The following is a 223,110-nucleotide window of genomic DNA, read 5'->3' on the forward strand; positions in this document are numbered from 1 at the left end:
CGACCACGGGCACGCGCGACCACTGGCGCAGCTCCTGGAGCACCTCGCGGCCATCCATGTCCGGCAGGCCGAGGTCCAGCACGACGATGTCGGCGCCCCGGCTGGCCAGCAGGCCCAGGCCCTGCTGGCCGTTCTCGGCCAGCAGCGTCGCATAGCCCTGCGAGCGCAGGCTGATGTCGATGAACTTGCGGATCTGCGGCTCGTCGTCGATCACCAGCACGCGGTGCCCGGATTTCGCCGCGGGCGCATCGCCTGCATCTGTCATGTGCATCCTTCCTTGGTGGCCCGAAGACTACTCCACCGGCAGCACGATGCGGAGGGTGGTGCCGACGCCGCCCGGCCCCGGCAGCGCCTCCACGCGGCCCATGTGCGCGCCCACGATGCCCTGCACGATGGTCAGGCCCAGCCCGGTGCCCTGCTTGCCGCGGTCGCCGCGCTCCACGCTGTAGAACATGTCGAAGATGCGTCGGCGCTCGTCCGGCGGGATGCCGGGCCCTTGGTCGGAGACCTCGATGCAGAGCAGGCCCGGGTCTTCGCGCTGAGCGCGAACCTGCACGGCCACGCCCGGCGGCGAGAACTTGGCGGCGTTCTCCATCACGTTGAACAGCGCCTGCTCGATCAGCGCCGGGTGCACATGGACCGGCCCGATCCCGGCCGCCATCTCGGTCACCACCCGCGTGGCAGGCAGGTAGCGCTGCAGCCGGCGCGCGGCCGAGCCGACCAGCTCGTCGACGCCGATCCAGTCGCGCGTGAGCGTGAGCCCCTGGTGGCCCAGGCGCGTCATGTCCAGCAGGTTCTGGATGTAGCGGTCCAGGCGCTCGCCCTCGACGCGGATGGTGTCCAGCAGGCTGCTGCGGTCCGCGGCATCCATGTCCTTGCCGTAGTGCGCCAGGCTGTCGGCCGCGCCGATCATGACCGCCAGCGGCGAACGCAGGTCGTGCGACACCGAGGACAGCAGCGCCGAGCGCAAGCGCTCGGTCTCGCTGCTCACGCGGGCGGCCTCCAACTCCGCCACCAGGCGGGTGCGCAGCGCGGCCTGGCCGATGTCCTCGGTCATGCTCTCGGCCAGGCGCCGCTGCTCGAACGACAGGCGGGCCATGCTGGCCGGAAAGCGCAGGCCGACCACGCCCTGCGTGGCGGGGTCGCCCGGAATTGGCAGAAACCACCAGTCCGATTGGGACAGCGTGTCGGTGTAGCGCCCGCTGGGCTGTCCATGGCGCGCAGTCCAATCGGCGGCGGCCTTGTCGCGCTCGGCCTGCTGTGCGTCCGACACCGCGGGTCCCGCCTCCGTCTGGACGCGAACCCAGGCCTCGGCGCCCAGCGCGCCCCGCAGCACCGATGTGCTGGCCGCGATCACTTCGCCCAGGTCCGCCGCCTTGGCCAGCTGGCGTGCCAGGTTCTGCATGGCCGTGGCATGCGTGTTGGCGGCCCGCAGCGCAACGACCTGCATGCGCAGCCGCGAGGCCAGCCGCCCAGCAATCAAGGCCGCCGCAAAGAACAGCATCACCGTGGCCACGCCACGCGGGGCGCTGATCAACAGCGTGAAGCGCGGCTCGATGAAGAGGAAGTCGTAGGCCAGGAAACACAGCAGGGCCGTGATGAAGGCCGCCACCATGCGCGTGCGGGAAGCCACCAGCATCACCGCCACCAGGAACACCGGCGAGATGTCCTGCAGGCCCACGAAGCGCTCGGCCACCGCAGCGGTGGCCACGGCCCCCAGCGTGGCCCCCACGATCAGGGCCGGCTCGCCGCGTGCCAGCCGTTCGCCAGCCAGATCGTGGAAGCGCCTGCTGCCCTGGCGCGCCAGGGGCGTGCTGACGATGGTCAGCTCGTAACGCGCGCCGCGCTGCAGCAGCTGCTGCGTCAGCGTGCGGTTGAAGATGCGCGCGATCGGGCGCTCGCGCGTGCGGCCGATCACGATGGACCGCGCGCCGCGCGCGGCGGCGGCATCCAGCAGGGCCTGGGTGACGTCGGTGTTGTGCAGCACCTCGGTCTCGCCGCCCAGGCTGCGCGCCAGCGCGAAGGCCTTGTCGAGTTCCCTCAGCCGCTGCTGACCCGCTTGCGCGGTGGTGTTGCGCGGCGCGCCCTGGCGGTCCAGGTCGTCGCTGTGCAGCGCGGCCTCGGCGGAGTGGCCCGTGTCGACCGTCACCACCGACCAGGGTGCGCCGCGCCGCTCGGCGAGCCGGGCACCGGCACGCACCAGGTATTCGGACTGCCCCAGCCCGTCGATCGCGATCAGCACGTGGCGCTGCAGCGCGATGCCCGCCAGGCCGCGCGCCGCGCGCGTCTCGCGCAGGTCGGCGTCCACGTGGACGGCCACGGTCTGCATGGCCAGCTCGCGCAGCGCCGTGAGGTTGGAGGACGAGAAGAAGGCCTGCAGCGCCTGGGCCGCCTGCTCGGGCAGGTAGACCTTGCCCTGGTTCAGGCGTTCGATGAGTTCGCGGGCCGGCAGGTCGACCAGGCGGATGTCGCGCAGGCGCTCGAACACCGCGTCCGGCACGGTCTCGCTGACGCGGATGCCCGTGATCTGGTGCACCACGTCGTTCAGGCTCTCCAGGTGCTGGATGTTGACCGTGGTGTAGACGTCGATGCCGGCGTCCAGCAGTTCCTCCACGTCCTGCCAGCGGCGTTCGTGGCGGCTGCCCGGCGCATTGCGGTGGGCCAGTTCGTCCACCAGCGCGATGGCGGGCTTGCGCGCCAGCAGGCCGTCCAGGTCCATCTCCTCGAGCTCGCGGCCCTGGTAGTGCACGCGCCTGCGCGCCAGGTTGGGCAGACCCTCGACCAGGGCCAGCGTCTCGGCGCGGCCGTGGGTCTCGACGATGCCGATCACCACGTCGATGCCCTGTCGGTGCAGTTCGCGGGCGCGCGACAGCATGGCGTAGGTCTTGCCCACGCCCGGCGCCGCCCCCAGGAACACCGTGAGCCGCCCGGCCGCCTGGCGGCGCAGCTCGCCCATCAGGGCGTTGGCGTGTTCGGTCTGCTCAGGTTCCATGGGCATGCGTGGCGTTGGGGTGCCGGCGCAGGATCGCGCCGGTCACGGTCCGCGAATCGTACGGCTGTGCAGCCCCACCCGCCGGCATCGTTCACCGCCCCTGCGCCGCGTCGAGCGCGAGGTTGAGTGCCAACACGTTGACGCGTGGCGCGCCGAGCAGACCCAGCTGGCGCCCTTCGGTGTGCTCGGCCACAAGCTGCTCCACCACGTCGCGGCCCAGGCCGCGCTCGCGCGCCACACGTGCGACCTGGACCGCCGCGCCCTCGGGACTGATGTGCGGGTCGATGCCGCCGCCCGACTGCGTGAACAGATCGCCCGGCACCGCCGCCGGCGCCACCCCTTCACGCTGCGCGATGGCGGCTCGCGCCCCTTCGATGCGCTCGCGCATGGCGGCGTTGGTGCGCGCCTGGTTGCTGCCGGCCAACGCCATCAGGTCGTAGCTGGCCGCGGAAGGCCGCGGCTGGAAGTAGCCCTCGCCTGCGAACGGCTGGGCGACCAGCGTGGAGCCGACAACGTGGCCGCCGCGCTCGACCAGGCTGCCGTTGGCCGTGGTCGGGAACAGCGCCTGGCCGATGCCGACGCCGGCCAGGACGTACAGGAAGCCGAAGCCGGCCAGCGTCAACACCGCCAGGCCGATGGCGCCGCGCCAGGCACCCTGGTCCGCCACCACCGGTGCAGGTGTGGCCGTGGAGGCCTCGCGGGCTTGCGCCGCGAGCGTGGATGTCATGGTCATGACGGGCTCCTCAAAGGGTGAACAGTGCGGTCAGCACGAGGTCGATCAGCTTGATGCCCACGAAGGGCAGCAGCACGCCGCCCAGGCCGTAGACCAGCATGTTGTTGCGCAGCAGCGCGGTGGCGCTGGCCGGCTTGAAACGCACGCCGCGCAGCGCCAGCGGAATCAGCGCCGGGATGATGATGGCGTTGAAGACCAGCGCCGACAGCACGGCGCTGTTCGGGCTGTGCAGCTGCATCACGTTGAGCACGGCCATCTGCGGGATGGCGGCCGCGAACAGCGCCGGCAGGATGGCGAAGTACTTGGACACGTCGTTGGCCAGCGAGAAGGTGGTCAGCGCGCCGCGCGTGATGAGCTGCTGCTTGCCGATCTCCACCACGGCCAGCAGCTTGGCGGGGTCCGAATCCAGGTCGACCATGTTGCCGGCCTCCTTGGCGGCCTGCGTGCCCGAATTCATGGCCAGGCCGACGTCGGCCTGGGCCAGGGCCGGGGCGTCGTTGGTGCCGTCGCCGACCATGGCCACCAGGCGGCCGCCGGCCTGCTCGGCGCGGATGCGGGCCAGCTTGTCCTCGGGCCGGGCCTCGGCGATGTAGTCGTCCACGCCGGCGTCGGCCGCGATGGTGGCAGCCGTGAGCTTGTTGTCGCCGGTGATCATCACGGTCTTCACGCCCATCTCGCGCAGCTTGGCGAAGCGCTCCTTGATGCCGTGCTTGATCACGTCGGACAACTCGATCACCCCCAGCACATGGCGGCCGTCGCTGACCACCAGCGGCGTGGCGCCCTTGCGCGCCACGTCGTCCACGCGCGCCTGCAGCTCGGCGGGCACGCGGCCACCCAGCGCCTTGACGTGGCTGCCGATCGCGTCGAGCGCGCCCTTGCGGATCCGGCGCTCGCCCAGGTCCACGCCCGACATGCGCGTCTGTGCCGTGAACGGCACAAAGTGGGCACCTTGCGGGTCGACCCGTTGCTCGCCCTTCTCGCGCGCCAGCTTGACGATGGACTTGCCCTCGGGCGTCGGGTCGGCCAGCGAGGCCAGCAGCGCGACCTGGCGCAACTGCGAAGCATCGACACCGGCCAGCGCATGGAAGGCCGTGGCCTGGCGGTCGCCGTAGGTGATGGTGCCGGTCTTGTCCAGCAGCAGCACGTCCACGTCGCCGGCCACCTCGACGGCTTTGCCGGACTTGGCCAGCACATTGGCCTTGAGCGCGCGGTTCATGCCGGCGATGCCGATGGCCGGCAGCAGGCCGCCGATGGTGGTGGGGATCAAGCAGACCAGCAGCGCCACGAGCAACACCACGTTGACCTGCACGTCGACGAAACCGCCGATGAAGGGCAGCGTGACGACCACGGCCAGGAAGGTGATGGTCATCACCATGAGCAGGATGCCGAGCGCGACCTCGTTGGGCGTCTTTTGCCGGTTGGACCCCTCGACCAGCGCAATCATGCGGTCCAGGAAGCTGTGGCCGGGCTCGGCCGTGACGCGCACGACGATGCGGTCGGACAGCACCTGGGTGCCGCCGATCACGCCGGAGCGGTCGGTGCCGGCCTCGCGCAGCACGGGCGCGGATTCACCCGTGACGGCTGCTTCGTTGATGGTGGCGAGGCCCTCGACGATCTCGCCGTCGGCCGGGATCAACTGGCCTTCCTCCACGACGACCAGATCGCCCGGACGCAGGTCGGCGGCCGGCACGGACGACTCCTTGCCGTCGGCGAGGCGGCGCGCGACCAGGTCCTTGCGGGCCCGGCGCAGCGAGGCTGCCTGGCCGCGCCCGCGCGCCTCGGCCACAGCTTCGGCGAAGTTCGCGAACAGCACGGTCACGAACAGGACCAGCGTGACGGCCCAGCCGAAGCCGGTACTGGTCCAGCCGGCCAGCGTGGCCACGGCGGTCAGCACGGTGCCCAGCCAAACCACCGCCATCACGGGGTTCTTGACCACGTGCTGGGGGCCAGTTTGACGAAGGCGTCGATGACGGCCGGCTTCAGGGCCAGGCCCTGTTCGGCCACTGGGGGAATGTTTGCGTTGCGCATGGAGGACTCCTTAGCGCGCCAGCAGCTGGCTCAGCGACAGGTGGTCGGCCACGGGGCCCAGCACCAGCACCGGCATGAACTGCAGCAGCGTGAGGATGATGACGATGCCGATCAGCGTCAGCACAAAGGTCGGGGTTTCGATCTGCAGCGAGCCAGCGCCCTCGGGGGCACGCCGCTTGGCGGCCAGCATGGCGGCGATCGCGAGCGGAATCACCAAGGCCGGGTAGCGACCCAGTGCGAGCACGATGGCGCAGGTGACGTTCCACCAGGACGTGGCGTCGCCCAGGCCCTCGAAGCCCGAGCCGTTGTTGGCGAACGCCGAGACGTACTCGTAGAACACCTGGCTGATGCCGTGGAACCCAGGGTTCGAGTTGCCGGCCAGACCGGGCCAGGCCAGCGTGAGCGCCGTGAAGCCCAGGATCACGACCGGCTGCAGCAGCACCAGCACGGCCAGCAGGCGTACCTCCGGCCCTTCGATCTTGCGGCCGAACAGCTCCGGCGTGCGTCCGGTCATGAGGCCGGCGAGGAACACCGCCAGCAGCAGGTAGACGATGAACTGCTGCAGGCCGCAGCCCACGCCGCCCCAGATCGCGTTGATCAGCATGTTGACCATGGACACCATGCCCGTCAGCGGCGCGGTGGAGTCCAGCATGGTGTTGACCGAGCCGTTGTTGACCTGGGTGGTCAGCGCAGCCCACAGCGCCGAGGCGTCCACGCCCAGGCGCACTTCCTTGCCTTCCATCAGCGCGGCGTCCAGTGCGGTGGCCGAATGGCCCTCGGACCACAGCGACAGGCCTGCGGACACCACCGACATGGCCAGCATGGTTGCGAAGACCATGGCGCCGAAACGGCGCCGCCCGGTGAAGGGGCCGACCATGAAGACGATGCTGACCGGGATCAGCGCGATGGCCACCGCCTCGAGGAAGTTGGACAGCGGCGTCGGGTTTTCCAGCGGCACGCTGCTGTTGGGGCCGTACCAGCCACCGCCGTTGCTGCCCAGCTGCTTGATCGCGACCATGGGTGCGACCGGGCCGAGTGGGATCTTTTGTTCCTTGAACTCGGCGCTGGCCGCCACCGGCGTGGCCACGGGGCCAGCCGCCAAGGTGGCCGGCACGCCCTGCCAGGTCAGCAGCGCCGACAACACCAGGCACAGCGGCAGCACGAAGCGCAGCGCGGCGCGCACGACGTCGGCCCAGTAGTTGCCGACGTCGATGGTGGTGGCCTGGCCGTCGGCCTGCGCCTGCGGCTTGCGGCCGCCGAACAGTCCGCGCAAGGTGGCCGCGACCATGGCCAGGCCCATCACGGGCGTGACCACCTGCAGGCCGACGATGCCGGTCATCTGCGCCAGGTAGGACAACTGGGCCTGGCCAGAGTAATGCTGCTGGTTGGTGTTCGTGAGGAACGACACCATGGTGTGCAGCGCCAGGTCCCAGGACATGTTGGGCACGCCATCGGGGTTGAGCGGCAACCAGGCCTGGGTCATGAAGATGGTCCAGATCACCACGGCCAGCAACAGGTTGGACAGCAGAAAGGCCTTGGCGTAGCCGCGCCAGCCCATGCCGGCCTGCGGGCGGGTGCCCAGCAGGCGGTAGATCGGCCGCTCCAGCCAGCCGAACAGGATGTCGCTGCGCAGGGGGTCGCCCCGCATGACGGCGGCCAGGTAGTGGCCCAGCGGCCAGGCCAGTGCGACGACGACGAACAGGACCAGCAGGGGTTCAGCCATGACGCGCTCCCTGTACGGCGCCGCGGTGCGGGGTGCCTGCCCCCACGGCCGGGCCGCCTGGCCCCTTCCTCACGAACGTCCGGACTGCCCTCCACCCACTGCGGGCACAGCCGCTGCCCCGTGCGGGCAGGAATTGCTTGAAACACATGCTTGTTGGCGATCAACCGGCAAAAACGCCGGCCGCCAGTATTCGACGGGGCCCCGTCAAATCTCCATGCGCAAAACCGCTGCGCGCATCAAATCTTCGTCAATTTCACCAAGCGATGGCCTGCACGCGTGCCCGCCCTTGGCCTACATCCTCCCGCGGGGTGCGTCACCACACTGGAAGCCCATTCCACAGGAGCACACCCATGCATTCCCCCAAAATCACCCTGGCACTGCTCTCGGCACTCTTCACCGTGGGGGCCGTTCAGGCGCAAGGCATGACCTCGGACCAACATGCGGCCGCCAAAAAGCAGATCGAAGCCAACCACAAATCCGACAAGGCCCAGTGCGACACCCTGAACGCCAACGCCAAAGACGTCTGCGAGGCCGAAGCCGAAGCGCGCGAACGCACCGCCAAGGCCGAGCTGGAGCAGCAGTACAAGCCCAGCGCCAAGCACCGACGCGAACTGGACGAAGCCCGTGCCAAGGGCACTTACGAAGTGGCCAAGGAAAAGTGCGATGACCACAGCGGCGCCACCAAGCGCGCGTGCGAAAAGCAGGCTGAAGCCGACCACGAACGGGCCAAGGCCGACATCAAGGCCACCTCGTATTGACCCGAGCGGACCCCGATTGCCTGGCGCGTGAACTTGGGGGCACCGCGCACGGTCAGTACCTGTGTCATCCCCCCACTTGAAGGACCTTGGCCACCATGAACCCTCGACTGTTGTATGCCCTGGGCATTGCCGCAGGCGCCGCCTGGCTGCAAACCCGCGTGACCGTGCCGCGCGGCATCGCGCCCATTCAGCACTTCAACCTCGATCGCTACCTGGGGCGCTGGTACGAAATCGCGCGCATCGACCACGCCTTCGAGGCCGGCCTGATTCAAACCGAAGCGAACTACGCGCGCATGCCGGGCGGCGTGCGCGTGGTGAACCGCGGTTATGACCCCGTACGCGGCCGCTGGAAACAATCGGTGGGCAAGGCCAAGTTCCTCGGACCCAGCGATGTGGCGGCCCTGAAGGTGTCGTTCTTCGGCCCGTTCTACGGCGGCTACAACGTCGTTCATCTCAGCGACGACGGGATGCAGTCGCTGGTCATCGGTCACAGCCGCCGCTACTTCTGGCTGCTCTCGCGCACACCCACGCTGCCGGACGACACCGTGGAGGCCTTGCTGGCCCAAGCGCGCGCGCTGGGCGTCGACACCGACGCGGTCATTCGCGTCGAGCAGACCGCGTGACACCGCCGCTGCGGCGGCCTGTGCGCATCCAGCAGCCAGCGACATGACAAAGGGGTATCACCCCAATCCTGTTTTTCATTCAACGGGAAATTTGTGATACCCCATGTATGCTTCAAATGATCTGCGCCTGCGTGAGCGTCACCACGTCAGCTTGTTGGACGACTCCCAGGCCTTGACCTGCTTTTCCGCCTCGTCCTGCGCAATGCCGATGCGCTCTTGAATGCGGCCCACCAGCTGCTCGCGTCGCCCGTCGATGACGTCCAGGTCGTCGTCCGTGAGCTTGCCCCACTGCGCCTTGACTTGCCCCCTGAACTGCTTCCAATTGCCTTTGATGGTGTTTTCGTTCATCTTGACCTCGCTCTCTCGTTCGTTCAATCGGACCGATTACAGATACCAGGGGGTCTGGTAATAATCGTAGACCTTGCGGCCATATTCATCCGTGTATTCAGGCACGCTGTTCTTTGAATAATGCGGCGCATTTTCCAGCTGCTCCTTGGTCAGGGGCACCACATAACCGCCGATGTTGGTGTCGTATTTGAGAACATCCCACGGCAGCGGATATTGCTCTGTGCCCATGCCCAAAAATCCGCCAAACTCCAGCACGGCATACCGCACCTGGCCAGAGATTTTCTCGATCATCACGGTTTCAATCGACCCCAGCTTCTCGCCGTTGGCGTTGTAGACCTTGGTGCCCTGCACCTTGTCGGCCGCAATGACCGACATGCCCGTGTTTTCGGTGTTGATGCTTTCCATGATTTCTCCTTCAAAAGTGGTGAGCCATCGGGCGATGACAAGGAGCAATTGGCCTCGGATGCATTCATCACCAGTCGGAAAAATGCCCAACCCAAGCGAGAATATCCTTACACCCGCCTCTGTCGTCCCCACGCCAATGCAAGGCCTCGTCCGACATGGATTTTCCATTCGCCGCTTTCTAATCGAGTGGTCGTCTCAAGAGGAAAGGAGCTTTCTGCCATGCTTAAATGGGCAATCATCTTTGCAGTCATCTCGCTGGTGGCCGGTTTATTCGGTTTCGGGGGCATCGCCTCCGGTGCAGCCTCCATCGCGAAGACCCTGTTCTTCATCTTCGTGGCCATCGCCGTCATCTTCCTGGTGCTGTCGCTGCTGGGCATCGGTGCCGTCGCCGCGTGAAAGGACGTTCCATGAACACAGTGCGCAAGATTCCGGCCGCCTGGGCCCTGGCCACGGCGCTGGCCGTGGGTGTGACCGGCCTGGCCGGCTGCTCGGTGGCACGCCACCAGCAAACCGCCGGTGAATTCGTCGACGACGCCGCGATCACCACCAAGATCAAGGCTGCCTTTGCAGAAGACAAAACCGTGGCAGCCACGTCCATCAGCGTGGAAACGCTGAACGGCGAGGTGCAGCTGTCGGGCTTCGCCAAGTCCGAGGCCGAGCGCTCGCGGGCCGCCGACATCGCCCGCGCCACCAAGGGCGTGAAACGCGTCAAGAACGCCGTCGAAGTCAGGCGTTGACCCAGCCGACGACGGGCCTGGTCCCCGGCGTCGGCGCCCCCCAGCGTGGTCAAGTACACCTGCGCGCCCACTTCCATGTACCGCCGGGCTGCAACGTAACGTGCCGATGGCGGTGACGGTGGCCTCAACCAGGCCGCGCGCCCACCGGCTCTGCCGTGTACACCGTGCGGATGCGGGTGCGCCACCAGAACGCTGTCGCCACGGCACCCCAGCACCGCCCACCATCCACTTGCGCCGGCGCCCGGTGCCGCTCCCAACCTGCGTCATGACGCGCCCCCCTGCCGTGCAAGCGTCCCTCATCCCACCACCCGCCTGACCGACACAAAGGCGCGCCCAGGCAGCGTTGCCTCAGGGCCACGGTCCCCGCTGCGTAAGATGCGGCATGACCACTGGTTTCGACACGCTTCCCCTCTCTCCTGCAACCCTGGACAACCTGCGCCGGCTCGGCTACGAGGCCATGACCGCGATCCAGGCCGCCAGCCTGCCCGCGTCGCTGCAAGGCCGCGACGTGATCGCCCAGGCCAAGACCGGCAGCGGCAAAACCGCCGCGTTTGCCCTGGCGGCGCTGGCCAAGCTCGACGTGCGGCGGTTTGCCGTGCAGGCCCTGGTGCTGTGCCCCACGCGCGAACTCGCCGATCAGGTCACCACCGAAATGCGGCGCCTGGCGCGCGCCGAAGACAACGTCAAGGTGGTCACGCTGGCCGGCGGCGTGCCGCTGCGCGGGCAGACCACCAGCCTCGAGCGCGGCGCCCATGTCGTGGTGGGCACGCCCGGGCGCGTGATCGACCACCTCACGCGCGGCAACCTGAACCTCGCCGGCCTGACCACGCTGGTGCTCGACGAGGCGGACCGCATGCTGGACATGGGCTTCGTCGACGACATCACCCAGGTCGCGCGCCAATGCCCGCCCCAGCGTCAGACGCTGCTGTTTTCGGCCACCTACCCCGAGGGCATTGCCCAACTCGCGGCGCAATTCCTGCGCGACCCCGTCACGGTCAAGGTGCAGGCCCAGCACAGCGGCGAGCACATCGATCAGCGCTGGTACGAGGTGAGCGACGACCAGCGCCTGCCGGCCGTGGGCCGCCTGCTCGCCCACTTCAGACCAGCGAGCACGATTGCCTTTTGCAACACCAAGGCCCGCTGTCGCGCCCTGGTGGAGCTGCTGCAAGCCCAGGGCTACAGCGCCCTGGCGCTGCACGGCGACCTGGAGCAGCGCGACCGCGACCAGGTGCTGGTGCGCTTCGCGAACGGCAGCTGCTCGGTGCTGGTGGCCACCGACGTGGCCGCGCGCGGGCTGGACGTGGCAGGCCTGGCCGCCGTCGTGAACGTGGACATCTCGCCCGACCCCGAGGCGCACGTGCACCGCATCGGCCGCACGGGCCGCGCCGGCCAGACGGGGCTGGCGCTCAGCCTCGCGACGCTGGACGAGATGGGCGCCGTGGGCCACATCGAGCAGCTGCAGGGCCGGCCCTCGGTCTGGCACCCGGTCGACGAGCTCACCCCCGCGCCGGGCGGCCGCCTGTTGCCGGCCATGGCCACGCTGCACATCCAAGCCGGTCGCAAGGACAAGATCCGGCCCGGCGACGTGCTGGGCGCCCTGACCGCCGACCTGGGCTACAGCCGCGAGCAGGTGGGCAAGATCGACATCAACGAATTCGCCACCTACGTGGCCGTGGCCCGCGACATCGCGCACGAGGTCGCCACGCGCCTGAACGCCGGCCGCATCAAGGGCCGCACCGTCAAGGCCAGGCTGCTGCAGGACCGCTGAACGCCCAGGCTTGCTGGGGGCGGGCCGGACGAGGCCCTGCCCGGCATGCGCCCACGTTCCATCGGCTCGTCAACGCAAGCAGCGGCAGACCCGAGTATCCCATCACCTCCGTTTCAAATGAAACGAAGATCCCGCCATACTCCAGTCCTCATGCGGAGACTCGGCGCCAGCCTGGCCTGGACGCTCACCCGACCTGGGAGGGCTCAGGCTGCAAGCGTTTCGCCGCGTGCGGTGGCGTTCGAGGTCGACGAGGGGATTTCATCGGCATGGAGCCAGGCCTCACAGGCCAGCCCAGCGACTGCCCGGCCCGCGCTGCCACCCGTGCGTCGCCTCACGACCCGGCGCCCGTGCATCGAACCTGACGCGAGTTGCGCGCGCAACGGCCGTCCGCCTCATCGCCGCCGGCAACGCGCACGCTCGGTTCGCGCGGGCGCCCTCACAGCAGCCGCGGCGCCACACCCGCTTCGAGCACGTCGCGCACGGGCTTGGGCAGGCCCAGGGCGGCCGCCTGTTCGGGCGTCCACCACTGGCCGCCGTCGGGCTGCTGCTGCGCCCACCGGTCTGCCGCCGCCGGCTTGGCGAAGCGCAGCCACACCGGCCTCAGGTACAGGTCTTTGTGCGTGAGCACGTGCTTGAACACCTCGCCCGGCTCCACCACTGCGCCCGCTGCCTGCACCGGCTTGTCTTCGGCCACCAGCGGCCAGGCATGCAGACCGGCCCACACGCCGCGGCTGGGTCGGCGCTCCAGCCACACGCGGCCATCGGGGGCCTGCGCCACAAGCATTTGCCAGGCCTCGGCCGTGCGCTTGAGCTTGCGCGTGAGCCGCGGCAGCTCGGCCTGCGTTCCCTGCAGGCGGGCCTGGCAATGGGTCTGGAAGGGGCAGGCCTCGCACCGCGGCTTGCGCGGGGTACAGACCGTGGCGCCCAGGTCCATGATGGCCTGGGTGTAGGCCGGCATGTCGGCCGCGGCCGGGGGCAAGGCGGCCTGGGCCAGGGTTTGCAAGCGCTTGGCCGCGCGCGACGCCGCCAGGTCTTCGTCAAAGCCCAGCACGCGGGCCAACACGCGCTTCACGTTGCCATCGAAGATCGCCACGCGTTCGCCGAAACAAAAGGAGGCGATCGCCGCCGCCGTGGAGGGGCCGATGCCGGGCAAGGTGCACAGCGCCTGGGCCGTGCGCGGGAAGACCCCGCCATGCTGTGCCACCACGGCCTGGGCGCAGGCGTGCAGGTTGCGGGCCCGCGCGTAGTAGCCCAGGCCGCTCCAGAGGGCGAACACCTCGTCCTGGCTGGCCGCCGCCAGGCGCTGCACGTCGGGAAAGCGCGCCAGAAAGCGGTCGTAATAGCCCAACACGGTCTTGACCTGGGTCTGCTGCAGCATGAGCTCGGACAGCCAGACCCGGTACGGGTCGCGCGTGGCCTGCCAGGGCAGGTCGTGGCGGCCATGGCGGGCCTGCCAGGCGATCAGCTCGGCCGCCAGGGGAGCCTGCTGCAGCCGGGACAGGCCGGCCTGCAGCGCATCGGGTGAAGGGGGCACGGCCTCGGGCCAGGCATCGGGCGGGGTGGGGTTCATCGACAATCAGTATCCATGGGTTGCCGTTCATCGAGAAACGGCCAGCCATGAATACTGCCATAAACGGGAGTTGGGGCGTCCTCCTCCGCAGCAAGCTTGCCCGTGCACGCGTGGCAGGCCGCGCCCGCACTGTGGCGGATCGACCCTCACCCCCAGAGCCGCCATGACGCCGAGCACCGAGGGCTGAGTGGTGAGCTCGTCCAGTGGCGAGCAGATCGTGGCCCACCTGCATGCGCGTGGCGAAAGCATCCTGAGGGCACCCGACTGTCACCTGGGCCACTGCATCCAGCAGCCAACCGGCCGCCGACATGCTGCTGTGGAACGGCGCCTGCGTGGTGCACGACGAGTTCAAGGCGCTCAAGCGAGCCACCCGAAGCGGCTGTGCTGGTGCCCTCCGAGGCCCGGCCGCGTGGCGGCGCTGGCCGGCATCACGCAGTGGTCCAGCACTTGCACATCGAGCAAGGTTCGTACACAACCCGCTGCTGAAAGACCGCAGCCCCGGCTGACGGGCGGCCACGCCCATGCTGCCAACGGCGTCCGGACGCCCGCTGCGTCAGCCGTTGACGGCCTGCGCGCCAGCGCGCACGCCGCGCTGGAAGGGCATGATGAGCACGTCGAGCTTCTCCTGCAGGCGGTCCAGCAGCTGGTCCTGCTCGCCCAGGTCCTCGATGCGCTCGCTCAGGCCGCTGGCGGCCTGCTGGATGCGCGCAATCGCCTCGACCCGCTGGCGGTGGTGGCGGCGGCGCTCGCGCAGCTGGGCATCGAGCTGGGCCGAGGCCGACTTGTTCCAGAGCTCCATTTCGGCCAACGCGGTTTCGCAGATGGAGCGCACGCGGGCATGCAGGGCGCGCACCAGGCGGTCGGTGAATTCGGGGCTGACCAGCCGCAGCAGGTTGCTGGTCCCCAGGTACTGCAGGTGCGTGCGCTCGACCACGTCCAGGTCCCGCACGAACCGCGTCATGTCGGGCGTGGGCGCCACCTGCAGCGAAAAGCCGTAGTCGGCGTTGAGCTGGCGGAAGGTGGTCGTGAGCATGGTCTGGATCTCGTCCTCGAGCGCCTGCACCTTGAGCAGCACGTTGCGCAGGCGGTCGAAGGTGCCGGCGTAGGCCGCCTTCAGGCCGAACTTGATGCCGGGCTGGCGCAGCTTGGCGTTGAGCTCGGCCATCTCGCGCTTGAGCGCCGAATTGCCCAGCAGCTCGAACACGTCCTTGAGCAGGCGCAGGTGCACCGAGCGCACCGCGTTCAGGCGCGCGCCGCTCTGGTCGAACTCGGCCTGCTCGCGCTCGACCCGCAGGCGCAGCTGTTGCACCACGGTGCCGTTCTTGCCGCGCAGGCCCTTGAGCTCGAGCAGCTGTTCGGCCAGCTCGCGGCGCCGGAAGGCCAGGATGCGCTCGGTCTCTTGCCGCAACTGCGCGATGCCGGTCTGCACGGCCGCCATCAGCACCTGCTGGCGCTCGCCGATCAGGCGCTGTCCCAGCAGGTCTTCCAGCACGGGCAGGCGGCTGTCCTGCAACAAGCGCTCGTCCCCGTTCACCTTGGCCAGCAGCGCTTTCTGGGCCGACACGGCGATCACCTGCGCGGGCTGCAGCTGCAGCAGCTCGGCGGTCTTGGCGCACTGGCTGTCCAGCTGGGCCTGGGTCTGCTCGGGCGTGGACAGGCCATCCCACAGGGTGTCGATCTTGTTGAGCACGGCATAGCGCGTGGCGACGCCGGGCGCCCCGGTGCCGGCGAGGTGCTCGCGCCAGATGGCCAGGTCGGACCGGGTGACGCCCGCGTCGGCGGCCAGGATGAAGACCACGGCCTGTGCCTGAGGGATCAGGCTCACCGTCAGCTCGGGCTCGGCGCCGATGGCGTTCAGCCCCGGCGTGTCCAGGATGACCAGGCCGGCCTTGAGCAAGGGGTGATCCAGGTTGATCAGCGCGTGGCGCCACTTGGGCACCTCGACGCGGCCATCGGCACCCACGGGCAGGTTGTCCTCCGGGACGTCATCGCTCCAGAAGCCCAGTGCGCGCGCCTGGTCCAGGTCCACGCGGATGGTGTCCGCCACGCGCGCCATGGTCTGCGCCAGCTGCTCGGGGTCGCCCACATCGAGGTCGAGGTGCTGCCAGCGTTCGGGCGCCAGGCGCCACTCGCTCAGGGGCTGGGGCTGCAGCCGCGTCTCGATGGGCAGCAGCCGCAGGCACGGCGCCAGGCGCGCCTCGAAGCCCAGCTCGGTCGGGCACATGGTGGTGCGTCCCGCCGTGGCCGGCATGATGCGGCGGCCATAGCCGGCAAAGAAGATGGCGTTGATGAGCTCGGACTTGCCGCGCGAGAACTCGGCCACGAAGGCCACCATGACTTTGTCGGCCTGGGCCTTGAGCTCGAGGTCGCGCAGGCGCTCGTCGAACGCGGGGTCGAGGAGGTCGTGGTCCTGCATCCAGCGGCGCAGCTCGCGCAGCTGCCCACCCAGGCGCTCGCGCCACTGCCCAAACTGGCCAAACTGTTGATTGAAGGACGAGGACACGCGCGACTCCTGAAGGGATCGAACGATATTACACCGTGAAACACTTGCCACGTCGACAGCAAGTGTCTGTCAGCATTGAACAATCCCGGCGGGCTGTTTGGCCGGGTGTTTGCGTGAACGACATCACGGTGCCGCACCGCCAGCCGCCGCCCTGCTTCGCCTCCAGGCCGACGACGAACGGGGCCGCGAGTGGGCATCGCGACGGAACCGAGCCGGCCTGCCGTGGTGGCCGCTGCAGCCTTTGCGGCGGTGCCGGTCCGGCCGCTGTGCGTCGTCCCGGTGCGATGCAGGGCTGACCTGCCGCTCAGCACGGCAAGCGGTGCGGTCACCAACGATCAACCCCCTCATCTCCATGGGTATCCATCTGTCGCCGATGTTTTTTCATCGGCAATCACCCATACCCCTACTTCTGGCACCGCAGACAGTAAAAACTCGAGCGCTGTCCCTGACGGATCATGCGCACGGCCTGGCCGCAGACGCGGCAGGGCTCGCCGGCGCGTCCGTAGACGTGGGCCTCGTGCTGGTAGTGGCCATTGACGCCCTCCGGGCTCTGGAAGTCGCGCAGGCTGGAGCCGCCCTCGCGCACCGCACGCGCCAGCACCTCGACGATGGCCGCGTGCAGGCGCACCACCTCGCGCGGTTTGAGGGTGTTGGCCGCCCGTGTAGGCCGGATGCGGGCCAGGAACAGCGCCTCCGACGCGTAGATGTTGCCCACCCCCACGACGATGTCCCCCGCCAACAGCACCTGCTTGATGGGCGCGCGCCGCGCGGCCACGCCCTGCTGCAGGTGGGCCACGGTGAAGGCCTCGGAGAACGGCTCCACGCCCAGGCGGCCCAGCAGTTTGCGGGCCTCGGCCGCCTCCTCGCCGGCGGCCCAGACCACGGCGCCAAAGCGGCGCGGGTCGTGCAGGCGCAGCAGGCCCACGTCGGTGAACACGTCGACGTGATCGTGCTTGCCCGGCGGCAGGGCCGCATCGACCAGGGCCAGCCGGCCCGACATGCCCAGGTGCACCAGCAGCACGCCCTCGTCCAGCCTCAGCAGCAGATACTTGCCGCGCCGTGCCACCTCGGTGATGGTGCGGCCGACCAGGTGCTCGGGGGCCACCCCCAGCGGCCAGCGCAAGGCCGCCCCCAGGCGCACCCGCTGCACCTGCGCGCCCGCGAGCTTTTGCAGGCTTTGTCGGGTGACTTCGACTTCGGGCAGTTCCGGCATTGAGATCAGGCGGGGTGGGTGAATGGACTCATAAACTATCATGAAGCGATGAAGCCCTTCTCCCGCCATTCGATCGCTTTGGCCACGGTTCTCGCGCTGACCGCCGCCCTGTCCGCCCACGCAGCGCCCGGGCGGACCGACAACGATCTGGCCAAGGCGCGCGCCCAGGCCGTCGCCGCGCAGGAACGCATGGGCTTGCTGGACGCCAAGCTGTTCTACGAGGTGCTGGTGGGCGAAATGAGCGCGCAGCGCGGCGACCTGCCCAACGCCTACGCCCTGCTGCTCGATGCCGCCCAGCGCACCCGCCACCCCGACCTGTTCGGCCGCGCAGCGGGCGTGGCCATGGCGGCGCGCGATGGACAGGCCGCGCTGGTCGCCGTGCAGGCCTGGCGCAAGGTGGAGCCCGATTCGCGCGATGCGGCCCGGCTGGAGCTGCAGGTGCTGGCCGGCATGAACCGGCTGGGCGACATGGTGCCCGCGATCCGCGACACCATCGCCACCTCGCCGCAGGCCGAGAAAACCGCCGTGATCCTGGCCCTGCCCGTGCTGTTCGCGCGCAGCACCGACAAATCCGAAGCGCTGACGGTCATCGACCAGGCCCTGGGGCCGTCGCTGGCCGACCCAGCGACCCGCAGCCCGGCCTGGGTCAGCAAGGGCCGCCTGCGCCTGATGGCCGGTGACGCCCCCGGCGCCATGGCTGCGATCCGCGAAGCACAGCAAGCCGACCCCGCCTTTGACGCCGTGCCCATCCTGGCCCTGGAACTGATCGGCGATCAGCCCGATGCCGAGGCCGTGGTGCGCGACTACCTGGCCCGCACGCCTGCCCCGGCCGCGGTGCCCGTGCGCCTGGCCTATGCCAAGACGCTGATGGACCTCAAGCGCGTGAGCGATGCGCAAACCCAACTGGAACAGGCCGTGCGCGACGACCCCAAGTTCGCCGACGGCTGGCTGCTGCTGGGCGAAACCCAGCTGATGCGCAAGCAGTTCGGGTCCGCCGAGCGGTCGCTGCAGGCCTACTTGCAAAACGCCAACCAGGCTGGCCCCGCCGGGGGAACGCCGCGCGGCATCAACGCCGCCGCGCTGAGCCTGGCCGACCTGGCCCTGCGCGCCAACCGCCCCGACGATGCCCGCAAAGCCCTCACCCTGGTGCAGGACGCCGATGCCACCGTGGGCCAGCAATTGCGCCACGCCAAGCTGCTGGCCGACCTGGGCGACGAACAGGCCGGCGCGGCCCTGCTGTCGCGCCTGCCCGATGGCTCGGCCGAAGAGCGCAAACAAAAGGTGATGGCCACGGCCCAGTTCCTGCGCGAAACCCAGCATGCCGACCGGGCCTACGCCCTGTTGCAGCAGCTGCTCACCCAGCAGCCCGACGACACCGACCTGCTCTACGACACCGCGCTGGCGGCCGAGAAAGCCGGCGACCTGGCCGCCATGGAGCGCCACCTGCGGCAGATCATTGCGCTGGAACCCCAGAACTACAACGCCTACAACGCGCTCGGCTACTCCATGGTCGACCGCAATGTGCAGCTGAGCGAGGCGCGCACGCTGCTGACCAAGGCGCTGGAGCTTTCGCCCGACAGCCCGCACATCCAGGACAGCATGGGCTGGCTGGAATTCCGCCAGGGCAACCTCGATGCAGCCCTCAAGCTGCTCGAACAGGCCTATGCCGAATTCCCCGATGCGGAAGTGGCCGCCCACCTGGGCGAGGTGCTGTGGGCCCGCGGCGACCGGGCGCGCGCCCAGACCGTGTGGCAAGCGGCTCAGGAAGCCGATCCCCAGAACCAGACCTTGCGCGAGACCTTGCAGCGTCTTCGTCCTCAATGAAGTCAGTATCCACAGCTTTCCGTTGATTCAATATCGCCAGATCGGCCATACCCCATCCACAACGCATGCCCTTTGACCGCCCGGCAACGTTGCCCTCCCGCCCTGCAACCATCCGTGTCCCAGCCCGGCCCGCCCGCCTGACGCAACAGCCGCAGCATGCAGCCCCCCGCCCGGGCCATGCCTGGCGCGCGGCCGCACTGGCGGTCTGCGCCGCGCTGCTGACCGCCTGTGCCAGCGCGCCGCCAGCGGCCCCCAGCGCCGGCAGCGCGCTCGCCACCGCGTCGCGCTGGCAGGGCCGCCTGGCCATGACGGTGGACAGCCAGCCCCCCGAGCGCCTGGCGGCCTCGTTCACGCTGGAAGGCAACGCCGAGCAAGGCGCCCTGGCGCTGTTCACCCCCCTGGGCAGCACCGTGGCCCAGGCGCAATGGCGCCCACAGGGCGCCACGCTCACCCAAGGCGGACAGGTGCGGGAATTCGCCTCGCTGGATGAGCTGCTGACGCACTTCGCATCGGCAGCCCTGCCCGTTCAAGCCCTGTTCAGCTGGCTGCAGGGGCAGCCCCACGACGCCCCCGGCTGGCAGGTGGACCTGAGCCAGCATGCCTCGGGCCGAATCACAGCAACACGGCAGTATCCATTACCTTCCGTTGACCTGCGTTTGATCTTGAACTGATACCCATGCACGCACTGTACGACCTGCCGGCGCCGGCCAAGGTCAACCTGTTCCTGCACGTCGTCGGGCGACGTGCCGATGGCTACCACCTGCTGCAATCGGCGTTCGCGCTCATCGACTGGTGCGATCGCCTTCACATCGACCGCCGCCCCCAGGGCCTGAGCCGCGAAGACCTGGGGCCCAAACTGCCCGACGACGACCTGTGCCTGCGCGCTGCGCGCCTGCTGCAGTCGGCCACCGGCTGCACCCAGGGCGCCCACATCCAGATCGACAAGCAGGTGCCGGCCGAAGCGGGGCTGGGCGGAGGTTCTTCCGACGCCGCCACCTGTCTGCTGGCGCTCAATCGCCTGTGGGGGCTGGGGCTCACCGCCCATGCCCTGGCGCAGCTGGCCCAGCAACTCGGGGCCGACGTGCCGTTTTTCATCCACGGCCGCAACGCCTGGGTCGAGGGCATTGGCGAGCACATCCAGCCGATCGACCTGCCGCCGACGCGCCTGCTGGTCGTCAAACCCGCTCAAGGCCTGGCCACGCAGAAAATTTTTTCTGCCGAAACTTTACGGCGCAACACAAAACGTGCTACAGTCACGGACTTCGCTGCTGACCCATTTGGCTTTTTCGAAAAGGGCCGAAACGATTTGCAGCCAGTTGCTCAGGAAATGCTTCCCGAGCTTGGCAAGGTTCTAAATTGGTATACAATTCAAGGACTTAAGCCCAGAATGACTGGCTCCGGCAGCGCGGTTTTTGCCCTGTTGCAGGACGATGTCAGCATCGAATTGCCGCAAGACACAAACTGGCAATTCAGGGTTTGTCAAACGCTCGCTCAACACCCTTTGCTGGGGTGGGCCCAACAGGTCTGAGCAGCACCTGACAATCAACCAGATACTGGGGTTTGCAGCGCCAAGTTGCAGATCCTGTGTAGGGGAGTCGCCAAGCTGGTTAAGGCACCGGATTTTGATTCCGGCATGCGAAGGTTCGAATCCTTCCTCCTCTGCCAAATTTTTCGTGCACTTGCACGTGTCACCCCCACTGATTGCTGCGCTGGACGTTTCCCATGACTTCCAATACTCCCGTTGACTTCATGTTGTTCACGGGCAATGCCAACCCGGCGCTTGCTGAAGAAATCGCACACAACCTGGGCATCTCGCTCGGCGCCGCCGATGTCGGCCGCTTCTCCGATGGCGAAGTCACGGTCGAGATCAAGCAGAACGTTCGCGCCCGCGACGTGTTCGTGATCCAGCCCACCTGCGCCCCCACCAACGAGAACCTCATGGAGCTTCTCATCATGGTGGACGCCCTGCGCCGGGCCTCGGCCGAACGCATCACCGCCGTGATCCCCTACTACGGCTACGCCCGCCAGGATCGCCGTCCGCGCTCCAGCCGCGTGCCGATTTCGGCCAAGGTGGTGGCCAACATGCTGCAGACCTGCGGCGTGGCGCGTGTGCTGACCATGGACCTGCATGCCGACCAGATCCAGGGCTTCTTCAACATCCCCGTCGACAACATCTATGCCTCGCCGGTGCTGCTGAGCGACCTGCGCCAGAAGAACTACGAAGACCTGATCGTGGTGAGCCCCGATGTCGGCGGCGTGGTGCGTGCCCGCGCCCTGGCCAAGCAGCTGCATTGCGACCTCGCCATCATCGACAAGCGTCGCCCCAAGGCCAATGTGTCCGAGGTGATGAACGTCATCGGCGACATCGAGGGCCGCAACTGCGTGGTCATGGACGACATGATCGACACGGCCGGCACGCTGGTGAAGGCCGCCGAGGTGCTCAAGGAGCGCGGCGCCAAGAGCGTGCACGCCTATTGCACCCACCCCATCTTCTCGGGCCCTGCCATCGACCGCATCGCCGGTGGCGCCGCGCTCGACGAAGTCGTGGTCACGAACACCATTCCCCTGTCTTACGCGGCCAAGGCCTGCGGCAAGATCCGCCAACTGTCGGTGGCACCGCTGATCGCCGAGACGATCACGCGCATCATCAAGGGGGAATCGGTCATGAGTTTGTTCCAGGAGCACGACGCGTCCTGATCTGCTGGAACACCAAGCGGCCCGCGCCAGGCCTGCAACGCCGTTGCAGCAGCCGCGCGGGCTTTTCACAAATCGAGGGCTGCTGGTCGCGGTCGCCCTCTTCCGGAGTCCGTCATGAAATTCGTCGCTTTTGAGCGCAGCACGCAAGGTACGGGTGCGAGCCGCCGCCTGCGTAACGCCGGCAAGGTGCCTGGCGTGGTGTATGCCACCGCCGATGCCCCCGCCCAACTGATCGAGCTGGACCACAACGCCCTGTGGTTCGCCCTGAAGAAGGAAGCCTTCCACGCCTCGCTGCTGGACATGGAACTGGGCGGCGTGTCGTCCAAGGTGCTGCTGCGCGACGTGCAGTACCACCCCTACCGCCAGCAAGTGCTGCACATCGACTTCCAGCGCGTGGCCGCTGACCAGAAGATCACCATCAAGGTGCCGCTGCACTTCGAAGGCGAAGCCGAATCGCCGGCCGTGAAGACCGACAAGTGCCTGATCACGCACCAGGCCAACGAAGTCGAAGTCGTCTGCCTGGCCAGCGCCCTGCCCGAGCACATCACGGTTGACCTGAGCAAGCTGACCAAGGGTCAGACCCTGCACTTCAGCGACATCGTGCTGCCCCAAGGCGTGGAACTGCGCGCCGGCCTGGCCGAGAACTCGCTCGTGCTGGCCACACCCCCCAAGGGCGGCAGCGACGAAGCACCCGCTGCCGAAGCCGACAAGGCCTGAGGCCTGCTGCCCCTCGTTGCCGCGGCCAACGCCGCGGCACGTGCCCGAAAGCCCGCGTCAGCGGGCTTTTTGCTGTCCGCATGCCGCGCATGCTGAAGCGCCCCGCACACTCTCCAGTATCATGCCGTTGCCGTCAGATGATGAACGGCAACTGTCTGATACCCCAGGATGCTTTGCCCATGATCAAGCTCTTCGTCGGCCTTGGCAACCCCGGCCCCGAATACGAACTCACGCGCCACAACGCCGGTTTCTGGTGGATCGACAACGTGGCCGAGGCGCTGGGCCTCACGCTGCGCGATGAACGCGCTTACAGCGGCGAGCTGGCCCGGGCCAACGTGAATGGCCACACGGTGTGGCTGCTCAAGCCCCAGACCTTCATGAACCTCTCGGGCAAGTCCATCGGCGCCCTGGCGCGCTTTTACAAGATCGCGCCCGAGGAAATCCTGGTCGTGCACGATGAGCTCGACCTGGATCCGGGCCACGCCAAACTCAAGCTGGGCGGCTCGCACGCCGGGCACAACGGCCTGCGCGACACGCACCAGCACCTGGGCACCGACCAGTACTGGCGTCTGCGCATCGGCATCGGCCACCCGGGACACCGCAGCGAGGTGGTGAGCTGGGTGCTGGGCAAGCCACCACAAGCCCAGCGCGACGCCATCTCGGACTGCATCACGCGCACCATCCGCGCCTTCGAACCCCTGGCCGAAGGCGAACTGGAGAAGGCGACGCGCATCGTCCACAAGAACCCGGCCAAGCCCAAGCCCCCGAAAACCCCCAAGGCCCCCAAACCCGTGGCTGCCGAAGCGGACGATGCCGCGTCCAGCGCAACGCCCACGCCGCCTGCGGCAGACCCGACCGCAGCCTGAGCGCCTCAAAGCCTCGCCATCGGGAGCGACGCTGCCCACGGATGGCGTGCGGCAGAACCTGAAAGGGGTGCAGCACAGCGCGCCGTATCGCCGCGCAGACGACGCGACGCGGGGGAGGTTTGGCGACGTCCACCTGCCTGACCATGGCACGGCCGTAGCCGTTGCGGCATCGCCCGTGCCGCACCTGCAGGCGCTGAACACCTGCGGTGTCGCCGCCATCGGTCTGTCAGCCACCGGGTTGGCGTGGACGTGGCCCGGCCTTCGCTCCGCAGTCCATGACCCATGACGCCGACGCTTGAGTCATGGCGCCGAGTATCGAGCGCTCTTCATTTAAGGGAGAACGTAGTGGCACGGCTACTGGCAGATCACCCCCATCCACCACATCCCATTCAGGGCAAACGCGTGCGCGTCAAGCCTGCGGCAAATACCGCCTCGCCCAATGGCAGGCGCGCTCAGGCCTGCGCCTGCAGGCGCAGGTATTTCTGCATCAGCGTTTCGCGGTCTTCGACGTTCGCGGGGTCGACCGGGATGCACTCGACCGGGCACACCTGCACGCATTGCGGCTCGTCAAAGTGCCCCACGCATTCGGTGCATTTGCGCGGGTCGATTTCGTAGATCAGCTCGCCCGCGTAAATGGCCTGGTTGGGGCATTCGGGCTCGCACACATCGCAATTGATGCACTCGTCGGTGATCATCAAAGCCATTGAACAGTCTTTCCTTGCTCACGCGAACGGGGTCGCGCCAGGGGTCCATTGTCCCCGCAAGACAAGCTGCAGGCGCAAGGCCTGCCCGATGCCCCGCGGGACCAGCGTGGGCATTGCATGCCCCCAGGCGCATCCCGCAGGTTGCGAACTGACCCAAACCGTCGGTGAGATCGGGAGAGCCTGTTCGTGCGTTCGCCAACGCCGTTCACCATCCAGCGGCTGATGGGGGCCGTGGCCGTGAGGGCTGCGCGACTCCCCACGACAGGCAGCGGGCAGGTCTGACCCGTGGCCCGGTCTCGACGCTGGCCGCCGCCGCATCACGCACTCAGGCACGCACGCAGAGGGCCACGGCGCTGCGCAGGTCCTGGGCAAAGGTGGTCAGGGTGACAGACATGTTAAGGGGTATCTATTCATTTCCGATGTTTTTTTAATTGCCAACACCACCATACTCCAAGCGAATGTCAGAGCAGCACATCCTCCTGCGACCGCGTTCGCTTCCCTCGATGGCGCATCGGTGTTGAACGCAATACATTCGCTGCAGCCATGGTTTTTGCCTCAAAACGGACAAAATTGTCCGCACAAGACCACAATCGCGTCCATGACTTCCCCACGACCCGATGTCGCCGCCCGACGTGCGCAGCTGCTCGATGCAGCGGCGCACGTGTTCGCCGAACATGGCATCACCGCTCCGCTGGATCTGGTGGTGGAACATGCCGGCCTGGGCCGCGCCACGCTGTACCGTCATTTCCCCGACCGCACGGCCCTGGTCGCCGGCCTCATGGCCCGCACGGCCGATGCGCTGGAGGCGCGGGCCAGCCAGCTGCGGGGCCGCGGCGATGCCCTGCACCTCATGCTGCGCCAGATTGCCGATGGCATCGTGCACTCGCCGGCGCTGGTCGACTACTGGCGCGGGGCCAACCGTGACGAGCCTGAGCTGGCCACGCAGCGCCAGCGGGTGCTGGCGGCCTTGCAATTGGCGCTGGACGACGCCATGGCGCAAGGCGTGTGCCGCGCCGACCTCACGGCCCAGGACGTGACCCTGGCGGCCGGCATGCTGGGCGCCGCGCTGCGCGGACGCACCCAGGCTGAGCGCGCCCGCCTGGCCGAACGCGCCATTGCCCTGCTCTGGCACGGCCTGCAGGCCCCCGAAGGGACAGCATCATGCTGAACCGCAGCCCGCGCGTGCCGCTGTACGACCGGCCGCAGCCCGAATGGACGGATGCCGAGCGCCCCGTCCTGCCGGGCTCGCCAGCCGCCATCGCCCATGCCACGCCGCTGCGCGTGGCCTTCGGGCTGGTGGCCGTGCTGGTGTCGCTCGCCGGCTCGCTGGGCAACGCGCTGGTCACCGTCAACCTGCCCTACATCCAGGGCAGCCTGGGCCTGACACCCTCGGAGGCCGCCTGGCTGTCGGCGGTGTACGTCAGCGCCAACATGACGGCCAACCTGGTGCTCTACAAATTCCGGCAGCAGTTCGGCATGCGGCTGTACGCCGAAATCGGCCTGGGCCTGTATGCCAGCCTGGCGGTGCTGCACCTGGCCGTCAACAACCCCACCACGCTGGCGCTGCTGCGCCTGGGCAGCGGCTTTGCGGCCGCCACCTGCAGCACGCTGGGCACGCTGTACATGCTGCAGGCCATCCCGCGGGTGTGGGTGGGCAATGCGCTGGTGGTGGCCCTGGGCTTGTCGCAACTGGCCACCCCGCTGGCCTGGATCCTGTCGCCCAGCCTGCTGATCGGCGGTGAATGGCACCGCATGTACATGTTCGAGGCCGGGCTGGCGCTGTGCGCGTTCGCCGCCGTGGTCGTGCTGAAGCTGCCGCGCGGCCTGCACATCAAGGTCTTCGAGCGGCGCGACCTGCTCACCTTTGCGCTGGCCGTGCCGGCCACGGTGCTGCTGTGCAGCGTCATCGCACAAGGCGTGACGCTGTGGTGGACCGACACGCCCTGGCTGGCCTGGGCGCTGGTGACGGCCATTGTCCTGTTCGTGACGGGCCTGTTGCTCGAGCTCTACCGCGACAACCCGCTGATCCACATGCGCTGGCTGCTCATGCCCGAGACCATCCGCTTCGGCATCGCCGCCTTCATGCTGCGCTTCCTGACCTCGGAGCAGACCTACGGCGCCGTCGGCCTGCTGCGTACCCTGGGCATGGGGCCGGACCAGATGCAACCGCTGTTCGTCGTCATCCTGCTGGCCACACTGGGCGGCATCGCCCTGGGCGCACTGACCTTCGGGCCGCGCACCATGGTGCCGCAGGTGCTGACCTCCATCGTGCTGTTCGCGCTGGCGGGCTGGGTGGACCAGGGGCAGACCAACCTGGCCCGGCCCGAAAACTTCTACCTCAGCCAGTCGCTCGTGGCCATCGGCATGGGGCTGTTCATGGGCCCGCTGATGCTGATGGGTTTTCAAAGCGCGCTGAAGCACGGCCCCAACACCGTCATCAGCATGATCGTGCTGGTGACCTGCTCGCAGGCCATGGGCGGGCTCGCGGGCTCAGCCTTTTTCGGCAGCTACATGACGCACCGCGAGCACGTGCACTCGACCGCGCTCACGGCGCAGATCACCCTGGACGAGCCCCTGGTGGCGCAACGCCTGCAGCTGCAGCAAGGCAGCTACGCGCGCCAGAGTGCCGATGCGCAGCTCAGCAGCGCCCAGGGCACCACGCAACTGAGCCAGGCCGTGCGGCGCGAAGCCACGGTGCTGGCCTACAACGACGTGTTTGCCCTGTTGAGCCAGATCGCCCTGGGCTTCTTTGCACTCGCGCTGTGGCGCGTCTGGCTCAAGGCGCGCCAGCTCAAGCGCGAAGCGGCCGCGCAGGCCGGCAGCGGCCCCCCATCCCCGGCTTCATGACGGTATTCCGCCACAGACCAACAACATCAAACGGCACCTCATCCATACACCTCATCATGGTCACCACACCCGGGTCCAACCCGAATTCCGACGAAGGCGACACCGCCGAACACCTCAGGCAACGCCTGGAGCTGGCCAGCGAAGCCACCGACGGCTACGACGACCGCCCGCCCGTGGCCGCCGCATCCGGCACCCCCGCCCCGCCTGCGGCGCCGGCCGCCGCGGCGGCCCCCGCCATGGCGCCCCTGTCCAAAACCATTCAGCCCAGCGCCAAGGCCGTGGCGCTGATGCTCCTGGTCGGCCTGGCCGGCATCGTGCTGGTGCTGCGCGCCTGGAGCCTGTGGCCGTTTGCCAGCGCCCTGCAGACCACCGACAACGCCTATGTGCGCGGCCAGGTCACCCAGCTGGCCCCGCAGGTGAACGGCCACGTGGCCGAGGTGCTGGTGCAGGACTACCAGCCCGTGCTGGCCGGCCAGGCGCTGCTGCGCATCGACGACCGCATCTACCGCCAGCGCGTGGACCAGGCCGACGCCCAGATCGCTGCCGCGCAGGCCGACCTGGCCAATGCCGACCAGACGCAGGCGCAGGCCGAGGCCGCGCTCATGGCCTCGCGCGCCAGCCTGGTCAGCCTGCAGGCCGAACAGCAGCGCTCCACGGCCGAACAAGCCCGCGTGGACGAGCTGTCGGCCAAGGGCTCGGTCTCGCTCAACGAGCGCGACAAGGTGCGTGTGGCCACGCGCTCGGCGCAGGCCAATGTGCTCAAGGGCCAGGCCGACATCCGCGTCGGGGAAGAACGCATCAAGTCGGTCCGCGTGTCGCGCGAAGGCCTCAAGGCCAAGCTGCAGGCCGCGCAGGCCCAGCAGGAGCTGGCACAGATCGACCTGGACAACACCGTGATCCGCGCGCCGCGCGACGGCCAGCTGGGCGAGGTCGGCGTCAAGGCCGGCCAGTACGTGGCCGTGGGCACGCAGCTCATGGCCCTGGTGCCCGATCAGGTCTGGGTGGTGGCCAACTTCAAGGAAACCCAGGTCGCCCACATGCGCGCCGGCCAGCCCGCCACGGTGCGGGTGGACGCGCTGGGCGGCGCCAAGCTGCAGGCGGTGGTGGAGCGCTTTGCACCCGCCACGGGCTCGGAATTCAGCGTGCTGCGCCCCGACAACGCCACCGGCAACTTCACCAAGGTGGTGCAGCGCCTGCCCGTGCGCCTGCGCCTGCTGCCCGATCAGCCGCTGGCCCAACGCCTGGCGCCCGGCCTGTCGGTCGAGGTCACCGTGGACACCCGCGAGCCGGGTGACGCTGCGGTGCCCGGCACGGCGTCGGATGCGCCTTCCGGCATGCCATCCGGCACGCCTTCTGGCGGGCAGTCCCGCACGCCGCCCGCTGCTGCCTCGGCCAGGGCCAACACCGCGATCACCAGCGCCAGCGTTGCGGCCAGCGCCTCGCAGCCCGCGGCCCCGGCCGCCGAGGGAGGCCGCTGATGCCCACCCTGCTCCACCCCGCTGGCCGGCCTTTGCAAGCCGGCCACCACCCGGCCACGCCCGTCCTCGGCAATCGGCCAAGCCGGCGCCTGGCCGCCAGTCGGCACATCCTCACCGCAGTATCGGCCCAATCTCGTCAATTTTTCATCGGCTTTTTAGGCATACCTCTGGCTATGCTGTTGACGGCCTGCGCGCCCACCTTGCCCATCGCGCCCGAAGCCGCCCAGCCCACGGTGCCCACCGGCTGGCGCGCCGACCCGCTGCAACCGGCCGCGGCACCCGAGGCCGTGGACCTGCACACCCGGTGGTGGCAGGCCCTGGGCGACGCCCAGCTCAATGCCCTGGTCGACCGCGCCCTGGCCCACAACAACAACCTGGGCCTGGCCGCCGCCCGCGTGGCCCAGGCCCGCGCCGAACAGCGCCTGGCCGAAGCCGCACAGCGCCCGACGCTGGACGCCAGTCTGGGCGTGAACAGCTCGCACTCGCTGCTCGCCACCGGCCCCGGCTACACCCGCAGCCTGCAGCCCGGCCTGCAGGCCAGCTGGGAGCCCGACCTGTGGGGCCGGCTTGGTGACCTGGCGCGCGCCGGCAGCGCCAGCACCGCCGCCAGCCAGGCCGACGAAGCCGCCGCCCGCGTGGCGCTGGCCGCACAGGTGGTGCAGGCCTATGTGGCGCTGCGGGCGCTCGACGCCCAGCTGGCCGTCGCCCAGGCCACCGAGCGTTCGCGCCTGCAGTCCGAACAGCTCACCGCCGACCAGGCGCGCACCGGTTATGCCTCGCAACTGCCGCTGGCCCAGGCGCAGGCCGAGACCGCCAGCGTGCGCCAGAACATGGCGCAGCTCGACCTCGCCATCCGCCGCCAGGAAGACGCGCTGCGCCTGCTGAGCGGCGACCCGCCCGGCCCCGTGCCACGCGGCCTGCCGCTGAGCGCGCTGCAGCTGCCGCAGCCCGCTGCCATCCAGCCGTCGGCCCTGCTGCGCCGCCGGCCCGACATCGCCGCCGCCGAGGCCCGCCTGGCCGCGGGCGATGCGCGCCTGGCGGCCCAGCGCGCGGCCTTTTTGCCACACGTCCAGCTCAGCGCCAGCCTGGGCTCGCTGGTGGTCAACGCGCTGGACTACAACCCCCTCACCGTCTGGAGCCTGGGCGCCAGCGCGCTCGCGCCGCTGTTCGATGGCGGCCGGCGGCAGGCGCAGATGGACGCCGCGGCCGCCCAGCGCGACCAGCTGGCCTGGACCTACCGCGACACCGTGCTGCGCGCCCTGGACGACGTGCAAGCCAGTCTGAGCGCCCTGCCCCGGCTGGCCCAGCAACAGGCCCAGGCCAAGCTGCGTGAAGAGGCCGTGACGCGCGCGCTGTCGTTCTCCAAGGACCGCTACGAGGCCGGCTATGCCTCGTACCTCGAGACCCTGGACGCGCAGCGCAACCTGTTCACCGTGCAGCTCGCCCGCGTCAGCCTGCGGCAAACCGAGATGGACAACCTCATCGCGCTGTACCGCGCGCTGGGCGGCGGCTGGGTCCAGCCGGACAACGCGCTCGGGCAACCCTGAGCGTGCCGCGCCCGAACGCAATGGCCTGCATGCCATGCACCTGGGCGCTCCCCACTTCTGACCTGCCAGGCCCACCGCAGCCCGAACGTGCAGCCCAACTCGGCCCGCGCTTGTGAAACGGGGGCGCCCGTAGAGCGCTAGGTCGCTGGCGGAGCCTCCGCACCTGCGCACCAGGTGCACCAGCCAGCCGCTGCGTTCAGTCGACCTGCCGGAGTTGGGCGCCAAAACGCCCGCGTGCCCGGCAGCAATCGCGGATCGTGCGCCCTGCACGCCCGCCGTGACAGCCGCCCCGCTGGCGCATCCACCGCCCAAGCAGCCCCTGACGGCTGTGCGCCCGTGCCAGGCACCCTGCATGAGGCCAATTCAACAACCGCGTCATCCCATCACCCAGACAGGGTATGACCTCATACCCATTTTTCATCCATCGGCCACCTGCCCATACCTGCACTGAATGCACAACGATGCGCGATGCCTACGGCTCCAACTGGACAGCGCCGCGTGCACATGCGGTAGCCTCGCCGCTTCACCGCTTGAAGCCTCCTCGCCATGGTCGTCCGGCCCCCTCTGCATTGGCTGCGCATGCTGTTCGTGCTGCGCGGCTCGGTGCTGCCGCGCATCGCGCCGCAGCTCATCGGCACCACGGTGCTGGCGCTCCTCGTCACCTGGCTGCATGGCCACATCGGGGGCTGGAAGGTGTCGCTCAACTTCGTGCCGTTCTCGCTGATCGGCCTCACGCTGGCGATCTTCCTGAGCTTTCGCAACAGCACCTCGTACGCCCGGTATTGGGAGGCGCGCACCCTCTGGGGCGTGCTGCTGAACGACACGCGCAGCCTGACGCGGCTGGCGCTGACGCTGAGTCGCAACCCCGCGGCCGCGCGCGATTTGGCGCTGCGCCTGTGCGCCTTCGTCCACACCCTGCGCCACCAGCTGCGCGGCACCGACGCCCGTGCCGACCTGGCCCACTTTGTGCCGACCGAGTCCGCCGAACGCGTGCTGCGCGCGCGCCACCCGGCCGCGGTGGCCTTGCTGCTGGCCGATGAATGGCTGGGCGAGCGCCTGCGGGCCGGCGAGGTCGACGCCCCCGTGGTGCCGGCCTTCGCGCATTCGCTGGCGCAGCTGAGCACGGCGCTGGGCGGCTGCGAGCGCATCGCCGCCAACCCGATCCCGTTCACCTACTCGGTCATCATCCACCGCAGCGTGTACCTGTACTGCCTGCTGCTGCCATTTGGCCTGCTGGACACCATCGGCTCCATGACGCCGCTCATCGTCTGCTTCGTCGCCTACACCTTTTTCGCGCTGGAAGCCCTGGGCGCCGAGATCGAAGACCCGTTCGGCACCGAGCCCAACGACCTGGCCCTCGGCGCGATGTCGCACATGATCGAGTCCACGCTGCTCGAGCTGGTGGGCGAAGCACCCCGCACGGCACGGCCTGAGGTGAGGGACTACGTGTTGCTGTGAAACAAAAGGGGTATGAAGCCATCGCCGTTTTCAATGCAACGGCAATGGACTCATACCCCCTATCGGCTCAGGTCGACGATCACGCCCGGACACCATCGCGGTGACGCGCGCCGACTGTCGGCAGACGTCACACCCACGCCTGGCGCCGAGCAGACGCTCGACGCCCCATGGTCGCTCAGATGCCGCTGCCTTCGTCCACGAAGACGCGGGCCTGGCGCGGGTTCACCACCACCGCGTCCCCTTCGGACAGGCCCAGGGCGCGGTACTCGCTCGAGGTCATCTGCGCCTCGACGATGGCGTTGTCGTCGCTGACGCTCACGTCGCTGCGCGTGATCTCCAGCCGCGCGACCGGGCCCACCACCAGGGCGCGCGTGAGCGTGCCGCGGATGCCACTGGCACCGGCCTCGGCGCGCGTCACGATCAGGTCGTGCGGACGCACGTAGGCCAGGGCGCGCGCGTCGTCGTCGTAGGTGCCGGTGGCCGGCAGGCTCACGCTGTCGGTGGCCGAGCCGATCTGCACCTGGCCCTGGTGCGCGCGGCCGTGGAACAGGTTCACGTCGCCGAGGAAGCCGTAGACGAACGGGCTGGCGGGGTGATCCCACACCTCTTGCGGCGTGCCGGCCTGCTCGATCTGGCCCTTGTTCATGACCACCACGCGGTCGGCCACTTCCAGCGCCTCTTCCTGGTCATGGGTCACGAAGATGGTGGTGACGTGCAGCTCGTCGTGCAGGCGGCGCAGCCAGCGGCGCAGTTCCTTGCGCACCTTGGCATCGAGGGCGCCAAAGGGCTCGTCGAGCAGCAGCACCTTGGGCTCGACCGCGAGGGCACGCGCCAGGGCGATGCGCTGGCGCTGGCCGCCCGACAGCTGCGAGGGGTAGCGGTCGGCCAGCCAGTCCAGCTGCACCAAGCCCAGCAGTTCGTGCACCTTGGCGCGGATCTTGTCCTCGCTGGGGCGCTCCTTGCGGGGCTTCACGCGCAGGCCGAAAGCGACGTTCTCGAACACGGTCATGTGGCGGAACAGCGCGTAATGCTGGAACACGAAGCCGACCTGGCGGTCACGCACGTGCACGTCCGTGGTGTCGCTGCCCGAGAACAGGATGCTGCCCTGGTCGGCCGATTCCAGCCCCGCGATGATGCGCAGCAGCGTGGTCTTGCCGCAGCCCGAGGGGCCCAGCAGGGCGATGAGCTCACCCGAGCCGATGTCGAGCGAGACGTTGTTCAGCGCCTTGAAGTCACCAAATTCTTTGATGACGTTGCGAATTTCGATGCTCATGGGGGGTATCCGTTTGTTTCCGATGATGAAGGTTGACTCATCAGCGGATACTGTTGATTTCTATAGCCTTCCGGGCGCCCCAGGTCGGGCGTGTGTGGCGCGGACCCGGGCTCGCCAAACGGCATGCCGAAGGGCTTGCCGGAGGGCCGCCGAAAGGCTCGCCAGGCGGCTGGCTCATTCGTCATCCTTGCGCGGCGGCTCGGGCGGCAGGTTGGCGGCCGCCTTTTTGTCGCTTTCGCTGCGCCACTCGACGAAGGACTTGAGCACCAGCGTCACCAGGGCCAGCAGCGCCAGCAGCGAGGCCACGGCAAAGGCGGCCACGGACTGGTACTCGTTGTAGAGGATCTCGACGTGCAGCGGCATGGTGTTGGTTTGCCCGCGGATGTGGCCCGACACCACCGACACCGCACCGAATTCGCCCATGGCCCGCGCGTTGCACAGGATGACGCCGTAGATCAGGCCCCACTTGATGTTGGGCAGGGTGACGCGCCAGAAGGTCTGGAAGCCGGTGGCACCGAGCACGATGGCGGCCTGTTCCTCGTCGGTGCCCTGCGCCTGCATCAGCGGGATCAACTCGCGCGCGATGAACGGGAAGGTGACGAAGATGGTGGCCAGCACGATGCCCGGCACGGCGAACACGATCTTGATGTTGTGCGCGTCGAGCCAGGGGCCCAGCCAGCCGTGGGCGCCAAAGACCAGCACGTACATCAGGCCCGCGACCACCGGCGAGATGGAGAACGGCAGGTCGACCAGGGTGATGAGGAACGCCTTGCCGCGGAACTCGTACTTGGCGATGGCCCAGGCGGCGCAGATGCCGAAGACCAGGTTCAGGGGCACGCAGATGATCGCCGTGATCAGCGTCAGCTTGATGGCCGACAGCGCATCGGGCTCCCGCAGGGCCTCGAGGTAGGCATCCAGGCCCTTGCTCAGGGCCTCGGTGAACACGGCCGTCAGGGGCAGCACGAGGAACAGGGCCATGAAGGCCATGGCCACGCCGATCAAGACACGGCGCACCCAGGGGGCTTCTGTGGTGCCGGCGCGTTGGCGCTTGACTTGCAGCGCTTGCGCCGCAGCCTTGCTGGAGAGGGAGGCGGCTTGACTCATGCGGGCGCTCCATAGCGGCGGCGTTGCCAGGCCTGCAGCCAGTTGATGACGAACAGCATGACGAAGCTGATCAGCAGCATGACCACGGCCACGGCGGTGGCGCCGGGCACGTCGTATTGCTCCAGCTTGCTGATGATGATGAGGGGCGTGATTTCGGACACCATGGGCATGTTGCCGGCGATGAAGATGACCGAGCCGTATTCGCCGATGGCACGGGCAAAGGCCAGGGCAAAGCCGGTCAGCAGGGCGGGCATGATGGCCGGGAAGATCACCTTGGTGAAGGTCTGCCAGCGTGTGGCACCCAGGCAGGTGGCGGCTTCCTCAAGCTCTTTCTCCGAGTCCTCCAGCACAGGCTGGACGGTGCGCACCACGAAGGGCAAGCCGATGAAGATCAAGGCGATGACCACACCCGCCGGGGTGAAGGCCAATTTGATGCCCATGGGCTCGAGGTATTGGCCCAGCCAGCCGTTGCCCGCCAGCAGCGCCGTCAGCGAGATGCCGGCCACAGCCGTGGGCAGCGCAAACGGCAGGTCCACCAGGGCATCGACGATGCGCTTGCCCGGGAATTGGTAGCGCACCAGCACCCAGGCCACGAGCAGGCCGAACACGGCGTTCACGCAGGCGGCGATGAAGGAGGCGCCAAAGGTCAGCCGGTACGAGGCCAGCACGCGCGGGCTGCTCACGGCCTCCCAGAACTGGGGCCAGGTCAGCGTGAAGCTGCGCAGGAACAGGGCCGCCAGCGGGATGAGCACGATGATGCTCAGGTAGAACAGGGTGTAGCCCAGCGTGAGGTTGAAGCCGGGCAACACCCGCTTCGGGCCACGCCGACGGCCAGGCGCGCTGCCCGAGGCAGGCGCCGCATTCACAGCAGTCATTGCAGGTGCTTACTTGGCGTAGATCTTGTCGAACTGTCCACCATCATTGAAGTGGACCTTCTGCGCTTCACCCAGCGAGCCGAAGTACTTGCCCACGGTGAACAGCTTCACGGGCTTGAACAGGTCAGCATGCTTGGCCAGCACCTTTTCCGAGCGCGGACGCAGCGCATGCTTGGCGGCGATCTCTTGCGCCTCGTCCGAGTACAGCCAGGCCAGGTAGTCGGTGGCCAGCTTGCGGTCACCCTTCTTGTTCACGGTGCGTTCCACCACGGCCACCGGGTTTTCGGCCAGGATGCTGACCGACGGGTAGACCGCGTCCACCTTGCCCTTGCCGAATTCACGCTCGACCGACAGTACTTCGGATTCGAAGGTGATCAGCACATCGCCCATGTTGCGCTGCAGGAAGATGCTGGTGGCATCGCGGCCACCCTTGCCCAGCACAGGCACGTTCTTGAACAGCTTGGTGACGAAATCGGCGGCTTCGGCATCCGAGCCACCCTTTTCCTTCACCGAACCCCAGGCCGCCAGGTACGCGTAACGGCCATTGCCACCCGTCTTGGGGTTGACGACGATGACCTTGACGTCCGGACGGATCAGGTCGTTCCAGTCCTTGATGTTCTTGGGGTTGCCATTGCGCACCAGGAACAGCATGGTCGAGGTGGTGGGCGAAGCGTCGTTGGGGAACTTCTTCGCCCAGTCCTTGGCCACCACGCCGTTGCTGGCGAGGAACTCGATGTCTGTGGTGGTGTTGAAGGTCACCACGTCCGCGGCCAGGCCATCGTTCACGGCACGCGCCTGGGCGCTGGAGCCGCCATGAGCCTGGTCGACTTTCACGTCCTTGCCGGTGGTCTTCTTGTAATGCGCGACGAAGGCGGCGTTGTAGTCCTTGTAGAACTCGCGGGCCACGTCATACGACGCGTTGAGCAAGGACGACGGCTGCGCATTCGCCAGTCCCGCCAGGCCCAAGACCAGTCCACCCAAAGCCCATTTGATTGCAGATGTATTCATAACTCACTCAATGTAACTGCGATGTATCGACGCACAGCCAAGCCGACCGGACGACCGTCACGAAAGCCTGGAGTGTGCAGCCGTCCTTGATGATCACAAACCACTGTTTTTTTCTTTTCTTATATTGATGGGGAATAAAGATGCCTTCAACACCCCCTCATTGTCCCCAGATTAATTCCTAAGTACTATTTGTGTGGTTTCCGCCACAGCACCAAACGCGTGCTGGGGGCAGTTGACGACTATTTGGCGATCCGCAGAAATCCGCCTGATTTTCAAACTGCAGAGGCCTATACTGTTACGATTGCTTGCCAATTTCTTGAACAGTCGCTGCCCCCATACGGACCGATGAGCCCCCCTACCCCCATGTCTGTATACCGACTCGGCACCTACCAATTGCCCGCCGCCGAGGTCATTTTGGTGCGCACGCTGCTGAGACTGTTCGCCCACGATGCCAGCTTCCAATGGCGCTTCGTCGAAGAAGCGCCCTATGACGCGCTGATCGTGGACGGCGCCAACTCCGATCAAGCGGTCAAAGCCGCCGCCCAGCAAGCGCGCGCTGTGCTGGCTTTGACACGCACCTTGGACGCCGACGGCCCCAACCGCCTCTCGCGGCCACTGCGCGCCGATCGCCTGAAGCTGTGGCTGGAGTCGGTGGAGGACCACCCGGTAGAGGTCAAGGCCTCCGCCCCCAGTCCCCTGGAAGCCGAAGTCGCCGCGCCCAGTCCATCGGAGCCTGAAACCGCGTTCAAGCTGCGCCGCTGGCCGCCGGTGGGCCTGCTGCACCGGGATCCAATCCGCATCCGCATGGCCACCCTGATGTCCAGGCGTTACCTGAAAGTGAGCGAGCTGGCCAGCATCACGGGATTGAGCCCGCAGGAGGTCCAGCCCTTTTTGCACAACCTGCAACTGGTGGGCCTGGTCGAGCTCAAGCGCGAGCGGGAACCCAGTCCCACGCCCCAGGCCCAGCAGATCGCCGCACCTGAAACACCAAGCGCCGGCAAAGGCTTCTTTGGCAAGGGACTGATTGGCAGCATACGCAAACGCCTCGGTCTGTAACCGCCTGAACTTCGCAGTCATGAACGAATACAAGATCCTGTTCACCGGCACCATGGGCGCTGGCAAGACCACCGCCATCGGGGCGGTGAGCGACACCGCGCCCATCGTCACGGATGTCCACAACTCGGACAGCTCCGTCCAGAAAGAGCGCACCACCGTCGGCCTCGATTTCGGTGAATTTTCCTTGGACAACGGAGACCGCGTCCGGCTGTTCGGCACACCGGGCCAGAACCGCTTTGACTTCCTGTGGAAGATCCTGGCCAAGAACGCGCTGGGCCTGATCATCCTGATCGACAACTCGCGCCCCGACCCGCTGGCCGACCTCGGCATGTACCTCGACGGGTTTGCGGACCAACTCGACACCTTGCCCTGCGCCGTCGGCGTGGGCCGCCTGGAAACCCACCCCACCCCGACGCTGGACGACTACATCGATGAGCTGAGCAAGCGCAACCGCATTTTTCCCGTGCTGGATGTGGATGTGCGCCGCAAGGACGACGTGGTGCTGTTGATCGACACCTTGCTCGCCCAGATCGAAGCCAACCTGCACGGAGAACAACCATGACCGCAGACATCCGACTTTCGGGCCTGGCGCGCGCCCTGGCGCAGCGCGAGGCCGAGCAATTCATCCACGACGTGGACGGTGTCACCGCCGTGGTCGTGGCCACCATCGATGGCTTCGACGTGGTCTCGGTGATGCGCAACGAGGTCGAAGCCGCGCGCATCGCCGCCATGGCCAGCTCGATCTCGGCCATCAGCGCCGTGGTGTCGCAAGAAGCCGGTCTGGGCCGAAGCAAAAGCGTGACCATCGACACCGACTCGGGCTTTGCCATGGTCTACAGCGTGGCGCGCGACGATGCCGAGCTGATCATCAACATCATCGCCAACGGCAACGCCATGCTGGGCCAGGTGGCCTACCGGGCGGCCGAATTTGCCCGCAACCTCCGGGACGCATGAACTCGCTGCTGGTCTCCCACCTGACCGAGATGGCGGAACTACCGGGCGTCATGGGGTGTGCGCTGGTCGAGGTGGAAACGGGCATGGTCTGGCACTCGGCCGGCCAGATCCCCGAACTGACCGCCCTGGCCGAAGCCGCCAGCGACTACTGGCGCCTGTACCGCCGCCTGCACACGAATTTCGAGCAGGTGGGCAAGCTGCGGGCCTGCGTGATGATGCACGACGCCGGCCGCATCACCCTGCTGCCCTGCGGCAGCGGCGTGCTGCTGGTCACCGTCAGCCTGCAGGAAGCCCAGGTGGACTGGAAAGCGTGGCAATCCCGCACCCGCCAGCTGGCGTCGGTGGTGGACCGTGCACTGTAAGTTTCATGGCGCTTTTGCGTGACGCCTTCACCCTCACGCAGCCCTTCACAGGAGACCCTTCATGGCAACCATCAAGCAAACTCTCGACGATCTCATGGCCATCGATGGCGCCATGTGTGCAGCCGTCGTTGACTCCACCAGCGGCATGATGCTGGGTGCCATCGGCACTGGCGTGGACCTCGAGGTCGCCGCAGCGGGCAACACCGAAGTCGTGCGCGCCAAGAACAAGACCATGCGCGCGCTGGGCCTCAATGACGTGATCGAAGACATCCTGATCACGCTGGGCAAGCAGTACCACATCATCCGCCCCTCGTCGCGCAAGGACGGCGTGTTCATCTACTTCGTGCTCGACAAGGCCCGCGCCAACCTGGCCATGGCCCGCCGCAAGGTGCTGGACGTGGACAAGGAAATGATGTTCTGAGCACCGCCTGGTCGCTCACACAACCAACCGCATGGCGCTCGTCATGCGGTTTTTTCTTGGCTGAATCGACCAGGCTGAATGCGGTCATGCCACAAGAAACGGGGTATGACCCAAATGCCGATATGTCATCAACGGCATTCAGGGCTTACTTCATGCATTCTCCAGCCTTGGCAGACCTGGCACTTGAGCCACAGTTGCGCGTCACAAGCTGACAGCACTGGCATGCGAGTGTCAGGCTTGCTCGGTGCATAGGGACCGGTGCGCATGCGGTGTGAATTTCAAGACACCACCACACCCCACATGCCAAAGAAAAACCGCCACGCACCTGAGTGTTGGGTGTGGGGCGGTGTCTGGGATGGCCTGTCCGGAGGGACTCGAACCCCCGACCTGCTGCTTAGAAGGCAGCTGCTCTATCCAGTTGAGCTACGGACAGCAGCCGGCATTATCGCCGAGCGCCCGATCCGATCCCGGTTGGGCGACGGTCTCGGCGCAGACCACCGCTGGCCCCTGCCAATCGTCACGCACCCGCTGCCGCACGCACCAGTTGGGCCTGGTGCTCTCGCGGCAACAGGGTCTGCACCTCGAAGCTCGCGGGCACATACTCCGCCCACTGGTTCAACAAGGCATGCAGGTCTTCAGGCGACTCGACATCCATCACCGCCACCAGCCCTCGGCCCAGGCGGGCATAGACATGCCGTGCCGTGCCTTGTTCGATCAGGCCATCGAACCAGTTCCAGAACTGCAGCTGACGCGCACGCACGGTGGAGGGCGCCTCAGGGCGCGGGCTGCTGGTGACGAGGTAAAGCATGGATGGCACCTGATCGGCTGAACAAACCGCCAGCCTAGCGCCGCTGGGGCCGGCACGGGGTCCCCGATTCGACCGGCCACGCCGGTCGCGCGTCACGCGATGAAGTCGCCAGCTGCCTCGGGCTGAAAGGGCACGGCCTGGATCTGCGCGGTGATGGGCGCGCCGCCCGTGCCTTGCCAGCACACGCGATCGCCCACGCGGGCGCCGAGCAGCGCCGCCCCGATGGGCGACAGGATGGACACGCGGGCCGCTTCGGCATCCGCGTCTTCCGGGTACACCACGCTCAAGGTCTGGGCCCGCCCCCCGATGTCGACCGCCACCTGGCTGCCCATGGTGACGACCTCGGGGGCAATGGCTTGCGGCGCCACCACATCGGCGTTGTCCAGCACCTCCAGCAGCGCCCGGGTGGAAGGCGGCGGTGTGGCGCCAAATTGGCGCTTCAACAGGTTGAGCAAGCGCACTTCGTCCAGGTCGGTGATGGTGCGCGCCGTCGGCGCAATGGGGTCGGTCATGACGTTCTCCAGGGCGGACATCGATCCGCCCATGCTTCACAAGGGGTGCCCGCCGGTCGGGCAACACGACGTCTGCAAGGCAGACGGGCACCTGGAGTCGGAGCCGGGCCCGACGATCAGCAGGTGCACAAAGGCGTGGATGGAGATCGTCGGGCGGAAAGGGGTGCGGCCTGGCGTTGCACCAGGTCGTGCTGGATCACATGCTGCAGCGCCACCGCGCCGGAATGACGCGCGCGCAGCGGCACCCGCGCAGCCATGCGCAGGGGGTCGGTGGTCCAGGCGACGCGTTTCATGATGGAGACAGATGATAGCGGCAACGCCGCGCGGCGCCCTTGTGTCACCTCAAAGGGGTGACAGCGCGAACGGCCAAACCGGTGTCGCCCGCATCTGGGCTGGTCGCCATGCTGTTCGGCCAGGCCAAGGCACATCGGGTGGGCCCGGCCAAAACAAAGGCCCGGTGCAAACCGGGCCTCAGGCAAGGTGCGGCAGCCGCCGCGTGGACACCGCTCAGAACGCCGGCACCACGGCGCCCTTGTACTTGTCGAGGATGAACTGCTTGGTGTCGGCCGAACGCAAGGCGGCCATGAGCTTGGCGATGGCCGGCGACTTGGCATTGTCGGCACGCGACACCACCACGTTCACATAGGGCGACTCCTTGCTCTCCAGGGCCAGGGCATCCTTGAGCGGGTTGAGGTTGGCTTGCAACGCGTAGTTGGTGTTGATCAAGGCGATGTCCACGTCGGGCAGCGATCGCGGCAGCTGCGCGGCTTCGAGTTCGCGGAACTTGAGCTTCTTGGGGTTGGACTTGATGTCCAGCGGCGTCGCGCTCAGGCTGGCCTTGTCCTTGAGCTCGATCAGGCCCTGCTTTTGCAGCAGCAGCAGGGCGCGCCCCCCGTTGGTGGCGTCATTGGGAATGGCCACCGTGGCGCCATTCTTCAAGTCCTTGAGCGACTTGAGCTTGCTGGAATAGGCGCCGAAGGGCTCGACGTGCACGCCCCCATTGGGCACCACGGTCAGCGTGGTCTTGCGCTCCTTGTTGAAGCTGTCGAGGTAAGGCTTGTGCTGGAAGAAGTTGGCATCCAGCTGCTTGTCGGACACGGCCAGGTTGGGCTGGACATAGTCGCTGAATTCGACCACTTGCAGGTCCACGCCTTCGGCCTTGAGCTTGGGCTTGACGTGGTTCAACAGCTCGGCGTGCGGCACGGCGGTGGCACCGACCTTCAACACTTCCTGGGCTTGGGCCAGGCCCGCTGTTCCCCACAGCGTCAGCGCAGCCACGGCGGTCAGGGTCAGGCGTCTTGTTGTCTTGAACATGCAGATTCCCCCGATGAACGGGATACAAAAAAGGACAAGGGGCGCAGCTTACCAGCGGCGCCCCTGGGGGACAACGACAGAGTCTTCATGTGCTCATGACCCGGCGTTGGATGTATCCGGGTTGTCAGCCTTCACTCCATCAACATGGAGTATGCATTCATTCCCGTTCAATGAATAACGGAAACCGATACATACTCCCTCATCAATGCTGCAGAATCTTGTTGAGGAAATCCTTGGTTCGCGGTTGACGGTTTTCGGGGTGGTTGAAGAACTCGTCCTTGGTGCAGTCCTCGAGGATGTGACCGCCGACGTCGATGAAGATGACGCGGCTGGCCACCTTGCGTGCAAAGCCCATTTCGTGCGTCACGCACATCATGGTCATGCCTTCCTTGGCCAGGCTCACCATCACGTCCAGCACCTCGCCCACCATTTCGGGGTCGAGGGCCGACGTGGGCTCGTCGAACAACATCACGATCGGGTCCATGGACAGCGCACGGGCAATCGCCACGCGCTGCTGCTGGCCACCCGAAAGTTGCCCCGGGAACTTGTCCTTGTGCGCCATCAGGCCCACGCGGTCCAACATCTTCAGGCCCCGCGTCTTGGCTTCGTCGGCACTGCGGCCCAGCACCTTGATCTGGGCGATCGTCAGGTTCTCGGTCACCGACAGGTGCGGGAACAGCTCGAAGTGCTGGAACACCATGCCAACCTTGGAGCGCAGCTTGGGCAGGTCGGTCTTGGGGTCGTGCAAGGCGATGCCGTTGACGAAGATTTCACCCTTCTGGAACGGCTCCAGCGCGTTCACGGTCTTGATGAGCGTGGACTTGCCCGAGCCCGAAGGGCCGCAGACCACCACCACATCGCCCTTGTCGATGTTGACCGAGCAGTCGGTGAGCACCTGCACGGGGCCGTACCACTTGGACACGTTCTTGATTTGGATCATCGGTTCTGACATGGCAACTTCCCTCAACGGATGATGGCGATCTTCTTGTGCAGGCGCTTGACCAGCGCAGACAAGGCAAAGCAGATCACGAAATAACAGACGGCGGCCAACAGGTACATCTCGACCGGGCGGCCAAAGTTCTTGCCCGCGGTTTCAAAGCCCTTGAGCATGTCGTAGGCCCCGATGGCATACACCAGCGACGTGTCCTGAAACAAGATGATGGTCTGCGTGAGCAGCACCGGCAGCATGTTGCGGAAGGCCTGCGGCAGGATGACCAGGGTCATGTTCTGCTTGTAGCTCATGCCCAGCGCCTGTCCGGCAAAGACCTGGCCCCGCGGAATCGACTGGATGCCGGCCCGCATGATCTCGGAGAAATACGCGGCCTCGAAGGCAATGAAGGTGATGATGGCAGACGCTTCGGAACCGATGGGCCGACCGATGATGAACGGCACGATCAGGAAGAACCACAGGATCACCATGACCAGCGGAATGCTGCGCATGCCGTTGACGTAGATGGCGGCCGGCGTGTCCAGCCACTTCTTGCCCGACAGGCGCATGAGCGCCAGCAAGGTGCCGAAGAAAATGCCCCCCAAGGTCGCCAGCACCGTCAAGGTCACGCTGAAGTACAGGCCCTTGAGGATGTAGTCGTGGACCAGGCCCCAGCTGAAGATCGAAAAATCGAGGTTCATGGTCAGTGCCCTCCCCCAACACCAGCAGCGACGAAGCCTGGCACACGCGTGCGCTTCTCGATGGTGGCCATGATGCGGTTGATGACGAGCGCCGACATCACGTACAGCACGGTCACTGCCAAGTAGACCTGAATCGGCTTCGCCGTTTCTTCGCCCACCTGCATGGCGTACTGCGTCAGCTCAGGGATCGACACCGCGAACGCCACCGCCGAGTTCTTGAAAATGTTCATGGACTCGCTGGTCAGCGGCGGAATGATGATGCGGTACGCCATGGGCAGGATCACATAGCGGTAGTACTGCGGCGTCGTGAACCCCAGGGCCATGCCCGCATAGCGCTGCCCTTTGGGCAAGGCCTGAATGCCTGCGCGCACCTGTTCGGCGATCCGCGCCGACGTGAACAGCCCCAAGGCCAGCACCACCAGGATGAAGGGCGGAAACTGCTTGAAGGCCGGGATCAAGGCCGGCAGCACGTGGTACCAGAGGAAGATCTGCACCAACAGGGGGATGTTGCGGAACAACTCCACCCAGGCATTGCCGAAGCGCACCAGCCCCTTGTTGTCGGGCAGCGTGCGCAGCACCCCGATGATGGACCCCACCAGCAGTGCAATCACCAGGGCACTCAAGGCAACCGAGACGGTCCAGCCCCATGCCGTGAACAACCAATCGAGATAGGACACCTCGCCGTCTTGTCCAAAACAGGACGAAAAGACAACCGATTCATCCAGCGTATCCCGGCAGAACAACTGCCAGTCCCAGTTATCTAGCATGGGCACCTCCTAACGCCCGGCCTGTTGGCCGCAATCAAAAAACGCTCGTCGCGTGCGACGAGCGTCTTGCTTTCGACACTCGCGTGTCGATCACTTCGTGTTGTAGTCCTCCATGGGCTTGTCGTTGGGGTTGGCCCACGCAGCCTTGGTGCTTTCCGAAGCGGGCATGTGCAGGTTCACGTTGGCCGGAGGAATGGGCTGCATGAACCACTTGTCATACAGCTTGGCCAGCGAGCCGTCCTTGATCTGACGCTTGATCGAGTTGTCGATCGCGGTCTTCAGCTTGGGATCGTCCTTGCGGAACATGCAGGCAATGGGTTCGACCGACAGGGTTTCACCCACGATGTGGAAGTCGCCGGCGTTTTTGGCCTTGGCGATGTTGGCGGCCAGGATGGAGCCGTCCATCACGAACGCGTCGGCACGGCCCGACTCCAGCAGCAGGAAGCTGTCGGCGTGGTCCTTGCCCTGCACGTCCTTGAAGTCGATGCCATTGGCGCGCTCGTTCTTGCGCAGCGTCTGCACCGAGGTGGTGCCCGTGGTGGTCACCACGGTCTTGCCATTGAGGTCCTTGATGCCATTGATGCCGGAGCTCTTCTTCGTGGCAATGCGCACTTCTTCCACGTAGGTGGTCACGGCAAAGGCCACGTCCTTGCCGCGAGCGCGGTTGTTGGTCGTCGAGCCGCATTCGAAGTCCACGGTGCCGTTCTGCACCAGGGGCACGCGGTTCTGCGACGTGATGGGCACGTAATTGATCTTCAGGCTGGAAGCGCCGACATCTTTCTTGAGGTCATCGACGATGCGTTCCGCCATCTCGGTGTGAAAGCCCACGTACTTGCCATTGCCCAGCGTGAAGCCCAGGCCGGACGAGTCGCGCACGCCCAGGTTGACGGTGCCACTGGACTTGATCTTCGCCAAGGTGTCCACAGCCTGCGCCGATGCCACGCCGGACACCAGAGCCAACACCGAAAGCGCGATCAGTTGCTTTTTCATAAAGCGTTCCCTTCAAAAAAGTTGCAAGACAGCAAGACAGACGGTTTCTGCCATGCCCTCTTGTAACGGCATTCTAGAAAAACAGACGTTAGGGCTAACCCCGCACCATCCCTGTGCAGGTGTGAAGGAGTGTGCAATTCGCATGCCAGATGGTCCCCCGCTCGTCAGCGCGCCAGCCTCAGACCGGCCAGACCACGCCGTTGTCGTTGAGGATGGCATCCAACGGCATGTCGTGCGACTCCGGCTCGAAGTCGTCCACGAAGCCATTGGCAAAGCCCAGGCCGACCGTCGTGGGCGCAGGCGTCAGCTCCGCCAGCGTGCGGTCGTAGAAACCGCCCCCATACCCCAGGCGATAGCCCCCCGGCCCGTAGCCCACGCAGGGCACGAACAACAGCGTGGGCTCGACCACGTCCGTGTCCTTGGGTTTGGGGATGCCATAGGCGTCCTCTTCCATGGGACAGCCCGGATACCAGACGTGGAAGCGCAGCGTGCGGTGCACGCGGTCGATGACCGGCAGCGCAATGCGGCGGCGCTGCGGTTGGTCCAGCAGCTCCCCGTCTTCCTTCCAGCGGTGCAAGGCGGGCAGCGGGTCAAACTCTCCCTTGATGGCCCAATAGGCCCCAATGATGGTGTCCGGCCGGCTGACCAGCCAGAATCGCATCACGCGTTGCAACAGGTCGGCGCGAACCTCTCGGTCGGGCAGGTTCATCCGCGCTTCGATCAGTTGCTGGCGCAGCTGCTTCTTGTATGCGTGCTTGTCCATAATTCCCACATGGTTGTGCAGAACATTTTGACATCGACTGCCCGCGTGGCATCTGACCGATTCATGACACGCGGCCTGGCCCGGTGCCTGAGCCGCACCACCCTGGCCCTGGCCCTGGTGCTCGGCGCCCATGGCGCCGCGCAGGCCCAGGGCTCGCCCGCCGGCGCTGCAGCCGACTCGGTCATCCTCGACATGCAGCAGGCCTTTCGGCGTGGCGACACCGCGCGGCTGACGGCCTTGCTGCCGCAGGCCCGCGGCCACGTGCTGGAGCCCTGGGCCGCCTACTGGGAGCTCAAGGCCAGGCTGGAGACGACCGCCACCGACGACGAGGTGCGTGCCTTCGAAAAACGCTGGGCAGGCAGCTACCAGGAAGACCGCCTGCGCAACGACTGGCTGCTGGTGCTGGGCAAACGGCGCGATTTCGCCAAATTCGCCGAACACCACCCGGCATTCCGCATGCAGGACGACCGCAACGTGCGCTGCTATGCGCTGGCCATCGACCAAAGCGCACGCGGCGCCAACACGGCGGCCGAATTGCGCAAGACCTGGCTGGCGCGGCAGCAAAGCCCCGACGATGCCTGCGACCTGGCCGCCGGCCTGGCCTTCCAGGCCAAGGTGCTGCAGCCGGCCGACCTCTGGGCCAAAGCCCGCCTGGCCATCGACGCCGGCCAGCCCGGGGCCGCGCGCTCGGCGCTCGAACTGCTCGACCCCACGCTGGGCGCGCAGGTGACGCAGCTGCAGGGCAATGCCGCCCGCTTCCTCGCCAGCTCACCAGCCAGCCCGCATGCGGCCGAATTGCAGGCCCTGGCGCTGATTCGCCTGGCCAGCACCGATGCCGACCAGGCCGCCAGTGCCATGGCCACCTATGGCGCGCCGCTGCCTGCCGCCACGCGTGACTGGGTCTGGGCCGCCATCGCACGCCGCGCGGCCCTCAACCTCAGCGACACCGCCTCGGCCTACGCGCGTCAGGTCACCCAGTCCGGCATCCTGTCCGACGACTGGCAGGAGTGGCTGGTGCGCGTGGCCTTGCGCAGCCAGGACTGGGCCGCCGTGCGCAGCCGCATCGAACAGATGCCCGCCTCCCTGCGTCAGCAAGCCGACTGGACCTATTGGCTGGGCCGCGCCCACCTGGCCGCGGGCAACACCAGCGCCGCCCAGCAGGCCTGGCGCAGCGTGGCCAAGGCCAGCGGCGACTTCTACGAAAAGCTCGCCCACGAGGAGCTGGGACAGCGCATTCCGCCGGCGCCCGCCGTGCCCCCGCCATCGGCCGACGCCCTGCGCCAGGCCGCACAGAACCCCAGCCTGCAGCGCGCCCTCTACGCCATGCAGATCGGCCTGCGCAGCGAAGGCGTGCGCGAGTGGAACTACGCCGCCAACCTGCACACCCCCGGCGGCATGAACGACCGCGAGCGCCACGCCGCCGCGGCCCTGGCGTGCCAGCGCGAAATCTGGGACCGCTGCATCAACACCAGCGACCGCATCCGCAGCTTCAGCGACACCAGCCAGCGGTTTCCCACGCCTTACCGCAACGCCGTGGTCACGCAGTCGCGCGCCATCAAGCTCGACCCGGCCTACGTCTATGGCCTGATCCGCCAGGAAAGCCGCTTCATCATCGCGGCGCGTTCGGGCGTGGGCGCGCAGGGCCTGATGCAGGTCATGCCCGCCACCGCGCGCTGGACCGCGCGCAAGATCGGCCTGAGCGGCTACACCAACGACCAGCTGTACGACATGGACACCAACATCCTGCTGGGCACCCACTACCTCAAGTTGGCGTTGGACGACTTTCAGGACTCCATGCCGCTGGCCGCCGCTGCCTACAACGCCGGCCCGGGCCGGCCGCGCAGCTGGCGCAATGGCCCGACCCTGGAAGGCGCCATCTGGGCCGAGACGATTCCGTTCTCGGAGACCCGTCACTACGTCAAGGCCGTGCTGGCCAACGCCGTTGACTACGGGGCCATGCTCAGCGGCCAGCCGCAGTCGCTCAAGGCCAGGCTGGGCACCGTGGGCCCGCTGGCGACCGGCACGCCGGACCCCAGCCGCGACCTGCCCTGATTTTTAAGTTACCGCAGTATCACCCGATTGCCGTTTTGAATTGAACGGCAACAGCTCCATACTGCCTCACCGATTGCTTCACCCCCATGGATCACGCCTGGAACCGCCTGCTGGCCAAGCTGCCCGCGCCCGTGCAAGAACTGGTCGCCCTGATCGCGCCCGTGCTGCAGATCGCGCTGATCATCCTCGTCGCCGTGCTGCTGCGCCACCTGGTACGCAAACTCATCGCCCAGATGACGCTGCGCTACCACCTGCCGATCGAGTTCACCGTGGGCGCGCGCCGCATCGCTGGCTTCCTGATCTACGGCAGCGCGCTGCTGCTGGTGCTCGAACGCCTGGGCGTGTCGGGGGCCGTGCTCTGGAGCGCCCTGACCGGCTTCACCGCCGTGGCCGCCGTGGCGTTCTTCGCCGCGTGGAGCGTGCTGTCCAACATCTTCTGCTCGCTGCTCGTCTTCACCACGCGGCTGTTCCGCCTGCACGACCACATCGAGCTGCTGGAAAACGGCGAGAAGCCCGGGCTCAAGGGCCGTGTGATCGACATCAACCTGATCTACACCACGCTGGAGGAAACCGGCAACGGCGCTCAGGGCACCGAGCTCAAGGTCCCCAACAGCCTGTTCTTCCAGCGCAGCCTGCGTCGCTGGCATGGCCCGGTCGACGGCCCGGTGACCCCCAAGCCGTTCAACCCGCCCGCCGAGCCGGCGGCCGCCGATGCCGGCGTCGTGCCTGGCACACCAATCCCTGCAGGCACAGCCAATGCAGCAAGTGTGGCCGGCAGCAACCCCGCCGCTGCCGCCTGAACGCGGCCACGCTGAGCTTCAGCGGCGCGCTGGTCGGGCCGGGACCCGGCGTGGTGTGGCCACACAACGGCCCGGGCACATGGGCTTTGCCACCCGCGTCAGCGCACTTGCCCAGCGGGTCGGCCCGGTCAGGCCAGGCCAGAATCACGCCTTCACCGTCTCGAAAGCCCCGTCGTGCTGTTCGTGTTCATCGGCCTGGCCCTGATGGCCTTCACCGTCTGGGATTGGCAGCGCGAAGAAACTGACGCCAGCATCTTCAGCCACTGGCTGTCGTGGCTGCACATCTCGCGCGAGGATTCGCCGCAGTTGTATGGCCTGGCGCTGGTGCTGCAACTCCTGCTGGGGCTGGCCTGCATCGTCATCGGCGTTCGGTCCTGAAGCCAGACGACCTGCGCTCCCGCAGCGCATACAAGGAATTAATGGGGTATGCCTGAATTTCCGATGACATGACATCGGAAATTTCGCCATACCCCATTCATCAACGCTTGGGCGAGCGCCACGGCGTGAGCTTGACCGCCACCGCCGTGGCGGCACCGAACACCAGCATGGAGGCCAGGGCCAGCACGAACAGGTTCTCGGCACTGCCGCGCCCCGTGTGCAGCAGCCACCAGCCGCCCACGGCCACGAACACCAGGCGCGCGGTGTTGGCCAGCACCACCCCCATCAGGTGGCCCGGCCCGGCCCCCAGCGACGAGAAGTACAGCACCAGGCCAAAGCCGAACAAGGCAAAGCCCGGCCCCACGGTGCGCAGGTACTGGTTGGCCACCGCCTGCACAGCCCCGCTTTGCGTGAAGATGCCCGACCACAGGTGCGGCCAGATCAGCACCAGCACGCCGATCACCCCCAGCAGCACGGCCGCCATGGCCGCCCCGGTCCAGGCCACGCGACGCGCCCGCGCCGCCTGCCCGGCCCCCATGGCCATGCCCACCATGGGCACGGCCGCCATGCCGATGCCAAAGGCGATGGGGATCAGCAGGAACTCGAGCCGCTGGCCGATGCCGTAGCCGGCCAGGGCGTCGGGGCCCAAGCGCGCCACCATGCCCGTGAACAGCAGGGCCGACAGCGACGTCTGCAGCGGCGACAGGCAGGCAATGGCCCCCACGCGCAGGATGTCGCGGAACATGGGCCAGGACAGGCGCACGCCGCCGCGCGGCAGGCGCAGCTTGTCCTGCCCCCACAGCAGGTAGGCGACGAAGGCCAGGTCGGCCAGGGCCATGGCGACGATGTTGCCGATCGCCACCCCGGTCATGCCCCAACGGGGAACCGGGCCCAGGCCCAGCGCCAGCACGCCGCCGACCACGATCTGCACCGCCGAAGCCGCCATCAGCACGATGGACGGCAAGCGCATGTTGCCGGTGCCACGCACGACCGACGCCAGCGTGTTGCACAGCCACACCAGGACCGCGCCCGCGAACAGGATCTGGCCGTAATGCGTCGCCGCCGCCAGCACCTCGCCCGTGCCCCCCAGCGCGCGGTAGAAGGTCGCGCCCCCGACCACGAACACCAGCGTGTAGATCAGCCCCAGGCCACCGCCGATTGCCGCCGCGTGCACGGCCAGCACGGCCGCCTTCTCGCGGTCGCCCGAGCCAAACGCGCGGCTGATGGCCGACGACACCCCGCTGCCCATGGCGCCGTTGCTCAGCATGCCCATCAGCATGACGAAGGGGAACACCAGCGCCATGGCCGCCAGCGGCACCGTGCCCAGGCGCCCGACGTAAAAGGTCTCGGCAATCGCCACCAGCACGGCCATGACCAGCGCCACCGTGTTGGGGATGGCCAGGCGCGTCAGCGTGGGGAAGATGGGCGCATCGAGCAACGGGTTGCCCGAAAGCGTGGCCGGCTGGGCGGGTGCGGCCGGCGCCGCGGACGGCTCGGCCACAACGCCGGCCGGGCCGGCAGGGGGTGCCACCTGGGCACCAGAAGGCAGGGCTTGGGTGTTCATGCGGCCACCTCGCCCAGGCGCGGCAGCATGGTCAGGGCCAGCTGCTGGAATTGATCCACCGTGTCGTCGCCGCAACGCGTGCGCACCTCGCGCTGCGCCTCACGCCACAAGGTCTGCGCGTGGCTCAGCGCGGCCTCGCCCGCGGGCGTCAGCTGCACGCATTTGCTGCGCGCGTCGCGCCCCGCCACCAGCTCGATGTGGCCCGCCGCCTGCAGGATGCGCAGGTTGCGCGTCAGCGTGGTGCGGTCGGTGTTGAGCCGGTCCGCCAGCGCCGACACCGAGGCCGGTGCGCCATCCAGCCCCTTGCGCGCCGTCAGCATCAGGCTGAACTGCGTGCCCCGCAGACCGCTGGGCGCCAGCACATCGTCGTAAAGCTGCGTGATCTTGCGCGACAGGCTGCGGATGAGGAAGCAGTTGCAGCGCTCTCGCGGTGCACGCTCGGAGGGTGAAGCGGTGCTCATGGAAGACTCCAGTTGGGCACTTCAGTGTAGATGCACGTAAATACCCTTCGTGTCGCCGAGGCGCGGTCCGCCACCTCGCCACCTCGCCACCTCGCCACCTCGCCACCTCGCCACCTGCCCGCTATCCGCTGTCCGTGGCTGCGCCGTCGGCCTGCACAGCCACCTTTGTGCGGCGCTGGGCCAGTTGCTTCAACCGCGGGTCCAGCGAGGCCGTGCTTGCCCTCCTGAACCGGATGCCAGACCGCCTGCCGCAGCCACCGAGGCCCTGCGTAGCCCCTGCTGCATCCGCAGGGCAACGCGTGGACCGGCGCGCGCTCCGCCTGGATCCACCGTGCTGTGCAGTCGCACCCAGCACCAGAGGTATCGACACACTCTCGATGCAAACACATCGGCCCATGCCCCATACTCCCAATCACCTCTCCAACCCTCGGCCCCTGGCGTCACACACGGGCCGGTCATTCGGGCTACCATGGCCCATTCCCGACCCGCCTTCTGGAGCCACGCCATGCGTTCGCCTGCCCTTGCCTTGTCCCCCGCAGCCCCACGCGCGCGCTGGCTGCTTGCCCTGTGCCTGGCGGTGGCCGCACCACTGGCCCAGGCGGCGCTGGCCGTGGGCCAGCCTGCACCGCCTGTGCGTGCCGAGGCCGCGCTGGCCGGCAAGCCCCAGGCCTTCGAGCTGGCCGCCGCCCTGAAGCGCGGCCCCGTGGTGCTGTATTTCTTCCCCAAGGCCTTCACCCAGGGCTGCACCATCGAGGCCAACGCCTTCGCCGAGGCCTCGCCGCAGTTCACCACCGCGGACGCCACGGTGATCGGCATGTCGCACGACGACATCGCCACGCTGACGCGCTTCTCGTCCGAGGCCTGCCGCGACCGCTTCGCCGTGGCCGCCGACCCGCAGGGCCGGGTCATCCGCGCCTTCGACGCCGAAGCCGCCGCCCGGCCCGGCACCGCCCAGCGCCTGTCCTACGTCATCGGCCAGGACGGGCGCATCGCCTTTGTGCACAGCGGTGCCAACCCGCTCGAGCATGTGAGCGAAACCCTGAAGGCCGTGCAGGCCTTGCAGGCCAAGCGCTGACGCCGCGACCTGCGCTGTCTCCTGCGCTGTCCCGCGCGTGGTGGAGCGCCCCGCCCCGCACGGCAACAATGCGGGCATGACGTACACCCTCGCCCCCACCAGCCCGCTGCACGCCCTGCCCTCGGTGGCCGGCATCTACCTCAATGCCTTTCGCGTGCACGCGGCCCAGCCGGCCGTGATCAGCGAGCAGGGCACCTTGACGTACGCCGAGCTGGCCCGCCGCAGCTTCCAGCTCGCGCGCCAGCTCGAAGCCATGGGTTTGAAGGTCGGCGACGGCGTGTGCCTTCTGTCGGGCAACCGCTTCGAAGCGCTGCTCGTCGTCATCGCCTGCCACCTGCTGGGCTTGCGCAGCACGGCGCTGCACCCGCTGGGCTCGCTGGCCGACCACCTGTTCACGCTGGAAGAAGTGACCGCCAAGGCGGTGATCGTCGACACCCAGCGCTTCGAGGCGCGTGGCCGCGACTACGCCCAGGCGCGCTTCGCGTCGGGCCTGCAGCTGCAGGTGCTGACCATGGATGCCGTGGACTATGGCGCCAACGTGATGGCGCAGAGCGCACAGCAAAGCGATGCCCCGGTGGTGCGCGACATCCCCAGCGACGCGGTCTCCAAGCTCGGCTTCACCGGCGGCACCACGGGCAAGCCCAAGGGCGTGGTCCACACCCAGCGCGTGTCCGTCACCACCATCACGCAGCAGAACCAGGCCTGGGACTGGCCGCGCCCGGCCTCGGCCCTGCGCTTCCTCGCCGTCACGCCCATCTCGCATGCCGCGGGCTCCATCATCAGCTCGGTGTTCAGCCAGGGCGGCGCCGTCTGCCTGCAGGACAAGTTCACGCCGCAAGGCTTTGCGCACACGGTGAAGGCACTGGGCATCACCGCCACCTTCCTGGTGCCGACGCAGATCTACGACCTGCTCGACGCCGACATCGCGCCGGCCGACTTGGCCAGCCTGCAGCTGGTGCTGTATGGCGCGGCGCCCATCAACGTCGCGCGCATCACGCAGGCGGTGCAGACCTTCGGCCCCATCTTCGGCCAGCTCTATGGCCAGGCCGAATCCCCCATGGCCATCAGCTACCTGAGCAAGGATGCGCACGACCTGCGCCAGCCCCACCGCCTGGCGTCGGCCGGCACCGTCATCGCCGGCAACACCGTGGCCCTGCTGAACGAGGCCGGCGAGCCCGTGCCCACAGGGGAGATCGGTGAGATCTGCGTTCGCGGGCCCCTGGTGATGGCCGGGTACTTCCAGCGTCCTGAAGAAACCGACAAGGTGTTCCGCGGTGACTGGCTGCACACGGGCGACCTGGCCCGCTTCGACGCAGACGGCTACCTCTACCTCGTCGACCGCGCCAAGGACATGGTGATTTCCGGCGGCTTCAACGTCTACCCCACCGAGGTGGAGAACTGCCTGGCCACCCACCCGGCCGTGTCCAACTCCGCCGTCATCGGCATTCCGCATGCGCGCTGGGGCGAAGCCGTGGTCGCCGTGGTCGTGCAAAAGCCGGGGCTCAGCCTTGACGCGCAAGCCCTGGAAGCCGAGCTGATCGCACTCGTCCACAAGGACAAAGGCCCGGTGCAAACGCCCAAAAAGGTCGTGTTCGTCGACAGCATCCCCGTCACCAACCTGGGCAAGATGGACAAGAAAGCCATGCGCGTGACATTTGCAGGCCTGTTCGACTGAGGGCCAGTGCGGGCCGATGCGTCGGTCAGGTGCGGCCAGGCCACCCAAAGGGTATCCACCCCTGGCGATTCAGGATGCAACGCAAATCGGTGCATACCGGCACCGATCACTTGTGCAAGCCGAGGCCAGGCACCGGCCTCGGCCACGTTGACGCAGTCAGGCCCACGCGCGTTTGACGTCGCCCGTCCCTCACGGCTGGCACGGTAGGATTTCGGACGCAGGCCGCGCCGCCGCGGTGGTTGAGCGATGCCTCCGCTTGGGCTCGACCGCATCGCCCTCGGGGCCCCCTCGCTCGGCCGCCTCGATCACCCACCCTGAGCCCAGCCCATGATCCGAACCCAACCCGATCTGTTCGCGTTCTTGCACGACTGGCACGCGCCCTGGCTGCCCGCAGCGCGGCCGGCCGCAGCGCCCAACCTGGCCCTGCCCGCACCGCTGGCCGAGCTGCAGGCCGAGTTCGCCCCGCTGATCGCGCTTCGGCCATCCCCCGACAACGGCCACCGCGCGCCCTTCGCCACCCAGGATCGGCTGCTGCGCCCCGCGGACCTGGTCGTGGCGGACGGCCAGCTGACCTTCGCCACCGACCACCAGGGCAACTGGTCGGCCCGCTGCGCCACCACCGGCGATGACCCGTCCGTGTGGTCAGACGCCGCGCAGGCGTGGGACGACGACGCCCCGGGCTTCACGCTGGCCTGCCCGTCGCTCAGCCACTTTCTGACCACGCTGTGCCTGCAGGAAGCCTGCCTGAGCGCGCCACACCTGCTCGTCTGCCACGGCGCCAGCCCGCACGAGGTGCTGACCGTGCCGGCGCAGCCGCTGTGGTTGAACGGGCAGCTCGTCCAGGGCCCCGACAGCCACCATTTCCACCGCGTGCCTGGCTGCGACCCGGCCCGCACCGACCTGCTGGTGATGCACACGCAGGAGATGTGTTGGGTGGCGGCCCACACGACCCAAGCCCTGGCGCTGATCCAGCCGGGCGTCTCGCGGCAAATCATCCGCCCGTGACCACCTGAGCGCGGGCAGCTGGGCGCTCGTCCCCATCCCGTCGGCGGCACAGCAGGGCGCGGGGTGACCGAGCGCGCTGGCTGGGTGCGGCCGCTGGAAGACACGGGTGCTCGACGCCGCAGCGCACGCACAGCCGTGTCGAACCCGGCTCGCTCGCGTCCTTCGCCGGGCGATGCCGACGCCAGCCAACACGGAGTATCAATCCATTGCCGTTGTCGTGCCATCGGCAATGCAAGCATACTCATCGAAGAACTTCCCGCATGCGCAGACCGGATGGCTGGGCCCCGCGTTGGCCCGTTGCCAGGAACGCCGTGCGGCCCAGCCTGACCGCGCGACCTGTTCGCCCAGCCTGTTCACGCCGGGGGCCGGTCGACGGCGAAGACCGCCGCGACGGCAGCCCCCGATCAGCTGCTGAACGCCAACCCCTCGTAGCGGCCGCTGGCGCGCCAGGCGGCGATGTACTTGAAGTAGGCCGCGGGCCCGGCGGGGTAGCCCACGTTCAGGCGCGCGGCGGGGCCGGGGTCGCGGCCTTCGTTGTTGTAGTAGCCCGGCGTGCAGTCGGGGGACGAGGTCATGCGGCCGGGCGCGGTGCGCAGCAGCTCGACCCAGGCCTCTTCGGCCTCGGGCGTGACCTCGACGCGGGCATGCCCCCCCGCCAGCGCGTGCGACACCACGGCGGCGATGCTGCGTGCGCCGTCGGTGAGGTTGTGCGGCACGTTCGAGATCAGGTTGGCACCCTGGGTGGGCTGCACGAAAAAGGCGTTGGGGAAGCCGTGCACGTGCATGCCATGCAGCGTGCGCATGCCGTTTGCCCAGTGCTCGGACAGGGTGCGACCGCCCTCGCCGGTCAGGTCGAACCCGGCCCGACGCTGGAACGCCGTGCCCACCTCGAAACCCGAGGCGTAGATGATGCAGTCCACCGGGTACTCGACGCCGGCCACCACCACGCCGCGGGGCGTGATGCGCTCCACGCCCTGGCCGTCGGTGTCCAGCAGCGTGACACCGGGTTCGTTGAACGACTGCAGGTAGGCGTCATGGAAGCAGGGCCGCTTGCACAGCTGGCGGTACCAGGCTTTGAGCTTGGCGGCGGTGTCGGCGTCGTCCACCAACTCGTCAACGCGGGCGCGGATTTCCTCCATCTTCTGGAAGTCCGCGTCTTCGTAGGCCGCCAGCATGGTGGCCACGGTGCGCTCGCCGGGTGGCAGGCGGCCGATCTGGGCGCGGATGCGGCGGTTCAGGTCGGTCCAGCCGTCCTGCACCAGGTCCACGGTCGGCGAGCCGCCGGCCTGGTTTTCGGTGAAGTTCTCGAGCCAGCGCTGCTGCCAGCCGGGCGTGGCGATGCGGGCAAACCACTCGGGGTCGATGGGCGCGTTGGCCCGCACATCCACCGACGACGGCGTGCGCTGGCACACGAAGAGCTGCTGACAGCTGCGGGCCAGGTGCGGGATGCACTGCACCGAGGTCGCCCCCGTGCCGATGATGGCCACGCGCTTGTCGCGCAGCTTGTCCATGGGCGCGCCCAGCGGGTCGCCGCCGGTGTAGGCGTAGTCCCAGCGGCTGGTGTGAAAAGAGTGGCCCTGGAAGGTGTCGATGCCCGGGATGCCGGGCAGCTTGGGGATGTGCAGCGGCCCCGTGCCCAGGCCGATGAACTGGGCCGTGAAGGCATCGCCGCGCTGTGTGCGGATCTGCCAGCGCGAGCCGGCCTCGTCCCAGGTCAGCGACTCGACCTGGGTGTGGAACAGCGCGTCGTCGTAAAGGTCGTAATGGCGCGCGATGCGCTGGCAATGGGCCAGGATCTCGGGCGCATGCGCGTACTTCTCGGTCGGCATGTGGCCGGTTTCCTCGAGCAGCGGCATGTAGATCATCGAGGCCGTGTCGCACTGGGCGCCGGGGTAGCGGTTCCAGTACCAGGTGCCGCCGACGTCGCCGCCCTTCTCGATCAGGCGCACGCCCTGCACGCCGGCCTCTTTCAGCCGCGCCGCCGTGGCCAGGCCGGCAAACCCCGCGCCGATGAAGGCGAAGGTCACGTGGTCCGTCTTGGGCGCGCGCGGTTGCACCGGCGTGTAGGGGTCTTCCAGGTAGTGGGCGTGTTCGCCCTTGAGCTCCAGGTATTGGTCGTTGCCATCGGCGCGCAGGCGCTTGTCGCGTTCCAACAGGTATTTCTGACGCAGGGCTTCCTTGTCGATGGGGCGTGTCGGGGTGCCAGCTTCGGTCATGGGCGCATGTCTCCTGGGGTGGTTTTCACCATCCAGAATCGGTCATGCGCGGGCGGCTGTCACGCCCAAGCTGTCACATCGGCATACCAGAATTTCCAATAATTTTTGATTTCAAGCAGTATGAGTTCATTCCCGTTGCATCTACAATGGAAACCACCCCATACTGCCAAAATCAAAACAGACCGCCTGATCCTTGATTCTGGGGTGGCGTCACGCCCAGGTGGCGAAACGCCGCCAGCGTGGCGACGCGGCCGCGCGGCGTGCGCTGCAGAAAACCCTGCTGGATCAGGTAGGGCTCGATCACGTCTTCGATGGTGCCGGGCTCTTCGCCGATCGCCGCGGCCACGTTGTCCAGGCCCACGGGGCCGCCGTCGAAACGGTGGATCACAGCCTCGAGCAGCTTGCGGTCCATCAGATCGAACCCTTCAGGGTCCACGTCGAGCATGGCCAGCGCGGCCTGGGCAATCGGCTCGGTGATGACCCCCTCGCCCTTCACGTCGGCGTAGTCGCGCACGCGGCGCAGCAGGCGGTTGGCGATGCGCGGCGTGCCGCGCGAGCGGCGCGCGATCTCGAAGGCGCCGGCCGCGTCGGCCGGCACGTTCAGCAGGCCGGCGCTGCGGCGCACGATGCGCGCCAGTTCCTCGGGCGTGTAGAACTCCAGCCGCGCGACGATGCCGAAGCGGTCGCGCAGCGGGTTGGTCAACATGCCCGCGCGCGTGGTCGCGCCGACCAGCGTGAAGGGCTGCAGGTCAAGCTTGATGCTGCGCGCGGCCGGGCCCTCGCCGATCATGATGTCGATCTGGTAGTCCTCCAGCGCGGGGTACAGGATTTCCTCGACCACGGGCGACAGGCGGTGGATCTCGTCGATGAACAGCACATCGTTCGCTTCGAGGTTGGTCAGCAGCGCCGCCAGGTCCTTGGGCTTCTCGAGCACGGGGCCGCTGGTCTGGCGCAGGTTCACCCCCAGCTCGTGCGCGATGATGTGCGAGAGCGTGGTCTTGCCCAGGCCGGGCGGGCCGAACAGCAGCACGTGGTCCAGCGCCTCACCGCGCTTGCGCGCTGCGCCAATGAAGATCTCGAGCTGCTCGCGCGCTTTGGCCTGGCCCACATAGTCGTCGAGCAGCTTGGGGCGCAAGGCCCGCTCGAGCGCGTCTTCGCCCGCGGACAGGGGCGCGGCCGACACCACGCGCGGCGGCGGGTCGGGCAGGTCGAAATCGTCGGTCTTGATGCTCACGGTGCAGGTTGGCTGGACGCTGGGAAGCTGCGATGGTACGCGTGCCCACTTGCGCACGAAACGAGCCACCAGCGTTTCCGCGCCAGCCCCCCAAGACGCCACGCGGCCGCAGCGGACGACCGCGTTCGAGCGCTTCAAGCGCGGACTGGTCGGTCGGCGCCACGCCGCCTTGCTCCCGGCCCGCCTGTCCAAAAAAAAGCGATGCCCTCAGGCATCGCTCATCTCATGCAGACGCGGCGCACGGCGCCGCCGGCGGTTCAGGGCCGGACCACCACGTCCACGCGGCGCGCAGCCGCATTGCTGATGCCGGTGCCGGTCGGGTCGACGGGCTTTTCCAGCACGGTACGGTCCTGGGCAATGCCCTGGGCCACCAGCGCCGCCTGCACCGCCTGCGCACGCTGCTTGGACAGCTCGGCGTTCTTCGCCGGGTCGCCCGTGGGGTCGTTGAAGCCCGACACCACGGCCTTGGCGTCGGCGTTCGCCTTCAGGTAGGCCACCAGGGCCGACGACCGGGCCGCGAACTCGGTCGCCACGTCGACCTTGCCCGAGTCGAAGAACACCTGCAGCAGCGGCACGCCATGGGCTTCGCCCGCAACCACGGCCGCTCCTTCGGGCATGCTGGCCAGCACCACCGCGCCATCGCTGGCGGGCAGGGCCGCCGCGCTGGCAGCCGCAGCCGGCGCGTCAGCCGGGGTGGTGGCGCCAGATGCGGCGTCGGATGCCGCATCGGGTGCGCCGGCAGCCGCTGGGGCCGACGCCGCATCGGACGCACCAGAGGCCGGCGCGGTCTGTGCCGGCCCGTCGGCCGGTGGCGCGTCGCCCTTCTGGCTGCAGTACGACAGGCCCAGCAGCAGCACGACGGCACCGATCAGCCAGGGCAGCCACTTGGCCAGGCCGCCGCCGCCACCGCCGGCCGCCGAGGCCGCCACCGGCCGGGCCAGCAAGGGCTGGGCATCGCCGATGAAACCGGTCACCGTGGCCGGCAAGCCGCTGGGGATGCTGCCACCCGGCGTGAGCTTGGCCACCAGGCCCGGGATGAGGTAGGCCACCGCGCCCGCCAGGTTGTCCCGCGGGGCGTTGATGTGGTGCGACAACAGGTCCAGCAGACCGCCCGAGCCGCCCAGCACGGCTTCCACCTGCGTGTTGTTCAGCGGCTTGGGGCTGACGGTGTTGCCCAGCCACGACTGCACGATCGGCCCCAGTCCGGCGGCCTTGAAGCGTTCGAGGAAGCCCGTCAGACCACCGGTTTCCTTGTGGGTCATGTAGGCCAGCACGATGCGCAGCAGCTCGCTCGACTTGTCGCCGATGCCAAATCGCGCCGCCAGCTCACGGATCAGGATGTCGAACATGCGGGTTTCACCTTTGGGTTGTGGGTTGAAAGAGACCGACTCAAGCCCGGCACACAGGCCCGGCCGCGGTGCGCCGACATTATGCCCAGCGCCCCTGAAACAGGCATGCCGGCGAAGGTGGCCGCTACACTTGCTGCACCACGCCGTGCACCCCCACCGCGGCTGCGTGCCATGTGGCGGCAGCCCGCGCGGCCACCCCAGCCCGCCATGAGCCTGACCCAGAGCCTGCTGATCACGCTGCTGCTGATCGCCTTGAACGCGTTCTTCTCCGCGGCCGAAATCGCGCTGGCGGCGTCGCGTCGGGTGCGGCTGCGGCAGCTGGCCAGCGCGGGCGATCGGCGCGCCGACGCCGTGGCCCAGGTGCAGGCGCTGCCGGGCGATTACTTCACGGTGGTGCAGATCGCCCAGAACGCCATCTCCATCCTCGGCGGCATCGTCGGCGAAGGCGCCTTCAGCCCCCACCTCACGGCCTGGCTCTCGGGGTTTCTGGAACCGGTCTGGGCCTCGCGCCTGGCCTTTGTGCTCTCGTTCGCGTTGGTCACCTCGCTGTTCCTGGTGCTGGCCGACCTGATGCCGCGCCGCGCCGGCATGGCCGAGCCCGAGCAGGTGGCCATGCGCGTGGTGGGCCCCATGGTGTTGCTGACCAAGCTGCTGCGCCCCGTGGTGTGGTGCTACGCCGCCCTGACCAACGGCCTGCTGGCCCTGGCGCGGGTGCCTTCGGCGCGCGACGACAGCATCACCTCGGACGACATCCTGGCGCTGACCGAAGCGGGCACCCAGGCCGGCGTGCTGGACCTGCCCGAGCAGCGCGTGATCGAGAACCTGTTCGAGCTGGACACGCGCTGGGTCAGCAGCGCCATGACGCCGCGCGACCGCATCGCCTGGTTTTCGCAGAACGAGCCCGAAGAAACGCTCAAGGCCCGCATCGCGGCCGAGCCCTTTTCCACCTACCCGGTCTGCGACGAAACCATCGACCGCGTACTCGGTTATGTCGACGCCAAGGAGCTGTTCCAGCGTGTGCTGACGCGCCAGCCCATCAGCCTGAAGGACCCTTCGCTGCTGCACAAGGCCCTGGTGGTGCCCGACCGGCTGAGCCTGGCCGAGGTGCTGACGCAGTTCCGCCAGGCGCAGGAAGACTTCGCCATCATCGTCAACGAATACAGCCTGGTGGTCGGCGTCATCACGCTGAACGACGTGATGAGCACCGTGATGGGCGAGCTGGTGACCTCGGACGACGAGGAGCTCATCGTGCGCCGCGACGAGACCTCGTGGCTCATCGACGGCACCACGCCCATCACCGATGTGGCGCGCGCCATCGGCGTGCACACCTGGCCGCACGAAGACGAGTACGAAACCCTGGCCGGCTTCCTCATGACCATGCTGCGGCGCGTGCCCAAGCGCACCGACGTGGTCCGCTGGAGCGGCTTCAGCTTCGAGGTGCTGGACGTGGACAACTTCCGCATCGACCAGGTCATGGTCAGCCGCGACCCCGATGCCTGAGGCACTGGCCGATCTGGCCAACACGCTGCTGAACCTCCCGGTCGTGTTCGGCGCGGCCGAGCACGCGGCCTTGATCGTGCTGGCGCTGACCCTGCCCATCGTGCTGGCGCCCGTCCCCTTGCCCAAAGCGCTGGCCATGGGCCTGCTGGGCTTGTTGCTGGGCAGCCTCTGGGACCCCGGCGAGCGCCTGCCGGTGCAGCGCGAGCTGCTGGGCTTGTCCTTCGAGGGCGAGCTGGCGCTGGTGCCCCTGCTCGTGGTCTACGGCTTTTTGCTGCCGCGCATCGCGCGGTATGCGCTGCCGCCCCACGGCCTTCAGCGCGCCGGCGGCTGGCCCACGGCGCGGCCAGGAAAGGTCCAGCCAGGAAGGGCCTGGCCAGAGACGGCCTACAACGCCCTGTTCATGCCGCACACCCTGCCCGCCTTGCTGCTGATGCGCCCGACGCGGTTCCCGGCGCACGTGGTGCTGCCCGTGTTGGCGTGGATGGCGGTGGCGCTGTGCATCCACTGGGGGCTGCTGCCCACCGAGCACCCATGGCCCTGGTGGGGCCTGGCGGTGTTCGCCGCCGGCCTGGTCGCCATGGCGTGTGACCTGCCCTGGCCACCGCTGCTGGCGGGCACGCTGGCGCAGGGCCCGCTGGAAGCGCACCTGCGCCGCGCCCTGTTGCTGGGCCAGGGCGACTGGACGCTGTTCCTGCACCGGCCGACCAGCGCGGGCTTGCTGCTGCTGGCCCTGTTGCTCGTCGTCGTCAGCCTGTGGGTGCGCGCACGCGCTGCGCGTCGGCGGACCCCGATTCAGCCGCTGGGCTGAGCTCAAGCCGGCTCGCCCAGTACGCGGGTGACATCAGTTCGATGGATGCAGGCAGTATCAGGCATTCGCCGTTTCATGCTGAACAGCAACTACCCCATACTGCCCCTTCAAGTCACACCGAGCGCCACACCAGCGGCTGCTCGCCGGCGCTGCTGACCTGACCGGCCGAGCCGATGGGGCTGGTGGCCGCATCGAGCAAGCGGGCCAGCGTGGCGCCGTCGTCCGGCGGCACCTTGGCCACCACGCGCTCGCCCGCGGGGGTGCGCGCAATCACCACGCCGTGGCGCACGGCGCCGCGGTCGTACATCACGGTGAAGGTTTCCAGCGTGGCCGGGCCGTCGTAGCGCTGCACCAGCGCCGGCACCGGGCCTTCGGCGGCATCGGCTGCGGCCTGCTCTTCAGGACCGGCGGCCACGGGCGCCGCCTGCGGCGCCTGGCGCGACAGCACGATGGCGTGGTGCTTGGTCACGTACTCGCCCTGGCCGTACAGCAGGCCGTGGCCGTCGTCTGGCCCCTCGCGCAGGGCGCGCACCACGGCGGCGGCGGCGTGCGACATGTAGTTGTTCAGCGGGGCGCCGAAAAAGCTCAGGCCGCCGGTGGCGGTCAGCGGCGCGTCTTCGGCCAGGCCCAGCACGCGGCGCGCCATCTTGGGCACGACCGGGAAGCAGCTGTAGAGCTCGGTCGCCACCCAGTTGGGCGCGTCGCCGGCCAGCGCCACGGCGCGCTTGAGCACGGCCTCTTGCGCGGGCGATTCGGTGTAGCCGCCGCGCTGCAGAAAGTCGCGCGGCGCGTTGGCCTTGGCGCCGCCCCACAGGTAGACCATGCGCTCGGGCGCGATGCCCAGCTGGCGCGCCATGCCGGCGCTGGTCAGCCAGATGGCCGCGCCCATGTTGACCAGCGGGTTGGCCACCATGCGCTTGGTGTAGGGCCAGGCGATCAGGCGGTTGTCGTCGGTGGGCGTGATGACCTCGTCGGGCGTGAAGGGCTGTGCCTTCCAGGCATGGGGGTTGGCCGCCGCCACGCCCGAAAAGCGCGCCCAGGTGCGCGCCGCTTCGGCGATGGACTCGGCCGGGGTCTGGCCCCAGGCGTGGCCGGTGGCGTTCTCGTACAGCGGGTACACGTTGATGGGCGCGTTCAGGCCCAGCGCCACCGACGCCGGGTGCTGAAAGTTGGCGCCGCGCACCAGCTTGGCGTTGGGGTCTTGCGGGTGCCAGGGCAACTTGGCGCCGGCCTTTTGCGCGGCGGCCACCGCGTACTGCGCCTCGGCGCCGACCACGGCCGCCACCTCGCTTTCGCCGGCAAAAATGCGCATGGCCGCTTCGTGCATGAAGCGCACCGGCGACTCGCCGCCCACCACGCCATACACGCAGCGGGCCGGCGTGGCGCCCAGCGCCTCGCACAGCAGGCGTTCGGGGTCGGCATAGGGCCAGGAGTATTCGCAGACGATGTCGATGGAGTCGACGGCCGCGATCAGATCGGCCCCCGCATCCTGCGCGCCCTGGCGCAGGGCCTGAACCATCAGCGCGATGGGCTCGAGCGCCTGTTCGGGGTCTTTGGTGCGCTGCGTGATTTCGCCCACGCCCACGATGACGGGCAAGCGGTCTGGGTCCAAGGTGCTCATGACAAGGGTTTCATTGGGGAAACCCCGGCTTGTAGCAAAGCGGGCTGGGCGCGTCAGTCGCCCAGGACACGGCGCGTGCGCGTTCAGTGCCACGTCGGCCATCAACCCATGAGGCAGTACCCATCCATCCTCGTTCGCATGAAAACGAGGGTTCACCCATACTGCATCCCGATTTCCCATCCTGCACCTCAGTGCCTTGGGCGACAGCCGGGTCCCCGGGCTTGCCGCCCAATGCACCGTCCATTCACCCCGTGCGGCCTGGGTGGCCGCACCCCTTTCCCATGACCGACACCATCGTCCAAGACACGCAGGGCTGCGTGGGCATCGTCCGCCTGAACCGCCCCGACAAGCGCAACGCCTTCACCCCCGACATGGAGCAGCAGCTGCGCGCGACGCTCGAAGCCCTCGACCAAGACCCGGCCGTGAAGACCCTGCTCATCGTGGGCGCCGGGGGCTGCTTCTCGGCCGGCATCGACCTGGCCGTGCTGTCGGCGCCCGGCATGGCCAACCAGCCTTACGACGTGGCGCGCCAGCACCGCTTCAACTACATCCCGCGCCTGCGCAAGCCCGTGGTGGCCGCGATTGCAGGGCCCTGCTACGGCCTGGCCGCGGCCATCGCGCTGCTGTGCGACATCCGCCACGTGGCCGAGGACGTCAAGATCTGCATGCCCTTCACGCGCATGCGCGGCATCGCCGAGTTTGGCCTGCCGGTGACGATCGCGCGCGTGGCCGGCATGGCCAAGGCCAGCGAGTGGCTGCTGACCGGCAAGGTCTTCGGCAGCGCCGAGGCCGTGCACAGCGGCTTCGCCGCCCAGGCCTGGCCCGCCGAGGATTTCGAGGCCCAGGTGGTGCAGGCCTTGAACGAGCAGCTGCAACACGCGCACGTCGAATCGCTGATCGCGATCAAGGGCCAGATCTGGCGCGCCTTCACGCAGTCGCTGCAGGACTGCAGCGAAGACGCCGGCTGGCTGATGCGCGAGCTGCGCGCCCAGGCACCGCTGGCGGTGCCCGCGGTGCCGGGCAAGGGCTGAGCCGGGCGGGCGGCTGCCGGCTGTGGTCGCTCACGTGCAACGCATCGACGGCATGCATTCCGTGCAGTATCGGCCCACTGTCGTTTCCAACCAGACGGCATCAACCGTATACTGCATGGCTGCATGGCTGCATGGCTGCATGGCTGCATGGCTGCATGGCTGCATGGCTGCATGGCTGCATGGCTGCATGGCTGCATGGCTGCATGGCTGAATCCTGTCTCGCCCATCCCGCCGGCATGCAGCGCCGCGGGCCCGCCCTTCAGCGCGCCACCCAGGCGCCGGGCCAGCCCCTCATCGCCCGTCAGCCCGGTATCGGCCTGAGCCTCGAGTTCATGGCCGCTTGCGCGCCGACGGTGCCCCTTGCTGACCTCGCTCAGCGCCACACCGGCCCTGAGCGTTGCACCCACGGCAACACCGTGTTGCGCCCACTGGCACGCTGCGCGGGCTTGCCGGTGGGGCAGGCGCCCCCACCTGAGCCCCATGCCCGCGTCAGCTGACGGGGCCTTACCCCCACACCCGCCGCCAGCGGCGCTTTCGACATGAGCAGCCACACCCCCCATTCCCTGATCGTGGGCGCCCAGCCCCTGGGCAGCCCCATGCCCGGCATGGACCCCTTCATCTTCGCGATGTACCACCAGGACCAATACCCGCCCGGCAATGGCCGGCTGGGCCCCGACCCTGCCCTGCTGGCAGGGCGCAACCTGGGCATGGATTTCAGCCGCCGCGACGGCTGGAGCATGTACCACGGCGACGAGGTGCCGGGCTTCCCCGCACACCCGCACCGCGGCTTTGAAACCGTGACCATCGTGCGCCAGGGCCTGGTGGACCACGCCGATTCGCTCGGGGCCACGGCGCGCTATGGCCGCGGTGACGTGCAGTGGCTGACCACGGGCAGCGGCGTGCAGCACGGCGAGATGTTCCCGCTGGTGCACGACGACCAGCCCAACACGCTGGACCTGTTCCAGATCTGGCTGAACCTGCCGGCGCGCCACAAAATGGTGCCGGCCGACTTCACCATGTTCTGGGCCAGCGACATCCCGCACGTCACGCACACCGATGCCGAGGGCCGGCGCAGCGACGTGGAGGTGATCGCGGGCGACTTCGTACCGGTGACCGCCGGCGCCTCGGCCGATGCGGCCGGAGCTGGCGTGAAGGCCTTGCAGCCACCCCGCCACTCGTGGGCCAGCGAGCCCGGCGCCGGCGTGGCGATCTGGATCGTGCGCCTGGACCCGGGCGCCAGCCTGACCCTGCCCGCCGCCAGCCGCCGGGTGCGCCGCGCCCTCTACCTGACCACGGGCCAGCGCCTGTCGGTGGGTGAGCACCGTTTCGATCAGCCGGTGATGGTGGAGTTGGACCCCGGACAGCCGGCCCCGCTGCACAACCCGGGCACGACGCTCATCGAGGTGCTGGTGCTGCAAGGCCAGCCCATTGGCGAACCAGTGGCCGCGCAAGGCCCGTTCGTGATGAACAGCCGGGAAGAGCTGCTGCAGGCCATGCGCGATTACCAGCGCACGGCGTTCGGGGGCTGGCCCTGGCCCAGTGCTGCGCACACCCATGGCCAGGCCGCGCGCTTCGCGCAACACCCCGATGGGCGCATCGAGCACCCACCCGCGGACGCGCCCGGAACGCCCTGAAGCCGTGGCGCCCGCCCGTGCCCATGGCGGACGAGGCGCCGTTACGGAGCATCCGCAGCGTGACCGGCAACGCCCGGCAGACCGGACGGCCAGTTGGAGACCAGAAAACCCAGCGTGCCCCGTTCGCACGTCATCGTGGCCACCTCACATGGACTCAGCGACGCGCCAACCTTGCGGCACAACCCTGCGCAGGGCTGCATTCAGGGTCTTGGCTGGGCAGGAACGCGCCCATGACCTGGGCGTGCATAGGGCCGTGGCTGTGGAAAGCATCGGCAAGGCGGTTGCCGGCGTCGCCACGAACACGCCCGTGATGCGATGACGAGCCATGAGCTCGGCAGCCGCGGGCTGCTCATCGACGGTGCGGGCTGCCGATTGGCCTGGGCGCCGGCTCACCAACGGTGTGGGCGGGGGCTGTGCATCGCGTCCTGCACCGTCAGGCCACGCCCACCCAGGCCGTGGCCATGCGCATCAGGCACGCGTGAGCGGAGTCGCCGACCCGCCGCCCCTGATGCGTGGGGCCGATGTCAGGCCGCCTGGCGCTTGCGGCGCAGGCCCAGCGCCGCCAGGCTGGCCCCCAGCAGGCCCAGCGCCCAGCCGCCCAGCGTGGGCACGGGGGCAACGGTGCCCACGGGCTGCGTCGGTCGCGCCACGATGTAGAACGGCCCGCCGATGTAGGTGGCCGGGAATTGCTGCACGGCGCCGCTGCCGTTGTCGTAGCTGAACTGGGTGATCACGCGCAGGTCCATCCCGTTGCCGGGGGGCTCGTACACCAGCAGGCCGGTGGCCGGCAGGGTCAGGGTCGTGCTGGCGCCCGCGGCCGTCACAGGCACCGGGCAGTCGACGTACTGCACCAGGGCCGAAGGCCGCGCCACGCAGCCGTGCGGCAAGGGCGTGACCAGCTCGGTTTCCAGCGGCACGGCGATGTACACCGAAGCCCCCGCGGGACTGGGGTCGGTGCCGCTGTTGGTGACGGTGATGGCGAAGTCATGCGTGTCGTTCACATACCAAGGTTGGGTGGGTGGGGCCAGGTGGGCCGTGAGCACCACGTCGGCCATGGCCTGGCCGGCCCACAACGCCACCACGACCCCAGCCGCCCATGTGCACTTGTTCACTGTCATGACTCGCTCCCAATCTCTTGATTTCATTGAAAAATTTGAGTCTGACATTGCGACAGCCGCAGCACGCCTGACTGGCTGCCGTGGCGCGTAACAAAACACTACCCCGGCGCCTCTGGCGGTCGGTGCCACCGCCGGGCACTGCCCCCTTTGTATTCATTTGGAACGATCTGCAGGTGCAACCCTTTCACACTTGGGCGCCGCCAACGCCGCTTGTCGCGCCACACGGACCGCCCAGGCCAGGCTGTGGGCGGTACGCCACAGCCACGCACCGGTTCGGGGTGGCCAACGCTGTCAAATCTTTTGATCCAGATGAATCAATCCCGATGAGTAGACACCCCTTGTTCTTTCTCCTCCGTTTCCAGGATTGAAATATTTTCTTTTCAAATCAACAACTTGATTTTCTTCATCAACCTGGCACAGATCTGGCAAAGAAAGGAAAACCACAGGAGAACATCATGAACAGCAAGGTACCGGATACCGCCCAAACACTGCGACTGGCCCGCCGCCTGGCCGCCTCGAACGCCCGTCAGGAACGCCTGGCCGACCCCCTGCCGCGCCCGGTCGAGGTGCCGGCCGCTCAAGGCCAGCACCTGGAGCTGCAGGTGCCCGGGGGCGTGCCCGTGAAGATGTGGACGCAGGGCGTGCCCGTGGAAGACGAGGCCCGCGACCAGCTGGCCAACATCTCGCGCCTGCCCATCGTGTTCAAGCACGTGGCGGTGATGCCCGATGTGCACCTGGGCATCGGCGCCACCATCGGCTCGGTCGTGCCGACGATCAAGGCCATCATCCCGGCCGCCGTGGGTGTGGACCTGGGCTGCGGGATGATGGCCTGCAAGACCACGCTGACCGCGAGCGACCTACCCGACAACCTCAGCGCGGTGCGGGCGGCCATCGAGCGCGCCGTGCCCGTGGGCATGACACCCAAGCGCTACGGCCGCGACAAGGGCAGCTGGGAAACCCCGCCCGCCGAGACCGACGCCGCCTGGACCCGCCTGGTGCAGGAGTTCGACGAGATTTGCGCGGCGCACCCGCGCATCCAAAACACGAACAACCACAAGCACCTGGGTACGCTGGGCACCGGCAACCACTTCATCGAGCTGTGCCTCGATGAACAACAGGCCGTGTGGATCATGCTGCACTCGGGCTCGCGTGGCGTGGGCAACGCGATTGGCTCGCACTTCATCGAGCTGGCCAAGAAGGACGCCGAACGCAACCAGGCCAACCTGCCGGACCAGAACCTGGCGTACTTCGAAGAAGGCGCGCAGTACTTTGGCGACTACGTGAAGGCCGTGGGCTGGGCGCAGAAGTTTGCGGCGGCCAACCGCGAAGTGATGATGATCCGCACGATCAACGCGCTGCGAAAGGTCATCGCCAAGCCGTTCGAGACGCACCTGGAAGCCGTGAACTGCCACCACAACTACGTGCAGAAAGAGACGCACTTCGGCCAGGACGTGTTCGTGACGCGAAAAGGCGCCGTGAACGCCGAGGCCGGCAAGCTGGGGATCATCCCCGGCAGCATGGGCGCCAAGAGCTTCATCGTGCGCGGCAAGGGCCACCCCGAGAGCTTCAACAGCTGCAGCCACGGTGCCGGCCGCACCATGAGCCGCACCAAGGCCAAGAAGCTGTTCACGGTGGAGGACCACAAGCGCGCGACCGAAGGCGTGGAATGCCGCAAGGACGCCGAGGTGATCGACGAGATCCCCATGGCCTACAAGGACATCGACGCCGTGATGGCCGCCCAGCGCGAGCTGGTCGACGTGGTGCACGTGCTCAAGCAGGTGGTGTGCGTGAAGGGCTGAAACCCGGCGCGGGTCGCTCACCTGGCCTTGCAACAGGCATTGTCCAAATAGAGTATGCAGCCATTACCTATTAAACATCATCGGCAATGGCAGCATACTGTGACTTTCACTATCAACTGGAGAACGGCGCGCCGCCTCGTCACGAGGCGGCGTGTCGCTCATGCCATCGTCAAAGGCACCCATGGCCCAACCCGCCCTCACCGAGGCCCTTCCTGGCCGGGCCCTTCCTGGCTGGGCCCAACACCAGGCCTTCGCCGCCCTGTTCCGCGCCATCGCCGCGCCTGATCTGGCCGAGCGCTGGCTCACCCTGCTGAAGGGCAAGCCCAGCAAGTGGGCCAAGATTCAGCCGTGGCGCTGCTGGCCCGGCGACCTGTACCGCAACTGGCCCGTCGGCGCCTCGTGGCCCGACCTGCGCGACCGTGCCATGACGCAAGCCCTGCAGGCGCGCGCGCCAACTTGGCACGGCCTGGCCTGCGGCCACGGCGGCCCCGAAGTCGTCAGCCTGCCGCCCGCCGACATGCGGGGCTGGATGGACACGCTGGTGGAAGGCTTTGTCGTGCTGGTGCCCGGCCAACTGGCGCTGATCCACAACCACGAAGGTGGCCGCTGGCTGTGGGCCGCTTGAGCAACGCACCTGCCCCGATCTCCCAAGACGCCTCACAGCAAGCCTTCGAGGCGCGATGAGGCGGCGGCCTGCAAGGCTGCTTCGAGGTCGCCAGGACCTGGGTGCAAGCTTGCTCCCGGAAACAGACCTGGAGTTGCCCATGCAACCACTGTTTACCATTTCACATAACATGTAGTACTTACATACAACTTTGTCAGCTGGAGCAGCAGCATGCAACCTTGGATCAAGTGCAGCAGCGCCATGGGATTTGCTCTCGCGATGGCGGCTGGCCAAGCCTCTGCAGCACCCATCGCAGCCTGGGACTATCAAGTCACAACCACGTTCGTGACGCTCTCAGGCGTCACTGAGTTCACGTCAGGCTCAGGCTGTCGACTGGTCAGCACTTCCGCCATCACCTGGGGAGCCTGCCCCCCCGGCCCCCCTGGCCCAGGCCGAAGCGGCCTCAGCATCACCCACACCCCCCAAGGTGGCTCCCTGGACACCAACGGTGCAGCGCAACCCGCCAACACCTACATCCACCACAACAACCTGGTGTCCTCGGCGTACGCCACCTTGAGAAGGGCCACCATCCAAGCCGCGGTGAGCTTAAAGCCTCAAGGCAGCGCCGAACCCTACGATTTCGCCACCTTCGCCTACAACATCAGGTTCGTGGAGACGCCCAACGTCGTCGGCACCTGTGTCGCAGCAGGCCCCGCAGACAACCCGTGCAGTGACATCTGGGTGCTGGAAGGATCACTCCACCACACCTTCACCTACGACGGCACCGAGTACTACATCAGCTTCTTTGCTGCGCCTTCCCTGACGCCCTTGCCGGATGAGGTGTGTGCGGCAGCGGAAGCCCCCAGTGGCTGCATCGGCTTCACGACCCTCGAGGGTCTGGCCAACGAGGTCAATTTTCTGCTGACGGTGGCAGGTCCGCTGGAGGTCAGCCCACCCAGTGCTGGCGTCGCGGGCAGCCCGTATGGCCCCGTCACGCTCACGGCCACGGGCGGAGTCGGCCCCTACATCTGGAGCGCCGACAGCCTGCCCGAGGGCATGACCCTGGACCCCGACACCGGGGTGCTCTCGGGCACACCAGCTGTGAACGCCCACGGCAGCTACACAATCACGGTCACGGACAGCTTCAGCCCCGCCAACACCTTCAGCGTCACCCTGGTCATCCAGCCTCCGCCAGTGGTGATCCAGACCAACAGCCTGCCTGGCGCAACGCAGGGCGCGCCCTACAGCCTGCCGCTGGTGGCGACCGGCGGCACCGCGCCCTATGCATGGTCGGCCACCGGCCTGCCCCCAGGCCTGTCTGTGGTCGATGGCGTGATCACAGGCTCGCCCACGGCAACCGGCACGTACCCGGTGACGGTGGTGGTGACCGACGACGGCGGTCGAACAGCCAACGTGATGCTGGAGCTGAACGTCACCGCAGCTGCCACCGTGCAGCCCGTGCCCACCTTGGATGAATGGGGCCTGGGCCTGCTGGGCGCCTTCGCCGCAACCCTGGGTGCACATCGGCTGCGGCGCACAGGGCGCGCGTACCGGTGATCCCTGGTTGCCCCGACCGACGAGCGGCAAAGCGAACACCTGATGGAGGTGTGTGACACACGATGAGCTGAAAATTCGCCGTGTGACGCGGCAGGGTCCCCAGCCTCCGCGCTTCCCCTGCAAGCGGTGAATGGCGCCTCCTTGCGCTCAAAGGACCTGTTTCGCGCATCGGCACGGGCCGATGCCGATGCGTGCGGCTCAAACGCATGGACGCTGCTTCAGCGGCCTCGATCGTCGCAGCCCAGGGCAACCACAGAAAAACGGCTCGGCATGAGCCCCATCATGCGCAGCGGCTCCACGCGCCGATGTTGGACAACCGGCCATTGTCTGCAATGGCCCCACGCTATTCAACCGTTGTCGACAGGGCATGGATCCACTGGCCTGATGTCCATCCCCGGCTGCTCACGGGCACAAAAAAGCCCGCGGCAAGCGGGCTTCATCGCAACAGTCCCAGATCAGTGATCATGCCAGGCACCTGTCGGCTTGCGCAGCACCTTGTACTGCTCGTGAATCCGGGCATGGAAGTAGTTGCGCGGACGATCGCTTGCCTTCATCTCCTGCCACAGCTGCTCCGGCACGTTGGGGTAGTCATAGCCCTGCTCAGGATGGTCGACAAACCACACCCGGAGCAGGCCGCTGCCAGACTCGTAGGTGGCCTTGGTCAACTGGCTCGTCGCAGGAAACGTGTGGGCGTCCATCATCTACTCCTTTAGGTGTAATCCCTAGGAATTTTGCAACACTTTTTTGCGACATCGCAACAAATGCCCTTGCCAAAAGCCCATGCAAAGTGTCAAGCAGCCTCGCTCTGCGCCTGGATGCGCTAGGCGCCAGCCCTACGCTAAGAGCACCTCGATTCAATCGAAGCCCATATCTCCTACAAGCTGTGGTTCCATGGCCAGGTGGCCTACAGTGGGTGCGTGACGGTCTTGCGGGTTAGCGCCGCAAGGGCCTGACAGAGCACCGCTCTCTGGAAGACTTGCAAATCACACCACTGCTTCATGTGAGCCGTCACAGGCCCGCCTCGTGCGGGCCTTTTCGTGGGATCACACCCTGTTGCATGGTGAAAGGCGACCTCTCCGGGCCGACCGTTCAAAAAGCTCAGGCATAGTGGGCCTTCTGTTCACCCTCTCCGCTTGCGCGGCTGCATCGCCATGTCCAAATTGACCGATCTGAAGTCCAAGCCCTTCAACGTGCACAGCGATGCCCTGGCACGCCAGGAGCCCTTGCGGTTCTCGGCCGAAGAATCGGCCAAGCGCTCGCGCATTTGCAACGGCGCCAGCCGCGAGCCCTTGGTGTCAGACCCGCCCTACCGCGGTCAGGTGCCGCGCCCCTACACCCGCGGCTGACCCAGCTGCCCAGCCCGCTCCCTGCAGCGGGCTTTTTATTGAGCGCTCACGCCAACCCGGTCAACGCGAACGGAGCGACGAGACGACCGAACTGCCGGTCCGGTGTCGCCTCGTCAGATCTCCATGCGTTCATTTGAATGGAGTATGGATACATTGCCGTTTTCACATCAACGATAACAACCAGATACCCCAATTTCACATCCACACCTCAGATCCTGTGGACAAGCCTCCTGATGCAAGGATGCCGGCGGTGCCGCAAGACCAACCTTTGCCGAACCGAGCCAAGCTGCGCAGAATGCGCTACCAACCCCCTGCAAGCCTGCCCATGTCACCACCCCGCGCCGGCTCCGGCATGCTTGCGCATGCCACAAGCCTGAACACCAGGGACCACAGTTCACGCCCAGCACGCCTTTGCGCCTCAGGTCAAGTCATCAGGGTGCCGTAGCCGCAAAATTTCGTAACACCCGTACGCACATTGCATGTGCAGCGCCCACAATCAAAAAGTAAGCACTTTGTGCTTTTTTTTCGAAGAGCGGCATCAGCGCCGAGCCGCGCTGCTGGACACTCACCATGCCCGCGGCGGCATTGCGGGTCCCTCATCCCCTTCACACCGAACTGTCATGACCATGCTTCGCTCGAGTTCGCTCACCCCAGGTTCGCCCCCGCGCGCACGTCAATGGCTCGCCGCCATCGCTTGGGTGGCCGCGCTGGCCGGCCCACAAGCCCACGCGCAGACCTGCACGCCCGACAAGCCTTACGACCACATCGTCAGTGCCTTCCACCAGTCGGCGGTGCAGCGCACCGATGGCACATGGGCTGGCTGGGGCGCGACCATGGGCGCTCTGGGGCTTAATCAGGTGACGGGCACCCCCTACGACGGTCGCTCGGTGCTGCGCCCGCTGGACATCAAGGCCGGCGGCACCTGGGCGGCCGCCGGCGGCAACTGGCCCGCTGGCAACGTGGGCCTGGTGGGCGAGCCGTTGCTGATCACGATGGCCAGTTCCAACACCACGGAGCAAACCGTGGCGCTGACCACGCAAGGCCTGTTTGCCTGGGGCTTCAACGTGATGTTGAACGCCACCATCAAATCCTCTCGCCTCGTTGCCGCCTTTGCCGTGGGCGGCAAGGCCGATGGCCTGCCGCCGGGCGTGACGCCCACCGATGTGGCCCAGCTGTTCGGCACCTACGGCATGCTGGCCGTGGTGACCAAGCCCGCGCATGGCGGCCAACTGTGGGTGCTGGTCAACCACACCGAAGCCGACTTCACCAAACTGCGTGGCGATGGCACGACCGATGCCGCCAGCAACCACACCTGGCACCGCGTCAAGACCAATGGCACCACCGACCTGGCCAACGTGGTCGCCGTGCGCGGCCACGCTGGTCGCAAAACGGACACCATGGAGATGACGCTGGGCGCCATCATGGCCCAGACCGCCGACGGCAAGCTGTATGCCTGGGGCAGCACGCCGTACTTCGGCAACGGCGTCACCGCGACCAGCGCCTCCTACGCCACGCCTGTGACGCTGCCGCAGGAAGCAGGTGCCGACATCACACCCAAGATGATTGGCGTGACGGGCAACAGCTCAGGAAGCACGATGTTTGTGCTGTCCACCACGGGCACGCTGTATTCGGTGGGGGCCAACAACCAACGGCAACTGGCCGCCAACCTGCCCGAAACCACGGCCGAAGCCACCACTTGGCAGGTGGTGCGAGCATTTGGCGACACCGAAGCTGCCTGGCGCGGCAGGGTCAAGACCTTCAGCGTGCAGGAACATGATTCGGGCACCATCGTCGGGCACGGCGCTGCGGGCGCCTTGATCACCACGGACGACACGGTCTACACCTGGGGCAGCAACGAGCGGGGCATGATCGGCCGCGCCACCACACCCGGCGGCACGGCCACCAACGGCTTCTACCACCTGGGGCAACCGGTGACGGTTGGCGGTGCCCGGCCCGCCCGCCTGGTTGAAGTGGGGGGCCACACCATGGTCTACATGCCCAAAGACAGCGCCCAGTTCTGCTACGTGGGCCACCAGATTCAAGGCAGCATGGGCGATGGCGTCATGGCCCAGGCGGACCAACCCGCGTTCAACTGCACCGACACACCCGTGGTGAACATCTGCGGTGCCACGGGCTTTGACAACGGCGACGCGCCCAGCGTCTACGAGAACGATGGGGGCAGCAATCAGGCCATGCACGCCTACACCAACGGCCCCCTGTTCCTGGGCACGCTGCCGCCCCAGGCGAACGACGACACCCCCCGCAACGTCGCCAGCGGTGCCTCCAACGTCGGCGCCCATGGCGATTACATCGCGGCGCCGCTCACGCTGGAAGAAGATGGCATCACTCAGGCCACCGGCCCCACGGGCAGCCTGACTGCGCCAGCGATGGCCGGCGGCGACCTGCCAGCCATCCTCACCACGCAGACCACCTACACCCTGCAGGTGGCCTATACCAACCAGACCGGCACGGCCGCCACCCTGCACGCCTGGGTGGACTGGAACAACAACGGCATCTTCGAGACCAGCGAATACGCCAGCGCCTCCGCCGCCAGCGGTGGCAGCACAGCCTCACTGGGGTGGTCCATCCCCTCGGGTCAGGCCGTGGGCCATCGCTACATCCGCCTGCGCATCACCACCAAGACCTCCGCCAGCGATTACAACGAGCGCTTTCCGGCCGCCAATGTGACCGTGCGCAGCGGTGAAGATGCCCGCGCCCTGGGCTTTGCAGCCGATGGCGAAATCGAGGACCACCGCGTGCAGATCGTCGCCGCGGGCAGCCTGGGCGTGGTGGCCAACCCCGATTCGGACGCCACGCCGGTCAACACGCCGGTCACCACCGAGGTCACGGTCAACGACGTGGCCATCGGGGGCACCATCGGCAGCGTGACCGCCATCACATCCACGAGCGCAAACGGCGGCACGGTGAGCTGCACCGGCCTCACCTGCACCTACCTGCCCCCCTCTGGCTACACGGGCACCGACACCTACACCTACCAAGCCTGCCTGGCAGCCCCCAATGCCACCGTGTGCAGCACCACCACGGTGACCATCACCATCACACCCACGGTGGGCGCCAGCCCCGACACCGCTACCACGCCTGCAAACACGCCCGTGACCACCCCGGTCACAGCCAACGACACGGCCATCGGCGGTACCTTGGATCCCGGGAGCGTGAGGCCTACCGGCACCACGCCCCCCGCCAACGGCAGCGTGACCTGTGCCGCCGGCAGTTGCACCTACACCCCGAACCCCGGCTACACCGGCCCCGATGCCTACAGCTATCAGGTCTGTCTGGCCGCGCCCAACGGCACGGTGTGTGAGGAGACCACGGTCGCCGTCACCGTCACGCCCAGCCCGGGCGCCCAGCCCGACACCGACACCACCCAGCCCGGCACGCCGGTCACCACCCCGGTCACGGGCAACGACGTACCCGTCGGCGGCACCCTTGACCCAGGTAGTGTGACGCCCACCGGCGCGCCACCGGCCAACGGCACCGTGACCTGCGCCGCCGGCAGCTGCACATACACCCCGAATGCGGGATTCACGGGTACCGATACCTACAGCTACCAAGTCTGCCTCACGCCGCCCGACGAGGCGGTCTGCGCCACCACGACCGTCACGGTCACGGTGAAGGCAGCCACGCCGACTCCGGTGCCTGGACTGAATGCCTGGGGCTTGGCGCTGCTGGCTGGCCTGCTCGGGCTGTTCACCGTGAGGCGCCGCACGCGTTGAGGTGACTCCCAGGGCCTTGCCCTTACCGCGCCGACACAAAGCCCGTGATGGCATCCGGCCTCACGGGCTTTGTGCATTCGTGCGCAAGCCGATCATGGGTCCAGCAAGAAAAAAGGCGTTCACTGAACTTCAGTGAACGCCTTTGAACGTTGTCTTGGTGGTGGAAACGGGAACCGAACCGGCGTCCGCAATCCGAGCCAGATAGTAACGCCTTGGCCTTGAGGGCGTGGATTCGGCGATTTGGCCATCCCCGGTCACAAATTCGCAAAGCTTCGATGCAATCGAAGAGCCTCTCTGCTGGGAGACACGCTGGCATGGTCAACGTGCAGCGGCTGGCCCCGCAGTGCTTCGTACTCGGTTCCGTCCAAGTCTGGAGCGACCAGTACCTGTAGGGTCTCGCTGTCAACCGACAGTAGCCCTAAATCGAACAACGTGTGCAAATCTGCTCGCAGCAGAAGCCCGTTGGATGGATGGTTTGTCCCCGGCCCCTGATACGGCACGATGTGCGCGGCTTCTAGCGCCGACGCCACCGTACAGCCCGACATGGCGCAGCAGCCGTAAGCCTCCAGAAGCTGATTGCGAAATCCAGCCTGTCCGCGCCGTATCGCGATTTCGCGCGCCACACGCTCACGCCCATCTTCGATCATTGCCGGGTCAAAGGCCGGCGGAAGATCGGCGCCAACAGCATCTGCTGGCGCGGCCTCTGAACAGCGCGCCAGGCGACTTGGTGGCCATGCCTTCGAAGAGCGCGCCTCCCGTCACGATTGGGTTGCCCGCGAGGTACGCCTTCAGCAAACGATCCACTACCAACACCTGCTTGCCGCCGACAAGTGAGAATGGCAGCTTGCCCGGGATGATGAGCGTCGCGGTCTCCTTGCCCACGATGTCGCACGTGACTCGCAGTTCGGGAAGGGCAGCCGCGGCGGCACGCTGCCGCCCGTCGCGCAGGATCTGCATCAGCCGTGGCTGATCGACGGTGGCCCCGTCCACGCCCGCGACGAGGACGTCTCCGATCTGCACAACGACGTTAGCGCCGAGGAACTCGGGACACGTCTCAGTGGCCGTCAGCACCACGCCCCAGCCGGCCTGGCCGTCGCCACGCAGGCTGCTGTCCACCGCGGCGATGGCATCCATCCGATCAAGACGGCGAGCCAGATGAACTGGAACTTCCTCGTTGCCGTTCACAAGCGTGCCGAGCTTGATCACGGGGCCGCCCGACCGCGGCGTGCGTCCCATGCGCATCGCACCGCGAAGCCCCTTGACGATCCGCTCAGTCAACCAGTCGCGCTTGATGTCGAAACGTTCGACCTCGGCGGGCTCGACCGTATTCGAGTGGCCGGTGTCCGGGTCGTCGTACACGAGCCGACCATCCAACGATCGAACTTGCGCCTGGAACGCGGTCCCGTCATCGCGCAGACGCGTCACGGAGGAGGCACGAGATTTGGGGACGAGGAATCCGCCCGCGCGCAGAACATCGACGTCTGCGCCCCAACCGGCAAGCTCGGCACGGGTTACGTCGGCATCATCAGATTCGTACAAGCGCAGCATTGCGCCGAACTGTCGGCCCTCATTGGCGGCATCCAGCGGCGCGACCGATCGGACGATGCCGAATGCTTCCAGCACCGCGTAGCCCAGTTCACGGTCGCGCGGGTCCTGGCGACTTGCCAGATTGCAGCGGTTGGGCGAACTCAGCGTGATCGGAAGATTCACTTCCTTTCCCTCTCGCTGGAACCGCATGTTGATCACCACCCGGCTGATCAAAGCCGCCCGCCTGAAGATGTTGTTATCGCCGAGCATGGCGTGCGCGGCGGTCTCGATGTCGTCGTCCTTGTCGACCTTGACCACCACGCGGCGCTTGAGGTTCTGCGGTCGGGCCTCCGCTTCGACGACACGCACATCAAGGATGCCGAGGCTCTCGACCTGCGCCAGTGACAAGTGCAGAGAGCGGTAGAAGCGCTCCAGGTTGTACTGCCGCAGCGACATCGGTCGATCCGACAGGTCTGATCCGGTCGCGACCTCAGCGAACGCGGCCGCGATAAGCGGCCGTTCGGCCGATTCTTGCGCGAAGACCTCGATGCGCTTCTCATCCGGTTGGAAAAGCAGCGTGGCTTCGACAGGCGGCTTGTAGTGGATCGGCTGCAGCGACAGATCTGGCAATGTGTTCTGCACGCTATTCGTGGCCCCGGCGTGCCGGATCAGGAACATGTGCAAGGAACCAGAGCTGCCGTCTTCAGCGGTCAGCCCGACCTGGAAGTACTGGATCAGGCAAGGTCCGGAGATCTGTAGCTGCGCCTTGATCTTGCTTTCGAAAGCGGCCTTGCTGGTCTCGTTCCATTCGAAGTCTGCCAAGTGGTCACAGTCGACCTCGAAGGCTTCGTAGAGCTTGCCGAAGTTTCGGTAGTGCTCGGCGTAATGGAATCGCTCAGCCTCCTCGAACAGATCGGGCGCCCGAACGAGCAGGAACGTTGCACGGCCGAGGTCATCGGTCTGCTCGTCGAACCCGGCTCGAAGACGACCTTCCGCGTCGTCGAATTTGAACAGGTCACGCTCGGCGACTCTGATCGCCGTTGGCCCCTTTCCTTCGGCCAGTGCGATGACCCGTCGGGCGTCCCCTTCGAGCCTAGCTTGAGCCTCTGTGGGTAGATTGCGGCAGCCGGCCGACAACTCGCGACGTGCGCTTGCGCAGGTCTGCGCATCGACGCCGTCGACCAGCTGCGCCAGGGCCGAGGTCACCCAGGCCTGGTTGGCAAGCTCGCTGACGCTGCTGCACAGCGTCCGGAGGGCGCCAAGGGATGCAGTCTCAACAAACCGGTGGAATGAGGCAGTGTTCTTGTTCGCCTGGGCCATTCGTTCGTTCTGTTCCTTCAAGGGTGCCCTCAGGGGATGATCCCGAGGCGGACCTTCACTTTGATCTCATCGAGCCATGGCTGTCGGTAGTGGCGTGCCATCTGGTCGAGCTGCATTCGGGCGACGCCGGCTTGCTGGGCGAGTTGCTCTAGCGAGGTGACCAGGTCGAGCCAGTCGAGACGACCGGCAGCGACGATTGCCGCCTTGTCGGCCGTCGACAACAGCAGCTTGGCGGTCGCGGCCAGCCCCTGGCCGTGAAGCCAAGCCAGAAGATGAAGCTCGCCATCGTCTAGGCCAGCACTCGCTGGATGAGCCAGCGCGAAACGGGCGAGCGTCCGCTTGTCGACGGCGTGCCTTGCAGTCAAGCCTTCCACCAGAACGTCTCGATCCACCGCGACGCGACGCGGATCGGCCGGATCACCCGTCAGCGCTTCCTCGACGCACTTCTCGACGGTTTCAACGGAGAAGGTCGAAGTCAGCGCCGACCAGCAACCGATGCGAAAGGCTTCCAGGATGACGTTGGTATCGACGAAGACACGAACTCGGGCGATAGGAGCGGCGACCTGCGGCATTCTGGACGCGCCCTTCAAAGCTCATAGGGCGCAGTCATCGAGTGCTCGGCGAACAGGTCGCCCAGCTGCGGCAAGCTCATGCCCACCGCCTTGGCGGCCTTCCGCGCGGACAGGCGACCATGATCGATGGCACGGTGAAGCATGCCGACGAAGGCGGGCGAGAAGCGTTTCGGAGTGCCTGCGACAGACGCACGCTGGCGCTCGCGACGCAGCGCCTCACACGCGGCCTGATCGATCCAGCGCATGTTGAACAGTCGCCACGCCAGAGCGGTGGGCGCGACGCGAAGCTCAGCAGCGACGTCGGCTAGATGGTCCACGTCTCCGATGCGGCGCTTGTCGATAAGCTGCTCCAGCGACACGGTGGGCATCAGCAGCGCGGCGGCGAAGTTGTTTGCCAACTGCTCGATTCGGCGCGTGCGTCCGCGCTCCTCGAACGAGTTGGACTCGCGGTGCTCAGGCTTCATCGCGTCCCACGTCAACGCGTGGAACAGCTCATGCGCGAGATCGTAGAAGCGCCGCGCTTCAGGCTCGTGGCGGTTAATCAGGATGACGCCCAAGTCCTGCAGGTGGCAGGTCGCGCCAGAGATCGCCTCCCGGTCGTCATTCGACAAGGTGTCGACAAAGAGCACCGGGATGTCGAGCTCCTTCTCGACGCTGTCGATCAGGCGCTCAGCCGGGACCTTACCCAGCTTCAGCGCCTCGACCAGATCCTCGGCGCGCGCAATGGCCTCCTCGAACGAAGACTGCATCGTCAGCCGCAGGCTGTGCTTGAGCGGGCTGGTACGCCCCTGCTCCTGCTCACGCAGCCAGCGCAGCAAGCCAATCCACTGCCCCGCGCGCAGCTCGAACTCGTCTAGCTGCTCTTGTTGCAGTTGCGGCTCCGCCCGCCACGAGAACTGCGCTTCGCCCGCGACGACGAACGGATCGAGGAAGAACTCGACGTCGCGGTCGAGCGCGTCGGACAGCACCACAAGCTCATCAGGCAACAGCCGACGCTTGCCGTTCTCCAGGTCAGAGACGCTCTGGCGGTCGTTCAAGCCCAGCAGCTCGGCCAGCCGGTCCTGGTTCCAGCCAGCAGCCTCGCGTGCAGCTTTGACGCGATAGCCGATGAGGCGATGGGACAGACGTTCGAGCATTGGCCGCACTCCTAAAACCGTCATTCTATTCTTGCGAACCGGATTTCGCAAGTTTGCCCTGCGTTGCCATCCGCTTCGGACCTCCTCGCGGACCATCTGTGACGGTTTCGACTCCCTCGCCCCGTCATGAACAACCCCGAACTTCCATCTCCCGCGGAGATGCAGCCCGCCGCCCGCGCCGCTGAGATCACCGCCATCCTTGCGGCAGCCATCATCCGCAGTACGACTGCCGACCGTCCAGCAGAGAGTCGGGTTGGCCTTGGCTTCCTGCCCGACCAGCGCGTTCATGCAACCCCCTATCCACTGGAGCAGTTGTCATGAACGAGAAGTCAGCGTCCATCGCGGCGCAGATCGCCGACCTGGGTCATCTCCCGATGGCCGAGCTGTGGGTCCTGTGGGATCGGTACTTCGAGCGCCGGCCCGACCATCCAAATCGCACGCACGTCGAGTCCCGCGTCGCCTACAAGCTGCAGGAGGCGGTCCATGGAGGGCTGGCCCCGCAGACGCGTCAGCGCCTGGAAGCCATCGGCGCCAAGCACTCGAAAATCAAGCTGCGGGCCAAGCCGCGCACGTTCAGCTTTGCACCCGGCACGGTGTTGCTGCGCGAGTGGGGCGAGCGCGAGCACCGGGTTACCGTCAACGCCGACGGCCACTTCGAGTACGAGGGCCACCGCTTCAAGAGCCTGACGGCCGTGGCACGCCACATCACCGGCCAGCACTGGAGCGGGCCCCTGTTCTTCGGCCTGAAGGGAGGCGCCTGATGGTCGAGATCGCGTCTCCCAAGGCGCGCAAGCGCTGCGCCGTGTACTGCCGGGTGTCGTCCGATGAGCGCCTGGACCAGGAGTTCAACTCCATCGATGCGCAAAAGGAGGCCGGCCACGCCTTCATCGCCAGCCAGCGAGCAGAGGGCTGGATTCCAGTGGCCGACGACTACGACGACCCCGGCTACTCCGGCGGCAACACGGAACGCCCGGCTCTGAAGCGCCTGCTGGCCGACATCCAAGCCCGACGCATCGACATCGTGGTCGTCTACAAGATCGACCGGCTCACGCGCAGCCTCACGGACTTTTCCAAAATGGTCGAGGTGTTCGAGCGACACAGCGTGTCGTTCGTGTCGGTGACCCAGCAGTTCAACACCACATCCTCGATGGGGCGGCTGACGCTCAACATCCTGCTGTCCTTCGCCCAGTTCGAGCGCGAGGTCACCGGCGAGCGAATCCGCGACAAGATCGCCGCTGCCAAGAAGAAGGGTCTGTGGATGGGCGGCGTGCCGACCATCGGGTACGACGTCGTCGAACGCCAGTTGGTGGTCAACGAGACGGAAGCTGCTGTCGTGCGGCGCATCTTCCAAGAGATGCTGACCATCGGCTCGCCCACCCAGATCGCGGCGCGTCTAACCGCAGAGGGCATCACAACGAAGGCTTGGACGACGCAGGACGGGCGGGTGCGCACCGGCACGCGCATCGACAAGAAGTACATCCACAAGGTGCTGCGCAACCGGATCTACCTGGGCGAGCTATCGAACAACGGCACCTGGTACCCCGGCGTGCATCCGCCGGTCATCGACCAGGCCCTGTGGGATCAGGTGCACGCCGTGCTGGCCCGGGACAGCCACGCGCGGTCGGTGGAGACCAAGATTCGCTCCCGCAACGACGCCTTGTTGCGCGGCCTGCTGTACGCGCCCTCCGGCGAGCGGATGTATCCAACGTACTCGCGCAAGAACGGACGCAAGTACCAGTACTACGTGTCGAAGTCCGAGAGCCGTTTCGGCGCGCCGGGCAAGAGCTACGAGCGGCTCCCAGCGGCCGAGATCGAGGCAGCGGTGGTGGCGCAGATCCGCACCGTGCTGACCAGTCCAGAGTCAGTGGCTGCGGTGGTGCGGCAGATTCAGCGAAGCGGCTCGCCCATCGACGAGGCGACGACGGTACTTGCGATGGGAAGGCTCAACGACGTGTGGGACCAACTGTTCCCTGCAGAGAAGCATCGCATCGCCAACCTGATGATCGAGCGCGTAGACCTGATCCACACCGACGAGTTGCAGGGTGTGAAGGTCAAGTGGCGTGAGCTGGGCTGGGACGCTTTGATTGGGGAGTTCGCGCCGGGCAGCGTGGGCGCCGAGTTGCTGGAGGTGGAGGGATGAAGGGCGGCTTGCAGGAGACCTTCGTGCCATTGACGCTGCGGCGGCGCGGCGTGCAGCGGCTGATGCAGGCCCCGCCCGAGGCGCGCGAAGCCCACGACAGCACCTTGATCGAGGGGATCGCACGGGCGTTCCACTGGCAGCGACTGCTGGACAGCGGCGTGATGACCAGCGGATCAGACATCGCGCGGGCGGAAGGGCTGCACCACTCGACCGTCAACGAACTGCTGCGGCTGACGCTGCTGGCCCCCGACATCATCGAGTTGCTGCTGGCTGGCCGACAGCCCCGTCGCATGACACTGATGTGGTTTCAACGCCATCCGCTGCCAGTGGACTGGCAGGCACAACGCCAGGTCGTGGCCCGCTTCGAGGAGGATTCTTGAGCACGAAACATCGGGGGCGCTTCGAGGGTGCGCCGGTCACCCGGAAACTGCCCGCGCCGGCAGGCGGCGTGAAGTTGGAGACCTTCGTGCCGTGGCGGCTAGTGCCTCGCGGCCTCAAGCGCGCGGTGATCACGCCGCCAGGCACGGCGAAGGCGGTGGAGGCTCATTCGTCGTGGGCCGAGCCGGCGCACTCCGTCGCCACGGACACGGCCTTGATGCGTTCGCTCGGGATGGCGCACCACTGGCAGCGCCTGCTCGCCGAGCAGCGCGTGGCCTCGGTGGCCGACATTGCGAAGGCCGAGGGGCTGGACACATCCCAGGTCCACCGACTGATGCGGCTGACCTTGTTGGCGCCGGAGGTGTTGGAGCGCCTGGTCAACATGCCAGACCTGCCGGTCCAGCGTCTTCTGGGTCGCCCGTGGCCGTATGGCTGGGCCGATCAAGTCCGGGTGCTGGACACGATACGCTGACCGCCAAGTGGCACCAGAGCCGCCGTCGGGCGGCTTTTTTGTTGCCCAACGTCGTGCCGGTCGCCGTCGCGGACCAGTTGCCGATCCCAACCGACGCCTCTAAGCCGTTGAATCAGCGGGGGGCGGTCCGGGGAGCCCTCCACGGAGCGTAGAGAAAAACAGAGAACAGAGAGGCCCTGAGGCTCGGAGGGCGGCGTGGGTGGGGCCATCGCGTCCGCAGATCACACTGTGAACACGCGCCAACACGCGGGGAACAGGCAAGAAAAAAGGCCAACCGAGAACGGTTGGCCTTGGGTAAATGGTGGAGCTGGGGGGATTTGAACCCCCGTCCGCACTTGCAGTATCAAGGGATTCCGGTGATCGGTGCGAAATCGGTGCGATTTCGGGAAGTCTGACCGACACCGCAGAACACTCCAATGTGTTACTGAAACGTAACCGCAACCTTGTTTGTCGGACGGGTCAAGGCGCCCCGAGAGGGTGTCAGCGCGGGCAGCTCGTCCGCCAAAGCCAGGCAAGGCCCAATGCCACCGGCAGGCCAGCCCACCAGGGCGCCTGCCAGATGAACACCACCAGGCCCAGCAGCACGCTCCAGCCGCCCCAGTTCATTGAGCCTCCCCGGCATCGGCCAGTTGCCGGCGCACCTCGGACCGGATGTCCTTGGGGGCTGTCTTGGCCACACGTTCCGCCTTGCTCATGCGCATGTTCTTCAGCTTGGTCCGAACCGAAACCATGTTGATGGCCACGGGGCTGTCCGGGTTCTTGCGATTCCAGGCGCGCATCTTCTCACGCACCTTGGCCTGCGCCTCGGCGTCCCGGTCGTACATGGCGCGCGTCATCTCCTCCACCAGGCGGGAGCGCATGGCCTTGTTCTGCGCAATCAGGTTGGACTGCAGGCTGGTCGCCTCCTGCACCTGGGCCACATTTCGCGGCTGGAAGCCAACCGCCTTGGTGATGCCCTCCGCCCACCCGGCATCAATGACCTTGCGGCCCTTGGTGTCGGTGTACTCGCCCTCCACGCCCGTCTGAATCCCCTTGGCCAGATTGCGCACAGCATTCGGCATCACCTGCAGCACACCCTTGCCCACGTCGCCCCGGCTCACCATGTCCGCACCTTGAAACACGCGGGTCACGAAGTCGCCGGCAGGGCCCGCCACCTCGCCCACGTCCCGCGTGTGATCGGCCTTGGTCACCAGCAGGCCTGTGCCCGGAATGAGGTTGTCCATGCCAAGTCGACCCGACACATCCAGCGGCATGCCGGGCAGGCCCGAAAAGCCGCTGTCGATGATCTCGGCGCCAGCCTTGCCAAACACGCCTTCCAGCCACTGCTTGCGAGCCGCCTTGGTGCTGAAGCTGTAGCCCAGGCGCTGCAGGATGCCGTCGATGATGTCCTCGGCGTCGCCCATGAAGGGCACACCCCCCACCCCGGAAATCACCAGCCCCATGGCCAGGGCGAACATCGCCGCCTTGCGCCCTTCAGGCGTGCCGCTGGATGCCATGCGGTACAGCAGCTCCATGTAGCTGACGCTGTACTGCTTGAAGGTGAACAGCGTTGCCCCGACCGCGCCGCGCGCCCACTCGGGCTTCGCGCCCTTGTTGTAAACGAACTGGGTGTCGTTCACGGTCTGCTCGGCAAACTTGAACGGGTCGGCCATCCCCTGTTCCTGGGCAATGCGGTACGCGGCAATGAAGCTGCTGCGGCGGTTGAACTGCTCCGCAATGGCGAAGGGCTGGCCCCACAGCACCGACACCTTCTGCTGCAGGTTCGATGCGCTCGCCGCCAGGTTGCCCAGTGCAGTGCCGTCGCCCGTCTTCAGGCCGCCCTTGCCCATGGCCATGCCCATGATCTGGTGCACCTCCTGCGGGCTGACCACGCCCTCGTCCTCGGCGCGCTTCAGCGCCTTGTCCAGCTCCGCATCACCCGTCCGGCGCTTGATGGCGTCCTTCACGGCCGCAGCCATGTGCCGGCCCGCGCCAGCCACGCCCGCCCATTGGCTCAGGTAAGGCATGGTCACAGCAAAGGGCTGCGTGGTGTTGACGATGGCGCTGGCCAGCGAGCCCCCCAGGTACTGCGCGAACATGAACGCGCGAATGCCCTGGCCAGCCTCCTGCGGGTTGCGCACAAAGTCGGCCATCTTCTGCGCGCTGTCGCGCAGCTCGCCCTCTTGGTTCGTGAAGTCCGCCAGGGACTGGTCAATCTCGCGCGTGTTCAGGTTCGTGGCCGTCAGCCGGCTGTTGCTGTAGATGAAGCCCGCCAGCACGCGCGACACGTCCTCGCTGAACCCGGCAACCCCCTTGCGCTGAATCAACCGCTTGGTGGCACTGCGCGAATCCTTGGCCAGGCGCAGGTACTCCTGAAACACCGGGTTCTCGGTGTCCTGGCCAGCCATGGCCCCAAAAATCTCCAGCGCCTCGGGCGTGATGCCCGCGAACAGCTTGTGTGCCTCCTTGCTGGCCGTGCCCTGTTTCACCGTGGCATCCGGGTAGGCCTGCACCATCTTGCGGCGCATGCGCCCCGCATCAAACCGGCTCTCAAACATGCCGAAGTACAGGCGCTGACCATCTGCACCCACCACGTCCACCGTGTAGTCGCCGAACCGGCTCAGCGGCGCATAGCCCTGCTCCATCAGGCGCGTGGTCTTCTCCGCGGTGGCCTGCATGCTGTTGGCCAGCTCCAGCACCTCGGCTCGTTGCGCACCCTCCAGTCCATCCGCCTTGTTCATCAGGTGCTCAAACAGCACCTGAGCGGCGTTTTGCACCCTGGCGTCCTGGGCCACATTCGGACCAGACTCAGCCATCACCTCCTCGGCAAGCAGCCTGGTGTGCTCACCACCCTGGCGCAGCATCTCGCTGATGGCCATGCCGGCGAGCGATTTGTCCGTGGCCGCGCGAAACTGCCGGTACAAGCCGATCTGCCGGTCATCCAGCTTGAAATGCTGGCGCAGCTCCGCATCGGTGAACACCACCCCGTCGCGCTGCATGGTGGCCTCGAATCGGTTGCGCACTGCGCCTTCAAAGCTGGCCACAGGCAAGGCCTGCCACCGCTTCAGTTCGCCCTCCGTCACCAGGCGCCGGCGCAGCATCTCTTGCGCCTTGCGCTGGGCGTCCCACTGCGCAAAGGCAGTGTCACGATCTGCCGCCTTCACCAGCTTCCCTGTCTCATCGCGTGCCCAGGTCAGGGTGCCTTCAAACACGGGGGCGGCCAGGGCCTTGGTGTCCTCTGCGCTCAACGCCGTCTTGCCGATGTCCTTCCAGGTGTCCAGCTTGGGCAGGATCGAGGGTGCCGCGTCTGCCGCCTGGTTTGCGTGCAACGACACATCGCTGATGAAGCGCTGCACCGCGTCATAGGTGCGCTTGAACTTGGGCGAGGTCCGCGCCAAATCGCCCATGGTGCCCACCGTCTTGTGCCACCACGACACCTTGCCCGGCGTCTTGAACAGGTCTGCGGCCAAGTTGTTGGCCGTGGCCCGCCAGTCGGCAGGGTTGTTCAGGCTCGGCGTCTGGGCTGCTGTTGCGGCGCGGCTGAATTGGACATCCGTGCCACCACTCGCCACGTCTTTTGCATACAATACGCGCTGAACGAGGTTCGGTAAGTCATCTTTGGTGCCAATTGCTTGCATCAGATCTCTGGCTTCCTTGCCTCGTTTTTCTTTGGCGAAGCGCAACGCTTCGCGCATTTCTTGCGCGCCAATGCTGGCGATTTCCCCCTGGCCCACGTAGATGGCACCACCATCTCGCACCATTTCAAGAATGGCGCGCGGCTGCTTCTGCGTGATCGTGGCCACCCAGTGGTGACGCCCCTCCCGACCGGTTTTATTGGGTCTGATTGCAATGATGAAGGGCTCGCCCCTGTCGTTGCTCATAGAGGTGACGAAGTTCAAGCTCATCTCACCGCGGCTGCCCTTGTTCCACACCATCACCAACCGCGGATTGGCCAGCTCCTCCAGCACCTGCTTCATCTGCGACGGCTTCACGCCGTGGTTGTACAAGGCGTCCAGCGCGTGCACACCCGCACGGATGGGCAGGTCGGGCAAGCCCACAGCCTTCATCACCTCGGTGGACGAGGGCAACACCTCGTGCGTCTTGGTTTCGTCCAAGCCGCCACGGATGAAGGCATCCACCGTGGCAGCCCACTTAGCCTTGGCTTGGGCCAGCTGGTCCACTGACAGGCTGAACGCAGGGGCACCACCCACCAGGCGGCCTTGGCCGCTCTCCACGAACCGCCGCGCCGGCATGATGAAGCTTCGGATGACCTCGCCATCGCTCAGGCGCATGTCGGCAAACCCCGGCACGTGGGCGCGCAGCCAGGTGCGAATCGCCGCAATGGCTTGACGCACAAAGCCCTGCGTGGGGTGATCCTGCGCCACCTGAGCCAGCACCTCCTCGGCCGCGTACTGGCGCTGGTCCTTGCTCATCGAGGCCCACACCTCGGCGTCCGTGGCCGTCGCCACGTCCACCCCTTCGCCCACCAGGCCGTACTGCCGCGCCTTGGCGATCACATCCGCCTTGCGATGCACTGCAAACCGGTGAAGGATCCCCGCCAGCTCTTGGCCGAACACCCCGCGCAGCCCGTAGTGCCCCAGCGTCTCGTGAAACAGCACGCGCGTGGTTGCCGCCGCATCCGGCAGCGCGGAGGCCACCAGGTACACCTTGCCGTCGTAGAAGAAGCCCTCCGGATCGCCTTCGGCGCCTTGGCTTCGCTGTGCCGCGTCGGCCTCCTTGACCTGCTCGGGCACCTTGGGGTCGCGCATATCGGCCACCACCACGATGTCGGGTGCGTTGGCCCAACCTTTGCGCAGCGCATCCACGACATCCTGCACGCGCTTCGCATCCGCCTGCAGGCTCGCCTGCTCGCGCGCCTGAACCAGTGAGCCTTGCTCTGCCGTTCTGGCACCCTCACCCGCGAACAAGAACACCGTTTTCCCCGGCGCCGTTGCGCGGTCCTGCATGGCCTGGCGCCCCTGCTGAAGCACCCGCAGCAGATCCGTCTCCCCGTAGGTGGCCAGCTCGGCAAACCCACTCTTGCGCAGCCACTGTCGAATGGCGCCGATCACCTCCTTGGCGCGATCAAGCAGCTTGGGCTTCTGGGCCATGGCGGCCATCAGCTCATCCGTCAGGATGGCCATGCGCATGTCGCTCGACCAATCGGGTCGGCCTTCTCCAAACAGCATCTGGCGGTAGCCATCCACCTGGGCCAACATGCCGCGGCCACCCGCAATGCGCTTGACGCCATCCCAGCCACCCACCGCCATGAACAGCCGGTTCATGGCGGCCACGTAGTCCGCACCAAACAAGGTGCGCACGCCTTTGTGGCCCATCAACTCATGCAGCACCGTCTCCCGCACGTCGGCCGCACTGGTATGCTGATCCGCCACCAGATAGATCACACCCGAGCGATGGAATACGCCCTTTACCTGGCCCTCAGCACCCTGTGCCTTGGCCTCGGCCTGTATGTCCTGCGGCAACGCCGCAAACGACTCAACCGTGGAAATCGCTTCTTGGGGCAACCCAGCCTTGGCCAAGATCCCGCGAGCAATCTGGTCTGCCTGCGCGACCCCAACGACCCCGCTTTCGGCACCCTCATCAGCGTCCGCCGCTCGCAGGACTGACGGCTCATCGCCAGCTCGCACGGCATCGACCAGCTCGCGCACGCGGCGCTTGGAATCCGGCACGCTGACGCCCTTCCCGCGGAACAACGCGGCCAGGTCGAACTTGTCATCCGTCAGCACGCTCCCGTCCGTGGGGGTCAGCTTGATGCTGGTCGGGTAGCCGTCCTTGCCGTAGTTCACGCCGGCCAGGTTCGCGCTCTTGGCGATCGCCACCGGCTCGCCACCCTTCTTCCACGACAGGATCTTGCCCATCAGGCGGCGGTCGGCGGCATCCTTGCGCTGCGCCTTCTCAGCACGGGCCTGCTTGACGGCCCGAATGTCCGCCGCCTTCTCCTCGTCGGTTCGAGCGTCCAGCGCTGCCTGGCGCACGCGGTCCCGGCTCCTTTTCTGCCAGCCCGTGAAGGCCTCAAGCGCACGGTCATAGGCGCTGTTGCGCTTGTCCGCCTGCTTGCTGTTGAGGCCCGAGCGTCCGGCCACAAAGCCGCTGTATGTGCCCGCACGCACGCTCATCAGGCGGCGGTACTGCGCCAGGTAGTCGGCGCGTAGCGCATCAACGGCCTGCACCACAGCGGCCTTCTGCGCATCGGACTGGGCCACGGCGGCGCCGGCTGCCTGCGCCTGGTCGATGTAGGCCTGAAACTCCTCGCCATCGGCCTTGGCGCGGCTGGTGCCGCGGTGCGAGATGCCCGCGTAGCTGGACTCGGCCTCGCTCAGCGGGAACTCAGCCGGCGCAGGCTGGCCAGCAGCGGGAGCGGCAAGCTGCGCCGCGATCTTCTCGCGCACCGCATCGGGCAGGTTGGCCCAACGGCGCTCGGCCATGCGCGTGGCAATGATCCCCTTCAGCCCTGCTCCCTGGGTCAGCTTTTCTCGCTCCGACGCATTCAGCTCAAACCACCGATCAGCCGGCGTCTGCCCTGCTGGGGTGCTGCGTGCGCGCCGGGTCGGCACCGAATCCTCTTGATGCTGCACCCCGCGGGCGTTCATGAAATTCACCATGGCGCCGCGGTGCTCCGCCTTGATCTGGGGCATCTCGGCGCGCGGGATGCGCAGCGATCCCGACCCGGGCGAGAACTCCACCCAGCCGTCGCCCAGGTCCTTGCCCTCCAGGCCACCCTGGCCCGACGCCCGCTTGCGCGCCACCCAGCCCCCTTCGACCTGCACCGGCTCCCAGCCTTCGCCCTTGCGCTTGGCCGCGTTGATCGCCGGCAGTTTGGCCTTGAACGGGCCGCCGCTGGGTGCCCTCACCTCTTCGGGCTCGGCGGGCTGCGCCATTGCTTGACCGGCTCCCCCATTCGTTGCCGCATCGCCAGCACTGGCGCGGGCTTCCTGTTTGCCGGGTATTTGACTGGCCTGCGCCAGGCTGGCATCGGCCAACATGCGGTTGGCCGCCTCGATGTCCGCGTCCATGTCATCCGGCACATGCGCGCCGGCGAATGCATCGTCGGAAACGGCATCGTGCTCCGCCAACTCGGTTACAGCGGCAGGCTGGCCTCCTGGCTCAGCGGCGACGGCTCCGGCGGGCTCGCCGGCGCCGGTTGCTGCGCGGGTGGCTTGGCCGCCTTGGCCCTCAATGCCGCCAGGGCTGCTTGCTGCTGGGTCGGCTGCAGGCGCCGAATCTGCAGCATCTTGGCGAACATCGGGGTTCGATCGGGTGTTGATGGCATTCGCAATCTCCTCATCGGTCGCGCCCATGGCGCGCAAAAACTCCTCGTCGCTCACGGCCGTGGCCGCCAGGTCCGAGCTGAAAATGTCCGGGATCGCCGCGTCCAGTGGGTCGGCCTCCAGGCTCATAAACTGCTGGTACACGGCCATGTCCTCGGGGCTGGCCGTGGCCTCGTTGAACATCGGCGCACCCGTCTCCAGATCCACGGGCCAGCTGGCGTCATCCAGAGCCTGAGCGTTCGCCGCCGATTCGGCCAAGGGATCCGCTGCAACGGGCGCTTCCAGCGGGGCGAGCGCAAGGCCGCCATCCGGCACAGACGGCACCGCCCGGCTGGCGGCACGCGACAGCGGCCCCGGCTTGAAATCCACCCCATCGGTCGGCGCCTGCTGGGCCAAGGCCATGGGCGGCATGGAGCCCGGCACACGCGCATCAAACCCGCGTTGCACATCGCCCGGCGCCAGTGCATCAATCTGGCGCTCATCCAGGCTGCGTGTTTCGGGTGCGGGCTGGCCAATGCCGGTCATCTGCTCGATGCGATCCGCGTCCAGTCGGGCGGCAGGCGTCACGCCGGCCCGCTCCAGCGCTGCCTCGTCCAGTGTCGCAGCGGGCACATCGGCGGGTGGCGTCCACCCCGGCACTCCGGGGGCGTTCTTCGCCGCAGCCGCAGCCGGCGCAGACGCAGGCGCCACTGCGGGTGCGCCACCACGCGGCACATTGACCGCGCCCCCCATGGCCGCGCCGGACAGCAGGCCAAGCGCCGCCGCGTGGTCCACCCCTTGGTCCATGGGCCTGCCATGCGCAATGTTCTCCAAGACCTGCTCGCTGATCGACTGCGGCAGCTCCTCCAGCACGCCTTCTGCTGCAGCCCCCTCCAGCACCCGGCGAACCAGGTTCTTGGCAATGCCGGGATGCTTGCCGGCTCGCACGATGGCTGTGTCCAAGTCATTGATCCCCAACCGCTGCGCCACCTTGCCGCCCGCCAGGCCCAAAATGCCCGTAGCGGCACCGGACGCCACCGCAAGCGCCGATTGCTTGCCGGTCAGAACACCATCCTCGGTTTCCTGGCGGATCTGCTCCGCCGCCTGGCCGCCCGAGTAGACGCCCTCGCCCGCCGCTGCCGCCCCCACCGCGCCGATTTTGGGCACGGCCTTCAGCAAGGCCCGCCCAGCCAGGCCGCCACCCACCATGCCCGGCAGCGACTCGCCAATGGTGTGTGCAATCACGCTGGAGTTGTCCAGCGCCGCGGCCAGCTTCCCGCCAAAGCCCTCAGCATTGGCCACGTTCTGAAACGCCTGCTTCTGCGGCTCGCTGTAGGCCTCGTCCAAAACCTTCTTGGCGTCCGCAAAGCGAACCCCCATGTTCTCGACCGCCTTGCCCGCGCGACCACCCGTCACCAGGTTGGCCAGGCCCACCGCCGCCTCAGGCACCGCGATGGCCCCCTTCAGCGCCGTGATGCCCGCGTCCTTGAGCGTGCCACCCAGGGTGCGCCCTTCTGCATCCGGGCGGTTGGCACTGGCTTTCATGTCCACGCCGAGTTGTTTGGCCACATCATCGATGGGCAGATCGGCGTAGTAGTTCTGGTGCAAAACCTGCACAGCATCCGCATCACTCAGCGGGGCCAGCTCGGGGAACTTGGATTTGGCTTCTTGAATGTTCATGGATCAATCACTTCTGTGCGGTGCGCATGGCCATGTTTTGGCCACCGAATGCCTGATGAGCCGAAGCCGGCAAAACCTGCTGGTACTGCTGCTCTGCCGCGGCGACGGCGCGCTGCAGTTCGTTCAGCTTCGCCGCATGGGCGTTCAGCGCCTCTCGTCCAGCAGCCAATCCGGGCGCCCTGGCGGCGCGAAAGTCCTTCAGTGCCTGGCGTGCGGCATCCAGGCGCTGACCGGCAACTTCCACCGGGTCGGTTGTGCGTGCCGGTGCAGGCGCAGCCGTTGGTGGCTTTGCAGGTGCCGCCTTTGCGGGTGCTGGCGCAGGGCTACGTTGGGTCACGTTGGCCGGCTTGGGCGCCTCCGCCGGAGCTGACCCGCCACCCATGGCATTGGCCACCATGCGCGCGGCAGAAACACCCTTGTTCACGTAGTCCGGGTCCTCGGCATAGCCGCCGCTCTTGAGTGCAGCGAAGTACGACTGCGCATCCTTGGCGCCCGACACCCCGCTGTATCGCCCACCACCCACCAACCGCACAAAGTCCTGACCAAATTCCTCCGTGCTGCCGTACTTGCGGTAGGCATCAACACTGCCGGTCATGTTGTCCTTGGCGCTCGGACCCTTGCCGCTGAAGTCCTTGATATTCCCGAGGTTGTTGGTCCCGGGGATCACGCTTTTGCCCCAGCCTGTCTCCAGCCCCCACTGCCCCAGCACCCACTGGGGTGACGTGTTCAGCTGCTTGGCCACCTGTTCAGCATCGGCCTGATGCCTGCGCACAAACTCCTGCACGTTGGCCGGCGCTTTCGACTCGCCTTTGCGCATCCCAAGAGGGTCCGGTGCGTCGGCCTTTTTCGTGTACGGGTCGAGCGACGAGCGAATCTGCATCGACAGGGATGCCTTCGACTTGAGCAGCTGTTTGGCCCCATCGGTATTGGGATCCCAAGAGCCATCGGCCTGCGACTTCAGGATGGCCGAGTTGATGGCCTTCAACTCGTCCTGCTGTGCCTCCACCTGCAACTTGACGGCTGGTGGCAGCTTCAACTCGTCATCGGCTTTTCGGCGCGCCTGCGACATCTGGAAGTCCGTGTAGGCATCCTGACGGTCTGCCGAGCGATCCGCACGATCCTGCGCACGCACCGCCAGGTTGTAGTTGCGGTCCAGATTCGCCTGGTCCCGTGCCGCCTTCTTTTCCGCAAGCAGGAACTCCAGCCGCGCCTCGGGTGGCGTCAGGTGGTTCAGCATCGCACCCGCGCGAGTTATCCCTTCCATATCGTCGCTGAAGGCCGGCAACCCCAGCGACGCCAATTGCCCATCCTTGCCCACGCGCATGTAGTTCACCATGCCGTCATCACCCTTCACGGCCTTCACCTGCATCCCCTTCATGGGGCCGAATTCGGATCTGCTGCCCAGCGCCGCCAGGCCTTCATGCCCCGACCACATGGCCTGCCCAAGGTCGCGATTCCACACCCGGTCTGCCGCGTCCTGTTGAGCCTTCTCCACGCTCAGCTGCTGGGTTGCAATGGCCATCGCCTCCTTGGGCTTGCCCAGGCGCATGTAGCCATCGCTCATGCGCTGCGCCATGTTCTGCGGCGTGTTCGCCTGCTGCGCCGCGGCACTGGCCGCCTCGCGCGTGTCCACCAGCTGCGCCACGTTGTCGAACTTCATGGGCGTCTTGCCATCGGCAGAGGGCTGCAGCGCCACCGCAAACCCAGACGGGGCCGTGAAATCGATCTGCGGCGTCTCGGCTGCCGGCCCTTGCTCGGTGGCCTTCATGTAGGCCTGCGTGCCCGCCGCATCCGGGATCTCCTGCACCACGCGCTCGGCCCCGGCGTCCTTCAGCATGTTCACCTCGGCGTCGGCGGCGTCCCATTCCTTCTGCTGCCGGTCGCGGGCCGTCTTCTTCCATTCGCGGTCCTCTTCAGCTTCCGCCCAGTCCTTGGCAAGCTGCCGCCCCTTCATGAACCCATTCACTGCAGCGGCAATGCCCTGCCCAATGCCTCCAGCTGTCGCCATCTCAGGCCTCCATCTCTTTGGTGAGCCAGGCGCGCTGGCGGTCAATGGCATCGCGCACCTGCGTGGCGCGGGCGATGAAAACTTGGTGCTGCTTGGGGTGGAAGCGCCGCAGGTACTGCGCGCGGCCGTCATCCCACCAGGCCGTGCAGGTCATGCAGTCCGACGCGCGCAACACGCCCTCGGGGTAGAAATCTGCGATGGGCAGGCCCTGGCCGCGCAGGTAGGCCTCCACCTGCTCGCCGGTCCAGGCCTGAATCGGGTACAGCACCTCGAAGCCCCCGCTTTCCTGGCCGCTGCGCAGGGGCGGTGTGGCGAAATCGCTGTCGCGCTGGCCGCGGACCAGCAGCGTGTTGCCGTCTGCCCGCATGCGCTCGTGCATGGGGAGCATGATGTTTCGCGCGCAGCACTCGTAGCGGCCCACGATGGGCAGCGCATCACCCGCCACGGCGCGGCCCAGCGGCGTGTGATCCGCGGGCACCAGATCGCTCGGCAGGCCGAATTCATGCCGGCTGGCTTCCACGTCCGTGCGGATGACCTCGAAGCGCCCGCCCGCCGCCTCCACCTCTGCACGCGCCCGCGCCACCACAGCCCGCGTCTCGGGAAACTGATCCCCGGCATCGACGTGGTACACCGTCATGCGCGGCCAGAAGTTGCGCAGCAGGTAGAGCGTGGCCGTCGAATCTCGGCCGCCGCTGAACTGCAGGGCCACGCGCTCATGGCGCGAGAACGCGTCCGTGACTTCGCAGCGCCGAACGAGGCGAAACACCGCCGAAGCCACGCCCCGCCAGATCTGGTCGGCCGCTTCGCGGCCCGTCAGCACCTCGAACTGGTCGGCGCCGCAGAGTGCGCCCGACCAGTCGAGCGCAAAGCCGGCGTCACCCGCCAGCGCGCCAATTTCTGCGGGTGTGCGTAAATGCGAGCACATCGCACTCCATAGCGCGACATTGCCCCCGCCAACGTTCACAGGCTCGTGCATGAACAGCACGCCGCCGGGCTTGAGCACGCGTCGCGCCTCCTGCAATGCCAGCTCGGCGCGCTCGTCATCGCACAAGGCATAGCAGAACATGACCACATCCGCGCTTGCATCCGGCAGCGGCATGGCGCAGTAGTCGGCCAGCAGGCGTTTGAATTTGCGTGGCGCCAGGTCCAGCTGGTGCCGGTCAGCGTTGACCAGCACGAACCGCAGATCCGGCCGCAGGTCGGCCATCAGGCGCGCCGTCTCGCCGATGCCGCACCCCGCGTCCACGACGGTGGCGCCGTGCGGCGGGAGCATCAGCGACAGCAGCTTGTGTGCGTGCGAGAGGTCATCGCCCGACAGCACGCCCTGGAATTGGCGCACACCCTTGTCGATGGCAGCGTTGGTGGCTTGCGCCGTGAGTTCCCCGTTCATGCCAGGGAACGTAATCAGACATCAGGGGGCGTCAAGGCTCCACCCTAACAGCAAAAAGCCCGCCGAAGCGCAGCTCCTTGCCATCCGTGTCAACGGGGGTGAAGTCCTGCCAATTGGTCGCTTTCTCTTTCATCCCCCACTCTCGCGATGCGCGTGCAGGGCGTCGAACCCTATGCTGAGTCACTCTGCCCAGGGGCTGTAGAGGGGCAAACTCCGAGGGCGGGCTGGCCATGGTTTTGGTTATAGTCGTAACCATATGTATGGCGAAACACTATGAAAAAACCTGCATGCGTTCCTCGCGAACTTGCGCAGCGTATTGCGCTGGGCCGCTTTATGAGACGGTTAGAAGAGAGTCGGCGCAAGCAACTTCGGCGTTCAGGCAAGCGCCTTAGACCACTGAGGCAGACACAGTTGGCTAGAGCACGTGGGCATGCGGCATGGCAAAACTACCCAGTCCCACAAGTACTTGATTTGATAGGAAATAGAGAAGAAACATGCAGCTTTTTGTCGGATGTCCGTAATCGGGCGGTAGCGGGTCAACGCCTTCGACTGATCTTCATGGATACGGAGAAAATTTCATCCGAAAGCCTGATCCTACTTTTGGCACAGATGCACAAGCTGCGCCTGGAGCATGGCCACGACTGCATCACCGGAACCTACCCGAAAAGTCCAAAAGTCGAACGACTGCTTGCCGAGAGCGGCTTCTTTCATACGCTGGGGGTTCGCTCTCGAAAGATGCCCGGACGAAAATTGTCAGCCACGAGGTTTGTGAAATGCAAGTCTGACGTTGAGATTCGAAGCCAATGCATCCCAGAACTGCGCGACGAGTTGTTAGGCGAAGACCTGCAGATGCCAAAGCCAATTGGTAAGATGGTCTTCAGGGCACTAAGCGAAGCGATGCAAAATGTGCACCACCACGCCTACCAAAAGAAGCAAATTACGCGTTTAGGTCTCAAAGGAAGATGGTGGTTGGGCGCGCAGCTCAGCAAGAGGAAGAATTTTTTCGAACTCACCTTCTACGACGCTGGAGTTGGCATTCCAAAGACGTTGCATCGCAAGTACCCTTTGGAGCACATTCGCTCCATCCTTTCGCTGCTTCCTGGGATGGAGCCGGACGATGCCCAAATGATCAAAGCAGCAGTTGAACTTGGAAGGTCCAGAACCAATCAGAGTCATCGTGGGAAGGGCTTGCTTGACATACATCGCCTCATCACCACTGTTGGAGTTGGAGCCCTTACAATCTTTAGCCGCTATGGCCAGTACAGGTATGAGCCGCTCAAAGGCGGAGAGGCTATCCGCAACGATGGGGCGTTCATCGAAGGCACCTTGATCAAGTGGGAACTGCCCCTAGATAAAGTTGTTGCCGCATTCGCCGACATGGATGAAACCGATGATGAAGACTTGTAACATTTCAATTGCAAGGGACTTCTCCACTGTCCCTGCAGGACGCTACGCCACAGATGGGGATGTAAGCGGCGAAGTCTTTCGAGAGTGTTTGCTACGACCCGTGTTGCTTAAAGGTCTTCAAGTGACCATTGATTTGGATGACACCGAAGGCTACGGATCTTCATTTCTTGAAGAGGCTTTTGGAGGCTTGGTGCGCGAAGGCTTCACAGCCAATCAACTGAAGACGATGATTACCTTTATCTCCCACGAAGATCCATCGCTAATTGAAGAAATTCTTACCTACATTGATGATGCGCAAAGAAATCAGCACTAATGCAGCTTGATTTTTGGGAGGGCCTCATTACTGGCGCGATTGGATCGCCGACCCTGAAATATATTTTCGATCGATTTATCAAGCGAATTGATGAAGTCTCAGCCGGCAACCGAAGGATTTTAAGCGAAGACATCGAACGCTTGAATCGATCCATAGATCCCATTTTTAAATCCGCCTTGGAATACTACGGAAAGCCGTCCTCACAAGGTGTTGATCTATCGCGGACAATAAAGAATGATCTAAAATCCTTTGCAATACATTGGAATGTTGCCAGCCGACGCCTCGTGGAGGCTGGACGAGAACCGTTGCCCAGTATATTACTTATTAATTTCCGAAAATCATTGACCACGGACCTGGACACATCAAGACCAGACCCGGTTAATATTAACGATAACATAAATTTACAAATATATAGAGCAACTGAAGATTTGCTTAACCATTTATCCAGTCTAAAGCGTGATTTGATTTAAGGCCCCTGTGGCCGCGGGAATGCATCAAGACTCGGATCCATGAAGCCGGTTCGCGCCGCCATCGACGATACCGATTGCACATACCCCACACCACCCCTCAAGCCTGAGTGACCGCCAGACCTTGACACCAACAGCTTCGCATTTGCTGTTCCCTTTCCCTTGGGAAAGCCGCCAGGCCGTCCAAGCCGGAAGCAGCCATTCCGCCTCGGCCCACTGAGTTGCGCTTCTTGCTAGATCAGAAGCAAGCTGTAGGACGACACATCGCCTTAGAGCATGCAGCGATGAACTTTCCTATTCAGAAGAGTTGACAAAAACCAGCTCACTCACCAAAACAACACCCAGCCAGCGGATGCAAGCAGGATAATTTGCAGAAACATGAGCGCCCATTGAGCTTGGATCAGGTGGATCAACAAGTTGGGGGCTCCCATGTAATCTCCCGCTTCAATTCGCGCATAAGCTCGTGACAACATTCGTCGGCCCGGCATCCAGACAGGCGCCTTCATCAGTGCCATGATGTTTCCTAGGTCACCCCTTTGCTGCCCCTCGCCAAACACGGTTTCTGCAGCCTCTCCCGACTTGACCATACCAGCCACCACCGCGCCACAAATACGCAACAGGACATTCAGGAGCACTGCCGTCAAAAACAACATCACAGCGCTCGGGAGCGCCTCTACTTCGATGACTTCCCTTAATTTGTCCAAAGAGTTAATGATCACTCCAAAGAGTGCTGCAGCACCAGCGATAAGCCAACTTGAAAAAGCGCCCAAGTCATGTGATGCCTCTTTTGCCATCAGCCGCATCAAACGGCCAGCAATAACCTGATCGCCAGTAGGAACTCCGTTCGGCTGGGTCACGCTAATCTCCAATTCATGGCCAATTTTTTAATGGCAAAGCACCAATTGCCATGACGATGGGCAAAAAAGCGGCCTCAGGAGGGCAGCGGTGTGAGCCTACCCCCACTATCGGGGGTCACGGTCGATGGATTTGTGCGTGCCAAGCCTTTTGAGTTCTGCGCGGTCGCCAACTATCTCAAAGCTGATCTGCCAAGACTTGTTGGCAAAGACATCGATCTTCCAGATGGCTGGCTTGGGCATGCCTTTGAGCGGGTGCAGCCGCAAAGACTTGGCTAAAGGATTGGTTTGCAGCTTGCGAAGCGCCTCTTTGACAGCGCTCTGCACGTCAGCAGGTGCACTCTTCAGATCAGCCGCAAAGCGCGCTGAGTAGGCGAACTCGCGGACGGTGATCAAGGTCAGTGCAGAGGCAGCAGATCGTCAAACAGATCATCCACGCTGGAAAATGCGGGGCTGATCGAGGGCTCAAGAACCGCATCGTGGGTGGCAATCCACTCGCGCAGTTCTTCGATGTAGTCATGAAGGTTTCGCACAGCCTCCATGAACTCGCAGTACGCTTCTGCCACCCCATCGTCTGGGCGCAGTTGTGGGTCTTGGCAGGCGGCTTCATGACGCTTGCATGCGTCGTGATAGATGCGTGAGCAGACTGCACCCGCCTTCTCCAACATCGACTGGATGCGGCCACCGTCATCAATGGTGATGCTGGAGTCCGTCAGGCGATCTCGGATTTCCTCGTACCCCGCATGGATGGCGCGCAGAAGGCTTGTGTCGGAATTCAGCGCATCCAGGGTGTTTTCGATGGCCGCGAGCAGTTCCAAATTGCGCGCAGCAAACACCTGTGCCCCAACAGGGGTCATGGGTGCTGATGTACGGGCTCGTAGTGCTTGCATGGTTCTTTGGACTGTAGCACGACGCCAAAGTTCTTCGCCTTTCGCTGTCACCTACTGATACATTCAGGCGCATGACCCAAGCCGCTGACACCCCTGCCCCGTTCGCCTTGATCGCCGGTCGGCATGGCCATCGGCATTCGCCAACCCGCGCCACGAGTAAACGGTTTGGGTCTTCATGTGCGTCTTGCGGCATGGTTTGCTGTGATTTTATACAGCAATTGAACAGTCGCCGTACTCCGCAGGAACGTGTACGAACAGGCGGTCATGCGCAAGAACGTGTAGGCTCAAGCTGACAGCCTGGTCCACCGTGCCCACGGCCAGGTGTGCACTCAAGCTGCCTATACGGCAGATCCAAGAAGCCCAGAAGCGCTCTCACCTGCTTCTTTTCTAAGCTGCCTATACGGCAGATCACGCGGACAGCACGCTGCCCCACACGCGGTTGATTTTCTGAGCTGCCTACGCGGCAGTCCACGGCCTTGCCCAGGTCACCGCCGTAGGCCTTCATTTCTGAGCTGCCTACGCGGCAGTCCACTAGAGCGTAGCACACACATGTGCCTGATTTAAAAGGGAAAGCTCCAGCTCTCGGCCACCAAGCCCTTCTCCTGCGTCCCGTCGAGAATCAAGAAAAGGGCTGGCTCGTCAACGCGTCAAGGCTGCGCTGAAGCCGATGGCGTCGCGACGCCACTCGATGACCTGTGCCGCAGCCATCGCCGCCTCGCGCGCCGTCTCAAACACGCCCGCAAGACGCTCCTGGCGGCTGCCTTCGTGCAGCAAGACCGGAACCCACTTGGGCGATGTTGCCGCGGGCGGGGGTTGTGGGGTAGCATCCATGCTGATTCCTTCTCTTGCTGGAGTGGGTTCACCTTGAAGGCCTCAGCGGCTGCTACCGCTGGGGCTTTCGTCTTTGTGGGGCTCATGCTGTGGCCACCGTGGGCTTGGCCGGCAGCACCAGTTCAAGCAGTTCCTCGAACTTGCTCACATACCAATGCGGCTGCGTCTCGCGCGGGTTGTTGGGGTTGGTCAGGTTCTTGCCGTACTCCAGATCCGTGCAGACCTTGAACTTCTTCGTGCCGCCCTTGCTGGAGGGGCGCTCACGCTCTTCCAAGAATCCCTGCTGCATGAGCAGACGGTTGAAAGCGATGGCACTCATGCCGACGCCATGAATTTCCAGCAGTTCAGCTGCAGACTTGGTTTCCTCGCTGGAGCCGGCAATCGAGGATGCAGGCGCGTCCACCGCATAGGCCGGCAGCAGGCCGGGAACTCCGATTTGCTGCTCCAGGCGCTGATAGCCCCCAAGAAGCGCGGAAGGAGCCAGCTTGAAATCCTCAGCAAAGCTGCGCAGGAGCAGCAGACCACCAGTGATCTGTGTGCGGGTCAGAGTCTTCTGCAGGGGCGCCTTGGAAGCGGTGTAACTGCCGGTCTTGCGAATGCTGGGCAGCACGTCTTCGAATACCCAGCGCTCGAAACGCTCGGCAGTAGGAAGGGTGCTGTTGACGATCAGGCGCAGCACGTCCGGCTCGGACAGGACGCGCACCTCTTGACGGCCACCGGCTGTTTGAAGGGGGTGCAATTTCTGCACCCCCCTGCAATGCGAACGGATGGCAGTTGTGGGGTCGGCATAGCCGAGGGCATCGGCCACATCCCTTCCGACGAACCACGGCTCGCCATCGATTTCGAGCACGCGGATGTTGGTGCCGTCGAAGCTGTAGGGAACGATGTTGCTCATGCTTGTGCTCCCTGTTTTGCGCGCGACATTTCAAGTCGCCGCACAATTTCTGCGGTCAACGTGCGCGATTGCTCCTTTGCGCAGGAGCGCAAAAAGATCTCCAAGTCATCTGGAAGCGCCAGCGCCACTGGCGACTTGCGCCTCTTCGGTTTCGGTTCAGTCATAGAATCCTCATCAGGCAAAAATCATCATCAATCGTGATGACGGATGAATCATATCCAACAATTGATTTCAGTCAATACTAATGATGACGAAAAATGACGAATCCATGCCGATTCGCCTGGTCTGGGCCAGATCAATGCTGGGCTGGTCCCAGAACGAACTGGCGCGCACATCAAAAGTGGCAGCTGCACAGATCAGTCGCTATGAAAGCGGAGTCAGCAAGCCTCGTCCTCAAGCCATTGCTAAGATTGCTGAGGCCCTTGGGGTGAGCTTTGAGTGGCTGGCGCATGGAACTGGTGACATGCCCAGCGGGCGCGAGGCTCCAACGCCCCAGGGCTGGACTTCGATGGCTGTTGAACTTGAGCCAGAGTTACACGAGGCGGTACTTGCCAAGGCACGGGCAAGAGGCATAACGCCTGAAGCGCTCATGATTCAGATCATTCAGCAGGAAGTTCTGAACGCCGCGGAAGCTGGCACTTTGGAGATATCGCCCGAGCGAGTTCAGGAGATCGAGGAGCGCCTGAACCGCCTGGAGTCTGCAATACAGTTACATCAAGGTAGCCAAGGCACTGCAGTGCAAAGGCTGCAACCCACTTCCGAGCTTTCAAAAAAGAGCCCAAAAAAGTAAGTCACTCCTGACTTACAAGGGTTCACTGCCGCACAGGCAGCTCAGAAATGGGCCGGCAGATTCATTGGGGGACGTGTAACGATTGCACACCCCCCAGCAAAAAGCCACCGCCTGGTCCGCCGCGCTCACGGCCTGGGTGGCCCTTGCTACACTTCCTCACATCAACGCATGGAGACGAGGATGAAGAAGCTGGTTGCTTTGGCTGGGGTGGTGGTGTTGGCGGGGTGTGCCAATACGACCGGCACTGACGGAATCGTCAAGGTAGACAAAACCACTTACATGCTGGGCGGCCTTGGGGGCATGCTTGACTTTTCAAGCAGCGGCGCAAAGACGCGCATGATTCGACAAGCACAGGAATTCTGTGCGGAGCAAGACAAAGAAATGACCCTCGTGAGCAGCACTGGCAAGGACTCTGGACTGGGCACGTACGCAAGTGCTGAGATCCTTTTCCGCTGCGACGCCAAGTAGTCAAATCACAAGGGCTATAGCACCAATGCCCGCACCAATGCCCGCTGTCTCGCTGGCATTTGCTGCATTCTGCTGCTGCGCGATGTTCCCGTAGATCGAGCCCGCGCTCGACCAGCCCTGGCGGGCGCCGCCGTACGCCGCATTCATCTCGCCCTGACCGTTGTTTGCAGCTCCCAGGGCGGCACTGCTCGCGTTCAAGGCGTTCCCGCCTGCGCTTGAGGCCATGTTGGCCATCGTCGCCTGGTTGCTCACCACACCTTTGCCCAGGGCGGCCACGTCCATCTTGCGCGCCCAGGCCTGGGTCGTCACGTTCTGGCGCGCCTGGTTGGCGGCCGTGGCCTCGGCCAGCGCCTGGCTCGTGGTCATCTGCTGGGCCATGTTGGCGTAGCGCCCGTCGCTGGGGTTCACCCCCATGCTCTTCAGGTTGGCGTCCTGCTGGTTCTGCGCTGCGTTGAACTGCGTGCGCACGTCGGTGATGGCCTTGCCGGCCTCTTGCTCGCGCCGGCCTTCGGTGTCCCAGGCCTTGGCGTCCGCGACCAGCGAGTCCTCCACCGGCGCATACAGCCGGTTGTACCGGTCAATGCCCTCCTGCGCCTGGCCCATGCTCTGGCGCATGTAGTCCATCTGCAGGTCGCTCAGCTCGTTGGCCCGCGCCGCGGCGGCCTCGCGTGCCGGCGCGTTCTCGGCATAGATCTGCTTCGCCCATTCCAGCTGTTCCTTCGACAGCTGGGCCTGCATCAACGCGGCCTCGTTCTGGCCGCTGGTGTCCGGTGTGCTGCCCATGCTCTACCCCTTTGCGTGCCGCGTGGGCACATCCGCGTATTCATCCCCACCCCAGTGGGTCTTGGTGTATACCTCGGCCGTGTGGCGATACCCCAGGAAGGCCGCCAGCCGACCAGCACGGTTGCCCGTGGCCGACTGCAGCGCACAGGCGCGCGCGCCGGCAGCAAACAGCTGCTTCTCGGCATGGCGACACAGCGCTGAAGCCAGCAATGTGCGCCGCAGCGCAGGCACCACATACAGCAGGTCGTCGCTGACGGTCAGCTGGCCATGGTTCAGGCTGGGCGTCACATGCAGCCACAGGCTGCCCGTCACCTCGCCGTCCAACTCCGCCACAAAGATCACGTAGCGCCCTTGGCGCTCCAGCTCGCGGATGCGATGCCACTGCACCGCCACCGGGTCACCGGCGTGGCGCTCGGCCAGGTAGGCCATGCGGTGCGCATGCAGCTCGGCCATCCGGTCATCCAGCCGCGTGGCGCGGATCTCCGTGCCATCGGTCATTTCGTGCGAGGGCCAGTCCTCCAGGGCCAGCGGCGCGCGCACCTGCGCATCGGCGTGAATCTGCCGCGCCAGCTCCACCGTCAGGGGCTGGCCCACCTGCTTGGCCAAGGCCATCGAAAGCGCATCCATGCGGCGCAACTTAATCAGACATCGGGGGGCGTCAAGCCTCGGGCGCCTCGGGCCACGCAATCGCACACGGGTCTGCCTGCTCGGTGATGTCGCGCAGCGCTTGCCGGTAGGCGCGCCAGGCCTCGGGCACCGGCTCGCCGGCCTCCTGGGCCCGGGTCACCACCCAGTCGCAGGCGGTCAGGCGGGCATCGCGCTGGCGGCGCACCGCGCGCCATGCAGCAGCCACGTTCAACACCCAGGCCTTGCTGGCGTAATCGAACTCATGGTGCCGGCTGGGCTGGGTTGGCTTGGGCTGCACGGCGCCGTGCTGCACGTAGTGGGCGGTGATGTCGTCCACTGCAGGGGCCTGAGTGCGCGTCAGCGTCGGGTCATCGTCGCGGGGTGACGCCACATCATCCGCAGCGGCTGCCGCCACGATGTGGCCATCCTCGGTGTGCCAGTAGATCACCGCTTACCTCCCAGCAAGATCAGACGCGGCATGCGGCAGGTGAACGGGTGGTAGTCCCCTGCCCCGTTCTGGATGCAGGTCACGCGCACCGACACGCGCACATTGCCGCTCAGGCTGCTGGGCACGATGAATGGGTACGTCACCGGCATGCTCATGTCGGTGTCGCCGCCGTTGTAAATGCGCAGACCGAACTGCAGAACGCTCTGGGGGCTGCCGCCGTTGATGTAGTAGGCGATCTGCCCCATGGCGTCATCGAGTGAGCGCATGAAAAACGAGCAAATCCCGATCAGCATGCCCTGCCCGGCATTCACCCCGGTGCCAAAGTCGATGTACTCGTCAAACAGCAGCGCCGTGGCCGATGGATTGATCGTCCAGTCCGCGCCTGCAATGGACACATCGCCGCCACTGCGACCGACCGGCACCGTCACCGCGTTGCCCGCAATCTGGAGCGTGTTCACCGCTGCGTTGCCGATGTAGGCTGTGCCAATTGCCGCGGTCGCCATGAACGTGCCGATGTTCCCCGAGTCGATCTTGCTCAGGCGGTTGATGAAGTCCTGCGTGTTCAGCGTGGTGCCATCCGGGAACTTCACCGTGCTGCCGATGCGCGCATCGCTCTGCGTGGCCAGGGCACCCAGGCCGTCGATGTAGTTCACATTCAGCTGGTTGCCAGCGCCCAAGATCGGGTTGCCCGCGTTGTCGCGGATGATGAGCCCGTTCGTGTTGATGGCCCCTGCCGACACCGACCCGCTCACCAGCAGGTTGCCGTTGATGATGACCCCGGGGTTGACCCAGGCCGTGCCGTTCCATGTGCGCGTCACGGCGCTGCTGCCCGTGCCCATGGTCACCGTGTCGCCGATCACCAGGTGGTTGTTGTTCGGCGCCGTGCTGCCCTTTCCCAGCCAGCTGTAGATCAGGTTGCTGGCCGTTGTCGCGCTCCAGGCGCTGGACGAGGCCAGTTGCGCCGAGCCGCGCAGGCCATCCACCAGCGTCTTGCCGCCCGTGTCCACCCGCATGTTGCCGCGGATGTAGACGTTGGTGTTCATGTAGATGCCGTAGCTATCCACCCCGAACGGGATGTGCGCGTTGTCCGGCGTGTTCGTCAGCCCCGTCGTGTAGGTATTGGGGTCCACGATGGCGAACTTGTTCGCCGCGATGATGAACGCAGACACGGCGTTGCCCGCGCCATCCTCGGTCGCTGCCAGGCCAACGCCGGCAAATGCCTTGCCCGCCTGCACCTTCAGCGTCCACTGCGACGACAGCCCCGCAACGCGGTCGGCCGTCGCCGTCATCTGCTCCTCAAGAATCGCGCGCCCCGGCGTGCCGTCTTGGTAGTAGTTGCCCAGACTGGCCTCCAGCTGGGTAATCTTGCCGGCCTGCGCGAAGTTCGCCTTGGCCACCACGAAGTCCACCTCACGGATGCCGGCCTGCGCCCCCTGCACCGAGGCCGTCAGCGTGTCCACCTGGTAGGCCAGCGCGCGGTACTTCGACTCACTGATCTTTTCCACGCGCCCGATCTGCGTGCCCAGCTTGGCCGCCTCATCCGCGATGGACTTGCTCACGATGTCCCGAATCTCGCCCGGCAGGTTGTCAAAGCGCGAGGGGTCATCCAGGCGCTTCATCAGGTCCTTGTACACCTGCAGGTTCTTGATCGAGTCGATGAACTTGTCGATGGCCCACGAGGCCGTGCCACCTCCGGGCATCTCGAACACGATGTCCGTGCCGTTCGTGGACACCTGCCCCTGGCCGTTCATCTTCGAGAACGCATCCTCAACGGCCTTCAGGTCGCGCCGCGTGACGGCCGCCTCCCACGGGTTGCCACGCTCCCCTTCGCGCACCTCGACGCGCTCCTTCAGCTGCCCCAGCCAGGTGTCCAGCTTCGCATTGCCGGTCTGGATGCTGGGCAGCGCCGGCAGCTTGGCCACCCCTGTGTCCACCTTCGCCGGCTTGGTCCTGTTGGGTTCAGACACGCTGCAACTCCTTCGCCGACCCCACCAGCACCACCCGCGTGACGCGCGCCGCGCTCTCCACCTCCACCTCGTGCTCACGCCAGCGGCCAGGCGGCAGGCGCACCGGCTCCACGCCGGTCACCACGGCCTCGTGGCGCTGCGCCCCATCGGCAAACCAGCGCACCACCACCGGCAGGCCCGGTGCCTGGTCGCCATCCACCTGCAGCCACGCCAGCGGCGCCTGAGCCGGCATCTGGATCACGCCCGAGCGGTACACCCCGGTTGCCGCCACGCCCGAGAACAGGCGCCGGATGTTGCCCTCGGCATCGGCCACGTACAGGCGGTCGGTGATGTAGTCCTTGTGCAGCGCACCGGCAGGCAGGTCAACCTGCCCCAGCTTCGCCGTCTCGAAATCCAGCGCAAACACCCCCATGGCCGGTGTCCAGAAGTAATACACCCCGTCGTGCGTCGCGCCCACCATCTCGCGCGGGTTCAGGGCCTGCCAATCCTCGCGCGCAAACACCGCCTTGGTCACCACCTGCACACCGCCCAGCGACGCGTGGCAGATGCCGTCCGGCGATGCGTACAAGATGCCATTGGCGTGCTGTGCAATCGACCTGGCGCTCACGCAGGCCTGGTCCTCGTCCAGCTTCACCGCCGACATGCTGGCCGAGTGCGAGCCGCTGATGATGTATGGGTGCGCGCGCGTGCCCACGAACAGCGACTGCCCGAACGCCCCCAGGCCCACGATGGGGGTGTCCGTGGTGATCTGGTACTGCACCGGCCAGGCAAATGGCCGGTACGGCTCGCAAAAGGCCACGAAGTTGTCCAGAAACGCCGCCGTGATGCCGTTCGCCATGCCCACCGCGCCACGCATGTACGGGTCCTCGCCCTTTGGCGGCTTGATGGTCGCGGGGCTGCTGCTGTCCAGGCGCACAGGCGGCTCCAGCCAGGTCAACGACTGGCAAAGGTAGCCCAGCTGGCTTTGCTTGAGCGCATCGTCATAGGTCGGCGTCGAAATCAGCATCTCGTCGCACAGCATCCAGCCCGCTGAGCCGTTGCCCGTGCTCGACCGGTACAGCCGCCAATGGGTGATGTGGCGCCCCGCTGGCGGCGCCGGAATGGTCACCGTCACGCTGTCGTTCTGGTCCACCTCCACCAGCTCGGACGGCGGGCATGGGGCCGACTCCTCACCTCGGTCGGTCACGTACGTCGCGATGTAGTAGCGCGAATCGATGAGCCGGTCATCGTCCACGTCCATCTCGTTGGCGTAGCCCGCATCCACCCATTCCGACATCGTGGCTCGGATGTCCCCCTTCAGCTTGAAGTAGTAGTCCTCGATGGCATTGCTCAAACGCACCGCATCCCGCTGCGCGGTGCTGATGATGGTCACGAAGTCCGTCGTCGTGAACGACACCGAACCCTGGCGCGCCTCCCACTCGCGCAGCGCCGCCTGCCAGGCCACCATGTCTTCGTCGTACTGGATCCACTGCGGGTGCCGGGCACGCTCACCCTCGTCGCCACCACTCACGAGCACCCACTCGCGCACCGTGGGCTTGGTGGGTTCGACCGGCCGCGGGTCCGGCGTGGCCTGCGCCGTGCCAGCGTTGTCCACCGCCGCGCTCAGCTTCTCCACCGCGGCGTCCAGCTCGTCGCGCCACTGTTTGATCGTCGTGCCCTCGGCATCGAACTTGCCCGCCAGGCCATAGACCAACGCGTCCAGCTTCTCGGTCGAGAAGGCCGGCTCGCCCTCCTTGGGGCTGGCGATGGCGGACAGCTTCGCGCGCAACGCGGTGGCATCCAGCGCACCCCACACTGGCGCCACCTCCACCGGAATGCCGCCATCCACCACATAGGCGTTCAGGTTGGCAAACGTCGCCACCGCCGCGGCAATGGCCTTCTTGGCCATCCAGGGCTCGCTCGCGTACGTGCCCATGCCGCGCATGCTGTAGGCCCCCGCCACCGGCACGCCACCCGCGTAACGCCGCGCGCCGTTCTGGTCATCCAGGCATTCGAGCACGGCCGCCTGCACCGCCGGCAGCAGCTCGTCGCTCACCCACGCCGTGGCGTCCTCGCGCGTGAACTGAGACACCTCGTTGATGGACGTGGCCACCGACAGCGGCGCCGGCACACCCAGCGGGCGCTCCTGGCCATCAGCCGTCAGCATCAGCGGCACCGCCTTGCCATCCGCCCGCGTGACCACGGTGCGCTCGGTCGCGTCGTCGTTCACCTGGCCGCGCACATACTGCCGCTCCTCAGGCGAGGCAATCCAGCCATCCGTCTCGCCGCTGCGAATCACGCCCTGGGCGTCACGCAGCATGCGGTACAAGCTCAGCGTGCCCGGCGGGCAGGTGCCGATCACCTCATCCCCGGACATCGGCCGAAACTCGGCCGCGTTGGGCAGCAGGTTCCGGCACACCTGGGCACCCGAGGCGCCGAAGCTGCGCGGCTTCAGGCGGGGCTGCAATCCGGCGAAGTTGGTGATCGCAATGGGCATCGGGTCAAAGCTGGTTCGTCAAGGCGTCGTAGGCGCGTTCACAGGTGAAGCCGGCTGCGTGGGCCAGGTCAGCCGCTGCCGCCAGCTCTCCCGCAGCTTCGTCAGCCCCTGTGAGCAGGTCGGCGAGCAGATCGAGGGCATCGCTGGCTGGCGGGCCTGCTGCGGCAGCGCAGGGATCCTGGGTGGCTCGGGCGGCGGCGCGATAACGGGCGAGGTCTGCGCGCAGGCCGTCAGCAGCAGCGCGAGCGCCGATAGCATCCCGGCGCGCAGCGTCGATGCGGTCCTGTCCATCTTGGGTTTCCTTCTCGATGTGGGTTTGCCATTGGGTTTCGCGTGCGCGAAACGCGGTGGCTGCCGTGGCGGTCTTGTCGCGGATGTCGGCCAGAACCGCGGCGTAGTGGGCGTGGACTGCCTGCTCGGCCTTCTTGACCTGGCCGGTGTGCCACCACGCGGCCAAGCCCAGGATGGCTGCGGCCACGATGGCAGCGAGGACGGACTCAATGCGGGAGGTCATGCCGCCCCCTGCAGCGCCATGCAGTCGCTGTGGCGCTCCTGCTGACGCAGCCACACACCCCGGCAGCCCCGCGGGCCCCAGTTGCGTGACAGTGAGCAGTCCCGCCCGTCCTGGAAGCGGTACTCGAGCAGCTTCTGGCAGGCGGCCGTGTAGTTGCCAGCCTTGAGCAGCCTGGGCAGCGAGCCCTTATTCCATGTGTTGATGCCGAACTGGTAGATGAAGTCCACGAACAGGTCGTACTCGCCCGGGTACAGCTCAACGCCAGGGATCGATGCACGAAACATGCGTTCAGCCTTGCTGGTGTGAGCGCGAGCGATCTGCACAGCACGCTCCCGAGTGATCGGTGGGTCCGCCAGGGTCACACGGGTGCCGTCCTCGTAGACGGTCGAGCCGTAGCCGATGGTCGGCACGTCGCCCTTGGTGGGGATGTACGGTCCCGCTCGGAAGCCTTCGGCCTGGTGGCGCTTCTCGATGGCGGCGCTGCTGACCGTCTGCTCTTCGACCGGCAGGCGCGGCAGCAGGAATGCGCACACGCCCATGACGATGGCACTGCACGCAGCGGCGAGCCGTTGTTTGCTTTGTGCTTCAGCCATTGAGCGCCCCCATGCCGGAAGCCGGCCAGTCCGCGGTGTCGATGCCCAGGGCCTGGGCCTCCACGATGTCAAGGCTGTCACACGAAGTGGGACCACGCTTGCGATTCAGAAACGCCAGTTGCGCCCGGTGCAGCTCCTGCTTGCGCACTTCGTCCGCATCAATCGCCTTTTGCTCCCGGAACTCCTTGCGCCACGACCAATACTGGCCGAAGACTAGGCCCAGCACGCCGACCACGATGCCCACGACCACCCCCCACTCCGTGATCGTCAGGCCCGACGCCACGGCGGTGAGCGCGCCGATGTAGGTGGCTATCTTGCTGCTCACGATAGCAGCGTGTTCTGGTGTGTCTTTCATCGCGCCCCCTTAAAGCTGATGCCGATGGCCACGTAGGGCACCTGGCCCTGGCCGTCCGGCAGCCACTTCTGGTAGTCCAGCTTGGCGCCAAAGTTGGTGATGAGCACCACGGGGCCTTTCTTGGTGTATGAGCGCCACTGGTACTCGTCGCCCGAGCAGGTCAGGAAGAAGCCGGGCTTGTCGCGGCTGGCCGTCACGTCCCCCGCAACCACGCGCAGGGGCTCGGTCAGCTCGGGGCCCAGCGACAGGCTCAGGCCGCTCGCGCGATTGCGCCAGCCCACCCACATCCAGCGCGCCCAGAAGCTCGTCGGGTGGTGGCCTTTGGCGTAGTACGCATCCCCGGTGTAGGCCGGATCGTCATAGCTGACCGGAACTTCGCCCGGTTGTGCCTTCTCGCCGTTGCGCAGCGTCACCCACTGGCCGTCGCGCAGAACGGCGTAGGCGTCGCCATTCAAGCTGACGTTGTTGTCCCACTTGCGGGCCCAGGCCGGCAGCTTGTTAGCCGACTTCGGGGTGAACAGCAGCGCGTAGAACGTGACGATGGGCGCCAGGCACGCCACCCAGTAGGTCTTGCGCTCGGCGGCTCGGGCTCGCTCCATGCAGGCCACGGCGCATGACTTGTCGAGGGCGCCGATGTCCAGGGCGCGGATCGCGTCGGCAATGGCGGTGCTGCGATCCGAAATCAGGTGCAGCATCAACAGAAAGAGCGTCGGCGCCACGTGCAGCGCAACCAAGAAAATGAACAGTGCGGTCATGGCGCCGCAACTTAATCAGACATCGGTGCGGGTCAAGACCCGTCAGCGCACATCGCGCGGCTGGCACGCGGCCAGCTCTCTCAGTCCAGGTTGCGCGGGCAGAAGCGCGGCTTCAAATCAGTGCCCACCACGCTGTCGGTGAAAGCCAACGTGTAGGCCGTGCCAGCTGCGTTGCGCTGGTAGACGTACAGCGTGTTGTTCGCCGTCGTAACCGCAATGAACCTGCCCGTCATGTCCACGTCCACGCCATTGGGGACACCCTGCGCCGCGCTCATCTGGATGGTCATGGCGTACGTGAAGGCCTCAGCCGTGCTCACGTTGTAGACAAACAGCGCGGGGCCGCTGGCGTTGCTGCCCGAGATGACGAACCGGGTGCCGTCGTTGGACCAGTCGCCATAGCACTGGTTGGCAGCCGTGTTGGCAAAACTTGGCAGGGTCAGCGAAAGGCGCGACCAGACGCTGCCAGTCGCCGCCCGACTGTAGAAGCTGTACTTGGTGCTCAGACTGTGGAAGATGACCGCCCGAATCCCCCTGGGGCTCGATTGAACATCCACGACAGTGCCATAGGTGGCACGGGCGTAGCTGAAGTTCGAGCAGACGGTGCTGGCCAGGTTGGCCGCGGTGGTCCACTGCTGGATCGTGGAGGTCGCGCTGTCAACGACCGAGATGTACTGGTTGGACGCCAGGTGATAGATCTGACGCGTGCCGGTGACCTCCGCTACCCCGGTCTTCGTCATCAAGGCCCCCAGGCTGCCATCGGCGTTCATGGGCCAGCTCTGAAAGCCCGTAGCGCCCGACGCCATGCCCGCGAAGGTCAAGTTTCCCGGATCGTTCTCCAGGTTGAAGCTGAAGTACAAGCCCCCGACAGAGCCGATGCGGGTCAGCAGCGTGGTCTTGTCCAGCGAGTATCGAGCCGGGCCAGCAGCGATGTGAAATGCAGTGCCTGCCGTGGGGTGAAACGCCACGCGCCCGCTGAACGGCGCGGCAACACCTCGAACAACGGCGTCGTTGCTCTTGAGGTACATGGCGTTGGTGCTACTCGCCGACTGGACCATCAGGAAGAAGTCGTTGTCGTAGACAACGTTGCCGAACCCGGCGAGAGCAGCGAGGATGCCGCTCATGCGAAGTTCCCCGACAGATACCAGGTGTTGATCGCAACCTTGTGCAAAGTTGCCATTGACCGTCCCTTCAAGTACGCAATTTGTCCGGCGCCAGTAGTAACCCCGTTTGCATAAGCGTTGGTGCCCAACATGTTCAGGATATTGACGGTGCTGCCTGAATCGTTGACAACGATAATCGTTGTCCCAATGGGAAATGCAACGGAACTGTTCGTTGGAATCCTGACCGTCGAGCCATTACTGAGAATCGACTTGCCGCGATCTGTGAGCGCGAGATCGTAAACGCTCGTAATGATGGTTTGCGGCACATCCTTCAGCGCATCAATGCCCAGGTTGGTCTGGGCCGCGGCGAGGGTGGTCGCGCCCGTGCCGCCGCGCTCGATGGCGGTTCCCGCCATGTCCGCCGCCGTCACCCGCAGGCCCACAATGGTCCCTGCCGGCCAATCGCGGGCAGTCGTGCCCTCCTGGGCGCGCTGGAGGGTGTACTCGCCGTGGTCCATCGCGGGAAACGCCGTCACCACCTCAAACTGTGTCGGGTCGGTTGCGTCCTCAAACACCAGGCGAAACCAGTCGGACATGGTGCCCCACGGGAAAACACCGGCGGGCAAGTTGACGGCAGAGCCCGTCGCGCCCAGCGGCTCCTCCAGCACGGTTCGTGCACCATTGGCAAACAGCTGCGGCATCAGGTGTCCTTCACTTTGAACGTCAGTTCCGCCTCATCGCGGCGGCCCAGCGCGGTGTCAATCAGCAGCGTGGCCTTGTAGGTCACGCCATGCTCCCCGCCCTGCACCCAAATCTTGGCCAGGGTGTCCGTCCACTGAATGGCGGGTTTGAACGGGTCTTCAGCCTCGCCGGGCAGTGCACGCGCCACGCGCAGCGCGTCGGGGCTGTCCATCGCACCCTCCGTCTTGCTCGTGATCGTCACCGCCACGGCTGTGATCGAGTCGCCCGGCGCCAGCCAGGGCGAGTAGTCCACGTCGTAGTCCTTGATGTCCCGCGGCTGCGGGGTGTAGGTGTCCAGATTCATTCGCTCAAGGCCTCCCGGTCCTCGTAAGGGCGCTCTGTGGCGCGCATCTCTTGGGGGCGTTCGGTGTTGCGGTAGCCGGGGCTCAGACGGGCCAGCGCGTACGCGCCGCCAAACTTCGCGTGCGAGGCCGCCGCGGCGCGGGCCACCGCCGTCACAGCCACACTGGACGCAAACCGGGCGTCCGAGCCGCTGCGCACCCGCAGCACCGTGTCCGCGTACTGCGCCCATGCGCCGGCAAAGTGGGCCGCCGAGCCCGCCACGATCGATGTCTGCGTGGGCGCGTCGATGATTCCTCGGAATGTCGCCGCGCTACCCGCGCGCATGCCAACCGCCGCCGTCGCCTTGGTCAGCCCGCTGCCGCCAAACGTGGCTGTGCTGCCCGCGCCAGGCGTCGTCCGCACGGCCACAGCCGCGCCGCTCTGTGCCACCAGCAGCGAGCTGGCGGCGATCTCAAAGCCGCTGTCGTCGTCGCTGAAAAACTCAGCCCGCGCGCGGCTGCGGATCTGGGTCCGGGACCGCACCGCCGCGCCACCCACAAAGGCTGCGCGAGCGCCTGCCTGCATGCGCGTGCGTGCGTGAACCGCCTCGCCACCGCCGAAGGTGGCCGTCGAGCCGGCCCGGCTGACCGCCACAGCCGTGCCCGCAGTGTTCCCGTCAAACGCCGTTGCGGCGCCCGCCGCCGCCTGGGCTTCGGCCTGCACCGCCGCGCCGCCGCCAAAGCTGACCACAACGCCCGCCTGGGTGGTGAGCACACCTGCCGGGGGCGTGCCCACGCCAGTGGCCAGCTCAAAGCCGGCCAGCTCATGCCCACCGAGTTCCGCGCGGCCCAGCATGGCTTACACCGCCGGGACGGTCAGCTCGGTGATGGTCGAGGTGTTCTTCACGCGCGGCAGGAAGTTCAGCGTGATCGGGATGTTCGGGTCCAGCACACCGCGGTAGAGCACCATGCCGCCGCCGGTGGGCGCCGTGCCAATGGTCACGTACTTGGCCGTCTGGTTCGCACCGCCCGTCATTTCGGGGAATTCGATGGTGTTGATCGGCGAAACCGTGTTGCCCGATACCGTCCAGGCCGACGGGTCACGCGGGATGGGCATGCGCCCATACCCCGTGTAGTTGCACTCGTTGGTGGCCTGGTTGCCCGCGGCACCAGGGTCGTCCGTGTGCAGCGCCATGTACAGCGTCGTCAGCGGGCCAACGGTCGGCACCTCCGACAGGCCCGGAATGGGCTCACCCAGGAAGATGTGGCGCAGGTGAAGATTGGCGTAGACGGAGCTTTTCATGCGAGGCTGCCCTCCTTGGGCGAGCGCCTCTTGCGCCGGGCATTGTTTGAAGATCAGGCCGTGGATGGCCACGGCACCAATCTGAGGGTGGAGCCCGCAACTTAATCAGACATCAGGGCGTGTCAATGGTCCGCCCATGACACAGCTGCATGTGATGAACGTCAGGACTGAGGCAAAGCCCACCTGGAATCGGATTCCACCGGCGCGTTCTGATGCGGCCACGCGCCTGACCTCGCACCTTGGATGTGCGGGCCAGGGATTCGCTATCGCCTTGAACTCAATTCAGCAGGCTTTGGATCTGCTCGGCAGTCATCCGTTGCGGGCTACCCATCTCCTCATGTCGTGCGATCAAGCGCTGGTAGTAGCTAGACATTTGAGTGTGCGAGTTCAATTCCCCGTCCGACTCTGTATAACGGCCTGCATCATTCAAGGCCTTTGCAAAGCCCATCAGCTCGGCCTCATTATTCCCATCGAAGCCCTTGTAGGCCACATCTCTAGGCGTCAACCCTGCCTTGTCCGTGAGCGCGTCATAGCTTGAATCGAGGGATCGATACAACTCCATGACGCTCAGGACGAATTCCTCGTCATCCTTGCTTAAGTTGGGGCTGAGGTTGTCTAGAACTTGGTCATAAAGCCACTTATGTCCATCCTTGAAATGCTGCGAAACGCGCCTGAGATCGTCGTCCTCGTTGAGTTCAGCCAGGATTTCGTACTGATTTGCCAAAATCAATCGCTCAACGTCTGAAATTGGTTTAGCCATTTTTCCTCCAAAAGGCTTAAATGTTACCAATGTTTCATTCCCTCTAGCGCGGCCCGCAGCACCGCTCCTTGGGCGCGTCCATCAGCGCCAGGCAGCCACAGCTCAAGCGTTCGCGCGAATCTCGGCCTTGTCGGCGGTGCCCCGCGCCTTGGGGGACTGCAACAGCGACGTGCGGATGTCGCCGGTCAGCGTGGCCGCGAACGCCGCATAGGCCGCGTTCACCACCGCGGCATTCTCCGCATACTCGGCGTCACGCGACATCGCCTGCCACACCCCACCCTTGAGCAACGCCCCCTCGAAAATGGGATCGATGTCGATGGCTCCAGTTCCATCCGCAGCCAGCAGTGCCGGTCTGCGCGTGACGATCATGTCCAGCTTGATGCCGCCCTGGGCCGGCGGGTAGACGTAGAACACCGCAGGCTCGCGCAGGTCGTACATGTACTGGCGCACCTGCGCACGGGGCGCGGACTTCATCCAGCCGGGTGCCGCCATGTCCATTTCCCGGCGCGACTCGCACAAGGTCACCGGCGCGCCATCCTCGTTGCAGATCACCTCCACCAGGCGGAAAGCCGAGTCGGGCAGCGTCTGCCGGGCGCCAGCGATCAACGCATGCGTCACCGTGCTGCTGAACAGATCGCTGCGGTGCACGGTGATTTCCGCCGCCGCCCGATTCAGGCAGTCGGCCGCATCCGGCCAGCGCGTGCCGTCCGGGTCCTGCAGCTCGATGCGCAGCTTGGCCAGCAGCTCGGTTCCGTCGATCAAAACTGACTCCCTCGGGTGCGCGGGCGCGCGGCGGCATGGCCGCGCCACACCCGCGTGTTGATGGTGTCCAGCTCATCATGGAACAGCTGCAGCATCCCGGCGTCACCCGTCAGCCGCGCAGCCGCCCCCTTCACGATGGTGTCCGCATACTGGTCCAAGATCCAGTCGTCCACGCCGGAGGCGCGGGCGCTGGGCTTCAGGCTCACGTCCAGCACCAACTCCTCGCCGTCGCCGGGCCCGAACGACAGCGCCACCGTCTTGGTGTTCAAGGTCTTGATGCGCCGTCCCTGGCCGTCGCCATGCCGCCAGACCGGCACATCGCACCCGCCCAGCTTGGCAGCTTCCAGGCGCACCAACTCGTTCGCGCCCGGAAACTCGATGTCGTACTCCCGCTCGCCCGCAACGGTCAGCACTGGATCCAGCACCACACGCCACAGGCGCGTGGCCTGGCACAGCTCCTGGGTGGCGCGCATCAACTGACGTTCCACCAATGGCTCAGCCCTGCCGGGCGGAATCATGGGCAGCAGGTCAGGGAACAGCGCGCTCCAGCTGGCCATCAGCTCGCCTTCTTGGCGTCGCCGGCCTTGGATTTGGGCTGAGCGGTTGCCGGGTCAGGCTCGGCCTTGACCACGGCGGGCGTCTCGGCCACCACGCGGTAGTCCGACGCGATGGCCGCGAAGCGATCCAGCGCCTCGCCATGCGTCACCTCTGCCGACACCACGCCGTCGTCATCGGGCTTGAAGGCGATGCTCAGGCCGAGCAGCGTCACGGCAAAGGCGGCGCTTCGGCGGAATGCAATCACTTTGGCCATGGCCACCTCACTGACGAATCAGGCCCAGCTCGACAATGAGCGGCTTGCCCACGGTGTCGGGCGTCGTGACCGTGGTCAGCTTCAAGCCAATCACGCGCGATTGCTTGGCATTCGCCGTGGTCAGGCCCACGCCCGTGCCAGCGCCGCGGGTCACCCCAGCAGCCAGCGACAGGCCCGCCTCGTACACCACGGCCACATCCGTGCCGGCCGCGTTCAGCTCGCCCAGGGTGGCCTCCACGGTGCCGCCCAGGCCGGAAATGATGCGCACATCAGCCACCAGCACGCCAGGCTCCAGCGTCTCCAGCTCCACGATGTCATTGGCCGCCGGGTTCACGGCGAACTCGACGCGCACCGGCGCGCTCGTGATGCCCACGCACGTCGGCACCTTGGTGTTGTCGCGGCCCGCGGCCACTTCGGATTTGATGAGGGACATGTTTGCTCCAGATTCGATTCAGGTAGGGCGCCGCACAGCGGCGGCGCATCGCATCGAGCCGGCTTAAACCGGGTTGACCACCGCCGTGTCCACCGCGAACACGCCAAAGTCGCGCGTCACCTTGCCGTCCTTGGACTTGTAGGTGGACTTCTTGACGCCAGCGACCGAGTGGGTGCCAATCGACACGTAGTTGTCGTGGTCGCGCTTTTCCTCGGTCCACTTGTAGCGGGTGCCGCTCTCGTTGTCGCCGAAGGCCACCATGGCCGCCTGGGCGCCCAGAAACAGCGAACGCGCATAGGGCACATCGCCACCCACGCCGCCGTCGCTGAAGCGGATCACGTTGCGGTGCTTGTGCAGCACCACGTTGTTGTGCATGCCCAGCGTGCCGTGGAAGATCGGGCTGGCCCGGCCTTCGGCAGCCGCAGCCGCCTTCTGGATGTCGAGCCAGCCACCCGGGTTCGCGTTCTGGCGCAGCGCATCGGCCTGCCAGGGGTGCATCAGGTGGATGTAGTGCTCGCCACCTTCCACGCGCACGGGGATCATCGACAGCTCGTCGCTGCCGTCGCCACCCATGGTTTCGGCCTTCACGGCGGCACGGTCGATCATGCGCAGCGTCATGGTGTCGGTCGCCGTCAGGGCCGCGGCGCTGGCCACGCCTTGCGGCAACAGATGATGCTCGGCATCGGGCGCCGACAGCGGGTTCACGTCGAACATCGGGTTGTTCGCGCGCCAGAGCATGCCGCCGCCATCGCCCAGCGAGCCCGACAGGTAGATGAAGTACAACTCATCCCACAGGCGCATCCACCAGTCAGCGCTGGCCTGGCGGGCATCCTCGCGCAGGTTGCGCAGCGTGCGCTTCTTGGTCATGCGTGAACCCTGGTTCACGCCGCCGCGGATCTGGTCGATGCGCAGGCGGTCCGTGTAGTAGCGCAGGTTCGCTTCCTGGCCCGACAGCTCCTGGTCGCCCACGCGCGGCTCCATGGCCAAGGGCATCAGCAGATCGACGGTCACTTCGTCGCCCGCGCCGCTGGTCAGGTCGTCAATGCGCTGAATGGGCAGACGCGCGGTCTTGCCCTCGCCCACAAATCGCTTGCTCCAGTAGCTCGACTTGTTGATGGCCACGTTCATCAACGTGGACCACTTTTTGACGGCTTGCGGGTCGTTGACCCCGACGAAAGTTTGAGACATGAGGCACCCCCCTCCTTACACGGGGAAGCGCCTCTTGCGCAGGACGGTGGAACTCCACCAAAAGATCAGCCTTGCGGCCTTGACTGCGAAACGTAATCAGACATCTCGCGCAGTCAATACCCTAGTGCAAGTTTTTTCGCACCACGGTGCTGGGCTCCATCTCCAGCCGCACACCGATGCGCCGACCCGACAGCTGCTCGGCCACGATGCGGACCTTGCCCTCCACCTCGATGGACTCGCCGGGCCGCAGCGTACGGATCAGGGTGTTGGTGTTCTTGGCGCGCGCGGCGTGCGTGGCGTTCGGTGCGGTGGTCGTGGTCATTGATCGGCCCAGCGTTGCTGTTGTTCGGGGGTCAGGCGCGCCACGGCGCGCTCCAGCGAGGTGTAGTCGCCCGCGCTGGCCAGGGCGTTCAGGTGGTCGAACTCGCCCGACACCTGCGGCACGGCCGCAGCCGGCACGTTGGCCAGGGTGGGCGGGATGGTGGAGCGGTCGAACTCGCGCTTGCCCTGCTTGGGCGGCGTCGGCGGCGCGGCGGCAAGCTTGGGCGTCAGGCTGTGGCGCACCTGCATCAGTGCTGCCGCCTCTTTGAGCGCGTAGTTGGCATTGGCCAGGTTGCCCGGCAAGTCGTTCACGCCTCGCTCGGCCGCCTCGTTGCTGAACATGGCCGTCAGCCGCGTGAAGTCCGCCTGCACGGTCGCGTCGCTGACGTCCAGGCCCAACGCCTTCAGCTGCGCCAGCGTGTCGGTGCGCTGGCGGTCAAAGTCCGCCTGCATCTGCTGCACCGTGATTTGCTGCATCGCGAGATCGGCCGCCTTCTTCTGGCTGATCTCCAGGATCTTGGCCAGCGTTTCCGCGTCGATCCGGGCGTACTCCTCAGGGTCCAGATCGCCATTCATCGTGCGGTCCAGGGCGGTCTTGCGCTCGGCATTCAACCGCGCAATCTCGTCGTCGGCATCGACGGGCGTCAGGGGCGCCAACGCGTTGGCAGCGGCCGGCTCGGGGCTGTCCTCGGCCTCAGCGCCAGGTTCACCCTCCTGCTCCGGCTCATCGGCTGCGCCCTCGTCGGCATCGGCACCCTCGCCAGCCTCGGGCTCGTCGGGCTCATCACCCCCGTCCTCGCGCTCGGACTCCACGAACGCGCGTTCTTCGGCGCTGAGCTGCGCCAGGTCTTCCTCGGTCAAGTCGGTGAAATCGGTTCCAGGCATTGCGCTCTCCTTCAAATCATGGGTGGCTGGTTGTCAGCCGGGGTTACGGTGTGGATGCCTCGTTGCGCGCCAGTCGCCGCACTGGGGCCGCGAGCAAGTGCAGGGTCGGCAGGCAAGCCGGCGGCATCCACCGGACTTGGCTGCGGCATGGGCGTCGGCTGCCCATTCATGTCTTGGAATCCGGTGCTGGCCGCCAGCTCGTCGGCAACGGGCGCGACGGTGGGGTTCAGCACCACCACCTGGCCTGCCTGCATGGCGCTGAACAGCGTCTCCATGTTGGCCTTCACCCCCTGGGCGAACTTCAACTTCTCGTCCGCAGACAGCCGGCTGGCGTCGGCCTGGATCTTGGCGACCTCGGCCTGCAGCTTGGCCAGCGCGGCCTCGGCCGTCAGGTCGGCAATCTGCTGCTGCTTTTGCTGCGCCTGCGCGGCCTGCAGTTGGGCCTGCTCCTCCTCGGGCGTCAGCGGCTTGGTCGGGTCGCGCTGACCGTTGAGCTTGCGGATGCGCGCCACCCACTCGTCCTTGCCGCGCACGTCCACCGTCTCCACCACCAGGTCCAGCAGCGACAGCACCATTTGCGGCGCAAAGGTCGCGATCTTCCCCAGCAGGTCGAACACCTGCTCCATGGCGGCCTGGGCCAGCGAGGCGCGGTAGTCCTGCGTGTCCACGATGAAGTCAGCCTCGCGCGCCGTGATGTCGTTGAGCACCCGCCCCGTCGCCGGGTCAATCTGGTTGACCTCCAGCCATTCGATGGGCTGAGCCTCCCCCACGATGCGCAGCACCTTGGGCCCGCTGTAGAACTGCTCGATGTGCGACAGGCGCAGTCGCCCCGCGTGCTTGATGGATAGCAGCAGGTTGTCGAACAGCTCAGCCGTCGTCAGCTGGCCCTGGTCCTGCTTCATGCCGATGGCGCGGCCACTGGTGGCGTTCGTGTCCTGGCCCAGGTTCTCGTTCGTCACCCCGCCCACATCGCGCATCATCTGGATGTCGCGCTGCGCCATGTTCAGGTTGGCGCTCATGTCGTTCAGGTTCTCGCGGAACTCCAGCCGCTTGCCCGCGTTCTTCACGAGCAAGATGCCATCGGGCCGGCTCGCCTCCTGGCGCAGCTCCTCGATGTCCTCGACGGCCCCGTTCTCCACGATGATCTGGTTGTTCGACAGCGACCACAGCGCCTTGCTCTGCCGCTTGTTCAGGTCGTCCTGAATGTCGCGCATCGCCCGCCAGATGCCATAGGCCATGCCATCACGGGCCCGGCGATAGGCCCACACCGGCACGAGCAAAAAGCGCTGATGCTTGAACGGGCTGGCCATGTCCAGCAACGGCGCATTGCGCGTGCAGATCATCACCCGCATGCGCATCTTCACGGCCTCGTAGTAGATGGCGCGCTGCGCCTCCTGGGCGCTGGCCAGCATCTCCGCATGCAGGGGATTGGTGGCCTGGGCAATCTGGCCCGCGAACTCGCCCTCGGTGAACACCTTCACGCGCTCGGGCACCTTGTACCAGCACTCGATCAGCTCCACCGACGTGCGGGGCGCGCTGTGCTCATACATGCCGCTGCGCTGCATGAACGGCATGTTGCTGTTGAGGGAGGTGCCCCACTCGGTCTGGGCTGCGCTGGTCAGGCGCTCGCCCACATACCACTCGTCGTCCACGTCCCCGTGCTGGCCATAGTCCGTCGCCTCGGCCCGAATCACCTCGGCCGCGTGCGGCAGCAGCGCCAGCGCCCAATCGGCGTCCACCACCTTGCGGCGAAACAGGTAGCGCGCGTCCACGTTGTAGTCGAGGTTCCGGCTGTGGCTGTCGCGCAGCACATTGCGCCAGTCCTCGGTGCCCGAGTAGATCAACTCGCGCTCCGGGTCGGGGTTCAGCCCCTCCTCCAGCCAGCTCAGGCCTGCCACCGCCGCCTGCTTGAACGCCTTGCTGCGGTGGTGCACCGTGTCGTTCACGTCGTCCGTGTACTTGATGAGCTTGGTCTTGATCTCGGCCGCCTGCTCGTCGTCGCGCTCGCGCGGCAAGACCTTGTAGTCCTTGCGCATGCGCTTTTCCATGCCGCCCACCCAGTCCAGCGTCAGCCGGCCCTGGTTGTAGACCAGCGGCGCCTGGCCACGCTCCATCAGCACCATCGCATCCTCGGGCCGCCACTGCAGATGGTCTTGGTAGTCCTCATCGATCTGCATCTGCTGGCGTTCCTCGGCCTGGCGGTCACCCTCGTAGCGCATCAGGTCCATGAGGGTGCGGTGCCGGGCCAGCGTTGCCTCGTCCATGCCCTGGCTGGCTTCGCCGCTGCGCTCGTCCTCGCGTGTGGCCTCGTCCAGCTCGGCCAGGTCGTCACGCCGCTCGCGCGGGTCGGTCTTTCGGTGCTCGTCGCGCACTTCAAACATCACACCACCTCCTCATGGATCACCTGGCCGCCCACCTTCACGCTCGCCTCGATGCCGCTCACCGGCCGCTGGGTGGTCAAGGCGTCGGGCTGCTCGATGGGCATGTAGATCAGCTCCGCCAACTCATCGAGCACGATGTCCACGATTCGCGTGGCCGCGCTGCGGTCCGTCAGGCTGAATCCCAGCGTTGCCGCCGCCTTTGCCGCGGCCAGGCACAGGTGCTGCGTGGGCTGCCCCTTGTTCGTGGCGAACATGAAGGCGTTGCGCTGCGGAATCACATAGGCGCCGGCGTCCATGCGGCGGTGCGCCGAGAACAGCACCAGGCACGGCTCAGGCTCATGGGGCGCCGTCTCATCGCCCAGCTTCCACAGCTCCAGCCACTGGAAGCTCACCACGATGTCGCCCTTGACGCGCTGTTTCCAGGCGCGGCCACCGCCCAGGTCCACAAAGGGCGTGCCACTGGGGCCAAGAAGGGTTGCTGTTTGGGTCATGTGCGGTCCTTGTTGATGCCGATCACTCGGCGCCCCACTTCATGCAGGGCTTGCAGTAGCCGTCAGGCCGAATGGCGCCGCCGCAATAGCTGCAGCCCGGCGCGCCGGGCTGGCGCACCTGCCCGTTTGTTGAGGCGCCGTCAGGGGCGGCCATGTCCACCACGGGCAGCCTCAACAGCTCGGGGGCATCGGTGTTCGACGGATTCATGCAACCCTCCAGTTGGTTGGTCGTTTGGATTTGGTGACGCGAGCGAAGCCCTTGGGCAGCTCCTCGTACATCTGGCCGTACTGCCGGAACGCATCGGCCCCTTCGCTGTGCTCGTCGTGCAACGGCTTGCCCAGCCAGCAGTTGCCGCGCTCGCTCCATGTCTTGCGGTACGCGGCCAGGTGGGCCAGCCCCTTTTTGCAGGTGGCCTCGTGGAACGTGGCGGTGCTGAACGCCTTGCGCGTCAGGCGGATGCCGTGGGTCACGTCATCGACCCGTGGCACCACATGCCAGTCACCCCCCAGGCCCATACCCTCCAGCTCTTCCTTCGCCGACACCACGCGGGCGCCCTGCTGACGCTTGTGGTCCGCGTCGTGCGGCAGGTAGTGCGTGCCCCACAGGTAGCCCAGCTTCTGCAGTTCGGTGATGAAGTGGCTGTAGCCCTGCTCCCAGTCCTCGATGAAGCCGATGAACCGGTCTTCGCCGCCAATGCGCTGGTGCAGCCAGATCGCCGTGCCGTCGCCGGCGCCGATGTCCCAGAAGGTGTTGACCGGCACGCCATCCACATGCGGGAACACGCCGATGCGCTTCTCCTTGCGCACGCGGGTCAACTGCTTGGCGTAGTAGGTGCCCAGCTGGCTGATCTGGAACGCTTCGGGCGGGAAGCTGGGGTACTCCTGCCACATCCGCTCCTCGTCGCCCGAGAAGTCCGCCTCGCGCGTGGCCACATACCAACAGCGCTGCCCCTGCGACAGCTCGCGGCCAATCAGCCCCTCCACCATCTCGAAGTACTCGATGTCGTCAGGCGTCAGCACCACGCTGTCGTCATCGAGCGTGTAGGTCGGCTCATCCCACCAGGCGAAGAAGTGCAGGCGGTAGTCGCGCGGGTTGAGCTGCTTGCCGGCCTCGGCCTGAGCCAGCGCGCGCATCGTCAGCTTATGGAACTCGCCTTCGGCACCTTCGGCCGTGGACTCGATCACCGTGATGCCATCCAGCGGCACCGCGGGCAGCGAGCCGGTGATGACCTCCTTGGCCTTCTCGGGATACTTCGCGCCGATCTTCCCGAACTCGCTGATGTGCAGGCGGTGAATCGTGCCGCCCCGCATGCTGGTGGCCACGCGGATGGAGCTGTTGTTGGCGAACAGCAGCTCGTCAGCGCTCTCGCGCGCCAAGGGCATCTGCTCGCGCAGCCAGGTCGGCAACCGCTCGTAGGCGAACTTCACCTTGTCGCGGAACAGCGCCTTGGCCGTGTCCAGATCCTGCGCAATGATCCCGCAGCGCTGGTTGCCATTGAACAGCGCGTGATCCAGCCACAGGATGGCCACGAGCGTGGTGAAGCCAAGCTGCCTGGCTTTCAGGATGAGATTGCGATGCCACAGCCGCGAAATCAGCCGGCGCTGTGCGCGGTTCGGCTTGAAAGGCGCCACGTTGCCGCCCTCCTCGCCGTCATCCGACTTGAGCATGATCTGGTAGAGCTGCCCCGAACAGATGCGCCACATCGGGTCGGCCAGGCACATCGCCAGCTCGGCCTCCGTGGCGGGCACAAAGTCGTGAGGCAGTTGCACGCGGTCGCTCACGCTTGTAGCTCCGCCAGTGCTTGGGCGCAGATGCTGGCTGCAGCGCTCCGCAAATCCTTTGATCTGCCGCTCCCCACACGAGCAAAAGGCTCAGGCACATCAAGCGCATACCGCTTCTCACCAATGCGTACGGCGATGCGCAGCCGAGTGCCGAAGTCCCAAAGGTCGGCGCACACACCACAGCTCCGCCCCACCTCACGCAGCTCGAACACCAAGCGGTTCATCCGGTTGTGGCGTTTGCGCCAATTGCGTGCTGCACGATTACTCATGCGTCGCCCTCCGCGTCCTTGACCACCGGCAGCGCACTGCGGCCCGAGACGCCCATGGCGGCCAGCCACTCGCCCAGTTGGCTGGCCTCGCGCGGCGGCTCCTTGTCCATGCCAAACGCCGTGCGCTCCATGTCCACCAGCTTCTGCAGGCTCTCGGCCAACACCTTCAGCGTCTTGCTGCGCTCGGGCAGGCTGATGATGGCTTGGTACAGGTCGTTGAGCTTGTCGTTGCCGCGCTCGTCAGGATTGCGCAGCGCATCACCCAGGTCGCTCAGCAGCGCAAGCGTTTGGGGATCCGTCTGCTGCTCCAACTCGGACAGGAGTGCATTGGTCAGCCTGCGCGCCCGGTGGATGTCATGGCGATGGGCCAGGCGGACATCGGCCACCGTCTGTGCATTGGCGTCAACCACCTGCCTTTCGGTGAACTTGGATTCCCTGGATACCTCACTGGATACCGCCGCCTTGGATACCAAGGCATCGGCCTTAGCCTGGATCTTCTGGGACAGGTCACGCACCCATCCATCCCGCTTTGCACGCTTGTTGATGGCGCCATGGGTGATGCCGTGCTCCTCCGCGATCTGGCGCAGGGTCTTGATGCCCGCACGGTAGTCCAGCTCAATGCGCTCCCAGTCAATCGCAGCCATCAGTGCCTCACCCCCTGCTTGGTGGCCTGCGCGAAGAACGGGCTGGACGCCATCAGGTCAGCAGCCAGCACCGCCACCGCGCCCACGAAGTCATGCGTCGTGATGCTCTCTGCGTGCACCCTGGCCAACTCCGAAGCTGTCTCCCCCAGCGCCTCCAGGTAACTGGCCCCCGGCGTGATCCAGCCATGCAGCTGGCTGCCATCGTCAAGCAGGCACACGAAGTACCCGCACTCTTGCGTGAGGGACACCTCGTCCGCGGTCGGGCCGCGGCCAATGACACTGGGGAGTGCCGCGTACAGCGCGGCTTCTGGGGATGGATGCCACACCACCGTCTCAGGTCGTGGCAACACCGTGATGGGTTGATCTGTCATGTGCTGCGCGTCGTGCGCCTTGTGTGCAATGACAGGTGAACTTAATCAGACATCTGGGGGGCGCAAGCCCTTTTTCACACTTCGCGTGCCTCAAAATTTGACACTTTCAACCCACCCTTAAACCATGATCCGCATCCCCGTCACACTCGCTCTCCGCCCAGGATGGGAGCACGTCCCCGACTCCTACGTCTCGCCTGTTGTCTCAATAGGCATCTCGGCCATGCCGGTGGCTTCGGCCGATGGAACCGTCACGCGAAACCCGCCACACAACGCCCTTGCTCTGGTAGACACAGGCGCCGACACCATCTGGGCTGATAAGAAATTCCTGGTCCAGATCGGCGCGCAGAAGATTGGTCCAAGCAAAGCCGTCACGAGAACTGCTCAGGGCGATCAAGTGCTTGATGAGTACGCCGTTTTTCTTCACATCCCTGGTATGAAGCCATTGCCAATGCGGGTTGCCGCCCTTCCATTCGATGGCGACACCCGGGCTTATCAAGTCATCATGGGCATGATGTTCATCAAGAGCGGGCGGCTCGTTATTGACCCGCAGAATGAGAGCTTTCTTGACCTGCCCGAGAACTTTGGCAGGTGAATTCAATGCGGTCGCGCTAGCTGCCCCAACGCCCAGCGCGCCGCCTCCCGGCTCTGGGCCTTCTCACTCGGATCCGCGGCCACCTTCTCCCAGGCTCGCACCTGACGGGCGTGCGCCTCATCGAAGGCCTTGCGCTTCGCCTCGCGACTGGCCATGCCCTGATCCAGCCACACGTGGCACGGGTAGCACGCCCACACCGACCACTCGTCGTTCGCCTTGCGCATCGCGCCCTTGCCATGCTTGGCTTGGTTGCTGTGGGCGGCCACCGTGGTCTGCATGCCATTGCGGCACACCCCCTTGACCCGCATCAGGCACGGCCGCTCGCGCGCCATGTCCAGCAGGGCGCGGTTGCGGTGCGCCTCCTCCTTCAGCAACTGGGTGAACATCACGCCCATTCGTCAAACCCCATCAAAAATGCATTCATCGCATCGGCCCGCTTCACCGGGTCCTTGATGCCTGGCCACAGCGTGCGCTGCGCGTGCTCGGTGCGCAGGAATCGCACCATCTGCACGTGCACCTCGCGCATGTCGTTGTCCTCCAGCTCGGCGTAGCTGATCGAGTTCGGCACGGGAATCACGCCCCCCTTAGGCCCGGGGAACCACTCCACGTGGCCTGCCCCCACCTTCAGCCAGTCGCGAAAGCTGCGGAACTGCTCGAACCGCTCCTGCGCCTCAAACAGCGCCTGCTCCATCGCCATGTGCCGGCGGTGAAACGGGCCGCTGCGCGCCTTGTGGCTGACGATCTCCACGATCTCGCCCGGCTCCAGCCGAAAGATCGAGGCCCACAGCCGGCGCCACTGGCGCTTGCCCTTCTCGCCCAGGCCATCCACGGCACCGAAGATCACGCGGCGCGCAGCCTCCGCGTCAGCCGCGGGGATCGGCCCCATGTCCATCCGGACCAACTCAATCCTTGCCACGTCGCCCCCTTGCCCATTGGGCCGCTGCAGCTGCGCCGTGCCAGCGGAACAGCTTGTCGAACTTCACCGCCACCTGCTGCGGCGCCTTGTGTGGGCACGCCTGCGGGCATCGCCCGTCGCCGGCACCTGCCAGCAGATCCAGGCTGTGCCTGCAGTAGCCGTAGTCGAGGGACCATGGCGCGCGCACAGGCTCGGCACGGGCATGGCACGGGTACGGCAGAGCCGCGCTGCCATGGCGCGCGCTGGGCGCCTGGCTCAGGGTGTCGTCGGCAGGCATCCCGTCACCTCCACCTTCACATACCCACCCACCTGGTCGGCCCCCGCAATGCTCAGGCTCCAGTGCCGGTCATCCACCCCCAGCACGTCGGCCAACCCGTCCAGGCCCGACTTCATGCGCGCCAGCGCGTTGTCCAGATCGAACGCGCGCCGGCTGGGCGGGTAGAACACCAGCGACAGGTGCAGGCGGGCTGCCTCCTGGCGCCGCACACCTTGAGCCCGCGCCTGGGTGGCGCAGGCCGCGCGATAGGCCTTCTTCGCCCGCGCGAGCACCGCCCAGTGGCTGCGCGCATTCGGGCTCAACTCCTTGGGTGGCCAGGGCAACATCAGCTCCATCACACCCCCAACCCGGACCAGGGCGATGCCGCCAACGGCTTGCGATAGTCGCCACGCCGGATCGCGCTGGCGTAGCTCAGCGAAATGCCCGCCTCCTTGGCCAGCGCCGCCAGATCGCCACCCGCGCGGATGGCGGCGGCCATCTCCGGCGACACCTTGCTGCGCCGCCCTTGGGCCAGCGCGCACCGAATCGCGTGCGTCTTGCGGTCCACCCGGTTGGCCAGCGCTGCCTGCGTCGCCGACACCGACCGCTTGGCCAGGTGCGCAATGCAGCCATCCACCCCGCATGCCGGGTAGACGTTCATCCCGGCATGCTGCGCCTTACCCTCCAGCATCCACGCCGCCCGGTACAGGCCCACCCGCTGGATCACGCCCTGGTCGTCGGTCACGTGCACCAACGGGCCCGCCTTGCGCTTGCTGCGATACACCAGGTGGCCATCCTCCGTGGGCGCGCAGTTCAGGCGGATGCGCGCCAGCGTTGCGGCCCGCTGCCGCTCGGTCATCGCCTTGATAACACCCACGCCTGCTCCTTGGCGAGCGCCCTTAACTCGCTTTCCCTGTGACCGTGCGTGCCCCACTCCACCAGCACCTGGCGGCACCGCGCCGCAATCACATCCCTTGGCTTCCTCAAACATCGCTGCAGTACCTGAATCATTCGCGCGCCGCAGTGCAGGCACGCCGGGTTGAAAAATCGATGGCTCTCGTCCTCGCGGAATGCCATGCACTGGTGGCATCCGGCAGGCTTCAGATGCGGTTTCTTCGCCATGGCGATTGCCTGCTTCGGCCCGCTGGCCGCATCGCGTGCGCGTGCAAGCGGCCCCAGCCCTGGCTGAACTCGGGCCACGGCAGCACGGCCGCCTCGCCGTAGCGCTTCACCTGCCCCTCCCACGCGCGGCGTGCGGGGTGAACCTGCGGGTTGCCCCGTCCTGCTGCTGGCACCATCACTCGGCCTCCTTGGCGGCTGTCCAAACGATCCCCGAGCGCCCGCTCACACCCTTGCGGCGCGTGCCGCTGTTCACCACCAGGCCGGCGGTCACCAGCTCGTAGCGCCTGGGGCGCGCGGCGTCGGGGTGCAGGTACAGGCCCAGGGTGATTTCGTCATCCGTCCGCCCGGCTTCGCCAGCCACGCGCACGAACTCCAGAATCAGGCGGTGGAAGTGGTTCAGGCGCATGGCCCCTCCGGCTTGATGCCCAGGGCTTCGCGTGCAAACCGAAGCCGAACGGCCCTCACCTTCACACCGGCCTCGTGCTCGCGCAGGATGCGGTGGGCCCATGCCTTCGGGTCGTGAGCCGTTGCAGCGACAGCCTGGGACGCCTGGGCCATGACCTCGGCCACCACAGCCGGATCCGCCTGAGGCGCCGGCAAGGCCTTGAACTCGGGTGGCGGCGCCTTGCGGGCCATGTCGCGGAATTCGCGCACGGTCGGCGGCTTGCCGGGCGGCAAGTGCTCGAGCGCGTGCTTGATGCCTTCGGGAAAGCGTTGGAAGCCGGCCAGCTCATGGGCCCAATCGGCCTTCACATCGGCCATGTCCAGGCCCTCCCAGCGAGCCAGAAAATCCCGGCCGTAGGTCAGCGTCAGCTTCGTGAAAATCTTGTCCACCCAGGACATGGGCAGGTCATCCGTCGTCATGCGGCACCCCCAATCCGGCGCGTCTCGTCAACGCGGCGCGCCTCCACCTCGAAGAACTCCGACGCCTGCTGTGGCGACACTCCAGGTGCCTTGCGCGCGATGGATGGCGCAACCTCCTGCATCCGCTCGCGCATCGACCGCTGGTAGGCCGTCTCCCCCGTCGTCGCCGAGCTGCTGCGCTGGCGGTCGGCCAGCAGCCAATCGGCCTTCAGGCCCTGGCTGCCCCGCAGGCACCATTCCCGCAGGAAGGCATCCAGCGACATGCCCGCCTTCTCGGCCTCGCGACGGGCGCTGTCGAGCACCGTGGCCGTCACCACCGCCTTCTTGGTCTTGCGCAGCTGCAGCCAGTCGGCCCACGTCTGCTCGGTCACGCCATCGGGGCAGGTCGGGGTGTCGGCGCGCGCTTGCGTGCGCCCCTTGGGGATTTCAGTGGGGGATTTCAGTGGGGGATTTCGTGCAACTTCTGAGGTTGCAGGGGGTGCAATTTCTGAGGTTGCAGGGGGTGCAACTTCTGAGGTTGCAGGGGGTGCAACGTGGGGTTGCGGGGGGTGCAACGTGGGGTTGCGGGGGGCTGTGCTGTGATTCGGCACCTCGCGCAGGCTGTCTGCCGGGGTATTCGTGTCCATCACCACCCGCATCAAATTGCTGGTCTGGCCACCGTCAGCGCCGCGGCGCGCGGACACCATCACATAGCCGCACTCGCGCAGATGCATGATGGATTTGCTGACCGCTTGCCGGGTGATGCCCAGCATGGCGCCGATGCGCCCCTGAGAGGGCATGCACCAGCCCTGCTTGTCTGTGTGCATACCCAACGAGCACAACACCGTCAGATCGCGCGGAGACAGCCGCTTGTCCAGCAGCGCTACCGCAGGAATAACCGCGTAGCGCGGGGTTTCGGTTTCTGTGGACGAACTCATCCCCGAGCCCCCTTCTTGCTATTGCAAGACCGACACATGGCTTGCAGGTTTTCAAACGTTGTGGGGCCGCCCTTCGATTCGGGGACGATGTGATCGCAGCACAGATCCTCATACCCGCCGCAACTCTTGCAGCGATAGGCATCACGCTCGAAAACTCGGCGCCTCAGGTTGGCGTCGATCTTGGCCTTTTTGTATCCGGTCTCTCGTGGCTTCTCCCAAGAGCGTTGGATGCCAAGCTCCCTGGCGATGATTTCCAGAATCCCGCCGCCATCGCCATCGCCCCAATGCCAGATGGCACCAATGAGTTGACGATGGCTATCAGCGAACGCTTTCAGCGCGTTCACGGCATCGCGCTCCTTCTTAATTGCCGCTTCAAGGTCGAGTTGACGATCCCAGCTCATGCCACCTCCCAGACCCGGTAGCCGTTGCGGCACACGTCGTCGCCACCCGACTGCACCACGCGGGCGCGGCCGGCTCGGGCCAGCTCGGGCAGCCGCCGGTCAATCTGCACCACGGTCAGCCCCGTGGCGTGGGTCAGCTCCCACGCGGTCGCCTGCCCAAGCTCGGCCAGGGCGGCCTCAATGCGGTCGCAGTGCGGGCCCGAGAACATCACGGCATGCTCGGCCGCCTCCATGCTGGTCACAGGGTCGTGCGCACGCACCAGCAAGCGCGCATCTGTCGCCGCTCCCATCAGGCACCCCGCTGCGCGTTGTCAGACACGCCACCGACCCGATCCAGGCGCTGCAGGATCAAACTGCGCACATGCTCTTTGCCAAACACGTCGATGGAGACAACGTGCTCGATGTACTCGGACTCGGACGAGAAGCCGGCATCCATCCAACGACGGCGGGCTGCCTCTTTCAGTTCATCGGAGACGCGTGCCTCCAGCTTGGAATTTTTCTTGCCGCCAATGAGGGCGCGGCTGAATGGAATGGCTGTCATGTGGCGGTCTTCGGGGTGAGGGTGCCCACCACTGCCATGGCTACGATGGTGGTTCTCAAGCAACCATCGCCATGGAGGGCGGACGTGATAGAAATTTCAGCGGCCTTGTCAGGACTGAACGCGGCCATCGGCCTGCTTCGCGCGGCATCCGCCGCACGAGATGAAGCCCAAGTCCGGGGCGCACTCGCAGCAGTCAATGAACGGCTTTTCGACGTGCAAACTGCCAACCTGCATGTGATTGAGCAGCTCCACACGTCGCAGACGCGCATCCACGCACTCACCGAAGAACTGCGACAGCTCAGAGCAAGTCAAGCGGATCGTTCGCTCTATGTCCTGCACAACCTCGCCAAAGGGTCTGGGCGTCACTTCTGGGCCTACCGCTACGACTTGGCGCGCGCACCCGATGACGGCCCCTCGGGCCCGCCGCATTACCTCTGCCAGCCTTGTTTCGAGGCCGGCCGCAAGGTCGTTCTCACCAGCAACGGCCGCCACATCTGGTACTGCAGCGTTTGTCGCGCCCAGGGGTACGCTGGCGACGACGATGACTACGCCCTCATCTCTCAGACTTGAGGCGCGCGATTTCTCAGCCTTTGCTGCTGCCATCAGCTTGGCTGCAGCCGCAAACTTGTCCGCGTCGAGGACAAACCCGTTGCCCATGTCGATGTACTCACCCATGGGCCAACTCCTCAAACATGGCTTTCGCGCGCTTGACTTGAGCGTTGGTCAGGCGGCCATCGCTGGCTTTCGTGCTCGGGTTCAGCCAAGGGTGTTCAAGCTTCACCTTGGCCGGAATGCCGCGGCGCTTCCAGTTGTTCACACGACGCGCACCGTTGAGCCCCTGCAAGCCGAGCCGCTTTGCAACCACTGTGCTACCGCCAAGCAGGCGGATGAGTTCCGTGTCTGTCATGGCATGCATTAAACATCATGTTTGCCACTTTGGCAAACGGCATGTTTCAACATTTTGTTGAAAAATGAACACATGCACCCCGTAACAGAGCGAATCCATCAAGCTGTTGCAACCCTGACTGGGAAGTCCAGCGTTGGTCCCACCGACGTGTCCCAGTTCTTGGGGTTGGCAAACTCTCAGACGGCCAAAAATTGGGAGTCGCGCGGCCCGTCGAGCGAAGGCCTGGTTGCGGCCGCAGAACGCGGCATCAGCATGAGATGGCTGAGGTCTGGTGAAGGCTCAATGTTCAGCGGCCCCCCACAGGCCATTGATCTGGACAACAACCCCGACTACCCCGCCGTGCGTCGGGTGAAGTTCAAGCTGTCGGCAGGGGCGTCCGGCTACGGCATCGAGTACCTGGACGAGGAAGCTCAGCCCATCGTCTTTCGCAAGGATTGGTTCAGCGCCAACGGCTACCGGGCAGAGAAACTGCTGGCTGTGCGCATAGCCAACGGCAGCATGGAGCCCGGCCTTTACGACGGCGACATCGTCGTCGTCAACACCGAGCAGGACCAACCCAAGGACGGCGCCGTGTTCGCTGCCAACTATGAAGGCGAAATGGTGATCAAGCGCCTGCAGCGCGATGCGGGCGAGTGGTGGCTGTGCTCAGACAATCCCGATCAGCGACGCTATCCGCGCAAGGTCTGCCACGAGGGGGTGTTCCTGCTGGGACAGATCGTCTACAAGCAAAGCTCACATATATAAGCAAATGCAGAGATAAAGCAGTGCCATGACACCACTGAAACACCTGTCAATTGCGCTTGCGGCATTCGGATGTGCAACCCACCTCATGGCTGCCAGTTTGGTGGAGCAATACGTTATTACTGCGGCCAAGGCTGCAAACGACAGCCTCAAGAACGCACCGAAAGATGGCGTCACGAAGTCCATCAAAGCCTATGCTCAGGGCTCGACGCTAGTTCACGAACACGTTCTATCGCTACGCCCCGATGTGAGCGAACGAGAGCTGCAACTCTGGCGGTCTGGCACCAGAAGTGAAGTTGTGCCAGGCGTGTGCAGCCACCTCAAGCAGGACGAGTTCTTCAACAAACACGGCTTCCAGGTCCGGTATCGCTATCTCAATCAATCAGGCAAGGTACTGGATGATTTCGTGGTTAACAGGCCAGCGTGCCAGGGTTTGTGAGGTCAACCGAACAACACCCCTCCAAGCCGCCCACCGAGGCGGCTTTTTTTGTGCCCGTGCGAGACCGAGACGGCGAGCCTTAATGGGAGGCTGCCGACGGGCCCACGCCTTGGCGCCCGAGCATCCACATGTCCAGGCCACAGCCGCATCACGCTGGAGGTCGCCCTCAGATGTCAATTAAACACAATGTTCATACATGGTGTTGACCAAGCGTAAAACATAGTGTTTAATTCACTCATCGACCAACGAACGTCGATGACGCCCATGAAGGACGCAGCGAAGGTATCCCGTAGCTGAGCAGCCGCCGAGGTCTGCGCCGTCCCGAGGCCGAGGGTGGAGGCAGCAGCAGCTTTGGGCCGGAATGCAAAGCTGGAAACCAAAGCGTCTTCTCCGAGGGCGCTTTGCTTTGCCAACAACCCGCCTGACGCCCGTGCAAACCCCGATGAATTGGGGCGTGCCAGCCCATACAGTGGGGGCGTGATGGGACGCGGGTTAGCGCCGCCTCGCACTCCTCCAAAAAACCACTGCTTCATGTGAGCCATCACACCGGCCCGCCAATGTGCGGGCCGTTTTATTTCAAGCCAACAAGTACGTGCGCTGCGGATTGGTCTACTCCAATGGCCAATACCTTGTAGCAACAAGGCTATGACAAAAAGCACACTCTGACCCTGCTGCGTCTATTTTGACAATGCGCAATTTGGTGCTATCCAAGTTAAGGGAGTGACCCTCATGTCACAACAGCAGAATCAACCCAAACCCCCTGGATCTGGAAACCCGCAACAGGTGAGACCGGACCAGGAACAACACGGGGACAAAAAGCGGCAGGAACAACAACAACAAGAAGACAAACCTGACGAGCAGAAGAAGAACCCTCAGCAACGCTGAGTGGCCACGTTGACCTAGTCAACTCGACTAAACGAGCCCGCATCTTGCGGGCTTTTTTATGCCCAAACCCACCAACAAAGCCCACACCCAGGTTCACCGCGCCGTCAACCCTGCGTTGCGGATCACTGCACGGGCCTAAACGTGTGCCAATCCCCGCTGGCGGTAAACGCGGGGCCATCATTGAAGCGGCGGCGTGGATGGACACGCATCGCATGTCGGCGGCAGAGGGCATTGCGTCCCGAAGCGAGCAATAGCCGAGCCAGTATCAAGTCTGGCCCGCTTCAATGATGGTGATCTCTTCCGTACGCATTCACAGCCAAAAGCGTACCAATCTACTCATCCAAGCCCGCCCTGAGCGGGCTTTTTCATTGGAGCCCGCCATGTGCCGCATCTCCCGCGCCTACGACGCGTTCTGCGACCGCGAACTGGACGCCTACTTCGACGCGCCCGACCCCGAGCCCGCGGAGTGCGCCTGCTGCAACGAGCAGTGCGAGCCCGACGACCTCACCAACGGCGAGTGCCCTGCTTGCGCCGCCGAGACAGCAGCCTGGGTCGCCTTCTGCGGCCCGCGTCAGCCGATTTCCACCCTTTTCGAGGAGTTCCACCATGAATCTGAACGACCTGGGTTTCAAGAACCCGCCCCACCTCCAGCACCCATCCGACCTGGCGATGGATGTCATCCAGCAGCAGGTGCAAGCGCCCGAGCCGCCGGCGCTGCTGGTCCTGAAGGGGCAAATCGTGCATTCGGCCCCTTTCATGGACTGCTGGAAGCTGCGTGAGCTGATCCGCCAATGTGGCGGCCAGGTGGACATGTTCACCCACACCACAGGATGACGGCATGGACGACACATTTCTCAGGTTCCCCCGGCGAAGCCGCACGGACACCCCGATCACCGAGCCCGCACCCCGCGGGCTTTTTGCTGCCCGCGACACCACGCCCTGGGTAGCCGTCCAGTGGGCATTTGCCCTGCTGATGCTCTGGCTGGTGCTGGTGTTGTCGGCCTGCGCCGGCCCTGATGACGCACACGCCGATGCCGATGTGCAGACCGACCTGCAGGCCATCGCTGATGCCCTGGCCGGCGAGCGTCCGAGCTACATCACCGAAGCGGACTGGATTGCCGCGAAACACGCGCTCTTGACTGCGCAAGGAGAAAAACAGCGATGAACGAACTCGCAATTCAAAGCGCCAGCACGCTGATGATGGACGACGCGGCCATCACGCGCATCGAGCGCATCGCCGGCCTCATGGCCAGCGGCAAGACCACGGTGCCCCAGCACCTGCGCGCCAGTCCGGGCGACTGCTTCGCCATCGTCATGCAGGCGATGCAGTGGGGCATGAACCCCTTCGCCGTCGCCCAGAAGACCCACCTGGTGAACGGCACACTCGGCTACGAGGCCCAGCTGGTGGCCGCCGTCATCAACAACAGCGGCATCGTGTCCGACCGCTTCAACTTCGAGTGGTTCGGCCCCTGGCACCAGGTCATCGGCAAGTTCGCCATCAAGCGCAACGACAAGGGCGCCGAGTACCGCGTGCCCGACTGGAAGGCCGCCGACGAGGAAGGCTGCGGCATACGCGTTTGGGCCACCATCAAAGGCGAGGCCGGCCCGCGCGAGCTGGAACTGCTGCTGTCCCAGGCTCGCGTGCGCAACTCCACGCTGTGGGCCGACGATCCCAAGCAGCAACTCGCCTACCTGGCACAGAAGCGTTGGGCTCGCCTACATGCCCCGGACGTGATCCTGGGCGTCTACACCCCCGACGAGCTGGAGCCCACCTTGTCCAAGGACATGGGCATGATCGATGTGGTGCCCGCGAAGGCGCCAGAAACCTACGACCAGACCAGGTTCGACGCCAACGTGGGCGGCTGGGCCACCTTGATCGTGAACAAGGGCAAGACGGTGGATGACATGGTGGCCTTCATCGAAAAGAAGGGCGCCAAGCTGTCCGACGGTCAGCGCGAGGCTCTGGCCGCCAAGGTGCAGGCCCTGCGCGACGCCAAGGTCACGGACGTGCAACCCAAGCAAACGCCCGACCAGGCTGAAGAGGCAGATGAGGACGGCGTGATCGCCGAGATCGGCCCGCGAGACATCGAGAAAGCCTTGACGGACGCCACGACGGTGGACGAGCTGTACGCCGCCGGCATGCACATCGACAACTTGGCGTGCACACCCGAGTGGCTCGACCACCTCAACAAACTTTTCACGGCTCGCAAGGCCGAACTGGAGTAAGCATGCGCGTCATCGACGTGATCCAGGGCACGCCGGAATGGCTGGCCCACCGCATGGGTAAGCGCAACGCATCGGATGCACCGGCCATGATGGGCTGCACGCCCAACAAGAGCCGCGGCGACCTGGTGCGTGAGCTTGCAACCGGCGTCGCTCCTGAGTTCTCGGACTTCGTGCAACGCCGCATTCTCGACAAGGGCCACGAGTTTGAACGCCTGGCCAGGCCGCTGGCCGAGGAGTTCGCGGGAGAAGAGTTCAGCCCGCTCAGCGCCGTGGCCGATGAGGACCCACGCTACGCCGCCAGCTTTGACGGCATCGACTTTGCAGAGACGGTGAGCTGGGAGCACAAGCGCCTGAACGCCGACCTGCGCGCCGTCATGGTGCCTGGCTGCACCGGCGCTGACCTGCCGCTGATGTACCAGGTCCAGATGGAGCACCAGTGCCTCGTGTCCAAGGTCGAGCGCGTGCTGTTCACCGCCAGCGACTGGGATGGCGACGAGCTGCTGGACATCCGCCACTGCTGGTACACGCCCAACCCGAAGCTGCGTGCACAGGTCATGGCCGGATGGGAGCAGCTGAACAAGGACGTGGCCGCCTACCGCGAGAGCCCACCCGAGCCTGCAGCGCCCGTCGTTGCCGCACCGGTGGACACGCTGCCCGCGGTTGCCGTGCAGCTGCAGGGCAACCTGGCCGTGGTATCTAACCTGGACAAGGTAGCCGTGGCCGTGCGGGGCTTCATCGACGGCATGGTGGCCAAGCCCGCCACCGATCAGGAGTTCGCCGACGCCGAAGCCGAATGTAAGGCGCTCAAGAAGGGGGAGGACGCGATGAAGGCGGCCGTGGCCAATGCGCTGGCCCAGGTCAGCGACGTGGAAGCCTTCACTCGCACCGCCAACGATCTGGCCGACCTGATGCGCACCACGCGGCTGGCTCGCGAGAAGCTGGTGACAGCCGAGAAGGACGCGCGCAAGGCCGCTCTCGTGCAGGACGCTCAGGCTGCGCTCGACTCCGCGGTCGCCGACCTGAACCGGCAGATGGGCGCGAACTGGCTGCCGCGCCAGAACGCTGGCTTCGGCGAGGCTATCAAGGGCTTGAAGTCCCTCGACAGCATGCGCGACAAGCTGGCCGTCGCGCTGTCGAACGCGAAGTTGGAGGCCACGACCAGGGCGCACACCCTGACCCTCAACCGCGACCTCCTGCGTGGTGACGGCCAGGACTGGATCGCCCTCTTCCCTGACTTCCCCACCGTGGGCACGAAGGAGCCTGAGGACTTCCAGGCGCTGGCCGCGCTGCGCATCAGCCAGCACCGGCAGGCCGAAGCTGCCCGCCTGGACAAGGAGCGCGAGCGCATCCGGGCCGAAGAAGAAGCCAAGGCGAAACGCGAAGCCGATGAAGCCCTGCGCAAGCAACTGGCAGAAGCTGAGGCCAAGGTGCAGGCGAACATCGCCGAAGCCAAGCAAGCCGGAGTCGTGGACGCCACGCTGCTGGACAACCTGTCCGCGGTGCACAAGGACCTGACCGCTGACGTCATCTCGGACATCGACGCGCGCCGGGTCATCGGCGAGGCCAAGGCCAGCGCCGCGCAGATCGAAGGTGACACCGTGACCTTGGGCCAGCTCAACGCCCTGCTTGCCCCGATCCGCATCGACGCCGCTGGCCTGGCCGATCTGGGCTTCACGCCCAGCGCCACGGTCAAGGCCGCCAAGCACTACCGGGCCGGCGATGTTCCGCGCATCTGCAATGCGTTGATCCAGCACCTGCAAGGGGTACTGGTCACCGCTTGACCTCACTGCTCGGCGCCCGCCGGCTCATCCCATCTGGCCCGCACCTGCGGGCCTTTTTCATGGAGATCCCGTGAACACCTATCGCAAGATGATCGCCGACAAGGTGATCAAACGCTCCGATGTGGGCCAGCAGATCCGCCTGCAGGACATCCACGTCAAACCCGGCTTCAACAAGCGTGCACACACCGCCGCCTACGAAGCCGCCCAGGTCGAACTGGTGGAGTACCTGGCCGGTGGCGGCACGGTTCCCGCGCTGGAGGTCTACCCGCGCGATGAGGGCGGCGTCTGGCTGGTCGAGGGCCACCGCCGTCACGATGCATTCACGCGCCTTGCGGCAGCCGGCCAGCCGGTCGAGTGGATCCTCATCACGCCCTTCAACGGCAACGACGCCGAGCGCGTGGCCCGCATCGCTACCAGCAACAGCCAGCTCCAGCTGGCACCGATTGAACGCGCCGCGGTCTACGCCCAGCTGCGCGCGTTCAACTGGTCGGTCGAGGACATCGCCAAGCGGGTCGGCAAAACAGCAGAGCACGTCCGCTCCCTGCTCCAGCTCTGTGATGCGGACACCGATGTGCAGGAGCTGGTCAAAGCTGGTGAGGTTTCGGCCACGGTGGCGGTGCAGCACGTGCGCAAGCACGGCGAGCGCGCCGGCGAGGTGCTGGAGCAGAAGCTGACCCAAGCCAAGGCCGAAGGTAAGGCCAAGGTCACCGGTTCAGCCGATGCGCCCGACTTCGCCAAGGCCCTGCAGCACCCTGCGCTGGCCGGCATGCCGGGCCTGGACAAGCTGACGCCGCAAGCCCTCGCAGAGCTGTGGGCCAAGCTGCCCGCGGGCCTGCCCAAAGGCGCGCTGTTCGTGGGCGCTGTCGCGCTTGCCCAGGATGAAACCCACTGAACGAGGTACTCCCATGCTCTGCTTTGTGCAACGAGGTGACTTCTTGGAGCTGTCAGGGCCACCAGCCGGAGAGGTGGCCAAGGTCCTGGGCTTGACCCTGACGAAAGACCACAAGGGCCAGCCGATGGTGTTCTTCCCAACCATGCAGCGCGAATGGGCCAGGGCGGAGCTGAAGAAGGCGGGTTGGCTTCGTGTTCGGTTCTACGTCAACAACCCCCTGAAAAAGCGCACGGTTCGCCTCATGCGCAAGCGCAAACACTGGCGCAAGCGCGCCCAGGACTCCACCCATGAGCTGGTGACATGGCCCACCGGAAAGCCAGGCCGCGAGGCCTGCGAAACCAAGGTCATCACCAGCTTGGCCAAGTTGAACCAGTGGTTCGACCCTCATCGCGCCAGCGTGGTCGCAGCCGTGATCCAGCGCCGCGCCATGCGCACCTTCAACTCCCAGCAATAGGCCCGAAAGCATGCCCACTGACCAAACGCCGAAGCCCGACCCCACGGACGAAATGATGATCTGCTTGAGCTGCGGTGCGCGGGTGCCCAGGCCGCCGCCTGGAAGCGCGCCACAACTGCCCTGCGGGCATTGAGGAGGCAATGCGATGTTGCACACATCCCTGCCCCATCCCGCGGCGGTGCCGGTCACCGCGCTGCTGAGTCTGGGAACCCTGAGGCCGCGCATCTTCCTGCGGCATGAGGGCACCCCCCTCATGTCATTGACCCCTGAAGTGCGGAACATGGGCCTGACGGGTGCCGGGGTGAACGACTTGATCCAGCACTCGCTTGACAGCCTGCAGGACCTGCAGGCCACCGGTCAGCCCAGGCATTACCTCGCGCTGCAAGGTGTGGTGTGCGCAATGCTCGAGCTTCAGCGCATGGACGCGATCCACATCGACACGGCCGCGATCATGAAAGGGTATGACGCGCTGAGCACCATCCAGGCGCGCCACTACGACGCCCTCTCCGGCACATGGAGCCACATCCGGATGACGGCCCCCGAAATGGCCAACATCGAAAACGCCATCCACCACCACGGCGCCCAGCTTCTGAACTCCAGCCGCGGCGAGGTGATCGACGCGATCAAAGCTTCAACGAATTGGACCCAGGCGCAGGCCGACGCCATCGTCGCCAAGGTTCGGTGCATGAATTGACCTGACCCAACCCACCCTGCCCGCCCCAAGCGGGCTCTTTTTTCGCCCAGGCCGAGCGCCTGGCAGCTTGACCATGAATCCACCAGTCCTTGACCCCTGCTGTGGCAGCCGAATGATGTGGTTCGACAAGTCGGACCCACGCGCAGTGTTCGGCGACCGCCGATCCGAAACGATCACCGTGACGGACAACTCGCGCGGCAACGCATCTGGCCAGCGTGTCCTGACCATCGATCCCGATGCTCTCTTGGACTTCCGTGCGCTGCCCTACCCCGATGGCTCATTCCATCTTGTGGCATTCGACCCGCCGCCTGCCAATCCAGATCAAAGGCGGCGAGCAGCGCGACATCACGATCCATCCGCCGAAGGGCGTCAAGGAGCAACCCCAATGACCGATGCCGAATTCGATGAGCTGCATGGCGGGCGCGAACTGCTGCCAATCGAGCAAGCAATTTATGAGGCAGAGGGAGCCGAGCGCTTCCAAAGATTTCACGGGCACGGCCGCAGCAGGCCACAGCAGGCCGAGCAACAGGAGCAACCCAATTGACCCGAGAGCAAAAAATCATCATGGCCGACTCACCCGAAGCGGCCAGCATTCAAACAGTCACCGGCTGGGTCGCCCGCGACGGCCGATTCTGGGGCGACGATGAACGCACGGCGCGCTACTGCGGCTCCACGCATCACAAGTGCGAAAACAATCCCGACCACCCTCCTGTGAAGAACCGGTCGTACTGCATCGCATGTCACATGGAGAAAGTAGAGAAACGCTGGCAAGACATGCCCAAGGTGGCGCACACGCCGGATAGTTTCCCGCTCCACCTGTATGACAGTGACCAATATTTTTTCGATGACGACGATTTGATCTACTGGTTGGAGACAAACGACGTTAAGCCAGGGGATGTGCGACTCACTAAGTGCAGGCCGTCGTACCCGAATCAAATCGACCCAAACGAGCACTTTATCGACATCCTGCCCGAAGATGGAGAGGTTCCGGCGGATGTGTGGGAGGCGTTTGAAAAGTTGAACGCAGTGCTTAAAAGCTCTGAGCCTTTCAGCTGGTCACCAGACGAGACGCAAGGGGTCACGCTACCTGCCGACTTCCTCTCGCCCTTGCAAAACAACACGTTGAGTGATGTCGGCGACATCGGTGTCGTTGACATCAAGGGGGAATCGGCATGAGCACCGAGCAACAAGAGCAGATCACCGACGCGATGGTTGACGACCTCGCACAAGAGATTCGGCGCGTCGATGGCAATCACTCGCTTGGTGCTTGTGCGCTTGCTGAGGCGCTGATGCCGTTTCTGGTGGGTCGAGCACTGGCAGCACAGCCCCAGGCTGCGCAAGAGCCGGTGGCGGTCTACCACGGTCGGTGCGTCATCGACTGCGGGGATTGTGGGCACCACGACATAGAGATGCTCAGGATGATCCCCAAGGGGGCGAAGCTCTACACCCACCCAGCGCCCCAGGCTGCGCAAGCGGTGCCGCAGAATGCGCGCGACATCCTTGAGCGCTGCCGTGAGTTCATTGATACAGCGCCTGCATACCCAGCGGGCGCCGATCTGGCCGATCAGATTGATGCATTGCTCGCCGCCCCGAGTGCGCAGGACATCAACGAACAGCGAGAATCTACGGACAACTGGCGCCACCTTGCGCTGCAGTTCGACTACCACCGCATGCAAGCCATGAGCCACCTGCGAAACCTGCTGGCCGACAGCGTGGGGCATCGTGAAGTCGCCGAGGCGTTCGTGTTGGCAGGTCCTGTCAGCGGCACCGACATTGCGCATGATGCCGCCCGGTATCGCGCGCTGCCTCAAGCCGCCCGCGACGTGCTGGCCGAGCGACAGCGGCAGGAGGGAGGCGGATCGTGAAGATCGGCATTGCGCGCATCTACTACGGAGGCGGTCGAAGGTTCTTCACCCTCAAAGCCGCATGTCGAGCCGAAGCCAAGGCCCGCATCAAAGCCCGAGCAATCAAACGCTTGGGCTTTTTTCTTGACGACGGGGACGAGTACCCCACTGCATTCATTGCCCGAGTTGCGCGATTGCTGGAGCGGGCGCATAGGAGAACAACGCCGTGACCAAAGAAGATGTGATTCGAATTGCTCGCGAATTTGGCTGGGAAGAAAAAAACTGGGCAAGCCAAACAGTGTTCATTGTGGACATGGGCGACCTAGTGAACTTCGCTTTCCAGGTGGCCGCCGCCGAACGCGAGGCCTGCGCCAAGGCCGCCGAAGGCTTTCCCGAAAACCGTGATTGGGTGCCAAACAGCTTGTGGGGCAACATCCGGCGCGATGTTGCCAACTTCATCCGTAAGCGAAGTGGGACGTGAGCGCACAATGCCCAGATGGCAGTCTGCACGATCTACGACTGGGCACGCATGCGCCGTGAGCACTGGCGAGACGGCAAGCTCGTGCGCGTCTACACAGAGCCCGACAAGGTGATGGCCCGCACGCCGGGCTACTCCGGCGACCTGGCTGCGGTCACCTTCGACCTCGCTGTCTGCGTGCAACTCGTGGGCACAGCCAGGGCCGACAAGATCACGGCCGAGGCTGCCAGCGGCAAGCCTTTCGTGAGCAAGTACGGCAAGGGCAAGCCTTTTGACTTCAGCCGCACCTATGGCGACTGGGACGCCTTCATGGCGCGTGTCGAGCGCGAGATTTACGACCGAGCGAGCGCACCAGGCGCCACGTGACGGCATCCAAATTCAACACCAACAGCCGCCCACGAGGCGGCTTTTTCATGGAGCGCACATGAAGCATTCAGAAACAAACGCAGAGGGCGAACCCCCTACCGTCGCGGCCGAGTGGGTCCTGGCCTCCAAGTTCCAGGAGCTGACCGGCGTGACCCGCGAAACCGTGAAGCAACGCAAGAAGTGCGGGGTGTGGCGCGAGGGCATTCAGGTTGCCGTCGTGCGCCGCCGCCTCTACGTCAACATCAAGGCCGCTGACCAATGGATAAGAGATCAGATCCCCCAACCCCGCCGGGCGTGAAAATCAGGCAGTTCGTGGCCGGAGATCGGCTGCAGATTGCCTTCACCTTCGAGGGCCAGGAATGCCGCGAGTTGCTGCCGCCTGGCCCCATCACAAAGTCGAGCATCCTGCGCGCCTCCTCGCTGCGAGAAGAAATTCGCCGCAAGGTCAAAGAGGGAACCTTCGACTACGCCACCTACTTCCCCGACAGCCCGCGCGCCAAAGCACCCAAGAAAAACAGCACGTTGATGGAGACACTGCTGCAAGCTCAGCTGGCCACCTATCAGCGCCAGGTGGCCAACGGCAAGCTCGCACAGTCCAGCTTTGACGGCTACGCCAAGGCCGTCAACAGCGCCCAGATGAAGCGCTGGCACGGCCTGCAAATTTCCGAGGTCACCCCCAGCATGCTGCGCGAATGGGTCGCCGGCATGGACTGCACCAGTAAGACCATCCGCAACCGACTCATCCCGCTGCGCAGCGTGTTCGAGGACGCGCAGAACGACGAGGTGATCGACTTCAACCCGTTCGAGCGCGTCGCGCTGTCCAAGCTCATCCGCCAAACAGCCAAGGCCAGCGACTACGTGGTCAACCCCTTCAACGCTACCGAGCGCGCTGCGTTGCTTGACGCCTGCCGGCCGGATGAGAGGCCCATGCTTCAGTTCTGGTTTGCTACCGGCTTGAGGCCTGGCGAGCTGCAGGCCCTGCAGTGGGACCACATCCACTGGTCCCGGCGTGTGGCAGCAATCCAGCTCAACCAGGTGGCCGGCGTGCTCAAAGGGCCAAAGACGGCGGCTGGTGTGCGCGATGTGGATCTCGATGCCTCAGCCATCACAGCGCTGAAAGCACAGCGCTCGATCTCCGAAGCCAAGGGCGCTCGGGTCTGGTTGAACCCGCGCGACGGCACGCCATGGGCCAACGATGCTCAGGTTCGCAAAAGCTTTTGGCTGCCCGTTTGCAAGCGGGCCCAGGTGGACTACCGCAACCCCTATCAGGTACGGCATACCTATGCCTCCACCCTGCTGACCGATGGTCACAACCCATGGTACGTCGCTGCTCAACTGGGGCACGAGGATGTTGAGATGGTCTTCCGCACCTATGGCAAGTTCATCCGCGAGGACTACCAGAAGCCCAAGCCGGAACTGCGGGTGGTGGGCGCTTCCTGACCGGTGCGATTTCGGTGCGATTTCGGTGCGATTTTCAGGACACCGCAGCACCCTGAGGACCAAAGAAAAACCGCCTCACACCAGTGTTTCCGGTGTGAGGCGGTGTCTTGTATGGTGGAGCTGGGGGGATTTGAACCCCCGTCCGCAAGCATTCCTCGAGCAGATCTACATGTTTAGCGTTCTGATTTGAGTCTCACCAACTGCCCCGCGCAGACGCACGCTGAACAGCCGGCCAGTGCCCTTGTGTCTCACCCCAACCCAAGGCACCCGGGTTGAAGCCAGCCCATGTAAATTCCCTCGCAGCCTGGACGCCTTGCGGCGCCCTTGCCCAGCCCATCGGCCAACTGTTGCGAGGCTCACCGGTTATTAGGCGGCGAGTGCGAAACGTTCGTCGTTTGCAGTTAGTTTTTTTCAGCGGTTTCACGAGGTGACTGAACCTCGACATGCACCGACACGATTCCAACCCACGTCGAAACCAATGCAGCCCCAGAACCGGGTAGTTTAGCCCGGATTGACCAATTTCAAGACCTCTGCGGGTGTGCGCAGCAAAAATTCCGCCCCCCAGCCAGCCGGATCGCCGGCTTCGCCCAAGTAACCGTAGGTGGCAACGGCTGCCGCCATGCCCGCCGCGTGCGCAGCGTGCACGTCGCGCAGGTCATCGCCCACGTACAGGCAGCGTTCAGGGGCCACCCCCAGGCGCCGCGCGGCTTCCAGCAACGGCTCGGGATGCGGCTTGGCATGGGGCGTGGTATCGCCCCCAATCAGCACCCCGCAATCGCGGAACAAGGGCAACTGCCCGGACAGGGGCAAGGCAAAGCGCTCGGACTTGTTGGTCACCACCCCCCACGGCAGGGCTTGAGCGGTCAAGGCTGCAACCAAGTCCATCACACCGTCGAACACCACCGTGCGCGCGGTGAGGTCGGCCTCGTAGTTGCAGAAGAACTCCTCCCGCATCGCCTCGAACTCGGGGTGCTCCGGCGTGATGCCAAACGCCACGCCCAGCATGCCACGCGCACCAGTACCCGCCATGGGTCGATACAATTCAAACGGCAAACCAGGCATACCCCGGTCAACACGCATTTTGTCGGCCGCAGCACCCAGGTCGGGGGCACTGTCGATCAAGGTGCCATCGAGATCGAACAACACACTGTCAAACACCATGATCTCCCGCCGATGCCAGGGGTGCAGACGCCGCCATCATGTAGTTCACACGCACGCTGTCGGTGAGCCGATACCGCTTGGTCAAGGGGTTGTATTCCAGGCCCTTTTGCTGCAGTGGCGACATATTGGCGGCCCGGCAAAATGCAGCCATTTCCGCCGGCGTGATGAATCGCGCATATTCATGCGTCCCCCGCGGCAGCATATTCAGCACATATTCAGCCCCCACAATGGCCAGGGCAAACGACCAGGGGTTGCGGTTAATCGTGGAGAAACACACCACTCCCCCGGGTTTCACCAATTGCGCACAGGCACGCACCACAGAGGCGGGATCCGGCACGTGTTCCAGCATCTCCATGCAGGTCACCACGTCAAAGTGCCGAGGCGACTCGGCCGCCAGCTGTTCCACGGCGACATTCCGGTAGCTGACGTTGGGGGTCTGCGCTTCGAGCGCATGCAACTGCGCCACCTTCAGCGACTTGTCAGCCAGATCAATGCCCAAGACCTGAGCGCCCCGGCGTGCCATGGCATCGGCCAGGATGCCGCCCCCGCACCCCACATCCAGCACCTGCTTGCCCGCCAACCCTCCAGCCAGGGTGTCGATCCACCCCAAGCGCAAAGGGTTGATGTGGTGCAACGGCGCAAACTCGCTTTCCGTGTCCCACCACCGATGGGCCAAGGCGGAAAACTTGGCCAACTCGGCGGGGTCAACGTTGGCAGGGGTGGTGGCTTCGGTCATGGCAGGCAATTGTGGCAGCGGCGCAAGAAAAAAGCCCCTTACGGGGCTTTTGGCGGGAGAGTGGCCAAAAGGCCACATCACGAAGCTCAGCGTTGCGTGCCGACGACTTCGATTTCCACGCGGCGGTTTTGGGCGCGGCCGGCAGCGGTCTTGTTGTCGGCGACAGGCTGCTTCTCGCCCTTGCCTTCGGTGTAGACACGGTTGGCTTCGATGCCCTTAGACACCAGGTACGCCTTCACAGCATTGGCGCGACGCAGCGACAGCTTCTGGTTGTAGGCGTCCGAACCGATGGAGTCGGTGTGACCCACGGCCACGATGACTTCCAGGTTGATCTGCTGAACCTTGGAGGCCAGGTCATCCAGCTTGGCCTTGCCTTCGGGCTTCAGCACCGACTTGTCGAAGTCGAAGAATGCATCAGCTGCATAGGTGATCTTCTCAACCGTCGGAGCGGGCTTGGGAGCCGGTGCCGGAGCCTGGGCCACAGGAGCCGGGGCGGGAGCGGGAGCAGCGGCTTGCTTCAGGGCACCGTCGCAATCCACAGCAGCGGTTGCAGGCGTCCAGAAGGCATTGCGCCAGCACAGTTCGTTCGTGCCGTTCTTCCACACCAGCTCACCGGTGCCGTTTTGCCAGTTGTCGATGACGTTGCCGCCGTTGGCTGCACGGACTTGGGCGCTGGCCGAGGTTGCGAGCGCTGCGGAGACGAACAGCGTCGCCACAATGTTCAGTTTCTTCATGGTTCTCCTCATGGGAAAAAGGCCGCAGACACTCTGCGAAAATTGGACGCCGGTGGATGGGCACCACCAGAAACGTTGATTTGATTGTGCCACACGCTGGTGGCTCAGACCGTGGTCAACCCCCCAAGCATACTGGGCGGGGGGCCCGATTTGTGCGGTTGTGTTGCGCTGCCGCGACACACACCTGTCGCTAGAATGGCCGCTTTTGGTCCTGGCCGATTCGCCTCTGACAGATGACATCTTTTGCCAAGGAAACGCTTCCAATCAGCCTGGAAGAAGAGATGCGCCGCAGCTACCTCGATTACGCGATGAGCGTGATCGTGGGGCGGGCCCTGCCCGATGCGCGCGACGGCCTCAAGCCCGTTCACCGGCGTGTGCTCTATGCCATGAACGAGATGGGCAACACCTACAACAGCAAGTACCGCAAGAGTGCGCAGGCTGTTGGGGAGACCATGGGTAAATATCACCCCCATGGCGATTCGGCGATCTACGACACCATTGTTCGCATGGCGCAGGATTTTTCCATGCGCCACATGCTGATCGATGGCCAGGGCAATTTCGGCTCGGTGGACGGCGATTCCGCCGCCGCCATGCGATACACCGAAATTCGCCTGGCGAAAATCGCGCATGAAATGCTGGCCGATATTGACAAGGAAACCGTCGATTTCGGCCCCAACTACGACGGCAGCGTGCAGGAGCCCCTCGTGCTGCCTTCGCGCCTTCCTGCGCTGCTCGTCAACGGCTCGGCCGGCATTGCCGTCGGCATGGCCACGAACATCCCGCCACACAACCTGAACGAGGTCGTCGACGCCTGCCTGCACCTGCTCCAGGCGCCCGACTCGACGGTGGATGACCTGCTGGCTTTCATCCCGGCGCCCGACTTCCCCACCGGCGGGATCATCTACGGCATGCAGGGCGTGCGCGAGGGCTACCGCACCGGCCGCGGCCGCGTGGTCATGCGGGCCAAGGTGCATTTCGAGGACATCGACCGTGGCCAGCGCCAGGCCATCATCGTCGACGAGCTGCCCTACCAGGTCAACAAAAAGACCTTGCAGGAGCGCATGGCCGAGCTGGTGCACGAGAAGAAGATCGAGGGCATCAGCCACATCCAGGACGAGTCCGACAAGTCGGGCATGCGCCTGGTGATCGAGCTCAAGCGCGGCGAAGTGCCCGAGGTGGTGCTGAACAACCTGTACAAGCAGACGCAGCTGCAGGACACCTTCGGCGTCAACATGGTGGCGCTGGTCGATGGCCAGCCCAAGCTGTGCAACCTGAAGGACCTGATCCAGGTCTTCCTCGAGCACCGTCGCGAAGTGGTGACGCGGCGCACGGTCTACAACCTGCGCAAGGCCCGCGAGCGCGGCCACATCCTCGAGGGCCTGGCCGTCGCCCTGGCCAACATCGACGACTTCATCCGCATCATCCGCGAGTCGCCCACGCCGCCCGTGGCCAAGTCCGAGCTGATGAGCCGGGGCTGGGACAGCGCGCTGGTCAACGAGATGCTGACGCGCACGCGCGAAGACGGCGGCGTGATCCGCGCCGACGACTACCGCCCCGAAAGCCTGGGCCGCCAGTACGGGTTGGGCAAGGACGGCCTGTACCACCTCTCCGAAACGCAAGCGCACGAAATCCTGCAAATGCGCCTGCAGCGCCTGACCGGCCTGGAGCAGGACAAGATCGTGGCCGAATACAAGGCCGTGATGGCCGAGATCGAAGACCTGCTGGACATCCTGGCCCGCCCCGAGCGCGTGGACACCATCATCACCGAGGAGCTGACCGCGCTCAAGACCGAGTTCGGCATGACCAAGCTGGGCGCACGCCGCAGCGAGATCGAACACAACGCCCAGGACCTGGCCACCGAAGACCTGATCGCGCCCACCGACATGGTGGTGACCATCAGCCACACGGGCTACATCAAGAGCCAACCGCTGTCCGAATACCGCTCGCAACGGCGTGGCGGCCGCGGCAAGCTGGCCACCGCTACCAAGGAAGACGACTGGATCGACCAGCTCTTCATCGCCAACACGCACGACTACATCCTGTGCTTCTCCAACCGCGGGCGCCTGTACTGGCTCAAGGTCTGGGAAGTGCCGTCGGGCTCGCGCGGCTCGCGTGGCCGCCCCATGGTCAACATGTTCCCGCTGGAAGACGGCGAAAAAATCAACGTGGTCTTGCCGCTGACGGGCGATGCGCGCACCTTCCCGGAGAGCCAGTACGTGTTCATGGCCACCTCCATGGGCACGGTCAAGAAGACCTCGCTGTCGGAATTCTCCAACCCGCGCAAGGCCGGCATCATCGCCGTGGGCCTGGACGACAACGACTTCCTCATCGGTGCCGCGCTGACCGACGGTGCCCATGACGTGATGCTGTTCTCGGATGCCGGAAAGGCCGTGCGCTTCGACGAGAACGACGTGCGCCCCATGGGCCGCAATGCCCGTGGCGTGCGCGGCATGAACCTCGAAGACGCCCAGCGCGTGATCGCCATGCTGGTGGCCGATGCGGCCGAAGGCGAGGACGAGGCAGCCGAGCACATGCGCAACAGCGTGCTGACGGCGACCGAAAACGGTTACGGCAAGCGTACAAACATTAACGAATACACGCGGCATGGCCGGGGCACCAAAGGCATGATCGCCATCCAGCAGTCCGAGCGGAACGGCAAGGTGGTCGCCGCGACGCTGGTCAGCCCCAGCGACGAGATCATGCTGATCACCGACACCGGGGTGCTGGTCCGCACGCGCGTGGCCGAGATTCGCGAAATGGGCCGCGCGACGCAGGGGGTCACCCTGATCGCGCTGGACGACCATGCGAAACTCAGCGGTTTGCAGCGCATTGTGGAAAATGACGCACAACTAGAAGGCGATGGGGAACCCGACGGCGCTGCCGATGATCCATCCGCCAACCCCGATTCTTTGGAGTAACCCTCAATCATGTTGACCCTCAAGAGCAAGGCCGCCCTGGCCATCACGGCCGTGGCCTTTGTCTTCCCCATGGCTGCCCACGCCCAGGACGCCAAGCGTGCGCTGGCCGTCAAGCTGGCCGCCATCCAAGCCAAGAATGACGGGGGCGCCCTCACCGAGCAACTCGTCCAATCGGCTGCCGTGCCCATGATTCAAGGCTGGTCGCAACGTCTGGACGAGTCGGTGCCGCCGGCCCGCCAGAAGGACGTGCGCGACAAGCTCGACGTGGAGCTGAAGAAGTTCGTCGACAGCACCAAGAAGACCGTGGAAGCGCAGGTCGACAAGACTGCCGAGAGCACGCTGGTGCCGGTGTACATGGAAAAGTTCAGCGAAGAAGAGCTGAAGACCATCGTGGCCTACCTGGAATCGCCCGTGAGCAGCAAGTTCATGACGGTGGCCGGTGACGCCACCAACGCCTGGGCCAAGAAGGTGGTCGACGCCACCAAGACCCAGGTCGAATCGAGCGCCAAGGCCTTCGACACCGCCGCCGGCAAGATCATCAACGCACCGGCCCCGGCTGCACCCAAGAAGTAATTGCCTGGCGGCACCCGTGCCGTTTCACAGGCAGTATCACCCAACAGCCGTTGTTGTTTGAACGGCAACCGGGTCATACTCCAACCTTCATGACGCCGCTTGCGGCGTCATGTTTTTGGCCTTTCACGCCCGTCCTGCCATGAACCGTCCTTTCAATTTTTCCGCAGGCCCGGCTGCCATGCCGGAGGAAGTCCTTCAGCAAGCCGGCGCCGAGATCGCCAACTGGCATGGCAGCGGCATGGGCGTGATGGAGATGAGCCACCGCGGCAAGGAGTTCATCTCGATCTACGAGGCCGCCGAGCGCGATTTCCGCGAGCTCATGGCCGTGCCCGAGGACTTCCACATCCTGTTCATGCAGGGCGGCGGCTGGGGCGAAAACGCCATCGTGCCGATGAACCTGAGCCAGGGCGGCGCCATCGACTTCGTGGTCACGGGCGGCTGGAGCCAGAAGTCCTTCAAGGAAGCCGGCAAGTACGGCCAGACGGCGCTGGCCGCCTCCGGCGAAGCCGGCGGGTTCACCGACATTCCCGATCCCGCCACCTGGCAGCTGCGCCCGGACGCGCGCTACCTGCACATCTGCTCCAACGAAACGGTGCACGGCGTCGAGTTTCAAACCCTGCCCGACCTGAAGGCCCTGGGCAGCAGCGCCCCGCTGGTGGTGGACGTGTCGTCGCACGTGGCCTCGCGGCCCATCGACTGGTCGCGCGTGGGCCTGGCCTACGCCGGCGCTCAGAAGAACCTGGGCCCCGCGGGCCTGACGCTGGTGGTGGTGCGCAAGGACCTGGTCGGCCAGGCCCTGACGATCTGCCCCAGCGCCTTCAACTACGAGCTGGTGGCCAAGAACGACTCGATGTTCAACACCCCGCCCACCTACGCCATCTACATGGCCGGGTTGGTGTTCCAGTGGCTCAAGCGCCAGGGCGGCATCGCGGCCGTCGAGGCGCGCAACATCGAGAAGGCCCGCCTGCTCTACGACTTCATCGACGCCTCGCCCTTCTACGTGAACCGCGTGGCGCCTGCGCACCGTTCGCGCATGAACGTGCCCTTCTTCCTGGCCGACGAGTCGCGCAACGACGATTTCCTGGCCGGCGCCAAGGCCGCGGGCCTGCTGCAGCTCAAGGGCCACAAGAGTGTGGGCGGCATGCGCGCCAGCCTCTACAACGCCATGCCGCTCGAAGGCGTCAAGGCGCTGTTGGCCTACATGCGAGAATTCGAGCTTCGCCACGCCTAACGCAAAGCCCCCTGCTCACGCCAATGACCCGCACCCTTGCCGAACTGCGCACCCTGATCGACGCGGCCGATCAGGCGCTTCTCGAAGTCCTCAACCGTCGCGCGGGTCTGGCCAACGAGGTCGGCGAGCTCAAGCGCAAGGAAGGCAGTGCGGTGTTTCGCCCCGATCGCGAAGCCCAGGTCATCCATGGCTTGCAGACGCGCAATCCGGGCCCGCTCAAGGCCCAGAACGTGGCCACCATCTGGCGCGAGATCATGTCGGCCTGCCGCGCCCTCGAGGCCCCGCAACGCGTGGCCTACCTGGGCCCGCGCGGCACCTTCTCGGAACAGGCGGCCGAGCAGTTCTTCGGCTCCAGCATCGAGCACATCCCCTGTGGCAGCTTTGACGAGGTGTTCCACGCGACCACCGCCGGCACGGCCGAGTTCGGCGTCGTGCCGGTCGAGAACAACACCGAAGGCGTGGTCACGCGCTCGCTGGACCTGTTCCTGCACTCGCCGGTGCACGTGATCGGTGAAACCAGCATGCTGGTGCGCCACAACCTGCTGCGCGCCAACGACAGCAAGGACGGCATCGAGGTCATCGTCGGCCACGCCCAGGCGCTGGGCCAATGCCAGCGCTGGCTCAACGAGCACCTGCCGCATGTCGAACGCCGCGCTGTGTCCAGCAACGCCGAAGGCGCCCGCCTGGCCGCGCAAGAGCCGACCTGGGCCGCCATTGCCAGCGCACGCGCGGGCAGCGAGTTCGGCCTGTTCACCGTGGCCCACGCCATCCAAGACGACGCCTTCAACCGCACGCGCTTTGCCGTCATCTGCCTGCCGCAGACCCAGCCGGCCCCCGAGGCTTCGGGCCGTGACTGCACCAGCCTCATCGTCTCGGTGCCCAACAAACCCGGCGCCGTGCACGACCTGCTGGTGCCGCTCAAGCAGCATGGCGTGTCCATGTCGCGCTTCGAGTCGCGGCCGGCGCGCTCGGGCCAGTGGGAGTACTACTTCTACATCGACCTCGAGGGTCACCCCTCACAGCCCCAGGTGAAGGCCGCCATCACCGAACTGCGTCAGCTGTGCTCCTTCTTCAAGGTGCTGGGCACCTACCCCGTGGCGGATTGAAGGCAGCCTCGCATGTTCCAGCAACTCGGATTGATCGGCTGCGGCCTCATCGGCGGCTCGTTCGCGCTGGCCCTGCGCCAGGCGGGGCTGGTCAAGCGCGTCGTGGGCTACAGCAAATCCCCCACCACCACCGTCAAGGCGCGCCAGCTGGGCGTGATCGACATCGAGGCCCCCTCGGCCCTGCTGGCCGCGTCGGGGGCCGACCTGATCCTGCTGGCTGTGCCGGTGGCGGCCACCGAGGCCACGCTGCGCAACATCCGCGAGATGCTCAAGCCCGAGGTCCTGGTCATGGACGTGGGATCCACCAAGCAGGACGTGGTCGACGCGGCGCGCCGCTCGCTGCGCGACATGCTGGGCTGCTTCGTGCCCGCCCACCCGGTGGCCGGCCGCGAGGTCTCGGGCGTGGAGCATGCCGACGCCAACCTGTTCCGTGATCGCCAGGTCATCCTCACACCGCTGGAGCGCACCCAGGTGCAGCACCTGGACCGCGCCCAGGCGGTCTGGGAAGCCATGGGCTCCAAGGTCGTGCGCATGTCCCCCGAAGCCCACGACCGGGCCTTCGCCGCGGTGAGCCACCTGCCCCACCTGCTGGCGTTTGCGGCCATGAACGGGGTGCTGGGCCAGGAACAGGGCAACGAACTGCTGGCGCTGGCCGGCCCGGGTTTTCGCGACTTCAGCCGCATCGCCGCCAGCGATCCCGCCATGTGGCGCGATGTGCTGCTGGCCAACCGCCAGGAAGTGCTGGCCCAGTCCAAGGCCTTCCAACAAGCCCTGACCGCCATGGAGTCGCTGATCGAGCGCGGCGACGGAGAAGCGCTGGAGCGCGCCATCCGCCACGCCAGCGTCGCGCGCGCCCACTGGCGCATGGGCACGCCGCAGTCGGGCGTGTGATCCTGTTCCCCGGCCCGGAGCGCCCCGCTTCGCGCCCTGCCGCCCTTGATCCCGGACCGCACGCCCGTCGTCGGCCCTTTTTGACCCCACGAGGCTGAACCCTCATGTACGCGATCCCTTTCCTCGACTTGCCGGCCCTGGCGCAGATCCGTGGCACGGTGGTGCTGCCCGGCTCCAAGAGCATCTCCAACCGCGTGCTGCTGCTGGCCGCGCTGTGCGAAGGCACCACCGTCGTGCACGACGCGCTGGATTCGGACGACACCCGCGTGATGCTGGCCGCCCTGCAGCAGCTGGGTGTCGGGGTGCAGGTGAACGGCACCACCGTCGCCATCACCGGCTGCGGCGGCCGTTTTGCCCCGTCGTCGGCCGCACCGGCCGAGCTGTTCCTCGGCAACGCCGGCACGGCCATGCGCCCCCTGGCCGCGGTGCTGGCCGTGCTCGGCGTGCCCGCCACCCTCAGCGGCGTGGCGCGCATGCACGAGCGCCCCATTGGCGACCTGGTGGATGCGCTGCGCCAGTTCGGCTGCACGGTGGACTACCTGGGTGAGACGGGGTATCCACCGATTCGCGTTGATCAAATAACGGAAAACCGCCAATACTCCATCTCCGTCAAAGGCAACGTCTCCAGCCAATTCCTGACGGCCCTGCTCATGGCCTTGCCGCTGGCCGTGCCATCGCCCGACGACCAGCCCATCGAGCTGCGCGTGGAGGGGGAGCTGATCTCCAAACCCTACATCGAGATCACGCTGAACCTGCTGGCCCGGTTCGGCGTCATCGTGCGGCGCGACGGCTGGTCGCGCTTCACCATCCAGCCCGGCAGCCGCTACCGCGCGCCCGAGCACGTCTACGTCGAGGCCGACGCCTCGTCGGCCAGCTACTTCATCGCCGCCGGCGCGCTCGCCTGCGAGGGCCGGGGCGAAGACGACTGCGTGCGCATCAAGGGCGTGGGCGCCGACTCCATTCAGGGCGACATCCGCTTCGTCGATGCCGCACGCGCCATGGGCGCCGACATCCGCAGTGGCGCCAACTGGCTCGAAATCCGCCGCGGCGCCTGGCCCCTCAAAGCCATCGACCTGGACTGCAACCACATCCCCGATGCCGCCATGACACTGGCCGTCATGGCGCTGTACGCCGAAGGCACGACGGTGCTGCGCAACATCGCCAGCTGGCGCGTCAAGGAGACCGACCGCCTGAGCGCCATGGCCACCGAGTTGCGCAAGCTCGGCGCCACGGTCGAGGAAGGCGGCGATTTCATCGCCATCACCCCGCCGCGCGAGCTGGGCGTCTGGCGGGCAGCCACCATCGGCACCTACGACGACCACCGCATGGCCATGTGCTTCTCGTTGGCGGCGTTCAACCCCGCAGGCCTGCCGGTGCGCATCCTGGACCCCAAGTGCGTGGCCAAGACCTTCCCCGACTACTTCGAAGCCCTGCTCGCCCTGGCCCGGCCGCGCGGCGAGGTGCCGGTGATCTGCATCGACGGCCCGTCGGCCTCGGGCAAAGGCACGCTGGCCAGCGAACTGGCCAAGCGCCTGGGCTACCACTACCTGGATTCCGGCGCCCTCTACCGCGTCACGGCCCTGGCCGCCACGCGCGCCGGCCTGAGCCTGGATGCCGAACACGAAGCCAACATCGTGCGCCTCATCCAGACGCTGAATCCGCGCTTCGACGACGGCCGCATCTGGCTCAACGGCGAAGACTGCGGCACCGCCATCCGCGCCGACGACATGGGGGGCAAGGCCTCCCAGGTGTCGGCCCTGCCCGGCGTGCGCGCCGCCCTGCTCGACCTGCAGCGCCGCGCGGCGCGCCTGCCGGGGCTGGTGGCCGACGGGCGCGACATGGGCACGGTGATCTTTCCGCAGGCGCCACTCAAGGTGTTCCTGACTGCCACGCCCGAGACGCGCGCCGATCGCCGCCACAAGCAATTGATGGCCAACGGTTTTGACGCTAAACTATCCGACCTTTTGGCCGACTTGCAGGCCCGCGATGCGCGCGACACGCAGCGCAGCGTGGCCCCCCTGAAGCCCGCCGAAGACGCCAAGCCGCTGGACAACTCGCAACTGGGCATCGAGGAATCGGTGCAACAGGTGTTGAGCTGGTGGCTTGCATTGCAGCCCTTTGCAGCCACCTGACGGCCTTCGAAGGACTGCAGACGACCTGAGGTTTGTCCACAGGTCGCCGCGAGGCCTTCGGGCCTCTCACCCCAAGGTGGTGGTTTGCTCCCGCCGCGCCGCATGCGCACTGGCAGGCCACCGTTGTGCAACCCAACCCGGGATTTCATCCCACATTCCGCTCGCATTCAGCCCCTACAAACCAGCGCATGTCGCGCGGGTCAATCCTGAGTCGAGTCAAGGAAATTCATGTCCGAATCTTTTGCCGCCCTTTTTGAAGAATCGATCCAGCGCTCGGAAATGCGCCCTGGCGAGGTCATCACCGCTGAAGTCGTGCGCATCGAGCACAGCTTCGTGGTCGTGAACGCCGGCCTGAAGTCCGAAGCCTACGTGCCGATCGAAGAATTCAAGAACGATCAGGGCGAAATCGAAGTCCAAGAAGGCGACTTCGTGTCGGTGGCCATCGACGCCGTGGAAAACGGCTACGGCGACACCATCCTGAGCCGTGACAAGGCCAAGCGTCTGGCCTCGTGGCTGGCCCTGGAAAAGGCCCTGGAATCGGGCGATTTCGTGACCGGCACCACCTCGGGCAAGGTCAAGGGCGGCCTGACCGTGCTGGTCAACGGCATCCGCGCCTTCCTGCCGGGTTCGCTGGTCGACACGCGTCCCACCAAGGACCTGACGCCCTACGAAAACAAGACCCTGGAATTCAAGGTCATCAAGCTGGACCGCAAGCGCAACAACGTCGTGCTGTCGCGCCGTGCCGTGGTCGAAGCCTCGATGGGCGAAGAGCGCGCCAAGCTGATGGAGACGCTGAAGGAAGGCGCCGTCGTCAATGGCGTGGTCAAGAACATCACCGAATACGGTGCGTTCGTGGACCTGGGCGGCATCGACGGCCTGCTGCACATCACCGACATGGCCTGGCGTCGCGTGCGCCACCCCTCGGAAGTGGTGCACACCGGCCAGGAAATCCAGGCCAAGATCCTCAAGTTCGACACCGAGAAGAACCGCGTGTCGCTGGGCCTCAAGCAAATGGGCGACGACCCCTGGCTGGGCGTGTCGCGCCGCTACCCCTCGGGCACGCGCATGTTCGGCAAGGTCACCAACATTGCCGACTACGGTGCGTTCGTCGAGCTGGAACCCGGCATCGAAGGCCTGGTCCACGTGTCCGAAATGGACTGGACCAACAAGAACGTGGCCCCCAACAAGATCGTGTCGCTGGGTGACGAAGTCGAAGTCATGGTGCTCGACATCGACGAAGACAAGCGCCGCATCAGCCTGGGCATGAAGCAGTGCAAGGCCAACCCCTGGCAGGAGTTCGCTCAGAACACCCGCCGCGGCGACAAGGTGTCGGGCCCCATCAAGTCCATCACCGACTTCGGCGTGTTCGTGGGTCTGGCTGCCGGCATCGACGGCCTGGTTCACCTGTCCGACCTGTCGTGGAACGAGCCCGGCGAAGTGGCCGTGCGCAACTACAAGAAGGGCCAGGAAGTCGAGGCCGTGGTGCTGGGCGTGGACGTGGACCGCGAACGCATCAGCCTGGGCATCAAGCAGCTCGACGGCGACCCGTTCTCGACCTTCACGTCGATCAACGACAAGGGCTCGACGGTGACCGGCAAGGTCAAGACCGTGGATGCCAAGGGCGCCGAAATCGACCTGGGCGAAGACATCGTGGGTTACCTGCGTGCGTCGGAAATCTCGCGCGACCGCGTGGAAGATGCCCGCAACGTGCTCAAGGAAGGCGACGAAGTCACGGCCGTGGTCGTGAACATCGACCGCAAGACCCGCAACATCCAGCTGTCGATCAAGGCCAAGGACGCCGCCGACCAGCACGAAGCGATGTCCAGCCTGTCGCAACAATCGGCCCGCGAACACGCTGGCACGACCAGCCTGGGCGCCCTGCTGCGTGCCAAGCTGGACACGGACAAGCAATAATCCCTGCTTGACGTCACGCGAGCCGCTTGCGTGGCGTTGATGCCGGATGGTCCGCCCATCCGGTGCCAGCGCCTGCCCAAGCGGCTTTTTCATGCCCATTTGTCAGCCAACCGTTGCCATGACCCGTTCCGATCTCGTTGAAGCGCTGGCCGCGCGTTTTGATCAGCTGACCGTGCGCGACGCCGAAGTGGCGGTCAAGACCATCCTCGACGCCATGAGCGACGCGCTGGCCCGTGGGCATCGCATTGAAATTCGCGGCTTTGGCAGCTTTTCGGTCACGCGCAGGCCGCCCCGCCAGGGCCGCAACCCGGCCACGGGCCAGGCGGTGCAGATTCCCGAAAAGCGCGTGCCCCACTTCAAGCCCGGCAAGGCCCTGCGCGAGGCCGTCGACAGCCGCACCGACGCGGAGTGAGCCGCCATGCAGACCCTGCTTCGTGTGCTGCGCTGGGCACTCAAGGCCGCCGTGTTCTTCACGCTGTTTGCCTTTGCCCTGAACAACCAGCAGGACGCCAGCGTGCATTTCTTCTTTGGCCAGCAGTGGCGCATGCCCATGGCCCTGATCGTGCTGGTCAGCTTCGCCATCGGCCTGGCCGTGGGCGTGCTGGGCATGCTCAGCACCCTGTGGCGCCGGCAAACGCCCAAGGCTGCCCAGGCTCGCCGCCCCGAGGACGAGACGCTGTTGACCGGCCGGCCCCCGCTCGTCGACCTGCCCGAGGACTCGCCCCATGGCCTTTGACCTGACCTGGATCCTGCTGGGCTTTCCCATCGCCTTTGCGCTGGGGTGGTTCGCTTCGCGGCTGGACGTGCGCCAGTCCAAGACCGACTACCGGCAAGCGCCCAAAGCGTATTTCAAAGGCCTGAACTACCTGCTCAACGAGCAGCAGGACCGCGCCATCGACGCCTTCATCGAGGCCGTGCAGAGCGACCCCGACACCTCGGACCTGCACTTCGCGCTGGGCAGCCTGTTCCGCCGCCGCGGCGACTACGACCGCGCCGTGCGCGTGCATCAGCACCTGCTGGCGCGGGGCGACCTGAGCCGCGAAGACCACGCACGCGCCCAGCACGCGCTGGCCATGGATTACCTGACCGCTGGCCTGCTCGACCACGCCGAGAACGCCCTCATCGCCCTGCGCGGCACCAGCTTCGAGCAGGATGCGCTCGTGGCGCTGCTGGCCATCTACGAACGCGCGCGGGACTGGCCCAAGGCCGCCGACATCGCCCGCGAGCTGCAGCAACGCGGCGCCGGCGATTTCCACACGCGCATCGCCCACTTCCTGTGCGAGCAGGCGGCCACGGCCCTGACACGCGGCGAACGCGACGCCGGCCTGGCCCTGCTGCGTCAAGCCAACGCCGAAGCCCCCGCCGCGCCCCGGCCCTACCTCGACAGCGCGCGCTGGCACGCCCAGCAGCAGGACTTCAAGGCCGCCTACGACCGGCTGGTGCGCATCGCCCAGCAAGCGCCGCACGCCATGCCGCTGGCTGCCCACGCCCTGGCCCAGGCCGCGCAAGCCAGCGCGCAGCAGGCGGGCGCGCTGGCCGTGCTCAAGCTCAGCTACGAGCAGCAGGCCTCCATCGACGTGCTGGACGCCATCGTCAGCCTGGCGCCCCACCCGCCCAATGGCCGGGCCTGGTACATCCGCCACCTCGAGCAGCACCCGTCCTTGCTGGCGGCCACGCGCTGGCTGGAGGACGAGCCACTGCACAGCCACTCTGACCACGCGCTGGTGCAGCGCGCGCTCACGCAGGCCGGCAAGCCGCTGTCGCGCTACCGCTGCACGCAGTGCGGCTTCGAATCGGCCACCTACTTCTGGCAATGCCCGGGCTGCCAAAGCTGGGACAGCTTTCCGCCAAAGCGCCTCGAGGAGTTGTGATGTGATTTGGCCACATCAGGCTGCGAGCCTGATGCCTATGTCGCATGCAGTATGCAGCCCTTCTCAATACATACCAATCGGTAACACATGCATACTGCCTTTGAACATCACACCACGAGCAAGGTGCGCTGCAGCCACTGGTCCTGCCAGTGGTCCAGGCTGCGCGAGAACATCTGCGCGCCCAGGGTCCAGATCAGCGGCGACAGGTCCACGTTGCCCAAGGGCGGAATCAGGCGCTGCACGGGGCGCAGCAGGGGCGCGCCGACACGCTGCAGCCAGTCGTAGACATCGGGGTCGCCGCGCAGCCAGCTCATCAGCACCAGGGCAATCATCACCACCGTGATCAGGGTGCAGATGAGCTGCACCAGGCCCACGGCGGTCATCTCCAGCCACACCCACAGACCGCCGCCCAGCCACACGTTCTGGATGCCGAACTGGATCGCCTTGACCGCGAACGCCACCAGCAGGCTGGCCAGGTCCAGCCGGCCCATCTTGGGCAGCATGCGGCGCAGCGGCAGCACGGCCCAGTCGGTCAGGCTGGCGATCACGCGGCCCAGCGGGCTTTGCAGCGGAATGCCGTGGTAGTTGGTGTAGGCGCGCAATAGGCAAGCGCCGCCGAACAGGCTGGCCAGGACTTCGAGCAGGTACGTGAGGGCGATGTGCATGGCGGCCGAGGGAAATGCAAAGCCGCGATGCTAACGCCCGCCCGGCACGTCGGGCGCTGAATGCGAGCGAACCGGCTTGGATGTGGGCGCCCTGAGGTGAAAGAGGAGCGGGCCAGCGCCGGCACCCGAGAAAGAGGGCCCGGCCAAGCGGCCGCATCGTGCGAGGGAATGCCGACACTGCGGGCGGGGTGCGAACCGGGCGCGGCCAGACGCGAGGGGACACAGGGCCGGTCGCGCCGGCCAGCGTGCTGGCGGTGGCCTGAGGCATGCATGGCTGTAGGGCCAACAGGGGCGCAGGCCATGGCCCTGACCGTGCGGGTCAGCTTCGCCACCCCGCCTGGTTGTGAGCGCTCTGCGGCCGATCCGCGTGTCCTCACCGGCCGGGTTGCGGCCGCTCAGCCAGCGCGGCGGCGCACGCGCACCACGCCGGCCATCAACGCCGCCAGCAGGCCAGCACCGAGGGCGCCCAGGCCGGGCACCGGCTTCGCCACGGGCGCGACGACGGGGACATCGGCCACCTGCAGCGACGCGGTGGCGGTGTTGTTGGCCAGGTTGGTTTCGGCCGTGACGTTCGCGACCGTGGCCACCAGGTCGTAGCTGCCCGCCTGGCTCGCCGTGGCCTGAAAACTCAGCGTGGTGCTGCCCGTCGAGGCGGCCAGGGCACCCAGGGAACAGGTCAAGGTGGCGCCAGTGACGCTGCAGCTGGCCGGCAGGCTGCCGGCGTCCACCGTCAGCCCTGTGGGCAGGGGCAGGCTCACGGTGCCGTCGGCACTGGCGCTGGCGCCCTGGTTGGTGATGTGCAGGGTGAAGGTCTGCGCCACGCCCACCATGGCCGTGGCGGGCCCGGTCAGGGTGACGGCCAGGTCGGGTGCGCGCGTGGCTTGCTTGCAGGCGCCGCTGGGGTCGGTGGCGGCGTTCATGAAAGCTTCGGCGATCCGGGCCGGTTGGCCCGCAAACTGAAACGGGCTGATGTCGGCGGTGAGGAAAAGGCAAGCGCCCTGCCCGCCATTGAAACCCTGCTGCGGCACGAAGAAAGCGTAGGCGTTCACGGCGTCGCTGGGCTGTGGCAAGCCCGACCCTTGCGGCAGGTACAACGCGTTGTCGCCAGGCACGTTTTGGACAAAACGGTAATACCCTCCTTCCAAGACCGGCAAACCCGAAAAACTGCCGGCATACAGCGACGCCGTGTTCAAGGGCGAGCTGATGAGGCTGGGCTGGTAGGTGGGCGCCGACAGGCCCCAGCCCACGCCCTGGTTGATGATGTCGACCAGGGGCTGCAGGTTGGTGTCCGCGCTGCAGCAGCCGTCGGGAAACATCACGAACGTGAGATCGGGCCGGTGCAGCATGAGGTCGGCCAGCACCGGGTACCACGCGCTGTGGATGCGGGCGTAGGTCGTCGTCAGCACCACGAGCTGCGCGCCGTTGAACAGCGTGGCGTCGGGCGTCGCCGAGCTGAGGGCCCCGCGGTGGTCCGAGATCGTCAGGCCATGCGCAGCCGCATAGTCGTTGAACGCGTCATAGGCGTTGTTGGTGAATGACCAGTCCACCGCAGACGGTGGAACAGGCTGGTTTTCATCGGGCGACAGAAAGACGATCTGGGCCTGTGCCCAGGAGGCGGTCAACAACCAACACACCGCCAGTGCACGCAGGATGTGGCGCATGGCACTCCCCTATTTGTTACAAAACGCTCGATTATCGAACCCTTTGTGCACGGGGAGCGGGTGCCGGTGCAGACGGATTTGGCAGAACCGGCGTCAGCCGGTGGAGTCGTTGGGCTGGTATTCGGGCACCTGGCGCTTGAGCCAGGCGCGCACGGCCTCGCCGGTGGGCGCCGGTCCGGCCTCGTTCAACCAGGCCAGCACCTGGCCGCTGACCGCACTGTCGTCCGCCCCCACCTTGGCGATGCGCAGCTTGGCGTGGGGCGTGCGTTCGGTGGTCTCGTCATCGGCCAGCAGCTCTTCGTACAGCTTCTCGCCCGGGCGCAAGCCGGTGAAGGCGATGGGCACGTCCTGCTCGGTCTTGCCGGACAGGCGGATGAGCAGGCGCGCCAGCTCGGCGATCTTCACGGGCTCGCCCATGTCCAGCACGAAGATCTGCCGCGAGCGCCCCATCAGCCCCGCCTGCAGCACCAACTGGGCCGCCTCGGGGATGGTCATGAAGTAGCGCACGATGTCGGGGTGGGTGACGGTGACCGGGCCGCCGCGCGCGATCTGTGCCGAAAACAGCGGCACCACCGAACCACTCGAGCCCAGCACGTTGCCGAAGCGGACCGCGACGAACTGCGTCGCCGGGTACTGGCCCGCCACGTCCTGCACCACGCGCTCGGCCAGGCGTTTGCTGGCGCCCATCACGTTGGTGGGGTTGACGGCCTTGTCGGTGGACACGAGCACGAAGCGCTGCACGCCGGCCCGCCCCGCCGCGCCGGCCACGTTCACCGTGCCCAGCACGTTGGTGCGCAGGGCCTCGACGGCGTTCTGGCTCTCCATCAGGGGCACGTGCTTGTAGGCCGCGGCGTGCAGCACCAGCACGGGCTTGTAGGCCATGAGGATGGCGTCCAGGCGTTCGGCTTCGCGCACGTTGGCCGTCAGGTACACCCCCTGCATGTGCGGGTGGCTGCGGCGCAGCGATTGCTCGAGCTGGTAGATGGCGTATTCGGACACGTCCACGCACACCAGCCGCGCCACGCCAAAGCGGGCGATCTGGCGGCACAGCTCGGAGCCGATAGAGCCGCCCGCGCCCGTCACCAGCACGGTCTTGCCCGACATCAGCTCGGTCAGGCCGTGGTCGTCCAGCGCCACGGGGGTGCGGCCCAGCAGGTCCTCCAGCTGCACCTGGCGCAGGTCCGTGCTGGCCTCGGCGTCCAGCCACTGGTCGGCATCGGGCAGGGTGAGCAGGCTCAGCCCGGCCTCGCCGGTGTGCATCAGCATCTCGCGCCGCAGCGGCGCCCCGGGCGGGCTGGCCAGCAAGACCATGCGCGTCTGCTTGACGTGGGCGATCTGGTCGAGCTGCTGCACCGTGCCCAGCACCGGCACGTTCTGCAGGCTGTGGCCCAGCTCGTCGCTCAGCGGCGAGACGATGCCCACGACCAGCCAGCGCGCCGAGCCCTTGAGCTGGCGCAGCGCGTGGTCGGCCTCGGCCAGCGTGCCCACGATGAGCAGCCGCTGCTGCCCCTCGTGGCGCTGCTGCTGGGCCTGCTGGCGCTCGCCCAGCGAGCGGGCCGTGGCCCGCACGCCGCCCAGCAGGATCACGGTGGTGAGCATGAACAGCAGGAACACCGAGCGCGGGAAGCCCGGCATCTGCATCAGCTGGATCGCCGCTGCCGTCAGCAGGCCGCCCGCCAGCGCCCCGCCGGCCAGGCGCCGCAGGTCCACCAGGCTGACGAAGCGCCAGGTCTGGCGGTTCACGCGCGCCAGGAACAGCCCCATCAGCATGCAGACCATGGCGGCCGGAAAGCCGCTGATGGCGATGTGCGTGTACTCGCCCGCCGCCAGCGAGCGAAAGCCGAAGCGCAGGCCGAAGGCCAGCCACCAGGCGGCGGCCACCAGCACCGCGTCGATCACCACGTAGCGTGTGAGCCACTGTCCCATGCGCACCATGTCAGTCCCGATTCCCGTTCGTTTCACCCGCCGTCTGCGACAGGCCGTGTGTCTGCAGCGGTATGCCCTGCTTGCCGTTCATCACATCAGGCAGAGCGACGCGTACCCCCAACACGGCGCACGCCGTGGCCCAGAGGATGCGCAGATCGCCGGCGAGGCTGCGCGTGGCCACGTACTGCAGGTAATAGGCCTGCTTGATGGGCATCACGGCCTGCACATAGGCCAGCTCGGGGTCGGCCGCCTGCGCCAGCAGGCGCTCCTCGTCGCGAAACGCCACGGCTGCCCAGTCCGTGATGCCCGGCCGCACCGAGAGGATCTGCGCCCGCACCGCCGGGGCGTAGCAGGCCATGAAGCGCGGCACTTCAGGCCGGGGCCCGACCAGGCTCATGGCGCCCCGCCACACGTCCCACAGCTGCGGCAGCTCGTCGAGCTTGCTGCGCCGCAGCCAGCGGCCCACGCGCGTGATGCGCGCATCCGAGCCTGCGGTGACCTGCGGGCCGGCCGCTGGCAGCCCGGCCGGCTGCCAGCGCATGCTGCGGAACTTGTGGATCCAGAACAGCCGCCCCTGCAGGCCCACGCGCTGCTGCCGGAACAGCACCGGCCCCGGCGAATCCAGCCGCACGGCCACGGCCACCAGCGCCAGCACGGGCGCCAGCAGCAGCAAGGCCAGGCTGCTCACGATCCAGTCGAAGGCGCGCTTGGCCATGCCCGCTCACCTGGCCCGCGTCAGGCCAGCGCCTGGCGCACGGCGGCCACCACGCGCTGCACGTCGGCATCGGTCATGCGGCTGTAGATGGGCAGCGAGGCAGAGCGCCAGTATGCCCTGTCACTCGATGGAAAATCATCGGCCACCAGGCCATACTCATTCTTCCAGTAGCTGAGCTGGTGCAGCGGGATGTAGTGCACGCTCATGCCGATGCCCTGGGCGAACATGCGCTCGATGAACACCTCGCGCGACACGGACACCGAATCGCCCAGCTGGATCACGTACAGGTGCCAGCTGTGCGTATCGCCCGGCAGCGCATGGGGCGGCAGCACCAGGTCCAGGTCGGCAAAGGCTGCGTCGTACTGGCGGGCGATCTCGGCGCGGCGCGCGGCAAAGCGCGCCACCTTCTTGAGCTGGTGCAGGCCGATGGCGGCGGCCAGGTCGGTCATGTTGTATTTGAAGCCCGGCGCCACCACGTCGTAGCGCCAGGCCGGCACGTGGGTGTTGAAGCGCGCGAAGGCATCGCGGTCAATGCCGTGCAGGCGCATGGTGCGCACGCGGCTGGCCAGCGCGGCGTCGCGCGTGACCACCATGCCGCCCTCGCCCGTGGTCATGGTTTTGTTGGCGTAGAAGCTGAACACCGTGGCGTCGCTGGCCAGCGTGCCGATGGCGCGACCCGCGTGCGTGCAGGGCAGCGCGTGGGCGGCGTCTTCCAGCACCTTCAGGCCGAACTCGCGCGCGAGGCTCAGGATGCCCGTCATGTCGGCCGCGCGGCCCCCGAAATGCACGGGGATGATGGCCCGGGTGGCCGGCGTGATGGCTCGGCGCGCGGCATCGACGTCGATGCACAGGCTGTCCGGGTCCATGTCCACGAGCACCGGGTGCGCGCCCAGGTAGCGCACCACCTCGGCCGAGGCCGTGAAGGTGTGCGTGGTGGTGATGACCTCGTCGCCCGGGCCAATGCCCAGGGCTTCGAGCGCCAGGTGCAGGCCAGCGGTGGCCGAGTTGACGGCCATGCAGTGCAGCGGCGCTACCGCCTGGCCGGCATCGCCGTCCGGTGCATGCTGCTGCGGGTCCAGGCGGGTGAGGAAGGCCCCAAACTCGGCCTCGAAGCGCTGGGTCTTGGGGCCCGTGGTCAGCCAGCCCGAGCGCAGGCTGTCGGCCACTTCGGCGATTTCCTCCTCGCCGATCTCGGGCAAGGCAAAGGGCAACAGGGACACGGACATGGCGGCGTGGGCAACAAAAGCAGCGAAGCCCCGCATTGTGCCGTGGGGCCGCGGCCCGGATGGCCCGGTGGCGCCGCCCGCAGTGGCGGCTCAGCCCGGCGGCGGCTCTGCCAGGTTCAGCGCCATGAAGCGTGTGCCCGGCACGGGGTTGAACGTCACCGCCTCGGCGTCGACGAACCCCAGCCGTTCATAGAGACGCTGCGCGGCCTGGAACTCGGGCAGTACGTCCAGGCACAGGCGCTGGTAGCCCGCCTGTGTGGCACGGGCGATGACCGCGCGCACCAGGCGCTCGCCAAGCCGCAGGCCCCGCGCGGCCGGACGCACGTACACGCGCTTGAGTTCGCCGCGCTGCGCATCCACCCGACGCAGCGCCGCGCAGCCCAGCACCTCGTCGCCCCGCCAGGCCAGCACCAGGCCGCCCTGCGGCGGCGCGTAGTGGCCCGCCAGGTCGGCGAACTCGGCCGCATGCCCCTGGTAGTCGAGCGACACCGTGGGGCTGGCGACGTACTCGCGGAAGATGGCCAGGGCCTGCGGCAGCTCGTGCGCGACATCCAGGTCACGCAGTTGCACTGCAGGGGGCGCAGCATCCCCGGCACCCGGCCGGTCCGACACGGGCGCGCCGCAAGCGGCGAAGGACGACGGCGGTGACGACGAGGGGGCAGACATGGGGGACGGATCGGCAAAGCCTGCCATTCTGCCTGCCGCGTGCCTGCGCCCACCCTGCCGCCAGCCAGCCGGCCGCCGGTGCGCCGCCCCCCCTGGGCCCACCAGGCCCATTCACACGCTGTTCACAATCGGCGGTTTATGCTCTTGCTTTGGTAGCACCCAAGGATTCGATGTCGCAACGCCCGCCCGCCCCTGCCCGATTCACGTTCAGGTCCACCCGTCTGGCGTGGTTGCGTCGTTGGCGCACATCGCGGCCCTGGCGCACGCCGCGGCGCCTGGCCCTGCTGCTGGTGGCCACCATGGGCCTGGGCACCATGGGCTACGCCCTGTCCGGCCCCGATCTGCCGCCCCCCACCGCCAGCCAGCTGGCGGCGGCCACGCTGCCGGCCTACCAGAACGTGCTGGCCAAGCCCGTGGCGGGCATCCGCCGCAACCTGTCGGGCCTGAGCTACAGCAGCGTCACCGGCACCTTGTTCGCGGTCATCAACCGGCCGTCCAGCATCGCCGAGCTCTCGACCGAGGGCGAGCTGCTGCGCCTGATGCCCTTGAAGGGCGCGGGCGACATCGAGGGCATTGCCCACATCCAGGGCGACCTGTTTGCGCTGGCCGATGAGGATGGCAACCGCGTGCGCTGGGCGCAGATTCCGGCCCAGGGCAAGCCCCGGCTGCTGGACCGCGCGCCGCTGTCGCTGCCACCCTCGGCCTTTGCCAACCTGGGGCTGGAGGGCCTGGCCTGGGATGCACGGCACCAGCGCCTGCTGCTGGCCCAGGAGCGCTGGCCCATGCGCGTGGTGTCGCTGGACCTGGACGGCACGCCCCATCCCTCGGCGATCGACGAGGTCGAGATCGGCGCCACCGACCTGTCCTCGGTCGAGGTCGACCCCGAGAGTGGCCACGTGCTGCTGCTCAGCGACGAGTCGGCCATGGTCTACGAGTACGCGCCCTCGGGCGAGCTGATTGCACGCCTGCCCCTGCGCGCGGGCTCGCAGGGCCTGGCCGACGACATCCCGCAGGCCGAAGGCATCGCTGTGGACGGCCAGGGCCGGCTCTACGTCATCTCCGAGCCCAACCTGTTCTACCGCTTCGAGCGCGTGAACCCGGGCCAGGCGCTGGCGCGCCGCTGAAACCCGTCATCGACGTCTGATGCAGTATGCAGCCATTTTCTTTATCTGAAAAACGGGGATGACACCATACTCCCAACATCGAACGTCCACCGCCGCACCTGAGCCCGCCGCGCTCACCGAGCCAGCGGTGACACCCGCCAGCGCGCGGCGCTGCTCACCTCGGCGTCCTCCTTGCACGACGCCGCCATGGCCCAGCACGCACCGACCGCACCGGCACGCATCAACGCCACGCTGACGGCGAACTTCACGTTGTGGATGCCGAGCACGCCACGCGTGGGTCACGCCAGGGCGTGCAGAAACCGCTGCGCCAGCACCGGCCAGGTGTGGTGCGCCAGCACGTAGGCCTGGCCCTGGGCCCCGAGGACGGCCCGCCGCTCGGGCGACAGCGCAGCGAGTTCTCGCAGGCCCTGGGCGATGGCCTGCGGATCGGCGGGCGCCACGGTCAGGCCGCAGCCGGACAGGGCCACCGGATCGTTGGCGGCGGCCACGGAATGCAGCACGGGCCGCGCCGCCATCATGTAATCGAACAGCTTGTTGGGCGCGATGCCGAAGCGGTAGATGGGCAGGTCCTGCCAGCCGATGTAGGCCACATCGACCTGCGCCAGGAAGGCCGGCACCTGTGCCTTGGGCACGGGGTCGAAAAAGTGCAGGTGGCGCAGGCCCAGCGCCTGGGCCTGCGCCTGCAGCGCGGCTTTTTCGTGGCCATCGCCCACCAGCACGAACGCCAGCGTCGGGCCTTTGGCGCCGGCCTCGGATTCGGTCTGCAGACGGGCGGCGGCCAGCAGCAGGTGTTCCATGGCGTTGGGCGTGCCATGCGAGCCCGCATAGCCGACCACGCACGCGCCCTCGGCGCGCAGCCGCGCCAGGTGTTGCGCCAGGTCGGGCCGCAGCGGCGCGGGCTCGGCCGTGTGCCAGTCGTCGGGGCTGATGCCGTTGCCCACGATGTGCAGCCGCCCCTCGGGCAGGCCGTGGGCGCGCAGGTGCTCGGCCACGTTGGGCAGCATGCTGACCACGCGATCGGCATGCCGGCAGGCCCAATCTTCGGCCGCCTGGCACAGCCGGATGAAGGGGTGAGTCGGGGACATGCCGCCCAGCTCGATGGGCGAGAGCGGCCACAGGTCGTGCACCTCGTGCACCAGCAGGCCGCGCGCGCCCAGCCGCCTGGCCTCGCGCGCCAGCCGCGCGGCCACCCAGATGTCCATGGGGTAGGTGCTCGAGGCGATCACCACGTCGGGTTTGAGCTGGCGCGCGAGGGTGGGTGCATGCCAGGCCACGCGGCCCAGGAATTGGCCGATGTTGCGCACCCGCCCCACGCCGTTGCCCTGGTAGGGATCGGCGGCATACCAGTGCCAGCGCACGTCCTCGATCGACGACATCCCCACGCTGCCGCGCAAGACCGGCGGCAGCAGCTGCCCGGCCTGAGGCTGCGCAGACCGCACGTGGCTGTAGGTCGCGGCCACGATGTCCACGCGGTGACCCAGCCTGGCCCATTCGCGGGCCAGGTACCAAGGGCGGAATTCCATGCCCCAATCCGGGCCGCCTGCATAGTGGTTGAGGTAGAGAAGATTCATGCCGCGACGATTGTCGCCGCGTACCCGTGGCGGGCAATCCGCAACCACAAGCGCGTTGCGAACAGGCCGCCTGGCCTGCGCGGGGCATGGCAAGCGGCTGGGCATGGCGGTTCTTGCTTTGCGACAGGCGCATCCGGATTTCTCCGACGATGCGCGCTCGCGCGGTTCCGAGGACCACCAGCCGGTTCGATCCGCGGTGGCGTCCTGCATCCCTCTGAAACAAATCGCCCCTGAGGCAGAGCGGCATGCGCCAAGCACAGCCGGCGCCCGCCCCGCTCGCCCCGCGAGTGCAAACCTGTCACAGTTTGGCCACCCCGCTGCGGAACCCTGCGCCGCGGTCTATCCTCCAAGCCCCCCATGCACGTCATCCGATTCCCTGCCCTCGCCGCTCGCGCCGCCTGCCTGTCTGCACTCCTGATCCTGCCGCTGGGCGCCCAGGCCCAATCCACCGCCAGCGCACCTGCCAGTGCTGCCAGCCAACCCAGCAAAGGCGAACGCCAGGCCGAGATCTGGTTCAAGATGCTGGACACCAACCGCGACGGCTACCTGTCGTGGGACGAGGTCAAGCACATCCCCCCGCTGGCCAAGGACTTCAAGGCCGCCGACACCGACGGCAACGGCCTGGTCAGCCGCGCCGAGATCCGCGCCCTGAGCAAAAAGCGCCTGGCCGAACGGCGCGCCCGTGAAGCCCAGGAAGCACGCGACGCCCAGGCACCGGCGTCGGCGCCCACCCAAACGGATGCCCCGTGAGGGGCAACGCCGCCTGACGCGCGGCCGCCCGCGGCGTCCCCGGCGGTCGCGCTGAACGAGCGCCAGCGGGGCAGCGCCAAGTCTCGCCGTCTTGCAAGACGCCTGGCGCACCACCCCCGCATCCGCACCGGCCCGCCTCGCTGCCGGCAGGCGCGTCATGCTCCCCGGAGCGCAGACGCAGACCGACACGCCGTTCACCGAGCGCCCGCTGCGCGACCAGGGATTCCGAGCCTGGCCCTGAACGGGTCGCATGCCCCCCCGCGTTCACCCTGATGCGGCCGGCGACTGCCGTGGGCACACTGGGGTTATGCAACAAGTTGCACAACTCCGCCGCGCGACCCACCCGTCACGAACTTCCCACCCGGAGGCCCCATGGCGCTGAATGCCGCGCTGCTCAGCGCACTGGCCGACCAGCCCGGCACGGGCGCCGAGCTGGTCAAGCGCTTTGACCGGACCTACGGCCACTTCTGGGCCTGCACCCACCAGCAGATCTACCGCGAACTGAAACAGCTCGTGGCCCAGGGCTGGGCCTCGACCCACCCGTCCGACAAAAAAACCGGCAGCGTGGTCTACACCCTGGCGCCCGCCGGCCGGGACGCCCTGCGCAGCTGGACGCGCGAGGGCGGTGGCCATGCCGTGTCGCGCGACCCTTTCCTGGTGCGCCTGCGCGCCATGGCCAACGTGGACGACGCCGATCCGCAGGCCGCGTTGCTGGAGGCGCGCGCGCGGCACCTGGCCCGGCTGCAGCACTACGAAGCCCTGCACCGGCGCCACTTTGGCGAACCGGGCGTCTGGTCGCCCGGCACCTCGCGCCCCATGCTGCTGCGCCAACTGGTGCTCGATGCCGGCCTGCGCCGCGAACGCAGCCAGCTGGACTGGTGCGACGCCAGCCTGCATGCCCTGCGCACCCAGGCGGGCGAGGCGAGTCCGGCCCACCCCGACTCGCCCGCGTCCTCCTCGAACCCCGACACGCGGCCGCCCCCGTCCTGAATCCCGCCTGCGCCGGCCTGCCCGCGGACCGGTGCCTTCCCGCGCAAGCCCGGCTTGCGTTTCATCCCCTGGAAAATCCCATGAGCACCTCCCCCGCCACCGCCCAACCCGTGCCCGCCGCCGTCCTCCGCAGCCTCGCGGTGTGGCACGACATCCTCACGCGCAACGCCATGGAGGAGCTGGACCCCCTGCTCAGCGACGAGATCGTCTTTCGCTCGCCCGTCGCCTTCACGCCCTACCCGGGCCGCGCCGCCATCAAGCTCATCCTGAAAACCGTCAACACGGTGTTCAGCCAGTTCGAGTACCACCGCACCTTCTTCAGCGAGGACGGCCTGAGCGTGACCCTGGAGTTCAGCGCCAACGTGGGCGACAAGCGCGTCAAGGGCGTGGACATCGTGCGCTTCAACGCCGACGGCCAGATGCTGGAATTCGAGGTCATGGTGCGCCCCATGTCAGGCCTGGCCGCGCTGGCCGAGCAGATGGGCGCCAAGCTCGCGCCGCACGCCCACCTGCTGGGCGCCAAGTGAGTTGGCCCAGAACGGGACGCGACGCCCTGGCTTGGTCTTGATGGAGTATGGGCCGATCTCCGATGTATTCAAATCGACAACCCATGCATACTGCATGAATTCATCCACATCACCAGCCCCTGACCCAGGCTGATCGGTCGCGAGGCACGCGTTGGCGAGCGCGAGGTTTCACAGCCTGGCGGCAATCGCCAGGGCTCGGCGGGCGGCCACGGCGCCATCCATGGCGCTGGCCAGGTCTGTGGCCTGACCTTGAAGTGCACGCTGCCAAGCGCTGTACTGGCGTGTCAAGGCGTCGGTGGACCCGGGAGGGCTGGGGCTGGACAGGTCCAACACCCGGTCTTGCCGATGATCCGACCGCCAAGCCAGGCGGGCGCGCGACCGGGGTGCCGAATGGATGGCTCGCAGCTGGATGGCCTGGCCGTCCAACGCCAGCTGCACCGCCACCGAGCGCGGTTGCACGTGAACCGACAGGACCTCGCAGCTGGCCTGGTGCGGCAGGCCCAGCAGGTGCGCAGCCAGGTCCAGGTCGTGCACCATCAGGTCCATCACCAGGGCTTCGGCACTGGCCTGGGCATGGCAGGCCCGCTCGAAGCGCAGGTGCAGGGGGCGCACGGGCCAGGCGTCCTTGTGCAGGCAGGCGTTGAAGCGCTCGATGTGCGCGGTGCACAACAGGCGGTTGGTGCTGCACTGGGTGGCCAGCATGGCCTCGATCTCGTCCAGGCTGGGCGCAAAGGGCTTTTCGACCAGCACATGGATGCCGCGATGCATCAGCGCCATGGCCATGGCCGCGTGAGCAGGCGCTGGCGTTGCCACCGTCGCCACGTCGATGCCCGGTGGCAAATCCTGCAGGCTCGCCACGGCGAGCAGGCCATCGGCCTGCGCGGCCTGGCGGGCATGGGGGTCGGGATCGACCACGCAGGCCAGCTCGAAGGCACCGTGTGTGCGTGCACGCAGGGCGTGAACGCGGCCAAAGCGGCCGTACCCCAGCAAGGCCATGCGGAGCGCGTGCATGTCTTGCCTGATCAGTGCGGGTTCAGCCAGTTCTGCACCAGGCGGCGCAGGTGCTCGGCGCGGATGACCTGGGCATAGACGCCAGCGCGGGCCTTGGCTTCGCCGGCGAGCTCGAAATACGGCGTGGTCGCTGGCAGGCGCTGGTCTTCGTAGGGGGTGCGTGGCGCGGTGTACAGGCACTCGGTGGCGAAAGCGGCATGGCCATACGTGGTCAGCATGGTGTGCAGCTCCTGCACCAGCACCGGGCTGCACTGCTGGGCATAGCGCCGCATCACCTCGATCTTGTGCGCCAGCTCGCTGTCGGAGAGCTGCAGCCGATCCGCCTCCTGAGCCTGGCGGGTCGGGTCACTGGGGTGGCCAATCAGCGGAAACTCAAGGCAGGGCATGGGATGGCCGGCCTCGGTCAACCGGGACACCAGCTGGTTGGCCAGCACGCGACACACGTCGTGCGTGGGGTTGTAGCCCTCGGCCTCATCGGCCACCACGGCATTGAACTCTCCACGCAGGCCGGCCTGAAGCAGGCCCTCGAGCCAGCGGCTTGGCAACGTGGCATCGCCTTGCAGCAAGGCCTGGTACACCGCGCCATCGGCCACGGGCTGCAGCCAATCGCTGCGCACCCGCACGCCCAGGGGCGTCATCAGGGCTTCGGTGTCGGCCAGCCTGGCCTGGCCGTTGGCGCCATCGCCATGGGTCAGCACCACGATGTGGGGCCGCGTGTGGCACACCCAATCGTGCAGGCGCAGCTCATGGCCGGGGTGAGCGATCAGCAACAGGGGTTTCATGTTTGCGCTCCAGAGAACGCGCTGCCAACCAGCGCAAGGGGGCGGTGATGCGCCAGGACGCGCTGGCGAGCAAGGCCTCACGATGCCGACGCACCTGGGTCAACTCCTCGTTCAGGGCGTGCGCGTGTCGTGCGGTCTGGCTGAGTTGGGCGTGCAGGTCCTGCAGCTGCAGCGCCAGATCGCCGGCATGGGTCCCCACCTCCTGCAACTCCTGCTCGGCGGAGACAGGTGGGCGCGCGGCCTCGTCAGCCAGCACCTGCAGGGCCAGGGCCTCCAGGTGCTGAACGGTGGCCGGTAGCGACGCGTGCTCGCGCACGTAGGCACTCACGGTGGCGGCATCCTGGGGCCGGTAGGCGCCCAGGGCCAGGTCCACCGACTCCGGTGTCACGGCCTGCCGCAACAGGCGCCGGCCAAAGTTCCAGCGGTGCCAATCCTGCATGTGCGCTGGTGTCACCAGGCCACCCAGGCCCATGTTCTCGTTGAAGAGGATCACCGCACAGCCAACGGCCATGGCCTCCATGGCGGCGCGCGCCTTGGCAAACACCAGGTCGTACTGGCCCAGCAGCAGCTCGGGCGACCTGGCCTGCTGGCCCACGCCCGCACCGATGACGTCCAGCGTGAGGCCCCGTGCGGCACAGGCGGCGCGGATGACGGCGGTTTCAGCGCTGTGTGTCGCGTAGTTGCTGAAGATGGCCGCCCGCATCGGCTGGGCCGGCAGCGGCCTGCGTGGCACAAAGCGCTGCAGGTCCACCCCGTTGCCCACGATGGCGATGTCGGCACGTGCAATGCCGTGCTCGAGGTACAGGCGCTCGGCGCAGTTCTCATCCACCGCGATGTATTGCCGGATGCGGGTGAAGCGCGGCGGGCGGCCATGGGGTGCCGTGCGGTCATGGCAGATGGAGATCGCAGGCACACCCGCAAAGCGCAGCAGACAGGCCACGGTTTCGTCGTGCGTGTTGCCCACGATGAGGTCTGGCGGCTGCGCCACAGCGCGCAGGTCGGTGATGCAGGCCACGCATTGGGCGCGCAGCTCATCCACCATCTCACCCATGACCGGGGCGTAGACGGTGACGGTGTGGCCGCGCTTGAGCAAGGCCAGCGCCACGTCGCGCACGAACAGTTCGGCGCCGGTGCGGTGGGCCATCACACACATGGCCAGGAGGATGTGCATGGCCGATCTCCTTCAGGCAGGGGCGTGGTACAGCGCCAGGCAGTCGTCGACGGGCCCGCGGTGCACCAGCTCGCCGTTGCGCAGCAGCAAGGCCTCGGTGCAGAAACGGCGCAGCAGCTCGTCGTTGTGGGACGCCAGCACCAGGATGTTGACACGTGACATCAGCTGCTGCAGCCGGCACTGGGCCTTGGCCTGGAAACGGGCATCGCCGGCACCCACCACCTCGTCCATCAACAGGATGTCGGGCGAGATGGCGGTGGCCACGGCAAAGGCCAGCCTCAGCAACATGCCCGTGGAGTATGTCCTGACGGGCATATACAGACGATCGGAAAGCTCAGTGAACTCCCTTACATCAGCGATCAAGGCCTGGGCCTCTCGCCGGCTCATGCCCATCACGATGCCGCGCGTGACGATGAAATCCAGACCCGAGGCCTCGGGGTCCATGCCCAGCATCAAATCGGTCAGGGCGGACACGCTGCCTTGCACCTGCAGCTGGCCATGCGTGGGCTCGTACACGCCCGAGAGCACGCGCAGCAGCGTGGATTTGCCCGCGCCGTTGTGGCCGATCAAACCCACCCGGCTGCCCGAGGTGAGTTCCAGGTTGACGTGACGCAAGGCAGAGACGGTGCGCGCACGCGCCGGAGCCCCCGACTTGCGCAAGCCTTCAAAGCGGAACAAGGCATTGATCAGCCCCACGCTTTGCGCGTCGAACACCGGGAAGTCGATGGCCACGTCGGTCAATCGGATGAACGGTGCCATGGTCACAGCCAGTAGGTGATGCGCTTGCGCGCCAGCACATAGGCCAGGACACACAGGCCGGTGAGCACCAGCAGCGTGAGGCCGGCCACGAGCCAGGCGGAGGCCGGCGCAGCCTGGCCCAGCAGCGGCCCGCGCATCAGCGACAGCCAGGCGGCCAGGGGGTTCAGCGTGACCAGGAGCTGGGACTTCGCCGAGGTCAGCAACTCGGCATGCCACATCACCGGGGTGACGAAAAAGGCAATCTGCAACAGGCTGCTGACCATCATGGGCACGTCCCGGTAGCGCGCGCAAATCAGGCCCAACAGCGCCACCACCAGCACCGCACAGGCGATGCACATCAGCATGCCCAGCAGCCACCAGCCCCACAAGGCGCCGCCCAGCTTGCCGCCAAAGGCCAGCACCACCACGATCAGCGGCAGCTGGTGCGCCAGCAGCAGCAGGTTGCGCCAGACCACGCGCAGCACGAAGCAGAATTTGGGGTACGCCGCCTGCTTGAGGAAGGACGAGGCATCCATGTAGGTGCGACAGCCATCGTTGAAGGTGCTGGTCATGAAGCCGAAGAACACATTGCCCAGGCAGAAGTAGGAGATGTAGGTGCCTGCGTCTTGCTTGAACAGCTGCGCACCCAGCCAGCCGAACGCGGCCGTGAAGACCGCCGTGTTGATGGCGATCCAGGTGGGGCCGAGGAAGGAGCGGCGGTACTGGCGCAGCACGTCCTGCCAGCCCAGGTGCGTCCAGAACGGCCATTGCCGCCACGAAGCGACGATGTCCCGTTGAAGCAATTGCCATTGGCTGAGGACCTGCATGTGGGGGGCGTTCCATCAAACGGCGTGATTTTGGGTCATCTTTCCCGCTTTGGAGGTGGAACGTGTCGCCCAAGCGAGCAACTGGCCGATTTGACCGGCACTGGCTGAGTGCCACCGAGCTACCCGCTGGCGATCCACACGGCCCTCCCCGGCGCCGTATCATGTCGGCCCCTTGCCAAATGACCACTGGCCACCATGATCCGAATCGCTGAATTGCGCCTGCCGCTGTCCGCGGCCGAGGCGCCCGAATCCGCCCTGCGCGCCCTCGCGGCCCAGAAGCTGGGCCTGCCGCCCGATGACTTGGCCCAGCTCACCGTGTTCAAGCGCAGCTTCGACGCGCGCAAGGCCGAGCTGCTGGCCGTCTACATCGTCGACCTGAGCCTCAGCCGGCCCGAGGACGAGGCGCCGCTGCTGGCCCGCTTCGGCCAGGACCCGCACGTGCAGCCCACACCCGACATGACCTGGCACGCGCCCGTGCAGGGCCCGCTGGCCGGGCAGGACGCGCGGCCGCGCCCCGTCGTCATCGGCTTTGGGCCCTGCGGCATGTTTGCGGCCCTGGTGCTCGCGCAGATGGGCCTCAAGCCCATCGTGCTGGAACGCGGCAAGACCGTGCGCCAACGCACCAAAGACACCTGGGGCCTGTGGCGCAAGCGCGAGCTGACGCCCGAAAGCAACGTGCAGTTTGGGGAGGGCGGCGCTGGCACGTTCTCGGATGGCAAGCTGTACTCCCAGATTCGCGACCCGCGCCACCTGGGCCGCAAGGTGATGCGCGAATTCGTGCAGGCCGGCGCGCCCGACGAAATCCTCTACGTCGCCCACCCGCACATCGGCACCTTCAAGCTGGTCAAGGTGGTCGAAAACATCCGCGAACAGATCAAGGCCCTGGGCGGCGAGGTGCGCTTCGAGCAGCGCGTGACCGACATCGTGGTGGAGAGCGGTCCGCAGGGCCGGCATTTGCGCGGCCTGCAGGTGCTGGACCAGGCCACGGGCCAGAGCCAGACGCTGCGCTGCGACCACGCGGTGTTCGCGCTGGGCCACAGCTCGCGCGACACCTTCGCCATGCTGTACACGCACGGCGTGACCCTGCACGCCAAGCCATTCTCGATCGGCTTCCGGGTCGAGCACCCGCAAGGCCTGATCGACCGCGCCCGCTGGGGCCGGCACGCCGGCCATCCGCTGCTCGGTGCGGCCGACTACAAGCTGGTGCACCACGCCAGCAACGGCCGCGCCGTCTACAGCTTCTGCATGTGCCCGGGCGGCACCGTGGTGGCCGCCACCAGCGAGCCCGGCCGCGTGGTCACCAACGGCATGAGCCAGTACTCGCGCAACGAGCGCAACGCCAACGCCGGCATCGTGGTGGGCATCACACCTGAGGACTATCCCCGCTCGCCGTTGGAATTTGAACGGGAACTGGGCCATACCCATGGTGTCGAGGCCTTGGCCGCCGACGCGCACCACCCGCTGGCGGGCATCGTGCTGCAGCGCCAGCTCGAGACCCGCGCCTACGAGCTGGGCGGGCGCGACTACTCGGCGCCGGGCCAGCTGGTGGGCGACTTCGTCGCCGGCCGGCCCTCGCGCGAGTTCGGCGAGGTGCAGCCCTCGTACAAGCCCGGCGTCACGCTGGGTGACCTGCACCCCAGCCTGCCGGCCTACGCCATCGAGGCCATGCGCGAAGCCTTTCCGGCCTTCGGCAAGAAGATCAAAGGCTTTGACCGCAGCGACGCCGTGTTGACGGGCGTGGAGACGCGCACCTCGTCGCCCGTGCAGTTCGCGCGCGACGAGGCCTTCCAGAGCCCCGGCGTGCGCGGCCTGTTCCCGGCCGGCGAAGGCGCGGGCTACGCGGGCGGCATCCTGTCGGCCGGCGTGGACGGCATCAAGGTCGGCGAAGCCGTCGCGCTGGCCATGCAGGCGCAAAGCTGACCCGCCGCCACGGCAGACGGTACAGCGCCATCAGCCCGAGGGAAGGGAAGCGCCGACCCGAGGCTTGCCACCCAGCGTGGGCGGCGTGACGATCAACGGGGTCGGTGCCCGCCGACTCCGCGTGCACGGCGCGCCCGCCTGACTGGGGCTGGGTCACCGCGTCGCGGGCCCTGGCTTCGGCGTGGGAATCATCGCCAAATCCGCTGACCGGAGCGTGCACCAGCTCGGATTCAACGCCTTGATCGCGGCGCGCCCGCAGCCTTGAGGAGGTCGTGCAACCCACATGCCTCGACCGCCCCTTGACGCGGCGCCCCGTGCCGTTCAGGCAACACGCCGGCCCTGGCCCTCGCATCGAGCCGGTTGATCGTGACTTAGATTAAACATAAAGTATTAATTTTTGACAAACGATTGGCTGGCCATGCTCACCTCACCCCGACGCCTTCAGCGATCGCCCTTCAGCTGGCGCCATGCCGCATGCTTGGCCGTGCTGGCCGGCGCCAGCGCGGCCGCCTCTGCCCAGACGCTGGACTACAGCCTGGCCCTGACCGATGGCGTGGTGCCCGACTACCACTTCGACGACGGCATGCCGTGCAACATCCACACCGAGCGGGGCGAAACGCGGTACCGAACCCTCCAGATGCAGGTCACCACAGCTGGGGACTACCGCTTCCTGGACGCCAAAGCCGATGTCGCCTACGACGGCTACCCGGACGGCAGCCTGGGCATCTACGGCGGCACCTTCAACCCCGCCAGCCCGGCCACCCACTGCGTCGCCAGCCTGGACGACGACCAAACCTACACGCTGCCCGCCGGGGTGTACACGCTGGTGTTGGCCTCGCAAAACGACATGGCCGAAATCCCTGGTAACTACCGCTACACCATCAGCGGTCCGGCTGCGGTGGTGCTGCGCGCGTCTGGTTCAGACGCCACGAAGTCGGTGCCCAGCCTGGGCGGCTGGGGCTTGGCCATGCTGACCGGCATGGCGGCCCTGCTCGGCGGACGCCGGCTGCGCCAGCGCAAGCCTTGAGCCGCGCGCGCCGCCAGGGGTCGCGCCGATCCACCGGCCCGCATGGGCTGAGCGCCGGCACGCCAAGAGCAACCCGGTCCGGCCACAGGTCACGCGACTCGAGTTGGGGCGGCAGTTCACTGGCTTGAACGCCAAATCCAGCAGTATCCGCACATCCCGATGACAAATCCATCGGAATGGGCAAATACTGCCATTCAAGAACGCTGAGCGGCAGCCGTTGCCCCGGGCCGGTAGTGGGCGGCATCGGTCGTGAAATCGGCATGGCCGTAGCGCTGCAGCAGCGTGCCCAGCTTGCGCACCAGGCGGCGGTCGGCCGCAGCCCGCACGCCGGGCACGCGCTGGGCCAGCGCGTACGGGGCCATGGTCAACACCCCCAGGCCCATGCCCACGGCCGCACGCAGTTTGTCGCGCCGGCTCACCGTGACCCCAATGCGTTCGGCACGCGCGAAATCTCCGCCCATGAAGTTGCGCACGAAGAACAAGCGGGCCACGCTCGGTTCGCAGCGCGCGCGCACCCCGCCGGCCCAACCCGGGTCGCGCCCCAGGTCGGCCGCCATGGTGGAGCGGATGAGCGCGCCGCAGGTGGCGTCGTCAAAGCCCGCGCGCAAGGTGGCGTGCCGCGTCTGCAGCACGTCGACGAGGGCCTGCGGCGTGTCGGGCAACAGCTCGGCCGGCAGGCCCAGCAGGTGGCAGCGGTAGCGCGCCAGTTCGACCTGGGCGCGCTCATCGGGCGTGAACTGTTGACCCGGACGCTGCAGCGCCCGCTGCGCCACCAGGTAGGCTGAAATCAAGCCGGCCGGCATCTGATCGACCTGCGGGATGGGGATGCCATAGACCTGGGTGTTCCACAGGCCGGGCTTGGTCAAGGCATGAAAACGCACCATGGCGTGCATGAGCCGCACCTGCGCCGCCGCCTTGAAGCCGGCGCCGTGGCGATCGAGCGCCCCGGGCAGGGTGGACAGCGTGAAGAAGGTGGCGGTTTCCAGCACCCGGCGTCCCGAGGTCTCGTTGGACAAGGCCCCCGTCAGCGCCATGGGCAAGGCCGTGTATTGGTTGGTGAAGGTGCCGAAGAACGCACCGCGGATGACCAGGGGCGCGATGTGGGCCATGCTGTTGCGCGAGGCGCGCGCGCCTTGCGCCACCAGGTCCATGTCCACCCAGTCGGGCACCCCCTCCATCTCGCGCACGAAGGCATGGAGTTCTGGCGGTGCATCGGGCACGGCCTCGACACCGCGATCACAGGCCAGCGCCAGCATGTCCACCAGCTTGCGAAAGCCCAGCGACGGGATCAGGCACGCATAGGCATCGGCCACCACATCCCCCATGAAGGTGTAGGTGCGGATGCGTTCGACCAGCTCGCGGTTGCGCAGCAGGGTTTCACGCCGATGGGCAAAGGCCGGCATCAAGACCGAAGGCTGAGCCATGTCCTCGGTGTAGCGCTCGGGCCAGGTGTCCAGGGGCAAGGTGCCATACAGCAGCGGCACCTGCTCGCGCTGGTGGACGAGGCGGGCCATGAGCGCCTCGCTGCTGGTGGGAAATGGGGTGGACGCGGGCGCGCGGGCTGCAACGGTCATGGGAAGGTCTCCGGGGCTGTGTTTCGCCAATTATTATCAATTGATAGTAATTTGACCAGTACCATCGCCACATCTTTGTTGCCGCCCTGTTTGCCGTGGTCACAGCGCCGACCTCCTCCCACCGAGAACCCTCACCCGCCCGCGCCAAGCTCAAAACCGAGGGCTATGCCAAGGGCGACGCCGCGCGCCAACGCGTGCTCGATGCCGCCCTGTTGGCGTTCGGCCAAGCCGGCTTCAAGGGCGCAACCACGCGCCAGATTGCCGAGCAGGCCGGCGTGCAGCTGCCCGCCATCGCGTACTACTTCGGCAACAAGGACGGCCTGTACCTGGCCTGCGCGCACGAGGTGATCGCGCGCTACCGCGCCCGCGTGGGCCAGGCGGCCGAACACGCGCTGGCGCTGCTGCAGCCACCCCGCCCAACCGACACGCCATCGCCACGGTCGGCCCAGCAGGCCTACGACGCGCTCTCGCAACTCATCCACGCCCTGGTCGGGTTGCTCGTCGGCTCCAGCGAATCGCAGCGCTGGACCGCCTTCATCGCCCGCGAAATGGGCTCGCCCGGCCCGGCCTACCAGCTGCTGTACCGCGACCTGTGGGCACCGGGCGTGGACCTGGTGACGCGCCTGATCGCCCGCGTCCAGGGACCGGCCGACGACACCCCCGCCGCCCTGGCGCAGGCCCGTGTGCAGGCGGTGCTGCTCATCTCCAGCCTGGTGCGCTTCCAGTCGGGGCGCGAGCTGGCGCTGCAGCTGCTGCAGTGGCCGCGCATCGGCCCCGACGAATGCGCCACCATCGCCGCCGTGTTGCTGGCCCCGCTGCAACCCGCCCAGCGCTGATGGTCACCCGCCATGGCTGCGCGCCTCTCCCATCGCACCAGCCGTCCGCCGATGCGGCTGGCGGCCCCTGTTGGCCCGGGGCTGATCAGGCCTGGTGGCAGGCCTTTGGCACCCTGATCCCAACCCTGAGCCCTGCGCTGAGCCTCGACATTGGCAAGGCAGTATCACCAAGTACTCGTTTTCATGAAAACGAAGGTGACGCCATACTCCACCATTCTCGGGTGCACCCCCGCAACGTGGCCGAGCAGCTCAACGCGGTGGCGCAGCGGCACCCCGAGCCGCCGCCCGTGCGCTTCGTGCCGCAAGCAGCGCTGCCCGCGGGCGAAGCCTACGAAGCCTTCATCGCCCGCACCGGCTGCGTGCCCACGCGCGACAACTGGCACGACCTGCTCAACGGCCTGGTCTGGCTGCGCCTGCCGCGCACCAAACAGCGGCTCAACCGCCTGCAGATGGCCGAGATCGCCCGCGACGGCGTCGGCGCGCGCCGTGGCCCCGTGCGCGACGCCTGCACCGTGTTCGACGAGAACGCTGCGCTGCTGCACGCGCCCGACGCGCTGTGGCTGGCCCTGCTCGAGCGCCGCTGGGCCGACCTGTTCGGCCCCTTGCGGCCGCTGTGGGCGCACAGCCGGCTGCTGGTGTTCGGCCACGCCGCGCTCGAAAAGCTGCTGACGCCCTACAAGTCCATCACCGTGCACGTCTGGCGTGTGCCGCAACCCTTCGACCCCGCGGGCGACCTGCGCGAGCTGGACGCCTGGCTGGCGCAGGACCTGCGGCCCGCCACGCTGACCGCCCCGCCCTGGCGCCCGCCGGTGCGTTCCGCCGACGGGCTGGGCCCCAATGGGCCAAGCCAAGCCACGCATGCGCTGGCTGGCGGGCCGAACGGCTTGGCGACTGCCTTGACGACCGCCTTGCCGATTGGCGAGCCGATTGGCGTGCCGACTGGCGTGCCGATTGGCTCGCTGCACGATGCGCCGCACGCGCTACCCACGTCTTCGCACCCGACGACCGGCACGCGGCTCGGGCAACCAGGCGATCTCCAGCACGGCGAGCCTCGCAGCAAGCCCCATGGCCAGCCCGTCGGCAAACCCTTTGCCCCGCTGCCGATACTGGGCGTGCCGGGCTGGTGGGCCGGCAACCGCGAGCCGGGCTTCTACGACGACGCCACGGTGTTCCGCCCCGCTCGGCGTTGACGGCGTGCGCATGGCCCGTCGGCGGGCTTGCCCACCGCACGCGTGAAGGCGAGCGGTCTGCATCCCGCCTCACCTAGAGTACCGGCCGATTCCGATGATCTGCTCATCGAAAACGCCTCTTACTACCCCCATGACCTCGCAGTGGATGACCTGGATCCGCCTCTGCACGGTCTGCTGCAGCGCCTCAAGGGGCTGAATCACCTGGCTGGAGGCGCGGGCTCAGGCGCACGGGCAGCCGCAACCCCGCGCCAGACCTCAGTGCGCCGAGGGCGCCGTGCGGGCTGGCGACGGGCATCGCGCCAGCGCGGCCCGGAACGAGTCGGACTCGGTTGAAGCCCCGGCGGGCGCGGCGGGGTCGGTCGCCGTGGCCTGCCCGGCCGCACTGCTCGCGGACGCACGCCCTGCAGCCAGCAGTTGCACGACCTTGGCATCGCGCGCAGCCTGGGCGTCGTGGCGGGTTTGGGCGCTGTGCGCCATGGCCCGGCCGATGCGCCCGAGTGCGCCCTGGACGCACGGTGTCGGCGCGTGGCGCCGGGCCAGCTCGCAGACCAGTTGCAGCGCTTGCGGCGTCAGCCCTGCCTCGGCATGCGCCAGGGCGAAGTGCGTGCTTTCAAACAGGCTGGGCGGCACGTCGGCCCCATAGCGCTGCGCGCGCCGGTGGCGGTGCGCCAGGTAGGCCGTGTAGTCAGCTGGCGTGACGCGCTCGGGCATGTCGAACGGCCAGCCGTCGAACGCCAGCCGCAGGCCATCGGCCCAGGTGGCCTGGGGCGTGGTGCCATGGTCGTCCTGCGCGTACTGCACACGCTGCCAACGCAGACGCCCCTGCAGGGCCGCGGCCGGCTGGCGCTGCAGGAAGTCGGCCACCGCATCGACCGACGTGGTGATGGCGCGTTCGTTGCGGCCCGAGCTCAGAACCAGCAGGCGCTCGCCCGGCACTGCCAGCACCTGCGGCCACGCGGCCTGCAGCCGCTTCAGGGGCTGGCCCTCATCCCACCAGAGCGAGGGGCTGGCCAGCACATGGGCCTGGAACAGGCCGGGCCGCGTGGTCAGCGCATGCAAACCGAACAACCCGCCGTAGGGTGGCCGAACAAGGCGCGCCAGGCCGTGGTGCGGTAGCTGCGGTCCAGCGCGGGCAGCAGCTCGTGCTCGATGAACGCGAGGAAGTCGTCGGCACCGCCGGTCTGGGCCGCATGGGTGGCCTGGGGGCCAACCACCGGCGTCGCGGTTTGGGGGCCGGGGCCGCGCGGCGCGTCCGTCACGCGCGCCGGCGTCAGCTCGCGGCTGCGGTCTATGGGCGCGACGGCGACGACGAGAAGCTCGGGGATCACCTCGCCGCGCGCCAGAAAGCGCACCAGGCTTTCGGTGTGCGCCAGCTGCTGTGGCCCGTCGAGCAGCACCAGCACCGGGTAGCGCAGGCCAGGCTCGCGGCCGTAGCTCGCCGGCAGGCTGACGGCCACGCTGCGCGACTGCCCCAGCACGGCGCTGTCCAGGGTGAGGTAGTGCACGGCCGCTGCCTGCTCGGCATGGGCGCGAAACGCAGGCGGCACCGCCGACGTGGCGGTGAATGTCCCCGTGGGCACGCCGCTGTGCGCAGGCGCGGGCACTGGCACCGGAGCCGCCGCCCACGCGGCGCCCTGGCCCGGCACGCTGAGCAGCGCCAGGCCCAGCAGCACCGCCAGCCGGATGGGGTGGACACGGCGCGCCGGGCTGCGCCGTGTTGGAGCAGCAAGCGGGCTCAGAACGACACCGTGGCGGCCAGTTTGAAGGTGCGCGGTGCGCCCGGCATGACGAAGCCATCCGAGAACACGCCCGTCCAGTAGCGCTTGTTGGTCACGTTGTCGATGGCTGCGTTCAGGCGCAGCGGCACGCTGCCCACGCGGGTCTCGTACTTGGCGTTCAGGTCAAACCGGTGCCACGACGGCACGCGCACCTTGTTGCCCGAATCGGACCACTGCGCACCGGTGTAGACCACGCGCCCGCCCACGGCCAGGCCGGGCACCGGCGTGGACCACTGCAGGCCGAGGTTGGCCGTCCAGTCCGGCACGGCGAACGAGTCCAGCCCGGTGTTGAGCTGCTTGGCCCGGTTGTGGGCCACGCCGCCCAGCAGCGACAGCTGCGGCAGGACCTGGCCGAACACGTTCCACTCCAGGCCGCGCAGGCGCTGCATGCCGCCTTCGGTCAGCGTGTTGTTCACGTCGATCAGGGTGGCGCGCTTGATCTGGAACGCGCTGAGGGTGTGCGTGAGCGCGCCCTGCTGCAGCTTGACGCCGACCTCCAGCTGCTTGGTGCGCGTGGGTTTGAAGGTTTCGCCCTCGTTGGCGTAGCCCACGCCCACGGTCTGGCCGGCCTGCAGGCCTTCCATGTAGTTGCCGAACAGCGACACGGTGTCACCCCAGGGTTTGACCACCACCCCCAGCGACGGCGAGATGCGCTGCGCGCTGTAGCCGCCCAGCTGCTGCACCTTCTGCAGGCGCGCACCCAGCATGAGGTGGGCGCGCTCGTCCCACGCGGTCATGGTGTCGGCCACGACGAAGGACTGCAGCTTGTCGTCCACGTTGTAGGCGGGCTCGGCCGGCGCCGCCGGGAACACGGGCGTGACGGGGTTGTAGATGTTCTGCGCGTAACCGGTGTTGGCACGGTTGGCCGTGCCTTCCTTGTAGCGCACCAGGTTGTAGGCCACCTGCAGGCGGTGTTGGACGGCCCCGGTGCTGAACTTGCCGATGGCGCCCACGTCCAGGGCCAGGCGGCGCGACTTGGTGCTGACGTTGTAGACAAAACCCTGCGAGGCGCCGTCTGCCCCCGTGACGATGGTGCGCGTGCCGAACATCAGGCCGTCGCCGCGGCCCTCGGAGCCGCCGACGGCCGCATAGCCCTGCCACTGGTCGTTGAAGTCGACCTCGCCCCGCACCATGGCGCCGGTGTTCTTGTAGATGCCCTGCGTGTCGCGGAACATGTTCACATCGCCCTTGGGCGGCGCCAGCAGGTAGCCCAGGCTGCGCGCGAAGTTGAACATGCCGGGGCTGCCGTTGCGGATGCTGTCGCGGTTGCTGTACACGTCCAGCCACAGGCGGGCCTTGTCGCCCTGCCAGTCCAGGGCCAGGGCGCCCAGCTGGCGGCGCTGCTTTTCGTCCTCGGCGCCGGACTTGCCGTCGCCATAGACGCCGTTCACGCGCAGCCCCAGGCGCTGGTCGGCCCCGAAGCGGCGGCTCACGTCGGCATGCACCTGTGCGTACGCATCGCTGGCGAACGAGGTCGTCAGCTCGGTCAGCGGCTTGGCGCCGGCGCGCTTGGTCACCAGGTTGATGGTGCCGCCCACGGCCTCGGCCGGCGCCATGCCCGACAGCAGCGCGCTGGGGCCGCGCAGCACCTCGACGCGTTCGAGCATCTCGACCGGCACGTGGTTGGCCGGGGCAATGCCATACAGGCCGTTGGTCGCGATGTCCATGGCCGAGACGTCGAGGCCGCGGATGGTGAAGTTCTCCAGCATGTGGCCGTTGTTGGTGGTGAAGCGCACCGAGGGGTCGCTTTCCAGCACGTCGGCCAGGGTGTAGCTCACCGTGTCCTGGATGAGCTGGCGGGTGTAGGCGTTCACGCTCACGGGCGCATCCACGATGGGCACGTTGCCCAGCACGCCCAGGCGCGCCCCCTTGGCCGCCTGGCCCCCGGGCGCCACGCCCGGCAGCTCGTTGGCCTCCAGCGTGGCGCTCACCTCCACCGACGGCAGGGTGCCGCCGCTGCCGGCTGCGCCGGCCTGCTGGGCCAGGGCCGGCAGGCAGCACAGGCTGAGCACAGCCAGGGCAATGGGGTGGCGCGCGGGGCGGGCGCCGGAACGCAACAGCGAAGCTTTCATGTCAATCGACCTTGGGTTGGGGAAGGAGCCGCCTGGGCGTGGCGGCCGGGGCGTGCAGGGTCTTGCTGCCGGCGCCAGGCCAGCCAGGCAAAAAAGCACGAAAGAACCAGGCACAAGACACCCAGTATCAAACCATCCTCTTTATTGATGAAACAGAATTGCATGGATACTGCCTGATCAATGAACACACCCACCAGCACCGCGAGCTGCACCAGGCGTTGCACAGCGCTGTGGCCCACAGCAGGCCGGTGGCGGCCCGGGCCGTGCCCCCGTGCGAATGCCCAGGTCAGTGGCGCGCACGGCCAGCACGCCCAGGGCCCCGAACACGGGCCCCAGCACACCGCCACGCCAAACGCCGGGCTCGCGGGGCGTGGTCAGCACCCACGCCCCGCCCGCCAACAGCAACCGCATCAGGCCCTGAGTCATGGTGTCGATCAGCCTGTAAATGAAAATGATTCTTATTATAAAAGCTCACCCGAGGCGCATGCCTTGCCCGGCAGGCGCGCCGTCGGCGCGCGGCTGATCGGGTGCCCGTGTGCCCGCGCCCACACCAGCGCGGGGGGCCTCGATCTGAGCGGCATCCGCGCCCATGGCCGACAGCCACTGGCCCACGATGGCGAGGTGGCCCCTTCGGCCTGCGCATCGGACCAGAGCGCACCACCCAGCGACACCAGCCGCAGGTGGTCAAGTGCGACTTCACCGCGCACGCCACGGCCCAGCACCTCCGCCGCCGGCATGGCCTCGGGTGCGCCCACGGCCCCGGCCCAAGAAGGCGAAGCGGTCCGCGCCCATGTCCTGCACGTTGGCCAGCCTGGGCGTCAGCCTCGGTCCGGTGAGTCGTCCGTCGGCTGGCATCATCGGTATGCCTCAGCTTCCGTTCCTCAGAAAACGACTGTGCAGGGTTACTGCCAACCCGATCCTGTCCCCTCGCGTTCACGGCTTGGCTTGCACCCCACACCAGCCGCCCCCAAACCGCTGCGGACCCACTCCTCGAGCGTGTGCGGGCGCTGGCCGCGCTGGTGTGCCCCCGCGATCAACCGCCCTGCCGCCCCTGAGACGCCATCCCCACCTGCGGCTCCAGGTGGATCCCGATGTGGCGCCCGACCGTGCCGCGAAGCACCCAGGGCGCCTTGCCGTGCAGCATGCAGCACCTCGTCAAGAGGTATCCGCCTGGCTTCTTTTCTCATCAAGCGGCGCTGACTGCATACCTAAAAGCAATCCAAGCCGGCTGCGATGCAATCGCTGAAATGCGCCCATGCGCCTGTGGGCAACGCCACATCGCTCGGCTGCCGGTCCACCGCGCGGCGCCTGGCTGGCCCGCGCTGTGCATCGCCGGAACCGCAGCAGTGGTGAGGACCGAAAGACCCGAAGGCAGTCCCCGGGCCGATCGCGGGCCGGCAGCGGCCTCGCCACAATGGCGGGTCGACACCCGCAACCAGGAGCGCCTGTGCCCCAGACCGCCACCCACTTTTACGAACCCAAGGACGGCCACCGCCTGCCGCACGACCCCTTCAACGCCATCGTGGCGCCGCGCCCCATCGGCTGGATCTCGACCCAGGATGCGCAGGGCGTGCTGAACCTGGCGCCCTACTCCTTCTTCAACGGCTTCAACTACAAGCCCCCCATCGTGGGCTTTTCCAGCCTGGGCGACAAAGACAGCGTGCGCAACGCACGGGCCACGGGCGAGTTCGGCTGGAGCCTGGCCACCCGCCCGCTGGCCGAGGCCATGAACGCCAGCTGCGCCATGGTGCCGCCCGAGGTGGACGAGTTCGCCCTGGCAGGCCTGACGCCGGAGCCCTCGCGCTGCATCGCCGCGCCGCGCGTGGCCGAGAGCCCGGTGTCGTTCGAATGCAAGGTCACGCAGATCCTGCAGCTGCAGAACGCCGCCCACGAAGACCTGCCCACCTGGGTCGTGTTCGGCGAGGTGGTGGCCGTGCACATCGCCGAGCACCTGCTGATCGACGGCATCTACCAGACGGCCGCGGCGCAACCCATCTCGCGCGGCGGCGGCCCGGCCGACTACTTCGACGTGCGCCCCGACAACCTGTTCAAGATGCGACGCCCGGGCTAAAGGTCCAACCCCTTCACGCCCATGCGATCGTCGCTGGCGGTCTGATGCCTGCGCTGGGTGACGCGGTCGATGCCGCGCACTTCGTTGACGATCCGGCTGAACACGCGCCGCAGGGGCCGATCAGGAGGCGCGAAGTGCGCCCCGCCTCGTTGCGGGGCTGGCGCAAGGGCGTCGCCCTGGTGCCACGGTGAACGGGCGCGGTGCAGATGTGGCCACAAGGGAAATCCCATCCAGTCGCCCAGCGCGCGCCTGTGGCCGTGATTCAGCGGCGGGGTCTGGCGGTCCACGTCAGGCCGCTCCCGGCGCTCGGCTCCTTCCTGCACCAGGCCCTTCAGGCCCTTCAGGCCATCTTGGCGTGAGCGTGGGCCAGCCCGATTTCGGCGAGCGGCACCAGCTGCCGCAAGTCCTCCGCACGACGTGTCGGCCGCGCCCAGGCGGGCGTGGCGCCGTCCAGCCTCCCCTCAGGCCGGTGCAAGGCCAGCACCCGGCCAGCAGCACGTGTCGCCTGCGACGCGTGCTGCTGTTCGCCTTGCATCACCCATCCTTCCCTAGGGTATGGTGCAGTGGTCGTTTCCAAAGAATCGACGGTGCCCTCATACTGCCTGCACACCCTGGCGACCCAGTCCTCTGACAACGCCAGCCTCCGTCCCTTCACCCACAGGTCACACCATGCAGCATTCCGACATCCGCGCGCGATTGGCCGACCTTTCCGATGACGAGCTGGTGCGGCGCGTCAGTCAAGGCATGCTGACGCCCGAGGCCCATGCGCTGGGTCTGGCTGAACTCCAGGCGCGCGGCCTGCCCGAGTCGGCGATCGCCGCTCAGGCGCCAGACGAGCCCGACCCCGCCGCCGACACGCCTGACCTGGGCGACTGGGTGTTGCTCGCGCGTCAGCTCGAACCCACCGAGGCCCACTTGCTGTGCGGCTTGTTGCAGGCTTGCGGCATCGCCGCATCCGCTGGCGACACCGAGCTGGTGCAGGCCAACCAGCTGTGGAGCATCGCGCTGGGAGGCGCCAGCGTGCGCGTGCCGGCGAGTCAGCTGGCCGAAGCCCAGGCCATCCACGCCGCCCTGGGGCGCGGCGAGTTCAGCCTGGACGACGACGCGCCGGTCTGACGCGGAACCCCGCGTCTGGCCAAGCGGCAGCAGGGCCTGCTCCCGCTCAAGTCTTCCTGGCGGGCAATCTCGGCGCCAGCACCTCGCCAGCGCTTTCATCGGTCAGGTCACCCGGGAGCACCAGCGTGCTGGAAACGTCTACCACGCGTTGGAGGCGGCCAGCGCATCGGCACCGTACTCGGCATCGGCTGATGCCGGGTGGCGCCGCCCCTGACCAAGCAGACCCGAGCCCCCACAACACAACAGGCCCTCGCAAAGGCCTGTTGGGGTCATCCGTGCAGGCTCACCTGCGGGTGCTGGGTTCAGCCACAGCTGCCCACGAAGCCACACTGCGTGCAGTACTCGCAGCCGTCTTTCTTGATGACGGCGTGGGCGCCGCATTCGCCGCACTTCTTGCCGGCCATCACGCCGTGACCATCGGTCAGCGGCGCCGCGGCCACCGGCGGCGCGGGCAATTCATCGGCATCGAACAGCGATTGTTGCTGGCGTTGCTCGATCAGGTTCTGGATGGCGTACGCGATGGCGGCGACTTCGGAGTCGTGCCAGCGCGGCACGTGGGCGCCGTCGGCGCGCTCCACCGTGCCCAGGCGAACAGGACCGCGATCCCAGGCCACCTTGCGCATGTCGCTCAGCGCAGTTTCGAGGAAGCCGCCACGCGCGGCCAGCGACAGGATGCGCATGGTCGAGGTGATCCATTGCTGCGACTCGCCGCTTTGGCCCACGGGCATGAAGAACTCGATGGCCCGCTCGACCGTGCCCTTGCCGTCGGACTTGGGCATGGGCAGGAAGGAGACGATCAGGTACAGCGTCTTCTGGCCTTCCTGCGTCCAGTACTCGATCTTGTCGGCCACGGCCTGCAGCGCGCCACGCGGGCGGCTTTCGATGACCGCGCGCATGGGGTCCACGGGCTGCACCACCGTGGGTACGGGGGCGGCCGCCTCGGCAGGCTTGCTGGGCGTGACTTCGAGCACCGAGCCCAGGATGTCGTTGGGCCGGTAGGTGGCCATGCCCTTGAGGCCCGAACGCCAGGAGTTGACGTACAGCTCCTTGAAGTCGTCGTAGGGGTAGTCGGCCGGCACGTTCACGGTCTTGGAGATGGACGTGTCGATGTAGGGCTGGACGGCCTCCATCATCGCCACGTGGTCCGCGGCCGACATTTCCAGCGCCGACACGAAGTACGCCGGCAGCTTGTTCACATCACCACCGAGCGACTTGTACAGGCGCCAGGCGTGGTCTTCCACCGTGTATTCGCTGCGCGAACCGTCGGCCTCACGCTTTTTGCGCGTGTAGGTCCACGAGAACGGCGGCTCGATGCCGTTCGAGGCGTTGTCGGCAAAGGCCAGGCTGACCGTGCCCGTGGGCGCGATGGACAGCAGGTGGCTGTTGCGGATGCCGTGCTTGCGGATCTCGTCCTGGATGTCCTGCGGCAGGCGGCTGGCGAACGTGCCCTTGGCCAGGTAGCCCTCGGCCTTGAACTTGGGGAACGCGCCCTTTTCCTGCGCCAGCCCCACCGAGGCGCGATAGGCCGCGTTGCGCATGGCCTCGCCGATCTTGGTCGCCATGTCGCGACCTTCCTTGGCGTCGTAGCGCAGGGTCAGCATGGCCAGGGCATTGCCCAGGCCGGTGAAGCCCACACCGATGCGGCGCTTGGCGGCGCTTTCGGCGCGCTGCTGCTCCAGCGGCCAGAAGGTCACGTCCAGCACGTTGTCCAGTGCACGCACCTGCAGCGCCACGACCTTTTCGAAGGCGGCGAAGTCGAACGAGGGCACGCCCCCGAAGCCGAAGGCGTTGCGCACGAAGCGCGTGAGGATGATGGGGCCGAGGTCGCAGCAGCCATAGGGCGGCAGCGGCTGCTCACCGCAGGGGTTGGTGGCCGAAATCGTCTCGCAGTAGTGCAGGTTGTTGTCGGTCCCGATCTTGTCGAGGAACAGGATGCCCGGCTCGGCGAAGTCGTAGGCCGACTTCATGATGGTGTCCCACATCTCGCGCGCAGCCACGCTCTGGTAGACCCATTTGCCGTCTTCGCGCTGGAAGGCGCCCTTGGCGATCAGGTCCTTGCCGGGCTTGGCGATGTGGACCAGCTGCCACTGGGCATTGGCTTCCACGGCCTGCATGAAGCTGTCGGGCACGCCGACGGACACGTTGAAGTTGTTCCAGCGCCCCGGGGTGCGCTTGGCGGTGATGAACTCCAGCACATCGGGGTGATCGATGCGCAGCACGCCCATCTGCGCGCCACGGCGGGCGCCGGCGCTCTCGACGGTCGAGCAGCTCTGGTCGAACACGTTCATGTAGCTGCAGGGGCCCGAGGCCTGCGAGGCCGTGCCCTTCACATCGGCGCCACGCGGGCGGATGCGCGAGAAGTCGTAGCCCACGCCACCGCCGCGGCGCATGGTTTCGGCGGCTTCGCGCAGTGCTTCGTAGATGCCGGGGTAGCCCTCGTCATCGAAGCCCTGGATGCAGTCGCCCACGGGCTGCACGAAGCAGTTGATCAGCGTGGCCTGGATGTCGGTGCCCGCGGCACTCATGATGCGACCGGCGCCGATGGCGCCTGCGCGCAGGTTGTCGAAGAACAAGGCTTCGTACTTGGCCTGCAGGTCTTTCTTTTCGACCGAAGCGAGCGCGCGCGCGACACGGCGAAACAGCGCGTCGGCATCGACCTCGTCGCCCTTGAAGTACTTCTCCGCCAGCACATCACGGCTGATGGGTTGCATGTCCTGGGCGGTGGCGTCAGCCGGCATGGCGTCTCGTTTCATTGATGGATTCCTGTATGAAAACACAAGCGGACTGGATGGAAGTGGCGCTTGCGAAACCGCTATTTTTGCATTTTGTGGCCCGCACTGCCGAAATCGACAGGGCCGGAATCACGATTGTGCGCATTGCATCATGGTGGCCTGGACTTGTGTCGAATTCTTTCAATTTCAAGCACTTAGACGGTGCATTCGGCACTTGGAAAACGACTTGAACGACGGAATTCCTGGGCTCCACGAGGGCGGGCGCTATTTAAATCGAAGCATGTCGACAAGGCCTGTCCGCAGCAGCACCGACTCCTTCATTTGGTTACACACTGAGGTCAAGTTGATTAAGGGTTTACCCCAGACCTCGGGGCCGGGCAGTTCAACCCATGCAGATCAAGTGCTTGCGCGCGATGGCCTCGCGCCTCAAAACCCTGAGGATGGCATGGCTTATGAATGAGAATGATTGTCGTTTGCGTATATACTTCACCCATCGCAGCGACGTTGCCCTGCAGCTCGCAGCGATCAGGTTCTTTGGTTCATCGTGGGTCGACCCGGCAATCGGGTCGGTTTTGCTAGCCAGCGGGCTTCCGTCAGCCAAGCTTTTTTTCCTCGATGCCTTGTCAGGACCCTGAACACCCGTCCCTTTGAGGCTGCACCGCGCCATCCGTGCGCTGGCCATGCCTTGCGCACGCCGGCGCCTTGATGCCGCGGTCCGTGCCCATCTCCTACGCCCACCCGTGTCGGATCGACCCTGTTCAGGGCGACCTCGTCCTCGCGCCTGGGATCCGCCTGTCGAGGGCGTCCTCACGCCGGGCGGAAGGCGCGCGCGTACAAGGCCTTCATGCGGGCCTCGAACTGCGGCACGGGGCCGGTGAGCGGCACGCCGGGTGCGATGTCGTGGATGGGGCGGCAGTTCACCGGCAAGGGCGGCACGCCCCAGTCGCGCAACCACCCGCCCAGCTGCGCCGCCGACGTGACGTAGACGATGCGCCCCAACCCCACCCACGCATGCGCGGCCGCGCACATGGGGCAATGCTCGCCCGAGGTGTAGACCGTGGCGGCCGCGCGCTCCGCCGCGCTGAGGTGGCGCACAGCCCATTCGACCAGGGTGAACTCGGGGTGACGTGTGGCGTCGCCGTCTCCCACGCGGTTGTGGTCCTCGAAACGCACCTGGCCATCGCCATCGACGAGCAGCGACCCAAAGGGCTGGTGGCCGCTGTTCAAGGCCTGCTCGGCCAGGTCGATGCAGCGCGTCAGGTGTGCCAGTGCCGTGGGGCTCAGGTCGGGGTCGGGTGCAGTCATGCTGAGAGGTCCTTGCTGGATTCAATCGTGCAGTATTCGCCCATTGCCGTCGTCTTGAAAACGGCAATGGACCCATACTCTGTCAAACGATGCGGGCGATGTCGTCGAAGTCAAAGCGTGGCAGGCGCTCGAACAGCGAGGCCGCATCCCCCACGCCCAGGTTGATGAGCATGAACGACCGCCATCGGGGCTGATCGGCCAGGAACAGGCTGTCGGTCTTGGCCGGGTCAAAGCCGGACATGGGGCCGCAATCCAGGCCCACGGCGCGCGCCGCCAGCATGAAATAGGCCGCCTGCAGGGCGGCGTTCAGCCGCGCCGACTGTTCGCGGGCCGCCGCATCGCCTTCGAACCAGGCCTTGGCATTGGCATGCGGGAACAGGCGCGGCAGGTGGTCGTGGAAGTCGAGGTCGAAGGCGACGATGGCCGTCACGGGCGCGGACATCACCTTGGGGGCGTTGCTGGCCGACACGGCCGTGACCAGCTGGGCCTTGGCTTCGGGCGTGCGCACGAAGCGCCAGCGCGCTGGACATTGGTTGGCCCCGGTGGGGCCAAGCTTCATCAGGTCGAACACCTGGCGCAGGGTGTCGTCGCTGACCTCACCCGAGAAGGCGTAGTAGGTGCGCGCTTCGCGAAACAGTTGATCCAGGGCCTGGTCGTTCAGGGGGGAATGCATTCAATCTCCAAAACAGTCGATCACCAACGCGGTGGCGGCGCACAGTGTAGGAGGCCCGCCTGCCCGGCGGCGTGGCGGGCACGGGCGACCGCGACAAAGCCAGGGGCTCCGGTTCGCCGCTGGTTAGCGCGGGCCGCTCGTGCCCGCCGCATGGACCAGCCGCTTGCCCCCACGTGGAGTCAGGCGGTCAGCGGCGTCACCGCCTGCCAGCTGACGCGTGCCCCGGGGCCGCTGGCCTCCAGCAGCCAAGCCGTGCCGCCCTCCACCAGCAGCGACTCACCGGCGCAGGCGGTCACGTCGCGGGCTGGGCCAACGCAGCGGCGGCGGCCTGGGCTGACCGGCGTCATCCACACCGAACCGGCGTGCACGTGCAACAGACCACGCGCGGCCGGCTGCCAGATGACGGGCTGAGTCGGCACAGCGGCGCCCGGCGCGACGGTGCCCGACGCAGCGGCGCCCGACGCATTCACCAGGCCCGGCGCCGGCTGCCGGCGCGCGCCCGCATCCAGGGACGGGGCAGCCGGATGAATCGAAGGTGCCGCATCGCTGGCCGCCGGTGCCGCGCACTGGACGCGTCCGGCATGGTCGGCGAGTGTGACCGAGGGGGCCCACCCCACGGCCGCTCGCGCCAGCCGCCACCATCCATGCCCAACGCGCATGACGCGCCGCCACAGCGGCGGCTGCGGATCGCGCAGGGCGCACGGCAAGACCGAGGCATCCCGCACCGGACGCCAGCCCGCATCGGCGGGCCATGAATGAATGAGGTGTGACATGACGGGGGGATTGAAAGACCAATCAGGCCCGCCATGGTGCGCGCCGCGCCGCTTGACGTCCAACGCCGAATGGCGGTTGAATTGATGCCGATCACGCATCAATGCCGCCAACCCCCATCGCCCATGAACGCCCCCAAGACCGTCCTGCGCACACGCCCCATGGGCCTGGGCCACCTGCGCGCCTTCGAGGCCGTGGCACGGCACCTGAACTTCCGCATCGCCAGCGAAGAGCTGTCGCTGACGCAATCGGCCGTCAGCCGCCAGATCCAGGCGCTGGAGCACGACATCGGCGTGCCGCTGTTCCTGCGCCACACGCGGGCGGTCGAGCTGACGGCAGCGGGGGCCGAGCTGCTGATGACGGTGAACCGCGTGCTGCCCCAGCTCGACGCCAGCGTGCAGCGCATCCGCCACAGCGCGGGCCGGCAAAGCGTGTCGGTGACCACCTTTGCCTCCATGGCCTCGATGTGGCTGATTCCGCGGCTGGAGGCCTTTCAGCAGGCCCACCCCGATGTGGACATCCGCCTGGACGCCAGCGACCACCTGCTGGACCTGGAGGTGTCGGAGGTGGACGTGGCGCTGCGCTACGGCCCGCCGTCGCACGTGCCCGCGCACGCCGAGGTGCTGTTTGGCGAACAGATCACGCCCGTGCTCGCGCCCTGGCTGGCCGAGCGCACGCCCATTCGCCGCGTGAGCGACCTGGCGCGCTTCACGCTCATCGACGTCAGCGATGCCTACCGCTTCTACTACGGCTGGCAGCGTTGGTTCGGCGCGGTGGGCGAGCCCGCCGTGCAGCCCCGCCGCTGGCTGGCCTTCAACCTGTCGTTCCAGATGATGCAGGCCGCGCGGGCGGGCCAGGGTGTGGCGCTGGCGCGCGTGCCGCTGATCGACCTCAGCCTCGCCAGCGGCGAGCTGGTCGAAGCCCTGCCGGGCCACCGCGTGAGCTCGCCGCGCACCTATTGGCTGCTGGTGTCGCCGCGCAGCGCACACCGGCCCGAGGTCGTGGCCTTCGCCAACTGGCTGCGCGAGCAGGCGCAGCAAACGGCCGCGGTGCTGGCCTCGGGCCAGGTCGTCAGCACCCTGCCCGCCGCCTGACGGCCAGCCGAGGGCCAGGCCTGGTCACCCCGCGGCTTGCCAACGGCGCTGAACATGGGTGGCAACAAGCCCTTTGTGCGGCGGCGACGCGCCCGCAAGACAGCGCTTCAACCCAAGCGCAGGCCGTGGCGCCGCCCCACGCCCGCCCCCTGGCTGCGCCCTTCGATGGGCGCAGCGCCACCACGGGCGCAATGGCGTTCGCTCCTCGTTCAGCGTCTAGTCCGCCATGGCATGCAGGGGTCCACCCTCTACATCGCCAATATTTTTAGAGAGTATGAATGGACTATCATTATTCTAAAAACGGATACCGCCCCATACCCCTCAATCGATCATCCAGTCAGTCTCGGGGTCAGTCCAGCTCCAGGCCATGCTGGCGCGCACGCAAGGCGCGTGTGGCCGATTCCCCCTGCAAGCCCGTCAGGGCCGCCAGGGCGCTGTCCGGGGCGTCGGTCAACGGCGGGTCGCCGCCATCGTCCCAGGCATAGCCGGTGCGAAACCGGGCATAACTGCGCCGCAGGAGGGGCGAGGCGTGCTGCACCGAGGCCGACTCCTGCCAGGCCGCGCACCCCAGCAGCGCCAGCGCGCCCTGCACCGCGTCCGCCTCGCCTTCGAGGTGCGCCACCAGGTATTCGCCATCGAACACCAGCAGGCCGGTGAGTCCGTGTTGCGCGCTGCAGACCCGGGCCTGCTTGAACAGCTCGCCCACCTGCTCGGGCCGCGCGTCGGGCGTCAACCGCCAGGACACGAAGATCTCCTGTAAAGCCATGCCAGTCTCCTCCAGCCGGTGCCGGTCATGCCATGTTTAATTAATCCAAATGTATTACACAAAACAACCGCCTGGGACATTCGTCTGACAGATCGCCCTCGCATGGCGCATGCAGGGCACGCCCCAGCCTGCGCCGATAATCCGGCCACCATGAATTCAGCGATTGAAGTGGCCATCATGGCCGCGGGCAAAGGCACCCGCATGAAATCCAGCCTGCCCAAGGTCCTGCAACGCCTGGCGGGCAAGCCCTTGCTTGACCACGTGCTGGACACGGTGCAGCAGCTGGCGCCGCGCCGCGTGGCCGTGATCGTGGGCCACCAGGCCGAGGCCGTTCAGCAGCACTGCGCCGGCTGGCTGCAGGCCCAGCGCAGCCAGGGCCGCGAGCCCGGCGCGTTCTTCTTCCCGTCCCAGATGCCGCAACTGGGCACCGGCCACGCCGTGCAGCAGGCGCAGCCGCACCTGAGCCCGGACGCCACGGTGCTCATCCTGTCCGGCGACGTGCCCCTGACCGAGGTGGACACGCTGCGCCAGCTGGTCGCGCTGGCCGGCAGCGACGCCCTGGCCCTGCTGACCGTGCGCCTGCCCGACCCCAGCGGTTACGGCCGCATCGTGCGCGCCCCTGGCGGCGCCGACGCGGCGGTGCAGGCCATCGTCGAGCACAAAGACGCCAGCGAGGCCCAGCGCGCCATCGACGAGATCTACTCCGGCATCATGGCCGTGCCCATGCGCCACCTCTCGGGCTGGCTGGGTGCCCTGCGCAACAACAACGCCCAAGGTGAGTATTACCTGACCGACGTTGTGAAAATGGCCGTGGAACAGGACATACCCGTCAAAGCCTTGTGCATTGCCGACGCCACCCAGGTGGAAGGCGTGAACAGCCCGCGCCAGTTGGCTCAGCTCGAGCGTGCCTGCCAGCTGCGCCAGGCCCATGCTCTCCTGGACGCCGGTGTGCGCCTGGCCGACCCGGCCCGCTTCGACCTGCGCGGCGAGCTGGACTGCGGCGAAGACGTGGACATCGACGTGGGCTGCGTGTTCGAAGGCCGTGTGCAGCTGGGCAGCGGCGTGCGCGTGGGCGCGCACTGCGTGATCGCCAACGCCCACATCGCCAGCGGCGTGCAGATCCAGCCCTTCACCCACATCGACGGCGGCAGCCAGGGCATCACCGTGGGCGCCGGCTCGCAGATCGGCCCCTTTGCGCGCCTGCGCCCGGGCGCGGTGCTGGGGGCAGACGTGCACATCGGCAACTTCGTCGAGGTGAAGAACTCCAGCCTGGCCGACGGCGCCAAGGCCAACCACCTGGCCTATCTGGGCGACGCCACGGTGGGCGAGCGCGTGAACTACGGCGCGGGCAGCATCACGGCCAACTACGACGGCGCCAACAAACACCGCACCGTGATCGAGGCCGATGTGCACGTGGGCAGCAATTGCGTGCTGGTCGCACCCGTCACGCTGGGCGCGGGCGGCACCATCGGCGGCGGCTCCACCGTCAACAAGAGCACGCCGCCCGGTGCGCTGACCATCGCGCGCGCCAAGCCCGTGAGCTTTGCGAACTGGAAACGGCCCAGCAAGGCCGACAAGCCCCGGACCTGACGGCGCTGCCCACTGGCGCCTGGGCCATCCACGCCCGGCGCCACCGCCGGCTCACGCCGCCGGTTCCGGCGCCTGATTGCGCCGCACAGTCCGCAGTCCGCAGTCCGCAGTCGCAGTCGCAGTCGCAGTCGCAGTCGCGGTCAGTCTGGCTCATGCGGCGCCGCCAGGTCCGTGCCCGGGCGGCGCGGCACCACGGTGATCTGGCCATTGGTCTCGATGGTGGCGCGGCGCACCTCGGTCACGTGCAGGCAGCCGCCCGCGCGCAGCGCCGCCTTCACGTCGTCCACCGACAGGCCCTGGCTGCGCAGCGCCTCCTGCTTCAGCACGCCGTTGTCGATGAGCACGATGGGCTGGCCGTCCACCCAGCGCGACAGCCGCAGGCTGCGGTTGCCCAGCCAGCCCAGGCCGGCATGGCACAGCAGCAGCGTGGTGGCCGACAGCAAGCCGCCGATCAGCGAGTTGTCTCCCGCGTTCATGGCGTTCTGCACCGCGTTCGAGAGGATGAGCAGCAGCACGAGGTCGAACGGCGCGTACTGGCCGATCTGGCGCCGGCTCGTCACGCGCAGAAAGACGAGCAGAAAGGCATACACCACCAGGCCACGAACGATGAATTCCCACCAGGGGACGGCAAGATCAAGCATGGGCTTCTCCACACGGACAAGCCCCCATCTTGCGCCGGGCGCTGGCGGCTTGGGAAGGCAGGCAGCGTCGCCCGCCGGCGTGTCGGCCGACCTCCGGCCGCTCATCCCGACGCGGAAGCCGGTTGAGCGCGTGCTGGACCGGGCGTAGACGCAAACGGCGTACGGGGACATGCGGCTGGACGGTGCACACCGACTGCCGTGTGCGGGCCTGCCCCGTGGCAGCACCGCCGGTGTTCGCCAGCGAAGCGCGAGCGCCAACGCGGCGGCTGGGTGCTTGACGGCATTGCGCACGCAGGGCCGCGCGCCCAGCGCGGATCACGCCAGCTTCAACCTCGCATCTGCCCCCCACATCCCTCGCACGGCCCGACCCCGGCGTCGCCTGAGCTGTCGTCACCCATGGCTTCATCAGGGATGGTTTTTCCAAGCAGTATCCACCCATTGCCGATTATTTTCGAAAGGCAGCAGGCCAATACTCTGTCACACCACCACAGGCTCAGGTTCCAGCCGAATGCCAAAGCGCTCGTACACGCTGGTCTGGATCGACTTGGCCAGGGTCATGACCTCACCGCCCGTGGCACCGCCTTTGTTGACGAGCACCAGCGCCTGCTTGTCGTACACGGCGGCCTTGCCCACGGCCTTGCCCTTCCAGCCGCAGGCGTCGATGAGCCAGCCCGCGGCCAGCTTGATGGAGCCATCGGGCATGGGGTAGTGCACCAGCTTGGGTTCACGCGCGATGATGTCGCGCACCTGGGCTTCGGTGCAGGTGGGGTTCTTGAAGAAGCTGCCGGCATTGCCGATGACGGCCGGGTCGGGCAGCTTGGCACGGCGGATGGCGCACACCCAATCGAACACCTGCTGCGCCGTGGGCCGGGCCACGCCGGTTTCGGCCTGCTTGCGCTGCAGGTCCAGGTAGTCCAGCTCGGGCTGCCACTGCTTGGGCAGCGCAAAGCGCACGCGCACGATGACGGCGCAGCCGGCCAGGCCGTGATCGCGGGCATCGCCCGGCGGGTGCTTGAACACCGAATCGCGGTAGCCGAAGCCGCACTGCGCGGCATTGAGCGTGAAGGTCTGGCCGTTGCGCAGGTCGATGGCGTCGAGCTCGTGGAACCGGTCCTGCAGCTCGACCCCGTAGGCGCCGATGTTCTGCACCGGCGCCGCCCCGACGGTGCCGGGCACCAGGGCCAGGTTCTCAAGCCCGGGCCAGCCTTGCGCCAGGGTCCAGGCCACGAGGTCGTGCCAAACCTCGCCCGCGCCGGCTTCGACGATCCAGTGCCGGTCGGTTTCGGCCACCAGGCGCTTGCCCGGGATTTCGACCTTGAGCGTCATGGGCCGGATGTCGCCGGTGATGACGACGTTGGAGCCGCCCCCGAGCACGAATTTGGGCTGGGCCGCGTGCCCCGCGTGGGCGAGCAACTGGTGCAGGTCGTCCTCGCTGCGCAGCCGCACCAGCTGCAAGGCGCGCGCGGCAATGCCAAAGGTGTTGTAGGTCTGCAGGGGAACGTTGCGCTCGATGTCCATAGGGCTGAATTGTCCCACCCGCCGCCACACCCCACCACGGTGGAGACGGCCAACCCGTCGCTGTTCAAGGCCCAGGTGAACCCGGCGCGCGACCTGGTGCCGGTGGCTGGCCTCGTCGTCCCGCCCTCGCCCACCTCGTCCATCCAAACCGCGTCCATCAAGACCGCGTCCATCCAGCCTGCGTTCGTCACAGGGCGGCGCCCGCTCCGCAGGCGGCCCCGCCGTCCGGCTGCACGCTGCATGGCGACAGTGCCAATTTCGGCGCCGCCACCCGCGGCACCATCGGGTGGGGACCTGGATGTGACCGGGACGCAGGCTCACCCGCCATGGCAGCCGAACGGCGGGGCCGCCTGCGGAGCGGGCGAGGTGCATCTCGTGAAGCGCTTCTCGCGCGGCGCGTTCTCCCTGGGCCCTCCGCGCCTGCACGAGGCAGGCGCCTCGGCGACGCGGCGCACGTCGAGCGGGCAGGCCTAGGCCCCGGCGGTGCGATGGTGATCGATGGGGTATACACACACTCCCGTTTTCAATGAAACGGAAATTGGTCCATACCCCCAACAATCAGCAGCACCCTCATCGGGCAATTCGACGCTGACGACGTTTACCCACCGCCACCCCAACAAGCGGGGCACGGGCATCACAGGCCGGCGTGACGCTGCGGTGGTGCGCGCCAGCGCATGCACCGCAACGCTCGGTCCGTCAGGGCGCGGGCGCCAGCAGGCTCACGTGGGCCGAGACGACGCGCCACCCCTCCGGCGTGCGCAGCCAAGTCTGGCTCTGGCGCCCGATCCGGTCGCTGCCCTCGCGCTGGAACTCGATGTTGGCGGTGGCGAAGTCGTGGCCATAGGTGGTGATGACGGTCTTGAGCACGGTGCGCGCCAGACCCTGCGCCGACCGGCCGGCGCGAAAGCCGGCAATCGCCTCGTAGCCGTAGAGGTTCTCCGTTGCGCCGTACCGCAAGGTGTGGGGGCTGCGCCAGAACAGCTCGTCGAGCACGGCCACGTCGTTGCCGGTGAGGGCCTGTTCATAGCGCGCGAACTGGGCCGCCACGTCGGCGTGCACCTCGGGCAGGTTGATCTGCATCACATCCATCATCAGGGCTCCAACCGGGCGACGCCGGCTTCTTGCAAGGCCCGCGCGGCGCGCAGGCACAGGTGTTCATGCCAGGGCGCGGCGATCAGCTGCACGCCCAGCGGCAGGCCGCCGTTGTCGGCGGGCCACAGGGGTGCGGCCACCACCGGGCAGCCGGCGAAGGAAATCGGCTGGGTGAGCAAGCCCATGGCCGGACGACAGGGGTGGGTCGTGCCGTTGACCTCGATCCACTCGGTGCCCACGGCCGGTGCGCCGATGGGCGTGGCCGGCGCGATGAGCACGTCCCAATCCTGAAACAACGCGTTGACGCGATCGCGGTAGCCGCGCCGAAAGCGCTGGGCGCGCAAGGTCCAGTCGGCGGGCTGCAGCGCCCCGGAGAGGAAGCGGTCCACCGACAGCGGCTCGAAGTCCTGCGGCCGCCGGCGCAGGTTGTCCAGGTGCAGGCTGCCGCCCTCGCTGGCGGTGAGGATGAAGGCGGCGGCACGCCCCAGCGCGGCATCGGGCCAATCCACCTCGTCCTGCGCCCCCAGGGTGTGCGCGGCCAGTGCGGCGGCGGCGCGGGCGGCCGGGCCGGCGTGCGCACTGAAGTAGCCCCCCAGCAGGCCGATGCGCAGGCCGGCAACGCCCTGCGCCAGCGCAGGCGTCGCCGCCTGCACGCGCGTCGCTTGGCAGCCGGGGTCCAGGTCATCCGGGCCCTGCATCGCGTCGTAGGCCAGGGCCAGGCCCTCCACGCTGTCGGCCAGGGGCCCCAGGTGGTCCAGGCTGTGGACGAAGGGGTAACTGCCGCGGCGGCTCAAGCGACCGAACGTGGGCTTGAGCCCCCACACCCCGCACAGCGAGGCCGGTACCCGGATCGAGCCATTGGTGTCGGAGCCCAGCGCCAGCGGCACCTGCCGCGCCGCCACCGCGGCGCCCGAGCCCCCGGACGAGCCGCCCGCGATGCGCGTGGGGTCGTGGGGGTTGCGCGTGGCGCCATGGTGGGTGTTCTCGGTCGTGAAGCCGTAGGCGTACTCGTCCATGTTGAGCGCGCCGATCAGCACCGCGCCAGCCGCCTGCAGGCGCTGTACCAGCACCGCGTCCTGGGCCGCGGCGGGCTGCCCCTGGTTGATCTTCGAGCCGGCCAGTGTGGTGAGGCCTTGGACGTCGAACAGGTTTTTCACCGCATACGGCAGGCCGGCCAGCGGCGGCAGCGGCTCGCCCCGCGCGCGCCGGGCATCGACGGCATCGGCCTCGGCCCGTGCACGCGCTGCCGTGATGTCGGTGAAGGCGTTGATGCGCGGCTCCGTGGCCGCCACCGTGGTCAGGGCCTGCTCGCACACCTCGCGCGCACTGCGCTCGCCCGTGGCCACGGCCTGCAGCATTTCCATCGTGGTCATGCGCTCAACTCCTCGTCGGGAAACGGTGCCGCCCGGTACAGCTCGGCCGGCTCGTCATGCGGGCCCAGCGGCACCTGCGCCAGCAGGCGGGCCAGGGCCATGGTGCGGGCGAACTGCTGGGCCACCGCGGCCGCGCGCCCCGCGTCAAGCGGCAGGCCCAGGACGGCCGCCGCAGCCTTGACATGCGCCAGGGCATCTTGCTCTTCCATGTGAACACCTCCAGGTTGTGAACGGACACGCATCGCGGCTCAGGCGCGGGCGATGACGGCAATCGGGCCGCCGCCGGCCGGGCCCTGGTGCTCCGCCCCACCAGAGACGTAGACCATGCCGTGACCCGCCACCGACGCCACCACGGCCCCCGTGACGGCCCGCGCGTGGCGGGTCGAGTGGATGTCGGAGTCCCCCAGCATGGTGTGCCGCATGCCGCGCACCTGGCCGTCGGGGCTGGCCTCGGCCTTGCAGAACACATTCACGATGCGGTCCAGGTCCTGAGCGCCCTGCAGACCCAGCGCTGCCAGGGTGCGGCGCACCGCTTCGGCATCGATCGCATCGGCCATCACGTCGTGGGCCACCACCAGCTCGCTGCTGGCCTGGGCGCTCATGCCGATGGCGATGACCACGTTGTGCATCAACTCGATGCCCGCCGAGGCCGAGGCCACGGAGGACGCCAAGCGCCAGTCGTGCAACACCGCGTCGTCGGTGCAGGCCGCCAGCGGCACCTCGCCCGTGGCCACGGCAATGCCCAGCGACGACGCGCCGCGTGAGTACGCCATGGACTCGTAGGTGTCGGCGGTCACGGGCTCGCAGCCGCGCGCACGCGCCGCGGCAATGCGGTCCGCGGTCAGCAGCGGGCACTTCACCTGCACGAAATGCAGGTCCTCGGGCGAGGCGATGCCGGCGTCGCGCATGGCCTGCTGCACGGCGGCGGCGGTCTCGTCGATCTGGGCGCGCCGGCCGATCTCCTCGGGCCGGAAATCGCGCGTGAAGGCGATGCCCAGGGTCAGGCGCTTGGCCCCCGAGGCACCGCGTGCGGGCCGGCGGACGAACACCGTCTGGTGCGGCGAGAGCACGCCTTCGGTGCCCCCGGACATGACGAAGGCGATGCGCTGCGCCACGGCCTCGGGCGCCAGCCCCAGGTGCCGGCCCAGGCAAGCGGTCAGCATGTTGGTGGCGTACTCGCGCGTGTAGTCGTTGACACAGCCATTGCCCTCGGTCTTGCCCATCACGGCCACGATCTCGCTGGGCACGATGCGGCCGGCGGCCACCAGCGCCTCCAGGCCGGAGGTGTCGCCGGGGCTGCGACAGGGAATGCGGAACACGTCGACGTGGTGCATGGCACAAGCTTTCTCGATGGGAAGGGTCAGTTGGAACCGGGCGGAGCACCCTGGCCCGCCCGACCTGCACAACCGTGCAAGCCCCATGCCACCGAGCGATCTCAAGTGCCACCTTTTGCCGCACGCTGCGCTGCCGTTTCGGCATCGGTCTTGCATGGGCATGCGCCATGCACCACCTGCGCTTTCTGCACTACCTCGAGGCCGTCGCCCGTTGCGGCTCCATCCGCGCGGCGGCCGAGACCCTGCACGTCGCCTCATCGGCCGTGAACCGCCGCATCCAGGACCTGGAGGCCGAACTGGGCACACCGCTGTTCGAGCGCCTGCCCCGCGGCGTGCGCCTGACCGCCGCGGGCGAGCTGTTCCTGGGCTACGCGCGTCGGCGCCAGGCCGACCTGGACCACGTCCGCTCCCAGATCGAAGACCTGCGCGGCCTGCGGCGCGGCCACATCACCGTGGCGGCCAGCCAGGCCCTGGCCCCCACCTTCCTGCCGCAGGCCATTCACGCGTTCCAGACGAGCCGGCCTGGCATCGCCTTCGACGTCAAGGTGTTGGACCGCGACAGCGCCGTGCGGGCCGTCGCCGACTTCGAGGCCGACCTGGGGCTGATCTTCAACCCGCCGGACCTGAGGGGCCTGGCCGTGCTGGCCCAGGCCCGGCAACGCACCTGTGCCGTGGTCGCCCCTGATCACCCACTGGCCGGCCGCACCAGCGTGCGCCTGAAAGACTGCCTGAAGTACCCCGTGGCGTTGCCGGACCGCAGCCTGTCCGGCCGCAGTGTGCTGGAGGACCTGTTCCAGCAGTCGTCGGCCAGCCCGCAGGCACCGCTGGTGTCCAACTCGTACGAAATGATGCGGGGCTTTGCGCGCGAGGCCGGCGGCGTGAGCTTTCAGATCGAGATCGGCGCGGGGCCGGCGGCTGGCACCGTCGCCATCCCCATCGACGAGCGCGGCCTGCCGACGGGCCGGCTGGTGCTGGTCGCGCTGCGCGACCGCGCCCTGCCCATGGCCGCGGCGGCCTTCGCCGAGTTCGTGACCCACAAACTGGCAGCCGCCAACCAAAACGGGGCATGACGAACCAAATCGGTGCAGCGCGACGGGTCGTCCAGGTGGTGCGTGACGGCCCCTCGTCGTGGCTCGAGCTGGTTGGCCGTGCGATGGCCGGTTGGGCCGGGAGCTTGCCGGGGTGGGCGTGGCGCCCGCGCCGTGGGCGTCGGAGGCCTGGCAGCTGGACGCGGCGGCTGAGGGCGGGTCAGGTCGTGCCTGCTCAGGTTCAGTGGACGGCGCCGCGCTCCGGCCATGGCACCGGACCGCAAGGCCATCCGCAAACCGGCCGAGGGGTTCTTGGGGATGTTGCCAGGGGCTGATGACGCCGGGTGCAGCGACAGCCGGCGGTCGCTCGGGCTGTCCAGCCGGCCGACGTGGACCGCCTTGCACCGCCGCCGTGAAACCCGTGTTCCGCTGCACACGCCGCATTTCAAAACGGAGTATGCCCAGGTTGCCGTTTGTTGAACAACGGCAAGCTGGGCATACTGCACATTCAAATCACCAGACCGCCTGACGGCCGCTGGCGAGCCGCGCCTGGGCGCGCCGACGACGATCAGAACGGGATGTCGTCGTCCATGTCGTCAAACCCGCTGGCCGGGCGCTGCTGCGGTTGCGGCTGTTGGGCCGGCGCAGCCATCGGGGCCGGACGTGGTGCCGGCGCAGGCGCGCGGCGAGGCTGCTGGTCGTACCCACCGCCGCCAGCGCCGCCACCGGACTGGCCGTAGCCGCCCGACTGGCCGTAACCGTCATCGCCGCCACCGCTACCGCCGCCCATGCCCTGGCGGCTGCCCAGCATCTGCATGGTGTCGCCACGGACTTCGGTGCTGTAGCGGTCGTTGCCGTTCTGGTCCTGCCACTTGCGCGTGCGCAGGCTGCCTTCCACATAGACCTGCGAGCCCTTGCGCAGGTACTGGCTGGCGATTTCGGCCAGCTTGCCGCCGAACACCACCGAATGCCACTCGGTGTGCTCGCGCATTTCGCCCGATTGCTTGTCGCGCCACTTGTCGGTGGTGGCCACGCGGATGTTGCAGATCTGATCGCCGCTGGGGAAGGCACGCGTTTCGGGGTCGCGCCCCAGGTTACCGACGATGATGACTTTGTTGACTGAGGCCATGGGCGTTCTTGGTGCAGGGGCAGTTGCCCCGGTGTCTGACAGGTGGACGGTGATGCTAACGCAGTTGGCCGTTGCCGTTGACAGCAATTCGCAGCGGCCCATGCAGGCGATGGGAACGGTCTGCCGGGCAGAACTGCCAGAATGACCGACCATGAAGGGCGACCCCAATTTCAGAGACAACCTGCTGGCCGAGCTGCGCAATTCACGCCTGTGGCTGGATCGCCTGGTGGTGGCGTCGTTTGCCCTGGCCGCGGGGCTGGCCGTGGTGCTGTTCACCCTGCTGGCCGACTGGGCCGGCGAGCTGTTCCTGGACCTGCACGACACCTGGCGCTGGGCGCCGCTGATCTGGACGCCGGCCCTGTGCGGCCTCATCGTGTGGCTGATGCAGAGCTGGCTCAAGGGCGCGGGCGGCTCGGGCCCGCCCCAGATCATCGCGGCCATCGACCCGGACACGGACAACGCGACCCGCAGCAAACTGGCCTCGCTGCGCATCTCGGCCGCCAAGATCGTGGCCGTGACGGGCGGCATCCTGGCCGGGCTGTCCATGGGCCGGCAAGGCCCGTCGGTGCAGATCGCGGCCGGCATCATGTATTCGGCGCGGCGCTTTCTCTCGGCCAAGTCGGCCATCAAGCCGCGCGAGCTGCTGATCGCCGGCGGCGCCGCCGGCATCGCCGCCGCCTTCAACACGCCACTGGGCGGCATCGTGTTCGCGGTGGAAGAACTCAACCGCAAGGTGGAGCAACGCAGCAGCGGCCTGATGCTCTCGGGCATCGTGCTGGCCGGTCTGGTGGCCATCTCGGTGTTCGGCAACCTCTCGTACTTCGGCCGCATCCGCGCAGAAGCCGTGGGCTGGGGCGTGGTGCTGCCCACCGTGCTGGTGACGCTGCTGTGCGGTCTGCTGGGGGGGCTGCTGGCCCGGCTGTTGATCGCGTCCGCCGCGGGCGTGCCCACGCGGGTCTGCGCGTTCCAGCGCAAGCACCCGATTCGCTTTGCCATGCTGTGCGGCCTGGCCGTGGGGGTGATCAATGTGGTGACGGCGGGCAGCGTTTCGGGGGGCGGCCACGAGCACACGCGCGAGCTGCTCAACAGCGCCCAGTCCGACCTGCCCGTGCTGTGGACCTGGCTGAAGTTCGTGGCGACCTGGTTGTCGGCCTGGTCGGGGGTGCCCGGCGGGCTGTTCGCCCCCAGCCTGTCGATGGGGGCCAGCATCGGCGGCGATGTGGCGCACTTTCTGGCGCCCGACTACCACGTGGTGCTGATCGCGCTGGGCATGGCGGCCTTTCTGGGCGCGGTCACGCAGGCGCCCATCACGGCCATGATCATCGTGATGGAGATGGTGGATGGCTACGACCTGGTGCTGGGGTTGATGGCGTGCGCCATGGCCGCCAGCCTGATCTCGCGCATGGTGAGCCGGCCGCTGTTTGCCACCATGGCCGACATCACGCTGGCCCGGCTGGCAGCCCAGGCTGCCGCGCCGGTCAGCCCCGAGCCGGCATCGGCTGTTGCCACGCCAGCAGCAGCCACACCAGCGCCAGCACCAGCGTCGTCGCAAACAGACCCACGGGACCCAGCAGCTTGATCAGCAGGCCGCCCAAGGCGCCCCCCGCAAACAGGCCCAGCGATTGCAGGGTGTTGTACATGCCCAGGGCCGCGCCACGGGCCTGAGGCGGGGCGAGCCGCGAGATCAGGCTGGGCTGGCTGGCCTCCAGCACGTTGAAGCTGGTGAAGAACAGGAACAGCACGGCGCCGACCACCCACAGGCTGGGGGTCTGCATGGCCAGCCACGCCAGCGCCAGTTGCACGACCGCCAGCAAGGCCACGGCGGCCCGCAGCACCTGACGCAGGTGGCCGCGCTGCTCAAGGGCGAACAGCCCTCCCATCAGCAGGAACGATGCCAGCACCGCAGGCAGGTAGACCCGCCACTGGTCGGCCGTGGCCAGGCCCGCCTGAAGCAGCATGCCAGGCACCGCCACCCACATGGCCATCTGCACAGCGTGCAGCACAAACACGCCCAGGTCCAGGCGCCAGAGTTTCGGATGCAGCGCCACATCGGCCAAGCGGCCGCGCGGCAAGTCGGTGTGGCGAGCCGGCTCGGCCGGGGTGATCCACACCACCGCCGCCATGCCGGCCAGCGCCAACAGGGCCGTCAGCCCAAAGATGCCCGACAGCCCGATCCAGCCCGCCAACGGCGGCGCCAGCATCAGCGACACGGCGAAGGTCAACCCGATGCTGGCGCCCACCAGGGCCATGCCCTTGGTCCGCACGGCATCGCGGGTCTGATCGGCCAGGAGCGCCGTGACGGCGGCAGACACGGCGCCCGCCCCTTGCAGGGCACGCCCGATGGCCAGGCCCACGATACCGCTGGCCAGCGCCGCCACCACGCTGCCCAGCGCGAACACAGCCAGCCCAATCAGGATCACCCGCTTGCGGCCCAGGCGATCCGAGGCCAGGCCGAGCGGCATCTGCATCAAGGCCTGCGTCAGGCCATACAGCCCCATGGCCAGACCGACCCAGGCGGGGTCGTGTCCACCTGGGTATTGCCGCGCCTCGATGGCGAACACCGGCAGCACCAGGAACAGGCCCAGCATGCGCAGGGCGAACACCAAGGCCAGGCTGGCGCTGGCACGACGCTCCAGCGGCGTCATCGTGCTCGATTCGGGAAGGGGGGAATTCAACGCGATTGCGCCCACGGGCGCACCTTCAAGTCAAAGCGCGCATTTTGACGCACGGCCAACGGCTGACCTGTGTTGCAGGTGCCAGGCGCCTGCCGGCGGCCTGGAACGGGCGCTGTTCACGACAAAAAGGCCACCCGAGGGTGGCCTGTTGCATCGGCTGGACCGAATCAGAAGCGGTGGCGCATGCCGAAGGACACGCCGGTGCGGCTCTTGGCGCCGTTCGGGCCACTGGTGCCGTTGAGCGTGATGTTGTCGCCCTTGAGCTTGGTGTAGTCCACTTCGGCGTACAGGTCGGTGCGCTTGGACAGCGCATAGTCGGCGGCGACGGAGAAGAAATGCGCCTTGCCGTTGGCGGCCACGGTTTCACCCGATTGCTTGGCAAACCAGTAGTGGCCGCCGATGTTCAGCTGCGGCGTCAGCTGGTAGTTGGCGCCAATCGTGATCATCTGACGCTTGTTGGCGATCAGGAAGGCAGAACCCCCAAAGCCGCCATTGGCCGTGCCCTGCCACAGGCTGCTCAGCACCGCGTAGTCAGCGGTGCACTGGGCATCGGCGTTGCAGTTGCCCAGGTTGTGCTTGTTCTGGCCATAGGCCACGTTGAAGTACCAGGGGCCCGACTTGTACGAACCGCCTGCAGCAAAGATCTTGAGTTTTTTGTCTTCGCCGCCGAAGTCACGCTCTTGGTACCCGGCACCGGCAGTCCAGGTGCCATTGGACCAGCGCAAATAACCAGCACGGCTCTTGCCGCCGCTGTTGATGCCATTGGCCGCGATGGTTTCGCCCTGCAGCGTGGCTTCCAGGTGCGCCGTGATTTGGCCGAAGGTGCCTGTCCAGGCAATCAGTTCATTCGAGCGAGCACCCGCCGAGAAGCCGATTTCGGGCTTGAAGGCGTTGTAGTACGGCGAATAGGGGTACGAAACGAAGGTCGACGTGAACAGGTAGAACATCGCGTTGTAGTCGCGACCCAGCTTGATGCGGCCGAACGTGGGGCTCTGGAACGCCACCCACGATTGCTGAAACCCGCTGCCGACGATGGCGCCTGAGCCGGCATTCAAGCGCTGCTCGAGGTTGAACAGCACCTTGTTGCCGCCGCCGATGTCTTCGGTGCCGCGCAGGCCCCAACGGCTTTCCGACATGCCGCCGCCGCCCATCATGGTGGTGCGCGAGTGGTCTTTGTCGCCCGCCGGGCCTTCATTGGTGGTGTAGCGCACCCCCAAGTCCACGATGCCGTACAGCGTCACGCTGGATTGGGCCCAAACCGATGTGCTGGTGAGGGCCAGGGCGGCCACGATCAGGCGCTTTTTCATTCATGTCTCCAAGTTGTGGCAGATCCGGGGTTTGGGCCCTCCATGTGCCCCGCCCCATGTTGCCGAAGTTGCAAGGGTGGATTGGAAGGTTTTTGTTGCACTTGAACGATTCAGGTAATCCCGCAGTGGTATTTCTCCGACAGCCACGGTCTTGCGGCACCTGTGTGACAAGGCCATTTGCGTGACGGCGGGGAGTGTGGCAGCCGGCAGGCTTTTGGCCAGCCAACGATAATGGTGGGTTGCCCACCACTCGCGATGGTTGCAGTGAACGACTACCACGCCCACCCCCACCTTCCTGCCCTGGCGGCCGAGCCGGACGCGGGCTCGCATCTGCGCGTGCGCGGCGCACGCACGCACAACCTCAAGAACATCGACCTCGACATCCCCAAGCACAAGCTGGTGGTGATCACCGGCTTGTCGGGTTCGGGCAAGTCCAGCCTCGCCTTCGACACGCTCTATGCCGAAGGCCAGCGCCGCTACGTGGAAAGCCTGTCGGCCTATGCGCGGCAGTTCCTGCAGATGATGGACAAGCCCGATGTGGACATCATCGAAGGCTTGGCACCGGCCATCTCCATCGAGCAAAAGGCCACCAGCCACAACCCCCGCTCCACCGTGGGGACGGTGACCGAGATCCACGACTACCTGCGCCTGCTGTTTGCCCGTGCAGGCACCCCACACTGCCCCGATCACCACCTGCCCCTGCAAGCGCAGACCGTGGCGCAGATGGTGGACACCGTGCTCGCCCTGCCCGAGGGAACGCGGCTGATGCTGCTGGCGCCGATCGCGCGCGAGAAAAAGGGCGAGTTCGTCGACCAGCTGGCCCAGCTCCAGGCGCAGGGCTTTGTGCGCTTTCGCGTCGATGGCGAGGTGCTGGAGTACGACCACCTGCCCACGCTGCAGAAGAACGAGAAGCACGACATCGATGTGGTGGTCGACCGCATCAAGGTGCGGCAAGAGGACGACGAGGCCGCGCGCCTGGCCCTGAAGCAGCGCCTGGCGGACAGCTTCGAGACCGCCTTGCGGCTGGCCAACTTTCGCGCCATCGCCGTCGAGATGGACTCGGGCACCGAGCACCTGTTCAACGCCAAGTTCGCCTGCCCGGTCTGCGGCTACTCCATCAGCGAGCTGGAGCCGCGCCTGTTCTCGTTCAACTCGCCCGTGGGCGCCTGCCCCAGCTGCGACGGCCTGGGCGTGACGGACGTGTTCGACGCCGCGCGCGTGGTGGCGTTTCCCGAGCTGAGCCTGGCCAGCGGCGCCATCAAGGGCTGGGACCGGCGCAACGGCTTCTATTTCGCGCTGCTGACCAGCCTGGCCAAGCACTATGGCTTCGACGTGGAGACGCCCTTCGAAGCGCTGCCGGCGTCCATCCAGCGCATCGTGCTGCACGGCTCGGGCGACGAAGAGATCAAGTTCAGCTACGTCTTCGAATCGGGCGCGCAGGCGGGCAAAAAGGTCAACAAGACGCATGCCTTCGAGGGCGTGATCCCCAACATGGCCCGCCGCTACCGCGAGACCGATTCGAGCGTGGTGCGCGAGGAGCTGGCCAAGTACCGCAGCACCCAGGCCTGCCCCGATTGCCAAGGCACCCGCCTGCGCCGCGAAGCGCGCCACGTGTTCGTCGGCGAAGGCGCCCAGCGCCGCGCCATCTACGAGATCAGCCACGTCACGCTGGGCGAGGCCCAGGCCTATTTCAACGCGCTGCACCTCACGGGCGCCAAGGCCGAAATTGCCAACAAGGTGGTGCGCGAAATCGGCTCGCGGCTCATGTTCCTGAACGACGTGGGCCTGAACTACCTGAGCCTGGACCGCAGCGCCGACACGCTGTCGGGCGGCGAAGCGCAGCGCATCCGCCTGGCCAGCCAGATCGGCTCGGGCCTCACGGGCGTGATGTACGTGCTCGACGAGCCCTCCATCGGCTTGCACCAGCGTGACAACGACCGGCTGATCGCCACGCTCAAACACCTGCGCGACATCGGCAACTCGGTGCTGGTCGTGGAGCACGACGAAGACATGATCCGCGACGCGGACTGGGTGGTCGACATGGGCCCCGGCGCCGGGGTGCACGGCGGCGAAATCATTGCCAGCGGGGAGTATGCCGCGCTGCTCGATAACGAACGATCGCTGACCGGCCAATACCTCTCTGGCAAGAAAGCCATCGCCATCCCCGACCGGCTGCCGGTTGGCGAGGCCCAGCTGCACATCCGCGGCGCGTCCGGCAACAACCTGAAGGCCGTGGACGTCACCATCCCCGTCGGCCTGATGACTTGCGTGACGGGCGTGTCGGGTTCGGGCAAGTCCACGCTGGTGAACGAAACCCTGTATGCGGCCGCCGCGCGCGAGTTGAACCGCGCCCACACCGAAGCCGCCCCGCACGAGTCCATCGAGGGCCTGGACCACTTCGACAAGGTGATCGCCGTGGACCAATCGCCGATTGGCCGCACGCCCCGCAGCAACCCGGCCACCTACACCGGCCTGTTCACGCCCATCCGCGAGCTGATGGCCGAGACGGCCACGGCCAAGGAGCGGGGCTATGGCCCCGGGCGCTTCTCGTTCAACGTGCCGCAAAGCTCGGGCGGCGGCCGCTGCGAAGCCTGTCAGGGCGACGGCGTGGTGAAGGTGGAGATGCACTTCCTGCCCGACGTGTACGTGCCCTGCGACACCTGCCACGGCCAGCGCTACAACCGAGAAACCCTGGAGGTGCTGTGGAAGGGCCACAGCATCGCGCAGATCCTGGACCTGACGGTGGAAGCTGCCCTGACGCTGTTCAAGGACCAGCCCACCATTGGCCGCAAGCTGCAAACCCTGATGGACGTGGGCCTGTCCTACGTGCGCCTGGGTCAGAGCGCCACCACGCTGTCGGGCGGTGAAGCCCAGCGGGTGAAGCTGGCCCTCGAGTTGTCCAAGCGCGACACGGGCAAGACGCTGTACATCCTCGACGAGCCCACCACCGGCCTGCACTTCGCCGACATCGACCTGCTGCTCAAGGTGCTGCAGCAGATCAAGGCCGCCGGCAACACCATCGTCATCATCGAACACAACCTGGACGTGATCAAAACCGCCGACTGGCTGATCGACATGGGCCCCGAGGGCGGTGCAGGCGGAGGCACGGTGGTGGCCACCGGCACCCCCGAGACCGTGGCCGCCAACCCCGACAGCCACACCGGCCGCTACCTGGCCCAGGTGCTGGCCCGCGCCCACGCCTGATGCGCGGCGTTGACCCCGTGCTGTCGACCGGGGCTGGCCCGCAAGAGGGTCAGCGCCCCACACCTGGCAACGTGGGCTCGGCAGATGGCGCGCCGCGTCAGCCCCGACCAGCTGCGGGCGCGCACCCTGACTGCGCCAGCCTAGCCGCCCCGCGCCAAGCCCATCGCCCTGGCCCCGCGCCAGCGCACGCCAGCGTGGCGCTGCAACGCTTGGCGGCCCTAGGATCACATCGTTTTAAAGCAGTATTCAGTCATATTCGAGGGTTCATGATCGGGAATCAGGCCATACTCCATAGCCCCTCTGGCAACCCGAATCACCTCCTCGGCTCAGACTCGGCCACGACCGCGGCTGGCGACCTTGCGACGCGCAGGGCCTCCGCTCGGCCCCACTGGGGTCTGCAGCTCGCGCGTGGCGCCAGTGTCTTGGGCCTGGCGCTGGGCCTGCAGGCCTGCCAACCCGCCCCCAGCCCTGCCGGGACCGCCATCGTGCCCGCGTCCGTCCCTTCTGCTTCAGCCTCCGCCCCGATGCCGGGACCGCTCCCGGTCGACGCCACCACGCGCTTCTTGGCCGAGCGCGAATGGGTGCACTTTGGCCAAGCCATCCGTCAGCCCGAGCTGGGCCTGCAGCACCAACCCGGCGTGCTGCAGTGCCTGGACAACCTGCGGCCCGACGACTTTGCGCCCACGGTCGCCCGGCTGTTGCGCCTCGCCTTGACCGAGCCGGAGCGTCAGCAGGCCAACGACTTCTTCACCAGCCGCCCCGGCCAGGCCCTGAGCCAGGCCGTGCTGGCCAGCCTGCGAGGCGATGCGCAAGCCTGGCAGCGCATGCAGGACAGCCTGGACGTGGCCGACCTGCAGGCGCAGCTGCGGTTCACGCAGTCGGCCGCCGGCCGGCGCGTCCTGCAGGACCTGGGGCCCGACGCCCGGGTGCAGCTGCGCGAGCTGCTCATGGACCGCATCGCCAGTTGCCGCGTCGCCACGCGCGCCTGAGCGTTCCGGCGATTCCGTCAACGATCGGGATTTCAGGGTCGGTAGCACAGGCTCGCCGCAGCGCGACAGGCGCGGCATTCTGCTCACAACCCCTCGGCCGCCACAGGCCTCAGCGGTCGAGGTGCGGCTTCATCAAGGCTTCGAACCAGTCCATGAACACGCTGAGCCGGCGCGTTTTCTGGCGCCGATGCGGGTACAGCAGCGTGACCGGCAGCGGCGGTGCGCAGTGGGCCGGCATCACCTCCACCAGTTCGCCACGCTGCAGCAGGTCGGCCACGTCGAAACGCGGGATCTGGATCAGGCCCAGGCCAGCGCGGGCACAGGCGATGTAGCTTTCGACGTTGTTGGCGATCACCCGGGCCGCCAGGGCCAGGGTCTGCGGGGTGCCATCGGCCGCCTGCCACTCCCAGGGCAAGGTGCGGCCCGTGGTTGGCGAGGCATAGCCCACCATCCAGTGCCCGCCCTGGATGGCGTCCAGGTCGTCGAGGTGGTGCGGCACGCCCTGCGCCTGCAGGTAGGCCGGGCTGGCGCAGTTGACCAGTCCCACCATGCCCAGGCGCCGCTGCACCAGCGAGCTGTCCTTCACCGCTCCGAAGCGCACGGCGCAATCCACACCGGCCTGCACCAGGTCGATGGCGCGGTCGCTGGAGCCCAGGCTCAGCTGCAGCCTGGGGTGGTGGGCCAACAGCGCGGGCAAGGCCGGCACCACCAGGCGACGCGCGATGCGGCTGGGGACGTCCACGGTCAGGGCGCCACTGACCTGGTGCGCGCGGGTCTGGAACAGCTGGGCGATGTCATGGGCCTCGCTCAGCAAGGGCCGCACGCGTTCCAGCAAAGTGGCGCCATCGGGGGTCAGGCTGACCTGCCGGGTCGTGCGGTGCAGCAGGCGCACGCCGACCTCGTGCTCGAGTTGGGCGATGGCGGCCGATACCGTGGCGCGCGGCAGGTCCAGCACATTCGAGGCCTGGATGAAGCTGCGCAGATCGGCCACGTGAACAAAGATGCGGTAACGGTCTAGTCGATCCATGCCGCCAGTGTGGCATCGCCAGGGCGGATCACACCGGGGCATCCAGGACAAGCACGCGGCCGGCATGTCCTGGCGCCGTGGTCACCGGCGACGGGCGACCCGGTTCATGTCAGGGTTGGCCGCAGCCCGATATAACAGAGTATGCCGGCATACCCGATGAAAATGCATCGACATACCGGTCATACTGTCATTGCCGCCACCAAAGCACCCAGGCCGCGGCCACTGGCACCCCGAACAGCACGAGGTGAATGGGCAGCTCTTCGGCCAGGGTGTACCCATGCGACAGGCCGGTGCGCAGGTTGAGCGCGGTGACGCCCAGCCAGACCACGGTGAACAGACCTGCCGCCAGGAGGCGGTGTGCGGCGGGCGTGAGCCGCAGCGCCAGCGCCGCCAGCACCAGGCCGATCACAACGATGATGAGCGTGCGCATGGCGACTCCTCCGCAAACGGGTTGGGCATCACTTGGTGGTGTAGCCGCCGTTGATCAGCAGCGTCTGGCCCGTGATCCACCAGCCATCGCTGACCAGGTGGCGGATGAACGGCACCACGTCCTCGATGTGGGTCAGGCCCGTGGGCGTGAACGGCGACAGGGCAGCCGCGGTCTTGTGGTAGGCCACGGCGTCTGCGCCCTCGGCCGGGTAGAAGAACGGCGTGTCCATGGGGCCTGGGCCCACGGCCGTGACCGAAATGCCGCGTGCGCCGAACTCCTTGGCCGCCGCGCGCGTGAAGTGCTCCACGGGCGCCTTGGTGCCCGCATACGCGGCATAGAACGGGGTGAACGCCCCCAGCAGCGAGGTGACCAGCGTGCAGACCTTGCCGTTGTCGTTCACGTGCTTGCCCGCTTCCTTCAGGAAGAAGAAGGCCGACTTGGAGTTGACGGCCGTCATCTCGTCGTATTCGGCTTCGCTGATCTCGACCAGGGGCTTCTTGAGCACCTTGCCCACGGTGTTGATGGCGATGTCGGGACGGCCGACGGCGGCAATCGCCTGGGCGAACAGGCTTTCAACGGCGCCTGCGGTCGTCAGGTCGGCCTGGATGGCCACGGCCTTGGCGCCCGCCTTCTCGATGGCGGCCACGGTGGCGTCGGCTTCGGCCTTGCTGCTGGCGCTGTTGTAGTGGACGACCACGGCCTTGGCGCCCTGCTCGGCGAGGTCGCGCGCGATGAGGCCGCCCAGGTTCTTGGCGCCGCCGGCGATGAGGGCAACCTTGCCCCGGATGGAATGGTCAGCCATGTGTGTGCTCCCTGTGTGAGTGAAACCGCCCACAGTCTAGGCAGATCACCCGCGCCGATCAGCACCGTTGAACGGGATACATTGTTCAGCCAGGCCGAACAATGCGAGCCTCCTCAGCCGCGCAAGCGCGCGATCAGGTCGGCGGTGGACGCATCCAGGCCCGCGACATCGCCTGTGGCCAGGCGCGGCGTCACGTCCTTGGCGATCTGCTTGCCCAGCTCCACGCCCCATTGGTCAAACGGGTTGATGCCCCAGATGGCCGCGCTGACGAAGACGCGGTGCTCGTACAGGGCGATCAGCGCGCCCAGAGACGCCGGATCCAGGGCGTCAAGCAGCAGGAAACTGCTGGGCCGATTGCCCGAACAGGCGCGGTGGGGGTTCTCATGCTGCACCCCCATCATGAGGGCGCGCGCCTGCGCCAGGGCATTGGCCACGAGGTTGCGGTGCTGCCGGGGCAGGAAAGGCCCCGGCGTGCGGGCCGCGATGAACTCCACCGGAATCACATCCGGACCCTGGTGCACCATCTCGAAAAACGCGTGTTGGCCGTTGGTGCCGGGTTCGCCCCAGATCACCGGCGAGGTCGCCCAGTCCAGGGGCCGGCCGTCCACGTCCACGCCTTTGCCGTTGCTCTCCATCTCCAGCTGCTGCAGGTAGGCCGGCAGGCGGCGCAGGTTGTGGCTGTAGGGCGCGATGCAGCGGCTGCCCAGGCCGTGGAAATTGCGGTACCAGATGTCGAGCAGGCCCAGGCGCACCGGCAGGTTGTGCGCCAGCGGTGCGTCGCGGAAATGCCGGTCCATGGCGTGGGCGCCGGCCAGCAACTCGCGGAACCCGGCGGCCCCGATGGCGATCGCGATGGGCAACCCGATGGCCGACCACAGCGAAAACCGTCCGCCGACCCAGTCCCAAAAACCCAGGATGGTCTGCACGCCGAAGGCCTGCGCCTCGGCCACGTTGGCCGTCAGCGCCAGGAAATGATCGGCCAACGCCAGGCCCTGCGCCTGCGTGTCCGGGTGCTGCAGGAACCAGTCACGCGCCGCGCGGGCGTTCACCATGGTTTCGGCCGTGGTGAAGGTCTTGGACGCGATCAGGAAGCGCGTGTTGGCCGGCTGCAGGTGTTCCAGCAAGGCCCCCAGCTCCATGCCGTCGACGTTGGAGACGAAATGCAGGCGCTTGCGCGTCTGGCAGCCGGCCGCCGGCCGCCAGCCCTCCAGGGCCTGCACCGTCATGTGCGGGCCCAGGTCCGAGCCGCCGATGCCGATGTTGACGACGTCGGTGATCTGCGGATTCGCGCGCACCGCCTCGGCCAAGGCCAGCATCTCGTTCAGGCCGTCGTGAACCTGCGCGAGTTTGTCCTGCAGGTGCGTCGGCACCTCGTGGGCCGCATCGGGGGGCACGCGCAGCAGGCTGTGCAGGGCCGCACGGCCCTCGGTCACGTTGACCGCAGCGCCGGAGAACATGGCCTCGCGCTGTGCCGGCAGGCCCCGCTGCTCGGCCAACTCGACCAACAGCGCCAGCGCGCGGTCGTCCACCAGGTGCTTGGACAGGTCGGCATACACCTGGGGCGCCTGCACGCCCATGCGCGCCACACGCCCCGCATCCTGCGTGAAGGCGGCGCACAGGTCGAACCCCTGCGCCAGCTGCGCATGGTGGGCGGCCAGCGCCGCCCAGGCGGGCACCTGGTTGCAGGGAACGCGCTCGGTCACACCATCCTCCGCACGGGGCACCTGTCGGAGCCTCGGCCTGCGTTCATGCAGCCTGCATCAGCTGTTCGAGCTTCACCGCATCGGCCGCGAAGGCGCGGATGCCTTCGGCGAGCTTGTCGGTGGCCATGGCGTCGTGGTTCAACGCATAGCGGAACGAGACCTCGTCAAAGCGCACGGCCTGCATCTCGGTCTGCTTGGCGGTCTGGGCATCGAGGGCGCGGGGCACGTCGTCGGTGCTCGCCTGCAGCTGAGCCAGCAGATCGGGCGAGATCGTCAGCAGGTCACAGCCGGCCAGGGCCACGATCTGGCCCACGTTGCGGAAGCTGGCGCCCATGATTTCCGTGGCCACATCGAAGTGCTTGTAGTGGTCGAAGATGGCCCGCACCGATTGCACACCGGGGTCGTTGGCGCCCGCCATGGCGGCCTCGTCCCAGCTGCTGCCGGCCTGCTTCTTGTACCAGTCGTAGATGCGGCCCACGAAGGGCGAGATGAGCTTCACGCCGGCCTGGGCGCAGGCCACGGCCTGGCAGAACGAGAACAGCAGCGTCAAGTTGGTGTGGATGCCTTCGTTTTCCAGCTCGCGCGCGGCCTGAATGCCTTCCCAGGTCGAGGCGATCTTGATCAGCACCCGCTCGCGGTCGATGCCGTGCGCCGCGTAGTCGGCCACGATGCGCTTGCCACGCGCCACGGTGGCGGCCGTGTCGAACGACAGGCGGGCATCCACCTCGGTGGACACCCGGCCCGGAATCAGCTGGAGGATCTCCAGGCCGAACTGGACGATGAGCGCGTCCATCTGCTCGTCGAGCGGCCGGCCGGCATGGGCCTGCACCACCGATTGCAACAGGTGTGCGTACTCGGGCTTTTGCACCGCCTTGAGGATGAGCGACGGGTTGGTCGTGGCGTCCTGTGGCTTGAACTGGGCAAGCTGCAGGAAATCGCCGGTATCGGCCACCACCGTGGTCAGGGTCTTGAGCGCGTCCAGCGCGCTCCGTTGCGAGGCAGTCATGACAATGGCTTTGGCAATTCGGGCATTCGCCCTGGCAGAGTATGGCCTGATTGCCGTTTAACAATCAACGACAATCAGGCCATACTCCATGATCAAGTGTTCACCAGGCAGGAACCAGGTTCGCAAACCCTTTGGGTGCCTGCCTGTCGTCGTTGAAGCTGACGATCTCGTAGGCATGGGGCTGAGCCAGCAAGGCGCGCAGCAGCTGGTTGTTGAGCCCATGGCCGGAGCGGAAGGCGCTGTAGGCCGCCAGCAAGGGGTGGCCGACGCAGTACAGGTCGCCGATCGCATCGAGCAACTTGTGGCGCGCGAACTCCTCTTCGTAGCGCAGGCCGCCGGCGTTGAGGACCTTGTAGTCGTCCATGACGATGGCGTTGTCGAACCCACCGCCCAGCGCCAGGCCCGATGCGCGCAGCATCTCCACGTCCTTGCTGAAGGTGAAGGTGCGTGCCCGCGCGATGTCGCGCGAGTAGCGGCCCGAGCCCATGTCGAACTCGATGCGTTGCCCGGTGGAGTCCACCGCCGGGTGATCGAAGTCGATCTCGAAACTCAGCGTGTACCCATGAAAAGGATCGAGGCGCGCCCATTTCTCGGTCTTGCCTTCGCCGTCGCGGATCTCGACCGGCTTGAGCACGCGCAGGAACTTGCGCGGCGCGGCCTGCGCTTCGATGCCGGCGCTCTCCAGCAGGAACACGAAGGTGGCCGCAGACCCATCGAGGATGGGCACCTCCTCGCCATCGATGTCGACGTAGAGGTTGTCGATGCCCAGCCCAGCACAAGCCGACATGAGGTGCTCGACGGTGCGCACGCGCACCTCGCCCACGTTCAAGGTCGACGCCAGCCGGGTATCGTTGATGGCCTGCGCATTGACGGGAATCTCGACCGGCTCGGGCAGGTCGACGCGGCGGAACACGATGCCCGTGTCCGGCTGGGCCGGTCGCAGCACCAGCTCCACCCGGGCACCGCCGTGCAAGCCCACGCCCACGGCGCGGGTGACGGTCTTCAAGGTGCGTTGCGCCAACATGCCGGCCATCCCCATCGCGTCAGTCGGCTTGCTTGCGCAGGAAGGCCGGGATCTCGAAGTCGTCCACACCCGCCGAGGACAGGGCGTCGACCTTGGAGGCCGCCGTCGTGCGGTTGTTGCGCCACACGCTGGGCACGTTGGTGTTGCCGTAATCGACCATGCCAGCGATGCCGCCAACTTGCGGGGCAGTACCCATCACCGGCGCCTGTGCCACGAACGAGACGTTGTCCGTACCCGTACGCAGGCCGCCTTGCACCACCGACATGGTCTGACGCTGGACCGCCTGATCGTGCAGGCCCGTGGCCACCACGGTGACGCGGATGCTGTCGCCCAGCGAATCGTCGTAGGCCGTGCCATAGATCACATGGGCATCGGCCGACGCGAAGGCGCGGATCGTGGTCATGGCCACGCCCGACTCCTTGAGCTTGAGGTTGCCCTTGGCGGCGCTGATCAGCACCAACACGCCCTTGGCCCCCGACAGGTCCACACCCTCCAGCAGCGGGCAGGCCACGGCCTGCTCGGCGGCAATGCGGGCGCGGTCCGGACCGCTGGCCAGGGCCGTGCCCATCATGGCCTTGCCGGGCTCGCCCATCACGGTGCGCACGTCTTCGAAGTCGACGTTCACATGGCCGGGCACGTTGATGATTTCGGCAATGCCGCCCACGGCGTTCTTGAGCACGTCGTTGGCCTGCGCGAACGCCTCGTCCTGCGTGATGTCGTCACCCAGGACCTCGAGCAGCTTCTCGTTCAACACCACGATCAGCGAGTCGACGTTGGCTTCGAGATCGGCCAGGCCGGCCTCGGCATTGGTCATGCGTCGGCCGCCTTCCCAGTCAAAGGGCTTGGTCACCACGCCGACGGTCAGGATGCCCATTTCGCGCGCCACGCGGGCGATGACGGGCGCCGCACCCGTGCCCGTGCCACCGCCCATGCCCGCCGTGATGAACAGCATGTGCGCGCCATCGATGGCGGCGCGGATGTCTGCCGTTGCCGCTTCAGCCGCTTCACGCCCTTTTTCCGGCTTGCTGCCCGCCCCCAGACCGCTGATCCCGAGTTGAATCGTGCGCTGCGCGTGCGTGCGCGTGAGCTGTTGCGCATCGGTGTTGGCGCTGATGAACTCCACGCCCTGCACCCGGCAGTTGATCATGTGATCGACCGCATTGCCGCCACCGCCGCCCACACCGATCACTTTGATCGAGGTGCCTTGGTTAAAACTCTCTTGGTCAAACATCTCAATGGGCATGGTTCTCTCCTGAAGCTTGCGGCGCGCGCGGGTCTAACACAGATGGTTGAAAAGGGAAAAAATAAGGGTCAGGCGGAATCCGCCAATTGTGTCGCATCACACATCGTCTCCTGTTCACATTTGTATGCAGGGCGAGCTGAATCGCCAAAAAGCGCCACATGCCCGGGCATGCCTGACGCGACCAACCGAAGGGTGAGCAACCGAGACGTCATCGTCAGAAATTCCTCACCACAAAATCCTTGAGGCGACCCAGCATGGACTTCACCGTGCCGTGGTTTTGCGCCACCTTGATGCCGCGCACGCGGCCAAAGCGCGCCTCGTCCATCAGGCCCATCACGGTGGCGGCACGGGGCTGCGCCACCATGTCGGCCAGGTTCCTCGCATACTTGGGCACACCGCGCCGCACGGGCTTGAGAAAAATGTCCTCGCCCAACTCGACCATGCCTGGCATCACGGCACTGCCGCCGGTGAGCACGATGCCCGAGGACAGGATCTCCTCGAAACCCGAATCGCGGATCACCTGCTGCACGATGGAGAAGATTTCCTCCACGCGCGGCTCGATCACGCCAGCCAACGCCTGTTTGCTGAGCATGCGCGGACCGCGGTCACCCAGCCCCGGCACCTCGAGTTGCGCCTCGGGATCGGCGAGCAGCTGCTTGGCGCAACCGAACTGCACCTTGATGTCTTCCGCATCGTTGGTGGGCGTGCGCAGCGCCATGGCGATGTCGCTGGTGATGAGGTCGCCGGCAATCGGAATCACCGCGGTGTGGCGAATGGCGCCCCCCGAGAAAATCGCCACATCGGTGGTGCCGGCACCGATGTCCACGCAGCACACGCCGAGCTCGCGCTCATCGTCCGTCAGCACCGACTGGCTGGAGGCCAGCGGGTTCAGCATCAGCTGCTCCACATCCAGGCCACAACGGCGCACGCACTTG

General features: G+C 66.8%; 219 protein-coding genes, 2 tRNA genes, 1 other RNA gene and 2 pseudogenes (2 of these 224 only partly in view). 95 read left to right on the forward strand and 129 right to left on the reverse strand.

Annotated features, from left to right (window positions below):
* The 5 genes and pseudogenes from CCO03_RS16450 to kdpA form a co-directional block, all read right to left on the reverse strand.
* A protein-coding gene (locus tag CCO03_RS16450; protein ID WP_157667740.1) for a response regulator crosses the window boundary here: on the reverse strand, window positions 1-265 show its start. Its footprint begins 467 nt before the window's first position; the window shows 265 of its 732 coding nt (coding positions 1-265); the start codon lies at window positions 263-265; the stop codon falls past the left edge of the window.
* Window positions 266-292: 27 nt separating this feature from the next.
* Window positions 293-2,992, reverse strand: coding sequence for a sensor histidine kinase (locus CCO03_RS16455; RefSeq protein ID WP_087282798.1), 2,700 nt, complete (start codon window positions 2,990-2,992; stop codon window positions 293-295).
* 91 nt (window positions 2,993-3,083) lie between these two features.
* On the reverse strand, window positions 3,084-3,725 hold the full coding sequence (gene kdpC, locus CCO03_RS16460; protein ID WP_087282800.1) for a potassium-transporting ATPase subunit KdpC: 642 nt from the start codon (window positions 3,723-3,725) through the stop codon (window positions 3,084-3,086).
* Window positions 3,726-3,735: 10 nt separating this feature from the next.
* Window positions 3,736-5,753, reverse strand: a pseudogene (gene kdpB / locus CCO03_RS16465) (potassium-transporting ATPase subunit KdpB).
* A 10-nt stretch (window positions 5,754-5,763) separates the two neighbouring features.
* The gene (gene kdpA / locus CCO03_RS16470) at window positions 5,764-7,476 is read right to left on the reverse strand and encodes a potassium-transporting ATPase subunit KdpA (protein WP_087282802.1); all 1,713 of its coding nucleotides are present in this window, start codon (window positions 7,474-7,476) and stop codon (window positions 5,764-5,766) included.
* Between the two features lie 350 nt (window positions 7,477-7,826).
* On the opposite strand from kdpA, the gene CCO03_RS16475 reads away from it, so the two are divergent.
* Together CCO03_RS16475 and CCO03_RS16480 are read left to right on the forward strand one after the other, a co-directional pair.
* Window positions 7,827-8,234 carry a hypothetical protein gene (locus CCO03_RS16475; protein ID WP_087282804.1) on the forward strand — a complete coding sequence of 136 codons (408 nt, stop codon included), beginning with the start codon at window positions 7,827-7,829 and terminating at the stop codon, window positions 8,232-8,234.
* A 95-nt stretch (window positions 8,235-8,329) separates the two neighbouring features.
* Window positions 8,330-8,857: a lipocalin family protein gene (locus CCO03_RS16480; protein ID WP_087284850.1), complete on the forward strand. Its 528-nt coding sequence runs from the start codon at window positions 8,330-8,332 to the stop codon at window positions 8,855-8,857.
* Between the two features lie 138 nt (window positions 8,858-8,995).
* Here CCO03_RS16480 and CCO03_RS16485 read toward each other — a convergent pair whose 3' ends face one another.
* Window positions 8,996-9,205 (reverse strand): CsbD family protein, encoded by a 210-nt coding sequence (locus tag CCO03_RS16485; protein ID WP_087282806.1) that lies wholly within the window; start codon window positions 9,203-9,205, stop codon window positions 8,996-8,998.
* Between the two features lie 36 nt (window positions 9,206-9,241).
* The gene (locus CCO03_RS16490; RefSeq protein ID WP_087282808.1) at window positions 9,242-9,610 is read right to left on the reverse strand and encodes a PRC-barrel domain-containing protein; all 369 of its coding nucleotides are present in this window, start codon (window positions 9,608-9,610) and stop codon (window positions 9,242-9,244) included.
* Window positions 9,611-9,829: 219 nt separating this feature from the next.
* Here CCO03_RS16490 and CCO03_RS16495 point away from each other — a divergent pair, with 219 nt between their 5' ends.
* The 3 genes from CCO03_RS16495 to dbpA all read left to right on the forward strand — a co-directional run bounded on the left by CCO03_RS16495 (window position 9,830) and on the right by dbpA (window position 12,115).
* Window positions 9,830-10,006, forward strand: a complete 177-nt coding sequence (locus tag CCO03_RS16495; protein ID WP_087282810.1) for a DUF1328 domain-containing protein — start codon at window positions 9,830-9,832, stop codon at window positions 10,004-10,006.
* Between the two features lie 11 nt (window positions 10,007-10,017).
* Window positions 10,018-10,347, forward strand: a complete 330-nt coding sequence (locus tag CCO03_RS16500) for a BON domain-containing protein (RefSeq protein WP_087282812.1) — start codon at window positions 10,018-10,020, stop codon at window positions 10,345-10,347.
* Between the two features lie 382 nt (window positions 10,348-10,729).
* A complete protein-coding gene (dbpA, locus tag CCO03_RS16505) occupies window positions 10,730-12,115 on the forward strand; it encodes an ATP-dependent RNA helicase DbpA (RefSeq protein ID WP_087282814.1) in 1,386 nt (461 codons plus the stop codon).
* Between the two features lie 436 nt (window positions 12,116-12,551).
* On the opposite strand, the gene mutY is transcribed toward dbpA, so the two are convergent.
* A complete protein-coding gene (mutY, locus tag CCO03_RS16510) occupies window positions 12,552-13,685 on the reverse strand; it encodes an A/G-specific adenine glycosylase (RefSeq protein ID WP_087282816.1) in 1,134 nt (377 codons plus the stop codon).
* Window positions 13,686-13,872: 187 nt separating this feature from the next.
* Between mutY and nadA the strand changes: the two are divergent.
* Window positions 13,873-14,047, forward strand: a pseudogene (nadA, locus tag CCO03_RS20525) (quinolinate synthase NadA); the annotation flags it as partial.
* Window positions 14,048-14,238: 191 nt separating this feature from the next.
* On the opposite strand, the gene CCO03_RS16515 reads toward nadA, so the two are convergent.
* Both CCO03_RS16515 and mutM read right to left on the reverse strand, forming a co-directional pair.
* Window positions 14,239-16,188 (reverse strand): dynamin family protein, encoded by a 1,950-nt coding sequence (locus tag CCO03_RS16515; RefSeq protein WP_236903907.1) that lies wholly within the window; start codon window positions 16,186-16,188, stop codon window positions 14,239-14,241.
* A 403-nt stretch (window positions 16,189-16,591) separates the two neighbouring features.
* Complete coding sequence (gene mutM / locus CCO03_RS16520; protein WP_087282818.1) at window positions 16,592-17,401, reverse strand: bifunctional DNA-formamidopyrimidine glycosylase/DNA-(apurinic or apyrimidinic site) lyase; 810 nt, start codon at window positions 17,399-17,401, stop codon at window positions 16,592-16,594.
* 48 nt (window positions 17,402-17,449) lie between these two features.
* Here mutM and CCO03_RS16525 point away from each other — a divergent pair, with 48 nt between their 5' ends.
* From CCO03_RS16525 to pth, 7 genes are all read left to right on the forward strand, one after another.
* Window positions 17,450-19,225: a tetratricopeptide repeat protein gene (locus CCO03_RS16525; protein ID WP_087282820.1), complete on the forward strand. Its 1,776-nt coding sequence runs from the start codon at window positions 17,450-17,452 to the stop codon at window positions 19,223-19,225.
* A gap of 65 nt (window positions 19,226-19,290) precedes the next feature.
* The gene (locus tag CCO03_RS16530; RefSeq protein WP_087282822.1) at window positions 19,291-19,896 is read left to right on the forward strand and encodes a lipoprotein insertase outer membrane protein LolB; all 606 of its coding nucleotides are present in this window, start codon (window positions 19,291-19,293) and stop codon (window positions 19,894-19,896) included.
* A gap of 5 nt (window positions 19,897-19,901) precedes the next feature.
* Window positions 19,902-20,753, forward strand: coding sequence for a 4-(cytidine 5'-diphospho)-2-C-methyl-D-erythritol kinase (gene ispE / locus CCO03_RS16535; RefSeq protein WP_087282824.1), 852 nt, complete (start codon window positions 19,902-19,904; stop codon window positions 20,751-20,753).
* A gap of 60 nt (window positions 20,754-20,813) precedes the next feature.
* Window positions 20,814-20,890: transfer RNA gene (locus CCO03_RS16540), tRNA-Gln, on the forward strand.
* 57 nt (window positions 20,891-20,947) lie between these two features.
* Complete coding sequence (locus tag CCO03_RS16545; protein WP_087284854.1) at window positions 20,948-21,922, forward strand: ribose-phosphate pyrophosphokinase; 975 nt, start codon at window positions 20,948-20,950, stop codon at window positions 21,920-21,922.
* 114 nt (window positions 21,923-22,036) lie between these two features.
* Window positions 22,037-22,639: a 50S ribosomal protein L25/general stress protein Ctc gene (locus CCO03_RS16550; RefSeq protein ID WP_087282827.1), complete on the forward strand. Its 603-nt coding sequence runs from the start codon at window positions 22,037-22,039 to the stop codon at window positions 22,637-22,639.
* A gap of 179 nt (window positions 22,640-22,818) precedes the next feature.
* Window positions 22,819-23,505 carry an aminoacyl-tRNA hydrolase gene (pth, locus tag CCO03_RS16555; protein ID WP_087282829.1) on the forward strand — a complete coding sequence of 229 codons (687 nt, stop codon included), beginning with the start codon at window positions 22,819-22,821 and terminating at the stop codon, window positions 23,503-23,505.
* Window positions 23,506-23,957: 452 nt separating this feature from the next.
* Here pth and CCO03_RS16560 read toward each other — a convergent pair whose 3' ends face one another.
* On the reverse strand, window positions 23,958-24,209 hold the full coding sequence (locus CCO03_RS16560; protein WP_087282831.1) for a YfhL family 4Fe-4S dicluster ferredoxin: 252 nt from the start codon (window positions 24,207-24,209) through the stop codon (window positions 23,958-23,960).
* A gap of 598 nt (window positions 24,210-24,807) precedes the next feature.
* Here CCO03_RS16560 and CCO03_RS16565 point away from each other — a divergent pair.
* The 5 genes from CCO03_RS16565 to CCO03_RS16585 all read left to right on the forward strand — a co-directional run bounded on the left by CCO03_RS16565 (window position 24,808) and on the right by CCO03_RS16585 (window position 31,539).
* Entirely contained in the window at window positions 24,808-25,377 is a 570-nt protein-coding gene (locus CCO03_RS16565) for a TetR/AcrR family transcriptional regulator (protein ID WP_087282833.1), read from the forward strand.
* Complete coding sequence (locus CCO03_RS16570; protein ID WP_087282835.1) at window positions 25,371-27,056, forward strand: MFS transporter; 1,686 nt, start codon at window positions 25,371-25,373, stop codon at window positions 27,054-27,056. The genes CCO03_RS16565 and CCO03_RS16570 overlap by 7 nt, the downstream gene beginning before the upstream one ends.
* A gap of 236 nt (window positions 27,057-27,292) precedes the next feature.
* On the forward strand, window positions 27,293-28,534 hold the full coding sequence (locus CCO03_RS16575) for an HlyD family secretion protein (protein ID WP_205690418.1): 1,242 nt from the start codon (window positions 27,293-27,295) through the stop codon (window positions 28,532-28,534).
* Window positions 28,534-30,081, forward strand: a complete 1,548-nt coding sequence (locus tag CCO03_RS16580) for an efflux transporter outer membrane subunit (protein ID WP_236903909.1) — start codon at window positions 28,534-28,536, stop codon at window positions 30,079-30,081. Before CCO03_RS16575 ends, CCO03_RS16580 begins: the two co-directional genes overlap by 1 nt.
* 546 nt (window positions 30,082-30,627) lie before the next feature.
* Complete coding sequence (locus CCO03_RS16585) at window positions 30,628-31,539, forward strand: bestrophin family protein (protein WP_087282841.1); 912 nt, start codon at window positions 30,628-30,630, stop codon at window positions 31,537-31,539.
* Window positions 31,540-31,714: 175 nt separating this feature from the next.
* On the opposite strand, the gene CCO03_RS16590 is transcribed toward CCO03_RS16585, so the two are convergent.
* The 4 genes from CCO03_RS16590 to CCO03_RS16605 form a co-directional block, all read right to left on the reverse strand.
* Window positions 31,715-32,812 carry a sulfate/molybdate ABC transporter ATP-binding protein gene (locus CCO03_RS16590; protein ID WP_087282843.1) on the reverse strand — a complete coding sequence of 366 codons (1,098 nt, stop codon included), beginning with the start codon at window positions 32,810-32,812 and terminating at the stop codon, window positions 31,715-31,717.
* A gap of 174 nt (window positions 32,813-32,986) precedes the next feature.
* Window positions 32,987-33,916, reverse strand: coding sequence for a sulfate ABC transporter permease subunit CysW (gene cysW / locus CCO03_RS16595; RefSeq protein WP_087282845.1), 930 nt, complete (start codon window positions 33,914-33,916; stop codon window positions 32,987-32,989).
* Window positions 33,913-34,791, reverse strand: coding sequence for a sulfate ABC transporter permease subunit CysT (cysT, locus tag CCO03_RS16600; protein ID WP_087282847.1), 879 nt, complete (start codon window positions 34,789-34,791; stop codon window positions 33,913-33,915). Before cysT ends, cysW begins: the two co-directional genes overlap by 4 nt.
* 9 nt (window positions 34,792-34,800) lie before the next feature.
* Window positions 34,801-35,799 (reverse strand): sulfate ABC transporter substrate-binding protein, encoded by a 999-nt coding sequence (locus tag CCO03_RS16605; protein WP_087282849.1) that lies wholly within the window; start codon window positions 35,797-35,799, stop codon window positions 34,801-34,803.
* 363 nt (window positions 35,800-36,162) lie between these two features.
* On the opposite strand from CCO03_RS16605, the gene CCO03_RS16610 reads away from it, so the two are divergent.
* The 5 genes from CCO03_RS16610 (at window position 36,163) to CCO03_RS16630 (ending at window position 38,592) form a co-directional block, all read left to right on the forward strand.
* A complete protein-coding gene (locus tag CCO03_RS16610; RefSeq protein ID WP_157667742.1) occupies window positions 36,163-36,855 on the forward strand; it encodes a helix-turn-helix domain-containing protein in 693 nt (230 codons plus the stop codon).
* A 19-nt stretch (window positions 36,856-36,874) separates the two neighbouring features.
* The gene (locus tag CCO03_RS16615) at window positions 36,875-37,417 is read left to right on the forward strand and encodes a GTP-binding protein (RefSeq protein ID WP_087282853.1); all 543 of its coding nucleotides are present in this window, start codon (window positions 36,875-36,877) and stop codon (window positions 37,415-37,417) included.
* On the forward strand, window positions 37,414-37,809 hold the full coding sequence (locus tag CCO03_RS16620) for a roadblock/LC7 domain-containing protein (RefSeq protein ID WP_087282855.1): 396 nt from the start codon (window positions 37,414-37,416) through the stop codon (window positions 37,807-37,809). Before CCO03_RS16615 ends, CCO03_RS16620 begins: the two co-directional genes overlap by 4 nt.
* On the forward strand, window positions 37,806-38,171 hold the full coding sequence (locus CCO03_RS16625; RefSeq protein ID WP_087282857.1) for a roadblock/LC7 domain-containing protein: 366 nt from the start codon (window positions 37,806-37,808) through the stop codon (window positions 38,169-38,171). Before CCO03_RS16620 ends, CCO03_RS16625 begins: the two co-directional genes overlap by 4 nt.
* 61 nt (window positions 38,172-38,232) lie before the next feature.
* Window positions 38,233-38,592 carry a hypothetical protein gene (locus CCO03_RS16630; RefSeq protein WP_087282859.1) on the forward strand — a complete coding sequence of 120 codons (360 nt, stop codon included), beginning with the start codon at window positions 38,233-38,235 and terminating at the stop codon, window positions 38,590-38,592.
* Between the two features lie 356 nt (window positions 38,593-38,948).
* Here CCO03_RS16630 and CCO03_RS16635 read toward each other — a convergent pair.
* The 10 genes from CCO03_RS16635 to CCO03_RS16675 all read right to left on the reverse strand — a co-directional run bounded on the left by CCO03_RS16635 (window position 38,949) and on the right by CCO03_RS16675 (window position 45,375).
* A tRNA-Arg gene (locus CCO03_RS16635) sits at window positions 38,949-39,025 on the reverse strand.
* Window positions 39,026-39,109: 84 nt separating this feature from the next.
* Window positions 39,110-39,400 (reverse strand): DUF3303 family protein, encoded by a 291-nt coding sequence (locus tag CCO03_RS16640; RefSeq protein ID WP_087282861.1) that lies wholly within the window; start codon window positions 39,398-39,400, stop codon window positions 39,110-39,112.
* Between the two features lie 92 nt (window positions 39,401-39,492).
* Window positions 39,493-39,912, reverse strand: coding sequence for a GreA/GreB family elongation factor (locus CCO03_RS16645; RefSeq protein WP_157667743.1), 420 nt, complete (start codon window positions 39,910-39,912; stop codon window positions 39,493-39,495).
* Between the two features lie 116 nt (window positions 39,913-40,028).
* Complete coding sequence (locus tag CCO03_RS19930) at window positions 40,029-40,205, reverse strand: hypothetical protein (RefSeq protein WP_157667744.1); 177 nt, start codon at window positions 40,203-40,205, stop codon at window positions 40,029-40,031.
* 214 nt (window positions 40,206-40,419) lie between these two features.
* On the reverse strand, window positions 40,420-41,226 hold the full coding sequence (locus CCO03_RS16650; protein ID WP_087282864.1) for a MetQ/NlpA family ABC transporter substrate-binding protein: 807 nt from the start codon (window positions 41,224-41,226) through the stop codon (window positions 40,420-40,422).
* Window positions 41,227-41,428: 202 nt separating this feature from the next.
* On the reverse strand, window positions 41,429-42,166 hold the full coding sequence (locus CCO03_RS16655) for an amino acid ABC transporter ATP-binding protein (protein ID WP_087282866.1): 738 nt from the start codon (window positions 42,164-42,166) through the stop codon (window positions 41,429-41,431).
* A gap of 23 nt (window positions 42,167-42,189) precedes the next feature.
* Entirely contained in the window at window positions 42,190-42,855 is a 666-nt protein-coding gene (locus CCO03_RS16660) for an amino acid ABC transporter permease (RefSeq protein ID WP_087282868.1), read from the reverse strand.
* A 2-nt stretch (window positions 42,856-42,857) separates the two neighbouring features.
* The gene (locus CCO03_RS16665) at window positions 42,858-43,622 is read right to left on the reverse strand and encodes an amino acid ABC transporter permease (protein ID WP_087282870.1); all 765 of its coding nucleotides are present in this window, start codon (window positions 43,620-43,622) and stop codon (window positions 42,858-42,860) included.
* Between the two features lie 90 nt (window positions 43,623-43,712).
* Entirely contained in the window at window positions 43,713-44,612 is a 900-nt protein-coding gene (locus CCO03_RS16670; protein WP_087282872.1) for a transporter substrate-binding domain-containing protein, read from the reverse strand.
* Between the two features lie 178 nt (window positions 44,613-44,790).
* Complete coding sequence (locus tag CCO03_RS16675) at window positions 44,791-45,375, reverse strand: 5-formyltetrahydrofolate cyclo-ligase (RefSeq protein WP_087282874.1); 585 nt, start codon at window positions 45,373-45,375, stop codon at window positions 44,791-44,793.
* 63 nt (window positions 45,376-45,438) lie between these two features.
* On the opposite strand from CCO03_RS16675, the gene CCO03_RS16680 reads away from it, so the two are divergent.
* The 3 genes from CCO03_RS16680 (at window position 45,439) to CCO03_RS16690 (ending at window position 48,605) form a co-directional block, all read left to right on the forward strand.
* On the forward strand, window positions 45,439-47,427 hold the full coding sequence (locus CCO03_RS16680) for a lytic transglycosylase domain-containing protein (protein WP_087282876.1): 1,989 nt from the start codon (window positions 45,439-45,441) through the stop codon (window positions 47,425-47,427).
* Window positions 47,428-47,513: 86 nt separating this feature from the next.
* Window positions 47,514-48,227, forward strand: coding sequence for a mechanosensitive ion channel family protein (locus tag CCO03_RS16685; protein WP_087282878.1), 714 nt, complete (start codon window positions 47,514-47,516; stop codon window positions 48,225-48,227).
* Between the two features lie 174 nt (window positions 48,228-48,401).
* Window positions 48,402-48,605: a hypothetical protein gene (locus CCO03_RS16690; protein WP_087282880.1), complete on the forward strand. Its 204-nt coding sequence runs from the start codon at window positions 48,402-48,404 to the stop codon at window positions 48,603-48,605.
* Between the two features lie 100 nt (window positions 48,606-48,705).
* On the opposite strand, the gene CCO03_RS16695 is transcribed toward CCO03_RS16690, so the two are convergent.
* Complete coding sequence (locus tag CCO03_RS16695; protein WP_087282882.1) at window positions 48,706-50,169, reverse strand: MATE family efflux transporter; 1,464 nt, start codon at window positions 50,167-50,169, stop codon at window positions 48,706-48,708.
* Entirely contained in the window at window positions 50,166-50,630 is a 465-nt protein-coding gene (locus CCO03_RS16700; protein ID WP_087282884.1) for a MarR family winged helix-turn-helix transcriptional regulator, read from the reverse strand. Before CCO03_RS16700 ends, CCO03_RS16695 begins: the two co-directional genes overlap by 4 nt.
* A gap of 505 nt (window positions 50,631-51,135) precedes the next feature.
* Here CCO03_RS16700 and CCO03_RS16705 point away from each other — a divergent pair.
* The 3 genes from CCO03_RS16705 to CCO03_RS16715 all read left to right on the forward strand — a co-directional run bounded on the left by CCO03_RS16705 (window position 51,136) and on the right by CCO03_RS16715 (window position 54,385).
* A complete protein-coding gene (locus CCO03_RS16705; RefSeq protein WP_087282886.1) occupies window positions 51,136-51,705 on the forward strand; it encodes a peroxiredoxin in 570 nt (189 codons plus the stop codon).
* A gap of 76 nt (window positions 51,706-51,781) precedes the next feature.
* Entirely contained in the window at window positions 51,782-53,380 is a 1,599-nt protein-coding gene (locus tag CCO03_RS16710; RefSeq protein ID WP_087282888.1) for an AMP-binding protein, read from the forward strand.
* A 327-nt stretch (window positions 53,381-53,707) separates the two neighbouring features.
* Entirely contained in the window at window positions 53,708-54,385 is a 678-nt protein-coding gene (locus tag CCO03_RS16715; RefSeq protein WP_087282890.1) for a hypothetical protein, read from the forward strand.
* A 404-nt stretch (window positions 54,386-54,789) separates the two neighbouring features.
* Here the strand turns inward: CCO03_RS16715 and CCO03_RS16720 are convergent, their stop codons facing one another.
* The 3 genes from CCO03_RS16720 to CCO03_RS16730 form a co-directional block, all read right to left on the reverse strand.
* Complete coding sequence (locus CCO03_RS16720; protein WP_087282892.1) at window positions 54,790-56,601, reverse strand: flavin-containing monooxygenase; 1,812 nt, start codon at window positions 56,599-56,601, stop codon at window positions 54,790-54,792.
* A gap of 172 nt (window positions 56,602-56,773) precedes the next feature.
* Window positions 56,774-57,835 (reverse strand): Holliday junction branch migration DNA helicase RuvB, encoded by a 1,062-nt coding sequence (gene ruvB, locus CCO03_RS16725; protein ID WP_087282894.1) that lies wholly within the window; start codon window positions 57,833-57,835, stop codon window positions 56,774-56,776.
* Window positions 57,836-58,092: 257 nt separating this feature from the next.
* Window positions 58,093-59,184: an OmpA family protein gene (locus tag CCO03_RS16730; RefSeq protein ID WP_087282896.1), complete on the reverse strand. Its 1,092-nt coding sequence runs from the start codon at window positions 59,182-59,184 to the stop codon at window positions 58,093-58,095.
* Window positions 59,185-59,391: 207 nt separating this feature from the next.
* Between CCO03_RS16730 and paeA the strand changes: the two genes are divergently transcribed.
* Together paeA and CCO03_RS16740 are read left to right on the forward strand one after the other, a co-directional pair.
* Window positions 59,392-60,684 (forward strand): polyamine export protein PaeA, encoded by a 1,293-nt coding sequence (paeA, locus tag CCO03_RS16735; protein WP_087282898.1) that lies wholly within the window; start codon window positions 59,392-59,394, stop codon window positions 60,682-60,684.
* The gene (locus tag CCO03_RS16740) at window positions 60,677-61,492 is read left to right on the forward strand and encodes a hypothetical protein (RefSeq protein ID WP_087282900.1); all 816 of its coding nucleotides are present in this window, start codon (window positions 60,677-60,679) and stop codon (window positions 61,490-61,492) included. The genes paeA and CCO03_RS16740 overlap by 8 nt, the downstream gene beginning before the upstream one ends.
* 112 nt (window positions 61,493-61,604) lie before the next feature.
* Here CCO03_RS16740 and CCO03_RS16745 read toward each other — a convergent pair whose 3' ends face one another.
* On the reverse strand, window positions 61,605-63,113 hold the full coding sequence (locus tag CCO03_RS16745) for an acetyl-CoA acetyltransferase (protein WP_087282902.1): 1,509 nt from the start codon (window positions 63,111-63,113) through the stop codon (window positions 61,605-61,607).
* A 281-nt stretch (window positions 63,114-63,394) separates the two neighbouring features.
* Between CCO03_RS16745 and CCO03_RS16750 the strand changes: the two genes are divergently transcribed.
* The 4 genes from CCO03_RS16750 to CCO03_RS16760 are packed head-to-tail and all read left to right on the forward strand — an operon-like array spanning window position 63,395 to window position 65,778.
* The gene (locus CCO03_RS16750; RefSeq protein WP_087282904.1) at window positions 63,395-64,144 is read left to right on the forward strand and encodes an enoyl-CoA hydratase/isomerase family protein; all 750 of its coding nucleotides are present in this window, start codon (window positions 63,395-63,397) and stop codon (window positions 64,142-64,144) included.
* A gap of 34 nt (window positions 64,145-64,178) precedes the next feature.
* Window positions 64,179-64,355, forward strand: a complete 177-nt coding sequence (locus tag CCO03_RS19935) for a hypothetical protein (RefSeq protein ID WP_157667745.1) — start codon at window positions 64,179-64,181, stop codon at window positions 64,353-64,355.
* Window positions 64,348-64,641 (forward strand): hypothetical protein, encoded by a 294-nt coding sequence (locus CCO03_RS16755; protein ID WP_157667746.1) that lies wholly within the window; start codon window positions 64,348-64,350, stop codon window positions 64,639-64,641. Before CCO03_RS19935 ends, CCO03_RS16755 begins: the two co-directional genes overlap by 8 nt.
* Window positions 64,642-64,683: 42 nt before the next feature.
* A complete protein-coding gene (locus tag CCO03_RS16760) occupies window positions 64,684-65,778 on the forward strand; it encodes a pirin family protein (RefSeq protein WP_087282908.1) in 1,095 nt (364 codons plus the stop codon).
* Window positions 65,779-66,302: 524 nt separating this feature from the next.
* On the opposite strand, the gene CCO03_RS16765 is transcribed toward CCO03_RS16760, so the two are convergent.
* Window positions 66,303-66,896: a hypothetical protein gene (locus CCO03_RS16765; RefSeq protein ID WP_157667747.1), complete on the reverse strand. Its 594-nt coding sequence runs from the start codon at window positions 66,894-66,896 to the stop codon at window positions 66,303-66,305.
* A gap of 626 nt (window positions 66,897-67,522) precedes the next feature.
* Between CCO03_RS16765 and CCO03_RS16770 the strand changes: the two genes are divergently transcribed.
* From CCO03_RS16770 to CCO03_RS16780, 3 genes are all read left to right on the forward strand, one after another.
* A complete protein-coding gene (locus tag CCO03_RS16770) occupies window positions 67,523-68,695 on the forward strand; it encodes an RtcB family protein (protein WP_087284856.1) in 1,173 nt (390 codons plus the stop codon).
* Window positions 68,696-68,876: 181 nt separating this feature from the next.
* Window positions 68,877-69,320, forward strand: a complete 444-nt coding sequence (locus tag CCO03_RS16775) for a hypothetical protein (RefSeq protein ID WP_087282912.1) — start codon at window positions 68,877-68,879, stop codon at window positions 69,318-69,320.
* 210 nt (window positions 69,321-69,530) lie between these two features.
* Complete coding sequence (locus CCO03_RS16780; protein ID WP_087282914.1) at window positions 69,531-70,856, forward strand: THxN family PEP-CTERM protein; 1,326 nt, start codon at window positions 69,531-69,533, stop codon at window positions 70,854-70,856.
* 455 nt (window positions 70,857-71,311) lie between these two features.
* Here CCO03_RS16780 and CCO03_RS16785 read toward each other — a convergent pair whose 3' ends face one another.
* On the reverse strand, window positions 71,312-71,554 hold the full coding sequence (locus tag CCO03_RS16785) for a KTSC domain-containing protein (RefSeq protein ID WP_157667748.1): 243 nt from the start codon (window positions 71,552-71,554) through the stop codon (window positions 71,312-71,314).
* A gap of 453 nt (window positions 71,555-72,007) precedes the next feature.
* Between CCO03_RS16785 and CCO03_RS16790 the strand changes: the two genes are divergently transcribed.
* Together CCO03_RS16790 and CCO03_RS16795 are read left to right on the forward strand one after the other, a co-directional pair.
* Window positions 72,008-72,202 (forward strand): hypothetical protein, encoded by a 195-nt coding sequence (locus CCO03_RS16790; protein ID WP_157667749.1) that lies wholly within the window; start codon window positions 72,008-72,010, stop codon window positions 72,200-72,202.
* A gap of 620 nt (window positions 72,203-72,822) precedes the next feature.
* Entirely contained in the window at window positions 72,823-75,936 is a 3,114-nt protein-coding gene (locus tag CCO03_RS16795; protein ID WP_157667750.1) for an IPTL-CTERM sorting domain-containing protein, read from the forward strand.
* 254 nt (window positions 75,937-76,190) lie between these two features.
* Here CCO03_RS16795 and CCO03_RS16800 read toward each other — a convergent pair whose 3' ends face one another.
* Genes CCO03_RS16800 through CCO03_RS16815 form a run of 4 tightly spaced genes read right to left on the reverse strand, consistent with a single transcriptional unit; the run spans window position 76,191 to window position 80,491 of the window.
* Window positions 76,191-76,583 (reverse strand): HNH endonuclease, encoded by a 393-nt coding sequence (locus CCO03_RS16800; RefSeq protein ID WP_087282921.1) that lies wholly within the window; start codon window positions 76,581-76,583, stop codon window positions 76,191-76,193.
* 7 nt (window positions 76,584-76,590) lie between these two features.
* On the reverse strand, window positions 76,591-78,804 hold the full coding sequence (locus CCO03_RS16805; protein WP_157667751.1) for a hypothetical protein: 2,214 nt from the start codon (window positions 78,802-78,804) through the stop codon (window positions 76,591-76,593).
* Window positions 78,805-78,812: 8 nt separating this feature from the next.
* Window positions 78,813-79,355, reverse strand: a complete 543-nt coding sequence (locus CCO03_RS16810; RefSeq protein WP_236903911.1) for a hypothetical protein — start codon at window positions 79,353-79,355, stop codon at window positions 78,813-78,815.
* Window positions 79,356-79,369: 14 nt separating this feature from the next.
* Entirely contained in the window at window positions 79,370-80,491 is a 1,122-nt protein-coding gene (locus CCO03_RS16815; protein ID WP_087282926.1) for a helix-turn-helix domain-containing protein, read from the reverse strand.
* A 126-nt stretch (window positions 80,492-80,617) separates the two neighbouring features.
* On the opposite strand from CCO03_RS16815, the gene CCO03_RS16820 reads away from it, so the two are divergent.
* From CCO03_RS16820 to CCO03_RS16840, 5 genes are read left to right on the forward strand one after another with little or no spacing between them, the layout of a single operon-like run.
* Window positions 80,618-80,812: a hypothetical protein gene (locus tag CCO03_RS16820; protein ID WP_087282928.1), complete on the forward strand. Its 195-nt coding sequence runs from the start codon at window positions 80,618-80,620 to the stop codon at window positions 80,810-80,812.
* Window positions 80,809-81,252: a DUF2924 domain-containing protein gene (locus CCO03_RS16825; protein ID WP_087282930.1), complete on the forward strand. Its 444-nt coding sequence runs from the start codon at window positions 80,809-80,811 to the stop codon at window positions 81,250-81,252. The genes CCO03_RS16820 and CCO03_RS16825 overlap by 4 nt, the downstream gene beginning before the upstream one ends.
* Entirely contained in the window at window positions 81,252-82,631 is a 1,380-nt protein-coding gene (locus CCO03_RS16830; protein WP_087282932.1) for a recombinase family protein, read from the forward strand. Before CCO03_RS16825 ends, CCO03_RS16830 begins: the two co-directional genes overlap by 1 nt.
* Window positions 82,628-83,011 (forward strand): site-specific recombinase resolvase, encoded by a 384-nt coding sequence (locus CCO03_RS16835; protein WP_087282934.1) that lies wholly within the window; start codon window positions 82,628-82,630, stop codon window positions 83,009-83,011. The genes CCO03_RS16830 and CCO03_RS16835 overlap by 4 nt, the downstream gene beginning before the upstream one ends.
* Entirely contained in the window at window positions 83,008-83,481 is a 474-nt protein-coding gene (locus tag CCO03_RS16840; protein WP_087282936.1) for a hypothetical protein, read from the forward strand. The genes CCO03_RS16835 and CCO03_RS16840 overlap by 4 nt, the downstream gene beginning before the upstream one ends.
* A gap of 602 nt (window positions 83,482-84,083) precedes the next feature.
* On the opposite strand, the gene CCO03_RS16845 is transcribed toward CCO03_RS16840, so the two are convergent.
* Genes CCO03_RS16845 through CCO03_RS16855 form a run of 3 tightly spaced genes read right to left on the reverse strand, consistent with a single transcriptional unit; the run spans window position 84,084 to window position 95,806 of the window.
* A complete protein-coding gene (locus tag CCO03_RS16845; protein WP_087282938.1) occupies window positions 84,084-92,408 on the reverse strand; it encodes a PLxRFG domain-containing protein in 8,325 nt (2,774 codons plus the stop codon).
* Between the two features lie 7 nt (window positions 92,409-92,415).
* Window positions 92,416-94,416: a glycoside hydrolase family 73 protein gene (locus tag CCO03_RS16850; protein ID WP_169717486.1), complete on the reverse strand. Its 2,001-nt coding sequence runs from the start codon at window positions 94,414-94,416 to the stop codon at window positions 92,416-92,418.
* A gap of 1 nt (window position 94,417) precedes the next feature.
* Window positions 94,418-95,806 carry a methyltransferase domain-containing protein gene (locus tag CCO03_RS16855; protein ID WP_087282942.1) on the reverse strand — a complete coding sequence of 463 codons (1,389 nt, stop codon included), beginning with the start codon at window positions 95,804-95,806 and terminating at the stop codon, window positions 94,418-94,420.
* A gap of 558 nt (window positions 95,807-96,364) precedes the next feature.
* Here CCO03_RS16855 and CCO03_RS16860 point away from each other — a divergent pair.
* Window positions 96,365-97,213: a hypothetical protein gene (locus CCO03_RS16860; RefSeq protein WP_157667752.1), complete on the forward strand. Its 849-nt coding sequence runs from the start codon at window positions 96,365-96,367 to the stop codon at window positions 97,211-97,213.
* Window positions 97,200-97,526 (forward strand): STAS-like domain-containing protein, encoded by a 327-nt coding sequence (locus CCO03_RS16865; protein ID WP_205690326.1) that lies wholly within the window; start codon window positions 97,200-97,202, stop codon window positions 97,524-97,526. Before CCO03_RS16860 ends, CCO03_RS16865 begins: the two co-directional genes overlap by 14 nt.
* A 793-nt stretch (window positions 97,527-98,319) precedes the next feature.
* Here CCO03_RS16865 and CCO03_RS16870 read toward each other — a convergent pair.
* The 5 genes from CCO03_RS16870 to CCO03_RS16885 form a co-directional block, all read right to left on the reverse strand.
* A complete protein-coding gene (locus CCO03_RS16870; protein WP_157667753.1) occupies window positions 98,320-98,850 on the reverse strand; it encodes a hypothetical protein in 531 nt (176 codons plus the stop codon).
* Between the two features lie 105 nt (window positions 98,851-98,955).
* Complete coding sequence (locus CCO03_RS16875) at window positions 98,956-99,243, reverse strand: type II toxin-antitoxin system RelE/ParE family toxin (RefSeq protein WP_087282951.1); 288 nt, start codon at window positions 99,241-99,243, stop codon at window positions 98,956-98,958.
* A 2-nt stretch (window positions 99,244-99,245) separates the two neighbouring features.
* The gene (locus tag CCO03_RS16880; protein WP_157667754.1) at window positions 99,246-99,704 is read right to left on the reverse strand and encodes a hypothetical protein; all 459 of its coding nucleotides are present in this window, start codon (window positions 99,702-99,704) and stop codon (window positions 99,246-99,248) included.
* Between the two features lie 672 nt (window positions 99,705-100,376).
* A complete protein-coding gene (locus CCO03_RS20615; protein ID WP_257789720.1) occupies window positions 100,377-100,511 on the reverse strand; it encodes a hypothetical protein in 135 nt (44 codons plus the stop codon).
* A gap of 139 nt (window positions 100,512-100,650) precedes the next feature.
* Entirely contained in the window at window positions 100,651-101,463 is an 813-nt protein-coding gene (locus CCO03_RS16885; RefSeq protein ID WP_087282955.1) for a BRO-N domain-containing protein, read from the reverse strand.
* 268 nt (window positions 101,464-101,731) lie between these two features.
* Between CCO03_RS16885 and CCO03_RS16890 the strand changes: the two genes are divergently transcribed.
* Complete coding sequence (locus CCO03_RS16890; protein ID WP_205690327.1) at window positions 101,732-102,253, forward strand: helix-turn-helix domain-containing protein; 522 nt, start codon at window positions 101,732-101,734, stop codon at window positions 102,251-102,253.
* Between the two features lie 180 nt (window positions 102,254-102,433).
* Window positions 102,434-102,721, forward strand: coding sequence for a hypothetical protein (locus tag CCO03_RS16895; protein WP_157667756.1), 288 nt, complete (start codon window positions 102,434-102,436; stop codon window positions 102,719-102,721).
* Here the strand turns inward: CCO03_RS16895 and CCO03_RS16900 are convergent, their stop codons facing one another.
* From CCO03_RS16900 to CCO03_RS17035, 29 genes are all read right to left on the reverse strand, one after another.
* Window positions 102,722-103,504 (reverse strand): hypothetical protein, encoded by a 783-nt coding sequence (locus CCO03_RS16900; RefSeq protein WP_087282960.1) that lies wholly within the window; start codon window positions 103,502-103,504, stop codon window positions 102,722-102,724.
* Window positions 103,505-103,507: 3 nt separating this feature from the next.
* On the reverse strand, window positions 103,508-104,131 hold the full coding sequence (locus tag CCO03_RS16905; protein WP_087282962.1) for a GNAT family N-acetyltransferase: 624 nt from the start codon (window positions 104,129-104,131) through the stop codon (window positions 103,508-103,510).
* Window positions 104,132-104,162: 31 nt separating this feature from the next.
* Window positions 104,163-104,579, reverse strand: coding sequence for a tail fiber assembly protein (locus CCO03_RS16910; protein ID WP_205690328.1), 417 nt, complete (start codon window positions 104,577-104,579; stop codon window positions 104,163-104,165).
* Window positions 104,576-106,546 (reverse strand): phage tail tip fiber protein, encoded by a 1,971-nt coding sequence (locus tag CCO03_RS16915; protein WP_157667757.1) that lies wholly within the window; start codon window positions 106,544-106,546, stop codon window positions 104,576-104,578. Before CCO03_RS16915 ends, CCO03_RS16910 begins: the two co-directional genes overlap by 4 nt.
* Window positions 106,539-109,022, reverse strand: a complete 2,484-nt coding sequence (locus tag CCO03_RS16920; protein ID WP_087282966.1) for a hypothetical protein — start codon at window positions 109,020-109,022, stop codon at window positions 106,539-106,541. Before CCO03_RS16920 ends, CCO03_RS16915 begins: the two co-directional genes overlap by 8 nt.
* A gap of 4 nt (window positions 109,023-109,026) precedes the next feature.
* Complete coding sequence (locus tag CCO03_RS16925) at window positions 109,027-109,536, reverse strand: DUF2514 family protein (protein WP_087282968.1); 510 nt, start codon at window positions 109,534-109,536, stop codon at window positions 109,027-109,029.
* Window positions 109,533-110,129, reverse strand: a complete 597-nt coding sequence (locus CCO03_RS16930) for a glycoside hydrolase family protein (RefSeq protein ID WP_236903913.1) — start codon at window positions 110,127-110,129, stop codon at window positions 109,533-109,535. Before CCO03_RS16930 ends, CCO03_RS16925 begins: the two co-directional genes overlap by 4 nt.
* Window positions 110,122-110,484, reverse strand: coding sequence for a hypothetical protein (locus tag CCO03_RS19940; RefSeq protein ID WP_157667758.1), 363 nt, complete (start codon window positions 110,482-110,484; stop codon window positions 110,122-110,124). The genes CCO03_RS16930 and CCO03_RS19940 overlap by 8 nt, the downstream gene beginning before the upstream one ends.
* Window positions 110,481-111,239, reverse strand: coding sequence for a DUF7338 family protein (locus CCO03_RS16940; RefSeq protein WP_087282972.1), 759 nt, complete (start codon window positions 111,237-111,239; stop codon window positions 110,481-110,483). The genes CCO03_RS19940 and CCO03_RS16940 overlap by 4 nt, the downstream gene beginning before the upstream one ends.
* An 80-nt stretch (window positions 111,240-111,319) precedes the next feature.
* A complete protein-coding gene (locus tag CCO03_RS16945) occupies window positions 111,320-112,360 on the reverse strand; it encodes a hypothetical protein (protein ID WP_087282974.1) in 1,041 nt (346 codons plus the stop codon).
* Entirely contained in the window at window positions 112,357-113,040 is a 684-nt protein-coding gene (locus CCO03_RS16950; RefSeq protein ID WP_087282976.1) for a hypothetical protein, read from the reverse strand. The genes CCO03_RS16945 and CCO03_RS16950 overlap by 4 nt, the downstream gene beginning before the upstream one ends.
* The gene (locus tag CCO03_RS16955; protein ID WP_087282978.1) at window positions 113,040-113,384 is read right to left on the reverse strand and encodes a phage fiber-tail adaptor protein; all 345 of its coding nucleotides are present in this window, start codon (window positions 113,382-113,384) and stop codon (window positions 113,040-113,042) included. The genes CCO03_RS16950 and CCO03_RS16955 overlap by 1 nt, the downstream gene beginning before the upstream one ends.
* Window positions 113,381-114,217 carry a hypothetical protein gene (locus CCO03_RS16960; protein WP_087282980.1) on the reverse strand — a complete coding sequence of 279 codons (837 nt, stop codon included), beginning with the start codon at window positions 114,215-114,217 and terminating at the stop codon, window positions 113,381-113,383. The genes CCO03_RS16955 and CCO03_RS16960 overlap by 4 nt, the downstream gene beginning before the upstream one ends.
* Before the next feature lie 3 nt (window positions 114,218-114,220).
* Window positions 114,221-114,664 carry a phage tail fiber protein gene (locus CCO03_RS16965; RefSeq protein ID WP_157667759.1) on the reverse strand — a complete coding sequence of 148 codons (444 nt, stop codon included), beginning with the start codon at window positions 114,662-114,664 and terminating at the stop codon, window positions 114,221-114,223.
* A gap of 277 nt (window positions 114,665-114,941) precedes the next feature.
* Window positions 114,942-115,424: a YfbU family protein gene (locus CCO03_RS16970; protein WP_087282984.1), complete on the reverse strand. Its 483-nt coding sequence runs from the start codon at window positions 115,422-115,424 to the stop codon at window positions 114,942-114,944.
* Between the two features lie 102 nt (window positions 115,425-115,526).
* Window positions 115,527-116,186, reverse strand: coding sequence for a phage adaptor protein (locus CCO03_RS16975; protein ID WP_087282986.1), 660 nt, complete (start codon window positions 116,184-116,186; stop codon window positions 115,527-115,529).
* On the reverse strand, window positions 116,183-116,743 hold the full coding sequence (locus CCO03_RS16980) for a hypothetical protein (protein ID WP_087282988.1): 561 nt from the start codon (window positions 116,741-116,743) through the stop codon (window positions 116,183-116,185). The genes CCO03_RS16975 and CCO03_RS16980 overlap by 4 nt, the downstream gene beginning before the upstream one ends.
* Window positions 116,743-116,997, reverse strand: coding sequence for a hypothetical protein (locus tag CCO03_RS16985; RefSeq protein WP_157667760.1), 255 nt, complete (start codon window positions 116,995-116,997; stop codon window positions 116,743-116,745). Before CCO03_RS16985 ends, CCO03_RS16980 begins: the two co-directional genes overlap by 1 nt.
* Window positions 116,998-117,004: 7 nt before the next feature.
* Entirely contained in the window at window positions 117,005-117,430 is a 426-nt protein-coding gene (locus CCO03_RS16990) for a hypothetical protein (protein ID WP_087282992.1), read from the reverse strand.
* Window positions 117,431-117,493: 63 nt separating this feature from the next.
* Window positions 117,494-118,618: a N4-gp56 family major capsid protein gene (locus CCO03_RS16995; RefSeq protein ID WP_087282994.1), complete on the reverse strand. Its 1,125-nt coding sequence runs from the start codon at window positions 118,616-118,618 to the stop codon at window positions 117,494-117,496.
* A 121-nt stretch (window positions 118,619-118,739) separates the two neighbouring features.
* Window positions 118,740-118,940, reverse strand: coding sequence for a hypothetical protein (locus tag CCO03_RS17000; RefSeq protein WP_087282996.1), 201 nt, complete (start codon window positions 118,938-118,940; stop codon window positions 118,740-118,742).
* On the reverse strand, window positions 118,937-119,824 hold the full coding sequence (locus CCO03_RS17005) for a hypothetical protein (RefSeq protein ID WP_087282998.1): 888 nt from the start codon (window positions 119,822-119,824) through the stop codon (window positions 118,937-118,939). Before CCO03_RS17005 ends, CCO03_RS17000 begins: the two co-directional genes overlap by 4 nt.
* An 11-nt stretch (window positions 119,825-119,835) precedes the next feature.
* Entirely contained in the window at window positions 119,836-122,205 is a 2,370-nt protein-coding gene (locus CCO03_RS17010) for a portal protein (RefSeq protein ID WP_087283000.1), read from the reverse strand.
* On the reverse strand, window positions 122,205-122,696 hold the full coding sequence (locus CCO03_RS17015) for a hypothetical protein (RefSeq protein ID WP_157667761.1): 492 nt from the start codon (window positions 122,694-122,696) through the stop codon (window positions 122,205-122,207). The genes CCO03_RS17010 and CCO03_RS17015 overlap by 1 nt, the downstream gene beginning before the upstream one ends.
* 22 nt (window positions 122,697-122,718) lie before the next feature.
* On the reverse strand, window positions 122,719-122,904 hold the full coding sequence (locus CCO03_RS17020; protein ID WP_087283004.1) for a hypothetical protein: 186 nt from the start codon (window positions 122,902-122,904) through the stop codon (window positions 122,719-122,721).
* Window positions 122,901-124,478, reverse strand: a complete 1,578-nt coding sequence (locus tag CCO03_RS17025; protein WP_087283006.1) for a terminase — start codon at window positions 124,476-124,478, stop codon at window positions 122,901-122,903. Before CCO03_RS17025 ends, CCO03_RS17020 begins: the two co-directional genes overlap by 4 nt.
* Window positions 124,475-124,747: a hypothetical protein gene (locus CCO03_RS19945; protein WP_157667762.1), complete on the reverse strand. Its 273-nt coding sequence runs from the start codon at window positions 124,745-124,747 to the stop codon at window positions 124,475-124,477. Before CCO03_RS19945 ends, CCO03_RS17025 begins: the two co-directional genes overlap by 4 nt.
* Window positions 124,744-125,391 carry a hypothetical protein gene (locus CCO03_RS17030; protein WP_087283008.1) on the reverse strand — a complete coding sequence of 216 codons (648 nt, stop codon included), beginning with the start codon at window positions 125,389-125,391 and terminating at the stop codon, window positions 124,744-124,746. The genes CCO03_RS19945 and CCO03_RS17030 overlap by 4 nt, the downstream gene beginning before the upstream one ends.
* The gene (locus tag CCO03_RS17035; RefSeq protein WP_157667763.1) at window positions 125,391-125,762 is read right to left on the reverse strand and encodes a hypothetical protein; all 372 of its coding nucleotides are present in this window, start codon (window positions 125,760-125,762) and stop codon (window positions 125,391-125,393) included. The genes CCO03_RS17030 and CCO03_RS17035 overlap by 1 nt, the downstream gene beginning before the upstream one ends.
* Window positions 125,763-125,886: 124 nt before the next feature.
* Here CCO03_RS17035 and CCO03_RS17040 point away from each other — a divergent pair, with 124 nt between their 5' ends.
* Window positions 125,887-126,354, forward strand: a complete 468-nt coding sequence (locus CCO03_RS17040) for a hypothetical protein (protein WP_087283012.1) — start codon at window positions 125,887-125,889, stop codon at window positions 126,352-126,354.
* 2 nt (window positions 126,355-126,356) lie between these two features.
* On the opposite strand, the gene CCO03_RS17045 is transcribed toward CCO03_RS17040, so the two are convergent.
* The 12 genes from CCO03_RS17045 to CCO03_RS17100 all read right to left on the reverse strand — a co-directional run bounded on the left by CCO03_RS17045 (window position 126,357) and on the right by CCO03_RS17100 (window position 132,278).
* Window positions 126,357-126,740, reverse strand: a complete 384-nt coding sequence (locus CCO03_RS17045) for a nuclease domain-containing protein (RefSeq protein WP_157667764.1) — start codon at window positions 126,738-126,740, stop codon at window positions 126,357-126,359.
* Window positions 126,740-127,240, reverse strand: a complete 501-nt coding sequence (locus CCO03_RS17050; protein ID WP_236903915.1) for a DUF1367 family protein — start codon at window positions 127,238-127,240, stop codon at window positions 126,740-126,742. The genes CCO03_RS17045 and CCO03_RS17050 overlap by 1 nt, the downstream gene beginning before the upstream one ends.
* Before the next feature lie 285 nt (window positions 127,241-127,525).
* A complete protein-coding gene (locus CCO03_RS17055; RefSeq protein ID WP_205690329.1) occupies window positions 127,526-127,873 on the reverse strand; it encodes a RusA family crossover junction endodeoxyribonuclease in 348 nt (115 codons plus the stop codon).
* Window positions 127,874-127,881: 8 nt separating this feature from the next.
* Window positions 127,882-128,517, reverse strand: coding sequence for a hypothetical protein (locus tag CCO03_RS17060; RefSeq protein ID WP_157667766.1), 636 nt, complete (start codon window positions 128,515-128,517; stop codon window positions 127,882-127,884).
* A gap of 306 nt (window positions 128,518-128,823) precedes the next feature.
* Window positions 128,824-129,054: a hypothetical protein gene (locus CCO03_RS17065; protein WP_087283022.1), complete on the reverse strand. Its 231-nt coding sequence runs from the start codon at window positions 129,052-129,054 to the stop codon at window positions 128,824-128,826.
* Complete coding sequence (locus CCO03_RS17070; protein ID WP_087283024.1) at window positions 129,045-129,512, reverse strand: hypothetical protein; 468 nt, start codon at window positions 129,510-129,512, stop codon at window positions 129,045-129,047. The genes CCO03_RS17065 and CCO03_RS17070 overlap by 10 nt, the downstream gene beginning before the upstream one ends.
* Window positions 129,509-130,429: a helix-turn-helix domain-containing protein gene (locus CCO03_RS17075; RefSeq protein ID WP_087283026.1), complete on the reverse strand. Its 921-nt coding sequence runs from the start codon at window positions 130,427-130,429 to the stop codon at window positions 129,509-129,511. The genes CCO03_RS17070 and CCO03_RS17075 overlap by 4 nt, the downstream gene beginning before the upstream one ends.
* Window positions 130,426-130,830: an HNH endonuclease gene (locus CCO03_RS17080; RefSeq protein WP_087283028.1), complete on the reverse strand. Its 405-nt coding sequence runs from the start codon at window positions 130,828-130,830 to the stop codon at window positions 130,426-130,428. The genes CCO03_RS17075 and CCO03_RS17080 overlap by 4 nt, the downstream gene beginning before the upstream one ends.
* The gene (locus tag CCO03_RS17085; RefSeq protein ID WP_157667767.1) at window positions 130,827-131,120 is read right to left on the reverse strand and encodes a hypothetical protein; all 294 of its coding nucleotides are present in this window, start codon (window positions 131,118-131,120) and stop codon (window positions 130,827-130,829) included. The genes CCO03_RS17080 and CCO03_RS17085 overlap by 4 nt, the downstream gene beginning before the upstream one ends.
* The gene (locus CCO03_RS17090) at window positions 131,120-131,371 is read right to left on the reverse strand and encodes a hypothetical protein (protein WP_087283032.1); all 252 of its coding nucleotides are present in this window, start codon (window positions 131,369-131,371) and stop codon (window positions 131,120-131,122) included. Before CCO03_RS17090 ends, CCO03_RS17085 begins: the two co-directional genes overlap by 1 nt.
* A 108-nt stretch (window positions 131,372-131,479) precedes the next feature.
* Window positions 131,480-132,046, reverse strand: a complete 567-nt coding sequence (locus tag CCO03_RS17095; protein ID WP_087283034.1) for a hypothetical protein — start codon at window positions 132,044-132,046, stop codon at window positions 131,480-131,482.
* A complete protein-coding gene (locus CCO03_RS17100; protein WP_087284861.1) occupies window positions 132,039-132,278 on the reverse strand; it encodes a hypothetical protein in 240 nt (79 codons plus the stop codon). Before CCO03_RS17100 ends, CCO03_RS17095 begins: the two co-directional genes overlap by 8 nt.
* A 282-nt stretch (window positions 132,279-132,560) precedes the next feature.
* On the opposite strand from CCO03_RS17100, the gene CCO03_RS17105 reads away from it, so the two are divergent.
* The 18 genes from CCO03_RS17105 to CCO03_RS17175 all read left to right on the forward strand — a co-directional run bounded on the left by CCO03_RS17105 (window position 132,561) and on the right by CCO03_RS17175 (window position 144,518).
* Window positions 132,561-133,022: a S24 family peptidase gene (locus tag CCO03_RS17105; protein ID WP_157667768.1), complete on the forward strand. Its 462-nt coding sequence runs from the start codon at window positions 132,561-132,563 to the stop codon at window positions 133,020-133,022.
* Window positions 133,023-133,047: 25 nt separating this feature from the next.
* Window positions 133,048-133,458, forward strand: a complete 411-nt coding sequence (locus CCO03_RS19950; RefSeq protein ID WP_157667769.1) for a hypothetical protein — start codon at window positions 133,048-133,050, stop codon at window positions 133,456-133,458.
* Between the two features lie 729 nt (window positions 133,459-134,187).
* Entirely contained in the window at window positions 134,188-134,343 is a 156-nt protein-coding gene (locus CCO03_RS20115; RefSeq protein WP_169717487.1) for a hypothetical protein, read from the forward strand.
* A 606-nt stretch (window positions 134,344-134,949) separates the two neighbouring features.
* On the forward strand, window positions 134,950-135,177 hold the full coding sequence (locus CCO03_RS17110; protein WP_087283038.1) for a hypothetical protein: 228 nt from the start codon (window positions 134,950-134,952) through the stop codon (window positions 135,175-135,177).
* 4 nt (window positions 135,178-135,181) lie between these two features.
* Window positions 135,182-135,508, forward strand: a complete 327-nt coding sequence (locus CCO03_RS19955) for a hypothetical protein (protein ID WP_157667770.1) — start codon at window positions 135,182-135,184, stop codon at window positions 135,506-135,508.
* Window positions 135,505-136,569, forward strand: coding sequence for a RecT family recombinase (locus CCO03_RS17120; protein WP_087283042.1), 1,065 nt, complete (start codon window positions 135,505-135,507; stop codon window positions 136,567-136,569). The genes CCO03_RS19955 and CCO03_RS17120 overlap by 4 nt, the downstream gene beginning before the upstream one ends.
* Window positions 136,570-136,571: 2 nt before the next feature.
* The gene (locus CCO03_RS17125; RefSeq protein ID WP_087283044.1) at window positions 136,572-138,350 is read left to right on the forward strand and encodes a YqaJ viral recombinase family protein; all 1,779 of its coding nucleotides are present in this window, start codon (window positions 136,572-136,574) and stop codon (window positions 138,348-138,350) included.
* Between the two features lie 70 nt (window positions 138,351-138,420).
* Window positions 138,421-139,242 carry a ParB/RepB/Spo0J family partition protein gene (locus tag CCO03_RS17130; protein ID WP_205690330.1) on the forward strand — a complete coding sequence of 274 codons (822 nt, stop codon included), beginning with the start codon at window positions 138,421-138,423 and terminating at the stop codon, window positions 139,240-139,242.
* 91 nt (window positions 139,243-139,333) lie between these two features.
* Complete coding sequence (locus CCO03_RS17135; protein ID WP_157667771.1) at window positions 139,334-139,696, forward strand: hypothetical protein; 363 nt, start codon at window positions 139,334-139,336, stop codon at window positions 139,694-139,696.
* A gap of 145 nt (window positions 139,697-139,841) precedes the next feature.
* Window positions 139,842-140,390 (forward strand): hypothetical protein, encoded by a 549-nt coding sequence (locus CCO03_RS17140; RefSeq protein WP_087283048.1) that lies wholly within the window; start codon window positions 139,842-139,844, stop codon window positions 140,388-140,390.
* 112 nt (window positions 140,391-140,502) lie between these two features.
* The gene (locus CCO03_RS20530) at window positions 140,503-140,934 is read left to right on the forward strand and encodes a hypothetical protein (RefSeq protein ID WP_236903917.1); all 432 of its coding nucleotides are present in this window, start codon (window positions 140,503-140,505) and stop codon (window positions 140,932-140,934) included.
* Window positions 140,935-140,954: 20 nt separating this feature from the next.
* A complete protein-coding gene (locus CCO03_RS17150) occupies window positions 140,955-141,566 on the forward strand; it encodes a hypothetical protein (protein ID WP_205690331.1) in 612 nt (203 codons plus the stop codon).
* Window positions 141,563-142,255: a hypothetical protein gene (locus tag CCO03_RS17155; protein ID WP_087283050.1), complete on the forward strand. Its 693-nt coding sequence runs from the start codon at window positions 141,563-141,565 to the stop codon at window positions 142,253-142,255. The genes CCO03_RS17150 and CCO03_RS17155 overlap by 4 nt, the downstream gene beginning before the upstream one ends.
* Window positions 142,252-142,464: a hypothetical protein gene (locus tag CCO03_RS19960; protein WP_157667772.1), complete on the forward strand. Its 213-nt coding sequence runs from the start codon at window positions 142,252-142,254 to the stop codon at window positions 142,462-142,464. Before CCO03_RS17155 ends, CCO03_RS19960 begins: the two co-directional genes overlap by 4 nt.
* Window positions 142,461-142,715, forward strand: a complete 255-nt coding sequence (locus tag CCO03_RS17160; protein ID WP_087279787.1) for a hypothetical protein — start codon at window positions 142,461-142,463, stop codon at window positions 142,713-142,715. Before CCO03_RS19960 ends, CCO03_RS17160 begins: the two co-directional genes overlap by 4 nt.
* A 15-nt stretch (window positions 142,716-142,730) precedes the next feature.
* A complete protein-coding gene (locus tag CCO03_RS17165) occupies window positions 142,731-143,078 on the forward strand; it encodes a hypothetical protein (RefSeq protein WP_087283052.1) in 348 nt (115 codons plus the stop codon).
* A 58-nt stretch (window positions 143,079-143,136) separates the two neighbouring features.
* On the forward strand, window positions 143,137-143,376 hold the full coding sequence (locus CCO03_RS17170) for an excisionase (protein WP_087283054.1): 240 nt from the start codon (window positions 143,137-143,139) through the stop codon (window positions 143,374-143,376).
* A complete protein-coding gene (locus tag CCO03_RS17175) occupies window positions 143,373-144,518 on the forward strand; it encodes an Arm DNA-binding domain-containing protein (protein ID WP_335583022.1) in 1,146 nt (381 codons plus the stop codon). The genes CCO03_RS17170 and CCO03_RS17175 overlap by 4 nt, the downstream gene beginning before the upstream one ends.
* Window positions 144,519-144,630: 112 nt before the next feature.
* Here the strand turns inward: CCO03_RS17175 and ssrA are convergent.
* The 4 genes from ssrA to ompA all read right to left on the reverse strand — a co-directional run bounded on the left by ssrA (window position 144,631) and on the right by ompA (window position 147,149).
* Window positions 144,631-145,006, reverse strand: a transfer-messenger RNA (tmRNA) gene (ssrA, locus tag CCO03_RS17180).
* A 13-nt stretch (window positions 145,007-145,019) separates the two neighbouring features.
* A complete protein-coding gene (gph, locus tag CCO03_RS17185) occupies window positions 145,020-145,679 on the reverse strand; it encodes a phosphoglycolate phosphatase (RefSeq protein ID WP_087283058.1) in 660 nt (219 codons plus the stop codon).
* Complete coding sequence (ubiG, locus tag CCO03_RS17190; RefSeq protein ID WP_087283060.1) at window positions 145,669-146,415, reverse strand: bifunctional 2-polyprenyl-6-hydroxyphenol methylase/3-demethylubiquinol 3-O-methyltransferase UbiG; 747 nt, start codon at window positions 146,413-146,415, stop codon at window positions 145,669-145,671. Before ubiG ends, gph begins: the two co-directional genes overlap by 11 nt.
* Window positions 146,416-146,501: 86 nt before the next feature.
* Complete coding sequence (gene ompA, locus CCO03_RS17195; protein WP_087283062.1) at window positions 146,502-147,149, reverse strand: outer membrane protein OmpA; 648 nt, start codon at window positions 147,147-147,149, stop codon at window positions 146,502-146,504.
* Between the two features lie 233 nt (window positions 147,150-147,382).
* Between ompA and gyrA the strand changes: the two genes are divergently transcribed.
* The 10 genes from gyrA (at window position 147,383) to lapB (ending at window position 159,785) form a co-directional block, all read left to right on the forward strand.
* The gene (gyrA, locus tag CCO03_RS17200) at window positions 147,383-150,067 is read left to right on the forward strand and encodes a DNA gyrase subunit A (RefSeq protein WP_087283064.1); all 2,685 of its coding nucleotides are present in this window, start codon (window positions 147,383-147,385) and stop codon (window positions 150,065-150,067) included.
* Window positions 150,068-150,076: 9 nt separating this feature from the next.
* Window positions 150,077-150,640 carry a DUF2059 domain-containing protein gene (locus CCO03_RS17205; RefSeq protein WP_087283066.1) on the forward strand — a complete coding sequence of 188 codons (564 nt, stop codon included), beginning with the start codon at window positions 150,077-150,079 and terminating at the stop codon, window positions 150,638-150,640.
* 139 nt (window positions 150,641-150,779) lie between these two features.
* Entirely contained in the window at window positions 150,780-151,871 is a 1,092-nt protein-coding gene (serC, locus tag CCO03_RS17210; RefSeq protein WP_087284863.1) for a 3-phosphoserine/phosphohydroxythreonine transaminase, read from the forward strand.
* A gap of 23 nt (window positions 151,872-151,894) precedes the next feature.
* A complete protein-coding gene (gene pheA / locus CCO03_RS17215) occupies window positions 151,895-152,977 on the forward strand; it encodes a prephenate dehydratase (protein ID WP_087283068.1) in 1,083 nt (360 codons plus the stop codon).
* 12 nt (window positions 152,978-152,989) lie between these two features.
* Window positions 152,990-153,868, forward strand: a complete 879-nt coding sequence (locus CCO03_RS17220) for a prephenate dehydrogenase (protein WP_087283070.1) — start codon at window positions 152,990-152,992, stop codon at window positions 153,866-153,868.
* Between the two features lie 104 nt (window positions 153,869-153,972).
* Window positions 153,973-156,000 (forward strand): bifunctional 3-phosphoshikimate 1-carboxyvinyltransferase/cytidylate kinase, encoded by a 2,028-nt coding sequence (locus CCO03_RS17225; RefSeq protein ID WP_087283073.1) that lies wholly within the window; start codon window positions 153,973-153,975, stop codon window positions 155,998-156,000.
* A 228-nt stretch (window positions 156,001-156,228) separates the two neighbouring features.
* Window positions 156,229-157,914 carry a 30S ribosomal protein S1 gene (gene rpsA / locus CCO03_RS17230; RefSeq protein ID WP_087283075.1) on the forward strand — a complete coding sequence of 562 codons (1,686 nt, stop codon included), beginning with the start codon at window positions 156,229-156,231 and terminating at the stop codon, window positions 157,912-157,914.
* 118 nt (window positions 157,915-158,032) lie between these two features.
* Window positions 158,033-158,326: an integration host factor subunit beta gene (locus CCO03_RS17235; protein ID WP_087283077.1), complete on the forward strand. Its 294-nt coding sequence runs from the start codon at window positions 158,033-158,035 to the stop codon at window positions 158,324-158,326.
* Between the two features lie 6 nt (window positions 158,327-158,332).
* Entirely contained in the window at window positions 158,333-158,650 is a 318-nt protein-coding gene (locus tag CCO03_RS17240) for a LapA family protein (RefSeq protein WP_087283079.1), read from the forward strand.
* Complete coding sequence (gene lapB, locus CCO03_RS17245; protein WP_087283082.1) at window positions 158,640-159,785, forward strand: lipopolysaccharide assembly protein LapB; 1,146 nt, start codon at window positions 158,640-158,642, stop codon at window positions 159,783-159,785. The genes CCO03_RS17240 and lapB overlap by 11 nt, the downstream gene beginning before the upstream one ends.
* 107 nt (window positions 159,786-159,892) lie before the next feature.
* Here the strand turns inward: lapB and CCO03_RS17250 are convergent, their stop codons facing one another.
* The 6 genes from CCO03_RS17250 to CCO03_RS17275 all read right to left on the reverse strand — a co-directional run bounded on the left by CCO03_RS17250 (window position 159,893) and on the right by CCO03_RS17275 (window position 166,542).
* Complete coding sequence (locus tag CCO03_RS17250) at window positions 159,893-160,450, reverse strand: YggT family protein (RefSeq protein ID WP_087283084.1); 558 nt, start codon at window positions 160,448-160,450, stop codon at window positions 159,893-159,895.
* 395 nt (window positions 160,451-160,845) lie between these two features.
* Window positions 160,846-162,111 carry a DUF11 domain-containing protein gene (locus CCO03_RS17255; RefSeq protein ID WP_087283087.1) on the reverse strand — a complete coding sequence of 422 codons (1,266 nt, stop codon included), beginning with the start codon at window positions 162,109-162,111 and terminating at the stop codon, window positions 160,846-160,848.
* A 93-nt stretch (window positions 162,112-162,204) separates the two neighbouring features.
* Window positions 162,205-164,046 (reverse strand): polysaccharide biosynthesis protein, encoded by a 1,842-nt coding sequence (locus CCO03_RS17260; protein WP_169717488.1) that lies wholly within the window; start codon window positions 164,044-164,046, stop codon window positions 162,205-162,207.
* A gap of 1 nt (window position 164,047) precedes the next feature.
* Window positions 164,048-164,752: a sugar transferase gene (locus tag CCO03_RS17265; protein WP_087283089.1), complete on the reverse strand. Its 705-nt coding sequence runs from the start codon at window positions 164,750-164,752 to the stop codon at window positions 164,048-164,050.
* Between the two features lie 20 nt (window positions 164,753-164,772).
* The gene (locus CCO03_RS17270; RefSeq protein ID WP_087284866.1) at window positions 164,773-165,978 is read right to left on the reverse strand and encodes a DegT/DnrJ/EryC1/StrS family aminotransferase; all 1,206 of its coding nucleotides are present in this window, start codon (window positions 165,976-165,978) and stop codon (window positions 164,773-164,775) included.
* A gap of 90 nt (window positions 165,979-166,068) precedes the next feature.
* A complete protein-coding gene (locus tag CCO03_RS17275) occupies window positions 166,069-166,542 on the reverse strand; it encodes a GNAT family N-acetyltransferase (protein ID WP_418236065.1) in 474 nt (157 codons plus the stop codon).
* A gap of 332 nt (window positions 166,543-166,874) precedes the next feature.
* On the opposite strand from CCO03_RS17275, the gene CCO03_RS17280 reads away from it, so the two are divergent.
* Window positions 166,875-167,768, forward strand: coding sequence for an SdiA-regulated domain-containing protein (locus CCO03_RS17280; protein WP_157667773.1), 894 nt, complete (start codon window positions 166,875-166,877; stop codon window positions 167,766-167,768).
* 278 nt (window positions 167,769-168,046) lie between these two features.
* Here CCO03_RS17280 and CCO03_RS17285 read toward each other — a convergent pair whose 3' ends face one another.
* A complete protein-coding gene (locus CCO03_RS17285; RefSeq protein WP_087283095.1) occupies window positions 168,047-169,339 on the reverse strand; it encodes a glycosyltransferase family 4 protein in 1,293 nt (430 codons plus the stop codon).
* 357 nt (window positions 169,340-169,696) lie between these two features.
* On the opposite strand from CCO03_RS17285, the gene CCO03_RS17290 reads away from it, so the two are divergent.
* From CCO03_RS17290 to CCO03_RS17300, 3 genes are all read left to right on the forward strand, one after another.
* Entirely contained in the window at window positions 169,697-170,089 is a 393-nt protein-coding gene (locus CCO03_RS17290) for an EF-hand domain-containing protein (protein WP_087283097.1), read from the forward strand.
* A 372-nt stretch (window positions 170,090-170,461) separates the two neighbouring features.
* Window positions 170,462-171,079 carry a PadR family transcriptional regulator gene (locus tag CCO03_RS17295; protein ID WP_087283099.1) on the forward strand — a complete coding sequence of 206 codons (618 nt, stop codon included), beginning with the start codon at window positions 170,462-170,464 and terminating at the stop codon, window positions 171,077-171,079.
* Window positions 171,080-171,159: 80 nt separating this feature from the next.
* Window positions 171,160-171,606 carry a nuclear transport factor 2 family protein gene (locus tag CCO03_RS17300; RefSeq protein ID WP_087283101.1) on the forward strand — a complete coding sequence of 149 codons (447 nt, stop codon included), beginning with the start codon at window positions 171,160-171,162 and terminating at the stop codon, window positions 171,604-171,606.
* 168 nt (window positions 171,607-171,774) lie between these two features.
* On the opposite strand, the gene CCO03_RS17305 is transcribed toward CCO03_RS17300, so the two are convergent.
* From CCO03_RS17305 to CCO03_RS17325, 5 genes are read right to left on the reverse strand one after another with little or no spacing between them, the layout of a single operon-like run.
* A complete protein-coding gene (locus CCO03_RS17305) occupies window positions 171,775-172,617 on the reverse strand; it encodes a Gfo/Idh/MocA family protein (protein ID WP_087283103.1) in 843 nt (280 codons plus the stop codon).
* An 11-nt stretch (window positions 172,618-172,628) separates the two neighbouring features.
* Window positions 172,629-173,399 carry a hypothetical protein gene (locus CCO03_RS17310; protein WP_087283105.1) on the reverse strand — a complete coding sequence of 257 codons (771 nt, stop codon included), beginning with the start codon at window positions 173,397-173,399 and terminating at the stop codon, window positions 172,629-172,631.
* Window positions 173,362-174,570, reverse strand: a complete 1,209-nt coding sequence (locus CCO03_RS17315) for a glycosyltransferase (RefSeq protein ID WP_087283107.1) — start codon at window positions 174,568-174,570, stop codon at window positions 173,362-173,364. Before CCO03_RS17315 ends, CCO03_RS17310 begins: the two co-directional genes overlap by 38 nt.
* 12 nt (window positions 174,571-174,582) lie before the next feature.
* Entirely contained in the window at window positions 174,583-175,329 is a 747-nt protein-coding gene (locus CCO03_RS17320; protein ID WP_087283109.1) for an ABC transporter ATP-binding protein, read from the reverse strand.
* A 2-nt stretch (window positions 175,330-175,331) separates the two neighbouring features.
* Window positions 175,332-176,135, reverse strand: coding sequence for an ABC transporter permease (locus CCO03_RS17325; protein ID WP_087283111.1), 804 nt, complete (start codon window positions 176,133-176,135; stop codon window positions 175,332-175,334).
* A gap of 195 nt (window positions 176,136-176,330) precedes the next feature.
* Here CCO03_RS17325 and CCO03_RS17330 point away from each other — a divergent pair, with 195 nt between their 5' ends.
* A complete protein-coding gene (locus CCO03_RS17330) occupies window positions 176,331-178,055 on the forward strand; it encodes an NAD(P)/FAD-dependent oxidoreductase (RefSeq protein ID WP_087283113.1) in 1,725 nt (574 codons plus the stop codon).
* A 418-nt stretch (window positions 178,056-178,473) separates the two neighbouring features.
* Complete coding sequence (locus tag CCO03_RS17335; RefSeq protein WP_157667774.1) at window positions 178,474-179,082, forward strand: hypothetical protein; 609 nt, start codon at window positions 178,474-178,476, stop codon at window positions 179,080-179,082.
* A gap of 194 nt (window positions 179,083-179,276) precedes the next feature.
* On the opposite strand, the gene CCO03_RS17340 is transcribed toward CCO03_RS17335, so the two are convergent.
* The gene (locus CCO03_RS17340) at window positions 179,277-180,656 is read right to left on the reverse strand and encodes an oxygenase MpaB family protein (RefSeq protein ID WP_087283115.1); all 1,380 of its coding nucleotides are present in this window, start codon (window positions 180,654-180,656) and stop codon (window positions 179,277-179,279) included.
* A 95-nt stretch (window positions 180,657-180,751) separates the two neighbouring features.
* On the opposite strand from CCO03_RS17340, the gene CCO03_RS17345 reads away from it, so the two are divergent.
* The gene (locus CCO03_RS17345; protein ID WP_087283117.1) at window positions 180,752-181,492 is read left to right on the forward strand and encodes a CerR family C-terminal domain-containing protein; all 741 of its coding nucleotides are present in this window, start codon (window positions 180,752-180,754) and stop codon (window positions 181,490-181,492) included.
* 221 nt (window positions 181,493-181,713) lie between these two features.
* Window positions 181,714-182,682 (forward strand): DUF3025 domain-containing protein, encoded by a 969-nt coding sequence (locus CCO03_RS20535; RefSeq protein WP_236903919.1) that lies wholly within the window; start codon window positions 181,714-181,716, stop codon window positions 182,680-182,682.
* A gap of 255 nt (window positions 182,683-182,937) precedes the next feature.
* Here the strand turns inward: CCO03_RS20535 and CCO03_RS17355 are convergent, their stop codons facing one another.
* The 3 genes from CCO03_RS17355 to CCO03_RS17365 all read right to left on the reverse strand — a co-directional run bounded on the left by CCO03_RS17355 (window position 182,938) and on the right by CCO03_RS17365 (window position 186,532).
* Window positions 182,938-183,750: an alpha/beta hydrolase gene (locus CCO03_RS17355; RefSeq protein WP_157667775.1), complete on the reverse strand. Its 813-nt coding sequence runs from the start codon at window positions 183,748-183,750 to the stop codon at window positions 182,938-182,940.
* Window positions 183,729-184,262 carry an alpha/beta hydrolase gene (locus CCO03_RS17360; RefSeq protein ID WP_157667776.1) on the reverse strand — a complete coding sequence of 178 codons (534 nt, stop codon included), beginning with the start codon at window positions 184,260-184,262 and terminating at the stop codon, window positions 183,729-183,731. The genes CCO03_RS17355 and CCO03_RS17360 overlap by 22 nt, the downstream gene beginning before the upstream one ends.
* Window positions 184,263-184,417: 155 nt before the next feature.
* Entirely contained in the window at window positions 184,418-186,532 is a 2,115-nt protein-coding gene (locus CCO03_RS17365; RefSeq protein ID WP_087283126.1) for a TonB-dependent receptor, read from the reverse strand.
* 1,414 nt (window positions 186,533-187,946) lie between these two features.
* On the opposite strand from CCO03_RS17365, the gene CCO03_RS17370 reads away from it, so the two are divergent.
* The gene (locus tag CCO03_RS17370) at window positions 187,947-188,603 is read left to right on the forward strand and encodes a flavin reductase family protein (protein WP_087283128.1); all 657 of its coding nucleotides are present in this window, start codon (window positions 187,947-187,949) and stop codon (window positions 188,601-188,603) included.
* A gap of 340 nt (window positions 188,604-188,943) precedes the next feature.
* Here the strand turns inward: CCO03_RS17370 and CCO03_RS19965 are convergent, their stop codons facing one another.
* A complete protein-coding gene (locus tag CCO03_RS19965; RefSeq protein WP_157667777.1) occupies window positions 188,944-189,138 on the reverse strand; it encodes a hypothetical protein in 195 nt (64 codons plus the stop codon).
* 134 nt (window positions 189,139-189,272) lie between these two features.
* On the opposite strand from CCO03_RS19965, the gene CCO03_RS17380 reads away from it, so the two are divergent.
* A complete protein-coding gene (locus CCO03_RS17380; RefSeq protein ID WP_087283132.1) occupies window positions 189,273-189,719 on the forward strand; it encodes a hypothetical protein in 447 nt (148 codons plus the stop codon).
* Window positions 189,720-190,021: 302 nt separating this feature from the next.
* Here CCO03_RS17380 and CCO03_RS17385 read toward each other — a convergent pair whose 3' ends face one another.
* Window positions 190,022-192,472 (reverse strand): adenosylcobalamin-dependent ribonucleoside-diphosphate reductase, encoded by a 2,451-nt coding sequence (locus CCO03_RS17385; RefSeq protein WP_087283134.1) that lies wholly within the window; start codon window positions 192,470-192,472, stop codon window positions 190,022-190,024.
* A gap of 14 nt (window positions 192,473-192,486) precedes the next feature.
* Between CCO03_RS17385 and CCO03_RS19970 the strand changes: the two genes are divergently transcribed.
* Window positions 192,487-192,681: a hypothetical protein gene (locus CCO03_RS19970; RefSeq protein ID WP_157667778.1), complete on the forward strand. Its 195-nt coding sequence runs from the start codon at window positions 192,487-192,489 to the stop codon at window positions 192,679-192,681.
* Between the two features lie 577 nt (window positions 192,682-193,258).
* Here CCO03_RS19970 and CCO03_RS17395 read toward each other — a convergent pair.
* From CCO03_RS17395 to CCO03_RS17405, 3 genes are all read right to left on the reverse strand, one after another.
* Complete coding sequence (locus CCO03_RS17395) at window positions 193,259-193,756, reverse strand: nucleoside deaminase (protein ID WP_087283138.1); 498 nt, start codon at window positions 193,754-193,756, stop codon at window positions 193,259-193,261.
* An 82-nt stretch (window positions 193,757-193,838) separates the two neighbouring features.
* Window positions 193,839-194,429: a malonic semialdehyde reductase gene (locus CCO03_RS17400; protein ID WP_087283140.1), complete on the reverse strand. Its 591-nt coding sequence runs from the start codon at window positions 194,427-194,429 to the stop codon at window positions 193,839-193,841.
* 179 nt (window positions 194,430-194,608) lie between these two features.
* Window positions 194,609-195,202, reverse strand: a complete 594-nt coding sequence (locus CCO03_RS17405; RefSeq protein WP_087283141.1) for a DUF2917 domain-containing protein — start codon at window positions 195,200-195,202, stop codon at window positions 194,609-194,611.
* A gap of 123 nt (window positions 195,203-195,325) precedes the next feature.
* Between CCO03_RS17405 and CCO03_RS17410 the strand changes: the two genes are divergently transcribed.
* Window positions 195,326-196,294, forward strand: a complete 969-nt coding sequence (locus CCO03_RS17410; RefSeq protein WP_087283143.1) for a LysR substrate-binding domain-containing protein — start codon at window positions 195,326-195,328, stop codon at window positions 196,292-196,294.
* Between the two features lie 349 nt (window positions 196,295-196,643).
* Here the strand turns inward: CCO03_RS17410 and CCO03_RS17415 are convergent, their stop codons facing one another.
* Window positions 196,644-197,060, reverse strand: a complete 417-nt coding sequence (locus tag CCO03_RS17415; RefSeq protein ID WP_087283145.1) for a BLUF domain-containing protein — start codon at window positions 197,058-197,060, stop codon at window positions 196,644-196,646.
* A gap of 150 nt (window positions 197,061-197,210) precedes the next feature.
* On the opposite strand from CCO03_RS17415, the gene glmU reads away from it, so the two are divergent.
* Window positions 197,211-198,650 (forward strand): bifunctional UDP-N-acetylglucosamine diphosphorylase/glucosamine-1-phosphate N-acetyltransferase GlmU, encoded by a 1,440-nt coding sequence (gene glmU / locus CCO03_RS17420; protein ID WP_087283147.1) that lies wholly within the window; start codon window positions 197,211-197,213, stop codon window positions 198,648-198,650.
* A 140-nt stretch (window positions 198,651-198,790) separates the two neighbouring features.
* On the opposite strand, the gene CCO03_RS17425 is transcribed toward glmU, so the two are convergent.
* The 6 genes from CCO03_RS17425 to atzD all read right to left on the reverse strand — a co-directional run bounded on the left by CCO03_RS17425 (window position 198,791) and on the right by atzD (window position 204,608).
* Window positions 198,791-199,291, reverse strand: coding sequence for a DUF421 domain-containing protein (locus tag CCO03_RS17425; RefSeq protein WP_087284867.1), 501 nt, complete (start codon window positions 199,289-199,291; stop codon window positions 198,791-198,793).
* A gap of 477 nt (window positions 199,292-199,768) precedes the next feature.
* A complete protein-coding gene (gene murB, locus CCO03_RS17430) occupies window positions 199,769-200,809 on the reverse strand; it encodes a UDP-N-acetylmuramate dehydrogenase (RefSeq protein ID WP_087283149.1) in 1,041 nt (346 codons plus the stop codon).
* Between the two features lie 696 nt (window positions 200,810-201,505).
* Window positions 201,506-201,889, reverse strand: a complete 384-nt coding sequence (hpxZ, locus tag CCO03_RS17435) for an oxalurate catabolism protein HpxZ (protein ID WP_087284869.1) — start codon at window positions 201,887-201,889, stop codon at window positions 201,506-201,508.
* A gap of 11 nt (window positions 201,890-201,900) precedes the next feature.
* Window positions 201,901-203,274: an AtzE family amidohydrolase gene (locus CCO03_RS17440; RefSeq protein ID WP_087283151.1), complete on the reverse strand. Its 1,374-nt coding sequence runs from the start codon at window positions 203,272-203,274 to the stop codon at window positions 201,901-201,903.
* A complete protein-coding gene (locus CCO03_RS17445; RefSeq protein ID WP_087283153.1) occupies window positions 203,271-203,483 on the reverse strand; it encodes an AtzG-like protein in 213 nt (70 codons plus the stop codon). The genes CCO03_RS17440 and CCO03_RS17445 overlap by 4 nt, the downstream gene beginning before the upstream one ends.
* A gap of 39 nt (window positions 203,484-203,522) precedes the next feature.
* On the reverse strand, window positions 203,523-204,608 hold the full coding sequence (gene atzD, locus CCO03_RS17450) for a cyanuric acid amidohydrolase (protein ID WP_087283155.1): 1,086 nt from the start codon (window positions 204,606-204,608) through the stop codon (window positions 203,523-203,525).
* A 167-nt stretch (window positions 204,609-204,775) separates the two neighbouring features.
* Here atzD and CCO03_RS17455 point away from each other — a divergent pair, with 167 nt between their 5' ends.
* Window positions 204,776-205,678, forward strand: coding sequence for a LysR family transcriptional regulator (locus CCO03_RS17455; protein ID WP_087283157.1), 903 nt, complete (start codon window positions 204,776-204,778; stop codon window positions 205,676-205,678).
* A gap of 526 nt (window positions 205,679-206,204) precedes the next feature.
* Here CCO03_RS17455 and ssb read toward each other — a convergent pair.
* Entirely contained in the window at window positions 206,205-206,765 is a 561-nt protein-coding gene (ssb, locus tag CCO03_RS17460) for a single-stranded DNA-binding protein (protein WP_087283160.1), read from the reverse strand.
* A gap of 151 nt (window positions 206,766-206,916) precedes the next feature.
* Here ssb and CCO03_RS17465 point away from each other — a divergent pair, with 151 nt between their 5' ends.
* The gene (locus tag CCO03_RS17465; protein WP_087283162.1) at window positions 206,917-208,344 is read left to right on the forward strand and encodes a chloride channel protein; all 1,428 of its coding nucleotides are present in this window, start codon (window positions 206,917-206,919) and stop codon (window positions 208,342-208,344) included.
* On the opposite strand, the gene CCO03_RS17470 is transcribed toward CCO03_RS17465, so the two are convergent.
* Complete coding sequence (locus CCO03_RS17470; RefSeq protein WP_087283164.1) at window positions 208,244-209,410, reverse strand: MFS transporter; 1,167 nt, start codon at window positions 209,408-209,410, stop codon at window positions 208,244-208,246. The two genes, CCO03_RS17465 and CCO03_RS17470, sit on opposite strands and share 101 nt — an antisense overlap.
* A 197-nt stretch (window positions 209,411-209,607) precedes the next feature.
* Complete coding sequence (locus tag CCO03_RS17475; RefSeq protein ID WP_087283166.1) at window positions 209,608-210,747, reverse strand: porin; 1,140 nt, start codon at window positions 210,745-210,747, stop codon at window positions 209,608-209,610.
* A gap of 255 nt (window positions 210,748-211,002) precedes the next feature.
* Between CCO03_RS17475 and uvrA the strand changes: the two genes are divergently transcribed.
* Together uvrA and CCO03_RS17485 are read left to right on the forward strand one after the other, a co-directional pair.
* Window positions 211,003-213,951, forward strand: coding sequence for an excinuclease ABC subunit UvrA (uvrA, locus tag CCO03_RS17480; RefSeq protein WP_169717489.1), 2,949 nt, complete (start codon window positions 211,003-211,005; stop codon window positions 213,949-213,951).
* 524 nt (window positions 213,952-214,475) lie between these two features.
* Complete coding sequence (locus CCO03_RS17485; RefSeq protein WP_087283170.1) at window positions 214,476-214,940, forward strand: DUF2059 domain-containing protein; 465 nt, start codon at window positions 214,476-214,478, stop codon at window positions 214,938-214,940.
* Window positions 214,941-215,049: 109 nt separating this feature from the next.
* Here CCO03_RS17485 and CCO03_RS17490 read toward each other — a convergent pair whose 3' ends face one another.
* The 8 genes from CCO03_RS17490 to ftsA form a co-directional block, all read right to left on the reverse strand.
* Complete coding sequence (locus CCO03_RS17490) at window positions 215,050-215,967, reverse strand: LysR family transcriptional regulator (protein WP_087283172.1); 918 nt, start codon at window positions 215,965-215,967, stop codon at window positions 215,050-215,052.
* 187 nt (window positions 215,968-216,154) lie between these two features.
* Window positions 216,155-216,397 carry a hypothetical protein gene (locus tag CCO03_RS17495; protein ID WP_087283174.1) on the reverse strand — a complete coding sequence of 81 codons (243 nt, stop codon included), beginning with the start codon at window positions 216,395-216,397 and terminating at the stop codon, window positions 216,155-216,157.
* A gap of 28 nt (window positions 216,398-216,425) precedes the next feature.
* Complete coding sequence (locus CCO03_RS17500) at window positions 216,426-217,199, reverse strand: SDR family oxidoreductase (RefSeq protein ID WP_087283176.1); 774 nt, start codon at window positions 217,197-217,199, stop codon at window positions 216,426-216,428.
* A gap of 113 nt (window positions 217,200-217,312) precedes the next feature.
* Window positions 217,313-218,902, reverse strand: a complete 1,590-nt coding sequence (gene pgi / locus CCO03_RS17505; RefSeq protein WP_087284871.1) for a glucose-6-phosphate isomerase — start codon at window positions 218,900-218,902, stop codon at window positions 217,313-217,315.
* A 43-nt stretch (window positions 218,903-218,945) separates the two neighbouring features.
* Window positions 218,946-219,908 carry a transaldolase gene (gene tal, locus CCO03_RS17510; RefSeq protein WP_087283178.1) on the reverse strand — a complete coding sequence of 321 codons (963 nt, stop codon included), beginning with the start codon at window positions 219,906-219,908 and terminating at the stop codon, window positions 218,946-218,948.
* A 100-nt stretch (window positions 219,909-220,008) separates the two neighbouring features.
* Window positions 220,009-220,932 carry a UDP-3-O-acyl-N-acetylglucosamine deacetylase gene (gene lpxC / locus CCO03_RS17515; RefSeq protein WP_087284873.1) on the reverse strand — a complete coding sequence of 308 codons (924 nt, stop codon included), beginning with the start codon at window positions 220,930-220,932 and terminating at the stop codon, window positions 220,009-220,011.
* A gap of 19 nt (window positions 220,933-220,951) precedes the next feature.
* On the reverse strand, window positions 220,952-222,175 hold the full coding sequence (gene ftsZ, locus CCO03_RS17520) for a cell division protein FtsZ (protein ID WP_087283180.1): 1,224 nt from the start codon (window positions 222,173-222,175) through the stop codon (window positions 220,952-220,954).
* Window positions 222,176-222,389: 214 nt separating this feature from the next.
* A protein-coding gene (gene ftsA, locus CCO03_RS17525; RefSeq protein ID WP_087283182.1) for a cell division protein FtsA crosses the window boundary here: on the reverse strand, window positions 222,390-223,110 show its 3' portion. 509 nt of this gene lie beyond the right edge of the window; only the last 721 of its 1,230 coding nucleotides appear in the window; its start codon lies beyond the right edge, outside the window; the stop codon is at window positions 222,390-222,392.

The sequence above is a fragment of the Comamonas serinivorans genome, from assembly GCF_002158865.1.
GTDB classification, from domain to species: Bacteria; Pseudomonadota; Gammaproteobacteria; order Burkholderiales; family Burkholderiaceae_C; genus Comamonas_E; species Comamonas_E serinivorans.

Bases quoted from the DNA above. Each gene is read 5' to 3' on its own strand.
- CCO03_RS16455 (WP_087282798.1), bottom strand. From the start codon at position 2,992: ATGGAACCTGAGCAGACCGAACACGCCAACGCCCTGATGGGCGAGCTG.
- kdpC (WP_087282800.1), bottom strand. From the start codon at position 3,725: ATGACCATGACATCCACGCTCGCGGCGCAAGCCCGCGAGGCCTCCACG.
- kdpA (WP_087282802.1), bottom strand. From the start codon at position 7,476: ATGGCTGAACCCCTGCTGGTCCTGTTCGTCGTCGTCGCACTGGCCTGG.
- CCO03_RS16475 (WP_087282804.1), top strand. From the start codon at position 7,827: ATGCATTCCCCCAAAATCACCCTGGCACTGCTCTCGGCACTCTTCACC.
- CCO03_RS16480 (WP_087284850.1), top strand. From the start codon at position 8,330: ATGAACCCTCGACTGTTGTATGCCCTGGGCATTGCCGCAGGCGCCGCC.
- CCO03_RS16485 (WP_087282806.1), bottom strand. From the start codon at position 9,205: ATGAACGAAAACACCATCAAAGGCAATTGGAAGCAGTTCAGGGGGCAA.
- CCO03_RS16490 (WP_087282808.1), bottom strand. From the start codon at position 9,610: ATGGAAAGCATCAACACCGAAAACACGGGCATGTCGGTCATTGCGGCC.
- CCO03_RS16495 (WP_087282810.1), top strand. From the start codon at position 9,830: ATGCTTAAATGGGCAATCATCTTTGCAGTCATCTCGCTGGTGGCCGGT.
- CCO03_RS16500 (WP_087282812.1), top strand. From the start codon at position 10,018: ATGAACACAGTGCGCAAGATTCCGGCCGCCTGGGCCCTGGCCACGGCG.
- dbpA (WP_087282814.1), top strand. From the start codon at position 10,730: ATGACCACTGGTTTCGACACGCTTCCCCTCTCTCCTGCAACCCTGGAC.
- mutY (WP_087282816.1), bottom strand. From the start codon at position 13,685: ATGAACCCCACCCCGCCCGATGCCTGGCCCGAGGCCGTGCCCCCTTCA.
- mutM (WP_087282818.1), bottom strand. From the start codon at position 17,401: ATGCCGGAACTGCCCGAAGTCGAAGTCACCCGACAAAGCCTGCAAAAG.
- CCO03_RS16525 (WP_087282820.1), top strand. From the start codon at position 17,450: ATGAAGCCCTTCTCCCGCCATTCGATCGCTTTGGCCACGGTTCTCGCG.
- CCO03_RS16530 (WP_087282822.1), top strand. From the start codon at position 19,291: ATGCCCTTTGACCGCCCGGCAACGTTGCCCTCCCGCCCTGCAACCATC.
- ispE (WP_087282824.1), top strand. From the start codon at position 19,902: ATGCACGCACTGTACGACCTGCCGGCGCCGGCCAAGGTCAACCTGTTC.
- CCO03_RS16545 (WP_087284854.1), top strand. From the start codon at position 20,948: ATGACTTCCAATACTCCCGTTGACTTCATGTTGTTCACGGGCAATGCC.
- CCO03_RS16550 (WP_087282827.1), top strand. From the start codon at position 22,037: ATGAAATTCGTCGCTTTTGAGCGCAGCACGCAAGGTACGGGTGCGAGC.
- pth (WP_087282829.1), top strand. From the start codon at position 22,819: ATGATCAAGCTCTTCGTCGGCCTTGGCAACCCCGGCCCCGAATACGAA.
- CCO03_RS16560 (WP_087282831.1), bottom strand. From the start codon at position 24,209: ATGGCTTTGATGATCACCGACGAGTGCATCAATTGCGATGTGTGCGAG.
- CCO03_RS16565 (WP_087282833.1), top strand. From the start codon at position 24,808: ATGACTTCCCCACGACCCGATGTCGCCGCCCGACGTGCGCAGCTGCTC.
- CCO03_RS16570 (WP_087282835.1), top strand. From the start codon at position 25,371: ATGCTGAACCGCAGCCCGCGCGTGCCGCTGTACGACCGGCCGCAGCCC.
- CCO03_RS16575 (WP_205690418.1), top strand. From the start codon at position 27,293: ATGGCGCCCCTGTCCAAAACCATTCAGCCCAGCGCCAAGGCCGTGGCG.
- CCO03_RS16580 (WP_236903909.1), top strand. From the start codon at position 28,534: ATGCCCACCCTGCTCCACCCCGCTGGCCGGCCTTTGCAAGCCGGCCAC.
- CCO03_RS16585 (WP_087282841.1), top strand. From the start codon at position 30,628: ATGGTCGTCCGGCCCCCTCTGCATTGGCTGCGCATGCTGTTCGTGCTG.
- CCO03_RS16590 (WP_087282843.1), bottom strand. From the start codon at position 32,812: ATGAGCATCGAAATTCGCAACGTCATCAAAGAATTTGGTGACTTCAAG.
- cysW (WP_087282845.1), bottom strand. From the start codon at position 33,916: ATGAGTCAAGCCGCCTCCCTCTCCAGCAAGGCTGCGGCGCAAGCGCTG.
- cysT (WP_087282847.1), bottom strand. From the start codon at position 34,791: ATGACTGCTGTGAATGCGGCGCCTGCCTCGGGCAGCGCGCCTGGCCGT.
- CCO03_RS16605 (WP_087282849.1), bottom strand. From the start codon at position 35,799: ATGAATACATCTGCAATCAAATGGGCTTTGGGTGGACTGGTCTTGGGC.
- CCO03_RS16610 (WP_157667742.1), top strand. From the start codon at position 36,163: ATGTCTGTATACCGACTCGGCACCTACCAATTGCCCGCCGCCGAGGTC.
- CCO03_RS16615 (WP_087282853.1), top strand. From the start codon at position 36,875: ATGAACGAATACAAGATCCTGTTCACCGGCACCATGGGCGCTGGCAAG.
- CCO03_RS16620 (WP_087282855.1), top strand. From the start codon at position 37,414: ATGACCGCAGACATCCGACTTTCGGGCCTGGCGCGCGCCCTGGCGCAG.
- CCO03_RS16625 (WP_087282857.1), top strand. From the start codon at position 37,806: ATGAACTCGCTGCTGGTCTCCCACCTGACCGAGATGGCGGAACTACCG.
- CCO03_RS16630 (WP_087282859.1), top strand. From the start codon at position 38,233: ATGGCAACCATCAAGCAAACTCTCGACGATCTCATGGCCATCGATGGC.
- CCO03_RS16640 (WP_087282861.1), bottom strand. From the start codon at position 39,400: ATGCTTTACCTCGTCACCAGCAGCCCGCGCCCTGAGGCGCCCTCCACC.
- CCO03_RS16645 (WP_157667743.1), bottom strand. From the start codon at position 39,912: ATGACCGACCCCATTGCGCCGACGGCGCGCACCATCACCGACCTGGAC.
- CCO03_RS19930 (WP_157667744.1), bottom strand. From the start codon at position 40,205: ATGAAACGCGTCGCCTGGACCACCGACCCCCTGCGCATGGCTGCGCGG.
- CCO03_RS16650 (WP_087282864.1), bottom strand. From the start codon at position 41,226: ATGTTCAAGACAACAAGACGCCTGACCCTGACCGCCGTGGCTGCGCTG.
- CCO03_RS16655 (WP_087282866.1), bottom strand. From the start codon at position 42,166: ATGATCCAAATCAAGAACGTGTCCAAGTGGTACGGCCCCGTGCAGGTG.
- CCO03_RS16660 (WP_087282868.1), bottom strand. From the start codon at position 42,855: ATGAACCTCGATTTTTCGATCTTCAGCTGGGGCCTGGTCCACGACTAC.
- CCO03_RS16665 (WP_087282870.1), bottom strand. From the start codon at position 43,622: ATGCTAGATAACTGGGACTGGCAGTTGTTCTGCCGGGATACGCTGGAT.
- CCO03_RS16670 (WP_087282872.1), bottom strand. From the start codon at position 44,612: ATGAAAAAGCAACTGATCGCGCTTTCGGTGTTGGCTCTGGTGTCCGGC.
- CCO03_RS16675 (WP_087282874.1), bottom strand. From the start codon at position 45,375: ATGGACAAGCACGCATACAAGAAGCAGCTGCGCCAGCAACTGATCGAA.
- CCO03_RS16680 (WP_087282876.1), top strand. From the start codon at position 45,439: ATGACACGCGGCCTGGCCCGGTGCCTGAGCCGCACCACCCTGGCCCTG.
- CCO03_RS16685 (WP_087282878.1), top strand. From the start codon at position 47,514: ATGGATCACGCCTGGAACCGCCTGCTGGCCAAGCTGCCCGCGCCCGTG.
- CCO03_RS16695 (WP_087282882.1), bottom strand. From the start codon at position 50,169: ATGAACACCCAAGCCCTGCCTTCTGGTGCCCAGGTGGCACCCCCTGCC.
- CCO03_RS16700 (WP_087282884.1), bottom strand. From the start codon at position 50,630: ATGAGCACCGCTTCACCCTCCGAGCGTGCACCGCGAGAGCGCTGCAAC.
- CCO03_RS16705 (WP_087282886.1), top strand. From the start codon at position 51,136: ATGCGTTCGCCTGCCCTTGCCTTGTCCCCCGCAGCCCCACGCGCGCGC.
- CCO03_RS16710 (WP_087282888.1), top strand. From the start codon at position 51,782: ATGACGTACACCCTCGCCCCCACCAGCCCGCTGCACGCCCTGCCCTCG.
- CCO03_RS16715 (WP_087282890.1), top strand. From the start codon at position 53,708: ATGATCCGAACCCAACCCGATCTGTTCGCGTTCTTGCACGACTGGCAC.
- CCO03_RS16720 (WP_087282892.1), bottom strand. From the start codon at position 56,601: ATGACCGAAGCTGGCACCCCGACACGCCCCATCGACAAGGAAGCCCTG.
- CCO03_RS16730 (WP_087282896.1), bottom strand. From the start codon at position 59,184: ATGTTCGACATCCTGATCCGTGAGCTGGCGGCGCGATTTGGCATCGGC.
- paeA (WP_087282898.1), top strand. From the start codon at position 59,392: ATGAGCCTGACCCAGAGCCTGCTGATCACGCTGCTGCTGATCGCCTTG.
- CCO03_RS16740 (WP_087282900.1), top strand. From the start codon at position 60,677: ATGCCTGAGGCACTGGCCGATCTGGCCAACACGCTGCTGAACCTCCCG.
- CCO03_RS16745 (WP_087282902.1), bottom strand. From the start codon at position 63,113: ATGAGCACCTTGGACCCAGACCGCTTGCCCGTCATCGTGGGCGTGGGC.
- CCO03_RS16750 (WP_087282904.1), top strand. From the start codon at position 63,395: ATGACCGACACCATCGTCCAAGACACGCAGGGCTGCGTGGGCATCGTC.
- CCO03_RS16755 (WP_157667746.1), top strand. From the start codon at position 64,348: ATGGCTGAATCCTGTCTCGCCCATCCCGCCGGCATGCAGCGCCGCGGG.
- CCO03_RS16760 (WP_087282908.1), top strand. From the start codon at position 64,684: ATGAGCAGCCACACCCCCCATTCCCTGATCGTGGGCGCCCAGCCCCTG.
- CCO03_RS16765 (WP_157667747.1), bottom strand. From the start codon at position 66,896: ATGACAGTGAACAAGTGCACATGGGCGGCTGGGGTCGTGGTGGCGTTG.
- CCO03_RS16770 (WP_087284856.1), top strand. From the start codon at position 67,523: ATGTGGACGCAGGGCGTGCCCGTGGAAGACGAGGCCCGCGACCAGCTG.
- CCO03_RS16775 (WP_087282912.1), top strand. From the start codon at position 68,877: ATGGCCCAACCCGCCCTCACCGAGGCCCTTCCTGGCCGGGCCCTTCCT.
- CCO03_RS16780 (WP_087282914.1), top strand. From the start codon at position 69,531: ATGCAACCTTGGATCAAGTGCAGCAGCGCCATGGGATTTGCTCTCGCG.
- CCO03_RS16785 (WP_157667748.1), bottom strand. From the start codon at position 71,554: ATGGACGCCCACACGTTTCCTGCGACGAGCCAGTTGACCAAGGCCACC.
- CCO03_RS16790 (WP_157667749.1), top strand. From the start codon at position 72,008: ATGTCCAAATTGACCGATCTGAAGTCCAAGCCCTTCAACGTGCACAGC.
- CCO03_RS16795 (WP_157667750.1), top strand. From the start codon at position 72,823: ATGACCATGCTTCGCTCGAGTTCGCTCACCCCAGGTTCGCCCCCGCGC.
- CCO03_RS16800 (WP_087282921.1), bottom strand. From the start codon at position 76,583: ATGATCGAAGATGGGCGTGAGCGTGTGGCGCGCGAAATCGCGATACGG.
- CCO03_RS16810 (WP_236903911.1), bottom strand. From the start codon at position 79,355: ATGCCGCAGGTCGCCGCTCCTATCGCCCGAGTTCGTGTCTTCGTCGAT.
- CCO03_RS16815 (WP_087282926.1), bottom strand. From the start codon at position 80,491: ATGCTCGAACGTCTGTCCCATCGCCTCATCGGCTATCGCGTCAAAGCT.
- CCO03_RS16820 (WP_087282928.1), top strand. From the start codon at position 80,618: ATGAACAACCCCGAACTTCCATCTCCCGCGGAGATGCAGCCCGCCGCC.
- CCO03_RS16825 (WP_087282930.1), top strand. From the start codon at position 80,809: ATGAACGAGAAGTCAGCGTCCATCGCGGCGCAGATCGCCGACCTGGGT.
- CCO03_RS16830 (WP_087282932.1), top strand. From the start codon at position 81,252: ATGGTCGAGATCGCGTCTCCCAAGGCGCGCAAGCGCTGCGCCGTGTAC.
- CCO03_RS16835 (WP_087282934.1), top strand. From the start codon at position 82,628: ATGAAGGGCGGCTTGCAGGAGACCTTCGTGCCATTGACGCTGCGGCGG.
- CCO03_RS16845 (WP_087282938.1), bottom strand. From the start codon at position 92,408: ATGAACATTCAAGAAGCCAAATCCAAGTTCCCCGAGCTGGCCCCGCTG.
- CCO03_RS16850 (WP_169717486.1), bottom strand. From the start codon at position 94,416: ATGGCGACAGCTGGAGGCATTGGGCAGGGCATTGCCGCTGCAGTGAAT.
- CCO03_RS16855 (WP_087282942.1), bottom strand. From the start codon at position 95,806: ATGAACGGGGAACTCACGGCGCAAGCCACCAACGCTGCCATCGACAAG.
- CCO03_RS16860 (WP_157667752.1), top strand. From the start codon at position 96,365: ATGGATACGGAGAAAATTTCATCCGAAAGCCTGATCCTACTTTTGGCA.
- CCO03_RS16865 (WP_205690326.1), top strand. From the start codon at position 97,200: ATGAAGACTTGTAACATTTCAATTGCAAGGGACTTCTCCACTGTCCCT.
- CCO03_RS16880 (WP_157667754.1), bottom strand. From the start codon at position 99,704: ATGACCCCTGTTGGGGCACAGGTGTTTGCTGCGCGCAATTTGGAACTG.
- CCO03_RS16885 (WP_087282955.1), bottom strand. From the start codon at position 101,463: ATGAGCAACATCGTTCCCTACAGCTTCGACGGCACCAACATCCGCGTG.
- CCO03_RS16890 (WP_205690327.1), top strand. From the start codon at position 101,732: ATGCCGATTCGCCTGGTCTGGGCCAGATCAATGCTGGGCTGGTCCCAG.
- CCO03_RS16895 (WP_157667756.1), top strand. From the start codon at position 102,434: ATGAAGAAGCTGGTTGCTTTGGCTGGGGTGGTGGTGTTGGCGGGGTGT.
- CCO03_RS16900 (WP_087282960.1), bottom strand. From the start codon at position 103,504: ATGGGCAGCACACCGGACACCAGCGGCCAGAACGAGGCCGCGTTGATG.
- CCO03_RS16905 (WP_087282962.1), bottom strand. From the start codon at position 104,131: ATGGATGCGCTTTCGATGGCCTTGGCCAAGCAGGTGGGCCAGCCCCTG.
- CCO03_RS16920 (WP_087282966.1), bottom strand. From the start codon at position 109,022: ATGCCCATTGCGATCACCAACTTCGCCGGATTGCAGCCCCGCCTGAAG.
- CCO03_RS16925 (WP_087282968.1), bottom strand. From the start codon at position 109,536: ATGACCTCCCGCATTGAGTCCGTCCTCGCTGCCATCGTGGCCGCAGCC.
- CCO03_RS16930 (WP_236903913.1), bottom strand. From the start codon at position 110,129: ATGGCTGAAGCACAAAGCAAACAACGGCTCGCCGCTGCGTGCAGTGCC.
- CCO03_RS19940 (WP_157667758.1), bottom strand. From the start codon at position 110,484: ATGAAAGACACACCAGAACACGCTGCTATCGTGAGCAGCAAGATAGCC.
- CCO03_RS16940 (WP_087282972.1), bottom strand. From the start codon at position 111,239: ATGACCGCACTGTTCATTTTCTTGGTTGCGCTGCACGTGGCGCCGACG.
- CCO03_RS16945 (WP_087282974.1), bottom strand. From the start codon at position 112,360: ATGAGCGGCATCCTCGCTGCTCTCGCCGGGTTCGGCAACGTTGTCTAC.
- CCO03_RS16950 (WP_087282976.1), bottom strand. From the start codon at position 113,040: ATGCCGCAGCTGTTTGCCAATGGTGCACGAACCGTGCTGGAGGAGCCG.
- CCO03_RS16955 (WP_087282978.1), bottom strand. From the start codon at position 113,384: ATGAATCTGGACACCTACACCCCGCAGCCGCGGGACATCAAGGACTAC.
- CCO03_RS16960 (WP_087282980.1), bottom strand. From the start codon at position 114,217: ATGCTGGGCCGCGCGGAACTCGGTGGGCATGAGCTGGCCGGCTTTGAG.
- CCO03_RS16965 (WP_157667759.1), bottom strand. From the start codon at position 114,664: ATGAAAAGCTCCGTCTACGCCAATCTTCACCTGCGCCACATCTTCCTG.
- CCO03_RS16970 (WP_087282984.1), bottom strand. From the start codon at position 115,424: ATGGCTAAACCAATTTCAGACGTTGAGCGATTGATTTTGGCAAATCAG.
- CCO03_RS16980 (WP_087282988.1), bottom strand. From the start codon at position 116,743: ATGGCCAGCTGGAGCGCGCTGTTCCCTGACCTGCTGCCCATGATTCCG.
- CCO03_RS16985 (WP_157667760.1), bottom strand. From the start codon at position 116,997: ATGGCCAAAGTGATTGCATTCCGCCGAAGCGCCGCCTTTGCCGTGACG.
- CCO03_RS16990 (WP_087282992.1), bottom strand. From the start codon at position 117,430: ATGTCCCTCATCAAATCCGAAGTGGCCGCGGGCCGCGACAACACCAAG.
- CCO03_RS16995 (WP_087282994.1), bottom strand. From the start codon at position 118,618: ATGTCTCAAACTTTCGTCGGGGTCAACGACCCGCAAGCCGTCAAAAAG.
- CCO03_RS17000 (WP_087282996.1), bottom strand. From the start codon at position 118,940: ATGACCACGACCACCGCACCGAACGCCACGCACGCCGCGCGCGCCAAG.
- CCO03_RS17005 (WP_087282998.1), bottom strand. From the start codon at position 119,824: ATGCCTGGAACCGATTTCACCGACTTGACCGAGGAAGACCTGGCGCAG.
- CCO03_RS17010 (WP_087283000.1), bottom strand. From the start codon at position 122,205: ATGTTTGAAGTGCGCGACGAGCACCGAAAGACCGACCCGCGCGAGCGG.
- CCO03_RS17015 (WP_157667761.1), bottom strand. From the start codon at position 122,696: ATGACCCAAACAGCAACCCTTCTTGGCCCCAGTGGCACGCCCTTTGTG.
- CCO03_RS17020 (WP_087283004.1), bottom strand. From the start codon at position 122,904: ATGAATCCGTCGAACACCGATGCCCCCGAGCTGTTGAGGCTGCCCGTG.
- CCO03_RS19945 (WP_157667762.1), bottom strand. From the start codon at position 124,747: ATGAGTAATCGTGCAGCACGCAATTGGCGCAAACGCCACAACCGGATG.
- CCO03_RS17030 (WP_087283008.1), bottom strand. From the start codon at position 125,391: ATGGCTGCGATTGACTGGGAGCGCATTGAGCTGGACTACCGTGCGGGC.
- CCO03_RS17035 (WP_157667763.1), bottom strand. From the start codon at position 125,762: ATGACAGATCAACCCATCACGGTGTTGCCACGACCTGAGACGGTGGTG.
- CCO03_RS17040 (WP_087283012.1), top strand. From the start codon at position 125,887: ATGATCCGCATCCCCGTCACACTCGCTCTCCGCCCAGGATGGGAGCAC.
- CCO03_RS17045 (WP_157667764.1), bottom strand. From the start codon at position 126,740: ATGTTCACCCAGTTGCTGAAGGAGGAGGCGCACCGCAACCGCGCCCTG.
- CCO03_RS17050 (WP_236903915.1), bottom strand. From the start codon at position 127,240: ATGGGGCCGATCCCCGCGGCTGACGCGGAGGCTGCGCGCCGCGTGATC.
- CCO03_RS17055 (WP_205690329.1), bottom strand. From the start codon at position 127,873: ATGTTGCCCTGGCCACCCAAGGAGTTGAGCCCGAATGCGCGCAGCCAC.
- CCO03_RS17060 (WP_157667766.1), bottom strand. From the start codon at position 128,517: ATGTTTGAGGAAGCCAAGGGATGTGATTGCGGCGCGGTGCCGCCAGGT.
- CCO03_RS17065 (WP_087283022.1), bottom strand. From the start codon at position 129,054: ATGCGCCTGAACCACTTCCACCGCCTGATTCTGGAGTTCGTGCGCGTG.
- CCO03_RS17070 (WP_087283024.1), bottom strand. From the start codon at position 129,512: ATGACGACGGATGACCTGCCCATGTCCTGGGTGGACAAGATTTTCACG.
- CCO03_RS17075 (WP_087283026.1), bottom strand. From the start codon at position 130,429: ATGAGTTCGTCCACAGAAACCGAAACCCCGCGCTACGCGGTTATTCCT.
- CCO03_RS17080 (WP_087283028.1), bottom strand. From the start codon at position 130,830: ATGAGCTGGGATCGTCAACTCGACCTTGAAGCGGCAATTAAGAAGGAG.
- CCO03_RS17085 (WP_157667767.1), bottom strand. From the start codon at position 131,120: ATGGGAGCGGCGACAGATGCGCGCTTGCTGGTGCGTGCGCACGACCCT.
- CCO03_RS17090 (WP_087283032.1), bottom strand. From the start codon at position 131,371: ATGACAGCCATTCCATTCAGCCGCGCCCTCATTGGCGGCAAGAAAAAT.
- CCO03_RS17095 (WP_087283034.1), bottom strand. From the start codon at position 132,046: ATGGGTGAGTACATCGACATGGGCAACGGGTTTGTCCTCGACGCGGAC.
- CCO03_RS17100 (WP_087284861.1), bottom strand. From the start codon at position 132,278: ATGACAGACACGGAACTCATCCGCCTGCTTGGCGGTAGCACAGTGGTT.
- CCO03_RS17105 (WP_157667768.1), top strand. From the start codon at position 132,561: ATGTTCAGCGGCCCCCCACAGGCCATTGATCTGGACAACAACCCCGAC.
- CCO03_RS19950 (WP_157667769.1), top strand. From the start codon at position 133,048: ATGACACCACTGAAACACCTGTCAATTGCGCTTGCGGCATTCGGATGT.
- CCO03_RS20115 (WP_169717487.1), top strand. From the start codon at position 134,188: ATGTCACAACAGCAGAATCAACCCAAACCCCCTGGATCTGGAAACCCG.
- CCO03_RS17110 (WP_087283038.1), top strand. From the start codon at position 134,950: ATGAATCTGAACGACCTGGGTTTCAAGAACCCGCCCCACCTCCAGCAC.
- CCO03_RS19955 (WP_157667770.1), top strand. From the start codon at position 135,182: ATGGACGACACATTTCTCAGGTTCCCCCGGCGAAGCCGCACGGACACC.
- CCO03_RS17120 (WP_087283042.1), top strand. From the start codon at position 135,505: ATGAACGAACTCGCAATTCAAAGCGCCAGCACGCTGATGATGGACGAC.
- CCO03_RS17125 (WP_087283044.1), top strand. From the start codon at position 136,572: ATGCGCGTCATCGACGTGATCCAGGGCACGCCGGAATGGCTGGCCCAC.
- CCO03_RS17140 (WP_087283048.1), top strand. From the start codon at position 139,842: ATGTTGCACACATCCCTGCCCCATCCCGCGGCGGTGCCGGTCACCGCG.
- CCO03_RS20530 (WP_236903917.1), top strand. From the start codon at position 140,503: ATGATGTGGTTCGACAAGTCGGACCCACGCGCAGTGTTCGGCGACCGC.
- CCO03_RS17150 (WP_205690331.1), top strand. From the start codon at position 140,955: ATGGCCGACTCACCCGAAGCGGCCAGCATTCAAACAGTCACCGGCTGG.
- CCO03_RS17155 (WP_087283050.1), top strand. From the start codon at position 141,563: ATGAGCACCGAGCAACAAGAGCAGATCACCGACGCGATGGTTGACGAC.
- CCO03_RS17165 (WP_087283052.1), top strand. From the start codon at position 142,731: ATGGCAGTCTGCACGATCTACGACTGGGCACGCATGCGCCGTGAGCAC.
- CCO03_RS17170 (WP_087283054.1), top strand. From the start codon at position 143,137: ATGAAGCATTCAGAAACAAACGCAGAGGGCGAACCCCCTACCGTCGCG.
- gph (WP_087283058.1), bottom strand. From the start codon at position 145,679: ATGGTGTTTGACAGTGTGTTGTTCGATCTCGATGGCACCTTGATCGAC.
- ubiG (WP_087283060.1), bottom strand. From the start codon at position 146,415: ATGACCGAAGCCACCACCCCTGCCAACGTTGACCCCGCCGAGTTGGCC.
- ompA (WP_087283062.1), bottom strand. From the start codon at position 147,149: ATGAAGAAACTGAACATTGTGGCGACGCTGTTCGTCTCCGCAGCGCTC.
- gyrA (WP_087283064.1), top strand. From the start codon at position 147,383: ATGACATCTTTTGCCAAGGAAACGCTTCCAATCAGCCTGGAAGAAGAG.
- CCO03_RS17205 (WP_087283066.1), top strand. From the start codon at position 150,077: ATGTTGACCCTCAAGAGCAAGGCCGCCCTGGCCATCACGGCCGTGGCC.
- serC (WP_087284863.1), top strand. From the start codon at position 150,780: ATGAACCGTCCTTTCAATTTTTCCGCAGGCCCGGCTGCCATGCCGGAG.
- pheA (WP_087283068.1), top strand. From the start codon at position 151,895: ATGACCCGCACCCTTGCCGAACTGCGCACCCTGATCGACGCGGCCGAT.
- CCO03_RS17220 (WP_087283070.1), top strand. From the start codon at position 152,990: ATGTTCCAGCAACTCGGATTGATCGGCTGCGGCCTCATCGGCGGCTCG.
- CCO03_RS17225 (WP_087283073.1), top strand. From the start codon at position 153,973: ATGTACGCGATCCCTTTCCTCGACTTGCCGGCCCTGGCGCAGATCCGT.
- rpsA (WP_087283075.1), top strand. From the start codon at position 156,229: ATGTCCGAATCTTTTGCCGCCCTTTTTGAAGAATCGATCCAGCGCTCG.
- CCO03_RS17235 (WP_087283077.1), top strand. From the start codon at position 158,033: ATGACCCGTTCCGATCTCGTTGAAGCGCTGGCCGCGCGTTTTGATCAG.
- CCO03_RS17240 (WP_087283079.1), top strand. From the start codon at position 158,333: ATGCAGACCCTGCTTCGTGTGCTGCGCTGGGCACTCAAGGCCGCCGTG.
- lapB (WP_087283082.1), top strand. From the start codon at position 158,640: ATGGCCTTTGACCTGACCTGGATCCTGCTGGGCTTTCCCATCGCCTTT.
- CCO03_RS17250 (WP_087283084.1), bottom strand. From the start codon at position 160,450: ATGCACATCGCCCTCACGTACCTGCTCGAAGTCCTGGCCAGCCTGTTC.
- CCO03_RS17255 (WP_087283087.1), bottom strand. From the start codon at position 162,111: ATGCGCCACATCCTGCGTGCACTGGCGGTGTGTTGGTTGTTGACCGCC.
- CCO03_RS17260 (WP_169717488.1), bottom strand. From the start codon at position 164,046: ATGGTGCGCATGGGACAGTGGCTCACACGCTACGTGGTGATCGACGCG.
- CCO03_RS17265 (WP_087283089.1), bottom strand. From the start codon at position 164,752: ATGGCCAAGCGCGCCTTCGACTGGATCGTGAGCAGCCTGGCCTTGCTG.
- CCO03_RS17270 (WP_087284866.1), bottom strand. From the start codon at position 165,978: ATGTCCGTGTCCCTGTTGCCCTTTGCCTTGCCCGAGATCGGCGAGGAG.
- CCO03_RS17285 (WP_087283095.1), bottom strand. From the start codon at position 169,339: ATGAATCTTCTCTACCTCAACCACTATGCAGGCGGCCCGGATTGGGGC.
- CCO03_RS17290 (WP_087283097.1), top strand. From the start codon at position 169,697: ATGCACGTCATCCGATTCCCTGCCCTCGCCGCTCGCGCCGCCTGCCTG.
- CCO03_RS17295 (WP_087283099.1), top strand. From the start codon at position 170,462: ATGGCGCTGAATGCCGCGCTGCTCAGCGCACTGGCCGACCAGCCCGGC.
- CCO03_RS17300 (WP_087283101.1), top strand. From the start codon at position 171,160: ATGAGCACCTCCCCCGCCACCGCCCAACCCGTGCCCGCCGCCGTCCTC.
- CCO03_RS17305 (WP_087283103.1), bottom strand. From the start codon at position 172,617: ATGCACGCGCTCCGCATGGCCTTGCTGGGGTACGGCCGCTTTGGCCGC.
- CCO03_RS17310 (WP_087283105.1), bottom strand. From the start codon at position 173,399: ATGAAACCCCTGTTGCTGATCGCTCACCCCGGCCATGAGCTGCGCCTG.
- CCO03_RS17315 (WP_087283107.1), bottom strand. From the start codon at position 174,570: ATGCACATCCTCCTGGCCATGTGTGTGATGGCCCACCGCACCGGCGCC.
- CCO03_RS17320 (WP_087283109.1), bottom strand. From the start codon at position 175,329: ATGGCACCGTTCATCCGATTGACCGACGTGGCCATCGACTTCCCGGTG.
- CCO03_RS17325 (WP_087283111.1), bottom strand. From the start codon at position 176,135: ATGCAGGTCCTCAGCCAATGGCAATTGCTTCAACGGGACATCGTCGCT.
- CCO03_RS17330 (WP_087283113.1), top strand. From the start codon at position 176,331: ATGATCCGAATCGCTGAATTGCGCCTGCCGCTGTCCGCGGCCGAGGCG.
- CCO03_RS17335 (WP_157667774.1), top strand. From the start codon at position 178,474: ATGCTCACCTCACCCCGACGCCTTCAGCGATCGCCCTTCAGCTGGCGC.
- CCO03_RS17340 (WP_087283115.1), bottom strand. From the start codon at position 180,656: ATGACCGTTGCAGCCCGCGCGCCCGCGTCCACCCCATTTCCCACCAGC.
- CCO03_RS17365 (WP_087283126.1), bottom strand. From the start codon at position 186,532: ATGAAAGCTTCGCTGTTGCGTTCCGGCGCCCGCCCCGCGCGCCACCCC.
- CCO03_RS17370 (WP_087283128.1), top strand. From the start codon at position 187,947: ATGGCGGGTCGACACCCGCAACCAGGAGCGCCTGTGCCCCAGACCGCC.
- CCO03_RS19965 (WP_157667777.1), bottom strand. From the start codon at position 189,138: ATGCAAGGCGAACAGCAGCACGCGTCGCAGGCGACACGTGCTGCTGGC.
- CCO03_RS17380 (WP_087283132.1), top strand. From the start codon at position 189,273: ATGCAGCATTCCGACATCCGCGCGCGATTGGCCGACCTTTCCGATGAC.
- CCO03_RS17385 (WP_087283134.1), bottom strand. From the start codon at position 192,472: ATGAAACGAGACGCCATGCCGGCTGACGCCACCGCCCAGGACATGCAA.
- CCO03_RS19970 (WP_157667778.1), top strand. From the start codon at position 192,487: ATGAAAACACAAGCGGACTGGATGGAAGTGGCGCTTGCGAAACCGCTA.
- CCO03_RS17395 (WP_087283138.1), bottom strand. From the start codon at position 193,756: ATGACTGCACCCGACCCCGACCTGAGCCCCACGGCACTGGCACACCTG.
- CCO03_RS17400 (WP_087283140.1), bottom strand. From the start codon at position 194,429: ATGCATTCCCCCCTGAACGACCAGGCCCTGGATCAACTGTTTCGCGAA.
- CCO03_RS17405 (WP_087283141.1), bottom strand. From the start codon at position 195,202: ATGTCACACCTCATTCATTCATGGCCCGCCGATGCGGGCTGGCGTCCG.
- CCO03_RS17410 (WP_087283143.1), top strand. From the start codon at position 195,326: ATGAACGCCCCCAAGACCGTCCTGCGCACACGCCCCATGGGCCTGGGC.
- CCO03_RS17415 (WP_087283145.1), bottom strand. From the start codon at position 197,060: ATGGCTTTACAGGAGATCTTCGTGTCCTGGCGGTTGACGCCCGACGCG.
- glmU (WP_087283147.1), top strand. From the start codon at position 197,211: ATGAATTCAGCGATTGAAGTGGCCATCATGGCCGCGGGCAAAGGCACC.
- CCO03_RS17425 (WP_087284867.1), bottom strand. From the start codon at position 199,291: ATGCTTGATCTTGCCGTCCCCTGGTGGGAATTCATCGTTCGTGGCCTG.
- murB (WP_087283149.1), bottom strand. From the start codon at position 200,809: ATGGACATCGAGCGCAACGTTCCCCTGCAGACCTACAACACCTTTGGC.
- hpxZ (WP_087284869.1), bottom strand. From the start codon at position 201,889: ATGCAGATCAACCTGCCCGAGGTGCACGCCGACGTGGCGGCCCAGTTC.
- CCO03_RS17440 (WP_087283151.1), bottom strand. From the start codon at position 203,274: ATGACCACGATGGAAATGCTGCAGGCCGTGGCCACGGGCGAGCGCAGT.
- CCO03_RS17445 (WP_087283153.1), bottom strand. From the start codon at position 203,483: ATGGAAGAGCAAGATGCCCTGGCGCATGTCAAGGCTGCGGCGGCCGTC.
- atzD (WP_087283155.1), bottom strand. From the start codon at position 204,608: ATGCACCACGTCGACGTGTTCCGCATTCCCTGTCGCAGCCCCGGCGAC.
- CCO03_RS17455 (WP_087283157.1), top strand. From the start codon at position 204,776: ATGCACCACCTGCGCTTTCTGCACTACCTCGAGGCCGTCGCCCGTTGC.
- ssb (WP_087283160.1), bottom strand. From the start codon at position 206,765: ATGGCCTCAGTCAACAAAGTCATCATCGTCGGTAACCTGGGGCGCGAC.
- CCO03_RS17465 (WP_087283162.1), top strand. From the start codon at position 206,917: ATGAAGGGCGACCCCAATTTCAGAGACAACCTGCTGGCCGAGCTGCGC.
- CCO03_RS17470 (WP_087283164.1), bottom strand. From the start codon at position 209,410: ATGACGCCGCTGGAGCGTCGTGCCAGCGCCAGCCTGGCCTTGGTGTTC.
- CCO03_RS17475 (WP_087283166.1), bottom strand. From the start codon at position 210,747: ATGAAAAAGCGCCTGATCGTGGCCGCCCTGGCCCTCACCAGCACATCG.
- uvrA (WP_169717489.1), top strand. From the start codon at position 211,003: ATGGTTGCAGTGAACGACTACCACGCCCACCCCCACCTTCCTGCCCTG.
- CCO03_RS17485 (WP_087283170.1), top strand. From the start codon at position 214,476: ATGCCGGGACCGCTCCCGGTCGACGCCACCACGCGCTTCTTGGCCGAG.
- CCO03_RS17490 (WP_087283172.1), bottom strand. From the start codon at position 215,967: ATGGATCGACTAGACCGTTACCGCATCTTTGTTCACGTGGCCGATCTG.
- CCO03_RS17495 (WP_087283174.1), bottom strand. From the start codon at position 216,397: ATGCGCACGCTCATCATCGTTGTGATCGGCCTGGTGCTGGCGGCGCTG.
- CCO03_RS17500 (WP_087283176.1), bottom strand. From the start codon at position 217,199: ATGGCTGACCATTCCATCCGGGGCAAGGTTGCCCTCATCGCCGGCGGC.
- tal (WP_087283178.1), bottom strand. From the start codon at position 219,908: ATGACTGCCTCGCAACGGAGCGCGCTGGACGCGCTCAAGACCCTGACC.
- lpxC (WP_087284873.1), bottom strand. From the start codon at position 220,932: ATGTTGGCGCAACGCACCTTGAAGACCGTCACCCGCGCCGTGGGCGTG.
- ftsZ (WP_087283180.1), bottom strand. From the start codon at position 222,175: ATGCCCATTGAGATGTTTGACCAAGAGAGTTTTAACCAAGGCACCTCG.